General features: G+C 56.7%; 200 protein-coding genes, 2 tRNA genes, 1 other RNA gene, 2 pseudogenes and 1 riboswitch (2 of these 206 cut by a window edge). Of the genes and pseudogenes, 79 read left to right on the forward strand and 126 right to left on the reverse strand.

Annotation, left to right across the window (positions count from 1 at the left end; translation table 11 throughout):
- The 12 genes from recD to rppH form a co-directional block, all read right to left on the reverse strand.
- Positions 1-1642 carry the 5' portion of an exodeoxyribonuclease V subunit alpha gene (gene recD, locus AB1748_RS16670; protein WP_111140827.1) on the reverse strand. The gene continues 200 nt to the left of window position 1, outside the view, so only the first 1642 of its 1842 coding nucleotides appear in the window; its start codon is at positions 1640-1642; its stop codon lies beyond the left edge, outside the window.
- Positions 1639-5178, reverse strand: coding sequence for an exodeoxyribonuclease V subunit beta (gene recB, locus AB1748_RS16675; RefSeq protein WP_367395794.1), 3540 nt, complete (start codon positions 5176-5178; stop codon positions 1639-1641). The genes recD and recB overlap by 4 nt, the downstream gene beginning before the upstream one ends.
- The gene (ptrA, locus tag AB1748_RS16680) at positions 5175-8066 is read right to left on the reverse strand and encodes a pitrilysin (RefSeq protein ID WP_367395795.1); all 2892 of its coding nucleotides are present in this window, start codon (positions 8064-8066) and stop codon (positions 5175-5177) included. Before ptrA ends, recB begins: the two co-directional genes overlap by 4 nt.
- A 108-nt stretch (positions 8067-8174) precedes the next feature.
- On the reverse strand, positions 8175-11552 hold the full coding sequence (gene recC / locus AB1748_RS16685; RefSeq protein WP_111140830.1) for an exodeoxyribonuclease V subunit gamma: 3378 nt from the start codon (positions 11550-11552) through the stop codon (positions 8175-8177).
- 101 nt (positions 11553-11653) lie between these two features.
- A complete protein-coding gene (locus AB1748_RS16690; RefSeq protein WP_367395796.1) occupies positions 11654-11893 on the reverse strand; it encodes a prepilin-type N-terminal cleavage/methylation domain-containing protein in 240 nt (79 codons plus the stop codon).
- A gap of 46 nt (positions 11894-11939) precedes the next feature.
- Entirely contained in the window at positions 11940-12344 is a 405-nt protein-coding gene (locus AB1748_RS16695; RefSeq protein WP_111140831.1) for a DUF2509 family protein, read from the reverse strand.
- A complete protein-coding gene (locus tag AB1748_RS16700; protein ID WP_367395797.1) occupies positions 12341-12868 on the reverse strand; it encodes a prepilin peptidase-dependent protein in 528 nt (175 codons plus the stop codon). The genes AB1748_RS16695 and AB1748_RS16700 overlap by 4 nt, the downstream gene beginning before the upstream one ends.
- Entirely contained in the window at positions 12865-13332 is a 468-nt protein-coding gene (locus AB1748_RS16705) for a prepilin-type N-terminal cleavage/methylation domain-containing protein (protein WP_367395798.1), read from the reverse strand. The genes AB1748_RS16700 and AB1748_RS16705 overlap by 4 nt, the downstream gene beginning before the upstream one ends.
- Before the next feature lie 185 nt (positions 13333-13517).
- Positions 13518-14312: a thymidylate synthase gene (gene thyA, locus AB1748_RS16710; RefSeq protein ID WP_111140834.1), complete on the reverse strand. Its 795-nt coding sequence runs from the start codon at positions 14310-14312 to the stop codon at positions 13518-13520.
- Positions 14309-15190 (reverse strand): prolipoprotein diacylglyceryl transferase, encoded by an 882-nt coding sequence (gene lgt, locus AB1748_RS16715; RefSeq protein ID WP_111140839.1) that lies wholly within the window; start codon positions 15188-15190, stop codon positions 14309-14311. The genes thyA and lgt overlap by 4 nt, the downstream gene beginning before the upstream one ends.
- Positions 15191-15454: 264 nt before the next feature.
- The gene (gene ptsP, locus AB1748_RS16720; RefSeq protein ID WP_111140835.1) at positions 15455-17701 is read right to left on the reverse strand and encodes a phosphoenolpyruvate--protein phosphotransferase; all 2247 of its coding nucleotides are present in this window, start codon (positions 17699-17701) and stop codon (positions 15455-15457) included.
- 12 nt (positions 17702-17713) lie between these two features.
- Positions 17714-18241: an RNA pyrophosphohydrolase gene (gene rppH, locus AB1748_RS16725; RefSeq protein ID WP_111140836.1), complete on the reverse strand. Its 528-nt coding sequence runs from the start codon at positions 18239-18241 to the stop codon at positions 17714-17716.
- Positions 18242-18925: 684 nt separating this feature from the next.
- Here rppH and mutH point away from each other — a divergent pair.
- From mutH to AB1748_RS16745, 4 genes are all read left to right on the forward strand, one after another.
- On the forward strand, positions 18926-19603 hold the full coding sequence (gene mutH, locus AB1748_RS16730; protein ID WP_111140837.1) for a DNA mismatch repair endonuclease MutH: 678 nt from the start codon (positions 18926-18928) through the stop codon (positions 19601-19603).
- Between the two features lie 98 nt (positions 19604-19701).
- Positions 19702-20412 (forward strand): TerC family protein, encoded by a 711-nt coding sequence (locus AB1748_RS16735; protein ID WP_293770406.1) that lies wholly within the window; start codon positions 19702-19704, stop codon positions 20410-20412.
- A gap of 118 nt (positions 20413-20530) precedes the next feature.
- The gene (locus AB1748_RS16740) at positions 20531-20749 is read left to right on the forward strand and encodes a YgdI/YgdR family lipoprotein (protein WP_111141762.1); all 219 of its coding nucleotides are present in this window, start codon (positions 20531-20533) and stop codon (positions 20747-20749) included.
- Positions 20750-20889: 140 nt separating this feature from the next.
- Positions 20890-21930, forward strand: coding sequence for an NADP(H)-dependent aldo-keto reductase (locus AB1748_RS16745; RefSeq protein ID WP_111141760.1), 1041 nt, complete (start codon positions 20890-20892; stop codon positions 21928-21930).
- A gap of 38 nt (positions 21931-21968) precedes the next feature.
- Here the strand turns inward: AB1748_RS16745 and AB1748_RS16750 are convergent, their stop codons facing one another.
- Both AB1748_RS16750 and lysA read right to left on the reverse strand, forming a co-directional pair.
- A complete protein-coding gene (locus AB1748_RS16750) occupies positions 21969-22421 on the reverse strand; it encodes a GNAT family N-acetyltransferase (protein ID WP_367395799.1) in 453 nt (150 codons plus the stop codon).
- 161 nt (positions 22422-22582) lie between these two features.
- The gene (gene lysA / locus AB1748_RS16755; protein ID WP_293770407.1) at positions 22583-23839 is read right to left on the reverse strand and encodes a diaminopimelate decarboxylase; all 1257 of its coding nucleotides are present in this window, start codon (positions 23837-23839) and stop codon (positions 22583-22585) included.
- A gap of 102 nt (positions 23840-23941) precedes the next feature.
- Between lysA and AB1748_RS16760 the strand changes: the two genes are divergently transcribed.
- Positions 23942-24862: a LysR family transcriptional regulator gene (locus tag AB1748_RS16760; protein ID WP_111141754.1), complete on the forward strand. Its 921-nt coding sequence runs from the start codon at positions 23942-23944 to the stop codon at positions 24860-24862.
- Here AB1748_RS16760 and AB1748_RS16765 read toward each other — a convergent pair.
- Positions 24859-26022, reverse strand: coding sequence for an MFS transporter (locus AB1748_RS16765; RefSeq protein WP_293770408.1), 1164 nt, complete (start codon positions 26020-26022; stop codon positions 24859-24861). The two genes, AB1748_RS16760 and AB1748_RS16765, sit on opposite strands and share 4 nt — an antisense overlap.
- A 333-nt stretch (positions 26023-26355) precedes the next feature.
- Here AB1748_RS16765 and AB1748_RS16770 point away from each other — a divergent pair, with 333 nt between their 5' ends.
- Positions 26356-26982 (forward strand): trypsin-like peptidase domain-containing protein, encoded by a 627-nt coding sequence (locus AB1748_RS16770; RefSeq protein ID WP_111141750.1) that lies wholly within the window; start codon positions 26356-26358, stop codon positions 26980-26982.
- Between the two features lie 37 nt (positions 26983-27019).
- Here AB1748_RS16770 and AB1748_RS16775 read toward each other — a convergent pair whose 3' ends face one another.
- From AB1748_RS16775 to xerD, 15 genes are all read right to left on the reverse strand, one after another.
- Positions 27020-27988 carry a fimbrial protein gene (locus AB1748_RS16775; RefSeq protein ID WP_111141748.1) on the reverse strand — a complete coding sequence of 323 codons (969 nt, stop codon included), beginning with the start codon at positions 27986-27988 and terminating at the stop codon, positions 27020-27022.
- An 84-nt stretch (positions 27989-28072) separates the two neighbouring features.
- The gene (locus AB1748_RS16780; protein ID WP_367395800.1) at positions 28073-28627 is read right to left on the reverse strand and encodes a fimbrial protein; all 555 of its coding nucleotides are present in this window, start codon (positions 28625-28627) and stop codon (positions 28073-28075) included.
- Positions 28627-29136, reverse strand: coding sequence for a fimbrial protein (locus tag AB1748_RS16785; RefSeq protein WP_111141744.1), 510 nt, complete (start codon positions 29134-29136; stop codon positions 28627-28629). Before AB1748_RS16785 ends, AB1748_RS16780 begins: the two co-directional genes overlap by 1 nt.
- A gap of 12 nt (positions 29137-29148) precedes the next feature.
- Complete coding sequence (locus AB1748_RS16790) at positions 29149-29697, reverse strand: fimbrial protein (RefSeq protein ID WP_367395801.1); 549 nt, start codon at positions 29695-29697, stop codon at positions 29149-29151.
- Between the two features lie 9 nt (positions 29698-29706).
- Positions 29707-30345 carry a fimbrial protein gene (locus AB1748_RS16795; protein WP_367395802.1) on the reverse strand — a complete coding sequence of 213 codons (639 nt, stop codon included), beginning with the start codon at positions 30343-30345 and terminating at the stop codon, positions 29707-29709.
- Positions 30346-30388: 43 nt separating this feature from the next.
- Positions 30389-31135: a fimbria/pilus periplasmic chaperone gene (locus AB1748_RS16800; RefSeq protein ID WP_293770412.1), complete on the reverse strand. Its 747-nt coding sequence runs from the start codon at positions 31133-31135 to the stop codon at positions 30389-30391.
- Between the two features lie 32 nt (positions 31136-31167).
- Positions 31168-33711, reverse strand: a complete 2544-nt coding sequence (locus AB1748_RS16805; RefSeq protein WP_293770413.1) for an outer membrane usher protein — start codon at positions 33709-33711, stop codon at positions 31168-31170.
- Positions 33711-34244: a fimbrial protein gene (locus tag AB1748_RS16810; RefSeq protein WP_367395803.1), complete on the reverse strand. Its 534-nt coding sequence runs from the start codon at positions 34242-34244 to the stop codon at positions 33711-33713. The genes AB1748_RS16805 and AB1748_RS16810 overlap by 1 nt, the downstream gene beginning before the upstream one ends.
- Positions 34245-34330: 86 nt before the next feature.
- Positions 34331-34876 (reverse strand): fimbrial protein, encoded by a 546-nt coding sequence (locus tag AB1748_RS16815; protein WP_111142268.1) that lies wholly within the window; start codon positions 34874-34876, stop codon positions 34331-34333.
- A 1081-nt stretch (positions 34877-35957) separates the two neighbouring features.
- On the reverse strand, positions 35958-36521 hold the full coding sequence (locus AB1748_RS16820) for a LuxR C-terminal-related transcriptional regulator (protein ID WP_111142274.1): 564 nt from the start codon (positions 36519-36521) through the stop codon (positions 35958-35960).
- 622 nt (positions 36522-37143) lie between these two features.
- On the reverse strand, positions 37144-38664 hold the full coding sequence (lysS, locus tag AB1748_RS16825; RefSeq protein ID WP_293770414.1) for a lysine--tRNA ligase: 1521 nt from the start codon (positions 38662-38664) through the stop codon (positions 37144-37146).
- 9 nt (positions 38665-38673) lie between these two features.
- A protein-coding gene (gene prfB, locus AB1748_RS16830) for a peptide chain release factor 2 (RefSeq protein WP_111142219.1) occupies positions 38674-39772 on the reverse strand; the annotation gives its coding sequence in 2 pieces (ribosomal slippage) (positions 38674-39696 and positions 39698-39772; 1098 coding nt in all).
- A gap of 229 nt (positions 39773-40001) precedes the next feature.
- Positions 40002-41738: a single-stranded-DNA-specific exonuclease RecJ gene (gene recJ / locus AB1748_RS16835; protein WP_367395804.1), complete on the reverse strand. Its 1737-nt coding sequence runs from the start codon at positions 41736-41738 to the stop codon at positions 40002-40004.
- A 3-nt stretch (positions 41739-41741) separates the two neighbouring features.
- Positions 41742-42455 (reverse strand): bifunctional protein-disulfide isomerase/oxidoreductase DsbC, encoded by a 714-nt coding sequence (gene dsbC / locus AB1748_RS16840; protein ID WP_367395805.1) that lies wholly within the window; start codon positions 42453-42455, stop codon positions 41742-41744.
- Positions 42456-42476: 21 nt separating this feature from the next.
- On the reverse strand, positions 42477-43370 hold the full coding sequence (xerD, locus tag AB1748_RS16845; RefSeq protein ID WP_293770415.1) for a site-specific tyrosine recombinase XerD: 894 nt from the start codon (positions 43368-43370) through the stop codon (positions 42477-42479).
- Between the two features lie 102 nt (positions 43371-43472).
- Here xerD and fldB point away from each other — a divergent pair, with 102 nt between their 5' ends.
- On the forward strand, positions 43473-43991 hold the full coding sequence (fldB, locus tag AB1748_RS16850) for a flavodoxin FldB (protein ID WP_293770417.1): 519 nt from the start codon (positions 43473-43475) through the stop codon (positions 43989-43991).
- A 62-nt stretch (positions 43992-44053) separates the two neighbouring features.
- On the opposite strand, the gene AB1748_RS16855 is transcribed toward fldB, so the two are convergent.
- Both AB1748_RS16855 and sdhE read right to left on the reverse strand, forming a co-directional pair.
- Complete coding sequence (locus AB1748_RS16855) at positions 44054-44464, reverse strand: protein YgfX (protein WP_111142223.1); 411 nt, start codon at positions 44462-44464, stop codon at positions 44054-44056.
- Positions 44439-44705: an FAD assembly factor SdhE gene (sdhE, locus tag AB1748_RS16860; RefSeq protein WP_111142224.1), complete on the reverse strand. Its 267-nt coding sequence runs from the start codon at positions 44703-44705 to the stop codon at positions 44439-44441. Before sdhE ends, AB1748_RS16855 begins: the two co-directional genes overlap by 26 nt.
- Positions 44706-44931: 226 nt before the next feature.
- Between sdhE and ygfZ the strand changes: the two genes are divergently transcribed.
- Positions 44932-45918, forward strand: a complete 987-nt coding sequence (gene ygfZ, locus AB1748_RS16865) for a tRNA-modifying protein YgfZ (protein ID WP_111142225.1) — start codon at positions 44932-44934, stop codon at positions 45916-45918.
- A 63-nt stretch (positions 45919-45981) separates the two neighbouring features.
- Here ygfZ and AB1748_RS16870 read toward each other — a convergent pair whose 3' ends face one another.
- Positions 45982-46647 carry a hemolysin III family protein gene (locus AB1748_RS16870; protein WP_111142226.1) on the reverse strand — a complete coding sequence of 222 codons (666 nt, stop codon included), beginning with the start codon at positions 46645-46647 and terminating at the stop codon, positions 45982-45984.
- 166 nt (positions 46648-46813) lie between these two features.
- Here AB1748_RS16870 and AB1748_RS16875 point away from each other — a divergent pair, with 166 nt between their 5' ends.
- Positions 46814-47530, forward strand: coding sequence for a MurR/RpiR family transcriptional regulator (locus AB1748_RS16875; protein WP_367395806.1), 717 nt, complete (start codon positions 46814-46816; stop codon positions 47528-47530).
- Positions 47531-47645: 115 nt separating this feature from the next.
- Entirely contained in the window at positions 47646-49085 is a 1440-nt protein-coding gene (locus AB1748_RS16880; protein ID WP_293770424.1) for a 6-phospho-beta-glucosidase, read from the forward strand.
- Positions 49086-49109: 24 nt separating this feature from the next.
- Here the strand turns inward: AB1748_RS16880 and AB1748_RS16885 are convergent, their stop codons facing one another.
- The 8 genes from AB1748_RS16885 to AB1748_RS16920 all read right to left on the reverse strand — a co-directional run bounded on the left by AB1748_RS16885 (position 49110) and on the right by AB1748_RS16920 (position 59146).
- Positions 49110-49853 (reverse strand): SDR family oxidoreductase, encoded by a 744-nt coding sequence (locus AB1748_RS16885; protein WP_293770426.1) that lies wholly within the window; start codon positions 49851-49853, stop codon positions 49110-49112.
- Positions 49854-49914: 61 nt separating this feature from the next.
- Positions 49915-52788, reverse strand: coding sequence for an aminomethyl-transferring glycine dehydrogenase (gcvP, locus tag AB1748_RS16890; protein ID WP_367395807.1), 2874 nt, complete (start codon positions 52786-52788; stop codon positions 49915-49917).
- A gap of 80 nt (positions 52789-52868) precedes the next feature.
- Entirely contained in the window at positions 52869-53255 is a 387-nt protein-coding gene (gcvH, locus tag AB1748_RS16895) for a glycine cleavage system protein GcvH (protein ID WP_111142084.1), read from the reverse strand.
- A 23-nt stretch (positions 53256-53278) separates the two neighbouring features.
- The gene (gene gcvT, locus AB1748_RS16900; RefSeq protein ID WP_367395808.1) at positions 53279-54376 is read right to left on the reverse strand and encodes a glycine cleavage system aminomethyltransferase GcvT; all 1098 of its coding nucleotides are present in this window, start codon (positions 54374-54376) and stop codon (positions 53279-53281) included.
- Positions 54377-54807: 431 nt separating this feature from the next.
- Positions 54808-56010: an FAD-dependent 2-octaprenylphenol hydroxylase gene (gene ubiI, locus AB1748_RS16905; protein WP_111142082.1), complete on the reverse strand. Its 1203-nt coding sequence runs from the start codon at positions 56008-56010 to the stop codon at positions 54808-54810.
- Positions 56011-56023: 13 nt separating this feature from the next.
- A complete protein-coding gene (gene ubiH, locus AB1748_RS16910; protein WP_111142081.1) occupies positions 56024-57202 on the reverse strand; it encodes a 2-octaprenyl-6-methoxyphenyl hydroxylase in 1179 nt (392 codons plus the stop codon).
- On the reverse strand, positions 57199-58521 hold the full coding sequence (gene pepP, locus AB1748_RS16915) for a Xaa-Pro aminopeptidase (RefSeq protein WP_367395809.1): 1323 nt from the start codon (positions 58519-58521) through the stop codon (positions 57199-57201). The genes ubiH and pepP overlap by 4 nt, the downstream gene beginning before the upstream one ends.
- A gap of 46 nt (positions 58522-58567) precedes the next feature.
- Positions 58568-59146, reverse strand: a complete 579-nt coding sequence (locus tag AB1748_RS16920; RefSeq protein ID WP_111140634.1) for a YecA family protein — start codon at positions 59144-59146, stop codon at positions 58568-58570.
- A 170-nt stretch (positions 59147-59316) separates the two neighbouring features.
- Here AB1748_RS16920 and zapA point away from each other — a divergent pair, with 170 nt between their 5' ends.
- The 3 genes from zapA to AB1748_RS16935 all read left to right on the forward strand — a co-directional run bounded on the left by zapA (position 59317) and on the right by AB1748_RS16935 (position 60541).
- On the forward strand, positions 59317-59646 hold the full coding sequence (gene zapA, locus AB1748_RS16925; RefSeq protein ID WP_111140635.1) for a cell division protein ZapA: 330 nt from the start codon (positions 59317-59319) through the stop codon (positions 59644-59646).
- Positions 59647-59686: 40 nt separating this feature from the next.
- Positions 59687-59870, forward strand: a non-coding RNA gene (gene ssrS / locus AB1748_RS16930) — 6S RNA.
- 77 nt (positions 59871-59947) lie between these two features.
- A complete protein-coding gene (locus AB1748_RS16935) occupies positions 59948-60541 on the forward strand; it encodes a 5-formyltetrahydrofolate cyclo-ligase (protein WP_367395810.1) in 594 nt (197 codons plus the stop codon).
- A 150-nt stretch (positions 60542-60691) separates the two neighbouring features.
- On the opposite strand, the gene serA is transcribed toward AB1748_RS16935, so the two are convergent.
- Both serA and rpiA read right to left on the reverse strand, forming a co-directional pair.
- Positions 60692-61930 (reverse strand): phosphoglycerate dehydrogenase, encoded by a 1239-nt coding sequence (serA, locus tag AB1748_RS16940; RefSeq protein ID WP_111140637.1) that lies wholly within the window; start codon positions 61928-61930, stop codon positions 60692-60694.
- 279 nt (positions 61931-62209) lie between these two features.
- Positions 62210-62869 carry a ribose-5-phosphate isomerase RpiA gene (rpiA, locus tag AB1748_RS16945; RefSeq protein ID WP_111140638.1) on the reverse strand — a complete coding sequence of 220 codons (660 nt, stop codon included), beginning with the start codon at positions 62867-62869 and terminating at the stop codon, positions 62210-62212.
- A 181-nt stretch (positions 62870-63050) separates the two neighbouring features.
- Between rpiA and AB1748_RS16950 the strand changes: the two genes are divergently transcribed.
- Complete coding sequence (locus AB1748_RS16950; protein ID WP_111140639.1) at positions 63051-63956, forward strand: LysR family transcriptional regulator ArgP; 906 nt, start codon at positions 63051-63053, stop codon at positions 63954-63956.
- 30 nt (positions 63957-63986) lie between these two features.
- Here AB1748_RS16950 and AB1748_RS16955 read toward each other — a convergent pair whose 3' ends face one another.
- From AB1748_RS16955 to tkt, 7 genes are all read right to left on the reverse strand, one after another.
- The gene (locus AB1748_RS16955) at positions 63987-64712 is read right to left on the reverse strand and encodes an oxidative stress defense protein (RefSeq protein ID WP_367395811.1); all 726 of its coding nucleotides are present in this window, start codon (positions 64710-64712) and stop codon (positions 63987-63989) included.
- Positions 64713-64857: 145 nt separating this feature from the next.
- Positions 64858-65481 (reverse strand): arginine exporter ArgO, encoded by a 624-nt coding sequence (argO, locus tag AB1748_RS16960; protein ID WP_111140641.1) that lies wholly within the window; start codon positions 65479-65481, stop codon positions 64858-64860.
- A 122-nt stretch (positions 65482-65603) separates the two neighbouring features.
- Positions 65604-66485: a small-conductance mechanosensitive channel MscS gene (mscS, locus tag AB1748_RS16965; RefSeq protein ID WP_293774601.1), complete on the reverse strand. Its 882-nt coding sequence runs from the start codon at positions 66483-66485 to the stop codon at positions 65604-65606.
- A gap of 180 nt (positions 66486-66665) precedes the next feature.
- The gene (fbaA, locus tag AB1748_RS16970) at positions 66666-67745 is read right to left on the reverse strand and encodes a class II fructose-bisphosphate aldolase (protein WP_111140643.1); all 1080 of its coding nucleotides are present in this window, start codon (positions 67743-67745) and stop codon (positions 66666-66668) included.
- Positions 67746-67850: 105 nt separating this feature from the next.
- Positions 67851-69014, reverse strand: a complete 1164-nt coding sequence (pgk, locus tag AB1748_RS16975; RefSeq protein WP_111140644.1) for a phosphoglycerate kinase — start codon at positions 69012-69014, stop codon at positions 67851-67853.
- Between the two features lie 51 nt (positions 69015-69065).
- Positions 69066-70085 carry an erythrose-4-phosphate dehydrogenase gene (gene epd, locus AB1748_RS16980; protein WP_293774596.1) on the reverse strand — a complete coding sequence of 340 codons (1020 nt, stop codon included), beginning with the start codon at positions 70083-70085 and terminating at the stop codon, positions 69066-69068.
- Positions 70086-70401: 316 nt separating this feature from the next.
- Entirely contained in the window at positions 70402-72396 is a 1995-nt protein-coding gene (gene tkt / locus AB1748_RS16985; RefSeq protein WP_111140646.1) for a transketolase, read from the reverse strand.
- Between the two features lie 271 nt (positions 72397-72667).
- Here tkt and AB1748_RS16990 point away from each other — a divergent pair, with 271 nt between their 5' ends.
- Positions 72668-73423 carry a M48 family metallopeptidase gene (locus AB1748_RS16990; protein ID WP_111140647.1) on the forward strand — a complete coding sequence of 252 codons (756 nt, stop codon included), beginning with the start codon at positions 72668-72670 and terminating at the stop codon, positions 73421-73423.
- Positions 73424-73475: 52 nt separating this feature from the next.
- Here AB1748_RS16990 and AB1748_RS16995 read toward each other — a convergent pair whose 3' ends face one another.
- From AB1748_RS16995 to speA, 3 genes are all read right to left on the reverse strand, one after another.
- Positions 73476-73886, reverse strand: a complete 411-nt coding sequence (locus AB1748_RS16995; RefSeq protein ID WP_367395812.1) for a YidB family protein — start codon at positions 73884-73886, stop codon at positions 73476-73478.
- 175 nt (positions 73887-74061) lie between these two features.
- Positions 74062-74982 carry an agmatinase gene (gene speB / locus AB1748_RS17000; RefSeq protein ID WP_111140649.1) on the reverse strand — a complete coding sequence of 307 codons (921 nt, stop codon included), beginning with the start codon at positions 74980-74982 and terminating at the stop codon, positions 74062-74064.
- A 170-nt stretch (positions 74983-75152) separates the two neighbouring features.
- Complete coding sequence (speA, locus tag AB1748_RS17005) at positions 75153-77129, reverse strand: biosynthetic arginine decarboxylase (protein WP_111140650.1); 1977 nt, start codon at positions 77127-77129, stop codon at positions 75153-75155.
- An 844-nt stretch (positions 77130-77973) separates the two neighbouring features.
- Here speA and metK point away from each other — a divergent pair.
- Entirely contained in the window at positions 77974-79125 is a 1152-nt protein-coding gene (gene metK, locus AB1748_RS17010) for a methionine adenosyltransferase (protein ID WP_111140651.1), read from the forward strand.
- Between the two features lie 526 nt (positions 79126-79651).
- A complete protein-coding gene (locus AB1748_RS17015) occupies positions 79652-81049 on the forward strand; it encodes a sugar porter family MFS transporter (RefSeq protein ID WP_111140652.1) in 1398 nt (465 codons plus the stop codon).
- Positions 81050-81114: 65 nt separating this feature from the next.
- Here AB1748_RS17015 and AB1748_RS17020 read toward each other — a convergent pair whose 3' ends face one another.
- Both AB1748_RS17020 and AB1748_RS17025 read right to left on the reverse strand, forming a co-directional pair.
- A complete protein-coding gene (locus tag AB1748_RS17020; protein WP_367395813.1) occupies positions 81115-82386 on the reverse strand; it encodes an O-antigen ligase family protein in 1272 nt (423 codons plus the stop codon).
- A complete protein-coding gene (locus AB1748_RS17025) occupies positions 82376-83521 on the reverse strand; it encodes a glycosyltransferase (protein WP_367395814.1) in 1146 nt (381 codons plus the stop codon). Before AB1748_RS17025 ends, AB1748_RS17020 begins: the two co-directional genes overlap by 11 nt.
- 211 nt (positions 83522-83732) lie before the next feature.
- On the opposite strand from AB1748_RS17025, the gene AB1748_RS17030 reads away from it, so the two are divergent.
- The 6 genes from AB1748_RS17030 (at position 83733) to ruvX (ending at position 87949) form a co-directional block, all read left to right on the forward strand.
- Positions 83733-84245 carry a SprT family zinc-dependent metalloprotease gene (locus AB1748_RS17030; RefSeq protein ID WP_111140654.1) on the forward strand — a complete coding sequence of 171 codons (513 nt, stop codon included), beginning with the start codon at positions 83733-83735 and terminating at the stop codon, positions 84243-84245.
- Positions 84246-84321: 76 nt separating this feature from the next.
- Positions 84322-85026: a deoxyribonuclease I gene (gene endA, locus AB1748_RS17035; protein WP_111140655.1), complete on the forward strand. Its 705-nt coding sequence runs from the start codon at positions 84322-84324 to the stop codon at positions 85024-85026.
- A gap of 71 nt (positions 85027-85097) precedes the next feature.
- Complete coding sequence (rsmE, locus tag AB1748_RS17040) at positions 85098-85829, forward strand: 16S rRNA (uracil(1498)-N(3))-methyltransferase (protein WP_367395815.1); 732 nt, start codon at positions 85098-85100, stop codon at positions 85827-85829.
- A 106-nt stretch (positions 85830-85935) separates the two neighbouring features.
- Positions 85936-86880 carry a glutathione synthase gene (gene gshB, locus AB1748_RS17045; RefSeq protein WP_293774585.1) on the forward strand — a complete coding sequence of 315 codons (945 nt, stop codon included), beginning with the start codon at positions 85936-85938 and terminating at the stop codon, positions 86878-86880.
- Positions 86881-86966: 86 nt separating this feature from the next.
- Positions 86967-87530 carry a YqgE/AlgH family protein gene (locus AB1748_RS17050; protein ID WP_111142281.1) on the forward strand — a complete coding sequence of 188 codons (564 nt, stop codon included), beginning with the start codon at positions 86967-86969 and terminating at the stop codon, positions 87528-87530.
- Entirely contained in the window at positions 87530-87949 is a 420-nt protein-coding gene (ruvX, locus tag AB1748_RS17055; RefSeq protein WP_111142280.1) for a Holliday junction resolvase RuvX, read from the forward strand. The genes AB1748_RS17050 and ruvX overlap by 1 nt, the downstream gene beginning before the upstream one ends.
- 6 nt (positions 87950-87955) lie before the next feature.
- Here ruvX and AB1748_RS17060 read toward each other — a convergent pair whose 3' ends face one another.
- A complete protein-coding gene (locus tag AB1748_RS17060) occupies positions 87956-88948 on the reverse strand; it encodes a type IV pilus twitching motility protein PilT (protein WP_367395816.1) in 993 nt (330 codons plus the stop codon).
- A gap of 14 nt (positions 88949-88962) precedes the next feature.
- Between AB1748_RS17060 and AB1748_RS17065 the strand changes: the two genes are divergently transcribed.
- From AB1748_RS17065 to hemW, 4 genes are read left to right on the forward strand one after another with little or no spacing between them, the layout of a single operon-like run.
- Positions 88963-89670 carry a YggS family pyridoxal phosphate-dependent enzyme gene (locus AB1748_RS17065; protein WP_293774579.1) on the forward strand — a complete coding sequence of 236 codons (708 nt, stop codon included), beginning with the start codon at positions 88963-88965 and terminating at the stop codon, positions 89668-89670.
- A 12-nt stretch (positions 89671-89682) separates the two neighbouring features.
- On the forward strand, positions 89683-90237 hold the full coding sequence (locus AB1748_RS17070) for a YggT family protein (RefSeq protein WP_111140730.1): 555 nt from the start codon (positions 89683-89685) through the stop codon (positions 90235-90237).
- Positions 90238-90258: 21 nt separating this feature from the next.
- The gene (locus AB1748_RS17075; RefSeq protein WP_111140731.1) at positions 90259-90852 is read left to right on the forward strand and encodes an XTP/dITP diphosphatase; all 594 of its coding nucleotides are present in this window, start codon (positions 90259-90261) and stop codon (positions 90850-90852) included.
- Complete coding sequence (gene hemW, locus AB1748_RS17080; RefSeq protein WP_367395817.1) at positions 90845-91984, forward strand: radical SAM family heme chaperone HemW; 1140 nt, start codon at positions 90845-90847, stop codon at positions 91982-91984. The genes AB1748_RS17075 and hemW overlap by 8 nt, the downstream gene beginning before the upstream one ends.
- Positions 91985-92020: 36 nt before the next feature.
- Here hemW and AB1748_RS17085 read toward each other — a convergent pair whose 3' ends face one another.
- The 3 genes from AB1748_RS17085 to trmB all read right to left on the reverse strand — a co-directional run bounded on the left by AB1748_RS17085 (position 92021) and on the right by trmB (position 93887).
- Positions 92021-92737 carry a DUF2884 domain-containing protein gene (locus AB1748_RS17085; RefSeq protein ID WP_367395818.1) on the reverse strand — a complete coding sequence of 239 codons (717 nt, stop codon included), beginning with the start codon at positions 92735-92737 and terminating at the stop codon, positions 92021-92023.
- A gap of 104 nt (positions 92738-92841) precedes the next feature.
- Complete coding sequence (locus tag AB1748_RS17090; RefSeq protein WP_128086614.1) at positions 92842-93168, reverse strand: YggL family protein; 327 nt, start codon at positions 93166-93168, stop codon at positions 92842-92844.
- The gene (trmB, locus tag AB1748_RS17095) at positions 93168-93887 is read right to left on the reverse strand and encodes a tRNA (guanosine(46)-N7)-methyltransferase TrmB (RefSeq protein ID WP_367395819.1); all 720 of its coding nucleotides are present in this window, start codon (positions 93885-93887) and stop codon (positions 93168-93170) included. Before trmB ends, AB1748_RS17090 begins: the two co-directional genes overlap by 1 nt.
- A gap of 154 nt (positions 93888-94041) precedes the next feature.
- On the opposite strand from trmB, the gene mutY reads away from it, so the two are divergent.
- Genes mutY through mltC form a run of 3 tightly spaced genes read left to right on the forward strand, consistent with a single transcriptional unit; the run spans position 94042 to position 96533 of the window.
- Entirely contained in the window at positions 94042-95127 is a 1086-nt protein-coding gene (gene mutY / locus AB1748_RS17100) for an A/G-specific adenine glycosylase (RefSeq protein ID WP_111140736.1), read from the forward strand.
- Positions 95127-95399 carry an oxidative damage protection protein gene (locus tag AB1748_RS17105; RefSeq protein ID WP_009087157.1) on the forward strand — a complete coding sequence of 91 codons (273 nt, stop codon included), beginning with the start codon at positions 95127-95129 and terminating at the stop codon, positions 95397-95399. Before mutY ends, AB1748_RS17105 begins: the two co-directional genes overlap by 1 nt.
- A 54-nt stretch (positions 95400-95453) precedes the next feature.
- Positions 95454-96533, forward strand: a complete 1080-nt coding sequence (gene mltC / locus AB1748_RS17110) for a membrane-bound lytic murein transglycosylase MltC (protein WP_111140737.1) — start codon at positions 95454-95456, stop codon at positions 96531-96533.
- A 790-nt stretch (positions 96534-97323) separates the two neighbouring features.
- Here mltC and AB1748_RS17115 read toward each other — a convergent pair.
- Complete coding sequence (locus AB1748_RS17115) at positions 97324-99477, reverse strand: ornithine decarboxylase (protein ID WP_111140738.1); 2154 nt, start codon at positions 99475-99477, stop codon at positions 97324-97326.
- A gap of 563 nt (positions 99478-100040) precedes the next feature.
- On the opposite strand from AB1748_RS17115, the gene AB1748_RS17120 reads away from it, so the two are divergent.
- Complete coding sequence (locus AB1748_RS17120) at positions 100041-101024, forward strand: MDR family oxidoreductase (protein WP_111140739.1); 984 nt, start codon at positions 100041-100043, stop codon at positions 101022-101024.
- A 25-nt stretch (positions 101025-101049) separates the two neighbouring features.
- On the opposite strand, the gene AB1748_RS17125 is transcribed toward AB1748_RS17120, so the two are convergent.
- Positions 101050-101547 (reverse strand): CinA family protein, encoded by a 498-nt coding sequence (locus AB1748_RS17125; RefSeq protein ID WP_111140740.1) that lies wholly within the window; start codon positions 101545-101547, stop codon positions 101050-101052.
- A gap of 478 nt (positions 101548-102025) precedes the next feature.
- Between AB1748_RS17125 and AB1748_RS17130 the strand changes: the two genes are divergently transcribed.
- Positions 102026-102322, forward strand: coding sequence for a SelT/SelW/SelH family protein (locus AB1748_RS17130; RefSeq protein WP_111140741.1), 297 nt, complete (start codon positions 102026-102028; stop codon positions 102320-102322).
- A gap of 3 nt (positions 102323-102325) precedes the next feature.
- Here the strand turns inward: AB1748_RS17130 and AB1748_RS17135 are convergent, their stop codons facing one another.
- The 7 genes from AB1748_RS17135 to AB1748_RS17165 form a co-directional block, all read right to left on the reverse strand.
- Entirely contained in the window at positions 102326-102856 is a 531-nt protein-coding gene (locus tag AB1748_RS17135; protein WP_367395820.1) for a PadR family transcriptional regulator, read from the reverse strand.
- 71 nt (positions 102857-102927) lie between these two features.
- Positions 102928-103707 (reverse strand): siderophore-interacting protein, encoded by a 780-nt coding sequence (locus tag AB1748_RS17140; protein WP_111140743.1) that lies wholly within the window; start codon positions 103705-103707, stop codon positions 102928-102930.
- Between the two features lie 743 nt (positions 103708-104450).
- Positions 104451-105317 carry a helix-turn-helix domain-containing protein gene (locus AB1748_RS17145; protein WP_367395821.1) on the reverse strand — a complete coding sequence of 289 codons (867 nt, stop codon included), beginning with the start codon at positions 105315-105317 and terminating at the stop codon, positions 104451-104453.
- 280 nt (positions 105318-105597) lie between these two features.
- Positions 105598-105765 (reverse strand): DUF2474 domain-containing protein, encoded by a 168-nt coding sequence (locus tag AB1748_RS17150; RefSeq protein ID WP_111140746.1) that lies wholly within the window; start codon positions 105763-105765, stop codon positions 105598-105600.
- A 1-nt stretch (position 105766) separates the two neighbouring features.
- Entirely contained in the window at positions 105767-106771 is a 1005-nt protein-coding gene (gene cydB, locus AB1748_RS17155; protein WP_111140747.1) for a cytochrome d ubiquinol oxidase subunit II, read from the reverse strand.
- Between the two features lies 1 nt (position 106772).
- Entirely contained in the window at positions 106773-108185 is a 1413-nt protein-coding gene (locus AB1748_RS17160) for a cytochrome ubiquinol oxidase subunit I (RefSeq protein ID WP_111140748.1), read from the reverse strand.
- A 787-nt stretch (positions 108186-108972) separates the two neighbouring features.
- A complete protein-coding gene (locus AB1748_RS17165; RefSeq protein WP_111140749.1) occupies positions 108973-109353 on the reverse strand; it encodes a helix-turn-helix domain-containing protein in 381 nt (126 codons plus the stop codon).
- A 98-nt stretch (positions 109354-109451) separates the two neighbouring features.
- Here AB1748_RS17165 and AB1748_RS17170 point away from each other — a divergent pair, with 98 nt between their 5' ends.
- Both AB1748_RS17170 and treF read left to right on the forward strand, forming a co-directional pair.
- The gene (locus AB1748_RS17170; RefSeq protein ID WP_111140750.1) at positions 109452-110309 is read left to right on the forward strand and encodes an SDR family oxidoreductase; all 858 of its coding nucleotides are present in this window, start codon (positions 109452-109454) and stop codon (positions 110307-110309) included.
- A gap of 351 nt (positions 110310-110660) precedes the next feature.
- Positions 110661-112319 carry an alpha,alpha-trehalase TreF gene (gene treF, locus AB1748_RS17175; protein WP_111140751.1) on the forward strand — a complete coding sequence of 553 codons (1659 nt, stop codon included), beginning with the start codon at positions 110661-110663 and terminating at the stop codon, positions 112317-112319.
- Between the two features lie 67 nt (positions 112320-112386).
- Here treF and AB1748_RS17180 read toward each other — a convergent pair whose 3' ends face one another.
- The 5 genes from AB1748_RS17180 to AB1748_RS17200 all read right to left on the reverse strand — a co-directional run bounded on the left by AB1748_RS17180 (position 112387) and on the right by AB1748_RS17200 (position 116142).
- Positions 112387-112893: a ferritin-like domain-containing protein gene (locus AB1748_RS17180; RefSeq protein ID WP_111140752.1), complete on the reverse strand. Its 507-nt coding sequence runs from the start codon at positions 112891-112893 to the stop codon at positions 112387-112389.
- Positions 112894-112903: 10 nt separating this feature from the next.
- A complete protein-coding gene (locus tag AB1748_RS17185; RefSeq protein ID WP_111140753.1) occupies positions 112904-113386 on the reverse strand; it encodes a ferritin-like domain-containing protein in 483 nt (160 codons plus the stop codon).
- Between the two features lie 503 nt (positions 113387-113889).
- Complete coding sequence (locus tag AB1748_RS17190; protein WP_004571242.1) at positions 113890-114054, reverse strand: general stress protein; 165 nt, start codon at positions 114052-114054, stop codon at positions 113890-113892.
- A 713-nt stretch (positions 114055-114767) separates the two neighbouring features.
- Positions 114768-115742 (reverse strand): sensor domain-containing diguanylate cyclase, encoded by a 975-nt coding sequence (locus tag AB1748_RS17195; RefSeq protein WP_111140754.1) that lies wholly within the window; start codon positions 115740-115742, stop codon positions 114768-114770.
- Between the two features lie 324 nt (positions 115743-116066).
- Positions 116067-116142: transfer RNA gene (locus AB1748_RS17200), tRNA-Phe, on the reverse strand.
- 222 nt (positions 116143-116364) lie between these two features.
- On the opposite strand from AB1748_RS17200, the gene AB1748_RS17205 reads away from it, so the two are divergent.
- Complete coding sequence (locus AB1748_RS17205; protein WP_293774566.1) at positions 116365-117684, forward strand: PAS domain-containing methyl-accepting chemotaxis protein; 1320 nt, start codon at positions 116365-116367, stop codon at positions 117682-117684.
- A gap of 29 nt (positions 117685-117713) precedes the next feature.
- On the opposite strand, the gene mrdA is transcribed toward AB1748_RS17205, so the two are convergent.
- The 13 genes from mrdA to AB1748_RS17270 all read right to left on the reverse strand — a co-directional run bounded on the left by mrdA (position 117714) and on the right by AB1748_RS17270 (position 131585).
- Positions 117714-119585, reverse strand: coding sequence for a penicillin-binding protein 2 (gene mrdA / locus AB1748_RS17210; protein WP_293774565.1), 1872 nt, complete (start codon positions 119583-119585; stop codon positions 117714-117716).
- Between the two features lie 219 nt (positions 119586-119804).
- Positions 119805-120518, reverse strand: coding sequence for a purine-nucleoside phosphorylase (gene deoD / locus AB1748_RS17215; protein WP_111140757.1), 714 nt, complete (start codon positions 120516-120518; stop codon positions 119805-119807).
- Positions 120519-120544: 26 nt separating this feature from the next.
- Positions 120545-121768, reverse strand: coding sequence for a phosphopentomutase (gene deoB, locus AB1748_RS17220; protein ID WP_111140758.1), 1224 nt, complete (start codon positions 121766-121768; stop codon positions 120545-120547).
- Positions 121769-121863: 95 nt separating this feature from the next.
- A complete protein-coding gene (gene deoA, locus AB1748_RS17225; RefSeq protein ID WP_111140759.1) occupies positions 121864-123192 on the reverse strand; it encodes a thymidine phosphorylase in 1329 nt (442 codons plus the stop codon).
- Positions 123193-123251: 59 nt separating this feature from the next.
- Complete coding sequence (deoC, locus tag AB1748_RS17230; RefSeq protein WP_111140760.1) at positions 123252-124031, reverse strand: deoxyribose-phosphate aldolase; 780 nt, start codon at positions 124029-124031, stop codon at positions 123252-123254.
- Positions 124032-124274: 243 nt separating this feature from the next.
- Positions 124275-125072 (reverse strand): TatD family hydrolase, encoded by a 798-nt coding sequence (locus AB1748_RS17235; RefSeq protein WP_367395822.1) that lies wholly within the window; start codon positions 125070-125072, stop codon positions 124275-124277.
- Positions 125069-126121 carry a patatin family protein gene (locus AB1748_RS17240; protein WP_293774562.1) on the reverse strand — a complete coding sequence of 351 codons (1053 nt, stop codon included), beginning with the start codon at positions 126119-126121 and terminating at the stop codon, positions 125069-125071. The genes AB1748_RS17235 and AB1748_RS17240 overlap by 4 nt, the downstream gene beginning before the upstream one ends.
- A 218-nt stretch (positions 126122-126339) precedes the next feature.
- Positions 126340-126501, reverse strand: a complete 162-nt coding sequence (locus AB1748_RS17245) for a DUF1328 domain-containing protein (RefSeq protein WP_003848537.1) — start codon at positions 126499-126501, stop codon at positions 126340-126342.
- Between the two features lie 98 nt (positions 126502-126599).
- A complete protein-coding gene (osmY, locus tag AB1748_RS17250) occupies positions 126600-127214 on the reverse strand; it encodes a molecular chaperone OsmY (RefSeq protein WP_111142193.1) in 615 nt (204 codons plus the stop codon).
- A gap of 259 nt (positions 127215-127473) precedes the next feature.
- Complete coding sequence (prfC, locus tag AB1748_RS17255) at positions 127474-129060, reverse strand: peptide chain release factor 3 (RefSeq protein ID WP_111142192.1); 1587 nt, start codon at positions 129058-129060, stop codon at positions 127474-127476.
- A gap of 279 nt (positions 129061-129339) precedes the next feature.
- Positions 129340-130443, reverse strand: a complete 1104-nt coding sequence (locus AB1748_RS17260; protein ID WP_367395823.1) for a M20 peptidase aminoacylase family protein — start codon at positions 130441-130443, stop codon at positions 129340-129342.
- A gap of 4 nt (positions 130444-130447) precedes the next feature.
- Entirely contained in the window at positions 130448-130924 is a 477-nt protein-coding gene (locus AB1748_RS17265; protein WP_111142190.1) for a YjiG family protein, read from the reverse strand.
- Complete coding sequence (locus tag AB1748_RS17270; protein WP_111142189.1) at positions 130914-131585, reverse strand: nucleoside recognition domain-containing protein; 672 nt, start codon at positions 131583-131585, stop codon at positions 130914-130916. Before AB1748_RS17270 ends, AB1748_RS17265 begins: the two co-directional genes overlap by 11 nt.
- 476 nt (positions 131586-132061) lie before the next feature.
- On the opposite strand from AB1748_RS17270, the gene ftnA reads away from it, so the two are divergent.
- The gene (ftnA, locus tag AB1748_RS17275; protein ID WP_111142294.1) at positions 132062-132568 is read left to right on the forward strand and encodes a non-heme ferritin; all 507 of its coding nucleotides are present in this window, start codon (positions 132062-132064) and stop codon (positions 132566-132568) included.
- Positions 132569-132743: 175 nt separating this feature from the next.
- On the opposite strand, the gene AB1748_RS17280 is transcribed toward ftnA, so the two are convergent.
- Together AB1748_RS17280 and AB1748_RS17285 are read right to left on the reverse strand one after the other, a co-directional pair.
- Positions 132744-135104, reverse strand: coding sequence for a TIM-barrel domain-containing protein (locus AB1748_RS17280; protein ID WP_367395824.1), 2361 nt, complete (start codon positions 135102-135104; stop codon positions 132744-132746).
- Positions 135105-135114: 10 nt separating this feature from the next.
- Complete coding sequence (locus AB1748_RS17285) at positions 135115-136425, reverse strand: MFS transporter (protein ID WP_111141818.1); 1311 nt, start codon at positions 136423-136425, stop codon at positions 135115-135117.
- Positions 136426-136649: 224 nt separating this feature from the next.
- On the opposite strand from AB1748_RS17285, the gene AB1748_RS17290 reads away from it, so the two are divergent.
- Positions 136650-137714 carry a LacI family DNA-binding transcriptional regulator gene (locus AB1748_RS17290; RefSeq protein ID WP_111141816.1) on the forward strand — a complete coding sequence of 355 codons (1065 nt, stop codon included), beginning with the start codon at positions 136650-136652 and terminating at the stop codon, positions 137712-137714.
- Here the strand turns inward: AB1748_RS17290 and AB1748_RS17295 are convergent.
- Together AB1748_RS17295 and AB1748_RS17300 are read right to left on the reverse strand one after the other, a co-directional pair.
- Positions 137711-140560: a bifunctional diguanylate cyclase/phosphodiesterase gene (locus AB1748_RS17295; protein ID WP_111141814.1), complete on the reverse strand. Its 2850-nt coding sequence runs from the start codon at positions 140558-140560 to the stop codon at positions 137711-137713. The two genes, AB1748_RS17290 and AB1748_RS17295, sit on opposite strands and share 4 nt — an antisense overlap.
- Positions 140561-140829: 269 nt before the next feature.
- Positions 140830-141441, reverse strand: coding sequence for a cupin domain-containing protein (locus AB1748_RS17300; protein WP_111141812.1), 612 nt, complete (start codon positions 141439-141441; stop codon positions 140830-140832).
- Positions 141442-141772: 331 nt separating this feature from the next.
- Here AB1748_RS17300 and AB1748_RS17305 point away from each other — a divergent pair, with 331 nt between their 5' ends.
- The gene (locus tag AB1748_RS17305; protein WP_111141810.1) at positions 141773-142255 is read left to right on the forward strand and encodes a YlaC family protein; all 483 of its coding nucleotides are present in this window, start codon (positions 141773-141775) and stop codon (positions 142253-142255) included.
- Here AB1748_RS17305 and AB1748_RS17310 read toward each other — a convergent pair.
- The 3 genes and pseudogenes from AB1748_RS17310 to AB1748_RS17320 all read right to left on the reverse strand — a co-directional run bounded on the left by AB1748_RS17310 (position 142252) and on the right by AB1748_RS17320 (position 148154).
- On the reverse strand, positions 142252-143655 hold the full coding sequence (locus AB1748_RS17310; RefSeq protein ID WP_367395825.1) for a PLP-dependent aminotransferase family protein: 1404 nt from the start codon (positions 143653-143655) through the stop codon (positions 142252-142254). The genes AB1748_RS17305 and AB1748_RS17310 overlap by 4 nt on opposite strands.
- A 115-nt stretch (positions 143656-143770) precedes the next feature.
- Positions 143771-145914: pseudogene (locus tag AB1748_RS17315) on the reverse strand (putative bifunctional diguanylate cyclase/phosphodiesterase).
- A 155-nt stretch (positions 145915-146069) separates the two neighbouring features.
- Positions 146070-148154 (reverse strand): bifunctional diguanylate cyclase/phosphodiesterase, encoded by a 2085-nt coding sequence (locus AB1748_RS17320; protein WP_293774558.1) that lies wholly within the window; start codon positions 148152-148154, stop codon positions 146070-146072.
- Between the two features lie 545 nt (positions 148155-148699).
- On the opposite strand from AB1748_RS17320, the gene AB1748_RS17325 reads away from it, so the two are divergent.
- The 5 genes from AB1748_RS17325 to AB1748_RS17345 are packed head-to-tail and all read left to right on the forward strand — an operon-like array spanning position 148700 to position 153952.
- Positions 148700-149269 (forward strand): spore coat protein U domain-containing protein, encoded by a 570-nt coding sequence (locus tag AB1748_RS17325; protein WP_111139871.1) that lies wholly within the window; start codon positions 148700-148702, stop codon positions 149267-149269.
- Between the two features lie 43 nt (positions 149270-149312).
- Positions 149313-149807, forward strand: coding sequence for a spore coat U domain-containing protein (locus tag AB1748_RS17330; RefSeq protein ID WP_233498982.1), 495 nt, complete (start codon positions 149313-149315; stop codon positions 149805-149807).
- Between the two features lie 23 nt (positions 149808-149830).
- Positions 149831-150529, forward strand: a complete 699-nt coding sequence (locus AB1748_RS17335; protein ID WP_293774557.1) for a molecular chaperone — start codon at positions 149831-149833, stop codon at positions 150527-150529.
- Positions 150530-150536: 7 nt separating this feature from the next.
- Entirely contained in the window at positions 150537-152981 is a 2445-nt protein-coding gene (locus AB1748_RS17340) for a fimbria/pilus outer membrane usher protein (RefSeq protein ID WP_367395826.1), read from the forward strand.
- Positions 152978-153952 (forward strand): spore coat protein U domain-containing protein, encoded by a 975-nt coding sequence (locus tag AB1748_RS17345; RefSeq protein WP_367395827.1) that lies wholly within the window; start codon positions 152978-152980, stop codon positions 153950-153952. Before AB1748_RS17340 ends, AB1748_RS17345 begins: the two co-directional genes overlap by 4 nt.
- On the opposite strand, the gene AB1748_RS17350 is transcribed toward AB1748_RS17345, so the two are convergent.
- The 3 genes from AB1748_RS17350 to exbB form a co-directional block, all read right to left on the reverse strand.
- Positions 153949-155271 (reverse strand): MFS transporter, encoded by a 1323-nt coding sequence (locus tag AB1748_RS17350; protein WP_111139876.1) that lies wholly within the window; start codon positions 155269-155271, stop codon positions 153949-153951. The genes AB1748_RS17345 and AB1748_RS17350 overlap by 4 nt on opposite strands.
- 236 nt (positions 155272-155507) lie before the next feature.
- Positions 155508-155930 carry a TonB system transport protein ExbD gene (gene exbD, locus AB1748_RS17355; RefSeq protein ID WP_128085180.1) on the reverse strand — a complete coding sequence of 141 codons (423 nt, stop codon included), beginning with the start codon at positions 155928-155930 and terminating at the stop codon, positions 155508-155510.
- A 6-nt stretch (positions 155931-155936) separates the two neighbouring features.
- Entirely contained in the window at positions 155937-156659 is a 723-nt protein-coding gene (exbB, locus tag AB1748_RS17360) for a tol-pal system-associated acyl-CoA thioesterase (RefSeq protein WP_293774552.1), read from the reverse strand.
- A gap of 348 nt (positions 156660-157007) precedes the next feature.
- Between exbB and AB1748_RS17365 the strand changes: the two genes are divergently transcribed.
- The 5 genes from AB1748_RS17365 to AB1748_RS17385 all read left to right on the forward strand — a co-directional run bounded on the left by AB1748_RS17365 (position 157008) and on the right by AB1748_RS17385 (position 161995).
- Positions 157008-157979: a TRAP transporter substrate-binding protein gene (locus AB1748_RS17365; RefSeq protein ID WP_111139879.1), complete on the forward strand. Its 972-nt coding sequence runs from the start codon at positions 157008-157010 to the stop codon at positions 157977-157979.
- 46 nt (positions 157980-158025) lie between these two features.
- A complete protein-coding gene (locus AB1748_RS17370; RefSeq protein ID WP_111139880.1) occupies positions 158026-158532 on the forward strand; it encodes a TRAP transporter small permease in 507 nt (168 codons plus the stop codon).
- Positions 158533-158546: 14 nt separating this feature from the next.
- Positions 158547-159833, forward strand: a complete 1287-nt coding sequence (locus AB1748_RS17375) for a TRAP transporter large permease (RefSeq protein ID WP_111139881.1) — start codon at positions 158547-158549, stop codon at positions 159831-159833.
- 134 nt (positions 159834-159967) lie between these two features.
- Positions 159968-161158 carry a cystathionine beta-lyase gene (gene metC, locus AB1748_RS17380; protein WP_293774547.1) on the forward strand — a complete coding sequence of 397 codons (1191 nt, stop codon included), beginning with the start codon at positions 159968-159970 and terminating at the stop codon, positions 161156-161158.
- Between the two features lie 174 nt (positions 161159-161332).
- Positions 161333-161995, forward strand: coding sequence for a DedA family protein (locus AB1748_RS17385; protein WP_111139883.1), 663 nt, complete (start codon positions 161333-161335; stop codon positions 161993-161995).
- Positions 161996-162025: 30 nt separating this feature from the next.
- On the opposite strand, the gene AB1748_RS17390 is transcribed toward AB1748_RS17385, so the two are convergent.
- Positions 162026-162934 carry an AraC family transcriptional regulator N-terminal domain-containing protein gene (locus AB1748_RS17390; RefSeq protein ID WP_367395828.1) on the reverse strand — a complete coding sequence of 303 codons (909 nt, stop codon included), beginning with the start codon at positions 162932-162934 and terminating at the stop codon, positions 162026-162028.
- Between the two features lie 202 nt (positions 162935-163136).
- Between AB1748_RS17390 and dkgA the strand changes: the two genes are divergently transcribed.
- Entirely contained in the window at positions 163137-163961 is an 825-nt protein-coding gene (gene dkgA / locus AB1748_RS17395; protein ID WP_111139885.1) for a 2,5-didehydrogluconate reductase DkgA, read from the forward strand.
- 91 nt (positions 163962-164052) lie between these two features.
- Here the strand turns inward: dkgA and ftsP are convergent, their stop codons facing one another.
- From ftsP to AB1748_RS17415, 4 genes are all read right to left on the reverse strand, one after another.
- On the reverse strand, positions 164053-165483 hold the full coding sequence (gene ftsP, locus AB1748_RS17400) for a cell division protein FtsP (protein WP_367395829.1): 1431 nt from the start codon (positions 165481-165483) through the stop codon (positions 164053-164055).
- A gap of 141 nt (positions 165484-165624) precedes the next feature.
- Positions 165625-166362 (reverse strand): 1-acylglycerol-3-phosphate O-acyltransferase, encoded by a 738-nt coding sequence (locus AB1748_RS17405; RefSeq protein WP_111139887.1) that lies wholly within the window; start codon positions 166360-166362, stop codon positions 165625-165627.
- A gap of 45 nt (positions 166363-166407) precedes the next feature.
- Positions 166408-168681 carry a DNA topoisomerase IV subunit A gene (parC, locus tag AB1748_RS17410; protein WP_111139888.1) on the reverse strand — a complete coding sequence of 758 codons (2274 nt, stop codon included), beginning with the start codon at positions 168679-168681 and terminating at the stop codon, positions 166408-166410.
- Between the two features lie 193 nt (positions 168682-168874).
- Positions 168875-169681, reverse strand: a complete 807-nt coding sequence (locus AB1748_RS17415) for a transporter substrate-binding domain-containing protein (protein WP_111139910.1) — start codon at positions 169679-169681, stop codon at positions 168875-168877.
- A gap of 113 nt (positions 169682-169794) precedes the next feature.
- Here AB1748_RS17415 and AB1748_RS17420 point away from each other — a divergent pair, with 113 nt between their 5' ends.
- Entirely contained in the window at positions 169795-170376 is a 582-nt protein-coding gene (locus AB1748_RS17420) for an NAD(P)H-dependent oxidoreductase (protein WP_367395830.1), read from the forward strand.
- 48 nt (positions 170377-170424) lie between these two features.
- A complete protein-coding gene (locus AB1748_RS17425) occupies positions 170425-170733 on the forward strand; it encodes a putative quinol monooxygenase (RefSeq protein WP_111139890.1) in 309 nt (102 codons plus the stop codon).
- A gap of 196 nt (positions 170734-170929) precedes the next feature.
- On the opposite strand, the gene AB1748_RS17430 is transcribed toward AB1748_RS17425, so the two are convergent.
- From AB1748_RS17430 to nudF, 6 genes are all read right to left on the reverse strand, one after another.
- Positions 170930-171829 (reverse strand): LysR substrate-binding domain-containing protein, encoded by a 900-nt coding sequence (locus tag AB1748_RS17430; RefSeq protein ID WP_293774539.1) that lies wholly within the window; start codon positions 171827-171829, stop codon positions 170930-170932.
- 109 nt (positions 171830-171938) lie between these two features.
- Positions 171939-173834 (reverse strand): DNA topoisomerase IV subunit B, encoded by a 1896-nt coding sequence (parE, locus tag AB1748_RS17435; protein WP_367395831.1) that lies wholly within the window; start codon positions 173832-173834, stop codon positions 171939-171941.
- Between the two features lie 49 nt (positions 173835-173883).
- The gene (gene yqiA / locus AB1748_RS17440) at positions 173884-174465 is read right to left on the reverse strand and encodes an esterase YqiA (protein ID WP_293774537.1); all 582 of its coding nucleotides are present in this window, start codon (positions 174463-174465) and stop codon (positions 173884-173886) included.
- 3 nt (positions 174466-174468) lie between these two features.
- On the reverse strand, positions 174469-175296 hold the full coding sequence (cpdA, locus tag AB1748_RS17445; protein ID WP_367395832.1) for a 3',5'-cyclic-AMP phosphodiesterase: 828 nt from the start codon (positions 175294-175296) through the stop codon (positions 174469-174471).
- A gap of 42 nt (positions 175297-175338) precedes the next feature.
- Positions 175339-175764 (reverse strand): DUF1249 family protein, encoded by a 426-nt coding sequence (locus tag AB1748_RS17450; protein ID WP_111139895.1) that lies wholly within the window; start codon positions 175762-175764, stop codon positions 175339-175341.
- Positions 175761-176396, reverse strand: coding sequence for an ADP-ribose diphosphatase (nudF, locus tag AB1748_RS17455; protein ID WP_367396355.1), 636 nt, complete (start codon positions 176394-176396; stop codon positions 175761-175763). The genes AB1748_RS17450 and nudF overlap by 4 nt, the downstream gene beginning before the upstream one ends.
- A gap of 213 nt (positions 176397-176609) precedes the next feature.
- Between nudF and tolC the strand changes: the two genes are divergently transcribed.
- The 3 genes from tolC to AB1748_RS17470 all read left to right on the forward strand — a co-directional run bounded on the left by tolC (position 176610) and on the right by AB1748_RS17470 (position 180046).
- The gene (gene tolC / locus AB1748_RS17460) at positions 176610-178064 is read left to right on the forward strand and encodes an outer membrane channel protein TolC (protein WP_293774534.1); all 1455 of its coding nucleotides are present in this window, start codon (positions 176610-176612) and stop codon (positions 178062-178064) included.
- A 142-nt stretch (positions 178065-178206) separates the two neighbouring features.
- On the forward strand, positions 178207-178878 hold the full coding sequence (locus AB1748_RS17465; protein ID WP_111139898.1) for a DUF1190 family protein: 672 nt from the start codon (positions 178207-178209) through the stop codon (positions 178876-178878).
- A gap of 7 nt (positions 178879-178885) precedes the next feature.
- Positions 178886-180046 (forward strand): glutathionylspermidine synthase family protein, encoded by a 1161-nt coding sequence (locus AB1748_RS17470; protein ID WP_111139899.1) that lies wholly within the window; start codon positions 178886-178888, stop codon positions 180044-180046.
- 184 nt (positions 180047-180230) lie between these two features.
- On the opposite strand, the gene ygiD is transcribed toward AB1748_RS17470, so the two are convergent.
- Both ygiD and ribB read right to left on the reverse strand, forming a co-directional pair.
- Positions 180231-181016, reverse strand: a complete 786-nt coding sequence (gene ygiD, locus AB1748_RS17475) for a 4,5-DOPA dioxygenase extradiol (protein WP_367395833.1) — start codon at positions 181014-181016, stop codon at positions 180231-180233.
- Positions 181017-181235: 219 nt separating this feature from the next.
- Positions 181236-181892, reverse strand: coding sequence for a 3,4-dihydroxy-2-butanone-4-phosphate synthase (gene ribB, locus AB1748_RS17480; RefSeq protein ID WP_111139901.1), 657 nt, complete (start codon positions 181890-181892; stop codon positions 181236-181238).
- 110 nt (positions 181893-182002) lie between these two features.
- Positions 182003-182160, reverse strand: a riboswitch (FMN riboswitch).
- Positions 182161-182331: 171 nt separating this feature from the next.
- Here ribB and AB1748_RS17485 point away from each other — a divergent pair.
- Positions 182332-182721, forward strand: coding sequence for an accessory factor UbiK family protein (locus tag AB1748_RS17485; protein WP_293774528.1), 390 nt, complete (start codon positions 182332-182334; stop codon positions 182719-182721).
- Positions 182722-182763: 42 nt separating this feature from the next.
- On the opposite strand, the gene hldE is transcribed toward AB1748_RS17485, so the two are convergent.
- The 3 genes and pseudogenes from hldE to AB1748_RS17500 all read right to left on the reverse strand — a co-directional run bounded on the left by hldE (position 182764) and on the right by AB1748_RS17500 (position 188454).
- A complete protein-coding gene (hldE, locus tag AB1748_RS17490; RefSeq protein ID WP_111139903.1) occupies positions 182764-184188 on the reverse strand; it encodes a bifunctional D-glycero-beta-D-manno-heptose-7-phosphate kinase/D-glycero-beta-D-manno-heptose 1-phosphate adenylyltransferase HldE in 1425 nt (474 codons plus the stop codon).
- Positions 184189-184258: 70 nt separating this feature from the next.
- A pseudogene (gene glnE, locus AB1748_RS17495) lies at positions 184259-187110 on the reverse strand (bifunctional [glutamate--ammonia ligase]-adenylyl-L-tyrosine phosphorylase/[glutamate--ammonia-ligase] adenylyltransferase).
- A gap of 33 nt (positions 187111-187143) precedes the next feature.
- Positions 187144-188454 carry an inorganic triphosphatase gene (locus tag AB1748_RS17500; protein ID WP_367395834.1) on the reverse strand — a complete coding sequence of 437 codons (1311 nt, stop codon included), beginning with the start codon at positions 188452-188454 and terminating at the stop codon, positions 187144-187146.
- A gap of 271 nt (positions 188455-188725) precedes the next feature.
- Here AB1748_RS17500 and AB1748_RS17505 point away from each other — a divergent pair, with 271 nt between their 5' ends.
- Complete coding sequence (locus tag AB1748_RS17505) at positions 188726-189346, forward strand: TIGR04211 family SH3 domain-containing protein (RefSeq protein ID WP_111139906.1); 621 nt, start codon at positions 188726-188728, stop codon at positions 189344-189346.
- A gap of 158 nt (positions 189347-189504) precedes the next feature.
- A complete protein-coding gene (locus AB1748_RS17510; protein WP_111139907.1) occupies positions 189505-190737 on the forward strand; it encodes a multifunctional CCA addition/repair protein in 1233 nt (410 codons plus the stop codon).
- Positions 190738-190753: 16 nt separating this feature from the next.
- Here the strand turns inward: AB1748_RS17510 and bacA are convergent, their stop codons facing one another.
- Complete coding sequence (bacA, locus tag AB1748_RS17515; RefSeq protein WP_111139908.1) at positions 190754-191572, reverse strand: undecaprenyl-diphosphate phosphatase; 819 nt, start codon at positions 191570-191572, stop codon at positions 190754-190756.
- Positions 191573-191763: 191 nt separating this feature from the next.
- A complete protein-coding gene (gene folB, locus AB1748_RS17520; protein ID WP_111139909.1) occupies positions 191764-192123 on the reverse strand; it encodes a bifunctional dihydroneopterin aldolase/7,8-dihydroneopterin epimerase in 360 nt (119 codons plus the stop codon).
- A 108-nt stretch (positions 192124-192231) separates the two neighbouring features.
- Here folB and plsY point away from each other — a divergent pair, with 108 nt between their 5' ends.
- On the forward strand, positions 192232-192837 hold the full coding sequence (gene plsY, locus AB1748_RS17525; protein WP_293774520.1) for a glycerol-3-phosphate 1-O-acyltransferase PlsY: 606 nt from the start codon (positions 192232-192234) through the stop codon (positions 192835-192837).
- A gap of 230 nt (positions 192838-193067) precedes the next feature.
- On the opposite strand, the gene tsaD is transcribed toward plsY, so the two are convergent.
- Entirely contained in the window at positions 193068-194081 is a 1014-nt protein-coding gene (gene tsaD, locus AB1748_RS17530) for a tRNA (adenosine(37)-N6)-threonylcarbamoyltransferase complex transferase subunit TsaD (protein WP_111142200.1), read from the reverse strand.
- Between the two features lie 277 nt (positions 194082-194358).
- Between tsaD and rpsU the strand changes: the two genes are divergently transcribed.
- The 3 genes from rpsU to rpoD all read left to right on the forward strand — a co-directional run bounded on the left by rpsU (position 194359) and on the right by rpoD (position 198647).
- Complete coding sequence (rpsU, locus tag AB1748_RS17535; RefSeq protein WP_001144069.1) at positions 194359-194574, forward strand: 30S ribosomal protein S21; 216 nt, start codon at positions 194359-194361, stop codon at positions 194572-194574.
- 118 nt (positions 194575-194692) lie between these two features.
- Positions 194693-196438 carry a DNA primase gene (gene dnaG, locus AB1748_RS17540; protein ID WP_367395835.1) on the forward strand — a complete coding sequence of 582 codons (1746 nt, stop codon included), beginning with the start codon at positions 194693-194695 and terminating at the stop codon, positions 196436-196438.
- Between the two features lie 367 nt (positions 196439-196805).
- Complete coding sequence (gene rpoD / locus AB1748_RS17545; RefSeq protein WP_293774517.1) at positions 196806-198647, forward strand: RNA polymerase sigma factor RpoD; 1842 nt, start codon at positions 196806-196808, stop codon at positions 198645-198647.
- Positions 198648-198718: 71 nt separating this feature from the next.
- On the opposite strand, the gene mug is transcribed toward rpoD, so the two are convergent.
- On the reverse strand, positions 198719-199237 hold the full coding sequence (mug, locus tag AB1748_RS17550; protein WP_111142252.1) for a G/U mismatch-specific DNA glycosylase: 519 nt from the start codon (positions 199235-199237) through the stop codon (positions 198719-198721).
- Between the two features lie 588 nt (positions 199238-199825).
- On the opposite strand from mug, the gene AB1748_RS17555 reads away from it, so the two are divergent.
- Both AB1748_RS17555 and AB1748_RS17560 read left to right on the forward strand, forming a co-directional pair.
- Positions 199826-199901: transfer RNA gene (locus AB1748_RS17555), tRNA-Ile, on the forward strand.
- 241 nt (positions 199902-200142) lie between these two features.
- Positions 200143-201567, forward strand: a complete 1425-nt coding sequence (locus AB1748_RS17560; RefSeq protein ID WP_367395836.1) for a PIN domain-containing protein — start codon at positions 200143-200145, stop codon at positions 201565-201567.
- Positions 201568-202000: 433 nt separating this feature from the next.
- Here the strand turns inward: AB1748_RS17560 and AB1748_RS17565 are convergent, their stop codons facing one another.
- A complete protein-coding gene (locus AB1748_RS17565; protein WP_367395837.1) occupies positions 202001-202465 on the reverse strand; it encodes a phage regulatory CII family protein in 465 nt (154 codons plus the stop codon).
- Positions 202466-202495: 30 nt separating this feature from the next.
- The gene (locus tag AB1748_RS17570; protein WP_137241194.1) at positions 202496-202717 is read right to left on the reverse strand and encodes a regulator; all 222 of its coding nucleotides are present in this window, start codon (positions 202715-202717) and stop codon (positions 202496-202498) included.
- A 134-nt stretch (positions 202718-202851) separates the two neighbouring features.
- Here AB1748_RS17570 and AB1748_RS17575 point away from each other — a divergent pair, with 134 nt between their 5' ends.
- From AB1748_RS17575 to AB1748_RS17590, 4 genes are all read left to right on the forward strand, one after another.
- Complete coding sequence (locus AB1748_RS17575; RefSeq protein WP_367395838.1) at positions 202852-203433, forward strand: phage repressor protein CI; 582 nt, start codon at positions 202852-202854, stop codon at positions 203431-203433.
- Between the two features lie 2 nt (positions 203434-203435).
- Positions 203436-204461: a tyrosine-type recombinase/integrase gene (locus tag AB1748_RS17580; protein ID WP_367395839.1), complete on the forward strand. Its 1026-nt coding sequence runs from the start codon at positions 203436-203438 to the stop codon at positions 204459-204461.
- Positions 204462-206267, forward strand: a complete 1806-nt coding sequence (locus AB1748_RS17585; protein WP_367395840.1) for a P-loop NTPase fold protein — start codon at positions 204462-204464, stop codon at positions 206265-206267.
- Between the two features lie 376 nt (positions 206268-206643).
- Positions 206644-207243: a hypothetical protein gene (locus tag AB1748_RS17590; protein WP_367395841.1), complete on the forward strand. Its 600-nt coding sequence runs from the start codon at positions 206644-206646 to the stop codon at positions 207241-207243.
- 472 nt (positions 207244-207715) lie between these two features.
- Here the strand turns inward: AB1748_RS17590 and arsH are convergent, their stop codons facing one another.
- Positions 207716-208414 carry an arsenical resistance protein ArsH gene (gene arsH, locus AB1748_RS17595; RefSeq protein WP_293774465.1) on the reverse strand — a complete coding sequence of 233 codons (699 nt, stop codon included), beginning with the start codon at positions 208412-208414 and terminating at the stop codon, positions 207716-207718.
- An 86-nt stretch (positions 208415-208500) separates the two neighbouring features.
- Here arsH and AB1748_RS17600 point away from each other — a divergent pair, with 86 nt between their 5' ends.
- From AB1748_RS17600 to AB1748_RS17615, 4 genes are all read left to right on the forward strand, one after another.
- Positions 208501-208821, forward strand: a complete 321-nt coding sequence (locus AB1748_RS17600) for a transcriptional regulator (protein ID WP_111141359.1) — start codon at positions 208501-208503, stop codon at positions 208819-208821.
- Between the two features lie 45 nt (positions 208822-208866).
- The gene (locus AB1748_RS17605) at positions 208867-210156 is read left to right on the forward strand and encodes an arsenic transporter (protein WP_293774462.1); all 1290 of its coding nucleotides are present in this window, start codon (positions 208867-208869) and stop codon (positions 210154-210156) included.
- Positions 210157-210168: 12 nt separating this feature from the next.
- The gene (gene arsC / locus AB1748_RS17610; protein ID WP_367395842.1) at positions 210169-210594 is read left to right on the forward strand and encodes a glutaredoxin-dependent arsenate reductase; all 426 of its coding nucleotides are present in this window, start codon (positions 210169-210171) and stop codon (positions 210592-210594) included.
- A gap of 272 nt (positions 210595-210866) precedes the next feature.
- Complete coding sequence (locus AB1748_RS17615) at positions 210867-211067, forward strand: hypothetical protein (protein ID WP_367395843.1); 201 nt, start codon at positions 210867-210869, stop codon at positions 211065-211067.
- Positions 211068-211111: 44 nt separating this feature from the next.
- On the opposite strand, the gene AB1748_RS17620 is transcribed toward AB1748_RS17615, so the two are convergent.
- Together AB1748_RS17620 and AB1748_RS17625 are read right to left on the reverse strand one after the other, a co-directional pair.
- Positions 211112-211390: a hypothetical protein gene (locus AB1748_RS17620; RefSeq protein WP_146240873.1), complete on the reverse strand. Its 279-nt coding sequence runs from the start codon at positions 211388-211390 to the stop codon at positions 211112-211114.
- Positions 211391-211877: 487 nt separating this feature from the next.
- A complete protein-coding gene (locus AB1748_RS17625; RefSeq protein ID WP_367395844.1) occupies positions 211878-215540 on the reverse strand; it encodes an autotransporter outer membrane beta-barrel domain-containing protein in 3663 nt (1220 codons plus the stop codon).
- A gap of 24 nt (positions 215541-215564) precedes the next feature.
- On the opposite strand from AB1748_RS17625, the gene AB1748_RS17630 reads away from it, so the two are divergent.
- From AB1748_RS17630 to ddlA, 6 genes are all read left to right on the forward strand, one after another.
- The gene (locus AB1748_RS17630) at positions 215565-215792 is read left to right on the forward strand and encodes a hypothetical protein (RefSeq protein ID WP_111141355.1); all 228 of its coding nucleotides are present in this window, start codon (positions 215565-215567) and stop codon (positions 215790-215792) included.
- 582 nt (positions 215793-216374) lie between these two features.
- The gene (locus AB1748_RS17635) at positions 216375-217064 is read left to right on the forward strand and encodes a DUF1120 domain-containing protein (RefSeq protein WP_111141354.1); all 690 of its coding nucleotides are present in this window, start codon (positions 216375-216377) and stop codon (positions 217062-217064) included.
- Between the two features lie 63 nt (positions 217065-217127).
- Positions 217128-217805 carry a fimbria/pilus chaperone family protein gene (locus tag AB1748_RS17640; protein WP_158527496.1) on the forward strand — a complete coding sequence of 226 codons (678 nt, stop codon included), beginning with the start codon at positions 217128-217130 and terminating at the stop codon, positions 217803-217805.
- A gap of 17 nt (positions 217806-217822) precedes the next feature.
- A complete protein-coding gene (locus AB1748_RS17645; protein WP_293774454.1) occupies positions 217823-220183 on the forward strand; it encodes a fimbria/pilus outer membrane usher protein in 2361 nt (786 codons plus the stop codon).
- Positions 220180-220731 (forward strand): hypothetical protein, encoded by a 552-nt coding sequence (locus AB1748_RS17650; RefSeq protein ID WP_367395845.1) that lies wholly within the window; start codon positions 220180-220182, stop codon positions 220729-220731. Before AB1748_RS17645 ends, AB1748_RS17650 begins: the two co-directional genes overlap by 4 nt.
- Before the next feature lie 93 nt (positions 220732-220824).
- Positions 220825-221922: a D-alanine--D-alanine ligase gene (gene ddlA / locus AB1748_RS17655; RefSeq protein WP_367395846.1), complete on the forward strand. Its 1098-nt coding sequence runs from the start codon at positions 220825-220827 to the stop codon at positions 221920-221922.
- A 20-nt stretch (positions 221923-221942) separates the two neighbouring features.
- On the opposite strand, the gene AB1748_RS17660 is transcribed toward ddlA, so the two are convergent.
- From AB1748_RS17660 to AB1748_RS17675, 4 genes are all read right to left on the reverse strand, one after another.
- Complete coding sequence (locus AB1748_RS17660) at positions 221943-223364, reverse strand: sensor domain-containing diguanylate cyclase (RefSeq protein WP_293774452.1); 1422 nt, start codon at positions 223362-223364, stop codon at positions 221943-221945.
- A gap of 250 nt (positions 223365-223614) precedes the next feature.
- Positions 223615-225090, reverse strand: coding sequence for a SulP family inorganic anion transporter (locus tag AB1748_RS17665; protein WP_111141348.1), 1476 nt, complete (start codon positions 225088-225090; stop codon positions 223615-223617).
- The gene (locus AB1748_RS17670; protein ID WP_293774449.1) at positions 225087-225722 is read right to left on the reverse strand and encodes a carbonic anhydrase; all 636 of its coding nucleotides are present in this window, start codon (positions 225720-225722) and stop codon (positions 225087-225089) included. Before AB1748_RS17670 ends, AB1748_RS17665 begins: the two co-directional genes overlap by 4 nt.
- A 578-nt stretch (positions 225723-226300) precedes the next feature.
- Positions 226301-227110 (reverse strand): 5'-nucleotidase, lipoprotein e(P4) family, encoded by an 810-nt coding sequence (locus AB1748_RS17675; protein WP_111141346.1) that lies wholly within the window; start codon positions 227108-227110, stop codon positions 226301-226303.
- A gap of 106 nt (positions 227111-227216) precedes the next feature.
- On the opposite strand from AB1748_RS17675, the gene AB1748_RS17680 reads away from it, so the two are divergent.
- Both AB1748_RS17680 and AB1748_RS17685 read left to right on the forward strand, forming a co-directional pair.
- Positions 227217-227948, forward strand: coding sequence for a polyphenol oxidase family protein (locus AB1748_RS17680; RefSeq protein ID WP_367395847.1), 732 nt, complete (start codon positions 227217-227219; stop codon positions 227946-227948).
- A gap of 179 nt (positions 227949-228127) precedes the next feature.
- Positions 228128-230146 (forward strand): FAD-dependent oxidoreductase, encoded by a 2019-nt coding sequence (locus tag AB1748_RS17685; RefSeq protein WP_367395848.1) that lies wholly within the window; start codon positions 228128-228130, stop codon positions 230144-230146.
- Here the strand turns inward: AB1748_RS17685 and rlmG are convergent, their stop codons facing one another.
- Positions 230147-230686 carry the 3' end of a 23S rRNA (guanine(1835)-N(2))-methyltransferase RlmG gene (gene rlmG, locus AB1748_RS17690; protein ID WP_111142021.1) on the reverse strand. 579 nt of this gene lie beyond the right edge of the window, so only the last 540 of its 1119 coding nucleotides appear in the window; the start codon falls outside the window, past its right edge; its stop codon occupies positions 230147-230149.

The following is a 230686-nucleotide window of genomic DNA, read 5'->3' on the forward strand; positions in this document are numbered from 1 at the left end:
CCTGCGATTTGTGCACCGTCATTACCCAGGCCGTTTCGTGTGACGGCAAGCGGCTCGGCTGAATGGCCTTGATGGATCCATCCGGCAGCGGGAAGAAGACCTTGAGGTTGCCCTCCTCATCGCGCAGCGTAATGCCAATATCACCATTGAACAGGCCAAGCGCGCTGTCATTCCGGCTGATCATGACCGGTCGTCCGGCATACCAGCGGCTGCCGACGCCGGGACGCCGGATGCGCTGTAACTGCATCAGCCGCTGTTCGATGCGCTGATTCAGCCCCTGCACGCCAAATGGCCCTTCACGTAATGCACACAGCAGTTGATAGCGGCCAAACGCGGCGATGACCTCCGCCGGTGGCGCCTGTTCCCTGATGAGCTGCAGGAAAGGCTGATATCCCTGCGCGACCTCATCCAGCATCGTCTGATAGGCTTCGGCGCTGTTCAGCGTCTGGTAGCTGACATCTTCGCAGGCCGAGGTAAACAGGGCATTGACCTCTGCTGCATCCCCCCGGTTGATCGCTTTAGCCAGCTGGCCGATGCCTGACCTGGCGTCAAAACGATAACTCTTTTGCAGCAGGCAGATACTGTCGCGCACGGACGGCGCCTGCATATCATCACTGCCCTCAAGGGCACAGCCGGTCAGCCGCGCGAGCTGTTCTGCCCGCTCCAGGCTATAGCCGCCCTCGGTACAGCGACAGATATCGCCCAGCACGGCCCCCGCCTCAACCGAGGCGAGCTGGTCGCGATCGCCCAGAAAGATCACACGCGCATGGCCTGGCAGCGCAGCGATCAGTTTTGCCATCATCGGCAGGTCAACCATCGACGCTTCATCAACGACCAGCACATCCAGATGCAGCGGATTTCCGGCGTGGTAGCGCATCCGCTGGGTATCGGGCTGGGCACCCAGCAGACGATGCAGCGTAGTGGCTTCGGCCGGAAAACGCCGACGCTCTTCGTCGCTGACGGCCAGATCCTGCAGGGCCCTGCCCAGGGATTCGGTCAGCCTTGCTGCGGCTTTGCCGGTTGGTGCGGCCAGCTGGATCCGCAGCGCGCCCGGATTGAGCCGAATCAGTGCCGCAAGAAGCTTCGCCACGGTGGTGGTCTTGCCGGTGCCAGGTCCGCCGGAGATCACCGCCGTCTTGCGGGTCAGCGCCACAGCCGCCGCAATCTTCTGCCAGTCCTCTGGCTGGTCACCGAACAGCGTGTTCAGTACCTCGCCCGCGGCCTGGATATCGAAGGCAGTTTTCATCTCCTGAGCCGCAAAGAAGTCGGCAACCCGGCCTTCACTCTGCCACAGCCGGTGCAGATACAAACGCTGGTGGCTCAGCACCAGCGGCGTCACCCGACTGCCGTCGCTGACGGCGGGCCAGTCAGCCAGATGTGCAGGCCAGTCATCCGGCGCGCCCGCTGCCTGCCAGATCGCCCGGGCCAGCGCAGGCTGACGACCGGCAAACAGGTTCGCTTCAGAGAGGTGACTCAGCGGCAGGCAGACATGTCCCTCACCGGCTTCAGCACTGACGCAGGCCGCTGCCAGCAGCAGCGCGGGCTGTGATTCCGGCGCGATCAGCCGCGCGAACTGAATATCCAGCGGCCGCAGGAGGCGCTTCTCTGCCGCCTGCAGCAGCAGGCTCAGCATCTCACTCATAACCCCTCCCCGGGTTGACCAAATAGTGCATCAATCTCTTCCACAAAGGCTTCGTCAGAACGGGTCGCAAAGATGCCGTTATCCGGCGAGCTGCCATCCATCCCGCGTAAAAACAGATAAAATACGCCGCCAAAATGTTGCTCGTAGCGGTAGCCGGGCAGACGATGCCGAAGATAGCGATGCAGCGCCAGCGTATAGAGCTGATACTGCAGATCGTAGCGGTGGCCGATCATCGCCTGCGCCATCGCCTCAGGGGTGTAAGCGGCGTGACTCTCCCCGAGCCAGTTCGATTTATAGTCGAGCAGATAATATTTGCCCTGCCAGCGGAAGACCAGATCGATAAAGCCCTTGAGCATTCCGCGCACCTGGCGGAAATCCAGAGCGGCGGCCTGCCGGGAAAGCGGGTCATGCCGCCGCAGCAGCGCGTCGAGCCCGGCCGCAGTCAGCAGGTTGTTGATCGGCAGGTAGAACTCCATCTCAATCAGGCGTTCGCTGCTCTTTATCGCCGACAGCGTCACGCCCTCTGCGTTGAGCGGGGTGCGCAGGACGCGTTCAATCCACTGCTCCAGAACCGGCAGCCAGCTGAGCGGATAGCCATTATGCTGCAGCTGATCTTCGAGCCAGATGCGGTCCGGTGGTTCGGTAAAGTCGATCGACTCAAACAGACCATGTAAAAACGTGCCGGGTGCCGCACCGCGCGGAAAATGGTGAGGCGTCAGCGTCGCCTCTTCGCCAGTCTCCTCCTCTCCCGCCGCGTCAATATCGAAGCTGGGCAGCGCATCCAGCAGCGGTGAACTGTGGTGCTGTTGCAGGCCAGAGTAACTGGTGACCCGCCAGAGATCCGTCAGCGTGCGCGTCATGTCACGGCTGCTTAATGCTTCATCCCCCTGCCGGGCATCCTGCCACATCTCGCCGGGCAGCAGATCCTCTTCTGTCAGGGCAATGCCCTCACCGGTTAAGGCGTTCAGACGCTGGCTGAGCTGCCGGGCATCGGCCGCCTCACCCTGCTGCACCAGGTAACCCAGTGCGCTCTTGTGCAGATCGCTTTCGCCCTCTTTTTTGCGGCTGCCTTTGATCAGCGGTGCAATACCGACGCTGCAGTGATAGACCGAGCGGGTCAATGCCACGTAGAGCAGACGCAGATCTTCCGCCAGACGTTCCTCTTCGGCCAGCGCCAGACTTTGAGCATCGCCCTGTACATCCAGCAGCGCCGTAAAGGTGTCGCGGTCATGATAGAGCGCGCTGGCCGCCTCGCGGAATCCGGCAGCAAACGGCAGCCAGACCAGCGGATACTGCAGCCCTTTCGATTTATGGATGGTGATGATCTGCACCAGGTGCCGATCGCTTTCCAGACGCAGCTGCTGGCTGGCAGCCTGGCTGTTTGGCCGGGCAATCTGCTGCGCCAGGAAGCGCACCAGCGCGTGCGGGCTTTCCAGCTGCACCGACGCCTCCTGCAGCAGCTCACCCAGATGCATCAGGTCCGTCAGCCGCCGCTCACCATTCTCCGAAGCCAGCATATTTTCCGCCAGCTGCCGTTTAATCATCACATCCCGCAGCATCGGCAGGACACCGCGCTGATGCCACAGCTGCTGCCAGACGGCGAACTGCTCCACCAGCGCATCCCATTCGCGTTCGTTCTGCGTCAGCGCGTCGAGCGTTGCCGCGTCGATGGCAAAAATGGAGGTTGCCAGCGCGCTGCGCAGCAGACGCTCCTGTTCCGGTGCCTGTATCGCCTGCAGCAGCCAGAGTAACTCGCGCGCTTCCGGCGTGGTGTAGACGCTGTCCCGGCTGGAGAGGTAGACCGACGGGATCGCCAGCGCATTCAGCGCATCGCGGATTAACCCGGCCTCATTGCGACTGCGCACCAGCACGGTGATATCGGACGCCTGCACAGGCTGTAGCGCCTCGCCTTTGCCCAGCAGGGCGCGTCCCTGCTGACCGGCGACCAGCCAGCGGCTGATGTCGGCCGCACACTGCTGCGCCATAAACTGCTGGTAGTCACTGCTGCCGACACCCTCGCCCGGCTGCAGCCAGAAGCGCAGCGCCGGTTGCTGCTGCTGATCAAACGTCAGCGTCAGCGACTGATTCGATGCTGCGGGCTTCACCGGCTGGAAGGGGATCGCCGAGAAGAGAAAAGGCGAATCGACCTGCGAAAAGAGGCGGTTGACGCCCGCGACCATCTCCGGCGAGGAGCGCCAGTTGGTGTCCAGCGTATAGTGAGCGCTGACTTCGTTTCTGGCCCGCAGATAGGTAAAGATATCCGCGCCGCGAAACGCATAGATCGCCTGCTTGGGATCGCCGATCAGAAACAGTGCCTGCTCCGGCTGATTAATGTAGAGCGCGCGGAAGATGCGGTACTGCTGTGGATCGGTATCCTGGAACTCATCGATCAGGGCAACCGGGAAGCGTGCTCTGATAGTGTCAGCCAGCAGGACGCCGCCAGGCTGCTGCAGCGCCTCATCCAGCTTACTGAGCAGATCGTCGAAGCCTAACAGCGCACGAAGCCGCTTCTCACGCTGCACCGTAGCACGCACATCGGACAGCGCCTGAGCGATGATCACATCCCGCAGCGACAGCGGCTCTGCCAGGAACTGATCGATCGCCGCAAACAGCGCATGACGGGGCGCGTCGCCCTTTTTGGTTTTCTCCTCCAGCACCTGCTGCCCGAATCGCTCCAGCTCTTTGGGCAGCTCGTAGTCCAGCGTCTCACTGCCAGCCCACTGCGTGACGCGGGCCACCCAGTTGGGCAGATGTTTGCTGCTGTAGCTGCGCTTATCAACGCCTGATGCGCTGATGATCCCTGCCACATCCGCACTCAGCGCCTGCCACTGCTGCTTGATGGCACTGATACGCGCCAGATTACGGGCGTGACGTTTCTCCAGCGTCTCATCGGCTGCGGGCGGGCGTTTCAGCCCCGGCGACTCCCCCTGCAGCCAGGGGCGCAGCGTGGCCAGCAGGCTGTCTGGCCCGCTCCACTCTGCGGCGATGATCCGCGCGACATCCAGACTCAGTGGATAGCACTGACGGCGCCAGAAATCGGCGGTCGACTGTTTCAGCAGCGCCTGCTCATCTTCAATCAGCTCCTGTTCGAACAGCATCCCCGATTCAAAGGCATTGAGGTTGAGCATCCGCTGACAGAATCCGTGAATAGTGAAGATGGCGGCTTCATCCATCTGCCGTTCAGCCGCCAGCAGTTGTGCGGCTGCCTGACTCAGATCTGGCATCTGCTCCAGCAGTAACTGGTGCATCGGATTGCTGCTTTTGCCGCGAATGCAGGCCAGACGTAACTGATGAATATTCTCGCGGATGCGTCCGCGCAGCTCAGCGGTCGCGGCCTCGGTGAAGGTCACTACTAAAATTTCTTCCACAGAGAGCGGCCGGCTGTAAGCATTTTCGCCGCCCAGACCCAGCAGCAGTCGCAGATAGAGCAGACCGATGGTAAAGGTTTTTCCGGTACCTGCGGATGCCTCAATCAGCCGCTCGCCCCTGAGCGGCAGCGTCAGTGGATTCAGCGAAATAGCAGGTCGCTGCGTCATGGTGTTTCACTCTTTACCGGCAGCGACTGCTGCAGTTTTGCCACTTCAGCCCAGGTTTTCCAGCCAGGCTGCCGGGCAAATTCGGCTTTGCCATTGCCGGTGCCGGCAATCTGTGAGGTCATCACCATGCCTTTGTGTTCAATCACGGCGCGCCGGAAAAAGTCCGCCAGGCTGACTGGGGTGAGTTGCTGCACCTGCTCGATCAGTTTCTGCCGCGTATCAAACCGGTCGTTCTGACGGTCAAAGTCGCGGCTGAAGCGATCGGCCTCTTCATACAGCGTCTGAGGACGCTGCTGCAGATCGTTGATCATCGCCTGCTGATACTGCACAAAATCGGCCTGACTCATGCTGCGCAATCTTTTTTCTGCCTGAGGATAGAACGCCTGGTACCGCTGCAGCAGCCAGCCGGGCTGCCTGCTGTTACTTTGCAACAGGAAGCCGAGGCCCCACTGACGTCCTACTGGCATCTGAAAGGCAAACACCGCATAGCCGAGCTGCTCTTTGGTGCGCAGCTGATTGTAGAACCACGGCTGCACGATCTGGCTCAGCATCGCGCTGTTTGCCATGCTCTGATATTCACTGTATCCCAGCGGCACATAGAGGGCGGCCAGAGCAGAGTCCGTGCTGCTGCCCTGCTGCTGCAGGTTAGCTTTCAGCGGTTTGTTAAAGGTGACGAACTGGCTGGGCCAGTTACGCGGCGCACGGCTCTGCATCTGCTCTCTGAGCTCATGCCCCAGCCGGATCACGCTCTCCGCGCTGAGGTTGCCCACCACCATCATCTCCGGCGTTGCATCACGGAATAGTGCATCGCGGTAGTCGGTGACATCCCGGAGTGAGATCCCACTGACCAGCCTGCGGCGCGTTTCGCGCTGGGTGTAGGGCAGCTGCGACAGCAGCTGCATCGGCTGAATAGCCTGCTCAAACGCCTTGCCTTTTTCCGCCGCGTCGAGCCGCTCCAGATACCAGGATTTAGCCTGCTCCAGCTGCTGTTCTGTCGGCTGGAAACTCGCGTACCCTTCCACCAGCTTCTTCAGCAGCGTCGGCAGACGCTGAGTAAAGCCATTGGCGCTGAATACCAGCCCTTCATCTTCGCCGGTTGAGAAACTGATGCCGCCGACTGAAGCCTGTGAGTTCAGCTCATCCAGCGCCAGGCTGGAAAGGTAGTCATTCAGCCCGAACAGCACCTGCTGACGGGCATCGCTGATAGCGTGCTGATTGCGCAGCGCCAGGGTTATCGCAGCTTTCGGCTCGCTGGCATAGTAACGGCTGGGCATCCAGTAAATACGCATCCCATCTTTATTATCCAGCCTGATCGGATGGGTGTAGGTTTTGCCGTCTGACGGTAACAGGGTGAAATCATCCGGGATATAGGGATTGAGCACCGGCATCGCCAGGGTGATCTGGCTGGCGCGCTGCTGCCAGTCAGCGAAGGTGGCTGGCGTGATTTTCTCAACCTGATAGGGTGCCTCAACGAAATAGGCCTTTTTATCGTGTGGCTCCTGCGGGCTGATGTACCAGATGCGCGCATGCTGCGGCGTCATCTCTTCCAGCCGGGCGTGTATCGCGGCCGCGTCATACTGGTCCGCCAGATAGGGGGCATCCAGCGTATGTTCAACCGGGACACGCAGCATCGTATCTACCAGCCACTCGATGTAGTCCATATCGCGGGTGATGGAGGGATAACGAAAGTCCAGCGTCAGTACGTGCGATACCTCATCAAAGTAGCGTTTATCATCGCTCTGCTGACGCAGCAGATTGATGTAGCTGAAGATTGCCGCCACCACCTCGTCACGCTGTGCCAGACCTTTATCGGTCAGGGAGGCGGTAATCGCGAAGACGCCGCTGTTACGCTCGGTCATTGGGTCAGCGCCCGCGTTGACACCGTCAGCCAGCCCCTGCTTCTGCAGCCAGTCGGTGAGCGTGTTTTTGCTGCGGTTGCTGATCAGATAGCTGATGAGCGTATCGGTTTTACTGCGGAAGCGATCGCTGTTGTTAGCGATGCGGAACTCAATTTTGAGCTGCTTGCGCGGCTGAGCCGGAACGTAGTGAATAATGATGCCCTGCTGTGCCTCGGTCACCACCGGCACCCGGATCTCAGGCACGCTGGCATCATGATTCTGCACCCGGCCAAAGGTTTTTGCCGCAATCGCCGCCATCTCCGGCAACGGCTTGTTACTGTAGATAACCGCCTTCATCAGGTTAGCGGAGTAGTGGGTGTGGTAGAAATCCAGCAGAGCCTGATGCAGTTTGCTGCCAGGTTTATCTTTCAGGGTATCGAGATTACCGCCCGAGAAACGTGACGCCGGATGCGCCGGGTTCAGGGTTTCCGCGCCGACCTGCGCCATACGCAGCCCGTCGCGCGAGCGCGCCATCGTCAGTTCGGCATTGACGGCATGGCGTTCGCGATCGGCGTTAACCGGATCCAGCAGCGGCTCAGCCACCGCATCGGCCAGCCGATCAACCGCAGGCGCCAGCGAATCATTTTCCACTTCCAGATAGAAAGCGGTGCGATAAGAGGCGGTACTGGCATTGTGACTGCCGCCATGCTTTTTCAGGAACTCAGCCAGGTTGTCCGGCTGCGGATAGTGCTTTGAGCCCATCAGCACCATGTGTTCCAGATAGTGCGCCAGTCCTGCCTGCTGATCGGGATCGTCCAGCGAACCTATCGGCAGCGTCAGCGCGGCCAGGGATTTCGGCGCAACCGGATCGGAAACCAGCAACACCGTCATGCCGTTATCCAGCCGGATCGCCTGATAATGGCGCGGATCCTGTTCACTTTTGCGAATGGTCTCATTAACCGGCTGCCAGCCTGATGAGCTCTCCGCCAGAGCCGTGCAAGCCGTCAGGCCGAACACCAGCGCCGCTATCCAGCGTGCGTATACCCGCATGTAAACTCCTCTCGTTTCCCGATAAGCCGCCAATTTCTGACCCGGCGGCTCAAAGCAGAGCAAAATTGCTGTGTAATCAATCAGTGTGCTAATACGTGTACTGAGCGGTTATTCATCGTCCTGATGCGCCGTCAGCACCGGCAGATACCAGCGCTGTGCCGCCTCAGTGATCTGCTGCAGCTGCGTTTCATCCAGCGTCCGGCAAAGACGCTGCAGATAGGGATCGCCCCCCTCACCTTCCACCTGATAGTTACCCTGCCAGGCGGTCAGCAGGCGATTACGCGCTTTAAGCTGCGTCGCCTCATCGGTAAGCAGCTGCTGACTTTTTTTGTCATAGCTGGCGGTGAGCCAGGCGCCCCCGCTTTTGTTAAGCAGCATCAGCGGCTGCCGCATTCCGGCCAGATAGCCCGCAACATACTCGTTCAGCGCCGCAGTGGCCTCCGTCTGCGGCACCGCCAGAAACGTCCAGCGGCTTTTCTGACGGCCAAACATCCGGCTGCTGCCGGTGCCGCCCAGCGCGCAGTAAACCAGGTGCTCCAGCCAGAGTAACAGCCCGTCGTTCATGTTGAGCACGCCGGGCCGCCAGCGTAACAACCCATCATCCTGCACCTGCGTCAGCCAGCCGGTTAAGCTGACCTGGTCCAGGGGCAGATTGACCTCCCAGCTTTCGCCATCGCTGCGCTGCGTAACCACTTCTGCAGCGACTTCCTGCATCTCCTCGCGCTGTGCCTGCCAGAACAGCTCACCGAACGCGCCATACGGCAGATTACCGGCCGCACGATGATGTGCGTAGAGCCGTTCTGTATCCTCACCTTCAACCAGCGCATTCAGCAGCTGCGCATTGATCTGATAACGCTCCAGATTGTCGAGCGCGAAAGGCTCACTGTCAGGCAGTTCGTTCTCCTCCAGCCAGAAGCTGACGCCGAGCCGCTGGTGGAACCAGGCGCGCACCGGATGCCGCCAGAAGCGCAGAAACGCCTCCAGCGTCAGCGTCTCAATCTCCGGGGCGGCCAGCGGCTGCACAAAGTCAGGCTGTGGCTGCCCCGCTTTCTGCGCGGCAGGCAGCCATTCGCGGGCAAAACTCTGCACCCGGGCAGCGGGCTGGAAGTTCTCCGCATCAAACGGCATCCGGCTGTGCAGATGCTGCAGGTGGTTCCGTACCCGTTCCGCACTCTCATCCAGCTCCAGATGACCGTCTCCCTCCAGATAGAAACTCTGTCCGATGTAATCCAGCAACTCTGTGACCAGCACGGAGGGGTAGCGTTCCGTATTATCCTGAATCGCCCGGCCGATATAGCTGATGTAGAGCTGTCGCTGTGCAGAGATCATCGCCTCCAGAAAGAGATAGCGGTCATCATCCCGGCGGCTGCGGTCGCCCTTGCGGGACTGCTGCTGCATTAAATCGAAGCCCAGCGGGGCTAACGTACGGGGATAGACGCCATCGTTCATCCCCAGCAGACAGACCAGCTGGAAGGGAATAGAGCGCATCGGCATCAGGGTACAGAAGTTAATCTGTCCGGCCAGGAAACGCTGACTGATGCGCTGCTGGTCAAGCCGGCTGCGCAGATCGTCGCGCAACAGCGCCACCGGAATCGCCTCTTCAAAGCGCGCAGCCATGCCGTAGTCGATCAGCTGCTGCCACTGCTCCTCGACCAGCAGCAGTGCGGCCTGGGTTTCTGCGTCGGGACTGAAAAAGGCGTTCAGCAGTTCACGGCACAGAGGCAGCCACGCCGACAGTGGCCGGGGTTCCGCCAGCCGCTGTCGCCAGTCGTTAAGCCGGGAGAGCAGCTCTGCCAGATGCCCTGCCAGCTCTCCCACCAGGCCACTCGACTCGTCATAGGGCAGGATCCCTTCCCAGTCACCGTTGTGGCTCTCCATCGCATAGCCCAGCAGCATACGCTGCAGGCCAAAACGCCAGGTGTGCTGGCCGGTAACCGGCAGTGACAGCGCCTCCACGCTGGCGTCATCCAGCCCCCAGCGCACGCCCGATTCGCTGACCCAGCGCCGCAGCAAACGCAGGCCGCTTTCATCGATAGAGAAGTGAGCAGCCAGCGCCGGAACGTCCAGCAGTGCCAGCACATCTTCCGAGACGAACCGGCTATCCGGCAGCGCCAGCAGTTGCAGAAACGCCACAATGGCCGGATGCGCCTGACTGGCGCGCCGGTCTGAAATGGCAAAAGGCAGATAGCGATCGGCTGGCGCATTGGCAAACACCGCCTGTATGAAAGGCGCGTAGGCGTCGATATCGGCCACCATGACGATGATGTCACGCGCTTTTAAATCGGGATCGGCCTCCATCATCGCCAGCAGATGATCCTGCAGGACTTCGACCTCTCGCTGGGCGCTGTGGCAGACCTGTACCGCAATCGAGCGATCGTCCGGATCCAGGCAACGCTTCCGATCGCTGTGTGCCAGTTCCACGGCGTTCAGTCCGATGATGGCGTTGTCCTGCAGATTGAGAAGATCGTGCTGCATACAGTGCAGCAGGTTGTCCGGCTCAACATCCACAAAGGCATCGATATCGTCATTTGACTCCATCTGACTGAGCAGGAAGAGGTTGTCACGTCCCAGCTTGCCCCAGGAGGCGAGCAGCGGATTCGTCAGCTGTTGTTCCCCGGCGTCGTTAAACAGCGCCGGTGCCTGCGCTGCATCGCGAAAGAGCGCGCGCGTTTCATCTGCTCCGTGACGCCGGCGCTGACGACTCTGCAGTTTTGCCAGAAACGCGTAATCCTGAATATCGCCCCAGTAGTCACGACAGGGATTGGTGAACAGCAGATGGATATCAATGTGACGGCCCAGCGCCTGCAGCGCCTGCAGATAGACCGGCGGCAGCGCCGAAATGCCACAGATAAACACCCGCTTTGGCAGCGTGTCCGGTGTGCTTTGCGCCTGCTCCAGCGCCTGAATAAAGCGCGCATAGAGGTTGGCGCGATGCCATCCCGGCTGGCGCAGGGCTTCAGTATAGCTGACCAGATCGCGCCACAGGGCGGCCTGCCAGCGCTGCGCCTCTCCCAGCCCGTCAATGCTTTCACCGCGCTCCCAGCTGTTGAGCCAGTCGGCACGGTAGACCAGATACTGGTCGAAGAGATCGGCGACACGGGAACTGAGCTGAAACAGCTTACGCCTGTCACCGTCGTCATGAAGGTAGTGGCGTAACGAGATGAACTCATCCTGCTCCAGCATGACCGGCAGCCGGTGCATCAGTTTCCAGCTCATGCTGGCCTTGCTGAAGGCACTCTCTACCGGGATGCCGGGCAATACCCGGACAAACATCTCCCAGATAAAACTGGCGGGCAGCGGAAACTCAATGTTGGCCGCGATACCAAAGGTTTGCGCCAGCTCCATCTGCAGCCATTGCGCCATCCCGGGGCTCTGCACCAGGATCATCTCGGAGGCGAAGGGGTCATCAAGAGGGTCATGTTTAATCACCGCAGCCGCCAGAATCTTCAGCACATCAAGCTGATTTGAGTGATAGACGTGAAACATGAAAACTCCTGTGATAACGCTGAACATGACTGCGGTATTGCGGCCCTGTCACTTTACCGCGTATCGCGGTTGAAACCCATCAAAAGGGCGACCTGGCGCGCTTAACAACGCAGCCGTGTGAGCGTGGCCCGGCGCTGCCAGGGACCCGTGACGTCAGCCTGCTCCAGGGTACAGCCTGACGGCCCCCCTTTTTGTTGCAGACTGGATGTCCAGCCCGCCACTTCATGCCCGTTCAGTCGCTGCTCAGCGACCCGCCATGCCTCACGCTGCGCCCACTGCTGGCTGAAGCTCAGCGCCAGTGCGCGATGATAGTGAAGCAGCGTGCTGCTGCTTAGCGCCATCAGCAGCAGCGCAAACAGGAGTTCCGGCAGACTGAATCCGCAGCATTCAGAGGCAGGTGGCAGGCGGCGTGAGCGGACAATAGTCGATCCAGCCGTGCGGCAGTGCGATAACCTGGTGGCCCTGTAACCGGACCCAGTGCCAGACGGCCATACCACTGTTGCTGGCCTCGCCTTTAAGCAGTGCCTCATCTTTTTCACCTCGCTGTAAACAACTGCGCCAGCCGTGACGATCGTCCTGCTGACAGTGCGCGGTCTCGCTGGCTGACCAGCGCAGGGAGAAACCCCACTGCAGCGCAGACTGTGCCCGCCAGAAATCGTTGATGTAGTGCTGTTCATCCGCCAGCAGCCGCATCCCCTGCTCAGACAGCCTGCGGCTGGCGTGCAGCGTGACGCTGCCGATCAGCAGCATCATCAGAACCATGCCCAGGGCGCTGCTGCCTCGCTCTTTCACAGATTTTCTCCCTCGACCCAGCTCTCGATCGTTTCCAGCCAGCGTCCGGCCCGCCCCTGCAGCACGATTCTGATCTGGGCATCCTGCCGACTGATGCTGAACTGCTCCAGCGTCATAAAGGCGGGATCGGAGAGCCGCTCCCAGCCCGCAGAGTGACACTCATCGACCCCGCGCTGTGTCTCAAGCTGCCGCTGTCGCAGGCGATAGCCGTAATAATCACTGCCGGTATGGCCCACCGCCTCCCATCTTCCGTTACTGTTCTCATCCCAGCGCAGCAGCAGGCAGTTCTCGCGAAGGGTGAGTGCGCCCGGCCCGCATTCGCCATGACAATATCCGGCTCGCCGCACCGCCTTTTCCAGCGTGGCCACTATCTGCTGTAACTCCTGGCGCAGCTGCGCCCGCTGCAGCATGCTGGCATTCTCTGCCAGCAGTCGTGGCAGGAAGTGTCCAACGCTGGTCATCACAACGGCACTGATTGCCATCGCGATGAGCATCTCCAGCAGGCTGAATCCGTTTGCTTTCAACGACAGCTCTCCTCCTCCGTCATACAGAGGCGAATACGGGCCCGGGCGGAGATAATCAGTTTTATGCCTCCGGCACGGTTGCCCAGCCCGATGCTGCCCGCCGTGGCGACGTTACGACGGCCATAAAAACCCGGCTCTCCCCGGATGCCCGTGAGTTCCACATCCGGATGCGGGGCCACGAAATGCAGCGGGTTGCCAGGATGGCATTCACCGGCAGGGCTGCCGACACCAATGCACCAGGGCGCGCCAGGCCGCGACCACAAAACCAGATCGCTGTTGTGCCGGTTCGCCCGGGCGCGAACCCGCAGCAGAAAACCCTGCAGCTGCTGCGCGCTGTCGCGCAGTTGCTGTCGTTGTTGCCAGCGCTGCCAGCCGTGCAGTGCCGCGAGACTTAATGTGCCGGCAATCACCAGCACCAGCAGCAGTTCCGGCAGGGTAAAACCCCGTATGAGTGTGGTTTTCATAGCGGCAGAGTGCGGTCTGCGGAGCGGTGAAACAAGGAATTTTAGGGCACGCTGGAATGAAGGTGGCAGAGAATCGGCCTCATCGACAGTGACGGTCAAAAGCGTGCGAGCGGTGCCGCAGATTCAGCGTTCGGCGGGCAAAAAAAAGCCCCGGTTGCGAGCCAGGGCTTTCTCATTTTTATCGATCAGATGGCGACCGGGGCTTTGATCGCGGGATGCGGATCGTAGCCTTCAATCTCAAAGTCGTCGAACTGATAGTCAAACAGTGACGCCGGTTTGCGCTTAATGACCAGCTTTGGCAGCGGACGCGGTTCGCGGGTCAGCTGCAGGCGCGCCTGCTCCAGATGGTTACTGTAGAGGTGCGTATCGCCACCAGTCCAGACAAAGTCGCCGACCTGCAGATCGCACTGCTGCGCGACCATGTGCACCAGCAGCGCATAGCTGGCGATGTTAAACGGCAGGCCCAGGAAGATGTCACACGAACGCTGATAGAGCTGGCAGGAGAGCTTGCCGTCCGCCACGTAGAACTGAAAGAACGCGTGGCAGGGTGCCAGCGCCATCTCACTGAGTTCACCGACGTTCCAGGCAGAGACGATAATCCGGCGGGAGTCGGGATCGCGCTTCAGCTGCTCCATCACCTGGCTTAACTGGTCAATCTCCTGGCCGCTGGCGGTTCCCCAGCTGCGCCACTGCTTACCATAGACCGGGCCAAGATCGCCGTTCTCATCCGCCCACTCATCCCAGATCGAGACCTTGTTCTCTTTGAGATAGCCGATGTTGGTGTCACCTTTCAGGAACCACAGCAGCTCATGAATAATCGAGCGGATATGGCATTTTTTGGTGGTGACCAGCGGAAAACCATCCTGCAGATTGAAACGCATCTGGTGACCAAAAATTGAAAGCGTACCGGTGCCGGTACGGTCAGCTTTTGGTGTGCCTTCGTTCAGCACATGCTGCATTAAATCCAGATACTGTTTCATTTTTCCTCGCGAAATTGGGGCTGCGGGCGACGACGATACGCCCAGATCATCATAATAATGCCGGCAACAATCATCGGCACAGAGAGGATCTGGCCCATGCTGATGCCGCCTTCAAACAGGCCAAGCTGAGCATCCGGCTGGCGGAAGAATTCCACGATAATGCGGAATGCGCCATAGCCAATCAGGAACAGGCCAGAGACGCTGCCCATCGGGCGTGGCTTGCGGATAAACAGGTTGAGGATGATAAAGAGTACAATACCTTCCAGCGCCAGTTCATAGAGCTGCGACGCGTGACGCGGCAGCACGCCGTAGGTATTCAGCAGGGCCTGATACTGCGGATTGCTGGCGGCCAGCGCGACATCCTCGCTGCGTGAGCCGGGGAAGAGCATGGCATAGCGGAAGTTCGGATCGACACGTCCCCAGAGTTCGCCGTTAATGAAGTTGCCGAGACGTCCGGCACCCAGACCAAACGGGATCAGCGGTGCAATAAAATCAGAGACCTGGAAGAAGGTGCGTTTGGTGCGGCGGGCAAAGATCAGCATCACCACAATCACCCCGATCAGGCCACCGTGGAACGACATACCGCCATCCCAGACCTTGAAGAGATAGAGAGGGTTTTCCAAAAACAGCGGCAGATTGTAGAACAGCACATAGCCGATACGTCCGCCCAGGAAGACCCCCAGGAAACCGGCGTACAGCAGGTTCTCAACTTCCTCTTTCTTCCAGCCGCTGCCAGGTTTATTTGCCCGGCGTACCGCCAGCCACATGGCAAAAACAAAGCCCACCAGATACATCAGTCCGTACCAGTGAAGCGAAACCGGTCCGATCGAAAAGATCACCGGATCGAACTGCGGAAATGCAATATAGCCGTTATTCATCATTCACCGTCTATTTTTCAGCCCTGAAAAGGGGTGTTGTCAGGCACATAAATTAAGGCTGCGCATCATAGCACAGCCGGTTTTGTGAAATGCCGCGCAAATGTAAACGCGGATAACCCGTTTAGCCTGCCCCGTCGGAGGCACCCGTTGCAGCCACTCCGTACAGGGACAGCGCGGAACCACCGGAGCGTACAGAGAGTACGTGAGGATGGTAAGCACTGACTGGAGCCGGAATGGCAGAACATCGCCTGACGAGCCAGGCGGTCAGCGACCGCCGCGAATCAACCCACCCAGACCGCGCCGCTCCATAAAGGCTGAAACCAGATGGCGGACTTCGGTGGCGGTGTGAGCATGCATCCCCTGCTCGCTCAGCGCCTGCGCCTCTTCATAATCCAGATGACGCAGCAGATATTTCACGCGTGGCACGTTTTTGCCGTTCATGCTGAGGTGGTGATAACCCAGACCCACCAGCAGGGCGACGCACATCGGATCGCCTGCCATTTCACCACACAGGCATAATTCGAGATTAGCCAGACGGGCTTCCTGGGCGATCGCATTCAGCGCGCGCAGCATCGCCGGATGCAGCGAATCATAGAGATTGGCAACGCGGGTGTTATTGCGGTCCACCGCCAGCAGATACTGTGTCAGGTCGTTGGTCCCGACTGAAACAAAATCGACCCGCGATGCCAGGTGCGGGATCATAAACAGCATCGACGGCACTTCGATCATGATGCCGATACGTGGCGCAGGAATGGCGTAACCCAACATCTCTTCCACTTCACGTCCGGCGCGATCGATCAGCTGTTTTGCATCATCGATCTCATCGATATGACTGATCATGGGCAGCAGAATACTGAGATTGCCGGAGGCGGCGTTGGCTCGCAGCATCGCGCGCACCTGCACCAGGAAAATCTCCGGCTGATCGAGCGTCAGGCGAATGCCGCGCCAGCCCAGGCAGGGATTCTCTTCACTGATCGGCATATAAGGCAGCTGCTTATCAGCCCCGACATCGAGCGTTCGCAGCGTCACCGGCTTATCGTGAAACAGCTGCAACATGCCCTGATACTGTGCCACCTGCTCCTCTTCCGACGGGAAGCCGTTCTGCAGCATAAAGGGGATTTCGGTGCGGTAGAGGCCGATGCCATCCACCCAGCTGCCCAGCGCCTGCTCATGCTCCGGGCTTAAGCCAGCGTTCAGCATCACCTGCACGCGCTCGCCACTTTTCAGCTCACCCGGCTGGTCGACGACCCCTTCCGCCATCCTGCTCAGCGCATTCTCTTCGCTGATCAGCCGCTGATACTCCTGCACCAGCACCGGCTCGGGATCGATCAACAGCTCACCACGGTAGCCATCGACGATCAGCAGGCGTTTATTGAGCTGATGAGGCTGAATATCTGCCCCCATCACCGTCGGAATGCCCATGGCACGCGTCAGGATAGCGGCGTGCGAGTTGGCCGCGCCATCACGCACCACCACGCCCGCCAGCCGCTCCTGCGGCAGCTCCGCTAAGGTGGTGGCGGTCAGCTCATCGGCCACCAGCACAAAACGCTCCGGCCAGGCGTTGGTCCCGACCAGCGTATCATCGAGGTGAAACAGCAGCCGCTGACCCAGCACCCGCAGATCGCCTGCGCGTTCGCGCAGATAGCTGTCACTCAGGCTGGCGAACTGCTTAGCAAATTTCTCGATGACCTGCTTTACGGCCCATTCGGCGACGGATCCGCGCTCGATCTCCGCGAAGAGATCCTTCTTCAGCCGGGCATCGGTCAACAGGTGAGAGTAGAGATCGAAGATAGCCGCGCTCTCTTTCTGGGCGCTGGCGCTGAAACGTTTGCTGAAGCGACGAAATTCATTGGCCGCTTCGCTCATGGCGAGCGACAGACGTTCGCGCTCACGCTGAACATCCAGCGTGGAGGCGGCGGAAACCTGATCGAGCAGTGGCTGTGTCTCATCGACCCAGCCCGGCGCCACGGCGACACCCGGTGCTGCCGCAATAGCACGCACCCGCGTCTGCCGGAACTGACCAAACAGTTGCCCCATCTGAGACTGCGACAGCAGCGTCGCCATCTGCGTGGCCAGCGTGACCAGAAACGACTCTTCGCTTTCATCAAACTGACGGTGTTCGCGCTGCTGCACTACCAGCACGCCGAGCAGCTGGCGACGACTGATAATGGGGACGCCGAGGAAGGAGCGATAGCGCTCCTCTTTCACTGAGGGAATATATTTGAAACTGGGGTGGCTCTGCGCATCCGCGAGGTTGATCGGTTCGGCCAGACGGCCCACTAAACCGACAATCCCTTCATCAAACGCCAGCGTCACCGTGCGGCCACGCGGCTTTTTAAGTCCGCGCGTCGCCATCAGGTAATAGCAGCGACGATCGTGGTCGGCGAGGTAAACGGAACAGACTTCCGTTTCCATCGCCAGACAGATCTCATTGACCAGAATGTCGAGTGCTTCATTGAGACGCGGCGCACTCGCCACTTTTTCTACAATTTCGCGCAACTGAGTGAGCATAAAGGGCGTGGCCTATCCTCTCTTACGTCGATGGGCAGGATTATTTCGCTGCCCCGCACTCTCCTGCATAGTCATCACCACGCCAGCGAATTCCTTCATCACCCGACGGTAGACATCGCGCTTGAAGGAGACAACCTGACGTACCGGATACCAGAAGCTGACCCAGCGCCAGCCGTCAAACTCCGGCGTGCTGCTGTGCTGCACATTGATATCCGCGTCATTACACATTAACTGCAAGAGAAACCACTTCTGTTTCTGGCCGATACATACCGGCTTTGTGTCCCAACGCACCAAACGTTTTGGCAACTTGTAACGCAACCAGTTACGGGTAGAAGCAAGTATTCGCACATCTTTCCGGTGTAATCCGACCTCTTCGAACAGTTCGCGATACATCGCCTGCTCTGCGGTTTCACCGGGATTGATGCCTCCCTGAGGAAATTGCCAGGAGTGCTGTCCAAAGCGCCTGGCCCATAACACTTGTCCCTGCCGGTTACAGATTACGATACCAACATTCGGGCGGTAGCCATCATCATCGATCACCGGACTACCTCAAAGCAAAATTTGAATGCGCTGATTGTTTCACACTCCTTACAGGCGGTAAACCACTGGATTCATGAGGGGTTAAGTCCTATTTATCGGGATAACTCACAGAAAATCGCGAAGTTATAAACAACAACCGCAAAAAAGATCGATCTTATTCACTATTTCTGTGGATAGCTTTGTGCAGAACGCGGGAGTTAACTGAATAACCCCCCAGGCGGGTAACGGATAGGCGGAATCAGAAAACTTATTATCTTACTGATTATATTGCCATTAAATTCAGAACGGTTATGCGGATGCTTTTTACAGACAGCGAATAGTTTTGCGACGGCTGACAAATGGTTAAAATTTAGCCGCTGCCTTTTTTATCCACAGATAATCGCTCAGAGTCAGGTCAGAGCGGTGAAATTATGCTCAGATCGCGAAAAGTCAAGGCTGTAAATGGAACCAGTACCGCACACAATGGGGGGTTATCCCATTTTTCTGTGGATAACCGGACTGGAGATCCTGTTCATTCTTGCGGGTAAGCTGGGATAACCCGGGCTTCCTGTGGATGACCCAAAGGCTCTGCAGTAAAAAAAGCGCGATCAATCATGTTATTATCGCTCCCGGAGACGGTTTATTTTCGTCAACGGTTTTATCTGTCCGCCTCTGTACATTTTTTAACCACCACGAGTGAGCAACATGAGTAACCAGCCCGGACCACCCGAAGACGAAGCCAGCCTGCTGGCACGCGCCCAGGCGTTAGCCGGATTCACCCTGGAAACACTGGCGGCGCGCGCGGGCCTGCCGATGCCTGCCGATCTGAAACGTGATAAAGGCTGGGTCGGAATGCTGCTGGAGTGGCACCTTGGTGCCTGCGCTGGCAGCAAAGCGGAACAGGATTTTGCGCATCTGGGCATTGAACTGAAAACCATCCCGATTGATGCGCAGGGTAAACCGCTGGAAACTACCTTTGTCTGCGTCGCGCCCCTGACCGGCAACAGCGGCGTCACCTGGCAGACCAGCCATGTCCGCCATAAGCTGGCCCGCGTCCTCTGGATCCCGGTGGAAGGCGAACGGGCGATCCCATTGCGTGAACGCCGTGTCGGCGCGCCGCTGTTATGGAGCCCGGACGAGAAAGAAGATGAGATGCTGCGCCAGGACTGGGAAGAGCTGATGGATATGATCGTGCTGGGACGCGTCGAGCAGATCACGGCACGCCATGGTGCCTGGCTGCAGATCCGTCCTAAAGCCGCCAACAGCAAGGCACTGACCGAAGGTATTGGCGATCAGGGCCAGCCGATCATGACCCTGCCGCGCGGCTTTTACCTCAAAAAGAGTTTCACCGGGCCACTGCTGGCGCGCCATTTTCTGCTCTGAATCGCCTTCAATACTGACAGGACCGCAATTTTGCGGGAGATCGGCGAACCGAATGCGTATAATCGCCGTTTACTTTTCGTTTAGGATTGAATGTCGGTATGTTTGAGTGGATTTCTGATCCCAACGCCTGGCTGGCGCTGGGTACCCTGACCATCCTTGAGGTGGTGCTGGGTATCGATAACATCATTTTCCTGTCACTGGTGGTCGCAAAACTGCCGAAACATCAGCAAGCCAGCGCACGCCGCATCGGTCTGATGGGCGCGATGTTAATGCGTCTGGGCCTGCTGGCTTCCATTGCGTGGGTCGCGCGTCTGACTAACCCGCTGTTCACGCTGATGGATCACCCCTTCTCCGCGCGCGATCTGATCCTGCTGTTTGGGGGCCTGTTCCTGCTGTGGAAATCGAGCATGGAGATCCATGAAACGATTGAAGGTGGCGAAGGCGAACATAATACGCGCGTGCACTCCTTCCTGGGCGCGATTGTGCAGATCATGATGCTCGACATCATTTTCAGCCTCGACTCCGTCATCACCGCCATCGGCCTTTCCGATCATCTGTTCATCATGATGGCGGCGGTCGTGATTGCCGTGTTTATGATGATGTTCGCCGCGCGAGCCATTGGTGAGTTTGTCGACCGCCATCCGTCCGTGAAAATGCTGGCGCTCTCTTTCCTGATTCTGGTCGGTTTTACCCTGATTCTGGAGAGTTTTGCGGTGCACGTACCAAAAGGTTACATTTATTTCGCCATGTTCTTCTCAATGGCGGTTGAGTGTCTTAACCTGATGCGCAGTAAGAAAAAGCACGCCTGAGAAAGTCAAGGGCGAGCCTGCTCGCCCGGTTATTTTCAGATTCCTTCGATTAACCCCGCCAGCAAAACCATTTATTACTACACTTTTTGCAATTGACGATTTGTGAGGATAAGGCGTGATGAGAGGGTTGGCAGGGGCAGCACTGATAGTAATGACCGCAGCATGCTTAAGCGGATGCAGTTCTGATTATGTTATGGCGACCAAAGATGGCCGGATGATCATGACCGAGGGGAAGCCCAGCATCGATAAAGAGACGGGCCTGGTGGAATACACCGATCAGACAGGCCACGCCGTGCAGATTAACAGCGATGAGGTCTCAACGATCATTGAACGTTAAGTACCTGTTTTGATCACCTGTCAACGATTCCCCGCTGACAGGTGATTTCCCCGACTTTTCCCCCTTCCTTCCCCGCCGTTGCTCGCGCTATAGTCCCTGAGGACACAACATTCCGTTCCATAAAGAAAAGGACGCTGGCAATGCACTATCATCGTATTCCCCACAGCACGCTGGAAGTGAGTCAGCTGGGACTGGGCACTATGACGTTTGGCGAACAGAATAGCGAAGCCGACGCGCATGCTCAGCTGGATTTGGCTATCCGTTCCGGCATCAACCTGATTGATACTGCCGAGATGTATCCGGTGCCACCGCGCCCGGAAACCCAGGGTCTGACTGAACGCTATATTGGCAGCTGGCTTAAACAGCGCGGTTGTCGCGACAAAGTCATTCTGGCCAGCAAAGTCGCCGGACCAACGCGCGGCGCTGATGCCTCCATTCGTCCCGATATGGCGCTGGATCGTAAAAATATCCGTGCCGCGCTCGACGCCAGCCTGAAACGCCTGAACACCGACTACCTTGATCTCTACCAGCTGCACTGGCCTCAGCGCCAGACCAACTTTTTTGGCAAGCTCGGCTATCAGTACAGCGAAACCACCGCACAGGTGACGCTGCTGGAGACGCTGGAAGCACTGACTGAACAGGTGCGCGCCGGTAAGATCCGCTATATCGGCGTGTCGAATGAAACCGCGTGGGGCGTAATGCGCTACCTGCAGCTGGCGGAAAAACATGAGCTGCCGCGTATCGTCAGCATTCAGAATCCCTACAGCCTGCTGAACCGCAGCTTTGAGGTGGGTCTGGCGGAGATCAGCCAGCATGAAGGGGTTGAGCTGCTGGCCTACTCCAGCCTGGCCTTTGGCACGCTGAGCGGCAAATATCTCAACGGCGCACAGCCCGCAGGCGCGCGTAACACGCTGTTCAGCCGCTTCACCCGCTACAGCGGCGAGCAGTCACAGCAGGCGATTGCCGAATATGTGGCTCTGGCTCAGCAGCATCAGATCGATCCGTCGCAGATGGCACTCGCCTATGTGCGTCAGCAGCCATTTGTAGCCAGCACGCTGCTGGGTGCCACCACGCTTGAGCAGCTGCAGATGAATATCGACAGCTTCAATCTGACCTTAAATGCAGAGATCCTGGAAGGTATTGAGGCGATCCATCGTCGCTATACCTATCCGGCTCCCTGATCACGCCTGCCAGCTGCCTCCCTGGCGGCTGGCCTCGCTTACAGGTCGCGGCAATAGAGCATGACCGGTTTGTCAGGATACTCCAGGGCTTCACCCTGTGGCAGCCAGCCAGACCGTTCGTAGTAGCCCGAAAAAGTGGACCATAGCCACAATCGCGGATAGCCCTGTTCCCGTGCCCACGCAATGACGTGCTGCTGCAACGCCTCACTCACGCCTTTGCCCCTTGCCGGTTCATCCACATAGAGAGCCGCCAGCCAGGGAAAGAGATCCTGACGGCTGATGAGGTCGCAGCGCCAGAAGCCGACGGTGCCGATCGCCCTGCCCGCCTCGATTGCAACAAAGGTGATCGGAAATTCAGCGCCGCTCAGGCTGCTGTTCACCACGCTGGCGAAAAACGCCCGGCTGTTAGCATCACCAAATGCGCGCCACTGCCAGTCGATGATCTGATCGGCAAACTGCGGCATTTCACTGAGCGGAACGATCTTAATCACACTCTTATCCTTTACTGGGAGTACAGATCCGGGCTTGAGATATCGCTGAAGGCCGCGCCAGAAAAGGCGATTTTCTTCGTCACCGCACGCAGACGAGACAGAGCACGCAGCCGTAATACGGGTCGTTGCTGAGGCGGCACGCTGGCCGCCAGAGAGGGGAATTAGCTGATTTCCAGTGCCAGCAACGACTGAATCGTCTGCGCACGGCGGATCTCGCGCGGCTGGCCCTGTTCGAACAGCACTTCCGGGATCAGTGGACGGCTGTTGTAGTTAGAGGACATCGAAGCGCCGTAGGCACCCGTGTCGTGGAAGACCAGATAATCGCCCACCTTTGCCGCCGGAAGCGCACGCGGCTCGACCATGCCACCCTCAAGCTGGGTAAAAACATCGCCCGACTCGCACAGCGGGCCTGCCACCACAGTATCAAGGGTCTGCTGCTCATCAATCGCCCGTTCGTCACCCGCCATCAGCGAAATATGGTGATAGCTGCCGTACATCGAAGGACGCATCAGGTCACTGAAACCGGCGTCGACCAGCACGAAGTGACGGCTGCCCATCGACTTCACCGCCCGGACCTGCGACACCAGCACACCCGCCTCGGCTACCAGGAAGCGGCCGGGTTCGATCTCCAGCTTGACTGCGTGGCCCAGATGCTGAGCAATACGCTGGCGTGCCGCATCCCAGAGCCCGAAGTAGTGCGCGGTATCGATAGCCTCTTCGCCATAGCGGTAAGGCACAGAAAGACCGCCGCCTGCGGAGATCGCTGTCAGATCCTGACCGGAAGCCATCACCAGTTCCACCATCGCATCACACACCTGCTGCAGATGCCCATAGTCCACGCCTGAACCGATGTGCATGTGAATGCCCACCAGTTTCAGGCCATGCTGCGTAATCGCAGCCAGCGCCTCCTCCAGGTCGCCGTGCCAGATTCCGTGCTTGCTGTTTTCACCGCCAGTATTGGTCTTCTGGCTGTGGCCGTGACCAAATCCCGGATTGACCCGCAGCCACACCGCATGTCCCGGCGACACCGCTCCCAGCTGATGCAGCATATCGATCGATCCGGCATTCACCGGCACCTTCAGCGCGGCGACCCGCTCCAGCGTCGGCTGATCAAACAGATCGGCGGTAAAGACGATCTCATCACCGCCGGGCTGATAACCGGCGGCCAGCGCACGCTCGATCTCGCCCAGAGAGACCGAATCAACCTTTACGCCTGCCGCGCGCATCAGGCGCAGAATATGGGTATTCGAGCAGGCTTTCTGCGCAAAGCGCACCACATCAAACGCCTGCAACTGGGCGATGCGCGCCTGAATGATCTGCGCATCGTAAGCCCAGAATGGTCCGGCATAGCGGCGTGCCAGCGGCAGCAGATGTGCGGCGTTAAGAGCAGTTTCGGTATTCTGTAAAGGACGTGGCATAGCAATTCTCCTGTGGCGATACCGGCATTAAGCCAGAAACATGCCATAGCGGAAAATATCTGTTTTAATAGGATCTATGCAGAATAGATATAGGAAGCGGCTGTGGCAAACATAAACTGGCGGCATATTGAGGTCTTTCACGCTGTCATGACCAGCGGCAATCTGACTCAGGCCGCTACGCTGCTGCACACCTCGCAGCCGACCGTCAGCCGGGAGCTGGCACGTCTGGAGCAGCAGCTGGGACTGGCGCTGTTCGCCCGGGTCCGCGGCCGCCTGCAACCCACGGTGCAGGGGCTGCGTCTGTTTGAAGAGGTTCAGCGATCCTGGTATGGGCTGGACCGCATCATGGAAGCCGCTGAGGGGCTGCGCCAGTTCCGCCAGGGAGAGCTGTCGATCGCCTGCCTGCCCGTGTTTTCGCAGTCGCTGCTGCCGCCGCTTTGCCAGCCTTTTTTGCAGTGCTACCCGGATGTAAGCCTCAACGTCATTCCTCAGGAGTCACCTCTGCTTGAAGAGTGGCTCTCTGCACAGCGTTACGATATCGGCTTAACCGAAACGCAGCACGCCCCGGCCGGTACGGATCGCCTCGCCCTGCTGACCTGTGATGAGGTGTGCGTGTTGCCGCAGCAGCATCCCCTCTGTAAGCGTGACGAGCTGACGCCTCAGGATTTTGCGGGCGAACAGTATGTCAGCCTGTCGCGCAGCGACAGCTATCGTCAGCTGCTGGATACGCTGTTTCAGGAAAAGGGCGTCGAACGACGTATGGTGATGGAGACTCACAGCGCGGCCTCGGTGTGTGCGATGGTCAGAGCAGGCGTAGGGATTTCGATCGTGAATCCGCTGACGGCGCTGGATTACGCCGACAGCGGTGTGGTGATGCGTAAGTTCAGCGTAGCGGTGCCGTTTACCGTCAGCCTGGTGAGGCCACGTCATCGCCCCGCTTCGGCGCTGGTCGATGCCTTTGTCAGCCACCTGCAGCAGCAGGTGGCTGACTTTCCGGCCCGTATCGCCGCGCGCCTGACTTAAGCGCGCGCCCTGACGGCCGCGCGTCCCGATTTGCGGAAGGTGATCAGGCAGATCAGCAGGCCGATAACAGCCAGCGCAGCCGCGGCAACCGGCACCGCCGTCAGACCAAATCCTTTGCCAATCACTGCACCGCCTGCCCATGCACCCAGCGCATTGCCGACGTTAAATGCCGAGATGTTCAGGGTGGACACCAGATTAGGCGCCTCTTTACCGTGACGAACCACGTTGATCTGCAGCCCCGGCACGGTAGCAAAGGTGGCCATCGCCCACAGGAACAGCGTGACCTCGGCCAGCCACAGCGCATGGCTGGTCCAGCTGAACAGCAGTGAGAAGATGGCGATCAGTGAGAAGCTGAGGATCAGGCTAAAGGAGACTTTCCAGTCGGCCAGCCGGCCGCCGAGAATGTTGCCGACCGTCAGGCCCGCGCCAATCAGGAACAGCGTCCAGCTCACTCCGCGACCGCTGATGCCGGTCACCTCTGACAGCAGCGGCGCAATATAACTGAACAGCGCGAACATCGCTGCGGCAAAGAACACCGTCATCAGCAGTGATAGCCACAGTTTGCCGTTAGCCAGCGCGCCGATTTCACTCGCCAGATGAACCGGTTTTTCCTCTCTGTTCTGCGGCAGACTCACGATCAGAGCGATAAAGGCCAGCACGCCAATCACCGCCACGCCCCAGAAGGTGGCCCGCCAGCCAAACATCTGTCCGAAGCTGGTGCCCAGCGGAACGCCAAGCACGTTGGCTAAGGTCAGGCCGGTAAACATCAGCGCCACGGCGGACGCCTGACGATCGGCAGGCACCAGACTGGCGGCGACCACCGCGCCAATACCAAAGAACGCACCGTGACAGAGTGCGGTAACGATCCGGGCCAGCATCAGCAGGTGATAATTGTAAGCCAGCGCGCACAGCAGATTACCGATGATAAAAATCACCATCAGCAGGATCAGCGTTTTTTTGCGCGGCAGCCGCGCGGTCAGCAGCGCCATAATCGGCGCGCCGATCGCCACACCCAGCGCATAGCCGCTGATCAGCCAGCCCGCCGAGGGAATCGACACCTGAAGGTCGCGGGCCACCTCCGGCAGCAATCCCATAATGACAAATTCCGTCGTTCCGATGGCGAACGCACTCAGCGCCAGCGCCAGTAATGCTACAGGCATAACACTCTCCCGGTCTTATTTGCAGGTGAACCGCGCAGCTGCGCAGCGCCACGACGCGCTTTAAAATTTGATCTGCGTCACGCGGCGTATTACAGCATAGCCCCGGAGAGCGACATAGCCTGCACGCAGCAAAGGATTATTGCCTGCACTGCAATAATCCTGCTGACGCGCTGACGTATCGCGTGCGTCTTGTGCGGGCCGCGCCAGGTTGTGATTTTCTGCTGAGCGTTTACGCTTTTTAACTGGGAATTAATTAATTAATTCGCAACCTTGCCGATATATCCCTAATAAATTGCCAGGTGATGTCATCCACTTCTGACGCAGGGAGAAAGAATGCAACGACTCATAGCCTTGATGGTTTTCGGCTTAACGGGTTGCTCGGTCGGTCACTATGAGTACAGTCGGGAAGCGGAAAAACGGGTTGATATGACCGTGACCGGTATTCCCACCATACTGGGTTTAGGTACGCTCGGTACTACCATCCCGCTGACGCCGGAATACAGCCTGACCGCTGCGCATGTGGCGAAATTTTCGCTTTACCGGGTCAAAGCCTGGCATCCTGAATGCGATCTGGCGGTGGTCTACCATAAGAACAGCGAAATGAACCTGCCCCCCAGCTTTCGCAATAGCCATATCGGCGATCGGGTTAATCTCTACGGCTACAGTTTTATTTCAGCCATGCCAGTCAGCTCCAGCGGACAGAACCTGATCAACACCACGCTGGCGAATAGCTGGAACAAGCCAGCATGTGTCGTGGTTGCGGCGAATGCGGGTGTGGTGAAAGGGATGTCGGGCGGCGCGGTGTATAACGCCTCTGATGATACGCTGGCAGGGGTGATTATTGGCTACAGTAACAACATTGATGACAATGCGACCGGCAAAACGCTCTATAAGAACGTGGCGCTCTATGTACCCTATGCACGATTTGAAAACTGGCTGCATCAGGCGATTAAGTCCTGAGATAAAACGCCCGATGCAGCGGGCTGACTGGGTTCAGTTAAAGCTCAGTAATAATAAGTGTGGCAGATGCCGTAAAATCACCCGTAGCAATACGGGTACCGGAAACCAGAGGGTTTCTGAGTGCACTGAAGACCAGATTCGTCGTCGCGGATCCTCCCGCCGGAACATTCATGGTGAAAGTGGAACCATTATTCAGTATGACGCCATTCGCCCGAACGGCGACGCCCAGCGCAGGATTGCTGGTTGTTATCTGAGATGACGACCAGAAGACAGGCGTCATATTCAGTTTTACCGAAAAATCGTGCTTACTGGAGCCGGAACAATTTAGCGTAAAGGGCTTAGTCTTGTCCGTTTCGGATCCCGGAAATGTGCCGATCGCCGAACGCTCCAGCGGCCCAAACGCCACATCAATGCTGGGTGTACTGGTACTGCAACTGTCTGCGGCGACACGGTTAATCGGTGCTGAACACTGTACCGTTCCTTTTGGCCATTCGGCGTTGATTCCCCATAATGCCCAGCCTGAGACGTAGTTTACACCGGTAATGCTAAGGCAAAGCCCTTTATAAACTCTGCCATCCCAGACATTATTGTCGGTCCCCCCTGCGTTAGGGCCTGTGACAAAATTCGCAGTAAGTTTGTTATTCCAGGGCATATTTTCAAAATATGAGGCAAATTCTCCCCAGTTTCTGGAAATCTGATAGATAGACTTTTCATACACCGGGCCAACCAGTTTGGTACAGCTTGTATCCGATACACAGTTTGCGAGATAGATTTGCATTACACTGGGAGAATAAGGCACAGGAACAGAATCATGCGCATTGCTTATTTTCTGAAGTATAAAAAATGTGCCTGGTCCGCATTGCACATCTGCTGCGGTAGTCTGATTAGGCCAGCAGGCAATAAGCTCAAAATCGTAAGCGTGAGCAGTTTTATTCAAAGAGAAAATAAAAACAAAGACAGATAATAATTTCAATGATAAAAAGCAGCCCGCCCTGATTAAATTCATACTTACCTCTCATTTTTTTCTATCTTAACAGCCATTTTTTTATAAAATTAACACTCACTAATCGTCTGTATCTTTACTATCAGGCTACTCATAATTAAGTGTAAAAGTCGCAACGGCGCTAAATTTACCCCGGATGATTGAACGATTCTGAATTGCGGTTGGTCTGCCCTGCACATATCCTTTCAGGACCAGTTCAGTAGTACCCGCAGTGAGCTCAAAAGCAGGCGTTGCCTTATTAAAGGGTAAAATGACACCGTCAGTAGTCTCAAGGCCAATAGCGATCCCCCTGGCCATGCCCGTTACTGCTAACATGTCCGTCAATTCACTGTCTGCGGTCCCGGAAAATGTCAACGACACGGTAGTACCCAGCGATAGATCGCACTCCAGCAAGCGCACAGTGAACGGCTGACTATGCGTACGCTGATTAATGTAGAGATATTTATCAATGATGGTATCAAAATCCAGTTCAATAACTTCTGTTTCAGGATCCAGCACGCAGGGGTCAGCAACCAGATTGCCTGAAAAATTCAGGTTATCGGTTACGCCATAGGCTCTTGAATTTATCAATAGCAGTAAAAAAAGGGTCAACAATCTGCCGGTTCTCGTTCTTTTAAAACAGCAGGATGATATTTTTTTCATTACTCATACTCCGCCAGCAATGTGGCCGTTGCATTAAAAGCGCCTTCATACAACGTCACACCTGATGCGACAGGCACAGCCTTGAGCACCGGAGGCGAATTGTAATCTATAACAAACGGCTGATTAATGATTACCGGCAAGCCATTCTGTAATATTCCAATCCCCAGCCCTGGAATATTGGTGTTAATAGCGCCCGTATTATAAGATGTCTGAGCGCCTTTCACTGTCATTTTCAGGTTTGCTGAGTCATCAGGATCTTCGCATTCAAGTGTGTAATTGATATCCTGGATATATCTTTTCCCATCGATTTTTTTGATACCCACATTACCAAACTCAATATAAATCATCCCGTCGTTGTTGATATGGCAGGGTTTACGTTTAAGCGTGCCGTGAATTTTAACGTCAAGGGTATCCCCCGTCTGAACGGCAAAGCAAAAGGGAATAACAAAAAAAATTATCGCTATTACACTGATGTACTTTGTTAACAGCGTATGAAGCCGGGCGTCCATCGTAATGAGTCCTTATAAATAGTCCACTTTCAGGGTTGCCGAAGCGTTGAATTCCTGTCCATTACTAAATTTAGCACCCGAATTTTTAACCAGTACAACATCCAGAGCAGGAGGCGAAGCTGCATTAATCGTAAACCATGTATTTGGACTTACCTTTTGACTATCCTGAAGCAATTTTATCCCTAATCCATTGACATCCGTGGTTAAAAGCGTGCTGTCAAAAGAAGCGGCTTCTCCAATCCATTCCATTTTGATTGTTTTTCCGTCCGCGTCACCTTTGCAGCTCAGGGAATAGTCAACGGCCTTTTTATAATAGTCACCGCTGATTTGATTAATGAATACATCACCAAATTCAATCTGAATCAGTTTATCGCTTCCGAACGTACAGGATGCGGTGGCGATAACTGTTCCTGTAATATTGACAGGAACAGGATTGACAGTAACGGCGCCCTGCGCACTGAGAAGCGGGACCAGTATACGTCCCAGAAAAATAGCGATCTTCCTGGTAAAAAAAGGGAGATCCGAAAATATCGATCTCTTTCCGCCATACTCTTCAGACATAAAATATCCTCAATCGTAATTCAACCGAAAATTAACGGTCGCAGTAAAAGGACCGACAACTAACGGCGCTGAGGTTCGTTCAGGGACGACATACCAGGTCAGTGCATCATGATAGGATGCAACAAAAAGTGGCTCGCTGCGGTAACCCAGTCGTACATTGCGTTGTTGATTATCAAGCAAACGTAAGCCCAGGCCCTGTGCGCCCTCTACCCTGACCAGTTCCGGCGTATCCGAATCCGCAGGCGCAATAAATGAGACGGAAACAACAGGCTGTTTGCTGTCCCATGTTGTTCCTCCCTTGATGGCATCCTGAAGATGGCCACCTGCTGATAAGCAATCACGCAGAATTAACTGGAACGGTATAGCTTCACCGCGCTGACCCAACGAGGTAAAATCTCCCGTTACCAGAGTGCCCAGGTTGATTTGTTGCCAGGCACTCTGCATTTCAAGCCGGCATGCTCCCTGGGTCAGTGCGCCGGTCACATAAAGCGTCCCTGATTCACCCTCAACCTGGCTAAAATCGTTCGCCCGGCTCAAAGGTGACAACAGGAGTGAAATGAAAATGATTAATGCCGTTTTAAATCCTGTACCCTTTTGCATCTTCGGAACGGCATTTCCCCTGCGGGAATAAGAAGTTCTGATATCCATATGCTGGTCCTGATTTTGTCATCAACGCCTGGTTCGCGCGGCATTAACCTTCTTTATACTCACCTACGCGACACTCTGTTCCATTGCAATGGAAAACCAATTTTGGCCGACCGCCATAATCGTTAATAAAGGTGATTTCAGGCGCGTTACCCATTTTTTCTGCACTGACCGGCAGTACCGCATTACTCTGCGGTGCAATCATCGTCGGTTTTACTTCAGAAAGTTCTTTATTTCCTGTACCCGCCGCTGCCACAGTGAAAAAATAGGGCGAACTATTATTTACCCGATACTTTCCATTTTCGCGAGTCAGTGTGACTTTTTCTTTAAACACAGCGATCATTTCTGATGAATTTTTCACTAATGCGTGCGGCCGATAGAACATCTTTATACGCGTCTGCAACGCAATCTGAAGCGTATTGGGTTTATTGCTGCGCGGAGGGATCTCGCGCAGGTTAAAATAAAAAAGCGTCTCCTTATTCTGTGAAAGCAAATTTATTCCAGGTAGTGACTGGATTTTTATCTGACTTTTAGCCTGTGGTTCGACCCGTTGCAACGGGGGCAACAAAATCAAAGGTGAATCAATTTTATTACCGTCAGCATCTTCAATCCATCCCTGAGCCAGATAGGGCAGTTCTTTATTTTTGTTACTGATATTCAGGCTCATCGATTTGCTGCCGCCATCGAAGATAATACGTGTGCGGTCAAGGGCAATAGCAGCATTTGCCTGCTGAACCAGCATAGCGCCCAGAAAAAAGCTCATTAATGCAGCCGGTATTAACTTCATTTTCATAGCGATTCTCACTTTGTAATGCAAAAGAAAGCTTATTTTCCCGATGGCTCTTCGCAGGGTAAAAGCAACCCGCCAGATAAAGAGGGTAACGGTTTTGGCAATGTAATATTGCACTTTTCCTGTCCATCCCATTTTATATGCATTTTTTCTCCGGCATTTATCCCGGTCAGCCATGTGCTGCCATCATCGTTGACAATGCCCGTCTGATAGCCTCGGCTGTTTTCCACTATTGCACCAAATGGAGGAGATGAACCATCAATCAACCGAATGGTCGCCATCGCTTTCTCGCCCGCTACAACCCCAAGTCTGCGATAACCAATTGCACCTTCTGTCAATGCTCCCTGAACAACAGAACGGGGAGCGTCCATATTGTCTGATAATTTATCAAGATCGATATGGACACTACTGCGGTAATAACTGTTTAAATCACCAATGACCGCTTTTCCCATTGCATTACTGTGATTTATCCCGCCGTTACCCACTAACGGCACATCTGCGACACCATCGGTGTCGATCATCATACGCGTGGCGCCTACCGTGTTAACACGATGTAATGCCATACCTTTAGCTGTAGCGGTAAGCCCCCCCTGAAGAGACATTCCCACGGCGCTATAATGACTGTCAGTGTAGCTGGCGTTGGCAGTCATACTCGCCAAATCGCCATCATGCGTATAATAACCACTGATACTGGAGTGACCGTCTGAACCCACGCCAGCACTCACCTGATAGTTACTGTTATTATCTATACGATCATTCAAACTAACAGAGTGAGCAGAACCGCCACGATAATACTGGCCATCGTAACCTATTGAACCACCATTTCCCCACGGAATCGTCAGCATCATATATGCCCCATCATCATGGGTATTATGATAAACAGAACGATAACCAGTCATATTCAGGCTGATATTTTTTAACTTCATAAAGTCAAAATATTTTGCCAGCGAAAAGTTATAGCTTTCTGTTGCTGGTCTGTCCCAGTAAGTCTGATGACTGTAATTGATATAGCTGCCCAGACCTATTGATTGAAACTGTTTATTAAATGTTAACGTATAAAGTTCTTTTCCCTGACCGTAATTGGTTCCGTTGTAGCGTAATTCAAGGTATTGGCTCATGCTCAGATAATCACGCTCAGAAAACCGATAGCCTGCAAATGTTACCTGACTATCAATTTCCTCAAATCTTTTTGAATAACTTAGCTTATAGGACTCCCCTGTTTTATCGGAACGATGGTTAAACCTGGCCCGGGATTGTGTTACGTCAAAGGAAAGCGCGCCAAAGGCCAATAAATCACGCCCTACCCCTGCGGATAATGCACTGTAATCGCCACCAAAGAGAGAGCCGCCATACAGCGACCAGCCATTATTCACCCCCCATGAAAACTCCCCATTAGCAAAAGCGGGCCCGCGCGTTTTCCGGGAATAATCTGAGGGTTTACCGACAGCCATTTTATAACGCACCAGTCCCGGCCGGGTAAGATAAGGAATATTGGAAGTATTGACACTAAAAGTACGTACACTTCCATCCTGCTCTCTGACCTGAACATCAAGCGTACCTGATACGGCTGAACTTAAATCCTGTATGCGGAAAGGGCCAGCAGGCACCTGGGTTTCATACAGAACACGCCCCTGTTGCATCACCGTCACTTTAGCATCGGTTTTTGCCACACCGCTGACTTCAGGCGCATAGCCACGCAAATTGGGTGGCAACATGCTGTCATCGGATATCAGGCTTGCACCGATATACCGGAAGCTATCGAAAATATCTGAAAAAAGATAATTTTCACCCATGGTGAGTTTTGCACGCAATTCACCGATGGCGCGATACATATAGTAGCGGCTCATGCGCAGTCTGTGTTGAGAGGACTGATTAGCGCCAGTGGTATGGTTGTAATTTCCCTGCCAGTCACCTCTTAAACGCCATGGCCCCGCATTAAAGCCGACAATGCCATTCCCACTCAGATCCTGTTCATTTTTCTTGTTCTCAGATTGAGTGTTACTGCGCGCATTCATGTTGTAGTCGAGGATAAATCCCGGGATCCCCTGGTCCCAGCGTGAAGGCGGATCCCAGTTATCAGCAATGTATTCGATATAGGCCTGAGGAATAGAGATATCCAGCGTATTATCGCTCAGATTTCCCGTCACCTTTGCGCCGGGCAGAGACGAAAGGTCGATACAGGAGCCACCATTCGTCCAGGTCAGCTGCTTATTCATCTTACTTTTCAGACCGATTTGTGAAGCGATAGCAGCCGTGATACAGGGTTCACTCCCCTTTGGATCATTTTCAGGTGCCCGGAATACCACATTGACTTCATTCAATTCATGGTGATTAACCCTGAGGGTCATAGTATATTTTCCGGGCATGACATAACCGGCCCGGGCAAAATGACTCAGGTCAATATGCTTTCTGTCACTGACATCCAGAACATCGGTATTAAACTGAATATCCTGTCCGCTGATTTCTTCCGAGGCTTCAGCATAAAAATTCCCGCTTAAAGCTAATAAAATACTGATGAAAAGAGGCTTCAGTTGACCTTTCATATACCGCGAATCAGTTCTTTTACGTTTTCCATTCATCAGTAATAATCCATTTTGAAACTAATGGTGCTCTGATAATCCCCTGGATTGATTGCCCTTTCATTCGCCTTCAAACGCATATTGAACTCCAGGTCCATGCTGTCAGGCTCAAGCGTATAGGCTGGCATTGCTTTGCCCGGCTCAGCTACATTTCCTGCTTTATCTGTGATTTCTATTCCGACGCCACTACCTTCACCTTCAACACTAAAAAGAGAATGCTCACTCTTTTTTCCATTAAAAGTTATTGAAAATTTCACCCCGCTATTGCTGCTATTTAAAACGCCGGGCAGTAAACAATCTGATAAACTTATCCTGAATGGCTTAGAAGGCCCTGCGCCATCATTTATTATTGTACTGACAGGAAGAGTAGATAGATCTACGCTCTGATAACGACTTTCTGAAGAGATCCCGCAAGGCGTATCAATGATCGAACCAAGAATATGAACATTGCCATGTCCCTGAGTAGTTGCACTGACAGACGGAACCTGACTGAACACCGCCAGGAGAATTAAATAGGCGAGAAAAATTCTCATATTAATTATTACCCGGTGCATTAATGCACATATCTTCCCTGAAAAGAAACAGGCGTTTTATCGCCTGTTTCTTTGCGTAAATATGCTTATTCGTAGGCTAACGTGAAGTTAGCTACGCTGGTAAATTGACCAGGCACAATTGGGTTAGCCGTGTTATCTGCTGCACCCTGCAGATAAGCAGAATAGAGCAGGTTGGCTTCAGTAGAAGCGTTAACAAAGGTATACGCTGTTGAAGGGGTACCCAGTTTAATTGCTTTATCGTCGTTGTCAGTAATTGCAATGGCTGCGCCAGATGCTGTGCCACTCAGCGCCAGCAATGTTGAGGTGCTGTCAAAGCTCGCGGCTTTACCCGTAAAGGTCGCTGTCACTGTTTTCTTCGTTAAACCGGTGACATCGCAGTCTTCCAGCTTGATGCGGAATTCTCTAGGCTGAGATTTACCACCTTTAGCCAGTGCTGAGCTGGTAACCTGTCCCAGGTCAACCGTCTGCTCAACGCTATCCGCAGAAATAGAGCACGGCGCGTCGATAATTTCACCTTTGAAATTTACAGTACCGTGTCCCTGATTAGCTGCAAATACGCTACCGCTCGCCAGAGCCATACCCAGAGCCATTGCCAGTTGAAGCTTTTTCATTTATAACATCCTTAAAATTGTTAATACAAAGTGAAATACGCGTTGTTAAACAGAAAGCGGATTTATTAATGAGTAAATCTTACTTTCCATGTCAGATTCGGTGGTAAAGCGTATCCATGAAGCAGCTATACAATTCTTTACCTCCCTTAACGGCGACATTTATACCTGCCAGACCGGACTCTACAAAACAGTATTTATCCAGGAATTATCCAGATAGAAAAGTGATAACCTGCGGGCCGATTGCAAAATGAGAATGGAGTGAGTAAAAACACCGATAATTCAAAAAATTGAAATATGGCCGAAAGGAAAAAATGCACGCCTGCCATTTAAGAACTTTCGCGATATAATTTCATGAACTCACAAAGGAAAGTCCGATTAAGCCACCTTCTTAAAACAGCTCACCAAAACTCACCCTGACAATCTCACTTAACCATTTCTCAAACCAGAACAGAAATTAATATTATGTTAATTTCCCCTGTCATTTTCTGCGCTGATTTCGCGCTCGATGCGCGCTGGTAATTAATGACATTCTTAAGTAGTTTCAGTCAGAATCTCAATCCAGGAAGCGAAACATTGAAATAATTATCAGCGTAACGGTGAAAAGCAACGTTATAACAGAGTTTTTAGTCGCTTTTTTACGTTGTGGCTTCAACGTGCTGAATTAGCTTTGATGGAGGAAGAAGGGTGTGCGCTCTGCCAGATTAAGAAAAAAAGAGAAGTTCAGTGCCTGCCAGCTTGCTCTTCAGAAAAGAGCAGACAATTGAGAGAAAGAACAGTCATCGGTGCTGCAAGAATTTCCGGCAAGGGGCGTGTGAATCTATGCTATCAGGAATGCGTTCCATACCGAGATCCCTGACGCTTTAATTCCGGACATACGTGTCCGGGTGATACAGGCAGGAGTGGTGGCAGACGGAGACGAGAGAGGAGAGACGAGAGAGGAGAGAGGAGAGAGGAGAGAGGAGAGAGGAGAGAGGAGAGAGGAGAGAGGAGAGAGGAGAGTTTATTCTGCTCAGCATCAGCCATGATCAAGGCTGGCCTCTGATTTCAGGCTGATGCTAAGCAGAGTCACTTTGAGGATGATTTACAGGGTACCGCCCCGGGCGTCACCACTATCCGTGTGGTTATAGAAATAGTTTATGGTTTTATAGAAATCGAGACTATTTTTACACTGCCATTTAGACATTATTTTTCTTTTGAGATAGCTGATGTTCTTTTCAGTGCACTGAAAGTAGCGGGCGATTTTTTTGTTAGATATTCCGCGATATAGCAGATAGCAATAGCGTCTTTCCCTGGCCGTCAGGCAAAGGCTGCGGTCGCCGTTTTCAGGACGCTGAGCAGCATCAGCTATTGATATCTCACCGATTAGCGAAGAGATATCATCTACTTTGATATTCCCCGGAACCAGCCTGATGTTTTCCATGCCCGTAAAGATATAGAGCGTTTCATAGATGTGCGCAGGCACAAGCGCAATGCTGTACTTCTTTCTTTTTTTATAGTTAACATCCGCTTTCATCAACTCCAGTAGCGTAACCTGTCTGATTGTGAAGCGATATTTTCGTCCGGCAAAATTCGTTCTCAGAACTTCATTAATTCCATTAATTAAAAATTTATCATCACCAAGAATAAATACTTCGTTATTCGTCATGGCTAACCCTTTATACTATTTATTATAATTGATAACGTCCCCGGAACATTAAAGTTTTCAGGCTTTAATGGCTGAGCTATTTTATTATTATTTTTATTTCTCTGTGAGATAAAAATGCTCTGATGGATTTAACATTCAATACTTAATTGGGTCTATTATTATCTGTTAATGACAAACCTGGCCAATGCGTCTTCTCTCCTCTACTGAAAATGCCAAAATTAATCATGAGGTTACAATAAATACCCATCATCACCCTCTTTTCACATCACACCTGTCCGGGAAAATTTTTTATAACTTCTGATATAAAATTAAGTGCTAATTCTAAGTTCCACTGGTGGGAAGGTATTGTTTGAGGTTCACGGGGACGGGCTTTCTGGCCTGATAATTGTCAAATGAGACCGCCATGAGGAGAGATAAACGCTAACTGGCATTCTCTTTATGAGGCTGCTCATCTGATATATACACTTTCAGGACATCAGCAATAAACTATTTTTAATCCACGGAAAGCAACGAGGAGGATGCGTAAAGCGCAAAAAAGGAGGGGTGAAACGGGACAGAAGCTGCACCCCGAAAAGTCTGCCGGAGACTTTTCAGGTGCAGCATTATTTTGCTCTGGAAGTAATTACTTGCTGCCCGGACGCAGTGCCGGGAAAAGGATTACGTCGCGAATAGTGTGGCTGTTGGTAAACAGCATCACCATGCGGTCAATCCCGATACCCAGACCGGCCGTTGGCGGCAGACCATGTTCGAGTGCGGTAACGTAGTCTTCGTCGTAGAACATCGCTTCGTCGTCACCCGCATCTTTGGCATTCACCTGCTGCAGGAAACGTTCTGCCTGATCTTCGGCATCGTTCAGCTCGGAGAAGCCGTTACCGATTTCGCGACCACCAATAAAGAACTCAAAACGATCGGTGATTTCAGGGTTCACATCGTTACGACGCGCCAGCGGAGAGACCTCAGCCGGATATTCGGTGATGAAGGTTGGCTGGATCAGATGCGCTTCTGCCGTCTCTTCGAAGATCTCCGTGACGACACGGCCCAGGCCCCAGCTCTTCTCGACTTTGATATGCAGTGACTCTGCAATCGCTACCGCTTTGTCGAAATCTTCCAGGTCGGCCAGATCCGTTTCCGGACGATATTTCTTGATCGCTTCGCGCATGGTCAGTTTTTCAAACGGCTTACCGAAGTCAAACTCCTGCTCACCGTATGGCACAACCGTGCTGCCCAGCACATCCTGCGCCAGGGTACGGAACAGGCTTTCGGTCAGTTCGATCAGATCTTTGTAATCCGCGTAGGCCATATAGAGTTCCATCATGGTAAACTCAGGGTTATGGCGTGGCGAAATGCCTTCGTTACGGAAGTTACGGTTGATCTCGAACACACGATCGAATCCGCCTACCACCAGACGCTTCAGGTAAAGCTCCGGCGCAATACGCAGATACATGTCGATATCCAGCGCATTGTGATGGGTGATGAAAGGACGCGCAGACGCGCCGCCCGGGATCACCTGCATCATCGGGGTTTCCACTTCCATAAAGTCGCGGCCCACCATGAACTGACGGATGCCAGCCATGATCTGCGAACGAATTTTGAAGGTGTTGCGCGATTCATCATTGGCGATGAGATCGAGGTAACGCTGACGGTAACGGGTTTCCTGATCGGCCAGGCCGTGGAACTTGTCTGGCAGCGGACGAAGAGCTTTGGTCAGCAGGCGCAGCTCAGAACAGTGAATCGACAGTTCGCCGGTTTTGGTTTTGAACAGTCTGCCGCGTGCGCCGAGAATATCGCCGAGATCCCACTTTTTGAACTGCTCGTTGTAGATACCTTCCGCCAGATCGTCACGGGCAACGTAGAGCTGAATGCGACCACCCACATCCTGCAGCGTTACGAACGAGGCTTTGCCCATGATACGACGGGTCATCATGCGTCCGGCAACGCTGACTTCGATCCCGAGATCTTCCAGCTCCTCGTTGCTCTTCTCGTCGTAGCGCTCATGCAGTTGATTTGAGAGGCTGTCGCGACGGAAATCGTTAGGGAACGCCACACCGTTTGCACGCAGTACGCTCAGCTTTTCGCGACGCGTTTTCAGTTCGTTATTTAACTCTACGGCGGCATCAGCGCTCTGCGGTTCTTGTTCAGACATGTCGGTTCCTTATAACCCTGCTTTTAAACTAGCTTCAATGAATCGATCCAGATCGCCGTCCAGCACCGCCTGGGTGTTACGTGTTTCTACGCCGGTGCGCAGATCTTTGATGCGTGCATCATCGAGAACGTAAGAACGAATCTGACTTCCCCAACCGATGTCGGACTTGTTGTCCTCCAGCGCCTGTTTCTCAGCATTTTTCTTCTGCATCTCAAGCTCATACAGCTTCGCTTTCATCTGCTTCATCGCCTGATCTTTGTTCTTGTGCTGAGAGCGATCGTTCTGACACTGGGTCACGGTGCCGGTTGGAATATGGGTAATACGTACCGCAGATTCTGTCCGGTTAACGTGCTGACCACCCGCACCGGAGGCGCGGTAAACGTCAATACGCAGATCGGCCGGGTTGATGTCGATGTCGATATCGTCATCCACTTCCGGATAGATAAAGGCGGAGCTGAAGGAGGTGTGACGACGGCCGCCGGAGTCGAACGGGCTCTTACGCACCAGGCGATGCACCCCCGTTTCGGTCCGCAACCAGCCAAAGGCGTAGTCGCCTGACACACGAATGGTCACAGATTTAATGCCTGCGACTTCACCTTCAGACTCTTCGATAATTTCGGTTTTGAAGCCTTTGGCTTCTGCCCAGCGCAGATACATACGCATCAGCATGCTGGCCCAGTCCTGCGCTTCAGTGCCGCCGGAACCGGCCTGCAGATCGATGTAACAGTCGGCGCTGTCATACTGGCCGGAGAACATGCGGCGGAATTCCAGCTCGCCCAGCTTACTCTCAAGGCCATCCAGCTCGGCAACGGCTTCGTTGAAGGTCTCTTCATCTTCCGCTTCGACGGCCAGCTCAAGCAGGCCCTGCACATCTTCCAGACCCTGAGACATCTGCTCCAGCGTCTGTACGATCGCTTCCAGCGAGGAGCGCTCTTTGCCCAGCGCCTGGGCTCGCTCAGGCTCGTTCCAGACATCGGGCTGTTCCAGCTCCGCGTTTACTTCTTCGAGGCGTTCTTTCTTGGCATCGTAGTCAAAGATACCCCCGAAGAACGTCGCTGCGCTCACTGAGGTCCTGAATACGATTTTTGACCGGGTTGATTTCAAACATGGCTTTGGCGTCTTTCTTATGTTCGATGGGACAGGAAAATTAACGTTCAAGTTTACCCGAAACTGTCGGCAGATTGTAGCGCTGAGACAGCGGGCTGATGCCGTGCCGGCGTGACCTGCCCCATCCGGCATCAGGTTATGACGCCATTTCGTTATTCGCTGCGGCTAAGGAAGGGTAATCGGCCCCACGCGCGGTCCGCGATGTCTGGCGGCGCGCGCGTCAGGCTGATTTAGCTCAGGGGCCAGAGATGATCGATGATCAGCTGCACCGAGCGATTGCCGCGATACTCATTGATATCCAGTTTATAGGCCAGTTCGACCTGGCGAACGCTGCTGTCAGGCCACAGCGTGGTATCAACATTAAAGGCGATACCGTCGATCAGCGGCCCACCATCCAGCGGCTCGACCATTACTTTCAGATGCCGCCCCCCTACCAGCCGCTGTTGCAGCAGCTTAAATTTGCCGTCGAACGCCGGTTCCGGGAAAGCCTGGCCCCAGGGACCGGCTTCGCGCAGCATCTCCGCCGTCTGCAGCGAAAACTCCTGCGGCTGCAGCGCGCCATCTGACCAGATGATGCCCTGCAGGGATTCCCCATCCAGCCACTCGCCCACCAGATCGGCAAAGCGCTGACGAAACTCCTCGTAGCGCTTAGTCTCCAGCGACAGGCCTGCAGCCATCGCGTGACCGCCAAACTTCAGCATCAGCCCTGGGTTGAGCGTATCCAGACGTTCCAGGGCATCGCGCAGGTGCAGACCGGCAATTGAGCGGCCCGAACCTTTCAGCGTGCCATCGCCCGCTGGGGCAAAGGCGATCACCGGGCGGTGAAAACGCTCTTTCAGGCGTGACGCAAGGATCCCCACTACGCCCTGATGCCACTCAGGATGATAGAAAGCCAGTCCCAGCGGCAGATCGCGCTGTTCACGCTCCAGCGCCTGACAGAGCGCCAGCGCTTCGCTCTGCATACCCTGCTCGATCTCTTTTCGGGTCTGATTGAGCGCATCCAGCTCACTGGCCAGCATCCGTGCCTGGCTGAGATCCTCCGTCATTAACAGCGCCACGCCCACCGACATGTCGTCCAGGCGTCCTGCGGCGTTGAGACGGGGTCCCAGTGCAAAACCCAGATCGCTGGCCGCTAACTGGCGGGCATCGCGATTGGCAATCTCCAGCAGCGCACGGATGCCTGGCCGGCATTTCCCGGCCCGAATCCGGCTGAGCCCCTGCCACACCAGGATGCGGTTATTCACGTCGAGCGGCACCACATCGGCGACCGTGCCGAGCGCCACCAGGTCCAGCATCTCCGCCAGATTAGGTTCCGCGCGGGTGGCACCAAACCAGCCCTGCGTGCGTAAGTGGGCGCGCAGGGCCAGCATCAGATAGAACGCAACGCCAACACCGGCGAGGGCGCGCGAGGGGAAGTCGCAGTCGGGCAGATTGGGATTGACGATCGCCTCTGCGGCGGGCAGCGTCTCGCCCGGCAGATGGTGGTCGGTGATCAGAACCGGAATGCCATACTGATGCGCGCACGCCACTCCGGCGTGAGAGGAGATGCCATTGTCGACCGTCAGGATCATCGCGGCACCGCGCGCGCGCGCCTGCTCAACCACTTCCGGGCTGAGGCCATAGCCATCTTCAAAACGATTGGGCACCAGATACTGCACATTGCTGCCGCCCATGCTGCGCAGCGCCATTACTGTCAGCGCGGTGCTGGTTGCGCCATCGGCATCGAAGTCGCCCACCACCATAATACGACGCCCATCCAGCAGCGCCTCATGCAGCAGCGCCACCGCGTTATCAATCCCGCTCAGGGACTGAAACGGCAGCAGATTTCTGGCACCACGCTCCAGCTCGGCGGCGTCACGCACGCCGCGTTGCAGATAGAGTCGTTTCAGCAGCGGCGGCAGGGTGGCCGGTAGCGCATCGTCGACCGTCACCTCACGGCGACGGAGTTCCACATCCTGTTTTACCACCGATTAACCACCACGCTTCTGATTGTCGAGCACCTGCTTCAGCTCCTGCGGCGACTGATAGCCCGGGATCATCATGCCAGTGTCCGTGAGCATCGCCGGGGTGCCCTGGATGCCGAACAGCACACCCAGTTTATAGTGCTGCGCAATGTCGATTTTGCAACTGTCCGGGGCGGTCATCTTCGGCGCATTGCCTTTCATCGCCTCGTCAAACGCTTTGTTGCGGTCAGCACTGCACCAGATCGCCTTCATCGCCGGCTCAATCTGACCGTTCAGACCTTCACGCGGGAACGCCAGGTAGCGCACGGTAATGCCCAGCGCGTTGTAGTCGGCCATCTGCTCGTGCAGCTTGTGGCAGTAACCACAGGTGATATCGGTAAAGACCGTAATCACATGCTGCTCTTTCGGCGCTTTATACACGATCATTTCCGGCACCAGCGCCTCAACCTTTTTGTCCAGCAACTGGTTTGTGACGTTGACCGGCTGTTTGCCGCTGACATCGTAGAGCGGCCCCTGGATCATATGTTTGCCGTCATCGGTAACGTAGAGCACACCGCTTTCCGAGAGCACGGTTTTGAAACCGGGCAGCGGTGACGGACTGATTTCAGTCTGGTTCAGACCGAGCTTTTTAAGTGATTGCTGAATGGCGCTGTCATCGGCATGGGCCAGACCGGAAAAGGCGCTGGCTAACAGGGCCAGCATCGCGAAATGCTTGTTCATTTTTGTCCTTATGGCCGCGGGTCAGGCCCGCGGATGGTGTTGTTGATGCAACTGACGCAGGCGCTCAGTCGCAACATGCGTATAAATCTGGGTGGTGGAGAGATCGCTGTGTCCCAGCAGCATCTGTACGACACGCAGATCGGCACCGTGGTTCAGCAGATGGGTCGCAAAGGCATGGCGCATCACATGTGGCGATAACTTTTCGCTGTCGATGCCCGCCAGCGTGGCGTAATGCTTGATGCGGTGCCAGAAGGTCTGCCGCGTCATCTGCTGCGCCCGGTTGCTGGGAAACATCACGTCCAGCGTCTGGCCATTAAGCAGCCACGGGCGACCATGTTCCATATATTGCTCCAGCCAGTAAACCGCTTCTTCACCTAAAGGCACCAGACGCTCCTTATCCCCTTTACCGATGACGCGGACGACGCCCTGGCGCAGGCTGATATCGCTGAGCGTCAGACCGGTCAGTTCGGAAACGCGCAGTCCGGTGGCGTAGAGCAGCTCCAGCATCGCCTTGTCACGCAGCTCCAGCGGAATATTAGGATCGGGCGCCTGCAGCAGCCGTTCAACCTGCGCCTCAGTGAGATCTTTCGGCAGCCGCTGTGGCAGTTTCGGCGCGGAAAGCAGCGCGCTGGGATCGTCCGGGCGCAGCTTTTCGCGGTAAAGATACTGAAACAGGCGACGCATCGCGCTCAGCAGACGCGCTGAGCTGGTCGCCTTGTAGCCGCCCTCCAGCCGTTCGGCCAGAAACTGCTGCAGATCCAGCGGCGTCACGCTGAGAAGTGTCAGCCCGTGATGCGCCAGCCAGCCGGTCAGCGTCTGCAGATCCTGACGATAGGAGGCGAGCGTGTTCTGCGCCAGATTGCGTTCAATCCAGAGCGCATCGAGAAACTGTTCTGTCAGTTCGCTGTCCTGCACGTTATCTCCGCCGTCTGGTGTAAAATCATGCTCATTATGCCTGATTCAGCGGTGCTTCTGGTACAATTGCGCCAGAGTCAGTATTTACAGAGTGTTATCTGCATGAAAATCGGTCTTTTTTACGGTTCCAGTACCTGTTACACCGAAATCGTAGCGGAGAAAATTCGCGATTTCATTGGCGAAGAGTTAGTGACGCTGCACAACGTGAAAGATGATGATCCGCGCCTGATGGAGCAGTACGACTTGCTGATCATGGGCATCCCGACCTGGGATTTCGGTGAGCTGCAGGAGGACTGGGAGGCGATCTGGTCACAGCTCCCCGCGCTGAACCTGCAGAATAAGATCGTCGCGCTATATGGCATGGGCGATCAGATTGGCTATGGCGAGTGGTTTTTAGATGCGCTCGGAATGCTGCACGATCTGCTGAAGCCGATGGGCGTGCGTTTTGTCGGTTACTGGCCGCTTGAAGGCTATGAGTTCACCAGTCCAAAACCGCTCAGTGCCGATGGTTCACAGTTTGTGGGTCTGGCGCTGGATGATGTGAATCAGTTTGAGATCACTGATGAGCGTGTAGAGCAGTGGTGCGAACAGGTGCTGACCGAAACCGCCGCGTTGCTGTAGCGCCCCTCCTGCCGGACGCAGGCCGGTGAAAGATCGTCACCCTTTTGTCCGCCAGACGGCCTTTAGTATTGCGCCTTGCTGAAGCAGCAGGCCCGTAATGCCCGCCATTCACCAGGCTGCATGCTGTCCTGCATCAGCCACCAGCGCAGGACTTCACCCTGCTCGTTCTTCGCCACCAGCAGTACGCCAATCGGCAACCAGCGCAGTGGCTGTACGGGCCGGAAGCGTTTTCCCTGCCAGATCCAGCAGTGCACGCTTTCCCGCTGCAGCACACCGCGCCGTTGCGTCAGGCGCTGGTAGCTTTGCCAGCCTTCCGCCAGCAACAGCAGCATCACCGCCCCTTTGAAAAGCCCCTCCCCGACCGGCAGCGTCAGCAGCCCTGTGCCCGTCACGGCGGCTGCCAGCCAGGCGCACAGCAATCCATACGCCAGCCGGGAGGGTCGCAGATCACATTGCCACGGGGCCGCGATCATGGTTGCGCTGCTGGATCAGATTCACCATCCGCTTAAGCTCAGGATCTTTTGGCTCACCGTGATTCATCAGCCAGTTAAACAGATCGGGATCGTCACTCTTCAGCAGGGCCACAAAGACCCGCTTATCGGTGTCGCTCAGCGTGTCATACTCAAATTTGAAGAACGGCATAATCGCCACATCCAGTTCCAGCATGCCGCGACGGCAGGCCCACTGAATACGTGATTTATCATTAATATCCATGCATCAGTTTCCACAGTTCACAACGTGGCGCCTAGTGTAACCTGGTTTAATACGGCTCGCAGGCGCGGCGTCGCACGCTGTGCAACCTGCCACATTTCAGGCCGGATCTTTTCAGGGTTATCACGCCTTTTGTGCGCCGTTTTCCGTAAACAGGTTGCATTGCCAGTCGGCTCTTTTAACATTGAAGAAACTGTTCCGGATGAACCTTCTTATACAGGATATCTCCATGCCCACTTTTACTTTACCGCCGCGCCAGCCTGCCGCGTCGTCCCGTCTGCCATTAACCCTGATGTCACTGGATAACTGGGCACTGGTTTCCATCACCGGTGCCGATAGCACCGCTTACCTGCAGGGTCAGCTGACGCTGGATGTCGCCGCACTGGATAGTGATCACCACGCGCCCGCCGCACACTGCGATGCCAAAGGCAAGATGTGGAGCAGCCTGCGCCTGTTCCATCGCGGTGAGGGCTATGCCTATCTGATCCGCCGTGCACTGCGCGACACCCAGCTGACCGAATTAAAGAAATATGCTGTCTTTTCGAAAGTGACAATGGTCGCCGACGATGAGTCAGTCGTGCTGGGCGTGGCCGGTTTTCAGGCGCGCGCCGCGCTGACCACTCTGTTTGACAGCCTGCCCGACAGCGAAAAACCGGTGGTGCAGCAGGGAGAGACTACGCTGCTCTGGTTCGCGCACCCGGCAGAACGTTTTCTGATTGTCACCTCGCAGGCCGTGGCGGAGACGCTGAAGCAGAAGCTCAACGACGATGCGCAGTTCAATGACAGTCAGCAGTGGCTGGCGCTGGATATTGAAGCGGGGATCCCGGTGATCGAGCCCGCGACCAGCGTGCAGTTCATTCCGCAGGCCACTAACCTGCAGGCGCTGGATGCCATCAGCTTTAAAAAGGGCTGCTATGCCGGTCAGGAGATGGTGGCCCGGGCCAAATATCGCGGTGCCAATAAGCGCGCACTTTACTGGCTGGCGGGTCAGGCGAGCCATCTTCCCGAGGCGAATGGCTCACTGGAGCTTCAGATGGGCGATCGCTGGCGTCGTACCGGCAGCGTACTGGCTGCGGTGCAGTTAGATGACGGCACCAGCTGGGTTCAGGTGGTGCTTAACAACGATCTGGAGCCGGATAGCGTGCTGCGGGTCGAAGGTGATGAGGGCGGCCACCTGACCATTCAGCCGCTGCCCTATTCGCTGGATGAGGGCTGATTTCGCCCGCAGGTCCTTCCACTCTGTGGAGGGGCCAGCCCGGCTCAGCGGAACAGGGCTGGGTCAGCGTACATAGAAGTAGATGGCGCAGAAATGGCAGAGACTGCCTCCCAGCACAAATCCATGCCAGATCGCGTGATTATAGGGAATACGCCGCGCCACATAGAAAATCACCCCGAGCGAGTAGACTATCCCGCCCGCCGCCAGCAGCCAGACGCAGCCCGCCGGCAGGATCATCGCCAGCTGATAAACCACAATCAGCGACAGCCACCCCATGCAGAGATAGGTCACCAGCGAGAGCGCCTTAAAACGCTCGGCTATCGTGAGCTTGAACAGCACGCCTGCCAGCGCCAGCAGCCAGATGACGGCCATCAATCCGTAGGCCAGCGGCGTCCGCAGACCGACCAGCAGAAACGGCGTATAGGTACCGGCGATCAGCAGATAGATGGCGCAGTGATCCAGCTTTTTCAGCCAGGGCCTGACCGGGCCATTGGGGATCGCATGGTAGAGCGTCGACGCCAGAAACAGCAGGATCATACTGCCGCCATAGAGGCTGTAACTGATAAACGTCAGCGTATCCGCCTGCCTTTCAGCGGCCTGATGCAGCATCAGCAGCAGTCCGACGATGCCGAAAAGGCAGCCGAGACCGTGACTGATACTGTTGGCGATTTCTTCTGCGAACCAGTCGCCCGCAGCAGACCGGGTTTTATGAGAGAGCGTCGTGGTCATTTCCCTATCCTGAACAACATTAGCGCGAGGTCACGCCTTCCAGCGTAACCAACAAATTTTTCAGTGTACAGCTGTACGCTAAAAATTTCTGATGTGATTCTCTGCCGCTAAACCGCACGCCAAATCTGATAAACTAGCCGCCGGTCAACTGTTCAACGAGTCATTCATGTTTTCGCATCGCGATCTCGCCCGCCTTAACGATCTGGAAATGCAGGTCTATCAGTTCATCATTAAGCACCGTGAAAGCGTCAGCTATATGACGATTCGCGAACTGGCTGAGCAGACGGGGGTGTCCACCACCACCGTGCTGCGTTTCTGCCGCAGAATGGGCTGTGAAGGCTGGTCAGAGTTCCGTATCCGCCTGCGCTTAGACGAGAAGAGCCCGCCGCTGCTCAACACGGCGGGCGTCAGCGATATGCTGAGCTTTTTTAAAAGCATTAATAATCCCGAATTTGAAGAACTGATTGCGCAGGTTGCCCGGAAAATTAATAAGGCGGAGCAGGTTTTCTTTATTGGTGTCGGCACCTCTGGCAGCCTGGCGAAATATGGTGCGCGTTTCTTTTCTAATCTCGGAAAATTCAGCCACGCAATTGATGATCCCTATTATCCGGTGACAGCAGATCTCTATGAAAATGCGATGGCGATTATGCTGTCGGTGTCCGGTGAAACCGCAGAGATCCTGCGCATTGCCAGCCAGTTCAGCCAGAATAAGTGCAAAATCGTGGCCATTACCAATACGGAAAGCTGTTCGCTGGCAAAGCTGGCAGATTTTTCACTCTGCTATCATGTCCCCATTATCCGCACCGCGGATCACTGCGATATCACGACTCAGGTGCCGGTCACCTATATTATCGAAGCGATTGGTCGCCAGCTGAAAAAATAAAACAGCCTGTTTTTCAGATGTAACAAACGCACTATCCGGCCCGGTGTTATATCGTGACTTTCTTTATTGCCTTGCTACACTCAGCTCAATTTCACTATCCGGAATGGAGTCGCGCATGAGTGCAGAATTGCAGTTACCAAAGGGCTTTCTCTGGGGCGGCGCCGTTGCCGCGCATCAGGTCGAAGGCGGCTGGGATCAGGGTGGCAAAGGCGTGAGCATTGCTGACGTCCTGACCGGCGGTTCACATGGTGTGGATCGGGTGATCACCGATGGCGTGCAGCCCGGCCACTTCTATCCAAACCATCAGGGCGTGGAGTTTTACTCCCACTACAAGCAGGATGTCGCGCTGTTTGCCGAGATGGGCTTCAGATGTTTCCGCACCTCCATCGCCTGGACCCGCATCTTCCCCAACGGCGATGAGCAGCAGCCCAACGAAGCCGGCCTGCAGTTTTATGACGACCTGTTCGATGAACTGCTGAAGTATGGCATTGAACCGGTCATCACCCTTTCGCACTTCGAGATGCCCTATCACCTGGTGAAAGAGTATGGCGGCTGGTACAACCGCAAAGTGGTCGATTTCTTTGTGCGCTTCAGCGAAGTGGTGCTTAACCGCTATAAGCACAAAGTGAAATACTGGATGACCTTTAATGAGATCAACAACCAGCGCAACTGGCAGTATCCGCTGTTTGGCTACTGCTGTTCAGGCGTGATCTTCACCGAGCATGAGAAGCCGGAACAGGCGATGTATCAGGTGATGCACCACCAGTTTGTGGCCAGCGCCCGGGTAGTGAAGCTCGGCCACGCCATCAACCCTGAATTTAAGATTGGTTGCATGATCGCCATGGTGCCGGTCTACCCCTTCTCCTGTCATCCGGACGATGTGGTGCTGGCTCAGGAAGCGATGCACCAGCGTTATGTCTTCAGTGATGTGCAGATGCGCGGCGCCTACCCGGCCTACACCCTGAAAGAGTGGGCGCGCAAAGGGTATGAGATTCAGATGGAAGCTGACGATGCCAGCACACTGCGCGAAGGATGTGCAGACTATGTGGGCTTCAGCTACTACATGAGTAACGCAGTGAAGACCGATGCCAGCGGTGTTGATGACCCTATCACCGGCTTTGAGGGTGTTGTGAAGAACCCGCATGTAAAAGCCTCAGACTGGGGCTGGCAGATCGACCCGGTGGGCCTGCGCTATGTCCTGAACGACCTCTATGAGCGCTATCAGAAGCCGCTGTTCATCGTGGAGAATGGTTTTGGCGCTATCGATAAGCCCAACGCCGGGGGCGTGATTGAAGATGACTATCGCATCGACTATCTGCGTGCGCATATCGAAGAGATGAAGAAAGCCGTGACCTGGGATGGCGTCGACCTGATGGGTTACACGCCGTGGGGCTGTCTGGACTGTGTCTCTTTCACCACCGGTCAGTACGACAAGCGTTACGGCTTTATTCATGTGAATAAAAACGATGACGGTAGTGGCGATTTTTCCCGTGCGAAGAAGAAGAGCTTCGGCTGGTATCAGCAGGTTATCGCCAGTAACGGCGAAAACCTCTAATCCCCCGCCGCCGGGCTGCGCGGATTAACGGCCGCCGGCAGCGTCAATGATGCTGCCGGTGACGTAAGAGGCCGCCTCACTGGCCAGCCAGACGATCGCTTCCGCCACCTCTTCAGCTTCACCGCCGCGTCCCATCGGGATCGCGCTGGCGAGCCGCTCCACTCTGCCTGCCTCGCCGCCATCGGCATGCATCTCTGTGTAAATAAATCCCGGACGAACGCCGTTCACCCGAATCCCCTGCTGCGCCACTTCCAGTGACAATCCGCGCGTCAGCGTATCCATTGCCCCTTTTGAGGCGGCGTAATCAACATATTCGCCCGGCGCACCGAGGCGGGACGCGGCCGATGAGACATTAACGATGGCCCCGCCCTGCCCGCCATGATGGGTCCCCATCCGCTTTACCGCCTCGCGGCAGCAGAGAAAGGTTCCGATAACGTTCGTGGCAAAGACCTTCTGCAGACGCGCCGCATCCAGCTCTTCGGTCCGGCACTGCTGAAACAGAATCCCGGCGTTGTTGACCAGTAACGTCAGCGGTTCCGGCTGCTGGTCGAGCTGCGCAAACAGGGCCATCACCTCTGCTTCATCGCTGATGTCTGCCCGGATCGCAAAGGCGTTACCTCCCTGCTGCCGGATCTGCGCCACCACCTGCCGGGCTTCCTCTTCACGCTGACGATAGTTCACCGCAACCCGGTATCCCCGTGCGGCCAGTAACCGCGCCGTGGCACGTCCGATGCCCCGACTGCCGCCTGTCACCAGTGCCAGTTTCATGCTGCTTCTCCGAAAAAAAAGGGCCGATGAATCGGCCCTTTAGGGGTTATTACTATTTGCTCTACTGATAGTCGCTCATCGGCACACAGGAGCAGAACAGGTTACGGTCACCAAAGACATCATCCAGACGTTTTACCGTCGGCCAGTATTTGTTGTGGCTGCCTGCCGGGAAGACCGCCAGTTCACGGCTGTAAGGGTGCGACCACTCACTGACGATTTCCAGCTGGGTATGCGGGGCATTTACCAGCGGGTTGTCGTCCAGCGGCCACTCCCCAGCGGCCACCCGATCGATCTCCATACGGATAGCCAGCATCGCGTCGATAAAGCGATCCAGTTCGATTTTGCTCTCTGACTCTGTCGGCTCGACCATCAGGGTGCCAGCGACCGGGAACGACATGGTCGGTGCATGGAAGCCGTAATCGATCAGGCGCTTCGCAATATCCAGCTCACTGATGCCGGTCTGCTCTTTCAGCGGACGGATGTCGAGAATACATTCGTGCGCCACGCGCCCGTCACGCCCGGTATAGAGCACCGGATAGGCGGATTTCAGGCGGCTGGCGATGTAGTTGGCGTTCAGAATTGCCACCGAACTGGCCTGTTTTAACCCCTCTGCGCCCATCATACGGATGTACATCCAGCTGATTGGCAGAATGGAGGCGCTGCCAAACGGCGCTGCGGAGACCGCCCCCTGCTGCGTCAGGATATCGTCGATCTGCATGACGCTATGTCCCGGTACAAAAGGCGCAAGGTGCGCTTTCACACCAATTGGCCCCATGCCCGGACCACCGCCGCCATGCGGGATGCAGAAGGTTTTATGCAGGTTCAGGTGCGAGACGTCCGCGCCGATGTAGCCCGGCGTGGTGATGCCGACCTGCGCGTTCATGTTCGCGCCATCCAGATAAACCTGACCGCCATGCTGATGCACAATCTGGCACACTTCACGGATCGTCTCTTCATAGACGCCGTGCGTAGACGGGTACGTCACCATAATGCAGGAGAGCTTATCGCCCGCCTGCGCCGCTTTTTCACGCAGATCGTTCAGGTCGATGTTGCCCTGCTTATCACAGGCCACCACCACCACGTCCATGCCCGCCATCTGCGCGGAAGCCGGATTGGTGCCGTGCGCCGAACCCGGGATCAGACAGAGGTGGCGATCGCCCTCGCCACGGCTTTCGTGGTAACGACGGATTGCCAGCAGTCCGGCATATTCGCCCTGCGCGCCGGAGTTAGGCTGCATACAGAGCGCATCATAGCCGGTGAGCTGTACCAGCCACTGAGAAAGCTGGCCGATCATCTGCAGGTAGCCGGTGGCCTGCTCAGCCGGGCAGAACGGATGCAGCTCCGCAAATTCCGGCCAGGTGATCGGGATCATCTCGGCGGCGGCGTTGAGCTTCATGGTGCAGGAGCCGAGCGGGATCAACGCCTGGTTCAGCGCCAGATCCTTTTTCTCCAGGCTGTGCATGTAGCGCATCATCTCGGTTTCGCTGTGATGACGATTGAATACCGGATGGGTCAGGATCTCACTCTGACGCTGCAGCCCCGCCGGAATAGCGTGGCCTGCACGGGCGACGTCACTGTCGAGCACGTCCAGATTCTGACCGTGATCATCGCCCAGCAGAATAGCGAACAGCGCCAGAATATCGTCGCGGCTGGTGGTTTCATCCAGCGTGATGCCGACCGCATTGTGAATGTCGCTGCGCAGGTTTACGCCAAAGCTCAGCGCGCGATTCAGCACAGCGGCTTTATCTGCCACCTCAACCGTCAGCGTGTCGAACCAGTGCTGATGGCGCAGTTTCAGGCCGCCCTGCTGCAGCCCGGCAGCCAGAATGCTGGTGAAGCGGTGAATGCGTGAGGCGATGCGTTTCAGACCCGCCGGGCCATGAAACACCGCATAGAGACCGGCGATGTTGGCGAGCAACACCTGTGAAGTACAGATGTTGGAGTTAGCCTTTTCACGACGGATATGCTGTTCGCGGGTCTGCATCGCCATACGCAGCGCAGTGTGGCCTGCGGCATCGCGTGACACCCCGATGATACGGCCAGGCATAGAACGCTTATGCTCGTCGCGGCTGGCGAAGAAGGCTGCGTGCGGGCCGCCGTAGCCCATTGGCACGCCAAAACGCTGGGCTGAACCAAAGACGATGTCTGCGCCCTGCCTGCCTGGTGCCTCCAGTAAAACCAGCGACATAAAGTCCGCCGCCATGCTCACCACCACTTTGCGCGCTTTCAGGTCGCCGATCAGCGCGCTGTAATCGTGCGCGTCACCGGTGGTGCCCACCTGTTGCAGCAGCACACCAAACAGGTCCTCATGCTCAACCGCCTTTTCTGCGCGATCGACGATCAGCTCAAAGCCAAAGGTCTCCGCACGGGTGCGGACCACATCCAGCGTCTGCGGATGAATATCATCGGCGATAAAGAATTTGTTGGCGTTTTTGAGCTTGCTGACGCGCTTTGCCATCGCCATCGCTTCTGCGGCGGCGGTCGCTTCATCCAGCAGAGAAGCTGAGGCGATATCCATGCCGGTGAGGTCCAGCGTCAGCTGCTGGAAGTTCAGCAACGCTTCCAGACGGCCCTGGGAAACTTCGGGCTGATAAGGGGTATAGGCCGTATACCAGCCTGGATTCTCCAGCATGTTACGCAGGATCACCGGCGGGGTGATCACCGCGCTGTATCCCATCCCAATCCAGGATTTGTAGCGCAGGTTCTGGCTGGCAATCGCTTTCAGTTCCGCCAGCGCCTGCTGTTCCGTGACGGCATCGCCCACCGCGGGCGGGCCTGGCAGCTGAATGTCTGCCGGCACAATCGTACCGATCAGCGCCTCCAGCGAACGGGCGCCAATGGCTTCGAGCATTAGCGCCTGCTGCTCAGGTGAAGGACCAATATGGCGCTCGATGAAGGCACCGTTGTGTTCAAGCTGGCTGAGAGTCTGGGTCATTAGCAGTAAATCCTGAATCGGGCTGGGGGAACCGGAGGTCAAACAGAAATCTGCGGCCTCACGGCGAGGCCGCCTGACGACTACTCGTCGATAGACGCTTTATAGGCATCTGCATCCAGCAGCGCGTCGATTTCAGACTCGTCGCTGGCTTTGATTTTAAATAACCAGCCGCCGTCATACGGCTCGCTGTTGACCTGCTCAGGTGAGTCGGTCAGCGCGTCGTTAACCGCGACCACTTCACCGCTGATCGGCGCATAAATATCTGAGGCGGCCTTAACGGACTCGGCAACGGCGCACTCTTCACCTGCGGCAAAGGTCGCGCCCACTTCCGGCAGGTCGACGAACACCATGTCGCCCAGTAACTCCTGCGCATGTTCCGTGATGCCTACGGTGTAACTGCCGTCAGCTTCTTTACGTACCCACTCGTGGCTGTCACGGTACTTCAACGTATTTGGCACATTGCTCATTGGCCCTTTCTCCTGAATAAAATTTACTGAGCGACCGGTTTACCGGCGCGGACAAAAACGGGACGGGTTACCTGGACCGGCATCTGGCGGTTACGGATCTCAACGATGGCGCTGCTGCCGATGCTGGCCGGTACGCACGCCAGGGCGATGCTGCAACCCAGTGTCGGTGAGAAAGAGCCGCTGGTGATGATCCCCTCCTGCAACTGCCCCTGACTATCGGTGAAGCGTACCGGCAGGCCGTTACGCAGCACCCCTTTTTCTGTGAGGATCAGCCCCACCAGCTTGTCGGTGCCCCGTTCGCGCTGCATTTCCAGCGCCTCCCGGCCGATGAAATCGCGATCGGTGGGTTCCCAGCAGATAGTCCAGCCCATATTGGCGGCCAGCGGGGAGACGCTTTCATCCATCTCCTGACCATAGAGGTTCATACCCGCTTCCAGTCGCAGCGTGTCGCGCGCGCCCAGTCCGGCGGGCTTAACGCCGGCAGCCAGCAGACGCTGCCAGAACCCGGCCGCTTCCGCAGCGGGTAAGGCAATCTCATAGCCCGCCTCTCCGGTGTAGCCGGTAGTGGCGATAAACAGATCACCCGACTCCACACCGAAGAAAGGTTTCATGCCCGCCACTGCCTCGCGCTGCGCTGCGGTGAACAGCGTCTGAGCTTTCTGCTGCGCCTGCGGACCCTGCACGGCGATCAGTGCCAGGTCATTGCGTTCGGCAATCGTGATGCCATAGCCTTCGGCGTGCTGCGCGATCCAGGCGAGATCCTTTTCACGGGTCGCGGAGTTAACCACCAGCCGGAAAAAAGTTTCGCTCATAAAGTAAACAATTAAATCGTCAATGACGCCACCTGAGGCATTCAGCATGCCGGTATAGAGCGCTTTTCCCGGCTGAGTCAGTTTTGCCACATCGTTTGCCAGCAGATAACGCAGAAACTCACGGGTCCGCGGGCCCGTCAGATCGACAATGGTCATGTGGGAGACGTCAAACATACCGGCGTCGGTGCGCACCACATGATGCTCATCCATCTGCGAGCCATAGTGCAGCGGCATCATCCAGCCGTGAAAATCCACCATGCGGGCACCGCAGGCCTGATGCTGTTCAAACAGAGGTGTTTGCTGAGTCATAACGATCCTGTGCAGAAGCGAGTGAGTGCAAAAGTGCGCCGGCGTTCAGCACCGACGCAAACGTTCTCTTACGGCTGACGTTACCACCGAATCTGAAGATTAACCATAAGCAAACCGGGGGCGAAATCAGAAGCACAGCCTAACCAGGAAGGGGAGGCAGCAGGATAAAAAACTGCGATTTTGTGATTAATCGCGCAATAAATGCAGGTCTTCTAAATATACGTAGCAAATTTATGCGAGACGACGTCCGGGATGTTAAAAAAATGCCAGCCGCAGAAACGTCGGAAATGAAAAAAACTAATGCGAATTGAGCGGCAAAATTAGAATAAATCAAATGAGGAACCCTGCTGGTGCAGCGTTGCCTTTTTAGGGTGCAGAGGGCGTTAAGCGATAAAAAAAGCCAGCGCAGGCTGGCTTTCAGAGGGGGGATATTAGCGGAGCCAGGCGGGCAAGTCGTTCAGCCCCATCGCCTGCTTCAGCATCATCGGCTTGACGCCCGGCAGACGATCGGCCAGTTTCAGGCCCACGTCGCGCAGCAGTTTTTTCGCCGGATGATTACCCGCAAACATTTCACGGAAGCCCTGCATGCCTGCCAGCATCATGGCCGCGCTGTGCTTGCGGCTGCGCTCGTAGCGGCGCAGGTAGAGGTGCTGACCGATATCTTTTCCCTGCTGATGCAGGCGGCGAATTTCACCAATCAGCTCAGCGGCATCCATAAAGCCCAGGTTCACGCCCTGGCCTGCCAGCGGATGAATGGTGTGCGCCGCGTCGCCCACCAGCGCCAGACGGTGCGCAGCGAACTGACGGGCATAGCGCGCCACCAGCGGGAACGATTTGCGTTCACTCTCCAGCTGGCACAGGCCAAGCCGCATATCAAACGCCACGGCGAGCTGCTGATTGAACAGCGCGTCCGGCATGGTTTCCAGACGGCTCGCCTCCTGCGGTGAGAGCGACCAGACAATCGAGCTCAGATGCGGGTCCTGCATCGGCAGGAAGGCCAGAATGCCGTCGCCGTGGAACACCTGACGGGCCACCGCGTCATGCGGCTTTTCCGTGCGAACGTTGGCCACTAACGCGTGATGATCGTAATCCCAGAAGGTCAGCGGGATGTCAGCCTTGTTGCGCAGCCAGGAGTGGGCACCGTCGGCGGCAATCATCAGTCGCGCACTCAGCATGGTGCCATCCTGCAGGGTAATAAAGGCTTCGTTGTCACCAAAGGCAACCTGCTGCAGCTGCGCGGGCGCCATGATCGTAACATCGCTGCACTCAGTGGCGCGCTGCCAGAGCGCATGATGAATGACCGGATTCTCGATGATATGGCCCAGATGCGACAGGCCCTGCTGCTGATCGTCAAAGGCGATGGTGCCGAAACTGTCTCTGTCCCACACTTCCATACCGTGATACGCGCGGCATCGCTGTGAGAGAATGGCCGACCAGACATCGAGCTTCTGCAGCAGCCGTTCGCTGGCGGCATTGATGGCTGACACGCGAATGGAGGGTGACGCACTCAGCGCCATCGATGGCTCTGGCGATTTCTCCAGCACGGCAATGCGCAGTCCGCTGCCCTGCAGGCCACAGGCTACCGCCAGTCCCACCATACCGCCACCGGCAATCACCACATCAAAAGTTTGCATCTGAGCCTCTTTATTAACGCTTGACCCAGCCAAGCGTGCGCTCGGCCAGTTGATTTCGTAGCCACGGCAGATGATCCATCGCCAGCAGGCCCAGGTTACGTCCCGCCACCAGCGGTCCATAACGATTTGCGAAGATGCGCACCAGCCCGTCGGTGATGCCGATGGTGGCAGTGCGGTCGGCCTGGCGACGCTGCTGATAGTGATGCAGCACCGGATAACTGCCGGGATCCTGCTGTTGCCGATGGGCGGCGGCCAGCGTTTCAGCCAGCGACATCACATCGCGCAGCCCCAGGTTAAAGCCCTGCCCGGCAATCGGATGCAGCGTCTGAGCCGCATTGCCGACGACCGCCACGCGGTGCGCAATCGGTGACACCGCCTGATGCAGCGCCAGCGGATAATATTCGCGCCGGCCGGTATGGGTAAATTTGCCCAGTCGCCAGCCAAAGGCGCGCTGCAGCTGGCTGAGAAAGTCGGCGTCGCTCCATTGTGCAACCCGGTCGCGCTGCGTGTCCGGATGACACCAGACCAGCGACAGGCGGTTGTCGGACATCGGCAGCAGCGCCAGCGGGCCATGCTCGGTGAAACGTTCAAACGCCCGTCCCTGATGCGGCAGTGCCGCAGAGACATTCGCGATCACAGCAATCTGCTGATAGGCCTCTCTCTGCCACTGGATGCCGCAGGAGGCGGCCAGCGCAGAGCGCGTCCCATCTGCCGCGATCAGCAGCTGACCGCTGAGCCGCTCGTCATTATCCAGCGTCACCTCCACCTGCTGCGCGGTACGCTCCGCGCGGACTACGCGGGCCGGACAGCGCAGAGTGACACCCGGGGCCTTTTTCAGCTCCGCAAACAGCCGCTGCCCGACGTCGAACAGACCGACCACCTGCCCCAGCGCCGGAATAGCGTAATCTGCTGCCGTCAGCGAGACAAAACCGGCGTGACCCCGGTCAGAAACGTGGATATCGGTAATCGGCGTGGCACAACTGGCGATGTGCTGCCACAGGTTAATGTCCGCCAGTTGCTGGCAGGTGCCGGCAGAAAGCGCAATTGCACGGCCATCAAAACCCGGATGCGCGCGGCTGCCCGGCTCGCTGCTTTCAATCAGCGTAACCGGCAGCGTGCCCTGAGTCAGGTGGGAGATCGCCAGCGCCAGCGTCGCCCCGGTCATGCCGCCACCGGCAATCAGAATCGTCATGCCTGTCGAGCCGCCGCCATCAATGCTTCAATCTCATCGGCCTCTTTCACGACGCTGTCGGTGAGATTCTCGATGCCGGTTTCGGTGATCACGATGTCATCTTCGATGCGGATACCAATCCCGCGATAGCGGGCGGGCACATCCGCATCCGGCGCGATATAGAGGCCAGGCTCGACGGTTAACACCATGCCTGGCTCCAGAATCCGATCGCGGCTGGGGGTGCCATAATGACCGACATCATGCACATCCAGACCCAGCCAGTGGCTCAGACCATGCATAAAGAATGCGCGATGCGCCTCTTCCGCGATCAGGGTATCGACATCACCCTCCAGGATCTCCAGCTCCACCAGCCCCGTGACCATGATGCGTACCACTTCATCATTCACTTCACGGATGCTGACGCCGGGACGGAACAGCTCAAGCGAGCGTTTCAGGGAGGCCAGTACGATGTCATAGATAGCGCGCTGGGCCGGGCTGAATTTGCCGTTCACCGGGAAGGTTCGGGTGATGTCGCCTGCATAGCCCTGGAACTCGCAGCCCGCATCGATCAGCACCAGATCGCCATCGCGCATCTCACTTTCATTTTCGGTGTAATGCAGAATGCAGCCGTTTTCGCCCGCGCCCACGATGGTGTTATAGGAGGGATAACGTGCACCGTGACGGGTAAATTCGTGATGAATTTCCCCTTCGAGCTGATACTCGAACATGCCCGGCTGACAGGTCTGCATCGCGCGGGTATGCGCCAACGCGGATATCTCCCCGGCACGGCGTAGCAGCGCGATCTCATCCTCATCTTTAAACAGGCGCATCTCATGCACCCACGGACGCCAGTCCGTCACGGTCGCTGGCGCACTGAGATTCTGGCGGAACCCGCGGCGCAGCTTATCCAGCGCGCCGGAGACCAGCGTATCCGCGTAGGCGTATTCGCCCTGCGCGTGGTAGATCACATCCAGGCCGTTGAGCAGCAGGTGAAGCTGTTCGCCGATGTCGTTCCAGGGTAAAGCGCGATCGACGCCCAGTTTTTCCGGCGCCGCCTGCTGGCCCAGCCTGCGGCCAGACCAGATTTCTGCGTTGGGATCGCGTACCCGGTTAAACAGCACGCTGTGGTTATGATTTTCATCGCTTTTAATCAACACCAGCAGCGCCTGCGGTTCATTGAACCCGGTGAAATACCAGAAATCGCTGCTCTGGCGGAACGGATACTCGCTGTCGTTACTGCGGGTTACTTCGGGCGCAGCAAAAATCAGCGCTGCGCTTCCTGGCGCCATCTCCGCCAGCAGTGCCTGACGGCGCTGCAGGAATCGTTCCAGTGAAATCATTTCTGCACTCCCTGTAAACTGACCGGTTAAACGGGTTGCCCTGAAATCAGTGTAGCGTCGGCTTCTGAACTTCTGGCGCGGTGGGCTGCGGACGGGTGAAGCTGTCGTGACACAGCAGTGCCGCCACGCGCACATATTCGATCACCTCTTCCAGCGACTGCTCCAGCTCTTCCTGGTCTTCATCTTCTTCGTAACCGAGCTGTGCAATCGTGCGCAGATCGTCGATAGCTTCGCCGGTTTCACCGGTGACTTTATCCAGTTTAGGCTGTGTTACGCCCAGGCCGAGCAGAAAATGGTTAACCCAGCCGGCCAGCGCGTCGGCGCGGTCAAAGACGGTGATGTCATCGTCAGCGGGCAGAAGCAGCTGAAACAGGAAACCGTCATCTTCCAGTGTAGTCGCCGTGTGTTCATGCAGCGCCGCCAGTGGCACGGCAAGAGTGTGTGAAAACGCCATGCCTTCGTTAGCCAGATCGTGTACCAGCGTCTTCCAGCTGGTGTCCTGGTTACCGCCGCAAAGGATGCCGCTCAGGAGACCGTGCATTTCTGCTGGTGTCATTCCCACACCCTGCTGTGAGAGTACGGCGGCAAGCGCGTTGTAATCGGGGGTTGCGTTCTGTAAGGACATAAGTTTTCATCGTCGTTGGCAGAATAAGTTCGTGTTATGCTACCACTAGCTGCCTCAAGGTTTCCAGAAAAGGGGTTGTATCTTATTTCGTGGGTCTATATAGTTGCCCGCCTCCCAAGCCATTGACTGCTAAGGGAGTTGCGAGCGAAGTAATCAGTCAGGAAGGTGGCATGTCTGCACAACCGGTAGATTTACAAATTTTTGGTCGTTCGTTGAGAGTGAATTGTCCGCCAGAGCAGCAAGATGCGCTCAATAGCGCGGCTGACGATCTCAATCAACGGTTGCAAGATCTAAAAGTTCGCACTAGAGTCACAAATACAGAACAACTGGTGTTCATCGCCGCGTTAAACATCTGCCACGAGCTGGCGCAGGAGAAAGTGAAAACGCGCGACTATGCTGCTAATATGGAACAGCGCATCCGTATGTTGCAGCAGACGATTGAACAGGCACTGGTTGAGCAGGGTCGCATCTCTGAACGTGAAGGTGCGAAGTTCGAATAAAACTTCATGGTTGCTCTGTGTCAGGCAACGGTGAGGTAAATTTTCTCTGAGATGTTTGCATGTGGGCCAGTCCCCTGAGCCGATATTTCGAAAAAACAGAATGTGACGCTCTGTAACCTGTGTGCATGCTCGGTTCGTCCGAGAAGCCTGATGGTTACGACGGCATGTTCACCTTGAACCAAGGGTTCAAGGGTTACAGCCTGCGGCGGCATCTCGGAGATCTCCCTTCTTTTCGTCCTGCTTTTTTCCCCCGACCGACATGTTATAGTGGCTGCTCAGCGGCTTATCCGGCGGGGAAATCATGTCAGAACCTTCCATGACACAACGTCAGGCGATTCGTCAGCAGGTCCGCCATCTGCGGCGTGCTCTGACCGATGAGCAGCAGGCTCAGGCGGCGGAACAGCTCGCTGAACTCGCCCTGAACTTCGCGCCACTCTCTGCGGCAGACACTGTGGCGCTGTTCCTCTCTGTCGATGGTGAGCTCAATACCCGGCCACTGATCGCCCGGCTCTGGCACCTGAAAAAAACGGTCTGCCTGCCGGTGTTACACCCCTTCTCTCCCGGTCATTTACTCTTTTTACGCTACACGCCCGACACCCCGTTGATGACGAACAGGCTGGGCATCCCGGAACCGCCGCTGGATATCCGGCAGTTGATCACGCTGGAGCAGCTGGATCTGATGCTGGTGCCGCTGGTGGCATTCGATCGCCACGGGCAGCGGCTGGGAATGGGCGGCGGCTTCTACGATCGCACGCTGCAGCACTGGCGGCAGCACGGCTTCCTGCCCGTGGGTGTGGCGCACGACTGTCAGCAGGTAGAGGAGTTGCCGGTAGCAGAGTGGGATGTGCCGCTGCCTGCGGTCATCACGCCGTCGACGCTCTGGCAGTGGGAGTAGCAGCGCCCTTTTCAGACGGCTGAAAAACCCGATCGGGCAGAAAAAAGAGTGCAGCGTAAAAGGAACGGGCTCAGCCGCAAAGCAGCCTGAGCCTGACGTTGCTGACAACGGGAAGTGGCGCGACCTTGCACCACCTCCTGTCTGAACGACTTAGTAAAGCAGACGGGCGCGGATGGTGCCCGGAATGGCCTTCATCAGCTGCAGGGCTTTATCCGCCACTTCTGGCTCCGCATCAATATCGATCACCACATAGCCCATAAATGGCGAGGTCTGCAGATACTGCGCGGCAATGTTGATGCCCTGCTCCGCAAAAATCTGGTTGATGGCCGTCAGCACACCCGGACGGTTCTCATGGATATGCAGCAGACGGCTGGCGCTGATACCGTGGATCGGCAGCGACACCTCCGGGAAATTCACCGCTGACAGGGTTGATCCGTTGTCGGAGTATTTCGCCAGCTTGCCCGCCACTTCAATCCCGATGTTCTCCTGCGCTTCTTCCGTTGAGCCGCCAATGTGCGGCGTCAGGATTACGTTATCGAACTCGCTCAGCGGAGAGATGAAAGGATCGCTGTTGGTGGCCGGCTCGACCGGGAAGACGTCGATAGCAGCGCCACCCACCTGCTTGCTGGCCAGCGCGTCGCACAGCGCCGGAATATCGACTACGGTACCGCGTGAGGCGTTAATCAGCAGCGCACCAGGCTTCATCTGTGCCAGCTGCTCTGCACCAATCATATCCTGCGTGGAGAGGGTTTCCGGTACGTGCAGGCTGACAACATCGCTCATGTTAAGCAGATCGGCCAGATGACGAACCTGGGTGGCGTTACCCAGCGGCAGCTTGTTTTCAATGTCGTAGAAGAAGACGTGCATCCCCAGGCTTTCCGCCAGCACGCCCAGCTGCATACCGATGTGACCGTAACCGATGATACCCAGCTTCTTGCCGCGCGCTTCAAACGACCCTTTGGCATTCTTGTTCCAGATGCCACGGTGAGCTTTCGCATTCGCTTCCGGGATGCCACGCAGCATCAGCAGCATCTCACCAATCACCAGTTCCGCTACTGAGCGGGTATTGGAGAACGGCGCGTTGAACACGGGGATCCCGCGGCTGGCCGCAGCGTCCAGGTCCACCTGGTTGGTCCCGATACAGAAACAGCCCACGGCAACCAGCTTTTCAGCCGCGGCAAAAATCTCTTCAGTGAGCTGGGAGCGGGAACGGATACCAATGAAATGCGCATCGCGGATCGATGCTTTTAATGCGTCAGAGTCCAGTGCGCCCTTGTGGAATTCGATGTTGGTGTAGCCTGCTGCCCGCAGGTTATCCAGCGCACTCTGATGGACACCTTCCACCAGCAGGAACTTAATCTTATCTTTTTCCAGTGATACCTTTGCCATTTCCCGATCCTATTCAGCGTTCAATGAGGACTACCATAAGCCAGCCTTCTGTCAAAATATCAAAAAAATCGCGTCCGGCAATACAAACGATTGCCCGAAGGCCAGCACGGCAACGGCTGACGGCAGCACATTGCCGGACAAAATCATGAGGTGGGCGTGGAAGAGAGAACGAACCCGCTGCCGATGACAGTTATGTGACATAAGTCACCAAATTTCATCCTGGCGAGAAAAGATGATTTGCAGGCAGAAATAACCGGCGCCGGAGTGACGCCGGCCAGATCATCTTTTGATGGTTTTCACCCCATCCGGCCCGCCGATCAGCGCGATATCGGCACCGCGCGCGGCAAACAGGCCAACGGTAACCACGCCTGGCAGGGCATTGATAGTTTTTTCCAGTTCGATCGGGTCGAGGATACGCAGATTATGCACGTCGAGAATAATGTTGCCGTTGTCGGTAACCACGTTCTGACGATACTCCGGCAGGCCCCCCATTTTCACCAGTTCACGCGCCACGTAGCTGCGCGCCATCGGGATCACCTCAACCGGCAGCGGAAAACGGCCCAGGATATCCACCTCTTTGGAGGCGTCCGCAATGCAGATAAAGGTCTGCGCCACCGCGGCCACGATTTTCTCCCGCGTCAGCGCCGCCCCGCCGCCTTTGATCATCTGCATCCGGGGATTGATCTCATCCGCGCCATCGACATAGATCGACAGCTGGTCAACCTCGTTCAGATCGAACACCTGAATGCCCAGGCTTTTCAGCTTCTGGGTCGAGGCATCGGAGCTGGAGACGGCACCGTCAATCTGATGTCTGACCGTGGCAAGCGCATCGATAAAGTGGGACGCGGTCGATCCGGTACCGACACCAACAATAGTGCCTGGCTGCACGTACTCAAGTGCAGCCCAGCCAACGGCTTTTTTCAGTTCATCCTGGGTCATGGTATGTTTAAAACCTGTGCGACAACGAAGTGCGCGTAGTATAAAACAAGGCTTGCTGAAAATGCGCGGCTGACCGACGTGGATTTATCGGTTTGGAAGCCAGCCCACAAAAACAAGTGAGCCATCACCGGTGACACTTCTGTGGCATAGTGACGTCCACCCTGAAGGAGAGAAAACAAAAATGAAACGCCCGGATTATCGAACGCTTCAGGCGCTGGATTCAGTGATCCGCGAACGCGGATTTGAGCGTGCTGCACAGAAATTGTGCATCACTCAGTCGGCGGTGTCGCAGCGCATCAAGCAGCTGGAGAACCTGTTTGGTCAGCCGCTGCTGGTGCGCACGGTGCCACCGCGGCCCACCGAACAGGGTCAGAAACTACTGGCATTACTGCATCAGGTGGAACTGCTGGAAGAGGAGTGGCTGGGCGATGAGAACAGTGGCACCACGCCGCTGCTGCTGTCGCTGGCGGTCAACGCCGACAGTCTGGCAACCTGGCTGTTGCCTGCGCTGAAGGATGTGCTGGCAGACTCGCCAGTGCGCCTTAACCTGCAGGTTGAAGATGAGACCCGCACGCAGGAGCGCCTGCGTCGCGGTGAAGTCGTCGGTGCGGTCAGTATCCAGCCGCAGCCTCTGCCCAGTTGCCTGGTGGATCAGCTCGGCGCGCTCGACTACCTGTTCGTGGCGTCGCGTGACTTTGCCGATCGCTTCTTCCCCAACGGCGTCACACGCTCGGCCCTGCTGAAAGCGCCTGCGGTGGCGTTTGATCATCTTGACGATATGCATCAGGCCTTTCTGCAGCAGAACTTTGACCTGTCACCCGGCAGCGTGCCCTGCCACATCGTGAACTCCTCGGAGGCTTTTGTGCAGATGGCACGCCAGGGCTCGACCTGCTGTATGATCCCGCATCTGCAGATTGAGCGTGAGCTGGCGAGCGGTGAGTTGATCGATCTGACGCCGGGCCTCTATCAGCGCCGGATGCTCTACTGGCATCGGTTTGCGCCAGAAAGCCGGTTAATGCGCCGGGTGACCGATGCGCTGATTGCGCATGGACATCGGGTGCTGCGTCAGGATGAGGCCGCCGCCTGAAAACAAAAACGGGGCATCAGCCCCGTTTTTTTATTGTGCCGCGTTGGGCTTGATCTCAAACACCACATCGACCTGATCGTCAAAGTTGATGCTCTGCTGATCGTAGGTCTCCTGCGCAGAAGTCTCTGGTGCCGCCGCCGCTTTATACATGCGGTTCATCGGCATCGGCTGATAGTTGGCAACCTGATAGCGAATGCTGTAGATCGGCCCCAGCTTCGCGTTGAATCCTTCCGCCAGCTGAGAGGCCTGCTGGGTCGCATTCTGAATCGCCGCTTTACGCGCCTGCTCTTTGTAGCTCTCCGGGTTGGCCACGCCTAACTCGACGCTGCGAACCTCGTTCAGACCGGACTTCAGCGCCCCATCCAGCAGATCGTTCAGCTTATCCAGCTGACGCAGCGTGACCTGCACCTGACGGACGGCACGGTAGCCTTTCAGCACCGATTTCCCCTCTTTGGTATAGTCATACTCAGGCTGAGTGCTCAGGTTAGCGGCATCGATATCTTTCTTCTCAATACCGTTTTTCTGCAGAAAATCGAAATATTGTGCAACCCGGCTGTCCGCCTGCTTTTTCGCATCGGCAGCGTCTTTGGATGAGACATTCACCACAATAGAGAGCGTGGCGATATCGGGACGGGCATCGACTATTGCCTTGCCTGAGGTCACCACGTGGGGCCCGTTTGGTAACTCATCAGCGTGTACGCCAGGCAGTGCCCCGGCGCTCATGATTGCGGCCAGAGCCAATGCTTTCAGTTTCATGAAAGTCCTCCTTGAAAAGGTCACTATGACGGCTTCTAACCGGCGAAGCCCAGCAGCGCATCGGTATGCGCCATGCTTTGAGTGGTCATTATGGCAAAAGTTCGCCCGCCATGCGGCAATTACCGGCACGGATCGCGGGCCGGGATCAAAAACCAGCCATACCCTGGCGTGCCAGCTGCAGGGCGATAAACCACATGACCGCGCCGACCAGCAGATTGATGATGCGCTGTGCTCTCACCGTGCGCAGTCGCGGAGAGAGCCACGCTGCCAGCAGCGCCAGACCGAAGAACCACAGAACCGATGCGCTGATGGTCCCCAGTGCGAACCACTGGCGCGCTGTGGTGGTCGGCAGCTGACCGCCCAGACTGCCCAGTACCACAAAAGTATCAAGGTAGACGTGCGGATTGAGCCAGGTGACCGCCAGCAGCGTTGCGATAATCCGCCCGCGGCCCTGCTTTAACAGCTCGCCATCCGCCAGATCGGCGTCGCCGCGAAAAGCACTGCGCAGCGCACCCCAGCCGTACCACAACAGAAAGGCAACGCCTGCCCAGGTGATCGCCATCAGCAGCAGCGGCGACTGGTTCAGCAGTGCGCTGCCGCCGAAGATCCCGCCACAAATCAGCAGAATATCGCTCAGCGAGCAGAGTGCCGCCGTCATCAGATGATACTGACGCTTCACACCCTGATTCATGACAAACGCGTTCTGTGGGCCCAGTGGCAGGATCAGCGCAGCACCCAGGGCAAGCCCCTGAAAATAGAGAGATAACACGGAATAACTTCCTCACAGGATTGGATGTGATGAAGTATAAGGAGAGAAGATAATAAGCGGAAATTGAAAGATTTAATCTGCGATTAGCAAAATTAATGGGCGACTGCAGCCGCCCAAAAGGATTACTGCGGCTGTGCCCCGGCTGAAGCGGCCTCCGGCTGACGGCTGGTGTGCAGATGCACATCCATCTGCGGATAAGGAATACCGATACCTTTCTCATCCAGCGCCCGCTTGAAGTTCTTCATCAGGTCCCAATAGACATTCTGCAGGTCTCCACTGTTACTCCAGCAGCGCACTACGAAGTTGAGAGAGGAGGCAGCCAGCTCGTTCAGGCCGATCTGAATGCCCTTATCTTTCAGCACGCGGCTATCAGCTTCAACCACCTGCTGCAGTAAGGCGATCACCTCATCCACATCCGCGTCATAGGCGACGCCAATGATAAATTCATTGCGGCGAACCGGTTCGCGCGAGAAGTTAACGATGTTGCCACTAATGATCTTGCCGTTGGGCACGACCACAATTTTGCCATCTGCCGTGCGCAGTGTAGTGGAGAAGATCTGCACATGCAGGACGGTGCCCATGACGCCGCCCAGATCGACAAATTCACCGGTCCGGAACGGACGGAAGGTCACCAGCAGTACGCCAGCCGCCAGGTTTGAGAGCGAGCCCTGTAAGGCCAGACCCACGGCCAGACCGGCGGCACCCAGCACGGCGATCACCGAGGCGGTCTGGACGCCAATGCGTCCCAGCGCGGCGATCAGCGTAAAGGCGATGACGCCGTAACGCACCAGTGCAGAGAGGAAATCCGCGACCGTGGCGTCGATGTGACGGGCGCGCAGCAGGCGATTGACCGTGTTAGAGATAATGCGGGCGATAATCATCCCGACAATAAGAATGGCGATGGCCGCAACGATATTAACGGCATAGCTGAGGATCAGCGCCTGATTGCGTATCAGCCAGTTGCCCGCGTTATTGATGCCGTCGACGACGTGTAACTCTTCCATTAATAAGCCCTGTTGTTAGATTCCCATCGGGGAATGACAAAACTGCCAGATGTAATCCGACACCCTGCTAACAAGGGTAATCAATTATCGGATGAAGTGCCAAATCCCCCCGGCTTCCGGCAGGCTTAACGCATAAAAAAAGGCCCTTTCGGGCCTTTTTTGTACGGTAACGGATAAAGGTTACAGAACGTCGACAGCGTTAAGCTCTTTGAAAGCCTGCTCCAGACGCACGACCATCGAGGACTGGGCAGAACGCAGCCAGACGCGTGGGTCGTAATATTTTTTGTTTGGCTTGTCGTCGCCTTCCGGGTTACCCAGCTGCGACTGCAGATAGCCTTCGTTCTTTTTGTAGTACTGCAGAATGCCGTCCCAGGTCGCCCATTGGGTATCGGTATCGATGTTCATCTTGATCACGCCGTAGCTGATAGACTCTTCGATTTCTGCTGCTGAAGAACCTGAACCGCCGTGGAAAACGAAGTCCAGCGCGTTGTGCGGCAGGCCATGTTTTTCACACACGAATTTCTGCGAATCGCGCAGGATGGTCGGGGTCAGTTTGACGTTGCCTGGCTTGTAAACGCCGTGAACGTTACCGAATGAGGCCGCAATGGTGAAGCGTGGGCTGATCGCATGCAGTTTTTCGTACGCGTAGTTCACATCTTCTGGCTGGGTGTAAAGTGCTGACGCGTCCATGTGGCTGTTATCCACGCCATCTTCTTCACCACCGGTGCAGCCCAGTTCGATCTCCAGGGTCATGTCGAGTTTCGCCATGCGCGCCAGGTACTTACTGCTGATTTCGATGTTCTCTTCCAGAGACTCTTCTGACAGGTCGATCATGTGAGATGAGAAGAGTGGCTTACCATTTTTCTGGAAATACTCTTCGCCCGCGTCCAGCAGACCGTCAATCCACGGCAGCAGTTTCTTGGCACAGTGGTCGGTGTGCAGGATAACCGGCACGCCATACTGCTCTGCCATCAGGTGAACGTGGTGTGCACCGGCGATCGCACCGAAGATGGCCGCGGCCTGTGGCTTGTCACTCTTGAAGCCTTTACCCGCGATAAAGGCTGCACCGCCGTTAGAGAACTGGATGATGATTGGCGCTTTCACTTTCGCTGCAGCTTCGAGTGCCGCATTGATGGAGTCGGTGCCGACGCAGTTTACGGCTGGCAGTGCGAATTTGTTCTCTTTTGCAACTTTGAAGATCTTCTGTACGTCATCACCAGTGACAACGCCGGGTTTTACGAAATCAAAAATTTTAGACATGATTGTGTCCTGTTTCGTGACCGTTGTTCCCCTTAAGGAACGTCGATTTAAACGCCCAGTCGGGCAAGACTTCAGGCGATGCCGTCAGGCATCGCCCCCAAAGGATTACTGCTTCGCACGCTCTTCCAGCATGGCAACGGCCGGCAGTTTTTTGCCTTCCACGAACTCCAGGAATGCGCCGCCGCCGGTCGAGATGTAGGAAATTTTGTCTTCAATGCCGAACAGATCGATAGCCGCTAAGGTATCGCCGCCGCCTGCTACAGAGAACGCGTCGCTGTCTGCAATGGCATTAGCCACGATCTCGGTGCCTTTACGGAAGTTAGGGAACTCAAACACGCCTACCGGGCCGTTCCACAGGATGGTTTTAGCATCCTTCAGGATCGCAGCCATCGCCTGTGCGGTTTCATCACCAAAGTCCATAATCTCTTCGTTATCCGCCACTTCCGAAACCTTTTTCACGGTTGAAGGGGCAGTTTCAGAGAATTCCGTGCCGACGCGGGAGTCAACCGGAACCGGGATACCATACTGGTCGCGCAGGCCTTTAGCCGCTTCCACGAAGTCTGGCTCATAGAGTGATTTACCGACCTTGTTGTCGATAGCCACGAAGGTGTTAGCGATGCCGCCGCCGACAATCACGGTGTCCGCGATTTTCACCAGCGACTGCAGCACGTCAAATTTTGTAGAGACTTTAGAGCCACCGACGACCGCAACCAGCGGACGCTCAGGGTTGCTCATTACTTTACCCAGCGCTTCCAGCTCAGCAGAGAGCAGCGGGCCTGCACAGGCGACAGGGGCAAATTTGCCGACGCCGTGGGTAGAGGCTTGTGCGCGGTGCGCGGTACCAAAGGCATCCATCACAAACACGTCACACAGGGCAGCATATTTTTTAGACAGCGCTTCGTCGTCTTTCTTTTCGCCTTTGTTGAAGCGAACGTTTTCCAGAACGACCAGCTCGCCAGCGCCGACGTCAACGCCGTCGAGGTAATCTTTAGCCAGCGTCACGGTGGTGCCGTTCAGCTTCTCTTTCAGGTAGTTAACTACCGGCAGCAGTGAGAACTCTTCGTTGTATTCACCTTCGGTCGGACGACCCAGGTGAGAGGTAACCATTACTTTCGCGCCCTGTTTCAACGCCGCTTCAATGGTTGGCAGTGAAGCACGGATACGTGCATCAGACGTCACTTTACCTTCTTTAACAGGTACGTTCAGATCGGCACGGATCAGCACGCGTTTGCCAGCCAGATCCAGATCGGTCATCTTAATTACAGACATGGTGAATCCTCTCGTTGATTCTCATAAGTTTTGCCAGACGCAAACCGCGTCTTACCTGAAACCACTTGCGGCCATCGCTAACGTCGTGTCGAGCATCCGGTTAGCGAAGCCCCATTCGTTGTCACACCAGACCAGGGTCTTGATAAGGTGTTGACCACTGACCCGCGTTTGTGTTCCATCCACAATGGCACTGTGCGGATCATGGTTAAAATCGACTGAGACTAACGGTAATTCCGTATAGTCAACTATACCACGAAATGCCCCCTCTGCTGCGCTTTGCAGCAGGGTGTTCACCTCACACGCCTTCACGGCCTGGCGCACAGAGACGCTGAGATCGATGGCCGTGACGTTAATGGTCGGCACACGCACGGCTATCGCCTCAAAGCGATCGTTGAATTTCGGAAAAATGCGGGTGATTCCGGCCGCCAGACGCGTATCGACCGGAATGATCGACTGACTGGCGGCGCGGGTGCGACGCAGATCGCTGTGATAGGCGTCGATCACCTGCTGATCGTGCATCGCGGAGTGGATCGTGGTGACGGTGCCGGACTCGATGCCAAATGCGTCATCCAGCAGTTTGATCACCGGAATAATGCAGTTGGTGGTACAGGAGGCGTTGGAGACGATGCGGTCGCTGGCCGTCAGATCCTGCTGGTTCACGCCATACACGACGGTCGCGTCGAGGTCATGGCCGCCGGGATGCGAGAAGAGTATCTTCTTCGCCCCCGCCTGCAGATGCGCTTCGCCATCAGCGCGCGAGCCGTAGACGCCCGTGCAGTCCAGCACTATATCCACATCCAGTTCGCGCCAGGGAAGATCGGCAATGGCGGCGCGGTGCAGAATGCGCAGGGTGTCGCCCCCGACACAGAGCATATCGCGCTCCTGGCGTACATCGAAAGCAAAACGGCCGTGGCTGGTGTCATATTTCAGCAGGTGCGCCATACCGGTGGCTTCTGCCAGTTCGTTGATGGCGACCACGGTGATTTCCGCCCGCCGGCCCGTTTCATAGAGCGCGCGCAGGACGTTGCGTCCAATCCGGCCAAAACCATTTATCGCTACCCGTACCGTCATTTCTCTCCTGCCACGTCAGACTGAAAAAAACGTGCCGTTAGCCTGAGCGTTTCACTGCATTTTGTACAGGAGATTCTTACCCGGCATTGTCCGAAACCAGGGCGATCTGCCCGGCGACTGAAACGGTTCAGCTACAATAATAGAAGGAAGGAATAACGGGAATGACTGTGATCAATCTGCCTGCTTAAATTTGGATCTGCATCACAAAAACGGGCAAAAATCAGTTATTACTGCAGGAATAAAAGAGGAAAAAGGGACGAAAAGATCGTCCCCGAGTTTTACTGCCAGGCGGGTGAAGCGCCGCCTGGCCGCGTTTTTACGCCAGCAGCGCCTTCGCTTTCGCGACCACGTTGTCGACGGTAAAGCCAAACAGTTCAAACAGCTGATCCGCAGGAGCAGATTCGCCAAAGCTGGTCATGCCCACAATCGCGCCGTTCAGGCCGGTGTATTTGAACCAGTAATCTGCGATGCCCGCTTCAATAGCAACGCGTGCGCTGACCGCTTTCGGCAGCACAGATTCACGGTACTCTTCGCTCTGCTTGTCGAAAGCATCGGTCGATGGCATGGAGACCACGCGCACTTTACGGCCTTCGCTGGTCAGTTTATCCCAGGCGCCTACTGCCAGTTCCACTTCTGAACCGGTAGCGATCAGGATCAGCTCCGGCGTACCTTCACAGGTTTTCAGCACGTAGCCGCCGCGCGCGACGTTCGCCAGCTGTGCAGCATCACGTTCCTGCTGCGCCAGGTTCTGACGGGAGAAGATCAGCGCCGTCGGGCCATCTTTACGCTCAATAGCATATTTCCACGCCACCGCAGACTCCACCTGGTCGCAAGGACGCCACAGGCTCATGTTTGGCGTGGTGCGCAGGCTCGCCATCTGCTCAACCGGCTGATGCGTCGGGCCATCTTCGCCCAGACCAATGGAGTCATGGGTGTAGACCATGATCTGACGGATCTTCATCAGGGCCGCCATACGCGCGGCGTTACGCGCATACTCCACAAACATCAGGAAGGTTGCGGTGTAAGGCAGGAAGCCGCCGTGCAGCGCCAGGCCATTGGCGATGGCGGTCATACCGAACTCGCGCACGCCGTAATGGATGTAGTTACCGGCCGCATCTTCATTGATCGGCTTAGAGCCGGACCAGATGGTCAGGTTACTTGGCGCCAGATCGGCTGAGCCACCCAGGTACTCTGGCAGAATTTTACCAAAGGCTTCAATGGCGTTCTGTGAGGCCTTACGGCTGGCAATCTTCGCCGGGTTGGCCTGCAGCTGCTCAACAAATTTCTGTGACTCTTCCTGCCAGTTCGCCGGCAGCTCGTTGCTGACGCGACGTGTGAACTCAGCCGCCAGCTCCGGATGCGCCTGCGCATAGGCAGCAAATTTCTCATTCCAGGCAGACTCTTTCGCCTGACCCGCTTCTTTCGCGTCCCACTCAGCGTAGATTTCAGAAGGGATCACAAACGGTGCGTGGTTCCAGCCCAGCTGTTTGCGGGTCAGTGCTACTTCGTCATCGCCCAGCGGCGCGCCGTGAGAGTCGTGGGTGCCCGCTTTGTTCGGTGAACCGAAGCCGATCACGGTTTTGCACATCAGCAGTGAAGGCTTGTCGCTGACGCTTTTCGCTTCGTCGATCGCTTTAGCAATCGCGTCTGCATCGTGGCCATCGATGCCACGGATCACATGCCAGCCGTACGCTTCAAAGCGCTTCGCGGTGTCATCAGTGAACCAGCCATCAATGTGACCGTCGATAGAGATACCGTTGTCATCATAGAAGGCCACCAGCTTGCCCAGCTTCAGGGTTCCCGCCAGCGAGCAGACTTCGTGAGAGATGCCTTCCATCATGCAGCCATCGCCCATGAAGACATAGGTGTTGTGGTCTACGATATCATGACCCGGACGGTTGAACTGGGCTGCCAGTGTGCGCTCAGCAATCGCGAAGCCAACGGCGTTAGCAATGCCCTGCCCCAGCGGGCCGGTGGTGGTTTCCACGCCTGCGGTGTAGCCATATTCCGGATGACCTGGAGTTTTTGAGTGCAGCTGGCGGAAGTTTTCCAGCTCGCTCATCGGCAGATCGTAGCCGGTCAGGTGCAGCAGGCTGTAGATCAGCATTGAGCCGTGACCGTTAGAGAGCACGAAACGGTCGCGGTCAGCCCACTGCGGGTTCGTTGGGTTGTGGTTCAGATAGCCGCGCCAGAGGACTTCAGCGATGTCCGCCATACCCATCGGGGCACCCGGATGTCCCGACTTCGCTTTCTGTACTGCATCCATACTTAACGCACGAACGGCGTTGGCAAGCTCTTTACGAGAGGGCATTTTCTACTCCAGGTCGGATTAATGCTTCGCACCTTAACTTATTGTTATTAATGAGTTAGCGGGCAAAACAAGGAAAAAGTTGCCCATCAATGTACATGAAAATCGGGGCAAAAGTACATGCTGTAAAACGCTAAATGCAGCCGCTTCGTCTGGCTTTTCCGGCCAACTCTGCTAGCAAAGTGCGGACGGGCACGCTATAACCAAAACGTTTATTCACCTGACTGCGTTTCAGGTGTTTGTTTTTCTTACCTTGTTATGAATGGGATAGAGCATGAAAATCCAGAAAACGGTATGTGCGCTGGGGCTGGCGACGCTGCTCAGCGGCTGTCAGGGTTTAGACAATAACGGGCTGATGCAGTCGGGCGCACAGGCGTTTCAGGCTTATACCCTGAGCGACGATCAGGTAAAGCAGCTGAGCGATCAATCCTGTGAGCAGATGGACAAGGATAATCAGATCGCCCCGGCAAACAGCGACTATCAGCAGCGGCTGAACAAGATCGCGGCCGCGCTGGGCGATAACATTAATGGCGTGCCGGCTAACTACAAGGTCTATCAGACCAAAGATGTCAACGCCTGGGCGATGGCAAACGGCTGTATCCGTGTTTACAGCGGCCTGATGGATATGATGACCGACAACGAAGTTGAAGGCGTGCTGGGCCATGAGATGGGCCACGTCGCGCTGGGCCATACGCGCAAGGCGATGCAGCTGGCGTATGCCACCACCGCCGCCCGCACGGCCGCCGCGTCGGTGGGGGGTGTAATCGGCTCCCTGTCGCAGTCGCAGCTGGGCGAAATGGGTGAAAAGCTGGTTAACGCCCAGTTCTCTCAGTCTCAGGAGTCGCAGGCGGATGATTACTCTTACGATCTGATGAAGAAGCGCAACATCAACCCGATGGGTCTGGTGACCAGTTTCGAGAAGCTGGCGAAGCTGGAACAGGGTCGTCAGAGTTCAATGTTTGACTCTCACCCGGCCTCTGAAGCGCGTGCGGAGCATATTCGTGAGCGCATCGCGGCAGACGCGAAGTAACGTCAAAGGCGGGTGCAGCCGGAGGGATGCGCCCGCCATGCGGCTCAGCGGTCTAGCGGTGGAAGATCTGATTCACCATAGAGCCCAGATCGAGTTTGTTCTCGTGCAGTGAGGCTTCATCCATCTGCCCCTGCGGTGACATCCGGTCAATCAGCTGCGGCAGAATCACCGCCAGCGTCCCCGCCGCCCCCTGCACATCCGTGCCCAGTTTATCCGCCAGCGACTGCAGCTCAGACTGGCCAAACGCCGAGTGAATATCGTTGTGCGCCAGCGGCTGGTTCGCGCCGGTGCCAATCCACGAGCTGAAAACGTCACCCAGTCCGCTCTGCTGGAATTTTTGCAGCAACACTTCGACACCGCCCTGCTCCTGCACCCAGTGCCAGACAGCCTGAAGCTGCCCCGGAAGATGCCCGTCACTCTGGTGGTTCTGGAGTGAACCCGCCAGTTCATCAAGAAAGCCCATGATTGCCTCCACATTGAGAATGGGTATCAATAAGTTTAGTTGCTGATGCGGGGTTGCGCCCGGATCACGGGCTGACGTGGCGGGTGGAGACGGTGCGGGCGAGGCGTGGGCACAGAGAGAAACAGAGGACAAACGCCTGCCGGACGCAGCCAGCAGGCGTGGGATAGCGCGGGGATTAACCTTTGTTCACAGCCTGAACATGCAGCATATCCAGCGCCAGCGTGGCCGCAGCCAGCGCGGTCAGATCGGCGTGGTCATAGCCCGGGGCGACTTCAACCAGGTCCATGCCGACAATGTTCATCCCCTGCAGGCCGCGGATCAGTTTGGTCGCCTTGTCGGTGGTAAGACCGCCAATGACCGGCGTACCGGTGCCAGGCGCATGGGCCGGGTCCAGGCAGTCGATATCGAACGTCAGATAGACCGGCAGGTCGCCGACGGTACGTTTTACTTCAGCCAGGATATCATCAACGCTGCGGTCATTGACCTGCGCCGCATCCAGCACGTTGAAGCCCAGGCTCTTGTCGAACTCGGTGCGGATACCGATCTGCACGGAGTGCTGTGGATCGATCAGCCCCTCTTTCGGCGCGGTAAAGAACATGGTGCCGTGGTCGAACGTCGGGCCATTCGAGTAGGTGTCAGTGTGCGCATCGAAGTGCACCAGCGCCATCCTGCCGAAATGTTTCGCATGAGCGCGCAGCAGCGGCAGCGTAACGTAGTGGTCGCCGCCAAAGGTCATCATGCGCTTGCCATTCGCCAGCAGTTTTTCTGCATGGGCCTGTAACTTGTCGGAGAGATCCTGCGAATCACCGAAGGCGTAAACAAGATCGCCGCAGTCGACGACGTTCAGACGCTGACGCAGATCGAAATCCCACGGCCAGCGGCAGCCTTCCCACGCCAGGTTGGTGGAGATCTGACGGATCGCTCCCGGCCCCAGGCGGCTGCCCGGACGACCCGAGGTGGCGGCATCGAAAGGAACGCCGGTGATCACCCATTCGGCGTCGCTGTCATAAGGCTGAAAGTTCAGCGGGAAACGCATAAAGCCGAAGGCGTTAGAGACCAGGGAGTTGTCGTACTGATTGCCAAGCGTGTTGTACATAATTGCTCTCTCTTTGTGCGTGAGTCGGGCCAGGCCCGCAAGCCATTAAGGTTGAGATGAAAAAAATCCCCTCCGCGTCGTTAGGCCCGACGAGGAAGGGATTGAGTGTGTCAGATTATCGACATAGTGAACGGCAACTGCAATATGCGATCGCCGCCTGCCCGCGTCGGTTACTCATCTTCTAAATAGGTGTATCCGTAGAGGCCGCTCTCAAACTCTTCGAGGAACTGCGCACGCAGCTCGTCGTCGATATCGGAGGTCTGAACCTGATTACGGAACAGCGTCATCAGCTCGTTGGGATCCAGCTGCACGTAGCGCAGCATGTCTGCCACGGTGTCCCCTTCGTCGGAGAGCTGCACTTCCACTTCCCCGTTCTCGCGCGCGTAGACATCCACCGCCTCGGTGTCGCCGAACAGGTTGTGCATGTTGCCCAGGATCTCCTGATAGGCGCCGACCATAAAGAAGCCTAGCATCGGCGGGTTATCCAGGTCATATTCCGGCATCGGCAGCGTGGTTGCGATACCGTCGCCATCCACGTAGTGATCGATGGTGCCATCGGAGTCACAGGTGATGTCGAGCAGCACGGCACGACGCTCCGGCTTTTTGTTCAGCCCTTCCAGCGGCAGCACCGGGAAGAGCTGGTCGATACCCCATGCGTCCGGCATCGACTGGAACAGCGAGAAGTTCACATAGATCTTATCCGCCATCCGCTCCTGCAGTTCGTCGATGATCGGACGGTGCGCACGGTTGCTGGGATCGAGATGCTGCTGGATGTAATGACAGATGCTCAGGTAGAGCTGCTCGGCCCATGAACGCTGTTTAAGATCGTAGGTGCCGGACGAGTAGCCGGTGTGGATATCAGACAGGTCCATCTGGCTGTCATGCAGCCATTCACGCAGCGAACGGCGGGTGTCCGGCTCGTGCATCTCCTGCCAGGTTTCCCACATGCTGAGGATCGGACGTGGCGCATCCGGTTCCGGCGTTTCGGGTTCGCTGAACTCGTTGCGCTCTACGCCGATAATGTTCGAGACCAGCACGGTATGGTGTGCTGTCACGGCACGGCCCGACTCGGTGATGACCGTCGGGTGTTCCAGACCATGCTCATCACAGGCGGCACCAATCGCCCAGATTACATTGTTCGCGTACTCATTCAGCCCATAGTTGACCGAGCAGTCAGACTGCGACCGTGTGCCTTCGTAATCGACGCCCAGACCGCCGCCGACGTCGAAGCATTTGATATTAACGCCCAGCTTTGCCAGTTCCACATAGAAGCGCGCCGACTCACGCACGCCGGTAGCGATATCGCGGATGTTGGCCATCTGCGATCCCAGGTGGAAGTGCAGCAGCTGCAGGCTGTCGATACGACCCGCTTCGCGCATGATCTCAACCAGTTTCAGTACCTGGGTTGCCGACAGACCGAACTTCGACTTTTCGCCGCCGCTTGACTGCCATTTGCCGGAGCCCTGCGACGCCAGACGCGCACGGATACCCAGACGCGGCACCACGTTGAGACGCTCGGCCTCTTCCAGCACCAGCCGGACCTCGGTCATCTTCTCCAGCACCAGATAGACCTTGTGGCCCATCTTTTCGCCAATCAGCGCCAGACGAATATATTCACGGTCTTTGTAGCCGTTACAGACGATCACCGATCGGGTCTGACCGGCATGCGCCAGCACCGCCATCAGCTCTGCTTTTGAGCCAGCTTCCAGTCCCAGCGGCTCACCGCTGTGGATCAGCGACTCAATCACCCGCTTATGCTGGTTAACCTTGATCGGGTAAACCAGGAAGTAGTCGCCGGTATAGCCGTAAGATTCACGCGCACGTTTAAAGGCGGCGTTGATAGAGCGCAGACGGTGCTGCAGGATTTGCGGGAAGCAGAAGAGCGCGGGCAGACGCTGGCCCTGCGCTTCGCGCTCTTTAACCAGCCGGGCTAAATCGACGCGCACCTCGGGGCGATCCGGGTCCGGGCAGACGCTGATATGGCCCAGCTCGTTAACGTCGTAATAGTTGTTGCCCCACCAGGCGATGTTGTACGTGCGCAACATTTTGCTCGCATCCTGATCGTTCATTGCAACCTCCTGCATGGAGCGGAGTGTACCCTGTTCGCCAGCTGACGAACCTTTGATATTCTTCATGTCGTCAGACATCGCGAACCTCAATTTTCCGTTGAAAGATGAAACTGTTAACCGGCTGTATGGCCGCCAATCTGAAAACCTGTCGCAACATTAAATGCAATGTCCTGTTCACCTGACATTCTCGTCAGCGCGATTCACGCCTCAGCGTTAAGTGTAAAACACCCTGACCATCCCGGTTTAAACAGAGAACATTTAACCGATCGGTATAGACCAGAGATAACCAGTGTCGTTCCGCTGCGCAGCCGCAGAGAAGTAACAAAACCCTGAGAACAGAGATAAAGATTAGCCGGTGCCTGTGTCGGTAAAATTACCGCACCGGACAGCGTGTCGGCAGGCATGAGAAACAGATGGGAAGCAGGAGAGAGCCAGCGCAGCCGCGCTGCGCAGAGAACCGAAAGAAGAAAACGCGTGGTTCATTACTTGTATCACCTCCGCATATGCCAGGGGCACATGGAGAACAACCAGGGTGAAAGCCAGACCCGGGTCTGACAGGCGCGACGCAGACAGGGGCGTCATCCTTGCTGCTGCTATCAAAAGCAGCGGCGTTTTATACAGTTTACCGTCTGGAAATGCAAAAAGATTATCGGCGAATTGTGTGTAGCCTCAGTAAATTATGCCGATAACAGTGGCAGGGCGAACGCGGAAACAGAAAAAGGGCTGGCAATTGGTTTATCCTCTATCCTAAAATAGCCGTCCAGATGGTTTTCCATCTAAACAGGTTACGATCCAGGCGGTGTCAGCCTGCTGTGCTGATACTTCCTCACTGCTCGCGGCTTTGCCTGAAGGGGCGTCAGGCCAGAAACCCTCCCTGACGCTATGCAGTCGTACTCAAACCATATTTAAGGTAAAGAACAGAATGGCTAAACACCTTTTCACGTCCGAGTCCGTATCAGAAGGACATCCCGATAAAATCGCCGACCAGATCTCCGATGCTGTGCTGGATGCGATCCTGGAGCAGGATCCTAAAGCGCGCGTGGCCTGCGAAACCTACGTCAAGACCGGTATGGTGCTGGTTGGCGGTGAAATCACGACCAGCGCATGGGTCGATATCGAAGAGATTACCCGTAAAACTGTACGTGAAATCGGCTATGTTCATTCCGATATGGGCTTTGATGCCAACTCCTGCGCGGTATTAAGCGCGATTGGTAAACAGTCTCAGGATATCAATCAGGGCGTTGACCGTACCGATCCGCTGGAACAGGGTGCGGGCGACCAGGGTCTGATGTTCGGCTATGCCACAAACGAAACCGACGTGCTGATGCCTGCGCCGGTGACCTATGCGCACCGTCTGGTTCAGCGCCAGGCTGAAGTCCGTAAAGATGGCACGCTGCCGTGGCTGCGCCCGGATGCCAAGAGCCAGGTCACCTTCCAGTATGATGATGGCAAAATCGTCGGCATCGATGCCGTGGTTCTGTCGACCCAGCATGCCGAATCCATCAGCCAGAAAGATCTGCAGGAAGCGGTGATGGAAGAGATCATCAAGCCGGTTCTGCCAGCAGAGTGGCTGAGCGCCACCACCAAATATCACATCAACCCAACCGGTCGCTTTGTGATCGGCGGCCCGATGGGCGACTGCGGCCTGACCGGTCGTAAAATCATCGTGGATACCTACGGCGGCATGGCGCGTCACGGTGGCGGTGCATTCTCCGGTAAAGATCCCTCTAAAGTAGACCGCTCTGCAGCCTATGCCGCGCGTTACGTAGCGAAAAACATCGTCGCGGCGGGTCTGGCTGACCGTTGTGAAATCCAGGTCTCCTACGCCATCGGCGTGGCTGAACCGACCTCTATCATGGTAGAAACCTTTGGCACCGAGAAGGTGTCAACCGAGCAGCTGACGCTGCTGGTGCGTGAGTTCTTCGACCTGCGTCCATACGGTCTGATTCAGATGCTGGATCTGCTGCACCCAATCTACAAAGAGACCGCCGCATACGGTCACTTTGGTCGCGAACATTTCCCATGGGAAAAAACCGACAAAGCCGCCCTGCTGCGTGACGCGGCTGGCCTGTAAGGTCACCGGCTGCCCATGAAGCCCTGCCTTCCGGCAGGGTTTTTTTATGCCCTTTTCAGCCGCATCACTGACGGCAGGCGCAGATTCTTCCTTTCCGCACTCTGGGCAGCGGCTGTTTCTGGCCTGGCTTCCCTGCTAAAAACGCAATTTCGGGCGTGATCTTTTCGCGCCAGGGCAATTTCTTATTTCTCAGCTACACTTCCTTTCGCTTTTTCTGACAACAAAATGTTAACGATTACAAATCGAAATGCTTTGTTTATCTGATATTTAAGATTTAACGCACGTAGTTATTCTTCTGAAAATGCGTTATTTTCAGCGTCGTCTGATAGCCGGTAAACAGAGCATTGTCAGAAACTTAATGAGTGCTATACCTCACTGATTAATGAATCTTTACGAGAGAAATAGGCTGAATTTCAGGGTTTCAGCATGTGTAAGCGATTACACTGATGTGATCGGTTTCACTTTTTTCTCGCAAAAGGTTTTTTAACATCGATAAAAACAATGATGGATAAACCTGGAGGCTAAAATGCCTGGCAATACACACAAAAGCAGAACTTCAAATAAGGCGATGACCTTATTTGTCTGCTTTCTGGCGGCCCTTGCGGGTCTGCTGTTCGGTCTGGATATCGGCGTGATCGCCGGTGCCCTGCCGTTTATCGCAAAGGACTTCAACGTTACCGCTCATCAGCAGGAGTGGATCGTCAGTTCGATGATGTTTGGTGCCGCCGTCGGCGCGATCGGCAGCGGCTGGATGTCATCCCGTCTGGGCCGTAAAAAAAGCCTGATGACCGGCGCGATTCTGTTCGTCATCGGTTCACTCTGGTCGGCAATGTCGCCGAACCCGGAGATGCTGATCAGCGCCCGCGTGCTGCTGGGTCTGGCTGTCGGTATCGCCTCTTATACCGCCCCACTCTATCTTTCTGAAATTGCACCAGAAAAAATTCGCGGCAGTATGATTTCGCTGTATCAGCTGATGATCACCATCGGTATCCTGGGTGCGTACCTGACCGATACCGCGTTCAGCTTTACCGGCAACTGGCGCTGGATGCTGGGCATCATCACGATTCCGGCACTGCTGCTGCTGATCGGGGTTTTCTTCCTGCCAAACAGCCCACGCTGGCTGGCGGCACGAGGCAACTTCCGCGATGCACAACGCGTTCTGGATCGTCTGCGTGACACCAGCGAACAGGCCAAACGTGAGCTGGAAGAGATTCGTGAAAGCCTGAAAGTTAAGCAGTCTGGCTGGGGTCTGTTCACCAGCAGCAGCCACTTCCGCCGCGCGGTCTATCTTGGCATCCTGTTGCAGGTGATGCAGCAGTTTACCGGCATGAACGTCATCATGTACTACGCGCCGAAAATCTTTGAAATCGCCGGCTTCGCCAACACCACCCAGCAGATGTGGGGCACGGTGATTGTGGGTCTGATTAACGTACTCGCGACCTTTATTGCCATCGGTCTGGTGGATCGCTGGGGCCGTAAACCGACCCTGATTCTGGGCTTCATGGTGATGGCGGCCGGTATGGGCGTGCTGGGTACTATGCTGCACTTCGGCATCCATACTCCGGGCGCGCAGTACTTCGCTATCGGTATGCTGCTGATGTTCATCGTGGGCTTTGCGATGTCAGCCGGTCCGCTGATCTGGGTACTCTGCTCCGAGATTCAGCCGCTGAAAGGCCGCGATTTCGGTATCACCGTTTCCACCACCACCAACTGGATCGCGAACATGATCGTGGGTGCGACCTTCCTGACGATGCTGAACACGCTGGGCAATGCCAACACCTTCTGGGTCTACGCGGCGCTTAACCTGTTCTTCATTCTGCTGACGGTGATGCTGATCCCGGAGACCAAAAACGTCTCGCTGGAGCACATCGAACGCAATCTGATGGCTGGTAAAAAACTGCGCGATATCGGTTCACGCGACTAAGATTACGCATGAAAAAAAGGGCGGGGTTTCTCTGGAAACCCCGCCCTTTTTATTGGTTCAGCGCATCAGGATGAGGATGTCATCCGCGCCGCCGGTAAAGCGCGCGGCAGGCAGCAGAGCGCCAGCGCCATAATAAAAATGGTGGCGGTCTGATTATAGGGCAGCACCGAGTCGGTCAGCCCGCAGATAAACAGCCCCACAATCGGCAGCGCCACGCCGCGCAGAGGGCATCTCTTCAGCCAGCCCGCCAGCACGGTCAGATAGAGTAACGCCAGCGACAGCGTTCCCAGCCAGCCCTGCAGCGTCGTAACCTCCAGAAACTCGTTGTGCATGTTGTATTTGACGTTGGTGTAGCCTTCGATATTGAGAGGATAGTGCGCCATGATGAACTTCCGCGCCTCGGTGGTCCGCGCATCCGGCGTCGCAAAGCCATCATGATGTTCGATGAAGTCCATCGCCCCACCCCAGATCGCCACGCGTGCACCCAGCGAGGTCGAACTGTTCGAGCCGTAGTTCTCAATATCCTGAACGCCTTCCACCCAGCGATTACCGGTCATCAGCACCAGCACCGCCAGCAGCCCCACCAGCAGCGAGCCCGTCCGCCAGCTGGCGAACAGCGCCAGCCTGTAGGTCTGTAACAGGAACAGCAGCCCGACGGCGACCAGCGCAATCAGGGTGACGCGGGTGCCGCACAGATAGAGCAGCGCGAGAGTCACCGCCAGCGCCGTGATATCGGCCACCTTCCAGTACGCGTGCGTCTCAAAGCGGCTCAGCCAGAGCCAGGCGCAGTAGATAAACAGAATCATATAGGAGGACATCGAGGCCGCTTCGGTGGTGAGCTTAATGCGGACATTCTCCGTATAGAGATGCTCATGAATCCCGAAGCCCAGCGTGATCAGCAGCCCCGCCAGCATCAGCAGCCTGCCGATACGCAGCGTAGTTAACGAAACCCGCTGCCCGTAAATGGCCAGACTGAGCAGGACAAAGGCCCCCAGCAGCAGACGCTTCGCCCCCAGAAGATAGTTGCCGATATTGGTGATGGCGTCGGTCGAGGGCGCAGTTTCAACGCCTTTAACGTGAATCGCCCAGCACAGACGAATCAGCGCGAACAGGATCAGCACCGCAAACAGGAGCAGGTAAAAGCGGTTCTCTTTAAAGTCCATCCGCCTGCGCACCACGCCATAGAGCACGGAGGCGACAGAGAGATAGGAAACCAGATAGAAGATCTTTTGTGGCAGGCCCGTAACAAACATATTCAGCGACAGCGCCAGGCAGAGCGCAATAACGGAGAAATTCACCAGCAACGTCAATCCGTTGCGGCTGGTTTTAATCGTCATGTTTAACCTCAGTCAGGCGGTTAAACACACTCAGCAGGTGCTTCATATAATTCTCCTCATAAAAACCGGCAATGCTCGCTTTAATAACCTGATGCTCAGGGAAGTGAAAATCGTCGTTCATGGCGTTGAGAATCGCGGCCAGCGCCATGCTGTCATTAGTCGGGTAGAGCTGACCATTGAGACCGTTCTGAATAATCTCCGATGGCCCGCTGACGCAGTCGGATGAGACGCAGTAGACACCGCGCGACATCGCCTCCAGCAGGATCAGCGGGAAGCCCTCAAAGTTAGAGGTCATGATCAGACAGGAGACCTGTTTAATGTGGCTGCTGACATACGCCCAGGCGTCCTCCTGCCAGCCATGCCAGGTGATGCGATCCTGGAGGCCGAGCTGCGCCGCGTAGTGCTGACACTGCGCCAGATCCTCACCATCGCCCACCATCTCCAGCGTCCAGGGCAGGGTGAGCTGATGCAGGGCATCAAAGAGATCTTTCAGCTGTTTCTGGCGCTGGAAGTGAACACGGCCGATGTAGAGAAATTTCAGCGCCTGCGGCCTGCCAATCACCACGTCGCTGCGCCTGACAGGGTTATGGATGACGTCGACAGCGGCGGCCGGTACGCCCAGCTCCACCAGCTGCTGTTTAATCTGATGACTGATCGCAAAATGGTGATCGGCCCGTCGCAGATAGTGCGGACGGTAGCGATCCCGCGGGGGCAGATGCATCCAGCTCGACAGGACGATCTTACGGCCGGAGAGCGCGATTGCCCGGCGGGCCATTAACGTGGGGATCGTGTTCAGGGTCAGCACATGGTCGGGCCGATAGCGACGGAAAAAGGCGGCCATTCTCAGCGTATGAATCAGATTCTTTATCTTCTTATTCCGCAGCGTGCAGACGCTCTCGGCTAAAACGGCGTTGGCGGTCCAGGCGCGGGAGTGGCTCTCTTCGCCGCTGTTGATAATGAACAGCCCCGCTTCCGTTCCGGCCTGGGCATTCAGAGCGGTGATCAGCTGACAGGTCACATTTTCCATGCCGCCGCGGCCAGCCATCAAATCGGTCACCAGCACTATCCGCTGTTTCCTGATGTTCTTATTTTTCATTGCGTTGTCCGTACACTCTGCCATCCGCTTCTTATCCATCCACTCTGCAGTGAACCCTGTCGACAGGATATTCTATAAGAGGCCATAACCCTATTTAATCCAGAAATTTCAGCCGGTCGCCAGGTCTCTCAAAGCAGGATCGCGATTACAGATTATCTGGCGGGAAACTGGCGGCAAAGTATAGCTACTGCGCCGCCGATTTTCGCGGACAACGTTGAGTTCCGACGCGACGGCGACTATTCTGGGCGCCATGAAAACGCCCCGACTTCCCATCGCTCTGCAGCAGGCCGTGATGCGCTCGCTGCGCCAGTCGCTTGAACGCGCCAATCAGACACTGGAGACCGCCTGGCCCGAACCAAAACTGCTTTATCAGCAGCGCGGCACGGCGGCGGGCACCGCCTGGCTCAACGCCTGGGAGATCCGCCTTAATCCGGTGCTGCTGCTGGAAAACCAGCAGGCCTTCATCGATGAAGTGGTGCCGCATGAGCTGGCGCATCTGCTGGTCTGGAAGCAGTTCGGTCGTGTTGCCCCGCACGGCAAAGAGTGGAAATGGATGATGGAGCAGGTGCTGGGCGTGCCGGCACGACGTACCCATCAGTTTGAGATCGCCTCCGTGCGCAGCAAGACCTTTGCGTATCGCTGTCAGTGCCAGCAGCATCAGCTGACCGTGCGCCGCCACAATCGCGTGCTGCGCAAAGAGAGCGAATATCGCTGCGTACACTGCGGCAGCCTGCTTATTGCGGGCGAGTTTATCGCGACCTGAGAAGAATCCCCATTCCGCCCTATTCCACATTCTGTTAACCTGCCGCCCTTTTTCGTACCGAGTAAAAATCCGGAATATGTCTCGCATAATAAGTCTGGCGCTGGCGCTGCTGTTTGCGCCCGCCGCTGACGCCCTCAATCTGAATAACTATCACCAGAATAATTTCCAGCAGGCCAAAACCTTTGCCGCGGCGATCAACGCCGATGCGCCTGGATCGTTCTACTGTGGCTGTAAAATTACCTGGCAGGGGAAAAAAGGCGTTCCCGATCTCAACAGCTGCGGCTATCAGGTGCGTAAAAACGCCAATCGCGCTGCGCGTATTGAGTGGGAACATGTGATGCCAGCCTGGGAGTTTGGTCATCAGCGCCAGTGCTGGCAGGCGGGCGGCCGTAAAAACTGCAGCAAAGATCCCGACTATCGTCGTATCGAAACCGACCTGCATAACCTGCAGCCTGCGGTGGGTGAAGTGAACGGCGACCGGGGCAACTTCGCCTACAGTCAGTGGAACGGCAGCGAAAAGCAGTATGGCCAGTGCGAGATGAAGATCGACTTTAAACTCAAACAGGCTGAGCCGCCTGCGCGGGCACGCGGCGCGATTGCCCGCACCTACTTCTACATGCGTGACCAGTATCATCTGCGTATTTCGCGCCAGCAGACGCAGCTGTTTACGGCCTGGGATAAGCTCTATCCGGTCACAAAATGGGAGTGTGAACGCGACCAGCGCATCGCCAGAGTCCAGGGCAATCACAATCCTTATGTGCAGCAGGCTTGCCAGCGCTAAAATCCCTGCCCTACACTAGCTTTTTTTCCCCATGACGCCGCCGCCGTGCGGCGTCCGGTTTCAGGAAACTTATGCGCATACCTCGCATCTATCACCCCGAGCCCCTCAGCATCGGCAGTGAAATTACCCTGGATGAAGATGCATCCAATCATGTCGGCCGGGTGCTGCGGATGACGGCCGGTCAGCGTCTGGAACTCTTTGATGGCACTAATCTGACTTTTGCAGCAGAGATCACGCATGTTGATAAAAAGCGTGTAAAAGTATCGGTCACAGAGAGCCAGCCGGACGATCGCGAGTCACCCCTGCACCTGCATTTAGGTCAGGTGATGTCGCGCGGTGAAAAAATGGAATTCACTATCCAGAAATCGATCGAACTGGGCGTGAATGTCATTACACCCTTGTTTTCCGAGCGCTGTGGCGTAAAGCTTGATGCTGAGCGTCTGGCAAAGAAGATCCAGCAGTGGCAGAAAATTACGATTGCCGCCTGTGAGCAGTGTGGCCGCAATCGCGTGCCGCTGATTCGTGACGCGATGACGCTGGAGGCCTGGTGTGCGGAGGCGGACAGCGGTCTGAAGCTCAACCTGCATCCCCGCGCCAGCCACAGCATCAATACGCTGCCGCAGCCTGTCGGACGGGTGCGGCTGCTGATTGGCCCTGAAGGCGGGCTGTCTGCGGATGAGATTGCGATGACAGCAGAGCACGGTTTTACTGACATTCTGCTTGGCCCACGGGTACTGCGAACCGAAACCACCGCGCTGACGGCTATTACGGCACTTCAGGTGAGGTTTGGCGACCTGGGTTAAGCGATACTTTCAGCGGTGAGAGCGCAGGCATAATGTCCTGACCCATCGGCCCACTGCAGACCGAACCAGACGAGGCGGCAGACGCCGCCTCACCGAGGAGATAATAATGATTAAACTTGGCATCGTGATGGACCCGATTTCGTCCATCAATATTAAAAAAGACACCAGCTTCGCCATGCTGCTGGAAGCACAGCGCCGTGGTTACGAAATTCACTACATGGAGATGCAGGATCTCTCCCTGCGCGGTGGCGTGGCCTCTGCCCGTACCCGCCTGCTGAGCGTCGAGCAGAACCCTGACAACTGGTATCAGTTTGGCAGTGAGCAGGTGATCCCGCTGGCCGATCTGAACGTAGTGCTGATGCGTAAAGATCCCCCTTTCGACACCGAGTTTATCTATGCGACTTATATTCTGGAGCGCGCAGAAGAGCTGGGTACGCTGATCGTCAACAAACCGCAGAGCCTGCGTGACTGCAACGAAAAGCTTTACACCGCCTGGTTTGCCGAATTCACGCCAGATACGCTGGTCACCCGCAGCAAGGCGCAGCTGCGCGACTTCTGGCAGGAGCATGGTGACATCATCATGAAGCCGCTGGATGGCATGGGCGGCGCCTCTATCTTCCGCGTGAAGCAGGATGATCCGAACTTTGGCGTCATTACCGAAACCCTGACCGAACATGGCAGCCGCTTCTGCATGGCGCAGAACTACATTCCGGCGATCAAAGAGGGTGACAAACGCGTGCTGGTCGTGGACGGCGAGCCGGTGCCTTACTGCCTGGCGCGTATCCCGCAGGGCGGCGAGACCCGGGGCAACCTGGCGGCCGGTGGACGCGGTGAAGCGCGCCCGCTCAGCGAAAGCGACTGGGAGATTGCACGTCGTGTCGGTCCGACGCTGAAAGCAAAAGGGCTGATTTTTGTCGGTCTGGACATCATCGGTGATAAACTAACTGAAGTTAACGTAACCAGCCCGACCTGCGTACGTGAAATTGAGGCTGCGTTCCCGATCTCCATCACCGGCATGTTGATGGATGCCATTGAGAAACGCCTGGGCTGAGCAAGACGCCGGGGCGTAGCTCCGTGATCAACCCAATACCGGTGCGGCCGTCGCGTGCCGGTTATTTTTTGGTACATCGTGTGAGAATGAATTTACAACATCACTTTTTGATTGCCATGCCTTCATTGCAGGATCCTTTCTTCAAACGTTCCGTAGTCTATCTCTGCGAACATAATGAAGAGGGTGCAATGGGACTGATCATCAATAAACCCATGGAAAACCTGACGGTTGAAGGCATTCTGAAAAAGCTGAAAATCTCCGCTGAGGATCGCGACCCGGCGATCCGGCTGGACAAACCGGTCTTTACCGGCGGTCCGCTGGCGGAAGATCGCGGTTTTATTCTGCATTCAGCGCAACGCACATTTACCTCCAGCATTCGTGTCTCCGATAACACGGTCATCACCACGTCCCGCGATGTGCTGGAGTCGATAGGCACCCCTTCTCAGCCTGCTAACGTGCTGGTGGCGCTGGGCTACTGTGCCTGGGAGAAAGATCAGCTGGAGAATGAGTTGATGGAAAACGCCTGGCTGACCACACCCGCTAACAGCAACATCCTGTTCCAGACGCCGGTGTCAGAGCGCTGGCGCGAAGCGGCGCGCAGTATTGGCGTCGATATTCACAATATGGCCAGCGACGCCGGACACGCCTGATGTCAACGCAGACTCTGTTAGGTTTCGATTTCGGCACTAAAAGTATTGGTGTCGCCGTGGGTCAGCAACTCACCGGCAGCGCCCGCCCGCTGGCGGCGCTGAAAGCGCAGGATGGCACCCCCGACTGGCTGCTGATCGAAAAACTGCTGAAAGAGTGGCAGCCCGACTTCGTGGTAGTGGGACTGCCGCTGAATATGGATGGCACCGAGCAGCCGCTGACGGCCCGCGCCCGTAAATTTGCCAATCGCCTGCATGGCCGCTTTGGCATACGGGTTGAGCTGCAGGATGAACGCCTCAGCACGGTAGAAGCGCGGGCCGGGCTGTTCGAGCGCGGCGGCTATCGTGCGCTCAACAAAGGGTCGGTCGATTCACAGTCTGCCGCCATCATTTTGCAGGACTGGTTCGAAAACCATTACTGATGCCCGCTAAATAAGACCGGCGGCCTGCCGCGCCAGACGGCTCTGCTCAAACGTCTGCATACCGGCCTGCGCGCCGGTCTGCAACAGCGCGGGGATCTGGTGCATCTTCCCCTCGCGGATCAGATTGGTGATGCCGGGCGTGGCGATCAGTATCTCAAACAGTCCAATGCGCCCGCCCGCCGCTGACGGCACCAGACGCTGCGCGATCACCGCCTTCAGGCTGCCCGCCAGCTGGCTCCGCACCAGCGGCTTCTCCTCCGCCGGAAAGACATCCACCAGCCGATCCACCGCCTGCGCCGCCCCCCGGGTATGCAGCGTTGCCAGCACCAGATGGCCGGTTTCCGCCGCCGTCAGCGCCTGACGAATGGTGTCGCTGTCGCGAAGCTCACCCAGCAGGATAACGTCCGGGTCTTCACGCAGTGCCGCCCTGATGCCCAGCGCGAACGACGCGCAGTGCAGACCGATCTCCCGCTGCTGAATCAGCGACTGCCGGCTCTGATGGATAAACTCAATCGGATCTTCCAGCGTGATGATATGACACGCCGGCTGGCGGTTCAGCGCATCCACCAGCGCCGCCAGCGTGGTGGATTTGCCGCTGCCCGTCGCACCGGTCACCAGAATCAGCCCATCCTGCTGCGCCAGCAGTGGGGGTACGCTGGCGGGCAGTTGCAGTTCTGCCAGTGTCGGGCATGTCGTGGCGATAATCCGCAGCGCCAGCGACAGACCCTCGCGCTGCCTGAAGAGATTTGCACGCAGCCGTGAGCCGTCCGCCATACTCAGGGCAAAATCGATCTGGCCCGCCTGCGCCAGCTGCTGGCGCTGTGAGTCACTGAGCCACTGTGCCATAAACTGCGCGATGCCCTCCGTGGTGATGCGGGGCTGCTGCGGCATCGTCTCCAGCCTTCCCTGCCGCCGCCAGCAGGGCAAATGTCCGCTGCAAAGGTGCAGATCGGCGGCATTATGCTTTACACTAAGCGCCACCATTTCATCCAGATCCATGATTTCTCCTGACTATGACCTCAATCCAGCAGAACCTACAGCAAGTGCGGCAGAGAATCGCCGCCGCTGCCGCGCGTTGCGGCCGCGCACCAGAAGAAATTACCCTGCTTGCAGTCAGCAAAACCAAACCTGCGAGCGCGATCGAAGAGGCGTTTGCCGCTGGCCAGATAGCCTTCGGCGAAAATTACGTTCAGGAGGGGGTTGAAAAGGTTCAGGCGCTGGCCGCACATCCTGAGCTGGCGTGGCACTTCATTGGCCCGCTGCAGTCCAACAAAAGTCGTCTGGTGGCGGAAAACTTTGCCTGGTGTCATACGATCGACCGTCAGCGCATCGCGCAGCGGCTCAACGATCAGCGGCCTGCAACGCTGCCTCCCCTGAATGTGTTAATTCAGGTAAATATCAGTGACGAGAACAGCAAATCTGGCATCATGCTGGAGGCCGTTTCCGGGCTGGCAGAGCAGATCGCAGCCCTGCCACACCTGCGACTGCGCGGGCTGATGGCGATTCCGGCCGCGGAGAGTGATTACGCACAGCAGCTGGCGGTATGCCAGCAGATGGCGGAGGCCTTCCGGCAGTTGCAGCAGCACTATCCAGGCGTTGATACGCTCTCGCTGGGAATGAGCGATGACATGGAGGCGGCAATCGCCGCAGGCAGTACAATGGTGCGTATCGGCACCGCCATTTTTGGCGCACGAGACTATGCGCACAACTCACAAAAATAACAGAGGAACTTCATGTTAACACTGACGTTTTTAGTAAAAACGCTAATCGATCTCTACGTGATGGTGCTGCTGCTGCGCATCTGGATGCAGTGGTCGCGCTGCGATTTTTATAATCCCGTGGCGCAGTTTGTCGTGAAAGTAACGCAGCCGGTTGTGAAGCCGCTGCGCCGCATCATTCCGGCGCTGGGGCCAATCGATACCGCCTCGCTGCTGCTGGCCTTTGTGCTGACCACCCTGAAATACCCGATTCTGCTGCTGATTCAGGTCGGCGTGTTCTCGGTCGATCCGACCAATCTGCTGGTCGGTCTGCTGTCGCTGCTGAAATCCGCCGGTTATCTGGTCTTCTGGGTCATCATTGTCCGCTCGCTGATGAGCTGGATCAGTCAGGGCCGTGGCCCCGTTGATTACCTGCTGGTGCAGTTAACCGAGCCGCTGATGGCCCCTGTTCGCCGCATTCTGCCTGCGATGGGCGGCATCGATTTCTCGGCGATGATCGTCATCCTGGTGCTGTATGCCCTGAACTTTCTCGGCATGGACCTGTTCCCGGGTCTCTGGTATCTGCTGTAAATGAATCAAACTGGAACCGTTATGCAAAAAGTTGTCCTCGCCACCGGCAATCCCGGCAAGGTACGTGAACTGGCGGAGTTACTCTCCGCTTTTGGTCTGGATATCGTCGCACAGAGTGACCTCGGGGTTGAGTCGGCGGAAGAGACCGGCCTGACCTTTATTGAGAATGCGATTCTCAAGGCGCGTCACGCGGCGCAGATCACCGGCTTACCGGCAATTGCCGATGATTCCGGCCTGGCCGTAGATGCGCTGGGCGGCGCGCCTGGCATCTATTCGGCGCGCTATGCCGGCGAGAATGCCAGCGATCAGCAGAATCTGGAGAAGCTGCTGCAGGCGCTGGAAAACGTGCCGGACGGTCAGCGTCAGGCGCAGTTTCACTGCGTGCTGGTCTATCTGCGCCATGCGGCAGATCCGACGCCGCTGGTGTTCCACGGCAGCTGGGCAGGTGAGATCACCCGCTCTGCCGCTGGCAACGGTGGCTTTGGTTACGACCCGATTTTCGCTGTTCCGGCGCTGGGTAAAACTGCTGCCGAGCTGAGCAAAGCGGAAAAAGGTGCCGTGTCTCACCGGGGTAAAGCATTGACGCTGTTGCTGGAAGCGATGCGTAATGCCTAATCTGCCGCCACTGAGTCTCTATATCCACATTCCATGGTGCGTACAGAAGTGTCCCTACTGTGATTTTAACTCCCATGCGCTGAAAGATGAGGTGCCGCACGTTGAATACGTGCAGCACCTGCTGCGCGATCTGGAGATCGACCTGCCGCTGATTCATGGCCGTGAAGTGCGCACGATCTTTATTGGCGGCGGCACACCCAGCCTGCTGAGCAGCAGCGCGATGCAGATGCTGATGGATGGCGTGCGGGCGCGTCTGAACCTGGCGCCGGATGCGGAAGTGACCATGGAAGCCAACCCCGGCACCGTGGAAGCGGACCGCTTCAGCGCCTATCAGCGCGCCGGTATTAATCGTATTTCGATTGGCGTTCAGAGCTTCAGCCCGCAGAAACTGCAGCGTCTGGGCCGTATTCATGGCCCGGAAGAGGCGGTTCGCGCCGCTGAGCTGGCGGCTTCTCTGTCGCTGCGCAGCTTTAACCTCGACCTGATGCATGGTCTGCCCGATCAGTCGCTGGAGGAGGCGCTCGACGATTTACGCCGGGCGATTGCGCTTAATCCGCCGCATCTCTCCTGGTATCAGCTCACCATCGAGCCCAACACGCTGTTTGGTTCGCGTCCGCCGGTGCTGCCGGACGATGATGCGCTGTGGGATATCTTCGAACAGGGCGATCGGCTGCTGCGGGAGGCCGGTTATCAGCAGTATGAAACCTCCGCCTATGCGAAGCCGGGCTACCGCTGTGAACACAACCTCAACTACTGGCGCTTTGGCGACTATCTGGGGATTGGCTGTGGTGCGCATGGCAAGCTGACGCAGCCGGATGGCCGCATCGTCCGCACGGTAAAAACCCGTCATCCGCGTGGCTTTATGCAGGGCAACTACCGCGAAAAGCAGTATGAGGTAGCAGACAGCGACAAGCCGTTTGAATATTTCATGAACCGTTTTCGCCTGCTGGAAGCCGCGCCGCGCGACGCGTTCAGCCGCTATACCGGCTTAGCCGAACAGGCGATCCGTCCACAGATGGATGCCGCCATCGCTGCCGGTTACGTGATCGAAACCCCGGCGCAGTGGCAGATTACGGAGAAAGGGAAACTGTTCCTGAATTCGCTGCTGGAGCTGTTCTTAGCGGAAGAGTAAGCAGGACGCCTCAGCCCGGCAGGCTGAGGCGTTGACTTAGTTTTTCAGTGCGCCAGCGAGCTGTTTACGCTGGTCTTCCAGGGAGATGACGCGGTTGCAGACTTCGTGACCGAAGTTCTGGAAATCCTGCTCCTGTTTGCTCCACTCAGCCTGAATCGACTGCTGCAGCCCCCCCAGATTTCCCATAATCGCCTGCAGCGGGTTGCTGCCGCCACCGCCCTGCTGACTGCCCATCTCATTCAGACTGTCCTGCATCACGCCGCCCAGCGTCGACTGCACCAGCCGTTCGCCTTCGGCGCGCACCTTGTCGATCGCCTGATGGTGGAACGTCAGGCCATCTTCGCGATGCTCAATGATGCGGTTCATCTGCTGTTTCAGCTGACCGTTCAGGGTCGTCAGACGGTTACGGACGTTGCTGCCGCTTCCCAGCTTTTCGACGATGACCCGATCCAGTGCCGCACGCCCTTTCTCCAGACGTGACGTCGCCCCGCTGTCAATCCAGGGCAGATCGCGGCGCAGCGCATTCTGGTAGTCGATCGCTTTCTGACGGCCGGCCGCATCCAGCGTGACCCGCTTGCCGTTGAACTGCACATCGCCCTGCGGCGAGATTTCCATGTTGCCGTTGGCCCCGACCACCTGCACGCTCTGCGGCTTAATCACCACGTCGTCCTGCGGCTTAACGCTGCATTCATAGGCGGCCTGCGCCTGGGTCGCTGCCACCAGCAGCACAGCAAGAAGCGCTTTACGCATCATATCCACTCCCTAACATCTGGTCTGAAACCGTTCAGAGATCGGGACTCAGCCCGACGCTGTGTAACTGAAAACCTGGCCCGCGATACGCATCGGGGGCGTGGCTATTAGTCCCACCAGACGTCAAAGAGTTCCGTCATCTGCACATCCTGCAGCTTGCGATCTTCCAGCCATTTGCGCACCAGCGCACGATGTTCTTCGGTGCATTTGCCGGTTTTCTGCAGGCAGACCAGACCTTCCCACACCAGATAGCCGCTGCCATCGAAGGCCAGACCGTTAGGATCGATCGCTTCATTGATGAACTGGTTCAGCGTCTCATCGATTTCGCTTTCGCTGGTGCCTTCCGGGAAGCGCCAGGCAACGGAGAAACCCAGCTCCTGAAACTCGTCGATGTGCAGTTTTTTACGTAAACGGCGGCTGCGTTGTGTGGCCATTATTTCACCCTCTCAAACATTAAATCCCATACGCCGTGGCCTAAACGCTGCCCGCGCTGCTCAAACTTGGTCAGTGGACGCGTTTCAGGACGCGGCACGTAATTCTGTTGTTCTGACTGATTGCGATAGCCGTCGATGCTGTTCATCACTTCCAGCATATGTTCGGCGTAGGCTTCCCAGTCGGTCGCCATGTGGAATACGCCACCCGGTTTCAGCTTGCGCATCACCAGCTCGGCGAAAGGCACCTGAACGATACGGCGTTTGTTGTGACGCGCTTTATGCCAGGGATCGGGGAAGAAGAGCTGAACCATGCGCAGCGAGTTATCCGGAATCATCTTCTCCAGCACTTCCACCGCGTCATGACACATCACCCGCAGGTTCTGCACACCGGCCTCTTTCGCAGAGGCCAGGCAGGCACCGACGCCCGGCGCATGCACTTCAATTCCCAGGAAGTTCTGGTGCGGCGTGTTCTGCGCCATCGTCACCAGCGAAGCGCCCATGCCAAAGCCGATCTCCAGCGTCACCGGGGCATCACGGCCAAACAGCTCGGTCAGATCGACAGGTTCCGGCTGGTATTCCACGCCCATAACCGGCCACAGGGTATCCAGCGCCTGCTGCTGGCCTTTTGTTAAGCGACCCTGGCGGCGCACAAAGCTGCGGATCCGGCGCAATGGCCGCCCGTTCTCATCAAATTCTGGGGTGATGACGTCATTAATCATGTAAAAGCCTGCTGGTTAGCCTGTTCCGGGAAACGGGCATTATGCAAAGTTCATAAGCAGAAGCAAGCCTTTGCAATCTTCCGGTTTACACCCAGGTGCGCATGTGCTGGAATTCCTGCCTGAGTGTAGAGTAAACACGGAAAATTTCCTTCTTATGATGCAAGCGCCGCAGTTCGCGCAACAGGTGCTGGACTGGTATCAGCGCTTCGGTCGCAAAACCCTGCCGTGGCAGCTGGAGAAGACACCTTACAAGGTGTGGCTCTCCGAAGTAATGCTCCAGCAGACCCAGGTTGCCACGGTTATCCCCTATTTTGAACGCTTTATGGCGCGTTTCCCCACGGTCACCGATCTGGCTGCGGCACCGCTGGACGAAGTGCTGCATCTCTGGACCGGCCTCGGCTACTACGCCCGTGCGCGTAATCTGCATAAAGCCGCAAAGCAGGTGGTCGAAGTTCATCACGGCGAGTTTCCGCAGAACTTTGAGGATGTCTCCGCCCTGCCCGGCGTTGGCCGCTCGACGGCAGGCGCGATCCTGTCGCTCTCCCTGGGTCAGCATTTTCCGATTCTGGATGGCAACGTTAAGCGCGTACTGGCGCGCTGCTACGCCGTCAGCGGCTGGCCGGGTAAAAAAGAGGTGGAGAAGCGGCTCTGGCAGATCAGCGAAGAGGTCACGCCCGCCAGAGGCGTCAGCCAGTTCAATCAGGCGATGATGGATCTGGGGGCGATCGTCTGTACCCGCTCGAAGCCGAAGTGCGAGATCTGCCCGCTGAACAGCGGCTGTGAGGCCTACGCCAGCAGCAGCTGGGCGAGCTATCCCGGCAGGAAGCCGAAGCAGGTGCTGCCGGAGCGCAGTGGCTGGTTCCTGATGATGCAGAATGGCGATGAGGTCTGGCTGGAGCAGCGTCCGCCGGTGGGGTTGTGGGGCGGTCTGTTCTGCTTCCCGCAGTTCACCACCGAAGCGGCCATGACCGACTGGCTGGCGGCGCGGGGCATCCATGCGAAACCGCAGCAGATGACCGCTTTCCGTCACACCTTCAGCCATTTCCATCTGGATATTGTTCCGATGTGGCTGGCATGGCCTTCTGCCGGGGCGGCGATGGATGAAGCAGGCGGTCTCTGGTATAACTTAGCGCTGCCACCATCTGTGGGATTAGCCGCACCCGTTGAGCGACTTTTGCACGAGCTGCGCCATCCCCGACAACTGGCTTTGAACAGTTGTGAGATTAATGAGGAAGAGTAATGAGCCGCACGATTTTTTGTACCTTTTTACAGCGCGACGCGGAAGGACAGGATTTTCAGCTCTACCCGGGCGATCTGGGTAAGCGTATTTATAATGAGATTTCCAAAGAAGCCTGGCAGAAGTGGATGGCCAAACAGACCATGTTGATCAACGAAAAGAAGCTCAACATGATGAATCCTGAGGATCGTAAAGTGCTGGAGAAGGAGATGGTTAATTTCCTGTTCGAAGGCAAGGACGTTCATATCGAAGGCTATACTCCGCCAGAAGCGTAAACATTCCGGGCCTCTTCAGTGAGGCCGGTTATCCAGGTCAGGCTTGCACTCCCAATGAATAAAAAATTAATCGCCTTATTGGTGATAGCTCCACTTTTGGTCTCCTGTTCCGGGTCGAAGCATCAGCAGTCTCACGAAGAGTGGGTAAAAGATACCAATGGCTTTGATATTCTGATGGGGCAGTTTGCTCACAATATTGAGAATATCTGGGGTATCAATGAGGTCCTGATTGCCGGACCAAAAGATTACGTCAAATACAGCGACAACTATTACACCCGCAGCCACATCAACTTTGAGAGCGGTAAGCTGACGATCGAAACGATCTCAGGCACCGATCCTATGGCCAGCCTGCGCCAGGCGATCGTAACCACCCTGTTGATTGGCGAAGATCCGGGCAATGTCGATCTCTACTCCGATGCCAACGACATCGAGATCAGTAAAGAGCCGCTGCTCTATGGTCAGGTACTGGACAACACCGGTCAGCCGATTCGCTGGCAGGGCCGCGCTGAAGCCTTTGCGGACTATCTGATCCAGCACAAACTGATGCGCCGCACGTCCGGTCTGCATGTGATTTACTCTATTTCGATTCCGATGGTGCCGAACCACCTCGACAAGCGTGCGCACAAATATCTGCCGATGGTGCGTAAAGCCGCCGAAGAGTATGGTGTCGATGCGTCGCTGATCCTGGCGATTATGCAGACCGAGTCGAGCTTTAACCCCTATGCGGTCAGTCACTCAGATGCGCTGGGCCTGATGCAGGTCGTGCAGCATACCGCCGGTGTGGATGTGTTCCGTATGAAGGGCAAATGGGGCAAGCCGAGCCGCAGCTATCTGCTGGATCCGGAGAATAATATCGACGCCGGTACGGCCTATCTGGCGCTGTTGCAGCGCAACTATCTGGGCGGCATTCAGGACCCCCTGTCACGCCGCTATGCAGTGATCACGGCTTATAACGGCGGGGCTGGCAGCGTGCTGCGCGTCTTCTCAAGCGATAAAGATCGGGCGTTTGCGATGATAAACAATATGTCACCGGGTAAGGTTTATCAGACCCTGACCAGTCAGCATCCGTCGGCGGAGTCGCGCCGTTATCTTTATAAGGTGAATACTGCGCAGAAGAGTTACAGAGGGTTCTGACTGGGGGTGTTTGCTGCGCAAACAGGCTGGGCTTCGCCTGGCAGTCGTTTTACCCTGTGCGGGTTTCGTTCGCCTGGTGGCTGGGGCAGTTTCAGGCCCGCTTCAGCAGGCGACCGACAAGGGGGCGCCAGTCGCCGCGCCCCCCTGACCCCGGGCTCCGGCCTGCATCACCGCCGCTTCGATTCTTCCGGGTTTCTCACGGACCGGCGGGACGCGCCATCCCTGGCGTGAGCCCGCCTCTTCGCGACATCCCTGTCGCTCGTCCTGAAATCCCTCATCCGCTCAGCGGCTCTGACGGCCTCCCTCCCCGCTGTAACTTCTTCTTTCTGTGTTGGGTACTTTATCGCTTCAGGTTCAGAGGATCAGCTCTGGCTCTGGCTCTGGCTTCCAGGCCAGCAGACAACGCTGCATCGTAATAAACAAAAAGAATTCGCAGACGACAGTCTGACAGAGGCGTCCGCAGCGCCGGGGAACAACCGGAGGCCAGGATGAGCCGACAGGACGTCGGCGAAAGGACGGCACGCGCCAGGGATGGCGCGTCCGGACGGTCCGCAGGCCGCAGGGCGTGACGAGGGTACCGCACGAAGCGGGGCGCGAAGGCAGCCGGACGCCGGGATTGTTAAGGGGCGGGCGTCCGCCCCTTGACGCGTCCGCCCGCACGGGTGAACTGAAACTCCTTCTCGCCTGGCGGGCGAAACCCGCTCAGCGTAAATCCGCTGCCCGGCAAAACCATTGCCCCGTTCGCGCAGCGAACTCCCCTTCACCCGGCGGGCCGCTGCCCCGGCTTAAATCAGCCCGCCACCATCATATTCGCCACCAGATATTTTCGTCCCTGCTCATCCTCTTCGGTGTAAACACCCTGCAGCTCCGGCGAGAAGCCAGGCAACAGATTCAGCCCCTCTTCCAGCGCCAGGAAATAGCGCTGCACCGCGCCGCCCCAGATCTCTCCCGGCACCACGCAGAGCACGCCCGGCGGATAAGGCAGCGCCCCTTCCGCCGCGATTCGCCCTTCTGCCTCGGCTATCGGCACCAGCTCCACCTCGCCGCGAATATAGGCCTGATGCGCATCCTGTGGATTCACCCTGACCGCCGGGAACTCTGCGGCGCGGAACATCAGGCGCTGCAGATCCTTCACATTGTGGCTGACGTAGAGATCGTGCATCTCCTGACAGAGACGCCGCAGGGTGTAACCCGCATAGCGTCCGGCATTTTTGCGGTAGAGGGTCGGCAGCACTTCGGCCAGCGGCGCATCCTCTTTAACGTGCTGCTCAAACTGCGCCAGCATCGCCACCAGATTGGCCATCTTCTCCGGACTCTCTGCGGGCGTCAGCAGGAACAGGATTGAATTGAGATCGCACTTCTCCGGCACGATGCCGTTCTCACGCAGGTAGTTCGCCAGGATCGTCGCCGGTATACCAAACTCACTATACTCACCGCTGGCCGCGTCGATGCCCGGCGTGGTCAGCAGCAGCTTACAGGGATCGACCCGATACTGATCGCGCGCATATCCGGCAAATCCGTGCCACTTCTCCTGCGGTTCAAAGCTGAAGTAACGCAGATCGCGGGCGATCGTCTCCGTCGGGGCATCCTGCCAGCGCTGTCCCGCTACTTTCTCCGGCACAAACGGCAGGATCATTTCGCAACGTTCCAGGATCGCTTTGCGCGCATCAATCCCCAGCCTGACGCACTCATCCCACATCCGACGCCCCGCTTCGCCCTGATGCATTCTGGCGTTGATATCCAGCGCGGCAAACAGCGGGTAAAACGGGCTGGTGGATGCGTGCAGCATAAATGCGTTATTCAGGCGCTTATGCGGGCAGAAGCGCCGCTGGCCACGGATGTGATTATCCTTTTTATGAATCTGCGACGTCTGCGAAAAACCGGCCAGCTGCTTGTGCACGGACTGCGTCACAAAGATGCCGGGATCGTTCTCATTCAGCTCCAGCGTCAGCGGTGAACAGCCCTCCATCAGCGGAATGAACTGCTCATAGCCGAGCCACGCGGAGTCGAACAGGATGTAGTCGCACAGGTGGCCGATGCGGTCCACCACCTGACGCGCGTTGTAAACCGTGCCGTCATAGGTGCCCAGCTGAATAATCGCCAGACGGAACGGCCTCTCTTCTCCGGCACGCTCGGGCGCTACCGCCGCAATCTGCCTGCGCAGATAAGCGTCATCAAAGCAGTGCGCATCAATGCCGCCAATAAAGCCAAAGGGATTACGCGCCGCTTCCAGATAAACCGGCGTCGCGCCCGCCTGAATCAGCGCACCATGATGGTTCGACTTGTGGTTGTTGCGGTCGAACAGCACCAGATCGCCACGGGTCAGCAGCGCATTGGTAACAACCTTATTGGCGCTGGAGGTGCCGTTCAGCACAAAGTAGGTTTTGTCGGCGTTAAACACCTTCGCAGCATACTTCTGCGCATCTTTGGCGGAGCCTTCATGGATCAGCAGGTCGCCCAGCTTGACGTCGGCATTGCACATGTCCGAACGGAAAACGTTCTCGCCATAAAAGTCGAAGAACTGTTTGCCTGCCGGATGCTTTTTAAAGAACGCACCGCCCTGATGACCGGGACAGGCAAAGGTGCTGTTCTGCATATCGACATAGCGGCTCAGCGTCTCAAAGAACGGCGGCAGCAGCGCCGCTTCATACGCCTGCGCAGCCGCCTCCAGCGCCTGCCACGCCTCCGGCTCGCCATTCAGCTCACCGCTGACGCCGGGCAGGTGCATCACCTCCTCTTCAAAGGCGTTCGCGACAAAGACCGGCAGATTGAAGCCGGTGTGGCGCAGCAGGGCCAGTACCCCGCTGCGGGTATCCGCCAGCGAGACGACAACCGCCGCCACATCGGTAAAGTCGGTGTTATCCAGCGTCACTACATCACGCGCGGTGTTCAGGGTCAGGCTGGGCGCAACGGCGGCGCTGGCAGCAATTTTCAGTGGAGTCATAGCGAATCCCCAACGTCAGGGAGAAGTGCCTGCGGCACAATTATGGGGACGGTGCCCCGGCGAATAATGAACGTTCGGCAGGCATTACGCAGCGGGTGAAGGGTGCTTCACCGCCACCGCCTGACGGACTCACCGCATGGTCAGTAACGGAGAGATCGGGAAAGAGAAAAGCCCGCAGTGCGCCGGAAAACGCGAACGGTAAGACGGGCGGATGCGCGGTAAACCGGACATGGCGACGTCCTCGATGGTGAAGAAGCAGGGTCAAAAAAGTGGCGCTCATCATGTCATCTTTTTTAAGCACCGACAAGCCAGAGACGGGAATTGTTCATTCATTGAATTAAAACTCAACCTTATGATTTATATACCATAATCCAAACAACAGCCTTTTCAGGCACGATTAATTATATGAAATATATGCAGATTTATGCACTCATGCCTGCCAGCGTTAAACGCGTATTTTCCAGGCCGTCGCTCTGCTGGCCCGCACACGCACCCCGTGCCCTACCGCATTGCAACCGCCTGGCGTAGACTTAGCCTCTCTTTTCCACTCTGCCGGAGGCTGCATGTTCAAGGCACTGGTCATTGAAAATGACGAACAGGGTTACCGTTCTCTGCTGAAAGATCTTCCCGAATCCCAACTGCCCGACCACGATGTCACGCTCGACGTCAGCTACTCATCCCTGAACTACAAAGATGCCCTCGCGATCTGCAATAAAGGCCCGATCGTGCGCCAGTTTCCGATGGTGCCGGGTATCGATTTTGTTGGCCGGGTGACGGCCAGCCGCCATCCTGACTGGAAAGAGGATGATGTGGCGCTGCTGACGGGCTGGGGCGTCGGTGAAAAACAGTGGGGCGGCCTGGCACAGAAAGCCAGCGTCAGTGGTGACTGGCTGGTGAAGCTGCCCGCCACGCTGAGTCCGTTGCAGACAATGGCGATCGGCACGGCGGGCCTGACCGCGATGCTCTGTGTGATGGCGCTGGAAAAGCAGGGCATCACGCCGGAACGGGGGCCGGTGCTGGTGACCGGCGCCAGCGGCGGCGTCGGCAGCTATAGCGTCAGCCTGCTGGCGCGTCTGGGCTATGAGGTCACGGCGTCGAGCGGACGCGCCAGCGACCACGGCTGGTTAATCGACACTCTGGGCGCAACCTCGGTGATGGATCGTGAAGAGCTCTCACAGCCCGGCAAACCGCTGGTTAAAGAGCAGTGGGCCGCCGCCATCGACAGCGTCGGCAGCCACACGCTGGCGAATGTCCTGGCCGCCACCCGGCGGGACGGCGTGGTCGCAGCCTGCGGCATGGCCCAGGGGCTCGACCTGCCAGCCAGCGTCGCGCCCTTTATCCTGCGTGGCGTGACCCTGGCCGGTGTCGATAGCGTGATGTGTCCGAAACCGCTTCGCCAGCAGGCGTGGCAGCGCCTCGGTGAGTTGCTGGATAGCGAACGGCTCAGCAGGCTGAGCCGGGTGATCCCGCTGAGCGAAGCCAGAGAGGGCGCGCAGGCTCTGCTGGAGGGCCGTGTGCAGGGTCGGCTGATCGTCGACTGTCGCTGAATCCAGAAAGGTGCGGTGCGCGCCTCTAGCGGGCGGCCCGCCGTAACCGTTTGATCAGCCCCTGCAGCGCGAACTCTGTGCCCTGCTCCATCACGGATTTTGGATCGCCGCTGAACTGGTGGCACTCCGCCTCATCCGTGCCATCCGGCAGCATCCAGCCGAACCAGATGGTGCCCGCCGGGGTACCATCGTCTCCGCCATCCGGCCCGGCATAGCCGGTAATCGATAATCCCACCGGTTCACCCGAACGGGCGCAGGCCCCCTGCACCATCTCCCTCGCCGTCTGTTCGCTTACCGCCGTATGCTGCTTCAGCGTGTCGGGATGTACTCCCAGCAGGCGGATTTTGGCGTTTTCGCTGTAGGTCACAAAGCCGCTGGTGTAAAAGTCGCCGCTGCTCTCTACTGCAGCCAGCGTCATGCTGATCAGCCCGGCGGTGCAGGATTCAGCGGTGGTCAGATGCCATCCGGAAGCGAGTAAAATTTTACCCAGTTGTTCAGCGGTCTGATCAAGTGATGTCGCCATAGTGGTCTCCTCAGTCTGTCAGGCACTCCAGGTATAGCGCAAAATCGGCAATTAAAAGCGCGCAAAGCAATGTTTTTAAAAGCGAAACGGCCAGAAATCAGGGTTGAATATCAGGCGGGTTACACTTAGCATGACCCTGAGGATCGGGCTGAGCGCGCCGTGGCAGAGGCTGTCCGGCAGCGCGTACACGCGGCCGCGCGGCCTCTCCGCAGGCAGGCGGGAAGCTGCGTCAATCGCTGAAAAACGGGTCGCAGAGGCGCGCAGCCACGGATTAGTTGTTACTCTTCGCCTCCCTGCCTGCCGGCAGCATAAAAAAGCACGCGGTCAACGCGGCACCAGGCATGAGCACCATGCCGACGATCCAGACTTTTTACCCGCCTCTATGCCCTCTGGCAGGTTTAACGGGATAACTCACCACAGCGCACAGATTTTTAACCCGAATGCATCTGCATTTATTAATACATAAAGGAAGAGAGTGATGGCGCAAAAACCGGTGGTTGTTATTCATTACTGTATGCAGTGCAACTGGCTGATGCGGTCAGCGTGGATGGCACAGGAGCTTCTGCACACTTTTGCGGAGGATCTGGCGGAAGTGACACTGAAACCGGGCACCGGCGGTGTCTTTGAAATTACGCTGGATGAGCATCTGTTGTGGGAACGTAAGCGCGATGGCGGCTTCCCCGACGCGACCACGCTGAAGCAGCGCGTGCGCGACATCTGCTTCCCGGACCGCACGCTGGGTCATATCGACAAGCACAAAACGGAAATCAGCTAAGGGCTATTCGCTGCCGGTGATTTTCTCTGCCGCGTCATGCAGCGCCTGAATCAGCGTTTGCAGCGCGGCGTCTGAGATATCCTCCTGCGCCAGCCGCCGATTCAGCGCGACCTTCAGCCCGTGAATCGCCTGCTCCACGGCAGGAATGCTGCGGTTGTTGACCAGCACCGCCAGTGAAGAGAGCCGCGCAATCAGGCTGAGAACCATTTCACGCTGTTCGGCCAGCTGCGCCCTGCCTGCGGGCGTCAGGCGATAGGCTTTGCGTGTGGCCTGCGCATCCACCACCTGAATCGCCTCCATCTCCTCCAGCAGCGTCAGATTGGGATAGATAATTCCCGGACTCGGTGAATACTCTCCCTTTGACAGCTCCTCAACCGACTTAATCAGCTCATAGCCGTGCGCCGCACGCTGTTCCAGAAAGTGCAGCATCAGCAGGCGGATCTCACTCGCTTCCAGCATTTTTTCACGTCGTTTACGACGCCCGCCGCAGCCAGCCTGCGCGTCAGAGGAAGTGGAAGTCGGATACGGTTTCATGGCCTGCCCTGCGGAGAAAAAGGAGGTTGATGGTAGTTCGCCGCCTGACAAAACTCAATTACCGTAACCGCCTACTTCGCGTGCCAGTAGGCCACCGCCCGCACGAAGCGGCTGTCGAGGCCGCGCTGCAGCGTGAAGTAGTCCGAGAGGGCTTTCACCGCCTCCCCCTCGCCGGTCAGCCAGATAAAGTAATCCTCTGCCGGCAGCGCGATCGCATCCAGCCGGGCCATCAGTTCGCTGATCTGCGCCTTCTGCATCTGACCGCTGCCGAGCCAGTGTGCTGTGAGGTTATCCGTCTCCGACAGATAGTCGCGGCCCGTCGCGCTATCGGTAAAGGCGTAAAGATGCAGCGCCTGCGCCTGAACGTCACGCTGACGACGCGCAAAGGCAGGCAGACCGGTTTCATCGCAGACGCAGAGCTGGAAGGCATAATCGGTCGGCACCACCAGCGAACCGCGCGGCCCGCCGATAATCAGCCGATCGCCCGGCTGTGCCCGCGTTGCCCAGTCACTGGCTACACCCTGCTGGTGAATATAGAAGTCCAGGGTCAGTGAAGACTCACCATCAAACGCCAGCGGCGTGTAGTCCCGCGCCTGGGGACGCTGCCCCTCCGGCCAGACAATCCCCTCTTCCGTGATTTGCGGCAGAGCGAGTGGCGTATCGTCAGCCGGGAAGAAGACTTTGATGTGATCGTCAAAGCCTGGCGAGGTAAAGCCCGCCAGATCGCTGCCGCTGAAGCGGATGCGCCAGAAATGACCGGCGACCCGCGTTTTACTGACCACTTCAATATGACGGAAACGTAATTCATTACGGACGCGCTGCGGCGTGCGTGGGTTCGCTGATAAAGGCAAAGTGTCTCTCCCGGAAACCGGTGTGCCCGCAGGCCGGGGCGCGCCGGAGTTAAATAACAATCATTCGCATCTGAAGCCAGAAGATTAGCTATGATATATCTTCAGCACAAGAACGAAAAATGCGATCGGCCGGGATAAGATATATTTTACGCAACGGACGCGAGGCGTCATCCAGCGCAGGAGCGACAGAGAAAAGAGAGGCAGGAAGAGCGTCGTAGCCAGCAGAAAAGTCAGACAGATAGAGCAGGTGAAAAGGAGCCAGGCGTCGGATTGCGTAAGCGCGTCCGGCTGCTGCTGAGCCGGACACGGTTGTGCGCCGCAGATGTTGGCAGCGCAGCCACGCTTACAGCGTGTCGTTAAATCCGGAGAGAGAAGAGTGGGAAGTGGTGTGCGCCGGCAGCTCCCCGTCGCCCAGAATTTCATGCTGAGAGCTTTGAGCATGCGGATGCAGTCCGTCAGGCGGTGAGAAAGGCTCAGCCTGCTGCGCCACTGCTATAACAGGCAATGCCAGAATAAGTGAAATCAATAAGCGTCGCATAGTGGTCTTCGGTTGTCGTTCTGGCCGGAAACGGCCTGAAATGCAGATGAATATTCCAGCCCCATCACAGATGCACGATGATTAAGGTATGATGAGGTTTCGGAGGAGGATTTTACGCCAGTCGGGCGCGTTATTTTATAAAATCGTGCGGTTTGTCACGGTATACCGCACGAAAGATGAATGAGCCATTCCCCTGCCCGGCTGCTTACGCCTGCGTCACCGGAATGGAAAAGACGCCGCTCAGCCAGTCGGCTCTGCAGTGCGCGAAATCGAGTCGCAGCAGATCTTTGCCCGGACGGCGCGACACGCCCAGCGCGGGCAGATGCTGATAGTAGATATCTTCGATAAAGCGCGTCAGCTGCTCCGGTTTGCCGCTCCAGCGGAGCGACGCGTAGAGGCCGCACTCCTCGTGCCAGCGGGTGGTCTCTCCCAGCAGCCCGGCATGCTGCGGCTCCAGCGCCTGAAACAGGCTGATATTCTGCTGGTCGGCAGAGCTGTAGCCTGGGCCATACTGAAAACCCAGCCAGCCCTGCGTCACCCTGCTGCCCGCCAGCGCGACGAGCTGCCGCGCCTGACTGGCGACCCGGTGGTCGCGATCGGCGATGTAATCTCCAAACTTACACTCCCACTCCAGCGTCTCACCGCACAGAGGCAGCGCTTCCTCGCGCTCCACCAGCGTTGCGCGCTCGGCCAGGGTTCGCACCAGGATGCGACCATGAAAGTTCTTTACCGGCAGATGGGGAATGCGGCGAAACGCGCCAGGCGTCAGCGAAAAGTGACCTTTAAAAACCCGGGTAAAGTTTTGCTGATTATCAAAGCCAAAACGAACGGCGATATCGATCAGCGTCATGCGCGTCAGTCGCAACGCCATCGCCGCCATCGTCAGACGCCGTTTGCGGGTATAGGCCGCCAGCGTCTGCCCGGTCATCTCCTTGAACATGCGCTGCATGTGCCACTTGGAATACCCGGACTTGAGGGTGATTTGATCGATATTGAGGTCGTCGGTGAGATTGGCTTCTATCCACTCAACCAGATCGTTGATGTGCTGTTTTTTAATGGCCTGAGTGAGCATGATGGCAAGTTACGGTGCAGTTTAGCGCTGGAATTTTCGGCACAAGAGAATAGCAAAAATCGCCATTCGCCATAAGATGAGAGGTGCGATAAACCGCGATTTCAGCGGCATACCGCATTAATTGCTTAGGTTACTAATTAAAAAAGGCTGACCCGCGTCAGCCTTTCACGTAACACTACCCGGCGTGACGGGCGCACCTCAGAGTGAGGAGCAGGCCGCCCGCACCGGGCATATCGCAGAGAGCGCCCCTGCAAAAGGATCGGCTCTCTGCTGCCTGCGACTAATGGCTGCGCATGCCCGCTGCCGTCATCATCATACGGAACAGCGAGGCAACAACGCCCAGCGCCAGTACGCTGGCGGCATAGATAACGACCAGCCACATCACACGCTTCCACCAGGGGGCTTTCGTTTCGTCCTTGTGGTCTTTCATGCTGCTGAGGCTTTTCATATCAATGGTATCCTGCGTCTGCTTTGATTTTTCCACGGAACACGTAGTAGCTCCAGAAGGTGTAGCCCAGGATCATCGGGATAATCAGCAGGCTACCGACCAGCATGAAGGCCTGGCTCTGCGGTGGCGATGCCGCATCCCAGATTGTGACCGATGGCGGAATAATGTTTGGCCAGACGCTGATACCCAGCCCGGAGAAGCCCAGGAAGATCAGGGCCAGCGTCAGCAGGAACGGCGAGTAGTGCGCCTCGCGCTTGATGGCGCGCACAATTCCCCACGAGCAGAGCAGCACCAGCACCGGAACCGGCAGGAACAGGAACAGGTTTGGCCGGCTGAACCAGCGATGGGCGATGTCCGCGTGTGAGAACGGCGTCCACAGGCTGACGATACCGATGATCACTAACAGCGCGATGACCAGCGGCGTCGCCAGCGCGGACATCTTACGGTGCAGCTCGTTTTCGGTCTTCATGATAAGCCAGGTGCAGCCCAGCAACGCATAGGCGACGACCAGACCCAGGCCGCAGAACAGCGGGAACGGCGCCAGCCAGTCCATGGCCGAACCGGCGAAGCGACGGCCCTCAACCGGGATGCCATCCAGGAAAGCGCCGACCGCCACCCCCTGACTGAAGGTCGCGATGACCGAACCCGCAATAAAGGATTTGTCCCAGAATGCCCGGTGGCCTTCAACCGCCTTGAAGCGGAACTCAAAGGCGACACCACGAAAAATCAGGCCAATCAGCATGGCGGTCAGCGGAATCGACAGCGCGTCGGTGATCACCGCGTAGGCCAGCGGAAACGCACCAAACAGGCCCGCGCCGCCCAGCACCAGCCAGGTTTCGTTGCCATCCCAGACCGGCGCGACGGTGTTCACCATCATGTCGCGCTCACCGGCATCTTTATTGAACGGGAACAGCAGACCAATCCCCAGGTCGAAGCCATCCATCACGATATACATCAGGGTTGCGAAGACGATAATCACAAACCAGATTACGGAAAAATCGATCATCTTAGTGCTCTCCATCCTTAAAGGTGGCAGCGGAAAGCGGACGTGCCGGGGTTTTCTTCTGACCGGGCCCGCCCTCTTCGGTAACGTGACCTTCGCCGACAACCGGTCCCTGCTTAATCAGGCGCATCATATAGTGATACCCCACGCCAAATACCGAGCTGTAAACCAGAATAAAGGCCAGCAGACTGATGCTCATGTGCATGTCGCCATGCGCGGAGACCGCATCAACCGTTCGCTGTACGCCATAGACGACCCACGGCTGACGACCAATCTCTGTCGTGAACCAGCCCGCCAGAATCGCAATCAGACCCGATGGCCCCATCAGCAGCGCAAACCACAGGAAAGGACGCGACTCATAGAGGCGGCCTTTAAAGCGCAGCCACAGGCTGACCACACCCAGCGTAATCATCAGCAGGCCCAGCGCCACCATTACGCGGAAGGACCAGAAAATGACCGTTGAGTTCGGCCGATCCTCTTTCGGGAACGACTTCAGTGCCGGCACCTGCTTATCCAGACTGTGCGTCAGGATCAGGCTGCCGAGATAAGGCACTTCCAGCGCATATTTGGTCCGCTCCTGCTCCATATCGGGGATGCCGAACAGGATCAGCGGCGTCGCTTCGCCCGGCGGGTTTTCCCAGTGTCCTTCGATCGCCGCGATTTTGGCTGGCTGATGCTCCAGGGTGTTCAGACCGTGCGCATCACCAATCATCGCCTGAATCGGGGCGACAATCAGGGCCATCCACAGCGCCATGGAAAACATCTTGCGGATAGCCGGATTATTGTTGCCCTTCAGCAGATGCCAGGCCGCCGACGATCCCACAAAGAAAGCGCTCGCCAGGAAGGCCGCCACCGACATATGGAACAGGCGGTAAGGGAATGAGGGGTTAAAGACGATTTTCAGCCAGTCCTGCGGAACCACCACGCCGTTCTGGATCAGATAACCCTGCGGGGTGTGCATCCAGCTGTTGGATGCCAGGATCCAGAAAGTGGAGATCAGCGTGCCCAGGGCGACCATGCAGGTGGCAAAGAAGTGCAGACCCGGACCGACGCGATTCCAGCCGAACAGCATCACGCCCAGAAAGCCCGCTTCCAGGAAGAACGCCGTCAGTACTTCATAGGTCAGCAGCGGACCGGTGATACTGCCCGCAAACTCCGAGAAGCCGCTCCAGTTGGTGCCGAACTGATAGGCCATGACCAGCCCGGAGACCACACCCATGCCGAAGTTAACGGCAAAGATTTTCGACCAGAAGTGGTAGAGATCGCGATAGGTCTGATCGCGGGTTTTGAGCCACATACCTTCGAGGACGGCCAGGAAGCTGGCGAGACCGATGGTGATGGCGGGAAAGATAATATGGAAGGAAACAGTAAATGCGAACTGTATCCTGGCCAGATGAAAGGCATCTAATCCGAACATTGCTTACCTCTTTGCCACATAGATTTGCCACATAGAACACCATGTATTTACTTATAATTAACAACTTAAGCCTGATACGCGACTTCTCTGCGCTTATTGAAATTCCCGCCGCAAATTTAGAACTATTCGCGGCGAGGAAACAGAAACAGTGGGGTTAATGAAAACTATAACAGTCTTTTTTGATTTTGATCATTGTTTTTAGCAGGAATTATCTATTTAAAAATAAGGCTTAAAGGTTAACCACAGGGTGTTTTTGTGTCATTAATGTTACGGTATTTGCCGCATTAAAAAGCGGGCCGGCGAACACAAATTCCGCCTGAAAAAGGGTCTCAACGGCCTGTTTTCAGACACTATTTTGCTGATCACACTGACCACGCGGGCCGAAAAGTGACGCAGGAAAAATGAAATCATCTTATTTCTTAACAGGTTAAACCTGAAAACAGCCGTCTCTGCCGCTTTGTTTTATTTTTGGTTTTACTCCGGCAGATCCCGTCGGGGATTCTGACAAAATAAACGGCGGAGCCGGGAATTAAGAGGCCGCAGGAATGTTAATAAAATGAGTCAAAATTTACGGATGAATTAACAATGAAAGCCAGGCCGCAGATTATTGCTGGCCCGGACCGGATAAATCGATTTAATTAGCGGCAATAAGTTGGGAGGCCGGCTGGGTTATTTGCGCCACCCTGCCGGTGGCACGGTGACGGTGCAGAAATGCGCTGGGCCGAAAAGCAGAATTGCAGATTAAAAAATGCCGGTGTCGTCACATTCTGACCACCAGCGCGGAAATTCAGGCTGCCGGAAGGCTGCCGCGCTGCGCCAGAATCCGGCCCAGATTCTCTTCCAGCCAGTCCGCCAGCCCCACGACCTGCTCCCCGACCTCGCGACCGAGCGGTGTCAGGCGATACTCAACGTGCGGCGGCACCACATCAAAAGCGATGCGCTGCACAAAACCATCCTCCTCCAGGTAACGCAGGTTCTGCGCCAGCATCCGTTCGCTGACGCCGCCGACGGCCCGGCGCAGCGCGCTGAAGCGCAGCGTCTGGTCCTGCAGCGCCAGCAGAATCAGTACGCTCCAGCGGCTGGTGACCCGCTTCAGGACGTCACGCGAGGGGCAATCAACGTTAAGCAGTTCGCCACGAATAAATTTTTCACTCAGTTTTTCAGCCATTTACTTTGCCTTTCCCACACTAACAATTCTGTAAGTACTTACTTAAAGTTAGTTTATCCCCTAGTCTGAATTTCACCAACAGCCACAGGAGAAAGATCATGATTGCAGTGACAGGCGCAACCGGCCAGCTCGGCCGTAAGGTGATTGCAGCACTACTGAAGAAAGTTCCGGCAGAGACGATCGTCGCCGCGGTGCGTACGCCCGCCAGAGCCGCCGATCTGGCCGCACAGGGCGTCATCGTCCGCCAGGCCGACTACGGCCAGCCAGAGACGCTGGAGGCCGCTTTTGCCGGTGTGGAAAAACTGCTGCTGATCTCCGGCAGTGAAGTCGGCCAGCGTGAAGCGCAGCACAGGGCAGTCATTGCGGCCGCCCGCGCCGCTGGCGTGCGCTTTATCGCCTACACCAGCCTGCTGCATGCGGATACCTCGCCGCTGGGCCTGGCGCTGGAGCACCGCGCCACGGAAGCGCTGCTGAGAGATTCAGGCATTCCGTTCGCTCTGCTGCGCAACGGCTGGTACACCGAGAACTACGCCGCCAGCATTCCGCCAGCGCTGGCACACCATGCATTTATCGGCGCGGCGGGCACAGGCCGCATCGCCTCGGCTGCGCGTCAGGATTACGCGGATGCCGCGGCGGAAGTGATGACCCGGCCGGACCAGGCCGGGAAAGTCTATGAGCTGGCCGGTGACGACAGTTATACGCTAGCGGCGTTTGCGGCCGAAATCGCCGCGCAGAGTGGTGAAAAGGTCGATTACGTGAATCTTTCCCAGGCTGAGTTTGCGGCCGCGCTGAAAAGCGCCGGATTGCCGGAAGGCCTGGCAGAGATGCTGGCTGACTCCGATGCAGGTGCAGAGAAAGGCGCGCTTTTCAGTGATTCCCGTCAGCTGAGCAGCCTGACCGGCCGTCCGACGACCGCGTGGCAGGCGGTGATCCGCGCTGCGCTGGCGAAGGCCTGATGCGCCAGATGCTGAGCGGGAGCCCCTCCCGCTCAGCGCCGCCGTCCGCCCCGCTTTCCCGTTGCGTATGCCATTTTTTGTCCCCTTTCCGGCCCGGGATTCTGTGTCAGAATGTTAACAGACGTCGATTTTCTTCAGGTTAATTTTTTAAATTCAGGCCGCTAAGAGATTCATCCGAAATGTGTTTTTGGTGAACAGCGCTATATTTGGTTGAATTGACTGAAATTTATTAAAAAACCTCGATTAATAGACAATTTTTATTACGTTCATAGATATTCTGCATTGTTGTTCCGCAGGTCGGGGAGGCTATAATTTGTCCTTTGTGCAACCCCGACCGCTCAGGAGGCCGCTATTAATACTTATCGCCAGCAACAGAATGCACTTGAAGAGGTTCGTGCCGGGGCGGAAGTTGAGTATCAATACGATCCCCATGAACTGAAACTGGAGCGTATGCAGGATTCCGAACCGGAGCCGGAGCTGATTGAAGGCCTGCCTGCCCCGGATGCGCTCACGCCTGCCGATCGTTATCTGGAACTGTTTGAACATGTCCAGATGTCGCGGATCTTCGAGGACAGCAAAACCTTCCCCGACTGTTCGCCAAAGTACGATCCGCTGGATGTGCTGATGCGCTATCGTCGTCAGAAACGCAGCAGCGACTTCGACCTGTCGCGTTTTGTCGCCGATCACTTTTATCTGCCTGGCGTAAACGAAAGCTTTTATGTCTCCAACCCGGATAAAACGCTCAACGAGCATATCGATGATCTGTGGCCGGTCCTGACCAAAATGCCGCAGCAGCATATGCCGCACTCATCGCTGCTGCCGCTGCCGAAACCCTATGTGGTGCCGGGCGGCCGCTTTGGCGAAACCTACTACTGGGACTCTTATTTCACCATGCTCGGCCTGGCGGAGTCGGGCCGTGACGACCTGCTGCGTCACATGGCGGATAACTTCGCCTGGCTGATCGACAACTACGGTCATGTGCCCAACGGCAACCGGACCTACTACCTCAGCCGCTCGCAGCCGCCGGTCTTTGCGCTGATGGTCGAGCTGTTCGAAGAGGATGGCGTGCGCGGGGCGAAACGCTATCAGGAACAGCTGATGAAGGAGTATCAGTTCTGGATGGATGGCGCCGGGTCGCTGATGCCTAATCAGGCCTATCGCCATGTCGTGCGGATGCCGAACGGTTCGCTGCTGAACCGCTACTGGGACGACCGCGATACGCCGCGCGATGAGTCGTGGATGGAAGATGTGGAAACCGCCCGCGAATCGAAACGTCCGGCCAGCGAGGTCTATCGCGACCTGCGTGCGGGCGCGGAATCGGGCTGGGATTACTCCTCGCGCTGGCTGCGTAACCCGAAACGGCTGTCGAGCATTCGCACCACACAATTTATTCCTATCGATCTGAATGCGTTCCTGTACAAGCTGGAGCTGATGATCGCCACCCTGTCGCACGCCAAGGGCGAAGAGCTGACCGCGCTGGCGTGGCAGAAAAAGGCCGAAGCGCGTAAACGTGCGATCACCCGCTATCTGTGGGACAGCACCGCTGGCGTCTTCCGCGACTACGACTGGCGGCGTGAGCGTTTCGGTGCCTTTACCGTGGCGTCGGTGGTTCCGCTGTTTGTCGGGCTGGCAACGCCGCATCAGGCGCACCTGCAGGCGATCTCCCTGCGTCACCTGCTGCTGAGCAATGGCGGCCTGCTGACCTCGATGGTAGAGAGCGGCGAACAGTGGGATCGGCCCAACGGCTGGGCACCGATGCAGTGGATGGCGATCGTCGGCCTGAACAACTACGGTGAAGAGACGCTGGCGACGGAAGTGGCGGTGAACTGGCTTAATACCGTGAATAACTTCTACCAGCTGCACCATAAGCTGGTCGAGAAGTATGACATCAGCGGCGAACGCGCCCGTCCGGGCGGCGGGGGCGAATATCCGCTCCAGGATGGTTTTGGCTGGACCAACGGCGTCACGCGTAAGCTGATGACGATGTATGGCCATCTGATGGCGGACTGAGTCCGTCACACCAGCAACGCAAAAAGCCGGGTTCGCCCGGCTTTTTCATGCAGGTCATCCTGCGGGACTACTTCTTCGCTTCGGTGCCCGGCTGTGAGGCACGTTGCAGGAACTGCTGTGTGACTTCAGGAATATGCTGCAGCAGCCACTCCGCCATGGCCACTTCCTGATCGCGGATTTCACTCAGTATGCGAACGCCCTGCGCGTCACCGACCTGTTCAGCCGTGGCGATCAGGCTGGTATAGCTGGCGATTTCGGCATTTTCAAAAACATAGCCACTGATTGCGCCCTTGACCACTTCATCTGAGTTGAACATCCCGCCGACAGCCTGACCGGTGGCCGCCATCTTACCCATCGCATCTTTCATCACTGAGTGGTCGATACCGTGGCTGTCGAGCAGCTGTTCCAGAAGCGTCAGCTGATGTTTCGTCTCGTCGAGATGCTGAGCCAGACGCTGCTCCAGTGCCGGATAGTGTTCAAGACGGCCCGACATCTTGCTGAGCATGCTTTCTGCCTGTTTTTCCATAGCATGCGCGTCGCGCAGCCAGTCGTGATAATGTTCAATCGCAGTCATGTCGTTCTCCTTAAGAAACAGTAATCGCTTCGGCTACCGAGGTGAGCTTCTCATCCGTTTGCTTCTCTTCATTCAGGGTCGTCTCCAGCAACTCTGCCGCTTTGGTGTACCCCAGCTTCAGCGCCAGCGCATGCAGCGTACCGTAAGTGGCAATCTCATAGTGCTCCACCTTCTGCGCCGCACCGATCAGCCCCTGATCGCGGATTTCGCCTTTTTCGACGGATTCGATAATCTCCTGCGCTTCTTCGACCAGCCCTTCCAGCGCATGACACTTCATTCGTTTAATTCTGACCTCAGGTGTGACCTCCACCAGTTCATCCAGTCGCTCAATCTGCGCACGGGTCTCTTCCAGATGCTGATTAAAGGCAGCGATAAGATTTTCGTCACTGGCAGCACGCGCCATTTTAGGCAATGCACGGGTTATCTGTTTCTCAGCGCTGTAGACATCGGACAAGTCGTGGATGAACAGGTCATTTAACGTTTTCACTGTCATAAGATAGCCTCACTGTTAAAAAAGCTGCGCCGTTAATAACGCAACGCCAGTCATTTCGTTGACACACGGAAAGTCTAGTGGAGATTTATAATATCGCCCACCGCATCGGTATAAATTTAAGACAAAAGTAGCATATCAGATGCACTTTCCCCTTTTACAGCAACACGTTAGCTCTTAATTCTTTTTCCTGCAGCCGCTTCGTCAGCCAAGCTGCAATTTGTACAATTTTATAAATAGCTGTATACATTTTTCAATCTGGCGCATAAAAATTGCACCGGCCAGGCATTACCTGTACAAAGTTTTATTAAATGGTATAGCTTTAATCGATCGGAAATAAAAAAAACCGGAAAGGAAGCCTCTCCGGTTTAATTAACGGCGTCTTTGCCTGCTGTTGATTCAACAGCGACACAATTCAGAATATAATTATCTTGCAGGAAAATAAAAGAGATCTTTTACAGCCCGGTAAACGGCATCCACAGCCCTGACAGCAGCATCAGATTCGTTTAGCTCCGGCGACTTACCTTCCCTCCCTTACGCCCTGCCTCAATCGCACGTTCGGGATCGTTCTTGAAGTTCCCGCCGCTTTTCTGGCCACCTTTACGTCCCGCTTCCGCAGCACGCTCTTTGTCAGCCGCAAAATTTCCGGCCCCACCACGATATTGAGTCATTCTGTGTTCCTCTTTGAAATTAAAAATCAGAATTTGCACAGTTAATGCTTCATCAGGCCGATTCAGCAATCTAAATGTAGACAGAAAATCGGACCGATCAAGCAACAAAATAACAATCCGTCACGCTCTGGATTATTAGAGAGAGTTACCTATCCTGGATTGATAACGTGTTTAAACTATCGCTGCGCGTCTATTCGAAAGAAGCGCAACGACGCGGCAATGCTTTTTCACATAAAAAGCCGCGCCCTATTAATCGATCATTTTCGAAAAATGTCCAATTGAAAAAATAGTAAACGAAGCGGCAGAAAGATAACCTCATCAATATCAGTTAGTGAAGATGATCAACAAACGATCAATTTACCTAAGCGAAGCGGTAAATATAATCAGGTTACTTTGTTATCACCCAGGAATTAAGCGAGACGCAGAAGGTCAATCGCGCCAGTTGAAAATAACCATTTTTGATCGATAAACGATCAATTATGCTGATTTAATGAAAATTAAATTCAAATGTCACCTCATCATCAGCGATGGGTATTAAAGAATAAACGAAGCGGTAATAGAGAGAGGTGAGAAAATGAAAAGCCGTTTTAGGATTAATACTAAAATTTAGGTTGTGTGGTGCTGCGCACCGATCGCTGAGGCGACCGGCAGGGAAAAAAAAGCCAGGGAGGATCCGGTAAGGTCAGAAGAAACGGCTGCGCCAGCGGTCAGGCTCAGCAAAGGTCGGCTGCGTCGGGAAAGGCGTCATCTATCGCGATACCGCGTTTACCATTTTTCTTAATGCGATACATCGCTGCATCCGCCCGAGCCAGTGCGGTATCGAAGTCATCATTTTCCTGCACCTGCGACACGCCGACAGAGGCGCCGATCTGAGCGTGACCGTTTGACATATCAAAAGGGGTGAGCACCGCATCAAGACAGGCGTCAGTCAGTTCGCGGACCAGGGGGTGGTGCAGCGGATAGGGCAATAACAGAACAAACTCATCGCCGCCGAGCCGGCCAATGACCCCCTCAGCGGGTACGCATTCCGTTAAACGCTGACTGAGCTGGATCAGTACCTCATCCCCGCTGCGATGTCCCAGAGTGTCGTTAACATGCTTGAAGTTATCCAGATCGATAAAGGCAACACAGAGTGCTCCCTGCGCTTTCATTTCGCAGAAATAGTTTTGCAGAGCGTGGCGATTGTTGAGCAGCGTCAGGGGATCGTGCAGTGCCAGCAGCGCGAGCTGCGCTTCATACTGCTTCTCTTTCGTCATGTCGATATGGGTGCCGATCACTTTTACCGGCTCGCCCTGGGCGTTCCACTCACTGACCCGGCCACGATCCAGCACCCAGGTAATGCTGCCATTCTTTGCGATCATGCGGTGCAGCGCCTCGTAGTAAGGCGCTTTGCCGGCAATATGATCGTAAAACGCCCGCAGAACCTCAGCGGCATCATCGGGGTGCAGGCTCTCTTTCCAGGATTCAAAGTTGGCGTCGGTCTCTTTCGGCTGGAAACCCAGCATCGCGCCCCAGCGCCGGTTAAAGATCACCAGTTTGCCGCTGGGGATATCGAGCTGCCAGAGAAACAGCCCGGTGCCATCCAGCGCCGCGTTGAGTTTGTTCCGGGCGTCATGGGCTATACGCTTCAGACGCGCATTATGCTTTTTCAGGTTCTGTATCTGCAGCCGCAGTGCTTCTTCTGACATGACCGTGAGAGCGCTGGAAAAAAGGGGTATTGTGCCTGTCAGGTGGATTCTGTAAAGAGTGGCTTATAAAACACGATTAGTCGCGGTCAATTGCAGGCTGGACAGCATATCAGGCGGTGACACTCTGGCAACGCAGCACAGAGCCGGGACGGCAAATTGGTTTCGCCGTGAAATCTGTTTGTGTGGCTACTCAATTCAGAGCCGGAATGAACGGCGGAAATGGAAATTCGGATTGTTCGGCGGGATGTGGCGAGTGAATCGAACCTGTCGATAACGGGTTCGCCTCAGAATGCAAAAACCCGCCAGAGGCGGGTTCTTTAAATATGGTGCCCGAACCCGGAATCGAACCAGGGACACGGGGATTTTCAATCCCCTGCTCTACCGACTGAGCTATTCGGGCAACGGGGCGCATTAAACCAAAGCGGCCCGGCAGCGTCAAACGCTTTTCACCAAAATCACACCAACTGACCGCTTTTCCATCAACCCGGCCATCGGGTCTGTTTCACGGCAAAAAAGCGGACGTCGATCGAATAAATTTCAGCCAGCAGCGGGCTGCCCTCTCTATTGCGCCGCTATTTTGCCGATATAACTTGCGAGACCCACACTAATAATAAGGATCATCATGTTTTCTACTATTACATCAGGTATTGCTTCCCGTCATAGCTGGCAGAAGCGCTCACACTCAGCGGCTACGCTGAGCTCTCTCAACGGCTCCATCGCCATGATCGAATTCTCACCCGATGGCACCATTCTCGGCGCCAACGCGCTGTTTCTGGCGAGCATGGGCTATACGCTGGCGGAGATCGAGGGCCAGCACCACAGCCTGTTCTGCACGCCGGAACAGCTGCAGTCGCAGGCCTATCGCGACTTCTGGCAGCGACTCAACCGGGGCGAAAGCTTCAGCGATAAGTTTCTGCGCATGGCGAAGAACAGCCGCCCGATCTGGCTGGAAGCCAACTATGTTCCGGTGCAGAACCGTCACGGTCGGGTAATCAAAATCGTCAAGCTGGCCACCGACATTACCAGCCATATTAACGATGCGCAGGAGCAGCGCGCCATCACCACCGCCATTGAACGATCGATGGCGGTGATCGCCTTTAACCTCAAAGGGGAAGTCCTGAAAGCCAACGATAACTTCCTGAAAACCATGGGCTACCGTCGCGAAGAGGTGGAAGGCGTTCATCACAGCCGCTTCTGTTCTGCGGCCGTGCGTGACAGCCGGGAGTACAGCGAATTCTGGCAGCAGCTGAATCGGGGTGAATTTGTCTCGGGTCAGTTTCCCCGCGTCAACAAGCAGGGCGAGACGATCTGGTTGCGTGCCACCTACAACCCGGTATTTGATGAACAGGGCAGGCTCTACAAAATCGTCAAGTTCGCGACCGACGTGACCGCCCAGGTGGAGAAGAATCAGCAGGAGCATGATGCGGCGCAGCGGGCCTATCATACCGCGCTGCAGACGGATAAGAGCACGAAGCTGGGGGCGGATGTGATCGCCAGCAGCGTCGAAACCATGAACGCGCTGGCCGGCGAACTGCAGGGGATCTCCGGGGATATTACCGGACTGAGTGAATCCTCAGATCGCATCGGAGCAATTGTTGAAGGGATACGCCGGATCGCCGATCAGACCAACCTGCTGGCGCTGAATGCGGCCATCGAAGCGGCGCGCGCCGGAAGTCATGGCCGCAGCTTTGCGGTGGTGGCGAACGAAGTTCGCACGCTGGCGGCGAACATCAACCGCGCGACCACCGACATCGAAAACCGGATACAGCAGAACCATCTGCTGGCGAGCCGGGCACTGAAAGGGATTGAGTCGAACCTGAAGCGCGCCGATCAGGGCGTGCAGCTGGCGCAGGAGGCGGGTGGCGTCATTGCGGAGATTCGGGAGGGCGCAACGGACGTGGTGCACGCGATTGGTCAGGTCACGAAAACGCTCAGCGTCTGACGCGCAGGGGGGGCAGTCGCCCCCTTTTTTTATGGCGTGGCCGGGGCGGTCGCGTCCGGCGTCGGCGGAAGGAAAATGTGATCCAGTATATCCCGCATTACGGGCGCTGCCGTGACCCCTTCCCCGCCTCCGTTCTCCAGAATCAGCGCCACCGCCACTTTCGGGTCATTAAAGGGCGCAAAGGCGGTATAGAAGATATGGTCGCGCAGCCGGACCGGGATCATCTTCGCGTTATAGGTCTGATTCTGGCGCAGGCTGAACACCTGAGAGGTCCCGCTTTTCGCCGCGATGCCATAAGGTGCGGTGTGGAAATATTTATACCCGGTGCCGTTGGGTGAGTTAGCCATGCCAAACATCGCGTGGCGCACCAGCGACCAGTAAGGTGAACGGGGATCGCCAATCTGCGTTTCGCGCTGCTGCGGATGGTAATTTTCAACCAGGGTGCCGCGCTGGGTTTTCTCCAGCAGATGGGGCGCGATGACCCGGCCGTTATTGATCAGCGCCACCATCGCTTTCACCATCTGAATCGGCGTCGCAATCCAGTACCCCTGGCCGATGCCCACGGACACCGTGTCTCCCTGATACCAGGGCTTTTTATGCACCTTCTGCTTCCATTCGCGGCTCGGCAGTAAGCCGTTGTACTCCTCATTGAGATCGATCCCGGAGGGCTTGCCATAACCGAACTGGCTGAGCATGGTGTGAATCCGGTCAATGCCCATCATGAATGCCACCTGATAGAAAAAGGTATCGGCGGACTCTTCGATGGCGCGCGTCACATCCAGCATGCCGTGACCGGTTTTTTTCCAGTCGCGATAGCGCCGATCGGTGCCGGGCAGCGTCCAGGTTGGCGCACCGAAGAACTGTGTCTGTGGCGTGATCACATGGGTCAGCAGCGCCGACATCGCCATATACGGCTTCACCGTCGAGGCGGGCGGATAGAGTCCCTGGGTCACGCGGTTGATCAGCGGCAGATCCTTGTCCTGCAGCAGTTTTTTATAGGCCTGATAGCTGATGCCTTTAACGAAGGGATTGGGATCGTAGCTGGGGCTGGAGACCATCGCCAGCACCGATCCGTCATGCGGATCTTCTATCAGCAGCGCCGCACGCTGCCCCGCCAGACGGCTCTCCACATACTGCTGCAGGTGGAGATCCAGCGTCAGCGTCAGGTTTTTACCGGCGACCGGCGGCACCTCTTTCAGCACCCGCACAATCCGGCCGTGGTTATCCACCTCCACTTCCTGATAGCCTGGTTTGCCATGCAGCAGCGTTTCGTAATAGCCCTCAATCCCCTGCTTACCGATGTTATGGTCTGCCGCGTAGTTCTCCGCAATGCCTTCGGCATTCAGCCGTTTGTAGTCGCTGTCGTTAATTTTCGACACATAGCCGACCACATGCGCCAGATCCGCGCCATAGGGATATTCGCGATCCTGATAGGTTTCAATCGTCGCCCCGGTAAAGTGGAACTGATTCACCGCAAAGCGGGCGACCTCCTCCTCGGTCAGCTCCTCTTTCAGCACCACCGGCTTGTAACGGCTGGTCTGCTTCAGCGCATGGCGGAACGTCTCAATCTCGTCAGGCGTCAGATTCACGATGGGCGTCAGCGCCCGCAGCGTGGCGTCCATGTCGCTGATCTTGTAAGGCGTCAGCGTGATGGCGTACCAGCTGACGTTGCGCACCAGCGGAATGCCGTTGCGGTCATAGATCAGCCCGCGCGTAGGGGCGATGGGGATCATCTTAATGTCGTTCTGGTTAGAGCGCGTCTGGTAGTAGCTATGATCGCGCACCTGCAGGCGGTAGAGGTTTACGCCAAGAATAGTGAAACAGGTGCAGACCAGAGCAAAGGCTATCGCGGCACGGCGGGCAAACAGCTTCTCTTCAGCGTCGAAGTTACGAAAGTTCATCAGGGGGTATTATCGGACAATTCATTATTATCTGTTGTTGCGCACCATGATAAGGCGCGAACGCCGGGGTGCCAGCGCGAAGATGCACAAGCCTCAGTTAAAGTATGTCATTTGATGTGAATGTTACGGGAAGTCGGCGGGAAAATGCCGATCCTCCGGCAGAGGAGGATCGGTTCAGGGAGAGAGGCAGCAGACGGGCGCGCCCGTCCGCCACGCGGATTAGTCTCCCAGCAGGACAGACTCCAGCGCAATTTTGATCATGTCGTTGAAGGTCGTCTGGCGCTCGGCAGCGGTGGTCTGCTCGTGCGTACGGATATGGTCAGAAACGGTACAGATGGTCAGCGCTTTCGCACCGAACTCAGCGGCCACACCGTAAATACCTGCGGCTTCCATCTCCACGCCCAGGATGCCATATTTTTCCATCACGTCGAACATCTGCGGATCCGGGGTATAGAAGAGATCGGCAGAGAAGATGTTGCCCACGCGCGCGTCAACGCCCAGGTTTTTCGCCGCATCGACCGCGTTACGCACCATGTCGAAGTCCGCAATCGCCGCGAAGTCGTGATCCCTGAAACGCATACGGTTCACTTTGGAATCGGTGCAGGCACCCAGACCAATCACGATGTCACGCAGTTTGACATCCGCGCGTACCGCACCACAGGAGCCCACACGGATGATCTTCTTCACGCCGAAATCGGTGATCAGCTCTTTGGTGTAGATTGAGCAGGAAGGGATCCCCATGCCGTGGCCCATCACAGAGACTTTACGGCCTTTGTAGGTGCCGGTGTAGCCCAGCATCCCACGCACGTTGTTCACTTCTACCGCGTTTTCGAGGAAGGTTTCTGCGATGTGTTTCGCACGCAGCGGGTCGCCAGGCATCAGTACGACGTCTGCGAAATCACCCATTTCAGCATTAATATGAGGGGTTGCCATTGTTTAATCCTTATTAAATTGCTGATTTACAGCATGTTCTTGCCATAGTCCATCTCGGACAGGCCAAAATAGTGTGCAATTGTCTGACCGATATCGGCGAAGGTTTCGCGATAGCCGAGCGAGCCAGGCTCTACGTTCGGTCCGTAGATCAGAATCGGAATGTGCTCACGGGTGTGCTCCGTACCCTGCCAGGTCGGATCGCAGCCGTGGTCTGCGGTCAGAATCAGAATGTCATCTTCCCCGACCAGTTCCATCAGCTCCGGCAGGCGGCGGTCAAACAGTTCCAGTCCGCCCGCGTAACCGGCGACGTCGCGACGATGGCCCCAGGTGGAGTCAAAATCCACGAAGTTAGTGAAAACAATCGCCTGATCCGGCGCCGTTTTCATCTCCTGAATCGTGGCGTCAAACAGCGCATCCAGACCGGTCGCTTTGACCTTTTTGGTAATGCCCTGTTCCGCGTAGATATCGGCGATTTTACCTACGGAGATCACATGACCGCCCTTCTCATCCACCAGCTTTTTCAGCATGGTCGCTGAAGGTGGCTCGACCGCCAGATCGTGACGGTTACCGGTGCGCTCAAACTGACCCGCCTTGTCACCCACAAACGGACGCGCGATGACCCGGCCAATGTTATAGCCCCCTTCGGTCAGCTCTTCGCGGGCAATTTCGCACAGCGCGTAAAGACGCTCAAGACCAAAGGTCTCTTCGTGACAGGCGATCTGAAAAACGGAGTCCGCCGAGGTATAGAAAATCGGCTTGCCGGTTTTCATATGCTCTTCGCCCAGCTGGTCGAGGATCACCGTACCGGAAGAGTGGCAGTTACCGAGGTAGCCCGGCAGATCCGCGCGCTCAACCAGCTTATCCAGCAGTTCCTGCGGGAAGCTGTTCTCTTTGTCGCTGAAGTAGCCCCAGTCAAACAGCACCGGTACTCCGGCGATCTCCCAGTGACCAGAGGGCGTGTCTTTACCTGACGAAAGTTCGCTGGCGTAGGCGTACGCGCCGGTGATTTTCGCTTCAGGATCCAGACCTGCCGGGAAGCGACCGGTAGAGAGTTCAGCCGCCTTACCCAGACCCAGCGCGGTGAGATTCGGCAGATGCAGCGGGCCTTTGCGCCCTTTATCTGCTTCACCTTTGAAGCAGGCTTCGGCGATGTGACCTAAGGTGTCCGAACCTGCGTCGCCGAATTTATCGGCATCTTTACTGGCACCAATTCCAAAGGAATCGAGAACCATAATAAAAGCACGTTTCATGCAAGTCTCCTGCGCATCCGCGCGTGACAAGTCAAAAAAAAGCGATCAGATCAGTATACCCGAATGGATCGCCGCTGGCACCGGTTACGGATCAGTTAGCTGATATCAGTCACACGACGGTAGACGACCGGCGTCTCCGCCGGGGCGCTGTCACCGATCACCAGCGCGGCTTTCACCGCGGCGGCGGCCTGCTGCCATTGATCCTCGCTGCTGGCGTGAATGACGGCCAGCGGACGCTGCGCATCAGCGCGTTCGCCCAGGGTGATCATTTCGTCTAACCCGACGCTGTAATCGATCGTATCGCTGGCGCGCTGACGTCCGCCGCCCATCGCCACTACCGCCAGGCCCAGTGCACGGGTATCCATGCTGCTGACAATCCCCGGCTGATCGGCATAGACCGGTTTACTCAGTGTGGCCTGCGGAAGGTAGGTCGCGTAACGCTCGACGAAATCGGCAGGCCCCTTCTGCGCGGCCACCATGCGGCCAAAGCACTCGGCGGCCTGGCCATTGTCCAGCACCCTCATCAGCTTCTGACGCGCTTCGCTCTCGCTCGCCGCCAGTCTGCCGGAGATCAGCATTTCACTGCAGAGCGCCAGCGTGACGTCGAGCAGGCGCGGATTGCGCGCCTCGCCGGTCAGGAAGCGCACCGCTTCACGCACCTCCAGCGCGTTACCGGCTGAGGAGGCCAGCACCTGATTCATATCGGTCAGCAGAGCGGTGGTCTGGCAGCCCGCGCCATTGGCAACGCCAACGATCGACTGCGCCAGGCTCTCTGACGCCGCATAGGTTGGCATAAACGCGCCGGAACCCACTTTGACATCCATCACCAGCGCATCCAGCCCCTCGGCCAGCTTTTTCGCCAGAATCGAGGCGGTAATCAGCGGAATGGAGTCGACGGTGGCGGTAATGTCACGCGTCGCGTAGAACCGCTTATCCGCCGGTGCCAGCGAGCTGGTCTGGCCGATAATGGCGACACCCACCTGCTTAATGATCTCGCGGAAGCGGTCGTCGCTGGGGAAGATATCGAAGCCCGGAATCGCCTCCAGCTTGTCCAGCGTGCCACCGGTGTGGCCCAGGCCACGCCCGGAGATCATCGGTACATAGCCACCGCAGGCGGCGACCATCGGCCCTAACATCAGCGACGTGACGTCGCCGACGCCGCCGGTCGAGTGCTTATCCACCAGCGGACCGTTGAGGTTCAGCGACTTCCAGTTCAGTACCGTGCCGGAATCACGCATCGCCATCGTCAGCGCCACCCGCTCCGGCAGCGTCATATCATGAAAATAGATGGTCATCGCCAGCGCAGCGATCTGCCCTTCCGACACGGTGTTATCACGCACGCCGTTGATGAAGAAGCGGATCTCCTCTTCCGTCAGCGCAAGACCATCACGTTTTTTACGAATAATTTCTTGTGGCAGGAACAAGGTAGCCCCCTGGTTCAGGGAAAGAGTGAAGAACAGGCGGTCGGCGACCGCCAGAGGGATCAGTAACCGGCTTTGCTGGTGTCGCTCTCGTGACCCAGCGTGTTAAGCAGGCTCGCCAGCAGGCTGGATGCGCCAAAGCGGAAATGGCGTGCGTCGGCCCACTCTGCGCCCAGTGTCGCGTCGGCCATCTGCAGGTAGATCGCAGCATCTTCAGCGGTACGTACGCCGCCCGCCGGTTTGAAACCGACCTGCTGGCTGACACCTTTATCGCGGATCACGTTCATCATGATCTGCGCCACTTCCGGCGTGGCGTTAACCGGCACTTTCCCGGTGGAGGTTTTGATGAAGTCCGCACCCGCGTCGATAGCAATTTCAGAGGCCTGACGGATCAGCGCCTCCTCTTTCAGCTCACCGGTTTCGATGATCACCTTCAGCAGCACATCCGCTTCCGCGCAGGCGGTTTTACAGGCTTTCACCAGATCGAAACCAACCTGGCTGTTACCGGCGATCAGCGCACGGTACGGGAAGACCACATCCACCTCATCGGCACCGTAGGCGATAGCCGCGCGGGTTTCTGCCAGCGCAATGTCAATATCGTCGTTGCCGTGCGGGAAATTGGTGACGGTGGCGATACGGATCTCCGGGGTGCCCTGCTCGCGCAGCGTTTTACGCGCGATCGGAATAAAACGTGGATAGATACAGATCGCAGCGGTGTTGCCCGCCGGGGATTTGGCCTGATGACAGAGGGCGATCACTTTTGCGTCGGTGTCATCTTCATTCAGGGTGGTCAAATCCATCAGTTTCAGGGCGCGCAGGGCAAGGTGTTTGATATCGGTCATGTGGCTCTCCAAAGGATCGGGATGCAACCCACCGGCTCGTCGGCGGAATGTTATAATAATAACACTCTGACGCGCACTGATATGTGCCAGGAGTCACATAGAAATAAGAATCTGCTGCAAAACTGGCGCGTATACTGTGACTAAAATCTCAGATAACAGGGCCTGATCGCCATTATACGCCAGCCGGGGCAATGTTACTATTATCACATTTAACGGGCGACCGGCCGGGCGATACGGAAGGGATCAGTTGCGCACTGCGGGAAACGCGGAATCGAGCTGAAACAGCTGCTGACTGTTCTGCCACAGCGCGTCGGCGATCGCTTCAGGTGACTCTTTACGCAGGCTGCAGAGCGTCTGCCACACCTGACGCGTCCGTTCCGGGCGGTTAGGCTGGCCCTGAAAGCCGTGCAGCGGCATATCCGGTGCATCAGTTTCCAGCAGCAGCGACGCCAGCGGCAGTTGCGCCACGGTCTGCCGGGTTTTACTGGCGCGTTCATAGGTAATGGTACCGCCGATGCCAATCGCATAACCCAGTTTTATAAAGGCCTGCGCCTGCTGCAGGCTGCCCGCAAAACCGTGTATTACGCCCCGGCGTGGCAGATCGTGACGACGCAGGATCTGCGCCAGCTTGTCGTGGGTCCGGCGGGAATGCAGGATCACCGGCAGCGTGTAGCGTTTCGCCAGCCTGAGCTGCGCTTCCAGAAAGCGTTGCTGCTTATCAAACTGCGGATCGTCGCGATAGAGATCCAGCCCGATCTCACCGATCGCCACCAGCTTACGCGGCCGCTGTTGCAGCAGGGTTTCCAGTTGATCAAGGTGCGCTTCCCGATGATTTTCAATCACGATGGGATGCAGCCCCAGCGCGGCATAGAGCGCCGGATGCGTTGCGGCCAGCTCGCAGACCCGCCCGAAGCGGCTGGCATCGATAGCCGGAATGATGATTTTCTCAACGCCCGCCTCCGCCGCGCGGGCCAGGCTCGCGACGGTATCCCCCTCAAAGGGCGGAAAATCAAAGTGACAGTGCGTGTCGATAAATTTCATGCCAGCGATCCTTTGTCGTAATCTGCATCGTTGTCCGCCAGCGACGGCGTGATAATCAGCCGGGTATCGGGCGCATTGGCCACCGGCGCGGGCGGCGTCACGATGCGCGGCGGGCTAAGCGGCTCCGCGTCGCTCAGCCACTGGCCCAGCGTGGCGATAAAGTAGCGCCCGCAGCGCCGTCCCAGATGATAATCCTGATTCAGCGAGGCGATCCGGCTGCCCAGCGCACTGCTGGCCAGCGCGTGCGGGGGAAAGATTTCAATAATACGCAAATCGTCCGGCGGATTTTCAATAAACTGCTGAATCTCGCGATAGCTCTGCTCATGCATATTGAGCACATTGATCATCGGCTGCAGCGCGCCGGTACTGAGCCAGCGCTCCATGCGTTTAAACCATTTGGGCGTGTAGAACATCTGCGAGGGCACGGTGCGGATCACCACAATCGTATCGGCACCGCGACGCGCGGCCTCCCGCACCGGGATCGCATCGCTGATGCCCCCGTCGAGGTAGCTGACCCCCTCCAGGTTCACGCCCAGCCGGTAGAAACCAGGAATGGCGCTGGAGGCTTTAATCAGCTCCAGCCAGTTATCAGCCGTAGGAGTAAAGTAACCTGGCGTGTAGTCGTCGCTGCGGCAGGCGCACATATAAAATTCACGCCCGCTGGCAAAGGCCTGCTCGGCTTGTCGCATCGCCAGTGGAAATTCGCTGCGGGTAATCTCAATCAGCCAGTCGAGATCGATCAGATTGCCGCCCCGCACAAAGCGCAGCGGATCAAAAAAGAGTTTACTGGTGGTATAGCGGGTAATCACGCGCCGGGCATAGCCGGGCTGACCGCAGACATAGGCAGAGAGATTCTGTGCGCCGGCAGAGGTGCCGAGCATAAGCTGAAAGGGATTAAAGCGGGCGCGCTGAAATTCATCCAGAACACCGGCAGTGAAAATGCCTCGCTGACCGCCGCCTTCGCAGACGAGCGCGATTTTTCGTGATTTAAAGGGGGTCAGGGCCAGAGGTTCAAGGGTGCCGAGCGTGACAGGAATGCGAATACCCACTGTGCGAACCTCATCAGGGTTCCGGGTATGCTGAGGGATCGCTCCGTTGATGAAGGCAGCATGCCGGAGAACCAGTCATCTCATCCTTTAACCAGCAGGCCAGCGTGCTGGCTTGCCATCGCAGCGAAATGAAGGGATCCCTCTCTTCAGGTGACTCGCTGCGGATGACGGGTCTCCGCTTTATGCAACAGGTTGCATTATACTGCAGGACTCATCGGCTAAAGCTTTTTACGGCCGGTGAACAGGCTGATGAGGAACAGGATAATACCTACAACGAAGACAACTTTAGCTGCCCATGCTGCTGTACCCGCTAAACCGCCGAAACCTAACGCTGCAGCAATCAGTGCGATTACCAGAAAAATAATGCCCCAACGAAACATAAGCCTCTCCTTACCCTATTTAAATTCGAACTGCTTATTTCATCCCCGGATGGGTGTCTTTTATTCGTGCGGCCACCGGAGCAACCGCACGTCAGCTATTAAGATTTAACCGTCAGGTCATTCTTAACGCTTTTCACGCCTTCAATGGCTTTAGCGATGCTTTCTGCACGGTCTGACTGTGCCTGATTAGCAACATGCCCTGAAAGCTGAACAACACCGTCGGTAGTCTCAACTTTGACGTTGCGCGACGGAACAATGTCATCTGCTAATAGCTTAGCTTTAATTTCGCTGGTCGTTGCGGCATCGCCCGCATAACCTTTCACTGAAGATGATTTGCTGTCTCTGACGTGTAGTTTGTCGCTGACGGATTTAACACCTTCGATCTTCTGCACCACAGCCACAGCCTTTTCAGCCTGCTCCTGTGAGGTGACGAAACCGCTTAAGGTCACGACGCCCTGATGCGTTTTTACCGAGATATCCGTGCTTTTAATCGCGTCGTCATCCACCAGGGCCGCTTTGGCTTTGGCGGTGATGGCGCTGTCATCCATAAAACCATCGACTTTTTTCATAGAACTATCGATTTTTGAACCCGCGCTGTCGGCTGTCTGTGACGCTTTCTGCGACATGGATTCATCAGCCAGTGCGCTGCCGCTGATCAGAGCTGAACCAATCATGGCGGCCATCAGGGTTTTAGCAATCTTAGTCTTGTTCATCGATATCTTCCTTCTATCAGTTAACTCACCCAAAAACTGTGGGCGAAACAGCGGCAATAAGGCCACTGCGTTACAGGACGTAAGGACAAGAGAAGTCTCTTCCGCCGTCCGATAAAATAATCATAGACGGCATTTTGCAACTTGCCTGGCTAACTGGTTGATCACACGTCAAAACAGAATAAAAGCAGTGTTTTTAGGAGGAGTCTGGAGCGGGGGAAACAGGGCCACTCCCAGCTGGAGTGGCCCGGAAACAGCGCGATCAGTGCTCGCGTGTTTTACGGAAACGGACGTCGGGATAACGTTCCTGAGTAATATTCAGATTGACCATGGTTGGCGCGATATAAGTCAAATTATCACCGCCATCGAGCGCCAGGTTCACTTCGTTTTTACGCTGGAAGTCATCAAACTTTTTCGCGTCGTCACACTCTACCCAGCGCGCCGTTGAGACGTTAATCGCTTCGTAGATCGCTTCGACGTTATATTCACTTTTCAGACGCGCCACGACCACGTCGAACTGCAGCACCCCAACAGCGCCCACGATCAGATCGTTGTTATGCACCGGACGGAAGACCTGTACGGCGCCCTCTTCCGACAGCTGAACCAGCCCTTTCAGCAGCTGTTTCTGCTTCAGCGGATCGCGCAGGCGGATACGGCGGAACAGCTCTGGGGCGAAGTTCGGAATGCCGGTGAACTTCATGTTCTCACCCTGGGTAAAGGTGTCGCCAATCTGGATGGTGCCGTGGTTATGCAGGCCGATGATATCGCCGGGGTAGGCTTCTTCAACATGCGCACGGTCGCCCGCCATAAAGGTCAGCGCATCGGAGATCATCACATCTTTGCCGGTGCGCACCTGACGCAGCTTCATCCCTTTTTCATATTTACCGGACACCACACGCATAAAGGCAACGCGGTCGCGGTGTTTCGGGTCCATATTGGCCTGGATCTTAAACACGAAGCCGGTGAACTTCTCTTCCTTCGCTTCCACCCGGCGGGTGTCAGTGTCGCGCGGCATCGGACGCGGCGCCCAGGAGACCAGGCCATCCAGCATGTGGTCGACGCCGAAGTTCCCCAGCGCGGTACCGAAGAAGACCGGTGAGAGTTCGCCATTCAGGAAGGCTTCCTGCTCGAACTCGTGCGAGGCACCCTGAACCAGCTCCAGCTCTTCGCGCAGCTGCGACGCCAGATCTTCGCCTACGGCGGCGTCGAGATCCGGGTTGTTCAGCCCCTTCACGATGCGCACATCCTGAATGGTGTGGCCTTTACCGGTCTGATAAAGATAGGTTTCATCTTTGTAGAGGTGATAGACGCCTTTAAACAGCTTGCCGCAGCCAATCGGCCAGGTAATCGGCGCACAGGCGATTTTCAGCTCGCTCTCGACCTCATCCAGCAGCTCCATCGGATCGCGGATGTCACGGTCAAGTTTGTTCATGAAGGTCAGGATCGGCGTGTCGCGCAGGCGGGTCACTTCCATCAGCTTGCGGGTACGATCCTCGACGCCTTTCGCGGCATCGATCACCATCAGACAGCAGTCAACCGCCGTCAGGGTACGGTAGGTATCTTCGGAGAAATCTTCGTGGCCCGGGGTATCCAGCAGATTCACCAGGCTGTCGCGATAGGGAAACTGCATGACCGAGGTGGTGATGGAGATACCACGCTGTTTCTCCATCTCCATCCAGTCTGACTTGGCGTGCTGGTTAGAACCACGGCCTTTCACCGTACCGGCGGTCTGAATAGCCTGTCCGAACAGCAGCACTTTTTCGGTAATGGTGGTTTTACCGGCATCCGGGTGCGAAATGATCGCGAAGGTGCGGCGGCGAGCCACCTCTTCTAAAAAGGGATTAGACATGGAATTTTTCTCAATAGGCAGCGCACCTGCTGGCGCTGCTGATAAATCATGGTGGCCGGCAGAACCTTACCGGCGGGTAAACGGTGCCTAAAACGATCTTTCATCGTTGGCGGGTCAGCGCGACGTTACATTGGCGTGAAGTCCGGTTACCTGGTCAGCTTTAAGGCGGCATAGCATACAATATTTTGCGCGCGCGGCCTACAGGGAGAGAAACGCGATTTATCGGAGGCGGAACGGTAAACAGAGAAGGCGGCCGCAGTTGCGCCCGCCCGGTCCCGGTTATCCCAGCACCTTTCTGACGCAGGCTTTAAAGATCTGTACCCCGATCTCCAGTGAGCTGAGGTCGAAACGCATATCGGGATGATGCAGACCCGGCGTCAGGTTGGTGCCCAGCCCCCAGAATCCCGCTTTTACGCCCGGCCGCGTCACCGGATAGTAAAAGAAGTCCTCACTGCCTGGTGTGGTCCGGGTCGGCAGCGCCCCCTCTTCGCCCAGCACCTCGACGATGGCGGCGCGGATCACGGCGGTCGCCTCATCGTCGATCTCGGCTGCGGGCATCTCTTTCAGCACGCGGACCTCCGCGCTGGCCCCCAGCGCCGCGACGCTGTGGGTGATGGCGCGCGTGACCTGCTCCTTCAGCAGCGTCATCGGTCCGTTCTCCTGCGAGCGCAGATCCCACACCACGCGGGCCTCATCCGGCACCGAGTTGGTGACGCCCGCATCGCAGAGGAAGCGGGTCGCTTTGACGCTCCAGGTCAGGCCGGGTGGCAGATGAATAGCGTTAACGGCCTGCACCGCCTGCACGGCGGCATCCAGCGCATTGACGCCCAGATGCGGACGGGCCGCATGGGCGGGCTGGCCTTTGATCGTGGCTTCCAGCGTGCTGCAGGCGGAATAGAGCACGGCGGGCACCGCCTGGCCGACCACACACTCCTCCAGCGGACGCAGATGGAACCCCAGAATCATCTCCACATCATCCAGCGCGCCCCCCTCAATCATCGACAGCGCCCCGGCCCCTAACTCCTCGGCGGGCTGGAACAGGATCTTCAGCCGGCCACGTTTTACCGTGCCCTCGCGCAGCAGCGCCGCCGCCGCCGTCAGCACCACCGAAGAGTGGCCGTCGTGGCCGCAGGTGTGACGCGCACAGGGCACGCCATCAATAATGTGCCCCAGCGCATCCATATCCGCGCGCAGCGCCAGCACCGGGCCCGGCACGCCGCTGTCGATCTCCGCCACGATGCCGGTGGTGTTATTGATGTTGCGCGTCACCTTCAGGCCTGCTCTCTTCAGCTGGTCTGCGATATAGGCCGAGGTTTTCACCTCCTGAAAACCCAGCTCCGGAATCTCGTGCAAATAGTGGTAATGCTCTAAAACCTCAGACACAGCGTTACTCCTGTATAAACAGACGCATAACAGACATCGCGATCAGCGCGTTGATGATGCTGACCAGCATCAGCAGCGGCCAGTATTTTTTGGGCACGTCGGCCACGCCCAGCAGCCGCCCCATATATTGCAGCTGTGATCCCATAAGGAAAATCGCCGGAGCCAGAATCGTGATGTCGGCACCTGTCAGCAGCCCTTTGGTCAGCAGGCTGACCGCAACACCGGTGCCAGCCGATGATGACAGCCATGCCGTGAGCAGCACCGTGATCGCCTCGCCCGGCAGGCCAAACAGCCCCATCACCGGCGCAAAAACCTGGCCGAGAAACGGCATAATCCCGAGCAGGTTCAGGACTTCGGCCAGCACATAAGCCATCACCACATTGGGCATCAGGTTATGGATGGCGATGTGAAACCCTTTACGCGCCCCGGTGACAAATACATCGAAGGGGTTACCTGATGTTGTGACGGGATTACTTTTCATCGGCGAAATCCTTTTTGTAGACACTGTTTAACACGGCACGCGTTATCGCCGCACCGACAAATTTCAGTACGAACATCAGTAACAGCGGAATGATGATCGGCAGCGTCATCGAGGCAAACAGTGCGGAGCCGATGGCGAAATAGTTATTAATTAAGCCAGCGCCGGAATATTGCCAGGCGCTCATCACCACCAGCTCTTTTTTACCGATCTGTTTCTGGTCGGCCATCTCTTTAGTTAAGGCCGCCCCGGCGTCGGTGCTTTGCAGATCGGTGATTAATGCCAGACCACACCGGCCTGGCAGCCCCATCAGCGGCTTCAGCAGCGGCGTCAGCAACCGGTGTGCCGCGCGGATCGCGCCGTAGTGGGTGAAGATCTCCAGCACGCCCAGCGCCAGCATTACCGTAGGCGTCAGCGACAGGGCGAACAGGAAGCCCGCTTTGGCGCTCAGCCCCCCTGCGCCCAGAAAGGTATTACTGGCGGGATCTTTCATCGTGCCGAAGCTGCCTCCCAGGGTGGTAAAGTCAAAGGCGCCGAGCCAGGAAAGTCCCTCCACCTTATAAAAGAGCCCTGAGAAAAACAGAATGGCAAAAATTAATGCGACGTAGCTGCCTTTGGTGGCCGCTATTTTCACCGGATTCGCTACCAGCTGTTCATCTGACATAATCGTCTCCTGTAAACCGGGTTAACTGCCTGTTTCCGTTGCAGGCAGGTGTCACTAAGGGAATGCGGTTTCAAGCAGGATCTATGCCAGAGCCGCATAATAAACCGTCGCGCTGACGGCAGGGGCGACGCAGGCCGCGTCATTGCCCTTATCAGCGGGCGGGATCATCGCTTCAGAATCCGGCGTCATCGAGCCGGGCCATCAGCGAATCAGAAATTCCCCCGGCGACTGCGCCCCCGTCACCCGCAGAGGCCCGCCTGTCCGCACTATCATGGTGCTGATTTATCTGGCTTTATGGCCCGGCTGGTCGCGTGCAAAAATGAGAATTGGTCGCATTCAATTTCCGAAATAATTCTATTTAAATCAAACAGATAAATTCACGTTTTTTGATAAAAAGGCTTCACACCCCTAACATCTCTGATGCATAATCCACCGCTTAACCTCTGTATTTAACATCTTCTTAAAAGGACCCGGCCATGCTGACTGCTGAAATGACTGGACGTTTAAACGACCAGCTAAACCTGGAATTTTTCTCTGCCAATCTTTATCTGCAAATGAGCGCCTGGTGCAGCGATAAAGGCTTCGAGGGTGCCGCTTCTTTCCTGAAAATGCATTCACGCGAAGAGATGCAGCATATGCAGCGTCTGTTTGATTACCTGAGCGACACCGGCGCGATGCCGGTACTGGGCACCATTGCCGCGCCGCCGGTTGCGTTCACCTCGCTGAATGAAGTGCTGGAGCAGGCGCTGGATCATGAGCAGCTGATCACCCGCAAGATCAACGAACTGGCGCATGCCGCCATGACCTCACAGGATTACTCCACCTTTAACTTCCTGCAGTGGTATGTCGCCGAGCAGCATGAAGAAGAGAAGCTGTTTAAAACCGTGCTGGATAAACTGGCGCTGGTCAGCAACAGCGGCAACGGCCTGTTCCTGGTCGATAAAGATCTGGGCCGCATGAGCACCGAGAATCACGCCGAGTAATCGTTATCGGGGCCGCCTCAGATCGCTGACAGTTCCCTTACCGGCCGCGGTCATCACGCGACATCAGCCGGAAACAGCTTCCGGCGGCGAAGCGAATCCGCTTTTACCGGCTGCCCCGTTCGGCCCTTTTTTGGGCCGAACGCCTTTCCCTCCGTCTGCTACCTCATCACCCCTTTTACAGCCGGTAACTCGCTGCTTTCTCGCCATTTACCCACAGCTCACGGTGTTCTCCCGCCGGGAGTAACAGGGTGATCTCGCGCCAGGCAGGCTGATAATCCCCGCGTTTCTCTACCGTCAGATCGATACGGGTGGCGCTGCTGCTGAGCGTCCAGTTCAGCCACAGAGCATTCCCCTGCTGCCAGCCGTGGCTCTCGCCATCATCGTCAAAGGTCTCCCCCATAGTGGTCACGCCTTCCGGTGCAGGCCAGATCTGCCACTGCCGCACCGTATCGCGACGCGCATCGGTGGTGGTTTCGCACTCGCCCAGCGGGATCACCGCACCCGCCCGCACCAGCAGCGGCAGCCGATCCAGCGGCGCATCCAGGGTGACCGTTTCGCCGCCCGCAAACGCTCTGCCGCTGTGCCAGTCATACCAGCCGCCGCGATGACGGGGCAGATAGACTTCACGGCTGCGCGCGCCCTGCTCCACCACGCTGGCCACCAGCAGGTCACGCCCCAGCATAAAGTCATCGCACTCCTGCCAGGTCTGCGGATCCTGCTCGTGATCGAGGAAGGTCGGCCGAAGCATCGGCTCATCTTCGGCGCTGGCCTGCCACGCCAGGGTGTAGAGATAAGGCATCAGGCGATAGCGCAGCCGGATCGCCTCGCGGATCATCGGCGTCACCTCCGGATACATCCAGGGCTCATTGACCGTGTGATCGTCATTCCAGGAGTGGATGGTAAAGCGCGGATGCATAATGCCGTTCTGAACCCAGCGCACAAACAGCTCGGCATCCGGTTTGTCGCCCGAGAATCCGCCGACATCGTGGCCGACGTTAAACAGCCCCGACAGGCTCATCCCCAGCCCCATGCGGATGTTATAACGCAGCGTCTGCCAGCTGGTGCGGTTGTCGCCGCTCCAGGTCTGCACATAGCGCTGCATCCCGGCACAACCGGAGCGTGAGATCAGATAGGGCCGCTTGTGCGGCGCGAACTGCTGCTGCGCTTCCATTGAGGCGCGCATCATCAGCAGCGGCATCACCGGCCGGATGTGCTTGATGGCGATCGGCTGACCGAATCCGTGACAGCGGGCTTCGCCATCCCAGACCTCATATTCGTTGTTGTCGTTCCAGGTGGAATCGATCCCCTTTTCCAGCAGCTGCTGAGTGACGTTCTCCTGCCACCAGCGCACCGCCTGCGGATGGGTAAAATCGAGGTGCGATCCCTCATCGTCCCAGAACACCGAACGTTCCGGGCGATCCTGCTCCGAGTCACGGATAAACAGTCCCTGCGCCGCCACCTCCTGATAGCGCGGATGATCCTGCAGCAGACAGGGCTTGATGTTGGCCGCCAGCTTCATGCCAGCGTTATGGAAGGCATCGCTCAGCGCGTCTGGATTCGGAACTTTGTCGTAGTTCCAGTGGAAGACGTAGCGTTTATTGTTAATCGAGGTATAACCCGATGAGAGCTGGAACGAGTCACAGGGAATCTCATGCTCACGACACAGGCGGATAAAGGATTGCAGCTGCTGCTGCGCGTCGGCCGCGTCGGTGTAGTGCATCGTGGAGCCGCTGTAGCCCAGGCTCCACTTCGGCTGAAACAGGGTGCGCCCGGTCAGGCGGACAAAGGCTTTGGTGACGTCGAGCAGGGTCGGGCCAAGCATCATGTAGTAGTCGAGATCGCCCGCCTCGGCACGGTAGCGGCGGTAAGGCAGGTGGTAGTTGTCCAGCTCATTGCCCAGGTCGAGCCAGCTGCTGCTGAGGTTGTCATAGAACAGACCAAAGCTGACGCCGTCGCGCTGCGTCAGGGTAAACGGAATATGTTTATAGAGCGGATCGGTCGTGGCGGCGTTGTAGCCCATGGCGTCGAGATTGCGCATCTCAAAGCGCCGGTTAGCCCGGTTCAGGTCGCCACTTTTTTCGCCCAGACCGTAAACCCGATCCTGCGGCTGACGCCGCTGATAGTGCTCCACCCCATCGCCATGCGCATTGAGCAGATAGGCCCCGGTGTGGCGATCCGCCGTCAGCGGCTGCCAGGTCTCGCCGTCGAACTGCTCCCAGCTCAGGCAGAGCGGCTGATGCACCGTTACCCGCAGCCGTTGCGTGCTGATCCGCAGCTGCTGTGCATCGTGCTCCAGCTGAAAGGCGGGCAGCGTAAAGCCATCCAGCGCCTCGCGATCGCGTCCCTGCCAGGGCACATCTCCCACAGGCGCAATGCTCCATGTGCGGTTCAGCGCCAGCTCGCCGTCGCGCTTCAGCAGCACACGCATCAGCTTATCTTCCAGCACGTACAGCCGCAGGAAGTGACGATCGTCGACCTTCAGCTCAACAAAGTGATCGGCGTGCTGATGCAGCGTCCAGTTCTTCAGAGTTTTCATCGCGGTATCCTTACAGGTTAGCAGGGCGCTGGCGGCGTTCGGCGATCAGCATCACCAGGAAAACAGCACCAATCAGGTCAAAGAAGCCCATCGCCACAAACAGGGGATTGAAGCCGATGGTATCGGCGGTTACACCGATAATCAGCGAGAAGATAAAGCTGGCGATCCAGGCGCAGGAGCCGCGCATCCCGTTGACCGTGGCCATCTGGCGGCGATCAAACCGTTCCACCACCAGCGCACTCAACATGCAGGAGATCACCTGATGTCCGAAGCCCCCCACGGAGATCAGGGCGATCGCCAGCCAGGGATCTTTCACCAGGGTCATCAGCGCCAGCGAGACCATCAGCAGCGCGCCGGTCACGGAGCTGGCGACAATCGAATTGACGCGGGTCATGCCGAAGCAGCGCACATAGAGTCGGGTCAGATAGCCGCTGGCCACGCTGCCGAGATCGGCGGCCAGAAACGGCAGCCAGGCGAACATCACGATCTGTTTGAGATCCATGCCGCGCTCATTGGCAAGATAGAGCGGCACCCAGAAGCTCAGCACTGCCCAGGCCGGTTCGGCCAGAAAGGCCGGGATCGCGATGCCGTAGAATTTTTTCTCTTTGCCGATCACTTTCAGCGCGGTGAAGAACGGCAGCTTTTCGCCGACGGCCTCATTGTCCTGATTAATAAAATCGCGCTCTTCCGCAGAAAGACGGGGATGATTTTGAGGCGAGTGATAGCCCCACCACCAGAGTCCGACCCACAGCAGCCCCAGCCCGCCGGTCAGCAGGAAGGCGCCCTGCCAGCCAAAGGTAACGTGCGCGACATAGATGATCGGTGGTGCCAGCATCGCCCCAATCGAAAAGCCAACCCCCGCCCAGCCCGCAGCGACCGGCCGCTCCTTTTTGGGGAACCAGTCACCGATGGCTTTGGCGTTAGCCGGGGTCGCCGCCGCTTCCGATGCGCCCATCACAAAGCGCAGCAGGGCCAGATGCAGCCAGCTTCCTGCGCCCGCATGCAGCAGACAGGTCACCGACCAGACCAGCGCGCAGATCAGAAAGCCCATTTTCAGGCCGATCACGTCGATCAGCCAGCCGCACAGCGGCTGAAACAGGGTGTAGGCCAGCTGGAACGCGGCCACCACCCAGGAGTACTGCTCGGTGGTCATGTTGAGGCTGGTTTTCAGCTCCGGTGCCAGAATACCGAGCGAGTTGCGGGTGATGTAGTTGACGGTTACCCCCAGCAGAAACATCCCCAGCATCCACCAGCGTAAATTTTTAATCACGCGCACCGTGCGCGAAGCACTAATGGGTTTGGTTGTCGATTCGAGGCTCATCGTGCCACTCCTTATTACCATTGATTACGCACACCGCCTGCTGGCGTACCGCGTGTCCTTTTTTTCGAACTTAAAAAAGTGCGAAACGCGGGTACAGCCTCTTTTTTGCAACTCTTTTCATGGCAGGCTTAACAGGGGCGAAAAATGGCCTCCAGACTCTTATCTGAAGCGATTTAGCAGGCTATGAAAAATTTTTCATTGGCAGATTTGAAGGCGATCACAGAATGAAACAAAGGCTGAAAGTCAGTGAAATTGCGGCCCTGAGCGGCGTCTCCATCAGTACGGTGTCGCGGGTGCTGGCGGGTAAAGCCAATACCCGGCCCGCGACCCGCGATAAAGTGCTGGCCGTGGCGCAGCAGCAGGGCGTGCTGAATAATCTGCACAGCGGTCGCCTGCTGCTGAATGATCTGATGGTCTTCGCTCCGCCTCGCGCCTTTGACGTGCGCAGCGACATCTTCTATTACAAGGTGATTCAGGGGATCAGCCAGGCGGTGGAGCCGCATGAGGTACGGCTGCGCTTCTGCCCGCTGGATGAGCTGGAAAGTGATGCCGCGCGGTTTATCGATAAAATGCAGCAGACCGAAGCGGCCGTGCTGATTGGCATTGATGATGAGCATATTCATCAGCTGGCGGCAGAGATGAATAAACCCTGTGTGCTGATCAACGCCCGCGATCGCCGTATGCGCCTGCCTTCGGTTTCCCCCCATCACCAGTTGATTGGCGAGTTTTCAGCGCGCTACCTGTTTGAGCAGGGGCACCGGCAGATCCTGTCGCTGCACTGTCTGCGCCGCTACACCATGGAGCAGCGATTGCAGGGGGTCCGTGACGCCTGGCACGCGATGAATCTGCGCTTTGACAGCCGCCAGCATCTGCTGACTCTGAACGGCTTCAGCAGCCATGAGGCGGCGGAACGCCTCGGTGACTATCTGCGCCACTGCCCGGACACGCTGCGCCCCACTGCGATCCTCGCCAGCGGGGATTACATTGCCGCCGGGGCGGTCAGTGCGCTGCAACAGGCCGGACTGCGGGTGCCGCAGGATATTTCGGTGATGAGTATGGATGGCTTTAACCTGGCGACCATCCACGATATTCCGCTGACCTCGGTGCAGGTTCCACGGGATGAGCTGGGAGCCGCCGCCGTAAAGCTGCTGCAGGAGATGCGCCTGAATCCCGCTACCCCCACGGGCAGCCTGCTGCTGAATGGCAGGCTGGTGGTACGCGATTCGGTGCGCCGCATTCGGGATAATCTCAGCCATGCGCCGGTTCAGCAGCATGGCCTCTACGATTAATCCAGCGTTTTAAGCCGCAGTTCCGACGGCTGAGGGCGGCCAAACAGGAAGCCCTGAAACAGGGTGCATCCTTCGTCGCGCAGCCGCGCGAACTGCTCATCGCTCTCCACCCCTTCGGCGGTGATCTGGATATCCAGACTGCGGCTCATGCCGGTGATGGCCCGGATAATCGCCAGCGCCTCGCGGCTGTCGCCCATATCGTTAATGAATGACTTGTCGATTTTGATCTTGTCGAACGGAAAGGATCGCAGGTAGCTCAGCGACGAATAGCCGGTGCCGAAGTCATCCAGCGCAATCTGCACGCCCAGCGCCTTGAGATTCTGCAGGGTGCGGATATTGCCCAGCGAATCATCCAGCAGCACCGATTCGGTGATCTCCACTTCCAGCCGCGCCGGGTCCAGCCCTGACTCCCTCAGGGCACCTTCCACCACCGGCACCAGCGAGCTGTTTTTAAACTGCAGCGGAGAAAGGTTGACCGAAACCGACTGCTCCCCTTCCCAGCTCGCTGCTTCGCGGCAGGCTTCATACAGCGCGAACGCGCCCAGCATATGAATCAGGCCGGTCTCTTCGGCAATGGGGATAAAGTCGTTGGGCATGATCAGGCCACGGATCGGATGGTGCCAGCGCATCAGCGCCTCGTAGCCAATAATGGTGTGATGATCGCCGTTGGTGATCGGCTGATAGTAGAGCCGCAGGTGCCCGCCGCTGATGGCATCACGCAGATCGTTCTCAATCAGCCGCCGGCTGCGCGCCTGATCATCCATCTCCAGCGTAAAGTGCTCGTAGCGGTTGCGGCCGTTGCGTTTGGCTTCATACAGCGCCATGTCTGCACAGCGCAGCAGCTGCTCGGGCGTATTGGTGATGGTGGTGCTGAGCGCAATCCCCACACTCAGCCCGACCGACAGATTATGACCTTCGATGTTGACCGGCGGACGAATCGCCTCAATCAGGCGCCTCGCCACAATGCTCGCCTCATCACTGCTGGCGATCGACGGCAGCACAATGGCGAACTCATCGCCGCCGATGCGCGCCAGCGTATCCTGGTCACGCAGCGCGCTGCGCAGCCGCTTTGCCACGCTGCGCAGCAGCTCATCGCCGATCTGGTGACCCAGCGCGTCGTTCACATTTTTAAAGTGGTCGAGGTCAAGGCAGAGCGCGGCACTCTGCTGCTTTGTCTGACCGGCGATGCGCAGGGCTTCGCTCAGCCGCTGACGAAACAGGATGCGGTTCGGCAGGCTGGTCAGATTGTCGTGATGCGCCATATGGTGAATACGGGCATCGGCGGCGCGCTGGTCGGTGACATCCTCCACCAGCAGCATCAGATAGTTGCGCCGCGCATCCTGCCCGGTAATCGCTTTCGCACGGGAGTGCAGGATCCGTTCGCCGCTGGCAGTCATCAGCAGCTGCTCACGCTCATGAACGCCCTCACTGCGCAGCGCAACATCGGCCAGATTGTTGAAGTAGTCGCTGAGTTCAGGCGACATACATTCATGCGGGCGCTTATTGACGATCAGCGTTTTCGACAGGCCGAACAGCTGCTGCGTGCGGTCATTGACCAGCAGGATCTCGCGCGTGATCGCATCCTCAACGATCACGCAGGAGGGGATGTTGGCGATGATGTTATCCAGAAAGCGGGAGAGCGCGGTTTTCTGAGCACTCTGCGCTTCCGCCAGATCGCGGGCGCGCAGGATCTGCTGCTCCTGTTCACGGCGTTCCGTGCGGTCGCGGGTGATCTTGGCAAAACCGACCAGTTTACCCTCATCGTCATGGATGGCATCGATCACCACATGCGCCCAGAAGGCGCTGCCATCTTTGCGGTAACGCCAGCCCTCATCTTCAAAGCGGCCGGTCTTCAGCGCAATGCCGAGGTTCGCTTCCGGTGTCCTGTTGAGCCGCTCCTGCGCACTGTAAAACAGCGAAAAGTGTTGCCCCACCACCTCGTCTGCCCGGTAGCCTTTGGCCCGCTGCGCACCGGCGTTCCAGTTCACCACGACCCCGTCGATATCCAGCATATAGATGGCATAGTCGGTAACGCCCTCCACCAGCAGACGGAAACGCTGCTCCTGCTGCTGCTGCTCTCTGCGGATGCGCTGCTGCTCCGTGCAGTCGCGGGTGATTTTGGCATAGCCCAGCAGTTTGCCCTGATCGTCGCGGATCGCATCGATCACCACATGCGCCCAGAAGGCGCTGCCATCTTTGCGATAGCGCCAGCCTTCATCTTCAAAACGGCCGGTGCGGAACGCGGTCTGCAGGTTCTGATCGGGAATATGATTCAGGCGATCCTGGGCGCTGTAGAATCGGGAAAAGTGCTGACCGACGATCTCTTCCGCCACATAGCCTTTGGCACGCTGCGCGCCGGCATTCCAGTTCACTACGTTGCCGTCATGATCGAGCATATAGATGGCGTAATCGGTGACGCCCTCGACCAGCAGACGGAAGCGCATCTCCTGCTCACGCTCTTTTCGCTGCTGCTCCTGCTGCCGGGTACAGTCCCGGCAGACCAGCGAAAATCCCAGCAGATGAGCCGCCTCGTCGCGGATCGGATAGATCATCACCTCGGCCCAGAAGGTGCTGCCATCTTTACGGCAGCGCCAGCCTGCGCTTTCAGCACGTCCGGTGCTGACGGCCCTCTCAAGATCCCGCTGCGGATAACCGCGACGACGATCCTCTTCGCTGTAGAACAGGGCGACGGACTGTCCGATGATTTCGTCAGGCTGGTAACCCAGAACCTGTTGACCGCCGTCGTTCCAGCTGGCGACCGTTCCGTCCGGTTTAAGCATGGTGATCGTGTAGTCGATCACGCTGTGTACCAGCATGCGATACATGACATCTGAGTGATTATCCATTGTTATTTGCCTGCTACTCGGAAGCCGGATGTGGGCCTGAAATTCTGTTAATACGCTGGCCGGGACTAAAACGGAAAAGGCCGGCAAAGACAAGCGTATTAAGAAAAATAGTGAGTCTTAACAGGAGGGTTATCGGCAGCGGTGAGCAAATGTTCAATGGTGCCGCAGCGGAAATGGGTGCAGATAGTGCATCGTGACAGCAGGCTCCGGCAGCCAGAAAAAAGCGCGGGACGGCTCGCGCGCTTTTATTTGCCAGGGCTGACAGGCGTCTAAAAGTCGGTCTGTTGCTGCAAATGCATTGCCGCAATGGGCTGCCAGATCTCCGTTAACGCGCCCTCTTTACCGGTAAAGGGATCCTGCGTGGGCAGAGGCACGTTTTTTACCTGCTCCTGCGATCGCTGCAGCATCGCAGGCTCATCGCGTAACGTCTCGGGTGACATGCCACGGGGATAGGCGCCCACCACCATAAAGTCGTCGCTGGCGCTGACCTGCCGGTGGCCGACACCCGCCGGGATCAGTACCGCATCTCCGGCGCGCAATGTGACCATCCGGCCGGAATCGCCGCCGAACAGCACTTCCGCCCAGCCTTCCGCGACGCCCAGCAGTTCGTGGGTGTTGGGATGGTAGTGGGTGTAAGGGTAGATCGGGTAGCGCCAGGCTGGCGGCCAGCCGTTCTCTTCAAAGGTTTTCTCAAACCAGAGCGCAATCTCTTCATCTTCCGGCACCACGCGCGGCCAGATGATCAGCGGCAACGGATTGTTGGGCACGCCACCCGAGGGGCTGGCAAGCATCAGGTGCTGCGGATTGTCAGAGGCCCCGGCCGAGAAGGTGCCTGCGGCAAAAGACATCATTAATAACAGACTGGAGGATGGGGCTCGCATACAGGTTCTCCGGCTTTTTTCTAAGTGTGGCAAACCCCGGCCACAATGCAATGTGCGCCAGCCAGCAGAATTGTGATAATTAACTGATATTGCTGACTAAAGCCAAATGTGTCGCGATCTGTAGGGCCAGACTGTGCCGGGATGACGGCGGAGAGCGGTTCTTGCTGCGCTAAAGTGTTGCAAATTGTCAGCCCGCCGCAGAACCCGTTTCGGGCCGCGCACGTTCCGGCAGCCGGTTGCTTAACTGTTATATATAAAATGCGCAGATCTGTTTCTGATGTGCTTGACTGTTATCTGTTGTAATAGCTAACAGATGACAGTGAGGTAACTAATGGACGCTATTAAACAAATCCTGATCGACGAGATCGCCACGCTTAACCGTGAAGAACGTCGCGACAACCTGCCGCGCTTCAGCCTCTCGTTTCTGAAAAACCATCCAGGTCTCTGGGCCGTGATGTACCTCTGCTACGGCCTCTGCGTGGCGCTGATTTTCACCACCGAGATGCTGGGCTGGCCTGCCTTCTGGTTTGCTACCGTGTTTGTGCTGGTGATGAGCCTGCTGATGCTGCTTGATATCAACCCGAAGTATCGCTTTGAAGATATCGATGCGCTCGACCTGCGTGTCTGTTACAACGGCGAATGGTATTACGTTCAGCCGGTGCGTGAGCAGGCCATCTCACGCATCCTTTCCCTGCCCGATACGCCGGAGCGGGTGAAGAGCGGCATCCAGCGTCTGCTGACGCAAAAAGGGGAAGTGGATTTCTACGATGTCTACTACCTGACCTGGGGCCACCAGCAGGCGGCGAACGTTTAATCCGCCAGCCCTTCCGCCATCAACTGCCCCAGCGTTTCGATTGCCGCCTCGGCCCGACTATCCCACGGCCAGGCGGTGTTCAGCCTGAAGCAGTGACGGAACTGCTCGCCTGCCGAAAATAGCTGTCCCGGTGCAATACTGATCCCCAGCGCCAGCGCCTGCTGATAGAGCCGGGTGGTATCAATACGTTCAGGCAGGGTCACCCAGAGAAAGTACCCCCCGCGGGCTTCACTGACCGTCGCATGCAGCGGCAGCACCTTCAGCAACGCCTGACGCACCATCTGCTGTCGCTTCACCAGAATCTGCCGCAGCCGTTTCAGGTGGGTGTCGTAACGCCGCGTGGCGAGAAAATCGGCCAGCGCCAGCTGCATCGGCGCGCTGGTTGAGAGCGTACTCATCAGCTGCAGGCGCTGGATCCGCTGCGCATGCTGGCCTGCGGCGACCCAGCCGACGCGGAATCCCGCCACCAGCGATTTCGAGAACGACCCGCAGTGCAGCACGTTTCCCTGACGATCCCAGGCTTTGGCTGGCAGCGGCGGCACATCTCCGGCCCAGAGTTCGGCATACACATCGTCTTCGATCATCGGCACCTGATACCGCGCCAGCAGCGCCACCAGCTGCTGCTTACGCTCCGGGGTCAGGGTGACGCTGAGCGGGTTCTGCAGCGTGGTCATCAGCCAGCAGGCTTTTACCGGCCAGCGCTGCAGGGCCTCCTCCAGCTGCACCAGATCGATGCCCTCTCTGGCGTCCACCGGGATCGCCAGCGCCTTGAGCCTGAGCCGCTCGATCGCCTGCAGCGCCCCATAAAAGCCCGGCTGTTCAATCACCACATAGTCGCCCGGCTCCGTCAGGGATTGCAGGCTGAGGTTCAGCGCCTCCAGCGCCCCGCTGGTGATCACAATCTCATCCGGCGACAGAGTGATGCCCTGCCGCGCATAACGCTGTGCCAGCAGCTGCCGCAGCGTGGCGTTGCCGGGTGGCAGGTTGTGCAGCGCATCGGTGGGGGTCAGATGGTGTGAGACGTTCGCCAGCGAGCGCATCAGCTGGCGCTGCGGAAAGAGCGCGGGATCGGGAAAGGCGGAGCCAAACGGGACGATGGCGGGATCGCGTGTCGCCTGAAGCACATCGAACACGAAGTCGTTGATATCGACCTGTTCGCTGATCGCCACGCTCATCGGCGCGGGGGCCAGGGCACGCGGCGCCACGTAATAGCCCGACTGGGGACGCGAGACGATCCAGCCCTGACTCTCCAGCAACTCATAGGCATGAAGCACCGTCATCAGGCTGACGCCCTGCTGCGCCACCTGCTGACGCAGCGACGGCAAACGGGTGCCCGGCAGCCAGATACCGGCCTCTATCTGTTGCTGAATCTCATCCATCAATCGCTGGTATTTCGCCACGGGTGACCTCTCCTTGTTTAACCGCGAGACTTTACCACGCACAGCGATCAATGACAGGCGCTACGCGTCGCTTATCGGCCGGATAGAGAAGCTTCTCTGCCCGGCCAGCGGCGCGTCAGAGGGAGGCGACCTGCGGCATCAGCGGCTCGTCGGCGTCTGCAGAGTGGCTTACGCTGGCGACCGCCTCTTCAATCTCTTCCGCCACAAAGTTCGCCATTTCCGGCACCCGCTCAGGCGGAACCGGCCTGCCCAGCAGATAGCCCTGCAACATATTGCAGCCCAGGCGGGTCAGGAAAGCCTGCTGTTCGGCGGTTTCTACCCCCTCGGCCACCACCTTCAGTTGCAGCGACTGCGCCAGGGCCACAATCGCCGAGACGATAGTGGCATCCTCTTTCTGATGCTGCAGTTCGCTGACAAACGCCCGGTCGATCTTGAGTTCACTGGCCGGCAGTCGCTTCAGATAGAGCAGGCTGGAGTAGCCGGTGCCAAAGTCATCGATCGAGGCTTTGACACCCAGCCGGGTCAGCTCGGTGAGGATGCGCACGCTCGCATCCGGATCGCGCATCGCGGTGGTTTCGGTCACCTCCAGCGTCAGTTGCTCAGCCGGGATCTGATGCTTTTGCAGCGCCTCTGTCACGATTTCAACCAGATTCGCCTGTTCAAACTGTAACGGCGACAGGTTTACCGCGATCGACCAGTCCGGATGGCCCTGCAGATGCCACTGACGCAGCTGCCGGCACGCTTCGTGGATCACCCAGTTACCGATGCTGACAATCATGCCGGTCTTTTCCGCCATCGGCAGGAATTTATCGGGCGACAGCAGGCCGTGATGCGGATGCTGCCAGCGCAGCAGCGCCTCAAAACCAAGGATCGGGCCACGCGGGGCGCAATATTTAGGCTGATAGAAGAGCCGCAGCTCCTGATTGTCCAGCGCCTGCCAGAGATCGTTGTTGAGCTGAAGCTGGCTCTGCGCCTGGATGTTCATGGAGGGCTGGAAGAAGGTGTAGCCGTTGCGGCCGTTGTTTTTGGTGTGATACATCGCCGCATCGGCGTTAAACATCAGCTCACGCTCATCCACTCCATCGCCGGGGTAGACCGCGATGCCGATACTCAGCGACACCACCAGCTCGTAGCGGGAGATATCGAACGGGCAGTCCACCGCTTTTACCAGCTTGTCGGCGATGGTCGCCGCATCGTTGGGATCCTCGATTTCTGCCAGCAGCACAAACTCATCGCCGCCCAGCCGCGCCAGCGTGTAGTAGCCGGTCATCTGCTGACTCATCCGCTCGGTTACGCCTACCAGCAGGCTGTCGCCAACATGGTGGCCGAAGGCATCGTTCACCGCCTTGAAGCCGTCGAGATCCATAAACATCAGCGCAAACTGCGTCTGTTCGCGATTCGCTTTGTTGATCGCCTGCTCCAGCCGATCTTCCAGCAGGATGCGGTTTGGCAGCCGCGTGAGGTTATCGTGCAGCGCCAGTTGCGCCAGCTCGCGGTTGGCCTCCGCCAGCGAACTGGCGAGAAGCGAGGTGCGCGCCTGGAGCCGCGCATCCAGCATCGACACCAGCAGCGTGATGCCCAGGATGGAGAGCGTGACCACCGTGACCAGAATCGCCAGCCAGTCACTGTTGACCCCCTGTCCGACGGAATGACTGTGAGCGGGAAACTCTGCCGCCACCATGCCCGTGTAGTGCATCCCCGCAATCGCGCATCCCATCACGATCGAGGCGCCGATGCGCAGCATGGTGATCCGGCCGGTTCTCCCTTCACGCAGGTTAAACGCCAGCCACAGCGCCGCGCCGGAAGCGGCCAGCGCGATCACCACCGACAGCGCCACCCAGCCCCATTTCCAGACGATGCCAGGAGAGAACATCAGGGCCGCCATGCCGGTGTAGTGCATCGCCACCACGCCGCTGCCGAGGATGAGAGCTCCCCCGCCAGCCGTCGCAGAGGCAGTTCGCCATGGCAGACCAGCCACAGCGCAAAGATAGAGGCACACACGGCGATAGCGGCCGATAACGCCGTGAGTGCGGCGTCGTAGCTCATGACCATATCCATGTTCATCGACAGCATGCCGATAAAGTGCATCGCCCAGATGCCAATGCCCATGGAAAAACCGCCGCCAAACAGCCAGACCAGGGCCACTTTGCCGGTCGAATGCACCACCCGGCCGGCCATATCTAAGGCGGTAAACGAGGCCAGCATCGCGACAAGAATCGAGACGATGACGATAAAAGAGTCGTATGAGGTTGCTAACATTGTGCATTCCCGGGTAAAGCCGCGTCTGGCGTTGAACAGAGGTTTTTGTGACTGTTTTCGTTATTATCGGCGCGGCGTGACGGCTGATGAGCCGTTAACGCCGCAGGTTTCCACTCATTGTAAGTGCCGAAACCTATCGTTATCGTCCATTATCGTCAGCCTGACGCCGACGCCATCGGGGGTTGCCGGGCCATGAGGCCAAACACTTCCACCCGGTCTGCTGGCGTCGGCTTGCCCAGCAGATAGCCCTGCAGCGCATCAAAGCCCAGGCTGGTGAGCAGATGCTGCTGCTCTTCCGTCTCGACACCTTCCGCCACCATCCGCAGGTTGAGACTCTGCGCCAGCGTCAGCATGGCGCTGACCACCGTCGCATCTTCACTGCCGGGCCGCAGGCAGTTAATAAAGCTGCGATCGATCTTAAGTTCGCTGGCATCCAGATCTTTCAGATGCAGCAGATTGGCATAGCCGATGCCGAAATTGTCGATCGCGATGCTGACGCCCGCCTGCTGCAGTTCGCGGATACGCTGCTGGCTGAACGCGGGATCGCGCATCGCGATCGCTTCGGTGACCTCCAGCATCAGCGCGCAGCCCGGTAACTGATAACGGGTCAGCGTCTGGGTCAGGATAAACAGCAGATCGCGCTGATGGAACTGCAGCGCGGAGAGGTTGACCGAGACAGTCCATTCACTGTGGCCCTGGTTGTGCCAGATGCTGAGCTGACGACAGGCTTCCTCGATCACCCAGTTGCCGAGCGCCACAATCTGCCCGGTTTTTTCGGCACGCGGCAGAAACATCTCAGGCGTCAGCAGGCCGCGCTGCGGATGCTGCCAGCGCAGCAGGGCCTCAAATCCCATCAGGCGTGTGCCGCCGGAACGAAATTTCGGCTGATAGAACAGGCGCATCTGCTGGCGATCCAGCGCCTCCCAGAGGTCGTTGGTCAGCTCCAGCTGATGCTGCGTTGCGGCGCTCATAGCCAGCTCAAACAGGCACCAGCCGTTGCGCCCGCTGTGTTTAGTGTGGTACATCGCCGCGTCGGCGTTAAACATCAGCTCCTGACGATTGCGGCCGTGCAGGGGAAAGATCGCAATGCCCGCGCTGAGCGAAACGTGCAGGACATAGCGGTCAAATTCAAACGGCGCGCCGATCACGTTTACCAGTCTTTGCGCCAGCTGGCAGGCCACGCTGATATCGCATCCCTTAACCATCAGCACAAATTCATCACCGCCCAGACGCGCCAGCAGCATCGTCTCGCTGAGCTGGCTGCGCAGCCGTTCCGCAACCGCCATCAGCAGCCGATCGCCGACGTGATGACCCCAGGTGTCATTCACGGCCTTGAAGCCGTCAAGATCCATATAGATCACGGCAATGCGATGCCCGTTAAGCATCGCTTTTTTGATCGCCTGATCGAGCTGCTGCTCCAGCATGACCCGATTGGGCAGCGCGGTCAGGTTGTCATGCAGCGCCAGCTGCCGCAGCTCCTTGTTCGCCTGCCTGAGTCGCGTCGCCAGCCGGGCGGCGCGCATCTGCGCATCCAGCATCGAGCAGAGCAGCGTGATCCCCAGAATCGAGAGCGTAATCAGCGTCACCCACACCGCCAGCCCCGGATTACTGAGACCGTGCGCCTGCATCGTACTGTCGTCACTGAATGTCGCCGCCGCCATGCCCACATAGTGCATACCGGCAATCGCGATCCCCATCACCAGCGAGGCCAGCCCCCGCATCAGCAGCAGATGGTGATCGCCCTTGCGCAGATGAAACGCCAGCCAGAGCGCCACGCCGGAGGCGACAAATGCAATCAGCACCGAAAGCGCCACCAGCAGCCCATTCCATTCGGGTCGCGGTTCAACCAGCAGCGCACACATGCCGAGATAGTGCATCACCACTACCCCGGAGCCTAGGATCAGGCTGCCGCGCAGCAGTCGCTGTCGGGTAAGATGCAGCCCGCCCACCGTCTGACCAAAGGCCAGCATCGACGTCAGGATCGCCACCAGCAGCGAGAGGATCGTCAGCCGGATGTCGTAGCGCATCGTCATAGGCATCATCATCGCCAGCATACCGATAAAATGCATCGCCCAGACGCCGATGCCCATAGTGGTTCCGCCCACCAGCAGCCAGAACCGGGCGCGCCAGCCACGGGAAACCGCTACGCGTCCGGCGGTATCCAGCGCAGTAAAAGAGGCAATAAAGGCCACGAGCAGCGAAACGCAGATCAGAACGCTATCCCAGGTGACAGGCAACATAGATAACTCCTCACCACCCGTGGAAAAACGGGTGCTGTGTACAGTCTTTAAAAAGTCATTAAAAAAGCACCCAACGGGTGAAAGCAGATAAATGCCGGTATTTTTGGTTCTTAAGTTCCGGCCAAACGTGCCCGCAGACGCAGGCTTTCTCTATGCTGCATCTTATTACCCGCCAGCGGTGCCAGCCGGTAAAACGTTATTTTGTCTGATTGGTACAGGAACATATCACCGAAGCAGAAAGCGTGCCAGCGGCCAAAAATAGCGGGCAATTTCGTTTTGCCGTCTCGCTTTACGCCTTGCTGTTACTGGGTTATCGGCCAGGACGCGCATTAGATTAGGGAAAAATAAAAGCCCGTGCTTCGCGGAACGCTTTAACTGATCTATAGTAAGTAAAACTGATATAAATCATCACTCTTAAGCCTAAGATTTTTCTTATGACTGCGGCGCCGACCGCTCTGCTGTTTTTATTTCCTTTTTTTGGGTTGAATTATTAATTAACACCGGGTGAAAAAGCACTGACTCTCGATAATCCGTAAGGAAATATTATGAAACTCAAGCTTTTTCTTATTGCCGCTGCAGGGTTTACTGTCGCCCTTCCCGCATTAACCCAGGCGGCGACGACCTCGGGAACGATCAACGCCACCCTGACACTGACCACCGGGTGCCTGGTCAATGGCCAGTCCGCTACAGCCGGTGTTAACTTCGGTACCCTGAACTTCGGCAGCAGCGCAGCCACCTTTGATACCCTGAATGCCACCCTTGTCGGCGCGGCGGGTAACGGTATTTTTGTGCGCTGCACTACCGGTCAGGACTACAACGTAGTGGTGACCAGCAGCAATGCGGCACCCGCCACGATTTACGGTACTGCCTCTGCCTCCCCCCGCTATCTGCTGCTGGGATCGAACAATGCGCAGGGCATCGCCTATACCCTCTATAGTGACGCCTCTTTTACGACCGCAATCGCGAACAATACGCCGATCGCGGCCAGCGGCACCTCCGATCCGACGCTGGGCACCAACTACGCCATCTACGGCCGGGTGGTGGGCGGTGGTTTTAATCCGCTGATCCCTGCCGGTACTTACACCGATACGATCAACGTCGCCGTGAACTATTAACTGCTGCTGCAGGACAGAAAAGGTGGTTCTCTGGCGAGCCTGCCTGACGATCGCGTGTGGCCTGACGCTGCTGACAGGCAGCCTCCGCGCCTGGGGTCTGCCGACCAGCACCTTCCAGGTCACCGCGTCGATTGTGGCAGGCTGCGTGATCTCCGGCACCAACACCGGCGTTTTCGGTGCGCTTGATTTCGGTTCGCAATCTGGCGTGTCAGCCAATACCGTCAACGCCAGCTTTGTGCAGAGCACCTCCATTAACCTGGCCTGTACGCCGGGCACCACGCTGAACATGAGCATCAATCAGGGCAGTAATTTCACCACCACCCGCAACCTGAAGCTGCCCGGTTTCAGCAGTACCGTTCCCTATACGCTCTTTAGTGACGCCAGCCGCACCTCGGTGATCCCGGTTAATCAGTCGGTGCCACTGAGCTACAGCAATGCCAGCAACATTACGCTGCCGATCTACGGCCAGCTGAAACTTCCCGGCACTGCACGCGCGGGCGTCTATACCGACACGCTGACCGTCACCCTGAGCTGGTGAGGCAATAAAATAAGGATATGCACATGAAGCCACTGCGCGCCCTGCTGTTACTGCTGAGTTCCGGCCTGCTCTCACCGGCCTTTGCCGCTAACTCGGTGATGATCTGGCCCATCGACCCCGCCATCAATCCCGAGGAGAAAGCCAGCGAACTCTGGCTGGAGAATCGCGGAAACAGCACCACCATGATGCAGGTCCGGGTCTTCAGCTGGCAGCAGATTAATGGCCAGGAGCAGTATCAGACCCAGCAGGAGGTGGTCGCCAGTCCACCGATGGTGCGGATGGAGCCGGGTCAGAAACAGCTGGTGAGGCTGATCAAACAGACCGCGCCTGCGGCCGCTAAAGAGCGGGCCTATCGGGTGGTGCTGGATGAGATCCCGACGCCGCGCAATCCCGGTGAAAACCAGGCCGGGCTGACTTTCCAGATGCGCTACTCGGTGCCGCTGTTTGTGTATGGTCAGGGCGTCACCGCCGACAGCGTGCGCCCGGCGCTGCGCTGGCAGCAGGTCAGCGAGGGCGGCAGGCGCTGGCTTCAGCTGACGAACAGCGGCAACGGCCATGCCCGGCTGAGCAATGTGACGATTGGCGGTCGCCGACTGGGAGAAGGCCTTTATGGTTACGTGCTGGCGGAGAGCAATCACCGCTGGCCCCTCAGCTCACCGGTCAGTGGTGAACTCAGCGCAGAAGTGAATAAAAAGCAGTGGCGTAGCGCGGCTCAGAAGTAAGCGCTGAATGCGATCTTTCTCCCTGCATCCCTGTGCGCTGGCGGTCGCCAGCCTCCTCTGCACCGCCGCACCCGACGCGCTGCGGGCGGAGACTTACTCCGCCCTGCCGCCGCCGCCCAGCCTGCAGAGCCAGGGCGACGCGCAGCAATATATGCTGGAGCTGGTGGTTAACCAGCAGGCCAACGGCAACATCGTGCCGGTCGAGCAGCGCGACGGGCATTTCCGGCTGCGCAGTGGCGATCTGCAGCGTGCCGGTTTGCCAGCGGAGAAGCTGGGCGCTGAGGCGCTGGTCGATGTCAGCAGCCTGCAGGCGGTAAAGGTGGAGTATGACGCGGCACGGCAGCGGCTGCTGCTCACCGTGCCGCCCGCGTGGCTGCCGGGTCAGGTGATCGGCGAGGCGAAAAACGGGCCACGCTATCCTGGACGCACCAGCCGCGGCGCACTGATTAACTACGATCTCTACGCCAGCCGCACCGACAACAGCGGCACCCGCCTCTCGCTCTGGAATGAGCTGCGCCTGTTCGGGGAGGCCGGACACCTCTCCAGCAATGGCGTCTGGCTGCAGCAGCTCGAAGGCCAGACCACCTATCAGGACGATGGCTATATCCGTTATGACAGCTGGTGGAGTCGCGACGATGAGAACACGGCGATGAGCTGGCGGGTCGGCGACCTGGTCACCGACTCGCTGGCGTGGAGCAGCAGCGTGCGGCTCGGCGGCCTGCAGATGGGCCGCGACTTCAGTGTCCGCCCCGATCTGGTGACCTATCCGCTGCCCGCCTTCTCCGGCCAGGCCGCCGTGCCCTCTACCGTCGATCTTTTTATTAACGGCTATCGATCCAGCCAGGCAAATGTGCAGCCAGGCCCCTGGTCGATGACCAATGTGCCCTTTGTTAACGGCGCGGGTGACGCCGTGATCACTACCACCGACGCGGTGGGACGTCGCGTCACCACCACCATGCCGTTTTATGTCTCCAGTAATCTGCTGAAGCCGGGACTGTCTGACTACGCGCTCTCTGCAGGCGCGATCCGCCAAAACTACGGTATCCGCAACTTCGATTATGGTGCTGCCGCCGCCAGCGGATCCTGGCGATACGGCATGACCGACTGGCTGACGCTGGAGAGCCACGCCGAAGGCAGCAAAAGCCTGGCGATGGGGGGCGTCGGCGGGCAGCTGCGCGTTGGCAGCTGGGGCGTGGTCAACGGTGCGGTAGCCCAGAGCCAGCTTGAGGGCGACAACGGCAGACAATATAGCTGGGGATACCAGTACAACAATCGCTGGTTCAACCTCGGCACGCAGCAGATCCAGCGCAGCAGCACGTTCGGCAACCTGGCACTGGTCGGCAGTCGTGCCGGAGGCCTGCCGGACAGCCGCCGCTACGCGCTGTCGCGCCGCAGCGCGCAGTACAGTGCCAGCGTCTCACTGAACCGCTTTGGCAGCGTGGGGGCCGCCTTTATCGATATCACGGACGGCCAGGGCGATCGCACCCGGCTGTGGAACCTCTCCTGGAGCAAAAACCTCTGGGGCAACAGCAGCCTCTATGTCTCCGCCAGCCGCGATCAGCAGGAGAAGAGCTGGACCGGCGCTATTTCGCTGGTGATCCCGTTTGGCGAACAGGGCAGCGCCGCGATCAGCACCGAACGCGATCAGCGCGGCCGCGACAGCCAGCGCCTCTATGCTTCCCGCGCCATGCCCAGCGACGGCGGCATTGCCTGGGATGCGGGCTGGGCGAATCAGAGCGGTAACAGCGGTGACTATCGTCAGGGCAGCCTGCGCTATCGCAACAATCAGATCGACACTTCGGCGGGCTTCTACGGCGACAATGAAAACCTGACGCAGTGGGCCGATCTCTCCGGCGCGCTGGTGCTGATGGACAATCATCTCTTTGCCGCTAATGCGATCAATGACGCCTTTGTGCTGGTGAAAACCCGCTACCCCGACGTGACCGTCCGCTACGAAAATCAGCCGATGGGCCGCACCAGTCAGCAGGGCTACCTGCTGGTGCCCGCCATCAGCAGCTACTACCCGGCCCGCTATGATATTGACACGCTCGATCTGCCCGCCGATATGACGACCCCTCGGGTGGAGCAGCGCTTCGCGGTGAAACGCCAGAGCGGCTACCTGCTCGATTTCCCGGTAGAGAAGCTGCGCTCGGCCAGTGTGATCCTGCTCGATGCCGCGGGGCAGCCGCTGCCGGTCTCCAGCCAGGTGCTGCGTCCCGGCCGTCCCACCGAATATGTCGGCTGGGATGGACTCGTCTGGATGGAAAATCTCACCGCCAGTAACCCGATTGCGGTGCTGACGCCCGACGGTCGTCGCTGTGAAACCGAACTGCGGATCGCCAGCGGTCAGCCGCAGGCGCTGAAAACCTACGGTCCCCTGACCTGTGCGCTGCCGCCCCCGGCGACAGGCAGCGCCACTTCCGCTGATCCTCTCTACGGAGCGCAACCATGATGAGATCTCTGCTACTGGCTGGCCTGCTGCTGCTGCCCTCGCTGGGCTACGCCGCCTGTTCCCTGCCCGCCTCCAGCGCCAGCTTCGGATCGGTCTCTACCTTTGTGGCGAACACCACCATCAGTTCAGTGACCACCAATGCCAACGTCAACTGCGGGTCAGGGTCCGCCGTGTCGCTGCTGGGCAATAACCAGATCACCTTTCAGCTGACGGGCGCGACCAACAGTAACGGCACGCGCGGGATATTAAAGCGCAGCGGTGACACCGGCAGCGACAATGTGCCGGTCCGGCTCTGTACCGACTCAGCCTGCGCCAGCGAACTGACGATTGGCGGCACGCCGTTCGTCTATGGATCCCAGACCCTGATCAACCTGGCGGGGTTGCTGGGCAGCCTGAATTTTGCCATTCCGGTCTATCTGCGAACGGTGCCCGGCCAGGTGGTGGCCGCCGGGACATATCAGGTGACGCTGAATATGGCGGTGACGTACCGCATCTGCACCAGCATCGCGATAGGGGGGCTCTGCTTAAGCGAACAGAACGGCAGCGGCGTCATCCCGATCAACCTCACCGCCATCCTCACCAATGACTGTACGACGATTACCTCGCCCAATATCAGCTTTGGCAGTGCGCCGCTGGTCGGCAGTTTCTCCGCCGTTACGCAGACCATTAATGTCCTGTGCAGCAAAGGCAGCACCTATACGGTCGGACTGAGCAATGGCAGTTATCCGGTGGGCAGCGTGCGAAATATGGCCAGCGGGGCTAATCGTCTGAGCTATGAGATCTATAAAGGATCCAGCAGCAATCGCTGGGGGTCGGCAGGAACGGAACGCTGGAGCAGTACGATCTCCTCGGCGGTGTCAGCGGATGGACTGACGCGCGGCTATAACTACACCGCGCGCATCCTGACTTCGCAGAGCACGCCGCCAGCCGGAAACTACAGCGACAGCGTGGTGGTCGATTTGTCGTTTTAGAGCGAGGCGCTGACCGGTGCGGTGCGGTGACGCAGCTGATACTGCTTCACCATCCGGCCAATCAGCAGCGTGCCGATCAGCCCGCAGACGGCCGCAAAGGTCAGCCAGACGCCCGGCATCGCCTTATCACCGGTGGCGTGGATCAGATAGCTGGAGATGGCCGGGGTGAAGCCGCCAAACAGCGCCGTTGCCAGGCTGTAAGCCATTGAGAAACCGGCAGCACGCACCTCGGCAGGCATAATTTCCGCCAGATAGACCACCATCGCGCCATTATAGCTGGCGTAGAGGAACGACAGCCACAGCTCCGCTTCCAGCAGATGGGCGAAACTGGCCGAGCCCACCATCCAGTGCAGCACCGGCCAGGTGGTGACAATCATCAGCAGCGTAAAGACGATCAGCAGCGGGCGGCGTCCGACGCGATCGGACAGCGCCCCCATCAGCGGCAGCCAGAAAAGGTTTGAGAGGCCGACGCAGAGCGTCACCATAAACGCCTGCCTGTCGCTCATCATCAGCACAGTTTTGCCAAAGGTAGGGGTAAACGCAGTGATCATGTAGAACATCACCGTGGTGGTGACCACCATCAGCATCCCCGCCAGCACCAGCGCCCAGTTGCTCGCCACCGACCGCATGATTTCCGTCATGCTCGGGTGGTGTTTGCGTTTGCTGAATGCTTCGGTCTCCTCCAGCATCCGGCGGATATAGAACAGGAACGGCACAATCAGACAGCCGACCACAAACGGGATGCGCCAGCCCCACTCCGTGACTGCCTCTTTCGCCAGCAGGTGGTTCAGCATCAGCCCCAGCAGTGCAGCGAAGATCACCGCAATCTGCTGACTGCCCGACTGCCAGCTGACGAAAAAGCCTTTACGCCCTTTGGGGGCCACTTCCGCCAGATAGACCGACACGCCGCCCAGCTCAACACCCGCCGAGAAGCCCTGCAGCAGTCGCCCCAGCAGAATCAGGATCGGTGCCGCCGCGCCCAGGGTCGCGTAGCCTGGCACCAGCGCGATGGTCAGCGTGCCGATTGCCATCAGGCTCAGCGTCAGCAGCAATCCTTTGCGACGGCCATGATGGTCGATGTAGGCACCCAGAACGATCGCCCCCAGCGGGCGCATCAGGAAGCCCGCGCCAAAGGTCATCAGGGTCAGCATCAGGGAGGCAAAGGGATCATCGCCAGGGAAGAAGGTTTTGGCTATCGCGGTCGCGTAGTAGCCAAAGACCATGAAATCGTACATCTCCAGGAAGTTACCACTGGTGACGTTAAAGATCGTTCGGGCGGCACTTTTGGGTGGTTTTTGTAAAGACGGGGTGTGACTCATAACGGCTTCCTGTTGTTTTTTAGCCGTTTTAGCCTGCCTGCGTCAGGAATAATGTGACCAGGCTCACCATTGCACTTTACAAAACTATGTACATAGGTAACAACAAATTAACAATTCAGCTCAGCCAGCATAACCGATCGGTGCGATCGTCGGTTGGCCTGATTTTGTGTGGCTGGCGCGCAGCCATAAAAAAAGGCGACGGAAGCCGTCGCCCTGTTCAGCGGACGGATAACCCGCTATTTCTTCACGGTTTCCATACCCATCAGACCGATTTTCAGGTAGCCCGCGGTGCGCAGCTTATCCATCACGCTCATCAGCGTTTCATAGTCCACCGACTTATCTGCCTGGAAAAAGATGGTGGTCTCTTTATTACCCTGGGTCTGGCTGGTCAGTACGTTCACCAGCGAATCGGGCGTCACGCGGTCGTTGCCGACATAAAGCTGCTTATCCGCCTTGATCGACAGGTAGACCGGCTTTTCCGGTCGTGGCTGCGGCGCACTGGTTGATGCGGGCAGATTGACCCGCACGTCGACCGTCGCCAGAGGCGCGGCCACCATAAAGATGATCAGCAGGACCAGCATAACGTCGATAAACGGCGTCACGTTGATCTCGTGCATTTCACCCTGTGTCTCCAGGTCGTCGTTTAATCGCATTGCCATCGGTGCTTACCCTAACCGCAGTTTCTGAGCGGTGGCGGGACGCGGAACATCCGGGGCAACGGTGCCGAGGTCGATATCACGGCTTTGCAGCAGCATGACCTGAGCGGCCACATCGCCCAGCGAGGCTTTATAGTTAGCGATCATGCGGGCAAACACGTTGTAGATCACCACCGCCGGAATAGCCGCCACCAGGCCGACCGCGGTCGCCAGCAGCGCTTCGGCGATGCCTGGCGCGACCACGGCAAGGTTGGTGGTCTGGGTTTTTGCGATGCCGATAAAACTGTTCATGATGCCCCAGACGGTGCCGAACAGCCCTACGAACGGCGCCACCGAACCGATGGTGGCCAGGAAACCGTTGCCGCGTCCGGCGTGGCGGCTGAAAGCTGCGACGCGGCGCTCCAGGCGGAAGCTGGTGCGGTCTTTGATGCCGTTGGTGTCTTCCACACCCGCCGACAGCGCAAGTTCGTTCTGCGCATCGTTCAGCAGCACCGCGCTGTGGCTGTGACCGGTAAACGACCGGGCGATGCGGGCGGCGTCATTGAGAGTGCGGGCTTCGCCCAGCGCCTGCTGCTCGCGCTTCAGGCGACGCTTCGCCGCGCTGAGTTCGGCATATTTGCCGAAGAAGATCGCCCAGGTTACGACAGAGGCCAGCAACAGGCCAATCATAACCACCTTTACCACGATATCGGCATGTTGATACATGCCCCAAACGGAGAGGTCCGTTTGCATCAACTCACTGGCTACCACGCTGCTTCTCCAACTTCTGATTCAGGGATGCAAAACAAGCGCAAATAATAGCAAACTGGTGCCGAATTGATAGTAGTTCTCATTAGTATTTACAAACAGCAGTCGGCCGGCGGCGCTGTCTGCGACCGCTTTCAGAGGCATATGCCCGGATGTTTCTAAAATGTGAAGCTGCATGAAAATTTATTAAAACAACGTTTCAAAATGTGATGGAATTCATTCAATCAGCATCGCTGCATTTTACTCAGGCCGGTTTTCACTATGCTGGCTCCTCACGGCCCTCTCCGGTTTGCCCCAATCCCGGGCCGTCCTACCTCTGCGGGAGACAATATAATGAGAATGACAAAAACAGGCCTGGCGACTGCCCTGGCGGTGATGATGATGAGCGCTGCCGCCCAGGCACAGGTCATTAAAGTTGCCGAAGTGCAGCCCGCGGGCTATCCGACGGTGGTCGCTCTGCAGCATATGGGTGACAAACTGAAACAGGCTACCGACGGACGGCTGGAGATGAAGATCTATGCCGGTGGTGTGCTGGGTGATGAAGACCAGACGCTGCAACAGGTGCAACTCGGCGCCATCGATATGATCCGCGTTTCGCTGGCACCGGTGACCTCGATTGCCCCGGAAACCAGCGTGCTGACGCTGCCCTATATTTTTCGCGACGTTGACCACATGCACAAGGTTCTGGATGGTGAGATAGGTCGCGAGATCGCCAGCCGGTTCGATAACGATCCCAACGCCCGCATGGTCTTTCTCGGCTGGACCGACGCCGGTGAGCGCAACATGATCACCAAAAAGCCCCTCGCGCAGCCCGGGGATCTCAAAGGGATGAAGATCCGGGTGCAGAACAGCGCCATCTCGCTGGCAACGCTGAAAGCGATGGGCGCAAACCCGGTGGCGATGGGCGTCAGTGAAGTGTTCAGCGCCATGCAGACCGGCGTGGTCGATGGCACCGAGAACAACCCCCCGACCTTTGTGGCCCACAACTATCTGCCGGTGGCGAAGTATTACACCCTCAGCGGCCACTTTATTCAGCCGGAGATGATCCTCTATTCAAAACGCGCCTGGGATCGCCTGAAGCCCGACGATCAGGCGCTGCTGAAGAAGCTCGGTAAAGAGGCGCAGGATGAAGAGCGCCAGCTCTGGGCGACCTACACCGACGACTCGATCGCGAAGATGAAGGCGGGCGGCGTCACGTTCCAGCAGACCGACCGCGACTATTTCGTTAAAGCGACGCAGCCGGTGCGCGATCAGTTTGGCGGCAAATATCAGGATCTGATGACCCGGATCGCTGAGGTGAAATAATCCCGGCGCCACACTGCCGTGTGGCGTGCTTAATCAGGTATCAATTATGACTGCTTATACGCGTCTGATGGATGGGCTTTATCTGCTCTGTATGCTGGTGGCCGCTGTGGCGCTGCTGATCATGGTGACGGTGATCCCGATTGGGATCTTCGCCCGTTACGTGATGAACAGTGCCCTCTCCTGGCCGGAACCGGTCGCCATTATCTGCATGATCATTTTTACGTTTATCGGCGCACCGGTGGGCCTGCGCGCCGGAACCCATATCTGCGTGTCGATGATCACCGATCGCCTGTCACCCGCCGGACAGCGCCTGATGCTGCGCGTCAGCGATCTGCTGATGATCGTCACCTGCCTGGTGATCTTTCAGGCCAGCTACAGCCTGTGTGAAGCGATGTGGGGGCAGAGTCTCGCGGCACTGCCCGCGATAACATACGGCGAGATCTACCTGCCGATCCCGATCGGCGCGATCTTTACCCTGCTGTTTGTCATTGAGCGATTGCTGAACGGCGATCAGAGCCAGCGGCCGATCGTCTCGCTGGGCGGCACCCACTAACGCGGAGCAGAAAAATGGATGCATTGATTCTGATAGGCAGTTTGCTGGTATTGCTGATGGTGGGCTTTCCGGTCGCCTTCGCCGTCGGCCTCAGCGCCTTTATCGGGGCGTGGTGGATCGATCTGCCGCTGGAGGCGGTGGTGATTCAGGTGACTAACGGCATCAACAAGTTTTCGCTGCTGACCATCCCGTTCTTTATTCTGGCTGGCGCGATTATGGCAGAGGGCGGCATTGCCCGGCGGCTGGTCAACTTCGCCTATATCTTTGTCGGCTTTATTCGCGGCGGGCTCTCCCTGGTGAATATCGTCGCCTCGACCTTCTTTGGCGCGATCTCCGGTTCATCGGTGGCGGATACCGCCTCGATTGGCTCGGTGATGATCCCGCAGATGGAGGAGAAAGGCTATCCACGGGATTTTGCCGCCGCCGTCACCGCCAGCGGCTCGGTGCAGGCGGTGCTGACGCCCCCCAGTCATAACTCGGTCATCTATTCACTGGCGACGGGCGGCATGGTGACTATTTCCTCCCTGTTTGTTGCCGGGATTTTCCCTGGCCTGCTGCTGGCGGCCTGCCTTATGGTGATGTGTCTGGGCTTTGCCCGTAAACGCGGCTACCCCAAAGGTGAACGGATCCCGTTTCGTCAGGCGCTGAAGATCTTCTTCGATGCGTTCTGGGGGCTGTTTACCGTGGTGATCATCATGGGGGGCATCCTCTCCGGCATCTTTACCGCCTCGGAATCTGCCGCCATCGCCTGTCTCTGGGCCTTCTTTGTGACGATGTTTATCTACCGCGATTTCAAATGGCGGCAGCTGCACATCCTGCTGTTCCGCACCATTAAAACCGTCACCATCGTTATGGTGCTGATCGCCTTTGCGGCAGGCTTCGGGGCGGTCATGACCTTTATGCAGCTGCCGACCCTGATTACAGAAGCCTTCACCAGCCTCTCCGATAACAAATATGTGATTCTGATGTGCATCAACATCCTGTTGCTGGTGGTGGGAACGCTGATGGATATGGCACCGCTGATCCTGATCCTGACCCCGGTGCTGCTGCCGGTAGCGACCGCGCTGGGCATCGATCCGGTTCACTTCGGCATGATCATGCTGACCAACCTGGGGATCGGGCTGATTACGCCGCCGGTCGGCACGGTGCTGTTTGTGGCCAGCGCAGTAAGTAAGCAGAAGATTGAACAGGTGGTCAGCGAGATGCTGCCCTTCTACGGCATGCTGTTCCTGGTGCTGATGCTGATTACCTATATCCCTGCCATTTCACTCTGGTTACCCCACCTGATGGGCGTGATGTAGCACAATAAAAGCGGCCCGTTCGCGGGCCCGTTTTTTTATGCTGCGACGCACTCTGATAATCGCCATTGAGTCTCAACCCTGCTGGTCGTTTCATGATAACGTGAGGGCTTAGTCAGAAGCGGCAAAGGCGACTCATGACCACCAGAAAAATTGATACCACGCTCGTTAGCGCAGGACGCAGTAAGCGTTATACCCAGGGTTCGGTGAATGCAGTCATTCAGCGCGCCTCCTCGCTGGTTTTCGATAGCGTTGCGGAGAAAAAACGCGCCACCGCAGGCCGGGCAAAAGGCGAACTCTTTTATGGCCGCCGGGGCACCCTCACCCACTTTGCGCTGCAGGATGCGATGACCGAGCTGGAAGGGGGCGCAGGCTGCGTGCTCTACCCCTGTGGCGCGGCAGCGGTGGCGAACGCGATTCTGGCCTTTGTGGAAGCTGGCGATCATGTGCTGATGAGCGGCGCGGTCTATGAACCGACGCAGGACTTCTGCACAAAGATTCTGGCGAAAATGCAGGTGTCGACGGGCTGGTTCGATCACACTATGGGCAGCGAAATCGCTGAGCTTGTGCAGCCTAACACCCGGGTGGTTTTCCTTGAGTCGCCCGCCTCCATCACCATGGAAGTGCAGGATATCCCGGCGATCGTCGCGGCCGTTCGCGCCCGCGCACCCGACGCGATCATCATGCTCGACAATACCTGGGCAGCCGGGATTTTATTTAATGCTCTGGCGCACGGCGTCGATATCTCCATTCAGGCCGGCACCAAATATCTGATTGGCCACAGCGATGCGATGATCGGCACCGCCGTAGCCAATGCACGCTGTATCGATCAGCTGCGCGAGAACTCCTATCTGATGGGTCAGATGGTCGATGCCGACACCGCCTACATGGCGAGTCGCGGTCTGCGCACCCTGGGCACCCGTCTGCGTCAGCATGAAGAGAGCGCCCTGCAGGTGGCGACGTGGCTGGCGGCGCGTCCGGAAGTGGCGCGGGTCAACCATCCGGCGCTGGCGCAAAGCAAGGGGCATGCGTTCTGGCAGCGCGATTTTAACGGCAGCAGCGGCCTGTTCTCCTTTATCCTGCAGGAAAGATTGAGTGACGCCCAGCTGGCGGAATATCTCGACCACTTCCATCATTTCAGCATGGCTTACTCCTGGGGTGGCTATGAGTCGCTGATTCTGGCGAATCAGCCCGAAGAGCTGGCCGCTATTCGTCCGGCGGGCGGTGTGGATTTCACAGGAACCCTGGTTCGACTGCACATCGGCCTGGAGCACGTTGATGACCTGCTGGCTGACCTGGAGGCGGGATTTTCGCGTCTGACGCGCTGAGTCAGTTAAACAAAGCGTAAACGGATGCTAAACCGATGGCGGCTGTCCGCAGAGTCTGCCGGGCAATCGCATTTTTGTTGTTAAAATTTATCCCGCATCGTTCAGGTCACTCGTGCATTAACTGTGTAATCTGGATGCCGACGGATAGTTCCTTGTGACGTGATGGAATAGCTAATGGGTGTTTTACACGAGATAGTCCAGGCGCTCTGGCATCAGGATTTTGCCGCGCTGGCGAACCCGGATGTGGTGTGGGTGGTGTACGGCGTGATGTTCCTGACGCTGTTTCTGGAAAATGGTCTGTTACCCGCCTCGTTTCTGCCAGGCGACAGCCTGCTCCTGCTGGCAGGCGCGATGGTGGCAAAAGGGGTAATGGATTTTGTGCCAACGATGGTGATCCTGACGACAGCCGCCAGTCTGGGCTGCTGGCTGAGTTATCTGCAGGGGCGCTGGCTGGGCAATACCCGGCTGGTAAAGAGCTGGCTGATGCATCTGCCCGCGCAGTATCACCAGCGCGCCTGGAATATGTTCAACCGACATGGCCTGATGGCGCTGCTGGTTGGCCGTTTTCTCGCGTTTGTCCGCACCATTCTGCCAACCATGGCCGGGATTTCCGGCCTGCAGAATGGTCGCTTCCAGCTGTTTAACTGGCTGAGCGGCGTGCTGTGGGTCGGAATTGTAGTGGCCTTTGGCTATGGCATCAGCCAGGTACCGTTTATCAAGCGCCACGAAGATCAGGTGATGGCAATCCTGATGGTCCTGCCGATGGTGCTGCTGGTGCTTGGCCTCTCCGGCAGCATTCTGGTCATCTGGAAGAAGCGTCGGCAGAAACGGGCCTGACGCGCCCGTTGCCTCCGGGTCCGCCGCTGCTCAGGCGGACGGATCCGCAACCGTCTGCCTGACCCGGCTGACCTCCTCCCCCGGCGTCACGCCAAAATAACGTTTAAATTCCCGCGAGAACTGGGACGGGCTTTCGTAGCCAACCCTCACCGCCGCCGCGCTCGCCTTGAGTCCGTCATGCAGCATCAGCAGGCGCGCCTGATGCAGGCGATAGCGCTTGAGATACTGCAACGGCGAGGTCTGCGTGACCGCCTTGAAGTTATGGTGAAAGGCGGAAACGCTCATGTTTACCTCGGCCGCCAGCGCATCCACGCTGAGGTTTTCCGCATAGTGATTCTCAATCCGTCGCAGCGCACGCGCAATCAGGCTGAACTGCGTCTGTCTGCTGACCAGTGAGAGCAGCGCTCCGCCGATCGGGCCGGTCAGCACATAGTAGATAATCTCCCGGACGATGTGCGGCCCCAGTACCCGCGCATCGCGCGGCTGAGTCATGACATCGAGCAGCCGTTCGGCGGCACACAGCATCGGTTCCGTCAGCCACGCCGAGTGAATACCGGAGGTCAGCGGCTGCGGCTGGAACTGGTCGTCATCACCGATTTCAATCAGCAGATCCTGCAGGCTGGCGGTATCGACGTTCAGACAGAGCCCGGCAATCGGGACATCCGGCGAGGCCCAGGTTTCGCACTCTACCGGCAGCGGCACCGTCAGCATCAGGTATTTGCTGGCGTCATACTGGAAGGTAGTGCTGCCGAGATAGCCGGTTTTGCTGCCCTGAAACAGGATCACGATGCCGGGCTGATACATCATCGGCGTGCGGGGACGATATTGGTTCGCATAAATCAGCGACACATTTTCAACCGGACAGAGACGGTCATGACCGTGCGTCATTAAGGTAACTACCTGCTGTGCCAGCCGGTGACACAGTGCATCGTGCGCCATAGTGACTCCTTTTCGGACAAAAATTCAGTGTGCCGTGACTGTGCCTGAATCGCCAGCGGTCTGGAGAATCAGGCAAGAAGTTGACGGGATCAGGCATAACCCGGGGCGGCAGATGTTGCCTGAGCTGAGCAGGCTGACAATTGTTGGCTAGACTTAAGCACAGTGAAATCTCACGGGTTAACCGCAACGGAAAGGAGCAACTATGGCAGACCAGCCCATTATCAAACTGCGCGATGGCAATATGATGCCGCAACTGGGACTCGGCGTGTGGCAGGCCAGTATCGAAGATGCGCGCCATGCGGTGCTGAAAGCGCTTGAGGTCGGCTATCGCTCAATCGATACCGCCGCCGCCTACAAAAACGAAGAGGCGATTGGTCAGGCACTGCAGGAGACCGATGTGCCGCGTGAAGAGATTTTCGTGACCACCAAACTGTGGAACGACGATCAGCAGAACGTTCAGCAGGCGATGGAAACCAGTCTGGAGAAACTAAAACTGGAGCAGGTGGATCTCTATCTGATGCACTGGCCGTGCCCGGAAAAAGATCACTACGTTGACGCCTGGAAGAAGATGATTGAACTGCAGCAGCAGGGTCTGACTAAAAGCATCGGCGTCTGTAACTTCCACGAGGCGCACCTGAAGCGACTGCTGGATGAAACCGGCGTGACGCCGGTCGTGAACCAGATTGAGCTGCACCCGATGCTGCAGCAGCGCACCCTGCACGCCTGGAACGCGCTGCATCAGATCCAGACCGAATCCTGGAGTCCGCTGGCTCAGGGCGGTAAAGGGGTATTCGATCAGGAGATCATCAAATCTCTGGCGAAGAAATATGGCAAAACCCCGGCGCAGATCGTGATCCGCTGGCATCTGGACAGCGGCCTGGTGGTGATTCCGAAGTCCGTGACGCCAGCGCGTATCGAAGAGAACTTTAAGGTCTTCGATTTCCGTCTGGATAAGCATGAAATGAGTGAGATAGCGAAGCTGGACAGCGGCAACCGTCTGGGGCCAGACCCGGAAACCTTTAACTGAGACGCAGTTTCAGGGTAATCATATCCGCCGTCTGGTCACCGGCGGCGGGTGAAAAACGCGGTCAGGCGGGTTATCCGGCCTGACCGCGCGCTTATGCAGTGGGCTGAACCACCAGTTGACCTGCGGTTCCGCGATCCGCCAGCTCCAGCGTCTGACTGTAGTAGACGAACGGGAAGTGGTCGGACGAACTCTGCGGGAAGCTCACCAGCAGCTCCACGCTGCCATCAACCCACACCGTATCTTTCCAGCCGCGATCTTCGCCCATCGGCTGTGCGCCATTGACGCTTTTGATCAGGAACATCACGCCCTGAATATGCAGCGACTGGGGCCGGTCAGCGTGCAGGATCCAGCGTTCGAAGGTGCCCTGCTGGGTCGTGGTGTCGATGCGGTTCATATCCCATACCGCGCCGTTGATGCCCGGCATGCTGTCACCGATACGGAACTCCCGCGTGCGAACCGCCGTGCCATCCAGAATCTGATCGGCCAGCAGCCGCATCGGCAGATTATCAGTCACCAGCGGCAGCAGACCGGTGGGCCGCAGGGTCAGGATCAGGGTCGAGGTCAGAATGGATGAGGGCTCAAAGAAGCCGCGCAGCCGATCCATAATGCCCGCCGCCGTGCCTGCGGTGATCGAGACTTCGTCGCCCTGCGACATATCGACCAGTACATCGCGGCGTTCGCCCGGTGCCAGAGAGAGACGCTGCACCGCCACCGGTGCAGGCAGATAACCCTGGTCGCTGGCAATCACCATAAACGGCCGGTTGTCGCTGAGCACCATCTCGTAGCGGCGCGCATTCGACGCGTTCAGCAGACGCAGACGAACCCAGCCGCGCGAGACCTCGACGAACGGATTGCGCACGCCATTGACCAGCAGCGTGTCACCCAGGAAGCCGCCATCCTGTGGCGGGTCATACACCGGCGTCGCAAAGTTATCGAGGCGTTTGTCCTGAATGATGATCGGGAAGTCATCCACGCCGTAGTGCTTCGGCAGCGGCAGCTGTTTGCTGACCTCATCTTCCACCAGCCACATTCCTGCCAGACCGTTGTAGATGTGCGGTGCCATGCGGTTTGGGGTGTTCGCATGATACCAGCAGGTCGCGGCCGCCTGACGGATCGGCAGCACCGGCGACCAGTCCACGCCCGCCGACATCATTCGCGGTGCGCCGCCCATCAGCGCGCCCGGCAGTTGCAGGCCGCTGACGGTCATGGAAACCGGCTCATTCAGCCTGTTGCTGTAGATAAGTTTAACGTCATCACCGCTGTAGACCCGCACAGTCGGGCCAAGGTAGAGACCGTTAATGCCCCAGACCGGCACCTTGTTGTTATCGCCGTTGAACGACCAGTGACTGCGCTGCATCGTGAGAAACAGCGGCTGGCCGCGACGGGACTCCAGCAGCGGCGGAACGGGAAGCGGCGTGTCGCCGCTGGCGGATGAGGCGGCCTGGGCCGCACGGGGCATAACCGTGGCGCTGAGCGCCACGCCAGCAGAAAGCTGGATGAACTGACGTCTGCTGAAAGACATAAAACTTCTGACCCTTTACGCGTGGCGCTAAGCGCCGACCCTGTTTTTATTGATCTGTTTTTGCTGTGCTGCGTTCACGGCGAGCCAGCGCGGGCTCACCGTGGGCATCCATGCAGGATAGTTCGGCGAAGGAGTCGCCGGTCAGATTTTTCCGTTTTTTTCGCGTTCTGCGACTTCGGCGTTCAGCTCTTCCAGCTTCGCCGCCATCAGTTCGCGACAGTGGGTAGCCAGCTTACGCACCGATGAGGATTCAAACGCCTTTACGTCAACCGGTGGCAGCATCTCCACGATCACCAGCCCGTTCTTCAGGCGGTTCAGGTTGACCTTGCCGTGGGTGTTAGAGACCACAATCGGAATGATCGGCACCCCTGCCGCCACCGCCGCATGGAAGGCACCGGTTTTAAACGGCAGCAGGCCACGGCCACGGCTGCGCGTCCCTTCCGGGAACATCCAGATGGAGATGCGCTTGCGATTGAACTGATCGACCAGCTCGCCGATGGTACCACGCGCTTTGGCGCGGTCATCGCGGTCGATCAGCAGGTTACCGGTCAGCCAGTAGAGCAGGCCGAAAAACGGCACCCACAGCAGGCTCTTTTTACCCACCGTCACCGTCGATGGCTGCACAATTTTAGCCGCAGTCACCATGTCATAGTTGTTCTGATGGTTCGCAATGTAGATCGCGTTGCCATATTTCTCCGCGCCTTCCGGCTTGCGCAGCTCCACTTTAAGGCCGAACACCGTCGACAGTTTGCCAAACAGATGACCAAACCGGGCGACGTGACGCGGGTCGCGCGGCGAGAAAAGACACCAGACAGAGCCAAAGATACAGATGGCGATCGAATAGATGACGACGATAATGGTACGCAGAATCAGTAACATAGTTCCCTCATTGAGCCACGGCTGACGCAGGGTCAGCCGGGTAGTTTACGCTTCGCTATCCGGGCTTGCCGGACGCGCGGGCGCATCCAGTTCTACACGATCGATTTTTTGCAGGCCGCGCGGCAACAGCGTGCCGCGACGTCCGCGATCGGCGCGGAATTTCTGGAGTTCTTCACTGCGCAGCAACATTTTACGTTTGCCGACATGGAGCGTGATGGCACTGCCCGGTGGCAGGATCATCAGCCAGGCCAGTTTATCCTGACCGGCAGCCGCTTCCGCCGACGGGATCGAGATGATTTTGTTGCCCTTGCCTTTCGACATCTGCGGCAGCTCACCGACCGGGAACATCAGCATCCGTCCCGCCTGGGTGATCGCCAGCAGCATGTCATCTTCGTGATGCACCGCCATCGGGGTCATCACCCGGGCATTTTCCGGCAGCGTCAGCAGCGCCTTACCGGCACGGTTGCGCGACACCAGATCGCTGAAGGTACAGATAAAGCCGTAACCCGCATCGGAGGCCATCAGCAGACGCTGGTCGTCCGGCTCCATCAGCACCTGTTCAACTACCGCGCCCGGCGGTGGCGTCAGCTTGCCGGTCAGCGGCTCGCCCTGCCCGCGCGCCGACGGCAGCGAGGTCGGATCCAGCGTGTAGCTGCGGCCGGTGGAGTCGATAAAGGCCACCGGCTGATTGCTCTTGCCGCGTGCGGCCGCCAGATAGCTGTCGCCCGCTTTGTAACTGAGCCCGGCCGGATCGATATCGTGACCCTTGGCGCTGCGCACCCAGCCCATCTGGGAGAGCACAATAGTGACCGGTTCAGACGGCACCAGCTCTGTTTCGCTCAGGGCTTTGGCTTCTTCGCGCTCGCAGAGTGGTGAGCGACGATCGTCGCCGTAGCTGGCACTGTCAGCCTGCAGCTCTTTCTTCAGCAGGGTATTCATCTTGCGTTCAGAGGCCAGCGTCGCCTGCAGCTGATCGCGCTCTTTTTCCAGATCCGCCTGCTCGCCGCGGATCTTCATCTCTTCCAGTTTTGCCAGGTGGCGCAACTTCAGTTCGAGGATCGATTCGGCCTGGGTTTCGCTGATACCAAAGCGCGACATCAGCACCGGCTTCGGCTCATCCTCTGTCCGGATTATCTCGATAACCTCATCGATATTCAGGAACGCGACCAGCAGACCTTCAAGGATATGCAGGCGGCGCAGCACGCGTTCCAGCCGGTAATTAAGCCGGCGTTTGACCGTTTCACGGCGGAACACCAGCCATTCGGTCAGGATCTCATGCAGATTTTTCACCGCCGGACGGTTGTCCAGCCCGATCATGTTGAGGTTAACGCGGTAGCTCTTCTCCAGATCGGTAGTGGCAAACAGATGATTCATCACCTGATCGAGATCGACGCGGTTGGAGCGCGGGACGATCACCAGACGGGTCGGGTTCTCATGATCCGACTCATCGCGCAGATCCTCGACCATCGGCAGCTTTTTATTGCGCATCTGGCTGGCAATCTGCTCCAGCACGCGCGCGCCCGACACCTGATAAGGCAGCGCGGTAATAACAACCTCGCCCTCCTCTTTTTTCCAGACCGCGCGCTGACGGATGGAGCCGCGACCGCTCTGGTAGAGTTTGCGGATTTCGTCACGCGGCGTAATGATCTCCGCCTCGGTCGGGTAATCCGGCCCCTGAACGATATCGAGCAGCTGATCCAGCGTGGTTTTCGGGGAGTCGATCAGCGCAATGGCCGCCTGCGCCACTTCGCGCAGGTTATGCGGCGGAATATCGGTCGCCATCCCGACGGCAATGCCCGTAGTGCCGTTCAGCAGGATATTGGGCAGGCGCGCCGGCAGCATCTTCGGCTCCTGCAGGGTGCCGTCGAAGTTCAGCTGATAGTCGACCGTGCCCTGACCCAGCTCACCCAGCAGCAGCTCGGCATATTTTGACAGACGGGATTCAGTGTAACGCATCGCCGCAAATGACTTGGGATCGTCCGGTGCCCCCCAGTTTCCCTGGCCGTCGACCAGCGGATAACGGTAGGAGAACGGCTGTGCCATCAGCACCATCGCTTCATAGCAGGCGCTGTCGCCGTGCGGGTGGTATTTACCCAGCACGTCACCCACGGTACGCGCCGACTTTTTGAATTTTGCGCTGGCGTTAAGCCCCAGTTCGGACATGGCGTAGACGATACGTCGCTGAACCGGCTTTAATCCGTCACCAATATAAGGCAGCGCGCGGTCCATAATGACGTACATCGAATATTTCAGGTACGCATTCTCGGTGAATGTATGCAGGGCAAGACGCTCTGCACCATCCTGAGTCAGTTCGCTCATTAATTTCTCATCCTCACATCGTGGCCCACAACGGCGGGACACCCGGCGGTGGTTTGGCGAGGATAGTACCTTATTCGCTGGTGTTAGTCACAGGGGAAGCGCGGGAGATCAGGCCCTGCGCCAGCCGGATTTTACCCGCCGACGCAACGCCCGCTTCAGCGCGGCTGACGCCGCGTCACGCCCGGGCGGTGACTCAGGACTTAGCTCCCATCCACTGCCGGGCAATCCCGCCATATTCGCCGGTGGCGGTGCTGAGATGCAGCCACTGATCGACATAGAGTTTCCAGCTGATGTCGTCCCGCGGGATCATGTACGCCTTCTCGCCATACTGCAGCGGTTTGTCGGGGTTGATCGCACACAGCGACGGATAGTGCTGCTGCTGGTAACGCGCCTCAGAGGCATCGGTGATCATCACGTCCGCCTTGTTATCCACCAGCTGCTGGAAGATGGTAACGTTATCGTGGAACAGCGTCAGCGTGGCGTCAGGCAGATGGCTGTGTACAAAGGCTTCGTTGGTGCCGCCAGCCGGTTCAATCAGCCGCACGCCGGGCCGGTTCAGCTGCTCAATCGTCTGATAACGGGCTTTATCGGCGCAGCGCACCAGCGGGATCTTGCCGTCCACGTCCAGCGGTTGGGCGAACCAGGCGGTCTGCTGACGCTTCAGGGTCACGGAGATCCCCCCGACGGCAATGTCGCACTGCTTTGCCAGAAAGTCCGGCATCAGGCTTTTCCAGCTGGTGGGCACCCACTCCACTTTTGCGCCAAGCGAGGTCGCCAGCGCATTCGCCATGCTGATATCCAGCCCTTCATACTGACCATCGGGCCGCAGAAAGCTGTAGGGTTTGTAATCCCCGGTGGTGCAGACCTTCAGCGTTTTAGTGGTGAGAATAGTATCGAGATGCGACTGAGCCTGGACAGCCCCGCTGACCAGCAGCAACGAGAAGATAATTTTTTTCATTTTTGATTTTTTCAGAGTGAGTTTGCCCGTCGATGGTGCCATAAAGCGGCGCATTATTGCTGCCAAAGCAAAAGTGTTGTGATCATCCTCCCATTTTTCTCTGGCCTCTGCGCGCGTAAGCTGAGCGCATATTCAGAAAACGAGGCAGACGATTCATGAGCAACATTTTAATTATCGATGGCGGCAAAACCTTTGCCCACTCCAAAGGCGAACTGAACCACACCCTGACCGACGTGGCCGCCAGCCAGCTGCGGGACATGGGGTATAACGTGTCGGTCACGGTTGCCGACAGCGACTATGTCATCGCCGACGAAGTGCAGAAGTATCTCGACAGCGACGTTGTGATTTATCAGATGCCCGGCTGGTGGATGGGCGAACCCTGGACGGTGAAGCGTTACATCGATGAAGTCTTTACGGAAGGTCACGGCTCACTCTATGCCAGCGATGGCCGCACCCGCGCCGATGCCGCGAAGAAGTATGGTTCCGGCGGTCTGTTACAGGGCAAAAAGTATTTGCTGTCACTGACCTGGAACGCGCCGCTGCAGGCCTTTACCGATCCTGAACAGTTCTTTGAAGGCGTCGGCGTCGACGGGCTCTATCTGCACTTCCATAAAGCCAACCAGTTCCTGGGTATGGAAGCACTGCCGACCTTTATCTGTAACGATGTGATTAAAGCACCGGACGTGCCGCGCGATATCGCCGCTTATCGGACCCATCTGAGCCGCGTTTTTGCGTAAGATGATGGGGGGCTACTCCCTATTCTCCCATGAAAGAGGAATTCGCGAATGTTAACAGTCGTTGCTGAACTTTGTGTTAAACCCGGTCGCCGTCAGGCTGTGCTGGATGCGGTGAAAAAGCTGATCCCGCAGGTCCTGGCGGAAGAGGGCTGCCATCAGTATGACGCGCTGCTGGACCATCAGGCGCAGGTGCCGTGGAAGCAGAACTCGCCAGACTCCATTTTTATGCTGGAACAGTGGGAAACCCTGCGCCATCTGGAGCAGCATCAGCAGATGCCGCACATGGATGCGCATCGCGCCATCATTAAAGATGACGTAGTGGATGTGAAGATTCTGGTACTGGAGCCCAGTGCCTGATTAACAGGCTGATAACTGATGCTCCCGTCACTGGTCAAAGGCTGACAGATTCACACCCAGGCGTTACTGAGAGCAACGCCTCAGCTGAACCTGACGCTGCTCTCTGAGCAGGCAGGATCAGAAAGCAAACCTGGCCTGACCCGCATCACTCAACCCCTGTCCTGTGACAGGGGTTTTTTCTTTCTGACTGCCCGGTTCAGAGCAGCTGACGCCGATCGATCTCGCTGCGGAGAAAGTCCAGGAAGCAAGCGATACGGGAAGAGAGCGTGGTGTTGCGGTAGTAAACGGCATGAACCGGCAACCGCAGATCGCGGGTTTCAGCGGGGAGCACCGGCACCAGCCGTCCTGCCACGCAATCTTCCCGGCTGACGAAGTCAGAGAGGCGCGCGATCCCCTGTCCCGCCAGCGCCAGCTGCCGGATGGTTTCGCCGCTGGAGGCCGCGATCGTCGGTCTGAAGCGCATAAAATTGCCTTCCGACTGCCAGAGGGGCCAGACGTTAAGGGTGTCGGGATAGCTGAAGCCGATGGTCTGATGCCGGGCCAGATCCGCAATGCTCTGCGGGGTGCCCGCTTTCGCCAGGTAGGCCGGACTGGCCATCAGCCGGATCGCACTGCTGCCCAGCATCCGGGCATGCAGCGTGGAGTCGCGCAGTTCGCCGATGCGAATGGCAATGTCGGTCTGCTGCTCCAGCAGATCGATCAGAATATCGTCGGTATTGAGTTCAAGCTGGATCAGCGGATAGCGGGCGCGGAACGCATCCACCAGCGGCACAATCACATGCAGCATAAAGGGGGTGGCGGCGTTGACCCGCAGCCGCCCGGAGGGAACCTCCCGTCGCTGTGCGATCTGCTCTTCCGCCTGCTCAACCGAGGCCAGGATCTGGCGCGCATGCGTCAGAAATACCTGACCCTCTTCCGTCAGCGCCAGCCGCCGGGTGGTACGATGCAGCAGCGTCGTCTGCAGCTTGCTCTCCAGCCGCGACAGAGCGCGACTGATGCCCGAACTGGTCTGCGCCAGCTGGGCGGCAGCCGCCGTAATCGACCCGCTGTCCACCACCGCGACCCAGGCGCGTAACTCTTCCAGCGTAATTTTCACAATAGTTACTGTCTCTGCTCACTGAAACCTGCCCGGTGCGGCGAAAGAGGCTCCGGGTAGATCATGCCGGCGTCATAAAGCGAACAGGACGCTTGCGCGTCCTGTTTTTTTACACTTCGATATCGGCGGTATCGCCTTTTTCCTGCAGCCAGTTACGCCGGTCCTCGGACCGTTTTTTCGCCAGCAGCATATCCATGATGCGCAGCGTCTGATCGACATCTTCATCGCTGATCGTCAGCTGCACCAGGCGACGGGTGTTTGGATCCAGCGTGGTTTCACGCAGCTGCATCGGGTTCATCTCGCCCAGTCCTTTAAAACGCTGGACGTTGGGTTTGCCCTTCTTGCGTTTCAGCTGCTCCAGCACGCCCTCTTTCTCATCTTCATCCAGCGCGTAGTAGACCTCTTTACCGAGGTCGATACGGTAGAGCGGCGGCATCGCGACATAGACGTGTCCACCCACCACCAGCGAGCGGAAATGTTTCACGAACAGCGCGCAGAGCAGCGTGGCGATGTGCAGACCATCCGAGTCCGCATCTGCCAGAATGCAGATTTTGCCGTAGCGCAGCTGTGACAGATCTTCGCTGTCCGGGTCAATGCCGATCGCCACCGAGATATCATGCACCTCCTGCGACGCCAGCACTTCATCGGACGAGACTTCCCATGTGTTCAGGATCTTGCCTTTAAGCGGCATGATCGCCTGATACTCGCGATCGCGCGCCTGTTTGGCCGATCCACCTGCGGAGTCCCCTTCCACCAGGAAGAGTTCTGTTTTATTCAGATCCTGCGCGGTACAGTCCGCCAGCTTACCCGGCAGAGCCGGTCCGCTGGTCAGCTTTTTACGCACCACCTTTTTGGCGGCCCGCATACGGCGCTGGGCGCTGGAGATGGCCAGTTCCGCCAGCAGTTCTGCAGTCTGAATATTCTGGTTCAGCCACAGGCTGAAGGCATCTTTCACCACGCCAGAGACAAAGGCGGCGCACTGACGTGAAGAGAGACGCTCTTTGGTCTGTCCGGCAAACTGCGGATCCTGCATCTTCACCGACAGCACATAGGCGCAGCGATCCCAGATATCTTCCGCAGAGAGTTTTACGCCACGCGGCAGAATATTGCGGTATTCGCAGAACTCGCGCATCGCGTCCAGCAGCCCCTGACGCAGACCGTTAACATGGGTACCGCCCTGCATCGTCGGGATCAGGTTAACGTAGCTTTCGGTCAGTAACTCGCCACCTTCCGGCAGCCACAGCAGCGCCCAGTCTACCGCTTCCACATCCCCGGCAAAGCTGCCGACAAAAGGTTTTTCCGGCAGCGTTGGCAGGCCATTGACGGCTTCCGAGAGATAGTCGGTCAGACCATCCTGGTAGCACCAGGTCTGTTCGGTATTGTTCAGCTTGTCTTTAAAGACAATTTCCACGCCCGGACAGAGTACCGCTTTGGCTTTCAGCAGATGCGAGAGGCGCGACACAGAGAAGCGCGGGCTGTCGAAGAAACTCTCATCCGGCCAGAAATGGACGCGGGTGCCGGTGTTGCGTTTCGCCACAGTGCCGGTGAAGGTAAGATCCTGCACCTTGTCGCCATTTTCAAACGCCATGTCATAGATTTCGCCGTTACGACGCACCGTGACTTCAACACGTTTTGACAGGGCGTTAACCACAGAAATCCCGACACCGTGCAGGCCGCCTGAGAACTGATAGTTTTTATTGGAGAATTTGCCGCCCGCGTGCAGACGACACAGGATCAGTTCGACCGCAGGCACGCCCTCTTCCGGATGAATATCCACCGGCATGCCGCGACCATCATCAATAACTTCCAGCGACTGGTCAGCGTGCAGAATCACTTCAACCCGCTTCGCGTGGCCGCCCAGCGCCTCATCGACGCTGTTATCAATCACTTCCTGACCCAAATGGTTGGGCCGCGTCGTATCGGTGTACATCCCCGGGCGACGGCGAACAGGCTCAAGGCCAGTCAGGACCTCAATGGCATCCGCGTTATAGTTCGATTGACTCATCGTAAATGTCTGATTAGAAAGATAAAATGGGGTGCGATTTCCGCGTTACTCAGGGATGATTCAGACCAAGAAAGTCCAGAATCTGCGGGAAATGGCGCTCGAATCCAGTAAATGCATGATTTCCGCCCTCTTCCACCGTGTGCCGGCACGCGCTGTAATAGTCGAGTGCCTGACGGTAATCGAGAACTTCATCGCCGGTCTGTTGCAGCAGCCAGAGTAAATCGGGCGCTTCCAGCGGTTCAATCTGCATTACTTTGAGATCGTAAATGTGGCGAGACTCTAACACATATTGCTGGCCGGTGTAGGGATTCTGATTTTCGCCCAGGAAATCTGTCAGCAACTCGAACGGCCGCACCGCAGGATTGACGACCACCGCTGGCAGCATAAAACATTGCGACAGCCAGGTGGCGTAGTAGCCGCCCAGCGACGAGCCGACCAGTCCCAGGGTTTCACCACTGCGACTCAGCACCAGGTCCTCCAGCATTGCGGCGGCATCGGCCGGGAAAGTGGGCAACTGGGGAACGATCATCTCGATCGCCGGATGCTGTGCCTCCAGCCATTGCCGGAACTGCGTTGCCTTCGCCGACCGGGGCGAACTGTTGAACCCGTGCAGATAGAGCAAAGCCGCCACGCGTCAGTATCCTTCTGAGTCTAAATCAGGACGAAAAGCGTCGGTGTCGAGCCGGTTGACCTCGGTATCAAGACGGCCATCCGGATAGAGAGTAAACCAGCGCCAGCCCGGTGCCTCGGTGTCGATAGTAAAGCTGGTGCAGTGCGGTTTGAACTGTACGCAGGTTGAAGGGGTCGCCACTACCCGGCGGCCCTGCCACGCCAGATCCAGCTCCTGATGTATATGCCCGCAGACCAGCGTCCGGGCTAACGGATAACGCTGCAGTACGGCGTCCAGTTGATGGGAATTGCGCAGGCTGTGCTGGTCGAGCCAGGTACAGCCCGAAGCCAGCGGATGGTGATGCAGCAGGACCAGCGTATGCCGTTGCGGAAAGCGCCCCAGCGCATTGTCGAGCCACTCCAGCTGATAGTCGCTCAGCATCCCATGCGGTACGCCCGGGACCTGACTGTCGAGCAGGACAATCTGCCACTGCTCACCCAGCAAAACCTGTTTATGGGCATTGATATGGGCGGCGGCCAGCGTATCGACCATCGCGGGCTGAAAATCATGATTGCCGGGCAGCCAGACGCAGGGCCGGGGCAAACGTGAGATACCCTCAGCAAAATGCTGATAGGCTTCGGCTGAGTGATCCTGGGCGAGATCGCCGGTGGCGATGATCAGGTCGTAGTCACGCTGTTGCGCGATAATCGCATCCAGTACCGCTTTGTAGCTCGACCAGGTGTTTACCCCAAGCAACGATTCATGTTTTCCCGCGAACAGGTGGGTATCCGTAATTTGTAAAATCCTGAATCCGGAACCGTTCGCCGCAGAAAGAGTTAGCAGGCTATCCAAAGCGTTTCCTTCGTCTCCACGCCATTTACCGCATTATACGCATCAGCAGACCGGAACTGCCATCGCGCCATGCGCCAGGCAGTAGCGCAGCCAGTCTGCGAGAAACTGGTTTATCTGATGTTTTTCATCGCGCTGATGCAGTTTTTTATTAGGATAATCATAGCGCGCTTTGAAACGATAGATCTGTTGAGTTGAACACACTTCGGCGACCATCGCATCGTGATAGAGCCGGACCGACATTGAAGGCAGGCTCCAGTAACTGACGGCAGGCGCAACCTGGCGGATCTCCACCAGGGTGGTGTAGCGGGTCGACTCCTGAATCGTCAGCTGGTAACGGGCGCCACTCACCTGATAGATCACCGATGCGCCCGCCTCATCGTTGCGCGGCAGCAGGCGGCGCAACTGGGCGAAATTGGTTTCGCAGAGCCGCATCATTTCGGGAAAGTCAGGGGTATAGCGCTGTTTCATTTTTGTATCCACTCTTCGCGTAGTTTTTCATGGTGCAACGCCAGCCATTGCAGGGCGATGACAGACGCCGCATTGTCGATTATCCCCTCTTCCACCCAGCGGTAAGCCTGTTCGCGGCTCACCACATGGACAAGAATATCCTCATTCTCTTCCTCCAGACCATGGCATCCCTCTGCCTGGCTGGCATCCACTTCCCCAATCAGCACCGACAGACGTTCGCTGGTACCGCCAGGGCTGGCCAGATAGCTCAGCATGGGCTTAATCCGGCCGACCGTTAATCCCGCCTCTTCGACGGCTTCGCGACGCGCCACCTGCTCGACCGTTTCGCCTGGCTCAATGATACCGGCGACCATCTCCAGCAGCCAGGGTGACGCACTGCTGTCATAAGCCGGGATGCGGATCTGTTCAATCAGCACCACTTCGTCGCGTAAGGGATCATAAGGTAGCAGCACGGCAGCATGTCCGCGCTCAAAAACTTCGCGCAGCACCTCCCCGCTCATTTCGCCATTAAACCGGCGGTGGCGGAAGCGATAGCGCCCAATGGAAAAAAAACCGTCGTAGAGGGTTTCGCGTGCAATAATTTCTACATCGTTTTTTGTAAAAGTCACAGGGGATTTTTTTTCTTCCGACATCATCAGGTTCCTTGTGCAGAGTGGGATGGAGCGAAAAAAGCCTGTCACCGTGCTCCATGTAAGTGGTTCTTTATGAATTATTTACGTAAATTAGAGGGAGAAGGCACGTTCAGCCAACTTATCTCACAGTTGCCCTCTGCTAGAATCGGCGATAATTTTTTGGCTTACCCGGCAGCGCACCCACTGCAATTTGCTGCAACAAAAGGAATGCAAATGAAAAAACTGCTCCCATTTTTTATTGGGCTGAGCCTGGGCGGTTTCAGCTTCGCCAGCCAGGCCGAAGACCTGCTTCAGGTTTACCAGCAAGCGCGTCTGAGCAACCCGGATCTGCGCAGCGCCGCTGCCGATCGCGATTCTGCATTTGAGAAGATTAACGAATCGCGCGGCTCATTGTTACCCCAGCTCGGCCTGGGTGCAGACTATACCTATAGCAGCGGTTATCGCGATAACAGCGGTCTGCATTCCGATACCACCAGCGGCACACTGCAATTAACCCAGACCCTTTTCGATATGTCGAAATGGCGTGCGCTGACGGTGCAGGAGAAAACGGCCGGAATACAGGATGTTACCTATCAGGTGGCACAGCAGGATCTGATCCAGAAAACCGCCACCGCCTACTTCAACGTGCTGAAAGCCATTGATACGCTCTCTTACATTGAAGCGCAGAAACAGTCTATCTATCGCGAACTGGATCAGACCACTCAGCGTTTCAACGTGGGTCTGGTCGCCATCACCGACGTCCAGAACGCCCGTGCACAGTATGACAGCGTGCTGGCGAACGAAGTGACCGCGCGAAACGATCTTGATAATAGCGTGGAAACGTTACGTCAGATCACCGGCATGAACTACCTGTCACTGGCTTCGCTGAACATCGATCGCTTCAAAACCGAGAAGCCGGACGCGGTCAACGCTCTGCTTAAGCAAGCCGAGAACCGTAACCTGTCGCTGCTCTCTGCGCGTCTGAGCCAGGACTTAGCGCGCGAGCAGATCCGCTACGCTGAAAGCGGCCATATGCCTACGCTGGATCTGAAGGCCTCAACCAATCTGTCGAACAGCAAATATGGCGGCAGCCGTGCGAACCAGAGTTCAGGTTCGACGGACGCGATCACCGGTTCAAATCAGGTTGGCCTGAGCTTCTCTCTGCCTCTTTACAGCGGCGGCACCGTGACCTCGCAGGTGAAACAGGCGCAGTATAATTTTGTCAGCGCCAGTGAGCAGCTGGAAAGTGCGCACCGTTCAGCGGTTCAGAACGTACGCCAGTCGTTTAACAACGTCAACGCCTCCATCAGCAGTATCAATGCTTATAAACAGGCCGTGGTCTCTGCACAAAGCTCTCTGGATGCGTCAGAAGCGGGCTATCAGGTGGGTACACGTACTATCGTTGATGTGCTGGATGCCACAACCGTGCTCTATAACGCCAAGCAGCAACTCTCTGACGCGCGTTACAGCTACCTGATCAACCAGCTGAATATCAGTTATGCGCTGGGTACGCTCAATGAGCAGAGCCTGCAGAAACTGAACAGCCAGCTGGGTAAAGAGATCCCTACCTCACCGGAAACGGTGGCGCCGGAAAACGCGCAGCAGACCGCACGCGTGGATAATGGCCCTGTGGCAACCAGCTCGCCGGAGGCGGCACGTCGCAGCAGCGGTAATCCTTTCGGTAATTAATCAGCAGGCGGGCTGCTTTGCGGCCCGCCTCTCTGCTGAACGTATAACTAAGTAAAGATCCCTGCTGCATCAGGCCTTCAGCTTCAATTTTACCCCCCCATCCCCTATTCTATGCCCTACCTTTGGGCACAGGATAATCATAATGAAACGCACAAAATCTATTCGCTATGCCGCTTTTCGTAAGAGCTGGCAGGCACGCCATTTAACGCCCGTTGCTTTCGCTGTTTCGGCTGTCTTTATGCTGGCCGGCTGCGAACAGAACGATGAAACGGTGTCGATGTACCAGAACGCGGATGACTGTTCCAAAGCCAATCCGGGCCAGAGCGCACAGTGCACCACCGCCTTCAATGAGGCCAAAAAAGAGGCCGAACGCACCGCGCCAAAATATGCCACGCGTGAAGACTGCGTCGCGGAATTTGGTGAGAATCAGTGCCAGCAGACGCCGGCTCAGGCGGGCGTGGGCACCACTAATGCAGAATCTCAGCAGAGTGGCGGCAGCTTCTGGATGCCGCTCATGGCCGGTTACATGATGGGCCGTATGATGGGCGGTGGTTCTGGCTTTGCGCAGCAGCCGCTGTTCTCGCCTAAAACGGCCCGCAGCCCGGCCAACGGTCAGTTTGTGGATGCGTCCGGCCGCAACTATGGCCCGGCGACGTCGGGTAAAAGCATGACCGTACCGAAAACGGCGCTGGCCCCGAAACCGGCAACCACCTCGACCATCACCCGCGGTGGCTTCGGTGAAACCGTTGCGAAGCAGAACAGCATGCAGCGCAGCAGCGCCACCGGCACCTCCAGCCGCTCAATGGGAGGCTGACGCCCCGATGGAACGCATTGCCATTTCAGAACGCCCCGGCTGGCGCGAAAAAGCTACCGAGTTCGGTTTCCGCTTTCACACCATGCATGGTGAACCCTACTGGTGTGAAGATGCCTATTACCAGTTCACGCTGGCGCAGATCGAACATCTGGAAGAGGTGACCGCTGAACTGCATCAGATGTGCCTGCAGGTGGTGGAGAAAGTGGTCAACAGCGAGGCGCTGCTGATGAAATTCCGCATTCCTAAGCATACCTGGGACTTTGTGCGCGATTCATGGCGTCAGCGCCAGCCTTCGCTCTACTCGCGCCTCGATCTCGCCTGGGATGGAAAAGGCGAGGTCAAACTGCTGGAAAACAATGCCGATACGCCGACCTCGCTGTATGAAGCGGCTTTCTTCCAGTGGCTCTGGCTGGAAGATCAGCTCAACGCGGGTCAGTTACCCGCAGGCAGCGACCAGTTTAACAGCCTGCAGGAGAAGCTGATCGAGCGCTTTGCCGACTTACATCAGCAGCACGGGTTTAACCTCCTGCACTTCGCCTGCTGCCGCGACACCGATGAAGATCGCGGAACCGTGCAGTACCTTCAGGATTGCGCCAGCGAAGCGGGACTGCCGGGTGAGTTTCTCTACATCGATGAGATTGGCCTGGGTGAAAAAGGGGAATTTACCGACGCTCAGGATCAGGTGATCAGTAACCTGTTCAAGCTCTATCCGTGGGAATTCATGCTGCGCGAGATGTTCTCAACCAAGCTGGGAGATGCTGGCGTGCGCTGGCTGGAACCGGCCTGGAAGAGCATTATCTCGAACAAAGCCTTGCTGCCGATGCTGTGGGAGATGTTCCCGAATCACCCTAACCTGCTGCCCGCCTGGTTTGCGGAAGATGAGGTTCCGCCGATGGAGAAATATGTGGTCAAGCCGCTGTTTTCCCGTGAAGGCGCTAATATCCGCATCGTGGAAAACGGTCAGGAGATCGCCCGGGTGGAGGGGCCTTATGGCGAAGAGGGAATGATCGTCCAGCAGTTCCATCCGCTGCCAAAATTTGGCGACAGTTATACGCTGATCGGCAGCTGGCTGATTGACGATCAACCGGCGGGTATTGGTCTGCGTGAGGATCGCGATCTGATCACACAGGATCTCTCCCGCTTCTATCCGCACGCCTTTATCGGCTGACGCACCACGATTAACGTAAATACGGGCTGGTGCCGGCAGCCCGGAAAGCCGAGAAACTCAGGCACGCCTGCCCGCGCCTACTCAGCCCTGGGTGGGTACGCGTGCGATGTGGTTCAGAAACGCCAGGCGTGCTCTTCAGGCCGCAGGGCGTTTTCCGCTTCTGTCCCTGCTCACGATTCTCTGCTTAACCGACCTGAACCGACAGCATGCTGATGGCCCCCATCTCTATCCCGTCAACCGGGATGGTAATGGCGTCATCCGGCTGACGTGCGCCCAGCACATAGAGCAGCGGCAGATAGTGCTCAGGCGTCGGGCTCGAGAGCGCGGCGTCAGGATGATCCATAAAGTTCACCAGCGGATGTGACGCGGCATCGCTTTGCACCGCCAGGTTATCGCGAACGAACTGTTCAAAGCCGCTGGCCCAGGGATAGATATCTTTGCTGCCGTTCCAGTGCGCTTTTCGCAGGTTGTGCACCACGTTGCCGCTGGCGACAATCATTACGCCCTGATCGCGCAGCGCAGCCAGTTTTCGCCCCATCTCAAAATGCCATGCGGCGGGTTGGGTACCATCGATACTGAGCTGCACCACCGGAATATCGGCATCCGGATACATCTTTATCAGGACGCCCCAGGTGCCATGATCCAGTCCCCATTCATGATCCAGCTTCACCGCCACCGGCGCTAACTGTTCCACCAGCTGCTGCGCCAGCGCCGGCGATCCGGGTGCCGGATAGCGCGTATCAAACAGCGCCTGGGGAAATCCCCCGAAATCATGAATGGTTTTCGGCTGCGCCATGGCGGTGACGGCGGTGCCGCGCGTATACCAGTGCGCCGAAACCGCAATAATCGCGCGCGGGCGTGGCAGCGTGTCACCAGCCTGACGCCACGCGGTGGTGTAACGGTTCTCTTCAAGAGCATTCATCGGGTTGCCGTGACCCAAAAACAGCGCTGGCATACGTAACTGACTCATTCGTGAACTCCGGAATCCGGTTGTTTTATGCTCACTACGATACGCGCATTTATGCCGGGATCACGCGGATAAGCATGATGAAGATCGTCAGGAAATTTGAATGAAAAGCGCGATGTTGTTAACCAGGCGTCGGACAGCAGGAAGAGGAGGAAAGCGCGACAGGCGTGTGCTGCAGAAACAAAAACAGGCCCGCAGGCCTGTTTTATTGCAGCCGGGTAATCAGCTGGCGTGGCGTGTTTCGTGCGTGCGACGCCAGGCGATCAGATCTTCGATCGTAACGACCGGCATCTCATGCTGACGGGCAAACGCAATCGCTTCAGGCGCATGCGCCATGGTGCCGTCATCGTTAGTCAGTTCACACAGGACACCGGCGGGCTTAAAGCCTGCAAGCGTGACCAGATCGATGGTCGCTTCTGTGTGGCCGCCACGGGTCAGGACCCCACCTTCGCTGGCGCGCAGCGGGAAGACGTGACCAGGACGATGCAGATCGGCCGGCTTTGCATCATCGGCAATCGCCGTGCGGATGGTGGTGATGCGATCCTGCGCGGAAACGCCGGTCGTGACGCCCTCTGCCGCTTCGATGGTCACAGTGAAGCCGGTGCCAAAGGAGCTGGTGTTGTTCTCCACCATCATCGGCAGATCAAGCTGCTGGCGACGCTCTTCCGTCAGGCAAAGGCAGACGATGCCGCTGCCATGACGAATCGTCAGTGCCATCTGTTCAACGGTCATGGTTTCTGCGGCGAAGATCATGTCGCCTTCGTTTTCACGATTTTCATCGTCGAGTACCATCACACCGCGTCCCTCACGCAGGGCGGCGATAGCACGTTCTACACGCTGTTCAGGCGTGCCAAATTCAGAAAGTAGCGTCTGATTCATGGTAATAAAAACCTTAATATGTATGGGTTACCAGAATCAGGGCGTGCTTAGGAGTGACGTCAAAAAGACGTGGCAATAACGTGAAGCAGACACAATTGTCCGACAGATGTCGTTACCCTCTCCCATCCGGACTGTAACCGTCGGCCCCGGAATTACACCGGATCTGCTGACCTTTACCCCTCTTTTCAGCGAGATAAAGCGCTCGCGGGCTTTCAGCCGAAGCTGATTTACCGCCGGTGGGGAATTGCGCCCCGCCCTGAGAATAAGCAGTTCAACTATAACGCTGAATGTCTGAAGCGGCAATCGTCAATAGCGCAATTGCTTTTGCATTTTCTGCGTTACGGATTTGAGGTTTATCCTTTTCATTTCTGGCATTACACTTAACACTTATTACGTTGGTAAACACGCTGACACAGCTCCCCGTAACCAGGAAATCATCATGATCGACACGAAAAAAATTGAACAACTTGCCCGTCAGGTTCACGACGCGATGCCTAAAGGTGTGCGTGAGTTTGGGGATGATGTCGAAAAGAAAATTCGTCAGGTTCTTCAGGCGCAGCTGACCCGAATGGATCTGGTCAACCGTGAAGAGTTTGATGTGCAGACCCAGGTCTTGCTGCGTACGCGGGAGAAGCTGGCGGCGCTGGAGCAGCGCCTGGCTCAGCTGGAAAGCCAGGGCTCCTCAGCCGGTACGCCGCCAGCGGCAGCCGCTCCGGCCGCTACAGCCACCCCTGTGACCCCGGCGGCTGCGGTAGCGACCTCACCTGCGGTCTCTCCGCCACCGGTTGCCGACGTGGTAAAACCTGTGCCGGAAAACAAGTCAGAATAAGTGCTCAGGCGGGAGCCTGGCGGCTCCCGCTCAGTCGTTGCTTCAACTGCCGCGAATGGTTTTGATAATGTTGGTGGTGGAGATACCGTCTTCAAAGTTCAGTACCTGCACATCACCGCCATTTGCCCACACTTCTTTGCTGCCAGCGATATCTTCCGGCTTGTAATCCCCGCCTTTTACCAGCAGGTCCGGCAGAATGGAGGCAATCAGGCGCTGCGGGGTGTCCTCTTCAAACACCACAACCCAGTCGACCGCCTCCAGCGCGCCGAGCACGATCATCCGGTTTTCCTGTGGATTGACCGGGCGACTCTCCCCTTTCAGACGTTTTGTCGAGGCATCGCTGTTGACCGCGACGATCAGCCGATCGCCCAGCTTGCGGGCGTTGGCGAGGTAGGAGACATGCCCGGCGTGCAGGATGTCGAAAACGCCATTGGTCATCACCACTTTCTCGCCACGGCGGCGGGCCATCTCGACGGCGGCTTTCAGCTGCGCTTCTGTCATGATGCCAAAGCCCTGCTCCGGACGGGCATGGATCGCATTCTCCAGCTCGACGGTGCTGACGGTCGACGTACCCAGTTTACCCACCACCACACCGGCGGCGGCATTGGCAAGGAAACAGGCCTCTTCCAGCGAGTCACCCGCCGCCAGCGCTGCTGCCAGCACGCCAATCACCGTATCGCCGGCACCGGTCACGTCATACACTTCCTGCGCCTGCGTCGGCAGATGCAGAGGTGCTTTGCCTGGCTGCAGCAGCGTCATGCCATTTTCGGAACGGGTGACCAGCAGCGCGGCGAGGTCGAAATCAGCAATCAGCTGCATCCCGCGCGCCACGATCTCCTCTTCGCTTTTGCACTTGCCGACGACGGCTTCAAACTCAGAGAGGTTCGGCGTCAGCAGCGTCGCGCCACGGTAGCGGGCGAAATCGGTGCCTTTCGGGTCGATCAGGACCGGCACCTTCGCTTCGCGTGCCAGGGTAATCATGGTCTGCACGCTGCTCAGTGCGCCTTTGGCATAATCGGAGAGCACCAGCGCACCCGCTGCCGCCAGAGACTCACGCATCTTCTGATGAATCGGCTCCGGATCAACCTGTTCGAAACCCTCTTCAAAATCGAGGCGGATCAGCTGCTGATTGCGGGAGAGTACGCGCAGTTTGGTGATCGTCGGATGGCTTTTTACCGCGACGAAGTCACAGTGAACGTTAACGTCTTTCAGCGTGTTACTCAGCACGCGCGCCGCATCATCTTCACCGGTCAGGCCAATCAGGCGTGACGCGGCACCGAGTGCTGCAATGTTCATCGCCACGTTTGCCGCCCCGCCAGGACGCTCTTCCACCGTGTCCACCTTCACCACCGGAACCGGTGCTTCAGGGGAGATACGGCTGGTTGGGCCATACCAGTAACGATCCAACATTACATCGCCAACAACCAGCACTGAGGCTTGGCCGAACGCGGGCAGAGTCACTTTCATTCCAGACACTCCAGACTGCATTAAAAATAGTGCGCGGATGATAGCACAGTTGCGAATGGTGCTATCAGCATCACGCCAGGATAGAAGACGGCGCGGCCAGCCAGCGTTGCCAGCTGTTCAGCACCGTCTGCCGCTCCGCTGCAAACGCCTCTGGCTCAACGTGGCCAGGCAGCTCCTGCAGGGCGCGATGATGCAGTGCGTCGCGCAACGTCACATACGCCTGCGTCAGGGCCTGCGCCTCATCGGCAGGCATTTTTTGAAACTTCGCCATCAGCTCGAAAATGCGCACGTTATCAGACCAGCGCGTCAGCGCTGGCTGATCGGCGGCGTAGCGTAAGACAAGATATTGGGCGATGAATTCAATATCCGTGATGCCGCCTTCGTCGGCTTTAATATCCCAGCGCCCTTTGTGTTTGTTGCTGAGGTGAGCGCGCATCTTTTCTCGCATCTCGCGCACTTCGGTCTGCAGGATCCCGGCGGCACGCGGCAGCGACAGGATCGCCAGACGAATCGCGTTGAAGCGCTCGCTCAGTGCCGCTTCGCCAAAGACCACGCGCGCGCGGACTAGCGCCTGATGCTCCCAGGTCCAGGCTTCACTGCGCTGATACTCCTCAAACGCCTCAAAGGTACTGACCAGCATGCCCGCCGCGCCGGAAGGACGCAGCCGCGCATCAACCTCATAAAGAATCCCGGACGAGGTGCGGGTACTGAACAGATGCATGATGCGCTGGGCGAGGCGCAGATAGAACTGACGGCCATCGATGCTGCGCTCCCCGTCGGTGAAGGCATCGGCCGGACAGTCGTGCAGGAAGACCAGATCGAGGTCGGAACTGTAGCCCAGCTCCCAGCCTCCCAGCTTTCCGTAGCCCAGCACCGCGAATCCGCGCTCATGTTCATTGATCAGATGAGAAGGACGACCGTAGCGCTGCACCATCATATGCCACGCCTGGCGCACCACGGATTCGATAATCGCTTCCGCCAGCCAGGTGAGGTGATCGCTGACTTTCATCACCGGCAGCGTGCCGGCGATGTCGGCAGCCGCGATACGCAGATGCTGCGCCTGCTTAAACTGCCTTACCGCTTCCAGCTGCTGTTCTTCATCCTCGGTGGGGATGCGCAGCAGATACTGCCGCAGCTCATCGCGATAGGCATCGGTGGCGGTGGGCTGATAGAGCGTGGCCGGATCGAGCAGTTCATCCAGCAGCAGCGGGTAGCGGGCCAGCTGGCTGGCGACCATCGGGGAGGCGGCGCACAGGCGAATCAGATGGCGCAGCGCACCGTGATATTCGGTCAGCAGCTCCAGATAGGTACTGCGGGTCAGCACGCCCAGCAGCAGCGGGGTCAGGCGGCTGAGCGTCACCGCCGCATCGTCACGCGGACAGACTTCGCTCAGCAGGCGCGGCATCAGCTGATCCAGCGCCTGACGGCCACGCGGTCCGATGGTGCGCCGGTTGATATCCTGACGAAACGCCTCCAGCGTCTGGTGCAGCGTCTGACGGTTTTCGTCGCTGAACTGCGGCACCAGCGGGGCCAGTTCGTTATCCTCCAGCTGGTCCTGCCACAGCACCTGAAACTCTGCCAGCTCACGCTGATCGTCGATATCGGGCGTGTCTTCGCCAATCAGCTCATCAAAGATGGCCCGCACCGCCGCCATCTGGCTGTCGAGCTCTGTCATCAGCGCCGCCCAGTCGGGGCACTCCATCGCCCACGCCAGCCGTGCGCGATGCAGTTCATCTTCTGGCAGGGTCTGCGTCTGTTCGTCACCCAGACTTTGCAGCAGATTTTCCAGCCGCCGCAGGAAGAGATAGGCTTCCCGCAGCGCATCGACCTGTTCTGCGGGCAGCAGCGCCAGGGTTTTGATCGCCTCCAGCGTCGGCAGCAGCGCACGCAACTGAAGTGAACGCTCACGTCCACCACGGATCAGCTGGAAGACCTGCACGATAAACTCGGTTTCACGGATGCCGCCCGCGCCCAGTTTGATATTGTTTTTCAGTCCCCGTCGCCGCACTTCACGGCTGATCATCCCTTTCATATTACGCAGCGACTGGATCACGCTGAAGTCGATATAGCGGCGATAAACAAAGGGCCGCAGCATCTGCTGCAGCTCCAGACTCCAGCGGTCGTGATCGTCCCCCATCAGGCGCGCCTTCACCATCGCGTAGCGCTCCCAGTCACGACCCTGCTCCTGATAGTAATCTTCCAGCGCGGCAAAGCTCATCACCAGCGGGCCGCTGTCGCCGAACGGCCGCAGCCGCATATCCACCCGATAGACAAAACCATCCATCGTGGGCTGATCCAGCACCCTGATCAGCCGCTGGCCCATGCGGGTGAAAAACTGAGCATTGTCCAGCTCACGCCGTCCGCCGCGCGTGGTGCCATTCTCCGGCCAGGCAAAAATCAGGTCGATGTCAGACGAGAAGTTGAGTTCCCCCCACCCAGCTTGCCCATGCCCAGGATCAGCATCGGCTGCGGCTCCCCCTCTGCATTGCAGGGCGTGCCAAAGTCCTGACAGCACGCCTGCCAGACCCAGTCGCGCGCCCGGCTAATCAGCACTTCGGCTAACAGGCTGAGCTGCTGCAGACTCTGTTCGGTGGTCGCGTGCCGCAGCGCCTGCATCCACGCGATGCGCACCAGCATCCGGCGGCGGAACAGCCGCAGCTCCCGCATCAGACTCGCTTCGCTGTCGATACCGCTCAGGGCCTCATTCAGCCACCCGGAATAGTGCTGCCATTCGTCGGGCTGAGGCGGCTGGTCCCGCATCGTCTGCCACCAGTCGGGATGTTGTTGCAGGTTTTCCAGAACAAAATCGCTGAACGCCAGCCCGGCGGCCTGTTCAGGGCTGAGCGAATTCAGTGGAACACCAAGCAGCCGGGCGGCCTTTTCAGCCTGGTCGCGAAGCAACGCGGGAAGTGCTGACAACATAACTCCCTCCTTAGATGGCAAAACGGATGCCCGTCAGCGGCCAGCGCCGCTGGTGAGCCAGAATGGTGACTGTTTCAGCGCCTGTGTCGCCAGCCAGGCTAAACCAGATGACTGCTTCTCGTGGATGGCGGAAAGGAGCTGCTGCCAGGGTTCGAGCCAGGCCATCACGGTTTCGGTGGGATAGGATCCGGCCAGCAGATGCACCGTCAGCAGCTGACGCGCCAGCCGGGTAGCTTTATCCTGATATTCGTTTGGCTGTCTGACCGTAACGAAGGTCTCACGCAGATCGGCATTAACGCGACTGAGCATGATATCGCTGAAGCGTTTGAACGATCCCTGCAGCTTGGCCTCGCCTTTGGCGTCGACCCACTGACGCCACTGCGATTCAGCCAGCCAGTGCGTCAGCGCCAGCTGCGTCTCCACCGACAGGGAGCATAAGCAGAACGAGGCTGCTTCCTGCTCTTCGTTAACCAGCGTCTCTTCCAGTGTGGTCAGCTGCTGACGCAGCGCGCTGCTGGCTTTGCGTGGCACCAGCGCGCCAAACAGGCTGAACGCCTGACGCAGCAGGTCCAGGGCTTCACGTACCGCATCCTGCGCCGCCGCATTCCCGCGCAGCCAGACCTCTTCATGATACTGCCAGTGCTGGAGACCGGCTGACATTGCGGCGATCATGCCCTGCTCGATGGTGGCTTTGGCTCCCGCTTTCAGCAGCGGAAACGCCACTCTCTGACGTGGCGGATTGCCCTGCGCCAGCTGATAGCCACGGGCGGCCTTGCTCAGGCTGCCCATGCGCAGACCACCCAGCGCCACCAGCTCCTGAGCAAATGCCAGCAGATCCTGGCGTTCGCCGCGTTTCAGCTCCAGTTCGATCTCACACAGCGGTTCGCTCAGCTCGCCCGCCGTCACCTCGCCCTGATCAAAGGCGACTTCGATTTCACTGTTGCCGGTGGTGACCAGCCAGACTTCGCGCTGAAAATGGGTCGTGAACAGCGGCTGCAGACGCTGCTGCAGCGCCGCGACATCGGTGCCCTCTGGCCAGATCGCCCCGGGCAGGTGCGCGATGTCCAGCACCGGCTCGCTGAGCTCAACATTATATTCCGGGCGCTGATGCAGTCCGCCGAGCGTCTGGCCCGCCGCTTTCAGCGTCATCTCATAACGCTGATCGACGCCACGGATGCGTAATCCCATATCCCAGCGCCGCAGCTGGTTATCATCGGTTTCGAAATAGATGTTAGTCAGCTCGCGTGCAGCCTGATGCTGGTGCGGCAACGTGGAGAGTCGTTCAGCCAGTTTCCCGGCTGCCTGTGATGTTGCAATGAACTTTAGTTCGATTTCGATGGTCATAATTTTTTATTCACTACGCTGCTGGCACTAAAGAGGGTGTTTCCTGCATATTTCAGGCGATTATCAGCGGGTTAGTTACGCTGCCGCCCGGATGGCAGGGGGTTATCAGGCGAAGATTAATGCACAGAAGCCGCGCTGTCTCTGCTTTCTTTGTTCTTTCGCAGACCTTTTCGCACTCTGATGAGACCAGGATAGTTCTCATTCAGATTTATGTGAGGCCTCTCCAGACTGTGCCGGTAAATTTTAGTCAGACTAAGCCAAACGAAATCGAATGAAAAAAATCACACTTGCCGGACTCACTTTGCTGGCCCTCAGCACCCTTGCACCTGCCCATGCCGACGAAAAACGTTACGTTTCTGATGAACTCTCGACCTGGGTCCGCAGTGGACCTGGCGACCAGTTTCGCCTGCTCGGTAAGCTGAATGCCGGGGAAGAGGTGCAGCTGTTGCAGACCAACAATGACACGCATTATGGCCAGATCCGTGATTCAGAAGGCCGCACCACCTGGATCCCGCTGTCACAGCTCAGCGCCAGTCCGAGCCTGCGCACCCGTGTGCCTCAGCTTGAGCAGCAGGTGAAAGATCTGACGGCAAAACTGGATAACATCGACAACAGCTGGAACCAGCGCACCGCAGAAATGCAGAACAAAGTCGCCAGCAGCGATGGCGTCATCAATGGGCTGAAAGGCGAAAACCAGAAGCTGAAAAATGAGCTGATCGTGGCGCAGAAGAAAGTCAGCGCGGCGAACGTTCAGCTGGATGACAAGCAGCGCACCATCATTATGCAGTGGTTTATGTATGGCGGCGGCGTGCTCGGCGTAGGTCTTCTGCTGGGCCTGCTGCTGCCGCATATGCTGCCGCGCCGCAAGAAAAGCGATCGCTGGATGAACTGACACCCTTTCACCGGATTAACACAGGGGATCGACTGATCCCCTTTTTGGCATGTCTGCAATCCGGGGAATCTGTGCAACAATGAAATGAGATGCATTGCTGATTTCAGGCGCAGGACACGCCCGGCGTGCAGGTCATTTCTCTTTCTCTGGAGTTTTGCGTGAAGACCTTTTTAGTTGGCGGTGCGGTGCGAGATGCGCTGCTGAATCTGCCTGTGACAGACAAAGACTGGGTGGTGACGGGATCCACGCCCGAGGCCATGCTTGAGCAGGGTTATCAACAGGTCGGTCGCGATTTTCCCGTTTTCCTGCATCCCAAAAGCCGCGAAGAGTATGCGCTGGCGCGAACGGAGCGGAAAAACGGGAAAGGCTACACCGGATTTGTGACCTGGTCTGCGCCCGACGTGACGCTGGAGCAGGACCTGCAGCGCCGCGATCTGACCATCAATGCGATCGCACAGGATGAACAGGGCGCGCTGGTCGACCCCTATCATGGCCAGCGCGATATTACTCTGCGCCTGCTGCGTCACGTTTCTGACGCCTTCAGCGAAGATCCGCTGCGGGTGCTGCGGGTGGCACGCTTTGCCGCGCGCTTTGCCCACCTTAACTTTCGTATCGCCCCGGAAACCCAGCGGCTGATGCAGCAGATGGCAGAGAGCGGCGAGCTGTCGAATCTTACCGCAGAGCGAGTCTGGAAAGAGACGGAAAAGGCGCTCGGCAGTCGCAATCCGCAGGTCTATTTTCAGGTGCTGCGGGACTGCGGTGCGCTGAAGGTCCTCTTCCCGGAGCTGGATAACCTGTTTGGCGTTCCTGCGCCGATCCGCTGGCATCCGGAGATCGACACCGGCGTGCACACGCTGATGACGCTGGCGATGGCCGCCGCCCTCTCCGATGAGATTGATGTGCGCTTCGCCACACTGTTCCATGATGTCGGCAAGGCGCTGACGCCGCCCGAACTGTGGCCCAGCCATCACGGCCACGGTCTGGCGGGCGTGCCGCTGGTCGCGGCGCTCTGCCAGCGCCTCCGCGTGCCGAATGCGATGCGTGACCTGGCGCTGATCGTCACCGAGTTTCACGACATCGTCCACACCATTGAACGGCAATCGCCGGCGTCACTGGTGGGACTGTTCGACCGGATTGATGCCTGGCGCAAGCCGCAGCGTGTGGAGCAGATGGCGCTGACCAGCGAAGCGGATGCGCGCGGACGCGCCGGGCTGGAGAGCATGGCCTATCCGCAGGGAGATTATCTGCGTCGTGCGTTTGCACTGGCCCAGGCGGTGCCGACGAAAGCGGTGATCGAAGCGGGATTCAAAGGGGCGGACGTTCGGGAAGAGTTAACGCGACGGCGCATAGCGGCCGTCGCGCAGGGTCTGGCGAGCGGGCAACCTGACTAGCAGGCTGCCCTGAGGTTTACATGAAGAGGGCGTAAACCGCAGCCGCCACGATAAAGCGGTAGATGGCGAACGAGACAAAGGAGATGCGTTTGATCAGCTCAAGGAAGACTTTAATCGCGATCATCGCCACGATAAACGCCGTCACAAAGCCTACCGCGAACATCGGGAAATCAGCCATCGTCAGGAAACCGATGCTCTTATAGAGATCCAGTACGGTTGCCCCCATCATCATCGGCACCGCCAGGATGAAGGAGAACTCGGACGCGGCATAGCGGCTCACGCCCATCAGCATCCCGCCGGAGATAGTGGCACCGGAGCGGGAGAAGCCCGGCCACAGCGCCAGGCACTGGAAACAGCCAATCATGAACGCCTGACGATAAGTAATGTCATCAACGCCTACCGCTTTCGGCTGTTTAGGCTTGAGGAATTCCGCAGCCAGCAGCAGCACACCGCCGACCACCAGGGCATACATCACGTTGATCGGGTTAAACAGCGTTTTAATCTGATCATGCAGTACCAGCCCGATCACCACCGCCGGAATCATACCCAGCAGGATGTGGATCAGCGACAGACGTCCGGTGCCCACACCCTCGTGTCTGACTTCACCAAAATGGATACCGATCAGGCCAAACAGACGACGCCAGAACATCACCACGACGGCCAGAATCGAACCTAACTGGATTACTACCTCAAAGGTCTCGGCTTTTTCACCCTCAAAGCCCAGCAGGTGACCCACTATAATCATGTGGCCGGTGGAAGAGACCGGTAAAAACTCGGTCAGCCCTTCCACAATGCCCAGGATTGCAGCAACCCAAAGCTGATGAATATCTGCCATCAAATGTTCCCTCTATCTGTTTCAAAACCATTAAAAAGGCGGTAGCCCTTTGCTATCGCCTTAAATATGCCGCGCCCAGCCTGAATTAAACCTTAAGGTCCTGCCCTTTTTCGCCTGCTGTAACGAAACGGCTCACGCTATGACAGACAGTAATTTGGTTTGGTTTCATTGTGATGGCAATCACATCCAGATTATTTAGGAATAGTCCCGCGCTCAATTCGCACGCCAACCTGCGCCGCCTGGGCCACCGCGCCCGGTTTGCTGACCTTTATACGCACGCCGGGCGAACTGAAACGGTTCATCAACAGATCCGCGATTTCTTCAGCCACACGCTCTACCAGCGCAAAACGGCTGCCGTTCAGATGGGTCAGGATCGCCGACGCGACATCGGCATAGCTGAGACAGTCGCTGACGTCGTCGCTGCGGGCCGCCAGGCGGTTATCCCAGGCCATTTCGACATCGAGCACCAGTTTCTGCTGTATGCCCTGTTCCCAGTCGTAAACGCCAATGGTGGTGAACACCGTGAGTTGTTCTATAAATACGATATCCATGATGAGAGTCTCTGTTTTTGGCTGAGCCGGATACCACTTCCGGCGGATTATGCGTATTATCCACGGTTGATGAGATCAAAACGACCCTAAAGGGAACGGTACGGTGTTATGAGTGCTTTCGCGCTTGGTATGATTATTTTCGCGTATCTTTGCGGCTCGATTTCCAGTGCGATTCTGATCTGCAAACTCGCAGGCCTGCCCGATCCCCGCACACAGGGTTCCGGCAATCCGGGGGCAACCAACGTCCTGCGTCTGGGCGGCAAAGGCGCCGCCGCCAGCGTACTGGTGTTTGATGTGCTGAAAGGGATGGTGCCGGTCTGGCTGGCGTATCTGCTGCATGTGACACCGTTTTATCTTGGTCTGACGGCGATTGCCGCCTGTCTGGGTCACATCTACCCGGTGTTCTTTCACTTCCGCGGTGGCAAAGGAGTGGCGACGGCATTCGGGGCCATTGCGCCGATTGGCTGGGACCTGACCGGCCTGGTAACCGGTACCTGGCTGCTGACGGTGTTACTGAGTGGTTACTCTTCGCTGGGCGCGATTGTCAGCGCGCTGATCGCACCCTTCTATGTCTGGTGGTTCAAACCGCAGTTCACCTTCCCGGTTTCTATGCTCTCCTGCCTGATCCTGCTGCGTCATCACGACAATATTCAGCGGCTGTGGCGGGGACAGGAAGGCAAGATCTGGAAGCGTAAGAAGAAATCGCAGCCGTAAGGTTGCAGATGAGCGGTGGTTCGTGACCGTGACAGCCCGGGGTGCCGGGGCAGATCGGCAGGAGATAAAAACCGCGCACTTCATCCCTGAGCGTTGCCCGTAACCGGGCCAGCACAGGGCGTTATATGAAAACGCCTGACGTTTTTCGCCAGGCGCTTCCTTTCTCTTCTGACCCGGTTTCCTGCGCGTTGCGCTTATCCGTTGTGGCCAGTTTTTTTGAAACCCGCTCTTCAGATGGCGGGCAGTTCCGCCAGCGGCCAGCGTGGTCGTACACTGACGCTCAGCTCGCCGCGCGTGCCGCCTTTTAACCGCACCATGCCCGCATACGCGATCATCGCACCGTTATCGGTACAGAACTCCGGGCGGGCGTAGAAGACTTCACCGCCACGCTTCTGCATCATGACCGCCATCTGCTCACGCAGGGTGCGGTTGGCGCTGACGCCACCTGCAATCACCAGACGCTTAAAGCCGGTCTGATCCAGCGCCCGCTTACACTTGATCGACAGCGTATCCACCACCGCATCTTCAAAGGCGCGGGCGATGTCTGCGCGGGTCTGCTCGTCGTCAGGATTGGCGCGGATGGTATTGGCGGCAAAGGTTTTCAGGCCGGAGAAGCTGAAATCCAGCCCCGGACGGTCGGTCATCGGGCGCGGGAAGGTAAAGCGCCCTGCCGTACCCTGCTGCGCCATCTTCGACAGCATCGGCCCGCCCGGATAATCCAGGCCCAGCAGCTTCGCCGTTTTGTCGAAGGCTTCACCGGCGGCATCATCGATCGATTCGCCCAGCAGTTCATATTCACCGACGCCGGTGACGCTGATCAGCTGTGTATGTCCACCCGACACCAGCAGTGCCACAAACGGAAATGCCGGTGGATTCTCTTCCAGCATCGGTGCCAGCAGGTGGCCTTCCATATGGTGAACCGGCACGGCAGGCACTTTCCAGGCAAACGCCAGCGCACGGCCGATGGTTGCGCCAACCAGCAGCGCACCGACCAGGCCCGGCCCGGCGGTGTACGCCACCGCGTCAATCTGTTGCGGCGTCAGATTCGCCTCTTTCAGCGCCGCCTGAATCAGAGGCACGGTTTTCCGCACATGATCCCGTGAGGCCAGTTCCGGCACCACACCGCCGTAGTCGGCATGCAGTTTTACCTGGCTGTAGAGTTGGTTTGCCAGTAATCCGGCCTCATCGTCATAGATTGCGATGCCGGTTTCATCGCACGACGTTTCAATACCCAGAATTCGCATTGCATCACCTCATTCTTGCGGCGCGCAGTTTATCACAGCAATGGGATGAGCAGCGCAGGCATCCGGCGTAAAAAGTCATTTTCTGTCGGCTAAAGAGTGCGCTATACTCCCGCCCCTGGAAAAACCGGCAGCCGCACAGGCAAACGCTCCTGTTGGTTTCAAATTATCCATGGTGCTTTACAAACCGACGTGAGTTGGAGTAAAATGCTGCACCATTTTGAAATGTGCTGGCGCCGCAGTCAGCAGCAAAACCGAATTTTATCGAGGTGAGAGTTACATGCCGGTAATTAAAGTACGTGAAAACGAGCCATTTGACGTAGCACTGCGTCGCTTCAAACGTTCTTGCGAGAAAGCAGGCGTTCTGGCTGAAGTTCGTCGTCGTGAGTTCTATGAAAAACCGACTACCGAACGTAAGCGCGCTAAAGCGTCAGCAGTTAAGCGTCACGCCAAGAAACTGGCTCGCGAAAACGCACGCCGCACTCGTCTGTACTAAGTCGTTCCGGAGGTTCGCCTCCATTGCGTGATTCACGCAGACAGAGTCAAGTAAAAGGCCGTGCTTTCCGAAAGGAAGCGCGGCTTGTTGCCGTTTATGAGCTGAAAATCTGGGGCGTATGGCTGGACGAATTCCACGCGTATTTATCAACGATTTACTTGCCCGCACGGATATCGTGGATCTTATCGATGCCCGCGTTAAGCTGAAAAAGCAGGGTAAGAATTTCCATGCGTGCTGTCCTTTCCATAATGAAAAAACGCCCTCCTTCACCGTAAACGGCGAAAAGCAGTTCTATCACTGTTTCGGCTGTGGTGCCCACGGTAACGCTATCGACTTTTTAATGAACTTCGACCGACTGGAGTTTGTTGAAACAATTGAAGAGTTAGCCACTTCCCACGGTTTAGACGTGCCTTACGAAGCAGGCAGCGGGCCCAGCCAGATGGAACGCCATCAGCGCCAGAGCCTGTACCAGCTGATGGAGAACCTGAACGGGTTTTATCAGCAGGGTCTGCAGCAGTCCAGTGCACAGCCCGCACGCGACTATTTAGACCGTCGTGGCCTGAGCGCCGACGTCATCAATCATTTCGCTATCGGTTACGCACCCGCCGGCTGGGATAACGTTCTCAGGCGTTTCGGTAAGCAGTCGGAAGATCGCGAGTCATTGATGGAAGCGGGCATGCTGGTCAGCAATGATAAAGGCCGGACCTATGACCGGTTTCGCGATCGCATCATGTTTCCGATTCGCGATAAGCGTGGCCGCGTTATCGGTTTTGGCGGTCGGGTTCTGAGTAACGAAACACCGAAGTATCTGAACTCGCCGGAAACACCGATTTTCCATAAAGGCCGCCAGCTCTATGGCCTCTATGAAGCAGTCAAGAGCCATCCTGAACCTGCCCGCCTGCTTGTGGTCGAGGGATACATGGACGTGGTTGCGCTGGCGCAGTACGGCATAGATTACGCTGTCGCGTCATTAGGCACCTCAACCACCGCTGAACACATTCAGTTGCTGTTTCGCAGCACCGATACGGTCATCTGCTGTTACGACGGCGACCGGGCTGGACGCGAAGCCGCATGGCGCGCACTTGAGACCGCATTGCCTTACATGAATGATGGTCGTCAGCTACGCTTTATGTTTTTACCCGATGGTGAAGACCCCGATACGCTGGTGCGTAAAGAGGGTAAAGCCGCCTTCGAAGCGAGGATGGAGCAGGCGATGCCGCTCTCTTCGTTTTTATTTGATAGCCTGCTGCCGCAGGTGGATCTGAGCTCACGCGATGGAAAAGCGCGCCTGAGCACGCTGGCTTTGCCGCTGATTACGCAGATCCCTGGTGAAACCCTGCGTATTTATATGCGTCAGGAGCTGGGAAATAAGCTGGGGATCCTCGATGACAATCAGCTTGAAAAGCTGATGCCAAAGCAGGCTGCCAGCGGCGCCGCGCAGGTCGCGCCACCGCTTAAACGTACCACCATGCGCGTGCTTATCGCCCTGCTGGTACAGAATCCGCAGCTGGCCTCGATGGTGCCCTCGCTGGATGGCCTGTCGGAGTCGAAAATGCCCGGACTACCGCTCTTTATCGAGTTGGTGGGGCGTTGTAACGAGAATCCTGGATTGACCACCGGGCAGCTACTAGAGTTATATCGCGGGACAAATTTTAGTCAGACGCTTGAAACGCTGGCGATCTGGAACCACATGATAGTAGATGAGGAAGCCGAAGCGGTGTTTCAGGACTCGCTGGCCAGCATCTACGATTCTGCGCTTGAAGAGCGACTGGAGTTTCTGATCGCGCGTGAACGCATTCAGGGGCTTACCGCCGATGAGCGCCGTGAGCTCTGGACACTCAGCCAGGCGTTTGCCAGAAAATAAGTTTTAGCACGCTGCCCGCGCTGAAGATGGGCGGCGTGGCTGTTTTAAGGCCGGGAGCGTTAAGCCAGGCCGTCAGCACAAATTTCAATGGCCGTCGGCGTCGAAGCCAGTCTGGTTACCGCCAGCGCGCAGCTCCCGGAGCGTACGGAAGTATGTGAGGAGAGCGAGCACTGCCGGGAAGCAGAATGGCGAGTAAGCCAGGCCCGTACCACCAAAAATTTATACAAGCGGCTTAAGTGCCGATTATTGTTGGGCATAGCCCACGCCGCGACGAAGGCAGCGGCAAGAATTAAACGCCTTCACTGCTATTGTTGGCGCGCTGCCGACCGACACCAATCTAATTTAACAGAAGTGTGGATACCGTCTTATGGAGCAAAACCCGCAGTCACAGCTCAAGCTTCTTGTCACCCGTGGTAAGGAGCAAGGCTATCTGACCTATGCTGAGGTCAATGACCATCTGCCGGAAGATATCGTCGACTCAGATCAGATCGAAGACATCATCCAGATGATTAACGACATGGGTATTCAGGTGGTTGAAGAAGCCCCGGATGCTGACGATCTGATGCTGAATGAAAACAGCTCCGATACTGACGAAGATGCCGCGGAAGCTGCCGCTCAGGTATTATCCAGCGTTGAATCTGAAATCGGGCGCACGACTGACCCGGTGCGCATGTACATGCGTGAAATGGGTACCGTGGAACTGCTGACGCGCGAAGGCGAAATCGACATCGCGAAGCGTATCGAAGATGGTATCAACCAGGTTCAGTGTTCCGTTGCCGAATACCCTGAAGCGATTACCTATCTGCTGGATCAGTATGACAAAGTCGAAGCAGGCGAATCACGCCTCTCCGATCTGATCACCGGCTTCGTCGATCCTAACGCAGAAGAAGATCTGGCCCCTACCGCAACGCATGTGGGCTCTGAACTCTCTGAAGCCGATCGTAATGACGACGAAGATGATGATGATGAGGATGACGACAACTCCGAAGATGATAACTCCATCGACCCGGAGCTGGCGCGTGAGAAGTTCTCTGACCTGCGTAAGCAGTACGAAACCACCCGCAGCGTCATCAAGAGCAAAGGCCGCAGCCACGCCGCCGCCATCGCCGAGATCCAGAACCTCTCTGACGTCTTTAAACAGTTCCGCCTGGTACCGAAGCAGTTCGACTACCTGGTTGGCAGCATGCGTAACATGATGGAACGTGTCCGTACTCAGGAACGTCTGATCATGAAGCTCTGTATTGAGCTGTGCAAAATGCCGAAGAAGAACTTCATCACCCTGTTTACCGGTAACGAAACCAACGAGAGCTGGTTCAAAGCTGCGCTGGCGATGAACAAGCCGTGGTCTGAAAAACTGCTGGAAGTGCAGGATGACGTGATGCGTTCCCTGCAGAAGCTGGCGCAGGTCGAAGAAGAGACCGGCCTGACCATCGAGCAGGTGAAAGATATCAACCGTCGCATGTCGATCGGTGAAGCCAAAGCGCGTCGCGCCAAGAAAGAGATGGTGGAAGCGAACCTGCGTCTGGTTATTTCGATTGCGAAGAAATATACCAACCGCGGTCTGCAGTTCCTCGACCTGATTCAGGAAGGTAACATCGGTCTGATGAAGGCGGTCGATAAGTTTGAATATCGCCGTGGTTACAAGTTCTCGACCTATGCAACCTGGTGGATCCGTCAGGCGATTACCCGCTCTATCGCCGACCAGGCGCGTACCATCCGTATTCCGGTGCATATGATTGAGACCATCAACAAGCTCAACCGTATTTCGCGCCAGATGCTGCAGGAGATGGGCCGCGAACCGACGCCGGAAGAGCTGGCTGAGCGCATGCTGATGCCGGAAGATAAAATCCGCAAGGTGCTGAAAATCGCGAAAGAGCCGATCTCTATGGAGACGCCGATTGGTGATGATGAAGATTCACATCTGGGCGATTTTATCGAAGACACCACGCTGGAGCTGCCGCTGGATTCTGCTACCTCAGAGAGCCTGCGTTCTGCAACCCACGATGTGCTGGCTGGCCTGACCGCGCGTGAAGCGAAAGTGCTGCGCATGCGTTTTGGTATCGATATGAACACCGACCATACGCTGGAAGAAGTGGGCAAACAGTTTGACGTGACGCGTGAGCGTATCCGTCAGATTGAAGCGAAAGCCCTGCGTAAACTGCGCCATCCGAGCCGTTCGGAAGTGCTGCGCAGCTTCCTCGACGATTAAGTCCTGAAAACCCCGGTTCGCCGGGGTTTTTTATGCCCGTCTGTTACCGTCTCTCCCTGCCCTGCACAGACTCAGTGATTTACCGGATGCAGTGCCACATAAAGCTGGCGATACGCTGCCACCATCTCCTCCAGTGAAGCGCGATTCAGTCCGCTGGGGTTCGGCAACACCCATACCTGCGTTTTCCCCATGCCTGCTGGCTGTTTGCCCCATTCGACCCTGTTCAGTTTAAAGGCACGACGAAAAGCCTCTTTGCCCAGGATCGCCAGCGCGGCAGGCTGATAGTTCAGCACCTTTTCCGTCAGACGCTGACCGCCTTCGCGCAGCTCATCCGCCGCCAACTCGCTTGCCTGCACCGTGGGGCGCTCCACCAGCATGGTAATTCCGCAGCCGGTTTCCGTCAGACGCTGCTCCTCTTCCGGTTTCAGCTGCTGCCGGGTAAATCCTGCCAGATGGATCACTTTCCAGAAGCGATTGCCGGGATGCGCAAAGTGAAAGCCCTGATGGGCGGTCGACTGGCCCGGATTGATGCCACAGAACAGCACATCGAGGTCCGGGGCGATGATATCGCGGATGTCATGCTCGATCATGCTGCCACCATGAGTATGCGAAGCTTTGGCACATTACAACTCATCAGACCGGACGACTGTTCCAAACAGGCTCGTGAGAGTGCATGTTTATCCTGTGGGGCCGAAGCCGTCTGGATACGGCCATAAACAGACTGGCTGTTTTTCATCGGCACAGGGCCTGTCGCGTCCAGGCTCGCTTCAGATCTCCTGCGCACACGATAATGATGCGCTTTACTGCCCTGCTGCTCCATATGTCGTCCTGCCCTCTCTGCTGTGTAATCACTGATTAAGATAGTAATTATTACACCTGTGGGCATTCCAGCCTGACGATTTTTTGGTGGAGCAGCGATTGGGGATAACAGCTGTGCCGGGCCTGGCAAACTCATCTTCAGAAGAGAAACATTCATGCGGGCATCTTAGCGGCACCCGCAACCTGAGGTTTCCTTAACGGCGCAGAGCATCCTGAACGATGCGATTTTGAAACTTCGCTCACGCAACTCGTCAGATTTATCATAAAAATCAGCAGGTAAATCAGTGCTGATTATTTCAGCAACCGGCGGCTGAGTGCTGGATCGGCCTGAAGAGATACTTTATAATCCCCGCTCCGCTGGCCCCTTAGCTCAGTGGTTAGAGCAGGCGACTCATAATCGCTTGGTCGCTGGTTCAAACCCAGCAGGGGCCACCAAATTTTAGCTTTAAAATCATTGAATTAAGCCACTCAACTGAGTGGCTTTTTTGTTATCTGCTAAATGAGTGTCGCAAAAGTGTCGCATGAAAAATCAGGCTGCGGCCGGTAGAATCCGAAGCAGCGTCTGTTTATGATAGAGTCTAAAAAGTTAAATCAGGCCCATAGTCTGGCCGCTATCCTTATTGAGATGATTACATATCAGTCTTAAATTCAAAGCGCTCGTGCAAGGAAATAAAATATGAGATCAACTTTTGGTGGTTTTTACAGTATTAATGAAGATATGCTTAGAAGCATCTGGTTAGATGAATCCACAATGTTTGTTTTTGACACAAACTGTTTATTAAATCTCTATCGATGTGAAGAACAAACCCGAGACGATATTATTAGTGTTATGCGTGAGATTTCAAATCGAACATGGATTCCTTTTCATGTTGGCTTTGAGTATCAAAGAAACAGAAGGAAAGTTATAGAAGACAGCATAAAAAGCCTGGACAAAATTCAATCAGAACTTGAAAAGATTTACATGCAAAACATCCTTTCATCGAGCGGAATACAAAAGCATCTTTATACATCTTTAAGCGACGAAATTAAAAAACTTCAAGAAGAAATCAAAAACCCCATAAAAAAATATATTGAAGAAAAAATTGAACCGCGCATACAAAGTAAAAAAACCATCTCCACTCATGATTCAATTCGCGACCAAATTGATAGCATCATATTAGATAAGGTCGGTGTGATGCCTAGCCAAGAAAAAATAAATGCCATTAATGAGGAGGGTGCAAAACGTTATGCAATTAAGCAACCTCCGGGCTTTATGGACGAGAGTAATAAAAAAGACGTTTCATACTTTTCGAATGTCGAATTCCAAGATAAATACGGAGATCTTTACCTATGGAAAGAAATTATCGAAAGAGCAAAGTCAGATAATATTAATAATGTGATTTTTGTTTGTGATGATAGTAAAAAAGATTGGTGGTTTGTTCATTCAGGTAAAACGCATGGAGTTTTAGAGTCATTAAAAACAGAGATATGCAAAGAGGCAGGAATAAAAAACTTCAAGGCAATAAGTCAGTTAACGTTTTTACATGAAGCCAAAAGCTATCTGAAGAATATAAACATCCAAGATTCGTCCCTAAAGGAAGTAGAGGAACTAACTTATATCGATAATAACAAACCAAATACTGATTTCATCAGTGAGGGGTTTGAAAGTTTTGATGGTAAAGATGAATCACTAAATAATTTGGTTCGAGTTACATTAAGGCAAAATGAAAATACTATTGGCACCCCATCCTCTACATATTTCCATGAGAAAGCAGCGAAGCGACTTATAAATAGAACAAATAGAGTTTTTGCTTTAGCTAAAGAAATCTCTTCTGAAGCAAATATTATTTCGATGCATTTAATAAAAAATAGAGATAAGATGCTGGCTCTTTATCCTGAGTCCCATTGCAATCTATTTCACAGAGAGCTTTCCACTAAAATACTCAACGTCTATGATCAAATGGACAAAATTGAAATTTTAATGAAAAAAGATGCAGCTCACTCACCCACTTTAGTAGGTGATTTATATGAAGAGATTGAAAAATTAGATATTGAAGTAGAGATGTTGCAAGTGGACGTTAAATTTTTAAAGGGTATTGTCAACGAAATGTCTAAAGATTAGATATTACCACCACTAAAGATAATGATGCAGTTAAAACGCTATTCAACTGCATCATTATCCCAAATTATATTCATATACCACTATATTTTCCAATGCATAACTTTGATACAAACATGAGTGTTGAATAATCTATGACCTTTCCTTTATTGCATAGCAACCCTTGTAATCGCATACTTTATACAATAAGAATACTGCTTATTTAAACAGTATTTGGATTGCTAAGCTTTTCAGTTTTATGAAATGTCCTAAAACCTCTGCAGCACCCGGCCTCTCTGGCTTTGCACATTAGTCACAAACACCTTATAGAGATTCGCTTGAGATCCATAAAGTGACCAAAAAAAATAATTTACTTTAAATCCAATCATTTATGATTTTTATGAGATCCATTCTTGATCCGCGTAACTGAAAAGCACTGAAATATCCTTCGCTCTTTTCAGTTGGCGAACACCGGCACGGTTTGAAAACGACTTTCAACGGAATAGACGAGTAAAGACAGGCTGCGAATAGCATCACTGGCTCTGTTAAGAATCTGATTACGGCGTGCAACGGTCATCTTTTCCGTTGAAACCGCTTCCCCAGCGATTACCCCGACACTGGCCACAGCAGTTAATGCACAAAACTGCATGTTTTCAGGTCTGGCGTTGTTGACCGGCACTGAAGGCTGGCAATTAATCTGCCGCAGAAAACCATCCAGAATGGTTGGGTCTTCGGTGAGATCGATGATCGCCAGCAGTTCAGGTAATGTCAGTTGGTGCGACTGGTCCGGATTCAGCTTGTTACGCAGTGTGGCCGGTTGCATTCCTACTTTTTTAGCCAATTCAGTGACGTTATGTGCCAGTGAAAACTGGCGGCAGGCATCATCAAGATAGTTTCGTACTGAAACTTTATAATCGTACATGATTCGCACCTTACGAATTGATAGCCTGGATTACGCTTGAAGAGAAATATCACATTCGCTCAAGGCCATGACAGTCAAAGCAGCCATGTTGACTTCAACTAAGCCTTTCTTTTGTTTACCCTTTGGCTTAATTGGTAGCTTTCCGTATTCGATTAAGTTGCGAGCGGTTTCTTTGTTAGTACCCGTACGGCGGCAATACTCTTCCAGAGGAAGGTATGGTTCTGGAATGACGATTGTAATGTTAGGACGCATAAGGCAAACTCCCGTTGAGCCGCCACACGGCAATGTGGGGCAATAATTGGTATATAACGAATACAGGAGCAAGACCAATTCGCATTTTACGAAGTGTCAAATATTACTTCGCAAAATAGATAGTCAAATTCGTAATGCGCAAATCCACAATTGACTTTGAAATGGCAAGCGGTCCCGTCTTAGATCGGGTGATCACTGCGTACGGCTTTACATCAAAAATGATGCTTGCTGAGCATCTGGGCATGGCAGCCAGCAGCCTTTCAGGCAGATACAAACGCGGGGGTTTTCCTGCGGATATTGTTGTGCGATGCATTGCAGAAACAGGAGCAAGCCTTGAATGGTTAGCTACTGGAAATGGGAAGAAGTTCGATAGTGAGGAATTGGACGTTCTAAAGATGCCTAGACAAAAAATTGTCGATGGCCACCTTTATGACGCAGGGATTTTTATGCTTGATAAAGTCACGTTCTTGCAAGGCAAACCTGTTCCTACAGATCCGACATGCATTTTGGATGGCATTACCCAGTATATTATTGATCGCCAATTTTCTGAGATTTACGATGATCAGTGGTTGGTTGAGATTGAGGGTAAAGTAGGCGTGCGAACTTTAACTCGTATACCAGTAAAGAAAGTACGTGTAAGCGGTGTAGGCATGGCATTTGATTGTGGCATTGATGAGATCAATGTCATTGGTCGAGTTGTTCTCACGATTAAATAATCATGACAGTAAGAAAACTTCCCTCTGGTGATTGGGTTGCTGATTTCTATTCAGTTAACCGCAGCGATGGCAAACAAGGTAAGCGTGTTCGCAAAAAGTTTGCAACTAAAGGCGAGGCGCTTGCTTTTGAAAATTATACTCTCCAGCAATTAGAAGACTCTCCTTGGTTAGGAGATGGAAAAGATCGCCGCAGCCTTTCTGATCTTGTGTATTTATGGTTTGAGCGCCATGGCGTTACATTACGTGATGGTTTGAAGCGTAAAACAACAATGCTATGGGCTGTCGAGTGCATGGGATCACCATTAGCTACTGAGTTTAATGCTCAACTTTTTACTGCTTACAGAGCAAAAAGATTAGATGGCCAATTTGCTCGAACTAAACGTATCAGCAAAGTTTCGCCCAGAACTATGAATCTTGAACAAGCCTATTTTTTAGCAGTATTTAACGAGTTAAAGCGCTTAGGTGAGTGGTCTCCACCAAACCCTTTAGAAAATGTAAGACAATTTCGAACTGAAGAAAGTGAAATGGCTTACTTAACACAAGACCAAATTGAATTGCTTTTAGAAGAATGTCGAAATAGCTCAGCTAAAGATTTAGAGTGCATTGTAAAAATTTTCCTTTTAACTGGTGCCCGTTGGAGTGAAGCGGAAACATTGAAGCGCTCGCAAATTTCCGAAGGGAAGATAACATTCGTAAAAACGAAAGGTAAAAGAAACCGAACCATTCCTGTAGAATCTTCATTTATTGAAACCCTTCCCAAAAAAAATGGAAATCTCTTCACCCCTTGCTATTATGCTTTTAAAAATGCCCTCAAACGCGCAGGAATAGAACTTCCATCAGGCCAGATGACTCATGTTTTAAGGCATACTTTTTCAAGCCACTTCATGATGAAAGGAGGTAATATATTAGTTTTACAGAGAATTCTTGGGCACACTGATATAAAAATGACAATGCGGTACGCTCATTTCTCCCCCGACCATCTTGAAGATACATTAAAATTTAATCCATTATCTAATAAGGCTATATAAATGGCACAGACCAATAATCCAGTAGATGAATATTTAAATTTTTACAACGCTCTCGAAAAACCGGGATTTGCTGTTTTAGTTCGAGGTGAGTGGGGGTCAGGTAAAACACATAAAATAAAAGAATTATTTCAAGAAAATATGTACTATGTCAGCCTTTTTGGTCTTACCAGCCAAAAAGAAATTTACTCTTCTGTTTTTCTGTCAATGTTTCCTTTGAAAGCAAAAGCAAAAGGTTTTACAAGCTGGCTCAAGGAATCTTTAGATGGCTCTGAAGCATTAACCTTTGGTGCAGGTAATATTTTATCTGGGATCTCCGATGCACTAATTAAAGAAGAAGTAGCAAACGATAAAGTTATCGTTTTTGACGATCTAGAGAGGGCAGACGTAGATATAAATGAAATACTAGGCGTCGTTAATAAATATGTAGAGCACCACTTATGTAAAGTAATCGTCATTGCACACGATGAAAAAGTTAATGAAAAATTCAATGAAACTAAAGAAAAAGTTTTTGGCCAAATATTACAAGTAACACCTGACATAGTTAATACTTTGCATTTTTTCGCCTCAAACTGCGGCTCCCCAGCAGCCGCAAGAGAAATCCTTCCTTATATCCAAGATGTTTTTATTGCTTCAAAATGCCAATCTTTACGTATACTTAAGCATGTTTTGAATGATTGCCTGAGATTATATGACTGCCTTAACGCTGAACACCTAAAACATAAAGAATCCATCAAAAAATTATTTACTGTTTTCAGTGCATTCTCTATTAGCTTTCGTTCGGGAGTGATCAAAAAAGAGGATATGAATAATAGAGTACTTTCATTCGCCAATTCTCTTCGAGAGAAAAAAGATGTAGAACTGTCTAGTTATGAAAAAATGAAAGCTCGCTTTAAATCAGAGGCATTCAAAGTCGAGTTTGAAAGTACTATTGTCAGTGACGAAATTTTAGTAGATACGATATGCAATGGTTATTTTGACAAAAGAAAGATAATTAATCACTTGAACGACAGCCTTTATTTTTCATTACCAAAAGAATTTCCAAGCTGGAAAATATTAATAAACTTCGATGAGTTAGATGATCATACCATTGCAGAAACAATAAAAAAATTACAAGAAGAAGAAAAAAGTTTTTCAATAACTGATGATGGGGACATTTTGCATACATTTTCGATGAAATGCCTGATGGCTATTTCAGGGGAAATAAATAGCACCCCCTCAATCATTCTTCAAGAAACTAAAGATTACATTAACACCCTCTTAAGATGTGGAAGGCTTACACCAGAAGATAAAAACTTAAGGGAAAGTTATTCATACGATGACCATTCTCATGGTTATGGATATTGGGTAAGAGAAGAATACAAAACCGAATTCAATGAAATAAAAGAACACTTGAATGAATCAAAAAAAACCGCCCTTTTGAATGAATATCCCTCGATAGCAGGTGAGCTAATTTATGATCTAGAAAATAATATCGATTATTTTAAAATAAAAATATCACGCGACAGTAATAAACTAGGTATATATTCTCAGATACCTGTATTAACAGAAATAGCTCCAGAATTTTTTGTGGATAAATGGCTTGAACTGCCAGTATCTAACTGGACAAAAGTTAGAGAAGCATTGGAATATCGTTACGATACGGGAATGTTGCGAAACTCATTGGGGGCTGAAGTTAAATGGATTACTGCCGTATGTTCAGCATTGGAATGTAAGGCGAACCAGTGCACAGGATTTAGTAAACTCAGAATTTCAAGGCTCAAACCCAAATTCGAACTGCCAGAAAGTGTCGCAAATGTGTCGCACTAGGTAAGGAACAAAGCCCTAAATAGCCTTACACTTACTTAATAATCGACTGATTTTACTATGAAAGCTCATAAAGACGCCATACATTATGGTTCTCATAATCGCTTGGTCGCTGGTTCAAACCCAGCAGGGGCCACCAAATAAAACAAGGAGTTAGATGAGAAATCGTCTGACTCCTTTTTCTTTGGGCGCGAATCAGGTGATGTAGTGGGGGACGTAAGTGAATGGCTGGGTGACGTAAGTAGTGTGGGTTTAAATGTCTGCCTGGCCGGTGCCAGAAACCTGATTTCCTTTTTCGAAAAGCCTGACAGCCATCCTGATTCAATCATTAAGACAGCCTTATCTGAACCATCCCAGGATTGCAGGTCAAAAACAAGTTATGAGTTTCGATGATTCCATTCAGCAACTGCGTAATGAGCAACTTGCGCGCCGGTCAGATACAGAACGCTACATCAGTGTTAAAGCTCTTTTTGAACAGCTCAAACAGCGTTATCCAGATCAGAGCTACAACGCCCTGTGCCTTTTAACGCTGAAAAAGTATCGACGTTCAGAGCATCAACCTTCGCTTTATTGGTTCAGATATGAAAGCTGGTATGACACTCCACCCGTTGCCCCATACCAGCTCCTGGATAAACATGGCGCGCCAAACATTGGTGCTCCTGACTATTATCCTAATGCCGAGGCGGCACTGCGGGCGGTAAGTGATGAGGTCATGAATATTGATAAGCTGGCTGATTATGGTTTTCTGCGGACAGAAATTGCTGACACGCCTGGAGTTCCGCTTGATACTGCAAGGCCAGAAGCACTGATGTTTGAACAAGATACACTGGATTTGAAAGCTGAAAACGTGGCACTAAAAGGAAAAATTGAGGCGCTGGAAAAACGTCTGGCTGCCCCTATAGAGAAAGCCGCCCGCCAGTATCTGTTTAACTTTCCCATTGGGCTTTTTGACCCAATGTTGATTAAACCCTGGATGTGATTGTTCAAGGCTGTCGCTGAAGAATATGATCATGAATTCTGATCACTGGATAATGATCAAAAGCGTTGAACGGTAAACAATGCAATGATCAGAATTTGAAAACGCTAACATCAGCTTTCGTATATAAAATGCACATGCTTTGGCTGGCGTGGAAAAGACATACACCTTGTGTTTTAACTTAGTGAACCGCTCTGGAAATGAGCGGCAGTTAGCACTACAGGCGCTTGATGATGAAATGCCCGGCTTTGCATACGACTGTGCGTCTACATAAGGCAGTAAGCTGTTGGTAGTGAAAAACTCTGAGGCGAAGTTCACAGACCTACTGCCCGTTGATTAAAACATTATGGTGTCAGTGATTCCTTGCAAAATTCCACTATTCGCTCTCAGAAGATGTACCCGGTTGAAAGTCCGCTTTGTGCCAGAAGCGGACGTTGTTGAGTTCACACAGCATGAACTCATGAAAACAGGAACGTCATATTTTGTCTTGATTAACGCGGGATGAAAGCTCCTCATGGCTCTCTTTTCGTTCACTGTAGCGATCGGCAAGGTAACCGGTCTGTCCCTTCAGTATGAGGGTAATTTTAAACAACTCTTCGGCGACATCGACGATACGATCGTACCAGGACGAGGGTTTCATTCTCCCGTTCTCATCAAATTCCTGCCATGCTTTGGCAACTGAAGACTGGTTGGGGATCGTAAACATCCGCATCCAGCGTCCCAGAATTCGCATCTGGTTCACGGCGTTGAAAGATTGCGAACCGCCGCACACCTGCATGACCGCCAGAGTTTTTCCCTGGGATGGGCGAATGGCTCCTTCGCTTAAGGGAATCCAGTCGATTTGTGCCTTCATCACGGCACTCATTGCCCCATGCCGCTCCGGGGAACTCCACACCATCCCGTCACACCACCTGACCAACCCGCGCAACTCGGTGACTTTTGGGTGCGTATCCGGGGCGTCGTCCGGCAGGGGTAAACCTGAAGGGTTAAACAGTCTGACTTCCGCTCCCATCGCCTCCAGCAGGCGACCTGCTTCTTCTGCTGTAAAACGACTGTAAGAACGCTCTCTTACCGAGCCATACAGAATCAGAATGCGTGGCGGCTCATGGAGCTGCAGACGTTCAGCAATATGCTGATCGAAGCAATCAGCGTTCAGGGCAGGAAAGTGCTCCATTTTTTCTCCTTCGGGTGGCTCTGGTGATTTCAAAATAAACACATATGATTTAACATATATGTATTCTAAAGAGAACGGAGTAATAAATGCTACAGCCTGTTCAGCTTTTTAAAATCCTGTCGGATGAAACCCGGCTCGCAATTGTCATGCTTCTCCGGGAGTCGGGCGAACTGTGCGTATGCGATATATGTGCGGCTACCACTGAATCACAGCCTAAAGTTTCCCGTCACATGGCTATCCTGCGTGAGGCTGAACTGGTACTGGACCGCCGGGAAGGGAAATGGATTCACTATCGTCTCTCACCGCACATGCCTGCATGGGCCGGCGAGACGATAACGACGGCATGGCACTGCCTGCGCGATGATGTGCGTGAACGACTGGAAAAATCCGCATGTACTTCTTGCTGACAAGCTTAATCACATACACATAAGCATATATAAAGGAGTCTGAAAATGTTTCTGGCAGGAAGTATCTTTATACTCACGCTGGTCCTGGTCATCTGGCAGCCCAGAGGCCTCAGCATTGGCTGGAGCGCAAGTATCGGAGCCGCGCTGGCGCTGGGAACGGGAGTCATCCACTTTGAAGATATCCCTGTCGTCTGGAATATCGTCTGGAATGCAACAGCGGCGTTCATTGCGGTAATCGTCATCAGCCTGCTGCTCGATGAGTCTGGTTTCTTTGAATGGGCCGCACTGCATGTTTCCCGCTGGGGTAACGGGCGCGGTCGCCTGTTGTTTACGTGGATAGTGCTGCTTGGCGCTGCTGTTGCTGCGCTGTTTGCTAACGACGGTGCAGCACTGATACTGACACCGATTGTGATTGCGATGCTGCTCGCTCTGGGGTTCAGCCAGGGAACGACACTGGCATTTGTCATGGCTGCAGGATTCATCGCTGATACCGCCAGCCTGCCGCTGATTGTCTCTAACCTGGTAAATATTGTCTCGGCGGATTTCTTTGGCCTGGGCTTTACGCAGTACGCCTCGGTGATGGTTCCTGTGAATCTGGCAGCCATTGCTGCCACGCTGGTCATGCTGCATCTCTTCTTCCGCCGCGATATCCCTGCCAGATATGACGTCTCACTGCTGAAGACTCCTGGCAGTGCGATTAAGGATCCTGCGACGTTCGGGGCTGGCTGGATTGTTCTGCTGTTCCTGCTGGTCGGTTTCTTTGTTCTTGAGCCGCTGGGGATCCCTGTCAGCGCTATAGCAGCAGTTGGCGCAGCGGTGCTGTTCGTGGTGGCAAAGAGGGGCCAGGCCATTAATACCGGGAAAGTGCTTCGTGGTGCGCCCTGGCAGATCGTGATTTTCTCGCTGGGTATGTATCTGGTCGTCTATGGCCTGCGTAATGCCGGACTCACTGAGTATCTTTCTGCCGTACTCAATATGCTGGCAGACAACGGTTTATGGGCCGCCACGTTCGGCACAGGCTTCCTGACTGCCTTCATGTCGTCGGTGATGAACAATATGCCGACGGTGCTGATTGGTGCGCTGTCCATTGACGGGAGTACTGCGACTGGCGTCGTCAGAGAAGCAATGATTTACGCCAATGTGATTGGCTGCGATTTAGGTCCCAAAATTACCCCAATCGGGAGTCTGGCAACCCTGCTGTGGCTGCATGTACTGGCACAGAAAAACATGAGCATTACCTGGGGATATTACTTCCGGACAGGCATAATTATGACCCTGCCGGTGCTGTTCGTCACTCTGGCCGCGCTGGTATGGCGGCTCTCTATCACTTTGTAATGAGATACTGATATGAGCAACATTACTATCTATCACAACCCGGCCTGTGGTACTTCACGTAACACGCTGGAGATGATCCATAATAGCGGCACCGAACCAACAATTATTTATTATCTCGATACGCCACCGACACGAGAAGAGCTTACCAGGCTGATTTCAGAAATGGGGATTTCTGTACGTGCATTACTGCGTAGGAATGTTGAGCCTTATGAGCAATTGGGTCTGGATGAAGATAAATTTTCTGATGCGCAATTGATCGATTTTATGCTTCAGCACCCGATCCTGATTAACAGGCCGGTAGTAGTATCACCGTTAGGGACACGACTTTGCCGTCCCTCAGAAATTGTGCTGGATATTCTCCCTGAAGGTCAGAAAGGTTCTTTCACCAAAGAGGATGGAGAAAAGGTGACTGATGAGGCAGGAAGACGGTTTAAGTAACCTGGCTAGTTCACATTAGCGGACACCGGGCGTCCGCTCCTCGCTCTTAGCGGACCTTTGCCTGCTCGCAGACCGCTTTGTGCCATAAGCTGACGTTGCTCACATCCAGGTATGCTTGTTCACGGGGAAAAATGGTTTGAGCCGCTGTTAGAAACACTCTATTACCGGCTCTTAAGGTTTATGAAGTTATCAGCTTCCCCGCTGCTGGCAAAGTTACCTCGCCCACATAACATGGTGCTATATTTACAGCTGCTTCGTTCATCGGAGGAGTTATGGATTCGGGCGATGATGACAATAAAAAAGCATTAGAGCTCATTGGTAGCATTATTCGCAGGCTGCTCAGCCAGAAAGCCATGGCACGGAAGGATGATCTGATAAGTGCACTAGAGCTTCTGAGCAAGAGCACCATTGACAACCAGGTGCGGGAAACCAGCATAAGAGCAATTCAGACGCTGCGTCAGCGGGTGCATTGAACTGGTGAGGCGGGATATACCCGGTGCATTGAATATTCCAAAAACTACCAGTACACCATGCTACTCTGGCCAGAAATAGTGCGCGATAAACTTTTTATTTCAGTACAACATTTATCGGAATAGATGGCTGCAGTGATAAGCCTGCTGATCTGCCGGATTGCTTCTTTAATAGATTGACGACGGTCTGCCTCAGTTTCAATCTCAAGCATCTGTGTCAATTGTCGGACCAGGGCGCGCGCGCCGACGTAATCGTCGTTCTCAAGCAGCGTAAATGTGGCTTCGCCAATAATGATATTGACCTTTTCTTCTTCACTACCGGACATACTAACCTTCCTGTTACATAACCGTAGATGTCCGTCGCTGCGGATAAATAGTACTGCATTTGCACGCTCATCACTGATGTCTGTTTTTTTAGTAGCAACCCTGCCCTTGCTGAAATTATGAAATCACACCTGTCTTGAGTGTAACAGAGCAAGGAAAGCCTGCCCGAAGTTTAATCAGCTCAGTAATACCTTATTCTAAACACCTATTAAACTTATGATTTTTTGAGATAAAATGTTGTGCGCTTTAGTCTTGTTAAGACTTTTTTGTACAAGAAGCGCATTGACCTGCTTCCCATTAATTTCCCTGATGATGTCAGTAATGTCCGCTTTTCGCTCATCACGGACGCGGCTCTTTCCGGCAATCATTCGGTTCAGGCTGCGGCGGTCAGCCACAGTCTGCTAAACAACAGCAACGACAGTAAGTTTCAGGGTGAAAAAACACCATAAAAAAGGCGCCCGCAGGCGCCTTCTGGTTCTGAGTGTTATGTCAGAAACTCACCTTCAGGCCCACCATCGCGCCGGTGTCCGAGTAGCCGCTGCCGCCCATCTGCTGCGCCACGTTGCCCCAGAGGTTCACGCCGGGCTTCAGCTGCCCCTCCACGCCGAGCTTGAGCTCGCCCAGGTTGCGCGTCCCTTTCTGGCGCACGTCCACGCCGTTCAGCTTCACGCCGTAGGGTTTGGTGTTCGCTATCCAGTTCACCTCTGCAAAGGTCTGGAAGGTGCGATCTTTGCCCTCATCAATGGCGCTGTGGCCCTTGATGAAGGCCCGCACGCCGAGGCGCGTCTGCACACTGCCCTCGCCCGTGCCGCTGACCCGCGTGCCGTTCCCCTCACGGATGTCGCCTGCCTTCACGCCCGACCATGTCACCTGTGCCTTCGGCTGAACGTAGTAGCTTTCACGCGCGTTCTTTTCGCCGAGTTTCCAGGTGTAGCCGCTCTCCACTGAGGCCGTGATGCCTTTTGACTTATAAGACTCCGGTGCCAGCGAGTCGCCCTGCACGCTGTTGTCAAACCAGCTGTACTGCGCCCAGGTGTCCACGTACGCGCCGGTCTTCTCCGCGTTGTCCTGCAGCCAGGTGCCGTAGAGGGCCGCGCTGTAGCCGCGGATGCTGCCCTTCGCCGACTGCCCGCTGACGCGGTTCTGCGTGCTGCTGTGCTGGTTTGCGTAGCCGGCCATCACGCCCAGGTGATACCGATCTGCGCCGTCAGAGCTCCACTGCGCCACGTCGCCGCCGAGCTGCATCACGTAGCGGTTGGCCTGCGTTTTCTGCTGGCCGCTGCTGTCAGAGAAGCGCGTATGCCCGCCGGTGTTGCGCAGCCACATGCTGGTCACCTTCTGCTCGCCGGTGACGGCGTCCGTATAGTGCGTTTCGCCGAGCCGGTCGTGCAGGCGCGTGCTGAACAGGGTGTTTGCCGCCGCCAGGTTCGCCGCGTAGGCGCCCGCCTCCGGACGGTAGACGCGCACGACGTCGTCATCGTTCTCTCCCGGCGTGCCGCCGCCACCGTTACCGCTTTCGCCGCCATCCTCTTTCACGGTGTTGCGCAGGTACCAGTTCGCGCTGTTTTCCGCGTTGCCGCGGGCCAGATGATACTCATAAGCACCGGCCACGATGCGCCCTTCCTGGGTGAACTCGCCCTCTGACTTACCGCGGACCGTGATGACCTCAATACCGTCAATGGTGCTGGCACCGCTGCCGCCGGCGTTGTTTACCGCCACCGCGGTGCTGCCACGGGTATCACCGTCAACCAGCAGGCGGTCGGTGAGCGAGCCGTCACCGCCGAGTGCGGTGTTCAGCACCAGGCGCCCGCCGCTGCCGGTATAGTCGCCCTTCACGTGCAGCAGGCTGCCCGCCGCGCCCGGCTGCGCTACCATCAGCGTGCCGCTGCTGGTGAGGTCGCCGCCGACAGTGAAGTCCGTGGCTCCGGCCACCGCGCGCGGTGCCGGACCCAGGGTGCCCAGCTGCAGGGTGCCGGCATTGTTTACGTCGCCTGCCGTGCCGCCGAAGCCGCCAAACACCGCACCTGCTGCCACGTCCGTGCTGCCAGAGGCCAGCGTCACCGCCTGCCCGGCGGTACCGAGCTGCAGTCCGCCCGCGTTCACCGCGGTGCTGCCGGTGTACTGCGCCGCCGGATTGCTTAAGGTCACCACGCCGCTGCCGTTCTGGGCCAGCGCGCCGCTGCCCGTGATGCTGTTTTCCAGCAGCCAGCCGGCAGCACCGTTCAGCTTAAGCTGCCCCTGATTAGCCACGGCGGCCGTGCCCAGGCTGTCTGCGCCGGTGGCGGTGAGCGTGCTGCCCTCCGCGACAGTGAACTCTCCGCCGAAGTCGCGGTTATCGCCCGTCAGCACCACGTCGCTGCCGTCACTGAGCGCCACCTTACCGCGGCCGCTCAGCTGATTAATCAGCCCGCCGGCCGCGCGTTTCAGGGCCAGCAGGCCGTCGCTGACGATGCCGCCCGAGCCCAGTCCCTGAACGTCGTCAAGCTCTGCCGCCGCGCCGCCCGCAATGGAGGTGGTGGCAGTAAGTCCGGCGTTGCTGCCTTTTACCGTCAGCGTGCCGCCGGTTACGCTCAGTGCGCCTGCGCCCCGCAGGCGGCCCTCCGCTGTGCCGCCCTGACTCACCGTCAGGCTGCCGCCGTTCAGGTCAGTGAGTGAACCTGCTGCGGTGTTCAGCATGCCCACCGTCTGAGTGTGGCCGTTCATATCAAAAGCCGTGCCTGCGGCCAGCGACAGCTCAGACGTCTGCCCGAGCACGTTATCATTGCCCATCTGCAGCGTGCCGCTGCGCACGTCCGTGCGCCCGGTGTAGCTGTTGCCGGCGTTTGAGAGCGACACGGTCTGGCCCGCGCCGGTGTCAATCGCCAGGTCACCGCGGCCGCTGAGCGCGGCGCTCAGGTCCGCCGCGCTGCCGGTCAGCCCGCGCGCGTCCAGCACCAGCGCGTCGCTGCCGGCGCTCAGCAGGTTCAGCGCCGTGAGGCCGTAGTTTACGTAGAGCCCGTCCTGAGCCGCACCGCCGGTCAGGCGGTAGTCGTAGGTGGCGTCCGCCACGGACAGGCCGTTCTGCGCCACCTGCGTGTGCAGCGCGTCGCTGATGACGCTGCCGTTCTGGTCCTTCAGCACCAGGCTGCCGCCGCTGCCGGTGACCGCGCCGTCGCTGCCCGCCAGCTTCAGCAGGGTGTTCGCGTCGTCCTGTGCCATCAGCGGCAGCGCATCCGGTGGCAGCACCGGCGCATTGTCCACGGTGCCGGCATTCACCTGCACCGTGCCGCGGCCGCTCAGGTCCAGCAGGTTCGCGGTCTGCACGCTGCTTTTCGCCGCGCTTTCGCCTGGCGTACCGGTATTGAAGGCCACGGTGCCGCCGTCAAAGGCGAGCCCGCCGGTACGCTGCACGCCGTCCGCCACGCTCACGGTGCTGCCCGCGCCCGCCAGAAGACGGGCAGCGGCCAGCGCCTGCGCGTTCAGGCCGCCCAGCGCGAAGGTGGCATCCGTCAGCGCCAGGGTACCCGTAAAGTCCCGGCCCGCCATGGCGGCGTTGTTTGCGGTGAAGTCAAAGGTGCCGCCTGCCGCGTCTGCCGCAACGGTTCCTGCGCCGCGCAGGAAGCTGTTAAAGGCCGTATCGCCCGCGCTGCGGATCCGCAGCGTGCTGTCGCCGCTGAGGGTGTACCCGGTGCCCGCCGCGTCGTTCCGTGCGTCACCGAGCGGCAGCAGCGTACCGTCAAGCGTAAGCTCAGAGCCGCGCGACAGCGCCACCGCCTCAAAGCCCGTCAGGGTTGCCGGGTCGGTGACCGTCAGGACGGAGTCACTGAGGTTCAGCGTGTCCGCACCCGCGCCCGCCTGCAGCGAACGGAACAGCCCGGTGTCGGACGGGCGGATGCCGCTCAGGTAAAAGTTGTCACTGCCGCTGCCGGTCGTGACGTCGTCCGCCGTGCTGCTGCCCTCCAGCGTGACGCTGTTGTTGCCGTCCGCAAGCCCGACCCGTCCGGTGATGTGGCCGCCGCGCGCGTTGGTGAAGTTGAGGTAGCTGCCGGCCGCCACGCGCAGGGCGTCATAGGCCGCGCCCGCCGCCTGAATAGTGCCTCTGTTGACAAAGCTGCTGACGCTGGCGCCGGAGACGTCCACCACCGCCGAGGTCAGGGACTGCGAGGTCAGCATCCCGGCACCTTTCAGGATTTAGCCTTGATAATCAGAGTTGATACTACAAAGCATTTCTTCATCAACCAGAGAAGAGATAATGTTCTATTCCGGCTGACCATTCTCGCTGCGACTGCTTACCAGATAGTCGGCAAAACTGATGATGCGGGCCGCAAACCGGCTGTCCATGTTGCCATGGCGCTTTCCGACGGTGTCAGGCTGGAAACGATTCAGATTTTATTTAAGTTTACAGAATGGCATTCAGGATCCTGAACGTAGCTGGGAGGGAGTGGAAAGCATCTTCCATCAGCTCAAACAGGGTTCGGCTGCCGCAAGCGTAGTTATGCTCCTTTTCAGGCTGTGAGAATGGCCTGAGCACAGTCGTAAGAAAGCCGTCAGAAATCAGGAAATCGCTGCCATCAGATTTTTTGTCAAAAAAACAACTTTTCCTGCCGTTTTCGTGTCAATAATAAACAGGCCGATCGCACAGGCAACACATTTCCCGCTAAAAACGCTGCAATATCCCTCTCATATCGCCGCTATTTTAACCTGCGCATTATATTATTGAACCGCTTTTTTCTGATAAGTAAAAAAACAGGGCTCTTTTATAACACACTGCCCAGAATAAAAATAACTTTGCCGCCCAGCTAACTTAACCATTAATAAACGAATATGTTAGCCTATTGACTCTGGATTAATAAATTGATTCAGAAAAAATCAATCAACACTCAATCCGGCCTTTGTAAATAAGGAGAAACTGTTTCACGCACCTTTATTTACACTATATTGCGCGTTGATTAACAAAAAAAAGAGTTCGATAAAATCACTATTACCATCATTTAATTGAGAAATATTATGCGTAAATTACTTTTAAGTACCGTTATTGCAAGTACTCTGGCATCTGTCAGCTTTGCCGGACAGGCTGCTGAATCAGCAACCCTCACAGTGACAGGCACAATTACGCCTGCCACCTGCGATGTTTCTCTGAGCTCACCCTCTATTTCATTTGGAAACATTGCTGCGTCAACGCTTACAGATGATGTAAACCCTAAAGCGGGTGGTAACGTTACCCTGAATGTCGATTGCGACGCAGCGGCGGCTACTGCCATTCAGACAACTGACAACCGTGCTTCCAGCGCCATGACTGGCACTGAATTGAATGATACGATGAAAGTCACTATTACGGATTTAGCGGATAGTAATATTTTTGGTTTAGGCACTGACAGCGCACAGTCAAAAATCGGTGTACTGCTGCTCGGCATCAATGCAGCGACATCCGATGGTCAGGCTAATAGCAATCTTGTTGTCAGCAGTGATAAATCCGCATGGAGCTCGCAGGCCATTGTTGAAGGCAGCAATCAGATTTTGGAAAAAAATGGTTACTTCGGTCTGGCGTCTGCTGCTGATGCAACCTCACCAGCTGCTTACACCAAATCAACCTATACCATTTCTTCACAAATGCTTCTGAAAAAAGCAAGCCTTTACCCTTCAGGTGAAGCAGTAAACCTTGACGGAAATATTACCTTTTCTGTGGTTTATCTTTAATCCTTATTTAATTATCGCGAAGGCTGTATAGCCTTCGCGATATCTCTTCAGGAGGCATATACATTGCTTAAATCTCTCTCTCTTGCTGCTTCGTTATTTCTCATTTCACATTCAGTTCTGGCTGCGGGCATGAAACCAGAGGTGCCTGTACTGTTTCTCAACGACGAGACGCGTGAAGCCACTATTACGGTTCTTAATACCGACAATAGTCCGGCTCTGCTGCACAGCAGCCTGCAGACCATCGCCGAAGACAAGGAAAATAAACTGATTATTACGCCACAACTGGTGAAAGTTGAAGGGGGGAAAAAGCAGCAGATACGGGTGATACTGAAAGATGGCATCAGGCTTGATAAACAAAAAATGCAGCGCATTGATTTCGTCTCTATCCCGCAGGATGACGGCGAAAAAAATCGTGCCCGCATTCTTATTGGTCAGAATATCCCGGTGATTATCTCCCCTGGTAATTTGCCCTTAAATACAACCCCCTGGACCGGCCTTAAATTCCAGCGCAGCGGTTTGTCGCTGAACATTGAGAATCCTACTCCCTATATCGTCAGGCTCACTAAGCAGGTCGACCTGCTGCCGGGTAACGCCACAGTGGAGCTGAAGAAAACCTATATTCTGCCGGGTGAAAAAATCACTCTGCCCCTGCCTGCAGTCTCCGGGGGGATCAAGTCTGTCCGGCTGCACCCCGTCACCCGCTATGGGATATTAACGACGCCGTATGAAGCACAGTTATAAGCTGCTTGCTGAAGACGATGAAAAGATTTCTGTTACTCAGCCTGTTTATCTCCCCGGTTACTACGCTGGCGGCGGGCGGCTATGACCAGGAGATGCTAAAAGCGCTGGGCTACGATGCCAGTGCGGCAGAGCTGCTTGATGCCGGCAGCCATTTTCTTCCTGGTGAACAGCCCGTCAATATCGTCGTCAACAGGCAGAGCAAAGGCGTACATATCCTGACGTTTGATGAGGCGGGTAATCCCTGCTGGTCAGAGACACTTCTGCAGGCGCTGGGCATCAACCCTGAACGCTTTCGTCGTGTCGATCATGATGCCTGCCTGCACTTTCCAACAGAGTCTCCCATCCTGATGGAGCAAAAGGTCGATCGCAGCACTCTCGAACTTAATGTGCCAGCCAGCGATCTGCTGAGTGACCTGCACTACTCTCGCGGCGGCAATGCCCTGATCGTGAACTACGATGGCCAGCGCTATCAGTATCAGCCGCGTGCCGGCGCGAGCCATACCTCCCAGGCACTGACCTCTGAGGTGGGCGCGAACATCAATAACTGGATTTTTCGCAGTGGGCAAAGCTACGCCAGTCTGGATGAGCAGCATCAACTGACCCGACTCTATAGTTATGCGCAACGCTCTGTCCCCGGCTGGTCTTCAGTGATACAAATCGGTGAAATCACGGCAGGCGGCTCACTCTTTCCCGGCATTAACCTGCTGGGTGCTCAACTCACGCCAGAACGCGGTTTACAGAATGGCGGAGGCCGGAGTGTCTCACTGGATCTGCTGGTACCTCAGGCAGGCACGGCCGAAATCTGGCAGGGGGGCATTTTGCTGAAGACCTTTCAGGTCACGGCGGGCATGAATAAGCTGGATGATATTCCGGCCATTAACGCATCAGATGATTTTGAAGTCATCACCCACGATCAGGCTGGCAATCGTCAGACACAGTCCATTCCTTATATTCAGGCCCAATCCACGCTCGCGCTGGCAGATGCCGGCCCCTCTCTGGGCGTGGGCCGCCTGCGGTTAACCGACGATCGGTTTCCACTGGTGGTAGGTTCGGCGGGGCTTTTTCAGAATCACGTTATGGCGCTGACGGCCGGAGGCGTGCTGAGCGAAAACTATCAGGCCGCCTCCTGGCGCACGACGCTGCGCCTGACTGAACACCTGATGACCTCAGTGACGCAGATAGCCTCGCAGACTCAGGATGCGGTCGGGAGTGAACGTAAAAAACAGGGTCTGAATCATCAGATCAGCCTCAGCGCGGGCGTCACTCCCCGACTGTCACTCACCTCTTCGGCCAGCTTCCGCAGCCGGGACTACATGGATCCGGGCAGCTCGTGGAGTTCGAAAAAGACCAGTGAGCAGACGGGGCAGATGAAGTCACAGTATGCTATTGGAGTGAGCTACAACCAGCCTCAGCTTGGCGTATTCTCTTTTTCCGGCAGCCTCTCTCAAAGCTGGCAAGGTTCAGAAAATGTGGGCTATATGTTCAGTTGGGGCCGCGCCTTTGGCAGCGTCAATGTGAACCTCGGTATCCAGAAAAACCGGCTCTCACTCGATGAGCGCCGCAGCGATAGTCGCTACTTTTATCTCAACCTCTCCGTTCCTCTGGGCAACAGCAGCATGCGCAGCTGGGTCAGTAACAATGATCGTAAAACCCGGGCAGGAATCGGTTTTGACAGCACGCTGAATGACAAATTTTCCTGGAGCCTGTCCGGTGAAAAGAGCCAGCAGGAAGCGGCCTCTATAGCCGGTTCAGGGACCTGGACTACGAAGTACAGCCAACTGAGCGGTGGTGCATCGCGTAATGAAAACAGCACCAGCTACAATCTTGGCGCTCGCGGCGGTGCAGTGCTGCACAGCGGCGGCCTGACCTTTACCCCGCGAAAGGTGGGCGATACCTTCGGCATTATTTCCCTCAACAGCCCACAGCCGGATGTGAAGATACGTACCCCGGGCGGAACGGTATGGAGCGATCGCCAGGGCTACGCTATCGCTTCATGGACGCCCTGGCAGAAGAATAGCGTGCAGATCGAAAATCAGAGCCTGCCTGAAAATGTCCAGGTCATCAGCGGGATCGCGGATATCACGCCTTATCGCGGTGCGGTTGTGCCGGTTGTGCTCCCCGCCTTTACTGTGCGCCGTGCACTGGTGAGCTTCCCGGCGGATGAAGGCCCGGCACCGGGCGCGCCGGTGAAGAATGGCAAAGGCACTCTGGTCGCCTTTGTGAATGAAGACGGCACGCTCTTCTTCGACGATTTGCCGGATGAGCCGCTGTTCAGCCTGGGCCGCAACGGTGCGTCCTGTTCACTGAACATCGTCACGCCCTGGTATAACGAACCCGGCACCCTTTATGCTTCCCTTTCAGCGAGATGCGACCCATGAAACAGCAATCAGCTCTGATCCTGCTGCTGGCCCTCAGTGGCCTGTTTATAACCACCACTGCCTGTGCAACCTGCGCGATTCAGCTTAGCGACCCTCAGATCCACTATGGCGACGTGACTCGCGGCGAACTGCTTTCACGCCCCGGCAACTCGTTCGCCGCCACAGAGTTGCGCATGGGTGAGGAGCGTGAAGCTGACCTTACCGTGATCTGCGATCGTCCGTCGTCGCTGGCCCTGACGTTCAGCGCGCGGGGAAAAGACAGTGAGAGCTATGCGTTTGGCGAGCAGGGTCGCGCGACGCTGACCCTGCATGATGTGACCCTCGACGGCCATCCGGTCATGATCGACAGTGCCGGCAGGCAGGCGGCGGAAATGGCCTTTAGCGGCAATAATCCCCTCCGTTTTCTGCAGGAGGGCCAGCCCGCGTCAGGCACGACGTTGCGCGCAAAAGTGACGATAAATACCTGGCTGCCGGCCGCTGTTACCCGCGTTCGCGAACGGCAGCAGTGGCAGCTGAACGGCAGTTTTCTGGTCAGCAGCGAAGGCTAATCCACCGGGCGTAATTATCTGCCGCTCTGCCCTGTTTTCCCGCGCAAAGCCCATGCTATCTTGTGGTTTTGATTTTTTCAGTGGGCAAAATTGATGACAAAGTTGCGGGTAGGGATCGTGTTTGGCGGGAAATCGGCTGAGCATGAGGTGTCGTTGCAGTCGGCCAAAAATATCCTTGAGGCGATCGATAAAACCAGATTCGATGTGGTGCTGCTGGGCATCGACAAGCAGGGAAAGTGGCACCTTAACGATGCGTCAGACTTCTTACTTAACGCGGAGAATCCGGCGCTGATCGCGCTGAATTCTGCTGCCGAAGCGGTGGCGCTGGTGCCGGGTCAGACACAGCAGCAGATCATCACCCGTCACGATGCCCATCCACTGTCGCAAATCGATGTCATCTTTCCGATTGTTCACGGCACGCTGGGCGAAGATGGCTCCCTGCAGGGTCTGCTGCGCATGGCTTCGTTACCCTTCGTCGGTTCCGATGTGCTGGGGTCCGCCGTCAGCATGGATAAAGATTTTACCAAGCGCCTGTTACGCGATGCCGGGCTGAAGGTCGCGCCGTGGCTGAGCGTCACGCAGGCGCAGCGCGCGCAGCTGGACGCAGAGGCCGTGATTGCCCGCCTGGGCCTGCCGCTGTTTATCAAACCGGCCAACCAGGGTTCATCGGTAGGCGTCAGCAAAGTGAACTCGCCTGACGAATTTGAGGCGGCGCTGGCGCTGGCCTTCTCCTTTGACCGTAAGGTGCTGATTGAACAGGGCATCAAAGGCCGGGAGATCGAGTGTGCGGTGCTGGGTAACGACGCCCCTGAAGCCAGCCCGTGCGGTGAAGTGGTGGTGCATGACGCCTTTTACTCTTACGACACCAAATATATCTCTGAAAGCGGCGCACAGACGGTCGTTCCGGCGGCGATTTCCGCGCAGACCAGCGAGGCCATTCAGGCCGTCGCCATCCGGGCCTTCACTGCGCTGGAGTGCTTTGGCATGGCCCGCGTCGATGTCTTCCTGACTGACGACGGTGAGATTATCGTCAACGAGGTGAACACCCTGCCCGGCTTCACCAACATCAGTATGTACCCGAAACTCTGGCAGGCGGCCGGACTCAGCTATCAGGATCTGATCAGCCGCCTGATCGATCTGGCGATAGCACGTCACCAGCAGGCCAGCACCCTGAAAAGCAGCGTCAGCTGATCCCAGCCGGCGGCGTGGCGTTATGCCACGTCGCTGGTCATGGCCTGCTCGCCGACCGGGGAGGTCTGATTGCGGCCATTGCGTTTCGACAGGTAGAGATTTTTGTCTGCGGCGGAGATCAGCCGGTTGATGACGCGATGCCACTCTGCCGCCCTGCCCGCCCGGCCGTGCGCCAGCCCCAGGCTGATGGTCACCGTCACCTTACTACCCTGCAGCCAGAACTTCTCTTTCGCCATCTTCTGCCGGATCGCCTCTGCCAGAAAGTAGAGCTTGTCCGGATTCTGATCGAACAGTATCACCACAAACTCTTCGCCGCCAAAACGGCAGATGCGTCCCGCTTTGCCCACGACGCGCTGCATCCGGCGGGCGATCTCTTCCAGCACGCTGTCGCCCGCATCATGGCCAAAATTGTCGTTAATCGTTTTGAAGTAGTCGACATCAATCAGGATCACGCCTGCCGTGCGCGCCGGGTTAATCGGCTCGGCATGCAGGCTTTCATAGAGACCCGAACGCGACAGCAGTCGGGTCAGGAAATCGTAGTTTGCCCGCAGCGCCAGCCGCTCATTCAGCTGGCGGATCGCGTCCATGCTTGCAGCCACGATCAGCGGACTGATCGCGATAGTCGCCACGCCGAGTCGTGCCGAGGTGAGATGGCTGACTGGCAGCAGATTGTCATCACCCTGAATATTCATCAGCCCGTGTGACACCAGGATAATCTCAGTAATACCGGTCAGCAGGATCACCAGGCTGGTCAGCGGCATCGGCAGCACAACGGCGCACCAGACCAGCGCCGGAACCGGAAAGGTCAGGCTGCCCGCCCCGCCCATCATCGCGCCGATGATCAGCGACAGGACCACCGCGATGACAGGGAAGAGTTTGCCTAGCTCCCTGAACTGCCGGGGCGACAGCGACGACCAGTCGCGCGTCAGCAGAAAAGGCAGCAGCATCAGCCCGGTAGAGAACTGCTCGCTGAACCACTCACCCCATGCTGTCGCCAGTCCGGTATCAAAGTCGGCCTGCTGAGCCAGTGCTCCCCAGCTGGCACAGGCCAGGGCCGCCAGCAGACAGGCCGGAAAAATGCGCAGTACGCTGGTAATACGTTCGCTGCCGGAATTGTGCTGAAGATGTTTCACCAGCAGCAGTACCGCCACCAGCACAAACAGCAGATTCGCCAGGTTGAGCGTAAACGCGGTCAGCGCCCAGCCCGAAAAAACGGTGTCGTTAAACACCATCGCGGCAAAGCTGGCGAGGTAATAGCGGGTCTGATGCAGAAAGGGATGGCGAACGATGATGCCGGTGATGATCGCGTTGACCGGCCAGAATAGCGACAGCTCCTGCGGAAAGCGCAGGTGTCCGCCAATAAAGCAGAATAGCAGCGTGATTAAAAACAGCGAAAAGGCATTCTTCTTAGCGTTGTGCTCTTCAAACAGCTCTATACGCATACTTCCGGACCTTGTTGCAAAGAGGCGTTTCCACATCAGCCTGAACAGGCGCGTGGTGTCAGAATAATTACATCCTGGGGACCCGCTGTATCATCCTGCGATAAAACACCACTTAATGGGTCAATCCGGGAGGTGACTGATACCCGATGACGCCAGCAAATGGGGGCTTATTATGCCCTGCATACAAAAAAATCGGATATCCGGGATATCCGATTTTTGCTGTTATGACACCCTGTCTTTGCGCTTAACGCTATTTTACAGCCACCGGCCATTGACTCAGGCGGATACCCCTTTTATCGGCATTATCGCCGAAATCTTTAAGCACCGCTCTGACGTCGGGATCGATATATTCTGCATTATCGTTATCCACGATGACCACGCTGTTCTCCGGGATCTCATCCAGCAATCCCTGCAGCTTTGGATTGTGCATAAAGGTCAGGTTCTGCTGAAAGCGCAGTACATAGTGGTCGTCGTAACGGGTAAGCTGCAGCGCGTTGCGATGGCTCTTATAGATGCTGCAGAGGATCTGCGTGGCGATCCCGATCCCGATGCCGGCCAGCATACCCAGCGTGATGATCCCGACGATCGTCGCCAGAAACGGTACGTACTGCTGCGGGCCCATCCGGAACTGCTCAACAAAGAGACGCGGCGTCGCCAGTTTATAGCCGGTGTAGAGCAGCACGGCGGCCAGGCTGGCCAGCGGGATAGCGTTCAGCATCTCGCTGAACCACATACCGCAAATCAGCAGCAGCAGGCCGTGAATGAAAATCGACAGCTTCGTCTGCGCGCCTGCGCTGACGTTGACCGAACTGCGCACAATCACTGCCGTGATCGGCATGGCACCCAGCAATCCGGCGGTCAGATTACCAATCCCCTGCGCAAACATCTCTTTGTTAGGCGACGGCGCAGGCGTCTGCGGACGTAACTTTTTCAGCGCCTCCTGGCTCAGCAGTGTTTCCAGGCTGGCGACCAGCGCCAGGGTAACGGCCACCACCCAGACCTGCGGATTCTGCCAGGCCATCCAGTCGGGCGTCTCCAGTCCGGCCATCAGCGCAGAAACGCTGTCGAAGGCAGGCAGCGAAATGCGCGCCAGACCGCTGGCGAGGTCAGGAAAGAGTCGCCCACCGACGACCGTCGCCAGGCAGCCGGACAGTACGGCTATCAGCGGACCGGGGATCCAGGCCAGCGCTTTGATCCGTTTGATCGGCCCGGTGGTCCAGAGGCAGAGGATAGCCAGGCCCGCCCCCGCCACGGCTATCGCGGGCAGTGAAAAGGTCATCTCACCCGTCACCAGCGACACCAGTTCCGCATCGCCTGCCGCACCAAACGCCACCGGGATCTGCTGCATGATCAGCAGCAGACCAATCGCCGCCAGCATCCCCTTGATGACGCTGCCTGGCACCAGCGAAATAAAGCGCCCGGCGCGCAGTAGCCCGAACAGGCACTGCAGCGCCCCGGCAATGATCAGCGCAGTGAGAAAGGCGGAGAAGCTGCCCAGCGATGCCATTGAGGCGACGACGATAGTGACCAGACCCGCCGCCGGACCGCTGACGGCAAACCGGGAGGGACTCAGCGACGTGACCACCAGTCCGCCAATCACACCCGTCAGCAGACCGGCAAACGGCGGCAATCCACTCGCCTGGGCAATCCCCAGGCAGAGTGGTAAGGCGACCAGGAAAACCACCAGACCCGCCGGGATGTCGCGGCGCAGGGTATCGAGGTTCATAAGGAAGGCTCCTCTGCAGATTGATGGATCAGCTCTTTAAGATGGCCGGATCGCAGGTCATATACACAACCAAACACCGCCAGTTCCTGGCCCGATTGCCAGATTTGCCGGACCGGTCCGGCGTTCACCAGTCTGGCGAACTGCGCTTTGACGTTCGCTTCAACCAGCCGGTCGAGCCGTTCAGCCGTTTCGGCCTGCGGCGACGGGTTCTCTGCCAGCTCTGTCTCAATATCCTGACGCAGCCTGCTGATGCGCCTAGCCAGCGCACTCTCCTGGCCGTCCAGCACGCTGCCCGGCAGATTCAGCGCGGCCTCCACCCCGCCGCAGCCGTAGTGGCCGCTAAGAACAATGCGTTTCACGCCGAGAAAAAAGAGGGCGTACTGCAGGACGCTGAGTAAATTGTCATCCTCTTCAATCACCATGTTGGCGATGTTGCGGTGGACAAAGAGTTCGCCAGGCTGGGAGCCGGTCAGGACTTCGGCAGGAACGCGGCTGTCAGAGCAGCCTATCCAGAGTGAGTGCGGTTTTTGCTGATGAAGGAATTTTTTAAAATAGTCCGGATTGCGCTGGCGGCGCTGTAAGGCCCAACTGCGATTTTTCGCTAATAAGGGTTTAAGTGTCGTCACAATCATCTCTCTCTACTACCGGGATGTCGCATCCTGGCTGACCACAAAGTGTTTCGGCTGACCGGTAAAGGGTAAGCCGCCAGGTAAATAAGAACTGAGTCACAGAAAAAGGTTATAGACGTTAACCATTATCAATGCACGAGCAATATTTCACAGCGCATTAACATCGCTTCGTTTGTCAGTAAGACGTCAACAAGAGTCAGTTAAAAGTAAATTTAATTCAGCACACGATTCTGGATGAAATATAAATCATTGGTATTTTTATCATTTAAATCATTAATTTAAATAATAACAGATTAATAAGTAAAGTTAGTGCTGACAAATAAATACAAGCAGTAACTCAGGGGATATTGTTTATTCTAAAAATCAGCCGGACTTTTATTAGGATTGCTCTTAATTAAAAAATTAACCATTAGCACAATTCACCAGCCTGATTGAAGGGAGCCAGTTTAATCCACCTGATTTGAGTTAAGAATAAAGCGGGAGATAATTAATTTAATTTGCACGGATATAGTGACGGAAGTTAGTAAATCAGGGCCGGAAATTATCAGAGCCTGAACGCTCAGGCTCTTTTTCTTGACGAATTATTTACCGTTCCAGCTCTGCAGGCGCGACTCCCGCACCGACAGCTGCTGTTCCGGGGTCAGCTTGTTGTAGTTTTCCGCCATGCCGCTCTCCCAGTCACCGTAGAGCGGGTTCGGCAGCACAATGAACTGCGTACCAAAGCGCTGATGGTTAAGGTTGACGAAATCGCGCCGCTGCTGATTCCCCTGATGCCAGGTGGCCCCACCGAAATCGTTGAGGTTATCCCCTACGTAGAGCACCACGTTATAGCCGGCATGTTTAATGGCATCGAAACGTGCCTGTTTGTTGGAGCTGTCGCTATTCAGACGCACTGTTTTTTCGCTGACCTCAGGGAAACCGAGCTGCTGCATATTGGCGACAGTGGCGGCGTAATCTTTCTGGTCGCGGTTCGAGACATAGAACAGCGTGCCGCCGTTTTGGGTGACATGACGGGCGAACTCAACGGCGCCGGGCACCGCTTTCGCCTGCCGCGCCTGCGTCCAGGCTGACCAGGTTTTGCTGCTGAACGGCTGACCGTTCTTCGCCTGCCACGCGCTATAGGCGCTGTTATCCAGCATGGTCTCATCCAGATCGACAATGACCGCTTTAGGTTTGCCGGTCAGCGAGGGCGCCTGATCAAAAGCCATGCGTGCAATATTAAAAGCCTGCCAGGTCAGCGCCTGATATTCACCAGACTGCTGGAACCAGTTGGCCGCCAGCACCGATTGCTGGCCCAGCTGCTGCTGCGCGGTCTGCTGTGCCGAGGGAGCACAGCCGGTCAGTAACAGCGCGACCAGACCGGATGCAGCGAGTGTTGCGGAGGTTTTCATCATTTCATCCTTAATGTGAGAAAGGGCTTGGGAGAAGCTTCAAAAATGTAGCAGTTAACGTAAGCTGTGGGCAGCCCAACGCATGCTGTTATAACAGGAGATTCTTATGGCCGTGAACCCGCACTCGCCGTTGCTCGACGCGCTGACGTGGCTCGATTACGCGTTTCAGCCCGCCGGTGAGCCGCCGCCCGCCGATGCCGCCTATGGTCATCAGCGCCACAGCGCGACCGTGGTCAATGACAGTGAGAACATTCCTCCCAAAAGCTGCGAGTCAGATGGGGTGATCGCCAGCGGAACGCGTCCGGTCGCCGTTTACACGGCGGATTGCCTGCCCGTTCTGTTTGCGGATCGTGAAACGCGGATCGTGGCCGCAGTGCATGCCGGACTCAAGGGCACGCTGGCGGGCGTCCTGACCCGCGCCGTGGAAAAACTGTGTGAACAGGGCTGCACACCTCAGAATCTGGTGGTGGCGATCGGCCCGGCAATGGGGCCCTGCTGCTACGAGCTGGCTGAACCGCAGCTGACGGCGATCGCGCAGGATCCGGCCTTCACCCGCGGGCTGCGCTGGCATCAGCACCAGCCGGTCAATCCGCTGGCGCAGCGTCCGCAGGCCACTGCCCGGCAGCAGGGCGTCTGGTTCGATCTGCCTGCGCTGGCGACACAGTTGCTGGTGGAGGCAGGTGTGCCAGCCTCGCAGATCGACAACGTGAATGTCTGTACCTACTGCATGGCAGAGAGCGGCTCCAGCTACCGCTTTAATACCCACTCTGGCAGCGGCTATCGCTCACGCTATTCGTGGATCCGCCAGCGCCCCTCACCGGACGATGCGGCGCGATAACGGTGCTGGCGCTATCGGGCTGACCGCACGCAGGCGGAAGGCCCGTCTCTGTGACCCTGACCGGCTCACCGCCTGCCGCTGTTTTTGATTTCACTCACACCCTGACATTTTTTCACTTTTTTTTAACCGGGAAGCGGCTAGAGTTAACTCATCCGACCACTTTACACTGAGTCACGCTTATGCCTGCGAATGCCGCCTACCCTGCGCTGTTTACGCCTCTGGATCTGGGCTTTACCCGCCTGAAAAACCGTTTTCTGATGGGCTCGATGCACACCGGTCTGGAAGAGCATCCCGAGGGTGCCGCCCGGCTGGCAGCGTTCTACGGCGAGCGGGCGCGCGAGGGTGTCGCGCTGATCGTCACCGGCGGCATTGCGCCCAATGCTCAGGGCGTCACCACGGCGCATGGCGCCATGCTTACCGACGAATCCCAGTGTGACTGGCACCGGCAGATCACCGAGGCAGTGCATCAGCATCAGGGTAAAATCGCGCTGCAGATCCTGCATACCGGTCGCTACAGCTATCAGCCCGATCTGGTTGCCCCCTCCGCCTGTCAGGCCCCGATTAACCCCTTTACGCCACAGGCGATGAGCGAGGCGGCAATTGAACAGACCATCGATGACTTTGCACGCTGCGCCCGGCTGGCGCAGCAGGCGGGCTACGATGGCGTGGAGATTATGGGGTCCGAAGGCTACCTGATTAATCAGTTTCTGGTGAAGCACACCAACCAGCGCAGCGATCGCTGGGGCGGCGACTTTCAGCAGCGGATGCAGTTCGCGCTGGCGATCACCCGTGCCGTGCGCGCCGCAACCGGTGATGCCTTTATCATTATTTTCCGCCTGTCGATGCTCGACCTGATCGAAGAGGGCAGCACGCTGGAGGAGACGCTGCAGCTGGCTCGCGAGCTGGAACAGTGTGGCGTCACGCTGTTCAACACCGGCATCGGCTGGCACGAAGCGCGCATCCCGACCATCGCCACCTGCGTGCCGCGCGCGGCCTTTGCCTGGGTGACGCAGCGGCTGCGCGCCCATGTTTCCGTGCCGGTCATCGCCACCAACCGCATCAACCACCCCGCGGTCGCCGAGTCGCTGTTGCAGTCGGGCTGCGCCGACATGGTGTCAATGGCGCGCCCTTTTCTCGCCGATCCCGCCTTTGTCAGCAAAGCGGAGCGCGGCGAACCGGACGGCATCAATACCTGTATCGCCTGCAACCAGGCCTGCCTGGATCAGGTCTTCGCCGGTAAGATCACCTCCTGTCTGGTCAATCCCCGCGCCTGCCATGAGTCGCTGATGCCCGTCGTGGCCAGCGCCGCACCGCGCAGGCTGGCGGTAGTCGGTGGCGGCCCGGCCGGGATGGCGTTTGCGCTACAGGCAGCGCAGCGCGGCCATGAGGTGACGCTCTATGAAGCCGCACCGGAGATTGGCGGACAGTTTATTCTTGCCCGGCAGATCCCCGGCAAAGCGGAGTTCAGTGAAACGCTGCGCTATTTTCGCTATCAGCTGGCGGCCGCAGGCGTGACGGTAAAGACCGGCTGTCGGGTCGATGCGGATCGGCTGAGTGACGCCGATGAGGTGGTGCTGGCGACCGGCATCCAGCCACGCATCCCCGCCATTCCGGGCATCGATCATCCCAGCGTGCTGAGCTACCTGGAGGTGCTGCGCGACAGGCGCCCGGTGGGCAAGCGGGTGGCGATTATCGGCGCAGGTGGCATCGGTTTTGATGTGGCGGAGTATCTGTCGCAGCCTTCGCATGATGAGGATCTGACCTCGTTTTATGCGGAATGGGGCATCGACCACAGTCTGACGCAGCGTGGCGGCATCGTGAAGCCCGAGCCGCCCGCCGCGCTGCGGCAGATCTGGCTGCTGCAGCGGCGTTCAGGTAAACCGGGCGCCGGGCTGGCAAAAACCACCGGCTGGATCCATCGGGCCAGCCTGCAGGCGCGCGGGGTTGAGATGTGGGGCGGTGTGGAGTATCTGGGGATTGATGATGACGGTTTGCATCTGAGGCGCAATGGGGAAACCCTGCTGTTGGCGGTGGATAATGTGATTATCTGCGCCGGACAGGAGCCGCAGCGCGAACTGGAAGCCGCGCTGCGCGCCAGAGGCCAGAACGTAACCGTCATCGGCGGGGCCGACGTGGCGCAGGAGCTGGATGCGCGCCGCGCCATTGCGCAGGCGACCCGGCTGGCCCTGGCAATCTGATTAACGCATCTTCACCGCACGCAGCACCACAAACTTCTGGTTGGAGGCGATCAGCGTGCAGTTACCAAACATCTTCTTCAGCTTGTGGTGATAATCCAGGTGACGGTTGCCGACGATGCGCAGTTCGCCGCCATACTGCAGCGTGCGTTTCGCATCGCGGAACATCTGCCAGGCCAGATGGTCGGTGACCGCGTGCTGCTGATGGAAAGGCGGATTGCAGAGCACCGCATGCAGCCGATCTGACGGATAGCCGCTCAGCACGTTGTTTACCCGAAACTGGCAGCGATCCAGATCTTCCGGACGGTTCAGCTCCACGTTCAACTGGCTGGAGGCGACCGCCATGTAGGACTCATCCAGAAAATGCACGTCCGCCTGTGGGTTCTGCGCCAGCGCCATCAGCCCCACCACGCCGTTACCGCAGCCCAGATCGACAATCTCGCCCTCAATGTTCTCCGGCAGATGCTGTATAAACAGTCGTGCGCCGATATCCAGCGAAGCGCGTGAGAACACGTTGGCGTAGTTATGGATCTGATACGGGGT

The sequence above is a fragment of the Pantoea sp. Ep11b genome (genome assembly GCF_040783975.1).
Classification (GTDB): domain Bacteria; phylum Pseudomonadota; class Gammaproteobacteria; order Enterobacterales; family Enterobacteriaceae; genus Pantoea.

Coding starts and splice junctions, on each gene's coding strand:
- AB1748_RS17070 (WP_111140730.1), top strand. CDS start 89,683: ATGTTAACACTGACGTTTTTAGTAAAAACGCTAATCGATCTCTACGTG.
- AB1748_RS17405 (WP_111139887.1), bottom strand. CDS start 166,362: ATGTTACTGATTCTGCGTACCATTATCGTCGTCATCTATTCGATCGCC.
- AB1748_RS17335 (WP_293774557.1), top strand. CDS start 149,831: ATGAAGCCACTGCGCGCCCTGCTGTTACTGCTGAGTTCCGGCCTGCTC.
- AB1748_RS17350 (WP_111139876.1), bottom strand. CDS start 155,271: ATGAGTCACACCCCGTCTTTACAAAAACCACCCAAAAGTGCCGCCCGA.
- AB1748_RS17180 (WP_111140752.1), bottom strand. CDS start 112,893: ATGACTGCGATTGAACATTATCACGACTGGCTGCGCGACGCGCATGCT.
- AB1748_RS17590 (WP_367395841.1), top strand. CDS start 206,644: ATGAGTTTCGATGATTCCATTCAGCAACTGCGTAATGAGCAACTTGCG.
- AB1748_RS16780 (WP_367395800.1), bottom strand. CDS start 28,627: ATGAAAAAAATATCATCCTGCTGTTTTAAAAGAACGAGAACCGGCAGA.
- prfC (WP_111142192.1), bottom strand. CDS start 129,060: ATGTCTAATCCCTTTTTAGAAGAGGTGGCTCGCCGCCGCACCTTCGCG.
- AB1748_RS17160 (WP_111140748.1), bottom strand. CDS start 108,185: ATGTTCGGATTAGATGCCTTTCATCTGGCCAGGATACAGTTCGCATTT.
- AB1748_RS17165 (WP_111140749.1), bottom strand. CDS start 109,353: ATGGCTGAAAAACTGAGTGAAAAATTTATTCGTGGCGAACTGCTTAAC.
- parE (WP_367395831.1), bottom strand. CDS start 173,834: ATGAGTCAATCGAACTATAACGCGGATGCCATTGAGGTCCTGACTGGC.
- AB1748_RS16800 (WP_293770412.1), bottom strand. CDS start 31,135: ATGAAAATGAAGTTAATACCGGCTGCATTAATGAGCTTTTTTCTGGGC.
- osmY (WP_111142193.1), bottom strand. CDS start 127,214: ATGAACAAGACTAAGATTGCTAAAACCCTGATGGCCGCCATGATTGGT.
- gcvH (WP_111142084.1), bottom strand. CDS start 53,255: ATGAGCAATGTGCCAAATACGTTGAAGTACCGTGACAGCCACGAGTGG.
- AB1748_RS16795 (WP_367395802.1), bottom strand. CDS start 30,345: ATGGATATCAGAACTTCTTATTCCCGCAGGGGAAATGCCGTTCCGAAG.
- AB1748_RS17680 (WP_367395847.1), top strand. CDS start 227,217: ATGGCCGTGAACCCGCACTCGCCGTTGCTCGACGCGCTGACGTGGCTC.
- AB1748_RS17365 (WP_111139879.1), top strand. CDS start 157,008: ATGAGAATGACAAAAACAGGCCTGGCGACTGCCCTGGCGGTGATGATG.
- AB1748_RS17580 (WP_367395839.1), top strand. CDS start 203,436: ATGACAGTAAGAAAACTTCCCTCTGGTGATTGGGTTGCTGATTTCTAT.
- AB1748_RS16995 (WP_367395812.1), bottom strand. CDS start 73,886: ATGGGCTTTCTTGATGAACTGGCGGGTTCACTCCAGAACCACCAGAGT.
- AB1748_RS16885 (WP_293770426.1), bottom strand. CDS start 49,853: ATGAAACTGGCACTGGTGACAGGCGGCAGTCGGGGCATCGGACGTGCC.
- cydB (WP_111140747.1), bottom strand. CDS start 106,771: ATGATCGATTTTTCCGTAATCTGGTTTGTGATTATCGTCTTCGCAACC.
- AB1748_RS16955 (WP_367395811.1), bottom strand. CDS start 64,712: ATGAAACTGAAAGCATTGGCTCTGGCCGCAATCATGAGCGCCGGGGCA.
- AB1748_RS17325 (WP_111139871.1), top strand. CDS start 148,700: ATGAAACTCAAGCTTTTTCTTATTGCCGCTGCAGGGTTTACTGTCGCC.
- AB1748_RS17340 (WP_367395826.1), top strand. CDS start 150,537: ATGCGATCTTTCTCCCTGCATCCCTGTGCGCTGGCGGTCGCCAGCCTC.
- AB1748_RS17060 (WP_367395816.1), bottom strand. CDS start 88,948: ATGGATCTGGATGAAATGGTGGCGCTTAGTGTAAAGCATAATGCCGCC.
- AB1748_RS17575 (WP_367395838.1), top strand. CDS start 202,852: ATGCGCAAATCCACAATTGACTTTGAAATGGCAAGCGGTCCCGTCTTA.
- speA (WP_111140650.1), bottom strand. CDS start 77,129: ATGTCTGACGACATGAAGAATATCAAAGGTTCGTCAGCTGGCGAACAG.
- AB1748_RS16705 (WP_367395798.1), bottom strand. CDS start 13,332: ATGAAAACCACACTCATACGGGGTTTTACCCTGCCGGAACTGCTGCTG.
- AB1748_RS17065 (WP_293774579.1), top strand. CDS start 88,963: ATGACCTCAATCCAGCAGAACCTACAGCAAGTGCGGCAGAGAATCGCC.
- AB1748_RS16920 (WP_111140634.1), bottom strand. CDS start 59,146: ATGTCCTTACAGAACGCAACCCCCGATTACAACGCGCTTGCCGCCGTA.
- AB1748_RS17025 (WP_367395814.1), bottom strand. CDS start 83,521: ATGGATAAGAAGCGGATGGCAGAGTGTACGGACAACGCAATGAAAAAT.
- folB (WP_111139909.1), bottom strand. CDS start 192,123: ATGGATATCGTATTTATAGAACAACTCACGGTGTTCACCACCATTGGC.
- AB1748_RS17500 (WP_367395834.1), bottom strand. CDS start 188,454: ATGACCATCGAAATCGAACTAAAGTTCATTGCAACATCACAGGCAGCC.
- AB1748_RS17415 (WP_111139910.1), bottom strand. CDS start 169,681: ATGGCACCATCGACGGGCAAACTCACTCTGAAAAAATCAAAAATGAAA.
- AB1748_RS16875 (WP_367395806.1), top strand. CDS start 46,814: ATGTTTTCGCATCGCGATCTCGCCCGCCTTAACGATCTGGAAATGCAG.
- ftsP (WP_367395829.1), bottom strand. CDS start 165,483: ATGTCTTTCAGCAGACGTCAGTTCATCCAGCTTTCTGCTGGCGTGGCG.
- AB1748_RS16880 (WP_293770424.1), top strand. CDS start 47,646: ATGAGTGCAGAATTGCAGTTACCAAAGGGCTTTCTCTGGGGCGGCGCC.
- AB1748_RS17465 (WP_111139898.1), top strand. CDS start 178,207: ATGAAACGCACAAAATCTATTCGCTATGCCGCTTTTCGTAAGAGCTGG.
- AB1748_RS17620 (WP_146240873.1), bottom strand. CDS start 211,390: ATGTCCGGTAGTGAAGAAGAAAAGGTCAATATCATTATTGGCGAAGCC.
- AB1748_RS17115 (WP_111140738.1), bottom strand. CDS start 99,477: ATGACTCCACTGAAAATTGCTGCCAGCGCCGCCGTTGCGCCCAGCCTG.
- AB1748_RS17270 (WP_111142189.1), bottom strand. CDS start 131,585: ATGTCAGATGAACAGCTGGTAGCGAATCCGGTGAAAATAGCGGCCACC.
- mltC (WP_111140737.1), top strand. CDS start 95,454: ATGAATAAAAAATTAATCGCCTTATTGGTGATAGCTCCACTTTTGGTC.
- mutY (WP_111140736.1), top strand. CDS start 94,042: ATGATGCAAGCGCCGCAGTTCGCGCAACAGGTGCTGGACTGGTATCAG.
- AB1748_RS17150 (WP_111140746.1), bottom strand. CDS start 105,765: ATGAAAAGCCTCAGCAGCATGAAAGACCACAAGGACGAAACGAAAGCC.
- exbB (WP_293774552.1), bottom strand. CDS start 156,659: ATGCAAACGGACCTCTCCGTTTGGGGCATGTATCAACATGCCGATATC.
- AB1748_RS17390 (WP_367395828.1), bottom strand. CDS start 162,934: ATGGCGCACGATGCACTGTGTCACCGGCTGGCACAGCAGGTAGTTACC.
- AB1748_RS16735 (WP_293770406.1), top strand. CDS start 19,702: ATGTTTGAGTGGATTTCTGATCCCAACGCCTGGCTGGCGCTGGGTACC.
- AB1748_RS17605 (WP_293774462.1), top strand. CDS start 208,867: ATGTTTCTGGCAGGAAGTATCTTTATACTCACGCTGGTCCTGGTCATC.
- AB1748_RS17120 (WP_111140739.1), top strand. CDS start 100,041: ATGTTCAAGGCACTGGTCATTGAAAATGACGAACAGGGTTACCGTTCT.
- hemW (WP_367395817.1), top strand. CDS start 90,845: ATGCCTAATCTGCCGCCACTGAGTCTCTATATCCACATTCCATGGTGC.
- AB1748_RS17195 (WP_111140754.1), bottom strand. CDS start 115,742: ATGTCAGAAGAAGCACTGCGGCTGCAGATACAGAACCTGAAAAAGCAT.
- AB1748_RS17600 (WP_111141359.1), top strand. CDS start 208,501: ATGCTACAGCCTGTTCAGCTTTTTAAAATCCTGTCGGATGAAACCCGG.
- AB1748_RS17645 (WP_293774454.1), top strand. CDS start 217,823: ATGAAAAGATTTCTGTTACTCAGCCTGTTTATCTCCCCGGTTACTACG.
- dsbC (WP_367395805.1), bottom strand. CDS start 42,455: ATGAACAAGCATTTCGCGATGCTGGCCCTGTTAGCCAGCGCCTTTTCC.
- AB1748_RS17145 (WP_367395821.1), bottom strand. CDS start 105,317: ATGCTCACTCAGGCCATTAAAAAACAGCACATCAACGATCTGGTTGAG.
- AB1748_RS17385 (WP_111139883.1), top strand. CDS start 161,333: ATGGGTGTTTTACACGAGATAGTCCAGGCGCTCTGGCATCAGGATTTT.
- AB1748_RS17615 (WP_367395843.1), top strand. CDS start 210,867: ATGGATTCGGGCGATGATGACAATAAAAAAGCATTAGAGCTCATTGGT.
- AB1748_RS17020 (WP_367395813.1), bottom strand. CDS start 82,386: ATGACGATTAAAACCAGCCGCAACGGATTGACGTTGCTGGTGAATTTC.
- rpsU (WP_001144069.1), top strand. CDS start 194,359: ATGCCGGTAATTAAAGTACGTGAAAACGAGCCATTTGACGTAGCACTG.
- tolC (WP_293774534.1), top strand. CDS start 176,610: ATGAAAAAACTGCTCCCATTTTTTATTGGGCTGAGCCTGGGCGGTTTC.
- sdhE (WP_111142224.1), bottom strand. CDS start 44,705: ATGGATATTAATGATAAATCACGTATTCAGTGGGCCTGCCGTCGCGGC.
- AB1748_RS16950 (WP_111140639.1), top strand. CDS start 63,051: ATGAAACGCCCGGATTATCGAACGCTTCAGGCGCTGGATTCAGTGATC.
- dnaG (WP_367395835.1), top strand. CDS start 194,693: ATGGCTGGACGAATTCCACGCGTATTTATCAACGATTTACTTGCCCGC.
- AB1748_RS16745 (WP_111141760.1), top strand. CDS start 20,890: ATGCACTATCATCGTATTCCCCACAGCACGCTGGAAGTGAGTCAGCTG.
- AB1748_RS17420 (WP_367395830.1), top strand. CDS start 169,795: ATGAGCAACATTTTAATTATCGATGGCGGCAAAACCTTTGCCCACTCC.
- rpoD (WP_293774517.1), top strand. CDS start 196,806: ATGGAGCAAAACCCGCAGTCACAGCTCAAGCTTCTTGTCACCCGTGGT.
- AB1748_RS17320 (WP_293774558.1), bottom strand. CDS start 148,154: ATGTTGCCTGTCACCTGGGATAGCGTTCTGATCTGCGTTTCGCTGCTC.
- AB1748_RS17470 (WP_111139899.1), top strand. CDS start 178,886: ATGGAACGCATTGCCATTTCAGAACGCCCCGGCTGGCGCGAAAAAGCT.
- rsmE (WP_367395815.1), top strand. CDS start 85,098: ATGCGCATACCTCGCATCTATCACCCCGAGCCCCTCAGCATCGGCAGT.
- pepP (WP_367395809.1), bottom strand. CDS start 58,521: ATGATTTCACTGGAACGATTCCTGCAGCGCCGTCAGGCACTGCTGGCG.
- hldE (WP_111139903.1), bottom strand. CDS start 184,188: ATGAAAGTGACTCTGCCCGCGTTCGGCCAAGCCTCAGTGCTGGTTGTT.
- parC (WP_111139888.1), bottom strand. CDS start 168,681: ATGAGCGAACTGACTCAGGATGGTGCAGAGCGTCTTGCCCTGCATACA.
- AB1748_RS17265 (WP_111142190.1), bottom strand. CDS start 130,924: ATGAAAAGTAATCCCGTCACAACATCAGGTAACCCCTTCGATGTATTT.
- AB1748_RS17125 (WP_111140740.1), bottom strand. CDS start 101,547: ATGGCGACATCACTTGATCAGACCGCTGAACAACTGGGTAAAATTTTA.
- AB1748_RS17030 (WP_111140654.1), top strand. CDS start 83,733: ATGAAAACGCCCCGACTTCCCATCGCTCTGCAGCAGGCCGTGATGCGC.
- metC (WP_293774547.1), top strand. CDS start 159,968: ATGACCACCAGAAAAATTGATACCACGCTCGTTAGCGCAGGACGCAGT.
- AB1748_RS17300 (WP_111141812.1), bottom strand. CDS start 141,441: ATGCGAGCCCCATCCTCCAGTCTGTTATTAATGATGTCTTTTGCCGCA.
- gcvP (WP_367395807.1), bottom strand. CDS start 52,788: ATGACCCAGACTCTCAGCCAGCTTGAACACAACGGTGCCTTCATCGAG.
- AB1748_RS17675 (WP_111141346.1), bottom strand. CDS start 227,110: ATGAAAACCTCCGCAACACTCGCTGCATCCGGTCTGGTCGCGCTGTTA.
- AB1748_RS16740 (WP_111141762.1), top strand. CDS start 20,531: ATGAGAGGGTTGGCAGGGGCAGCACTGATAGTAATGACCGCAGCATGC.
- tkt (WP_111140646.1), bottom strand. CDS start 72,396: ATGCCCTCTCGTAAAGAGCTTGCCAACGCCGTTCGTGCGTTAAGTATG.
- ddlA (WP_367395846.1), top strand. CDS start 220,825: ATGACAAAGTTGCGGGTAGGGATCGTGTTTGGCGGGAAATCGGCTGAG.
- deoB (WP_111140758.1), bottom strand. CDS start 121,768: ATGAAACGTGCTTTTATTATGGTTCTCGATTCCTTTGGAATTGGTGCC.
- speB (WP_111140649.1), bottom strand. CDS start 74,982: ATGTACAACACGCTTGGCAATCAGTACGACAACTCCCTGGTCTCTAAC.
- AB1748_RS17505 (WP_111139906.1), top strand. CDS start 188,726: ATGAAAAAAATCACACTTGCCGGACTCACTTTGCTGGCCCTCAGCACC.
- AB1748_RS17205 (WP_293774566.1), top strand. CDS start 116,365: ATGTTTTCTACTATTACATCAGGTATTGCTTCCCGTCATAGCTGGCAG.
- AB1748_RS17290 (WP_111141816.1), top strand. CDS start 136,650: ATGAAACAAAGGCTGAAAGTCAGTGAAATTGCGGCCCTGAGCGGCGTC.
- ptsP (WP_111140835.1), bottom strand. CDS start 17,701: ATGCTCACTCAGTTGCGCGAAATTGTAGAAAAAGTGGCGAGTGCGCCG.
- ribB (WP_111139901.1), bottom strand. CDS start 181,892: ATGAATCAGACGCTACTTTCTGAATTTGGCACGCCTGAACAGCGTGTA.
- AB1748_RS16785 (WP_111141744.1), bottom strand. CDS start 29,136: ATGGACGCCCGGCTTCATACGCTGTTAACAAAGTACATCAGTGTAATA.
- AB1748_RS16805 (WP_293770413.1), bottom strand. CDS start 33,711: ATGAATGGAAAACGTAAAAGAACTGATTCGCGGTATATGAAAGGTCAA.
- AB1748_RS17285 (WP_111141818.1), bottom strand. CDS start 136,425: ATGAGCCTCGAATCGACAACCAAACCCATTAGTGCTTCGCGCACGGTG.
- plsY (WP_293774520.1), top strand. CDS start 192,232: ATGAGTGCTTTCGCGCTTGGTATGATTATTTTCGCGTATCTTTGCGGC.
- arsH (WP_293774465.1), bottom strand. CDS start 208,414: ATGGAGCACTTTCCTGCCCTGAACGCTGATTGCTTCGATCAGCATATT.
- trmB (WP_367395819.1), bottom strand. CDS start 93,887: ATGATTAATGACGTCATCACCCCAGAATTTGATGAGAACGGGCGGCCA.
- lgt (WP_111140839.1), bottom strand. CDS start 15,190: ATGAATAACGGCTATATTGCATTTCCGCAGTTCGATCCGGTGATCTTT.
- mutH (WP_111140837.1), top strand. CDS start 18,926: ATGAGTAACCAGCCCGGACCACCCGAAGACGAAGCCAGCCTGCTGGCA.
- AB1748_RS16765 (WP_293770408.1), bottom strand. CDS start 26,022: ATGCCTGTAGCATTACTGGCGCTGGCGCTGAGTGCGTTCGCCATCGGA.
- AB1748_RS17635 (WP_111141354.1), top strand. CDS start 216,375: ATGCGTAAATTACTTTTAAGTACCGTTATTGCAAGTACTCTGGCATCT.
- AB1748_RS16990 (WP_111140647.1), top strand. CDS start 72,668: ATGAAAATCCAGAAAACGGTATGTGCGCTGGGGCTGGCGACGCTGCTC.
- AB1748_RS17345 (WP_367395827.1), top strand. CDS start 152,978: ATGATGAGATCTCTGCTACTGGCTGGCCTGCTGCTGCTGCCCTCGCTG.
- deoC (WP_111140760.1), bottom strand. CDS start 124,031: ATGACCGATATCAAACACCTTGCCCTGCGCGCCCTGAAACTGATGGAT.
- ygiD (WP_367395833.1), bottom strand. CDS start 181,016: ATGAGTCAGTTACGTATGCCAGCGCTGTTTTTGGGTCACGGCAACCCG.
- AB1748_RS17245 (WP_003848537.1), bottom strand. CDS start 126,501: ATGTTTCGTTGGGGCATTATTTTTCTGGTAATCGCACTGATTGCTGCA.
- AB1748_RS17305 (WP_111141810.1), top strand. CDS start 141,773: ATGGACGCTATTAAACAAATCCTGATCGACGAGATCGCCACGCTTAAC.
- AB1748_RS17370 (WP_111139880.1), top strand. CDS start 158,026: ATGACTGCTTATACGCGTCTGATGGATGGGCTTTATCTGCTCTGTATG.
- AB1748_RS17660 (WP_293774452.1), bottom strand. CDS start 223,364: ATGCGTATAGAGCTGTTTGAAGAGCACAACGCTAAGAAGAATGCCTTT.
- AB1748_RS16690 (WP_367395796.1), bottom strand. CDS start 11,893: ATGGCGCTAAGCAGCAGCACGCTGCTTCACTATCATCGCGCACTGGCG.
- AB1748_RS16790 (WP_367395801.1), bottom strand. CDS start 29,697: ATGTCTGAAGAGTATGGCGGAAAGAGATCGATATTTTCGGATCTCCCT.
- AB1748_RS17130 (WP_111140741.1), top strand. CDS start 102,026: ATGGCGCAAAAACCGGTGGTTGTTATTCATTACTGTATGCAGTGCAAC.
- AB1748_RS17015 (WP_111140652.1), top strand. CDS start 79,652: ATGCCTGGCAATACACACAAAAGCAGAACTTCAAATAAGGCGATGACC.
- AB1748_RS17670 (WP_293774449.1), bottom strand. CDS start 225,722: ATGATTGTGACGACACTTAAACCCTTATTAGCGAAAAATCGCAGTTGG.
- AB1748_RS16935 (WP_367395810.1), top strand. CDS start 59,948: ATGTCAGAACCTTCCATGACACAACGTCAGGCGATTCGTCAGCAGGTC.
- AB1748_RS17450 (WP_111139895.1), bottom strand. CDS start 175,764: ATGAAACAGCGCTATACCCCTGACTTTCCCGAAATGATGCGGCTCTGC.
- ftnA (WP_111142294.1), top strand. CDS start 132,062: ATGCTGACTGCTGAAATGACTGGACGTTTAAACGACCAGCTAAACCTG.
- arsC (WP_367395842.1), top strand. CDS start 210,169: ATGAGCAACATTACTATCTATCACAACCCGGCCTGTGGTACTTCACGT.
- AB1748_RS17085 (WP_367395818.1), bottom strand. CDS start 92,737: ATGATGCGTAAAGCGCTTCTTGCTGTGCTGCTGGTGGCAGCGACCCAG.
- AB1748_RS17280 (WP_367395824.1), bottom strand. CDS start 135,104: ATGAAAACTCTGAAGAACTGGACGCTGCATCAGCACGCCGATCACTTT.
- AB1748_RS17075 (WP_111140731.1), top strand. CDS start 90,259: ATGCAAAAAGTTGTCCTCGCCACCGGCAATCCCGGCAAGGTACGTGAA.
- zapA (WP_111140635.1), top strand. CDS start 59,317: ATGTCTGCACAACCGGTAGATTTACAAATTTTTGGTCGTTCGTTGAGA.
- deoD (WP_111140757.1), bottom strand. CDS start 120,518: ATGGCAACCCCTCATATTAATGCTGAAATGGGTGATTTCGCAGACGTC.
- tsaD (WP_111142200.1), bottom strand. CDS start 194,081: ATGCGAATTCTGGGTATTGAAACGTCGTGCGATGAAACCGGCATCGCA.
- AB1748_RS17190 (WP_004571242.1), bottom strand. CDS start 114,054: ATGACTCAATATCGTGGTGGGGCCGGAAATTTTGCGGCTGACAAAGAG.
- mrdA (WP_293774565.1), bottom strand. CDS start 119,585: ATGAACTTTCGTAACTTCGACGCTGAAGAGAAGCTGTTTGCCCGCCGT.
- AB1748_RS17565 (WP_367395837.1), bottom strand. CDS start 202,465: ATGTACGATTATAAAGTTTCAGTACGAAACTATCTTGATGATGCCTGC.
- epd (WP_293774596.1), bottom strand. CDS start 70,085: ATGACGGTACGGGTAGCGATAAATGGTTTTGGCCGGATTGGACGCAAC.
- gcvT (WP_367395808.1), bottom strand. CDS start 54,376: ATGACTCAGCAAACACCTCTGTTTGAACAGCATCAGGCCTGCGGTGCC.
- thyA (WP_111140834.1), bottom strand. CDS start 14,312: ATGAAACAGTATCTGGATTTAATGCAGCATGTGCTGAACGAAGGCACA.
- ubiI (WP_111142082.1), bottom strand. CDS start 56,010: ATGCAAACTTTTGATGTGGTGATTGCCGGTGGCGGTATGGTGGGACTG.
- ubiH (WP_111142081.1), bottom strand. CDS start 57,202: ATGACGATTCTGATTGCCGGTGGCGGCATGACCGGGGCGACGCTGGCG.
- mug (WP_111142252.1), bottom strand. CDS start 199,237: ATGATCGAGCATGACATCCGCGATATCATCGCCCCGGACCTCGATGTG.
- recC (WP_111140830.1), bottom strand. CDS start 11,552: ATGTTTCACGTCTATCACTCAAATCAGCTTGATGTGCTGAAGATTCTG.
- AB1748_RS17625 (WP_367395844.1), bottom strand. CDS start 215,540: ATGCTGACCTCGCAGTCCCTGACCTCGGCGGTGGTGGACGTCTCCGGC.
- AB1748_RS17105 (WP_009087157.1), top strand. CDS start 95,127: ATGAGCCGCACGATTTTTTGTACCTTTTTACAGCGCGACGCGGAAGGA.
- fbaA (WP_111140643.1), bottom strand. CDS start 67,745: ATGTCTAAAATTTTTGATTTCGTAAAACCCGGCGTTGTCACTGGTGAT.
- ptrA (WP_367395795.1), bottom strand. CDS start 8,066: ATGCGGGTATACGCACGCTGGATAGCGGCGCTGGTGTTCGGCCTGACG.
- serA (WP_111140637.1), bottom strand. CDS start 61,930: ATGGCAAAGGTATCACTGGAAAAAGATAAGATTAAGTTCCTGCTGGTG.
- AB1748_RS17295 (WP_111141814.1), bottom strand. CDS start 140,560: ATGGATAATCACTCAGATGTCATGTATCGCATGCTGGTACACAGCGTG.
- AB1748_RS17185 (WP_111140753.1), bottom strand. CDS start 113,386: ATGACAGTGAAAACGTTAAATGACCTGTTCATCCACGACTTGTCCGAT.
- metK (WP_111140651.1), top strand. CDS start 77,974: ATGGCTAAACACCTTTTCACGTCCGAGTCCGTATCAGAAGGACATCCC.
- fldB (WP_293770417.1), top strand. CDS start 43,473: ATGAAAATCGGTCTTTTTTACGGTTCCAGTACCTGTTACACCGAAATC.
- AB1748_RS16775 (WP_111141748.1), bottom strand. CDS start 27,988: ATGAATTTAATCAGGGCGGGCTGCTTTTTATCATTGAAATTATTATCT.
- AB1748_RS17665 (WP_111141348.1), bottom strand. CDS start 225,090: ATGAACCTCGATACCCTGCGCCGCGACATCCCGGCGGGTCTGGTGGTT.
- AB1748_RS17090 (WP_128086614.1), bottom strand. CDS start 93,168: ATGGCCACACAACGCAGCCGCCGTTTACGTAAAAAACTGCACATCGAC.
- exbD (WP_128085180.1), bottom strand. CDS start 155,930: ATGGCAATGCGATTAAACGACGACCTGGAGACACAGGGTGAAATGCAC.
- endA (WP_111140655.1), top strand. CDS start 84,322: ATGTCTCGCATAATAAGTCTGGCGCTGGCGCTGCTGTTTGCGCCCGCC.
- AB1748_RS17560 (WP_367395836.1), top strand. CDS start 200,143: ATGAGATCAACTTTTGGTGGTTTTTACAGTATTAATGAAGATATGCTT.
- AB1748_RS17135 (WP_367395820.1), bottom strand. CDS start 102,856: ATGAAACCGTATCCGACTTCCACTTCCTCTGACGCGCAGGCTGGCTGC.
- AB1748_RS16810 (WP_367395803.1), bottom strand. CDS start 34,244: ATGAGAATTTTTCTCGCCTATTTAATTCTCCTGGCGGTGTTCAGTCAG.
- AB1748_RS17585 (WP_367395840.1), top strand. CDS start 204,462: ATGGCACAGACCAATAATCCAGTAGATGAATATTTAAATTTTTACAAC.
- AB1748_RS17375 (WP_111139881.1), top strand. CDS start 158,547: ATGGATGCATTGATTCTGATAGGCAGTTTGCTGGTATTGCTGATGGTG.
- dkgA (WP_111139885.1), top strand. CDS start 163,137: ATGGCAGACCAGCCCATTATCAAACTGCGCGATGGCAATATGATGCCG.
- AB1748_RS17235 (WP_367395822.1), bottom strand. CDS start 125,072: ATGAAATTTATCGACACGCACTGTCACTTTGATTTTCCGCCCTTTGAG.
- AB1748_RS17050 (WP_111142281.1), top strand. CDS start 86,967: ATGAATTTACAACATCACTTTTTGATTGCCATGCCTTCATTGCAGGAT.
- AB1748_RS16820 (WP_111142274.1), bottom strand. CDS start 36,521: ATGACGAATAACGAAGTATTTATTCTTGGTGATGATAAATTTTTAATT.
- AB1748_RS17570 (WP_137241194.1), bottom strand. CDS start 202,717: ATGCGTCCTAACATTACAATCGTCATTCCAGAACCATACCTTCCTCTG.
- ygfZ (WP_111142225.1), top strand. CDS start 44,932: ATGCCCACTTTTACTTTACCGCCGCGCCAGCCTGCCGCGTCGTCCCGT.
- AB1748_RS16870 (WP_111142226.1), bottom strand. CDS start 46,647: ATGACCACGACGCTCTCTCATAAAACCCGGTCTGCTGCGGGCGACTGG.
- AB1748_RS16855 (WP_111142223.1), bottom strand. CDS start 44,464: ATGATCGCGGCCCCGTGGCAATGTGATCTGCGACCCTCCCGGCTGGCG.
- nudF (WP_367396355.1), bottom strand. CDS start 176,396: ATGTCGGAAGAAAAAAAATCCCCTGTGACTTTTACAAAAAACGATGTA.
- lysA (WP_293770407.1), bottom strand. CDS start 23,839: ATGCCACGTCCTTTACAGAATACCGAAACTGCTCTTAACGCCGCACAT.
- AB1748_RS16770 (WP_111141750.1), top strand. CDS start 26,356: ATGCAACGACTCATAGCCTTGATGGTTTTCGGCTTAACGGGTTGCTCG.
- ruvX (WP_111142280.1), top strand. CDS start 87,530: ATGTCAACGCAGACTCTGTTAGGTTTCGATTTCGGCACTAAAAGTATT.
- recB (WP_367395794.1), bottom strand. CDS start 5,178: ATGACGCAGCGACCTGCTATTTCGCTGAATCCACTGACGCTGCCGCTC.
- AB1748_RS17425 (WP_111139890.1), top strand. CDS start 170,425: ATGTTAACAGTCGTTGCTGAACTTTGTGTTAAACCCGGTCGCCGTCAG.
- rpiA (WP_111140638.1), bottom strand. CDS start 62,869: ATGACCCAGGATGAACTGAAAAAAGCCGTTGGCTGGGCTGCACTTGAG.
- bacA (WP_111139908.1), bottom strand. CDS start 191,572: ATGGCAGATATTCATCAGCTTTGGGTTGCTGCAATCCTGGGCATTGTG.
- AB1748_RS17685 (WP_367395848.1), top strand. CDS start 228,128: ATGCCTGCGAATGCCGCCTACCCTGCGCTGTTTACGCCTCTGGATCTG.
- AB1748_RS17170 (WP_111140750.1), top strand. CDS start 109,452: ATGATTGCAGTGACAGGCGCAACCGGCCAGCTCGGCCGTAAGGTGATT.
- AB1748_RS17650 (WP_367395845.1), top strand. CDS start 220,180: ATGAAACAGCAATCAGCTCTGATCCTGCTGCTGGCCCTCAGTGGCCTG.
- gshB (WP_293774585.1), top strand. CDS start 85,936: ATGATTAAACTTGGCATCGTGATGGACCCGATTTCGTCCATCAATATT.
- pgk (WP_111140644.1), bottom strand. CDS start 69,014: ATGTCTGTAATTAAGATGACCGATCTGGATCTGGCTGGCAAACGCGTG.
- lysS (WP_293770414.1), bottom strand. CDS start 38,664: ATGTCTGAACAAGAACCGCAGAGCGCTGATGCCGCCGTAGAGTTAAAT.
- AB1748_RS16815 (WP_111142268.1), bottom strand. CDS start 34,876: ATGAAAAAGCTTCAACTGGCAATGGCTCTGGGTATGGCTCTGGCGAGC.
- AB1748_RS17485 (WP_293774528.1), top strand. CDS start 182,332: ATGATCGACACGAAAAAAATTGAACAACTTGCCCGTCAGGTTCACGAC.
- mscS (WP_293774601.1), bottom strand. CDS start 66,485: ATGGAAGAGTTACACGTCGTCGACGGCATCAATAACGCGGGCAACTGG.